The sequence below is a fragment of the Comamonas flocculans genome (assembly GCF_007954405.1).
In the GTDB taxonomy this organism is placed as follows: domain Bacteria; phylum Pseudomonadota; class Gammaproteobacteria; order Burkholderiales; family Burkholderiaceae_C; genus Comamonas_C; species Comamonas_C flocculans.
The window spans coordinates 2451404-2675251 of record NZ_CP042344.1 but is presented as its reverse complement, the minus strand read 5'-3'; the positions used below and the strand labels follow the sequence as shown (position 1 = coordinate 2675251).

Sequence of the window (223848 nt, the reverse complement as noted above, 5' to 3'; positions counted from 1 at the left end):
CAGGGTGCGGGGTCATGCGCAGGCGCCGCACCTCGGCTTGCTTGAGCTCGATGTAGGCATCCAGCATGCCGTCCGAAAACACCCCGCCGCGCGTGAGAAAGCCGCGGTCGGCATCCAGCGCCGTCAAGGCCTCCTCCAGGCTGGCGCAGACGGTGGGCACCAGCGAATCCTCTTCGGGCGGCAGGTGGTAGAGGTCCTTGGTGGCGGCCTCGCCCGGATGGATCTGGTTTTCCACCCCGTCGAGCCCGGCCATCATCAAGGCGGCGAAGCCCAGGTAGGGATTCATCAACGGGTCGGGGAAGCGCGCTTCCACCCGCCGCCCACGGGGGTTGGCCACGTACGGAATGCGGATCGAGGCGGAGCGGTTCCTGGCGCTGTAGGCCAGCTTGACCGGCGCCTCGAAACCCGGCACCAGGCGCTTGTAGCTGTTGGTGCCAGGGTTGGTGATGGCGTTGAGCGCCTTGGCATGCTTGATCAGGCCGCCGATGTAGTGCAGCGCGAAATCCGACAAACCCGCGTAGCCGTCGCCAGCGAACAGGTTCTTGCCGTCCTTCCAGATCGACTGGTGCACGTGCATGCCGCTGCCGTTGTCGCCGGCGTAGGGCTTGGGCATGAAGGTGACGGTCTTGCCGTAGGAGTCGGCCACGTTCCAGATCACGTATTTCATGAGCTGGGTCCAGTCGGCGCGCTGCACCAGGGTGGAAAAGCGCGTACCGATCTCGTTCTGCCCGGCCCCCCCCACCTCGTGGTGGAACACCTCCACCGGAATGCCGAGCGATTCGAGCACGCTGGACATCTCCGCGCGGATGTCCTGCGCGCTGTCCACCGGCGGCACCGGCTGGTAGCCACCCTTGGTGGCGGGGCGGTGGCCACGGTTGCCGCCCTCCATGCGCGCGCCGGTGTTCCAAGGCGCTTCGTATTCGTCGATCTCGAAGAACACCTTGCCCGGCTCGGTGGCCCAGCGCACGCTGTCGAACATGAAGAATTCGGGCTCGGGGCCGAAATAGGCGGTGTCGCCCAGGCCCGAAGCCTTCAGATAGGCCTCGGCGCGCTTGGCGATGGAGCGCGGGTCGCGGTCATAGGCCTTGCCGTCGCCCGGCTCGACCACGTCGCACTGCAGGATGAGCGTGGTCTGCTCGAAAAACGGGTCGATGTTGGCGGTCTGCGGGTCGGGCATGAGCTGCATGTCCGAGGCCTCTATGCCCTTCCAGCCCGGCATGGACGAACCATCGAAGGCGTGGCCGCTGGCGAATTTGTCTTCGTCGAAATGGGAGGCGGGGATGGTGACGTGGTGTTCCTTGCCGCGGGTGTCGGTAAAGCGCAGATCGATGAAACGCACTTCGCTGTCTTGCACCATCCGCATCACGTCGGCGACGGTCTTGGCCATCAGGCAACTCCTGGAGTGTCAGAGCCGCACGCCCGGAAAATGGCGTGGGCGAAAGCATGGAATTCTAAGGTGCCGCGCTTGGGCAGCGGCGCTCGATTTGCGGCCCGAGCGCAATGGCCTGCGCCTGCAAGCCGGCCAGCAGCGCCTGCCAGGCAGCGGGCACGCGGGCGGCTTCCCCCTTGACGCCGAGTTCGATGTGCGCCCCGTACACCGGGTGATCGACGCTGGGCAGGCTGAACACCCGCACCCCCGGGTGCTCGGCCTCGATGCGCTGCATCAGCGGCGTGAGGGCGGACTCGGTGGCGCCATGCAAGACCACCGAATGCTCGGCTTGCGGGTTGCGGTGAAACCAGCGTGCGCAGGTGTTTTCAAGCACCCATTCGATCATCGGCCAAGCCATGACGGGAAAGCCCGGCACGAAGTGCACCGCCGCGCCCGCCGCGCCGATACAGGAAAAACCGGCGATCTTGTTGTAGGGGTTGGGGATGAGACGCGCGCCCTGCGGCAGCACGCCCATCTGCAGACGCTGCACGTTGTCGGCGCGCATGGCATCGAACGGCACGCCCTGCTCGTGCGCCATATCCTGCATGCGTTCGGTGATCAAGGCCTGCGCCTCGCGGTGCGCCACCAGCGGCACACCCAGCGCCTGGGCGGCGCACTGGCGCGTATGGTCGTCGGGCGTGGCGCCTATGCCGCCGCAGCAGAAAACCACCTCGCTGCCCGCGAAGGCGCGCGCCAGCACCTCGGTGATGCGCCGCGGCTCGTCGCCCACCACCTGCGCCCAGGACAGCGCCAGTCCGCGCTCGCCCAGCAGGCGCACTACCGCGGGCAGGTGCTTGTCCGCACGCTTGCCGGAGAGGATTTCGTCGCCGACGATGAGGAGGCCGAAGTCCGGGCTCATGGTTGCAGCGGCGGCGGCGCCAGCGGCCGCGCCGCCACGTCGATGACCGGCTCGCTCGTGACCGCGGCCCCCGGCGCGGGTGGCGGCTGCAGGCTGCGCAGGCGGTGCAGGGCCTGCAGGCAATAGTGGGTGAACCACAGGGACGAAAAGGCGAACACCAGGGTGTAGATCCAGATGGCGACGGGAATCAGCACGAAGAACGCCGCCACGAACACCACGCCCGAAGCCCAGACCACCGCCGGCGCGGCGCCCAGCAGGCCGCAGAGCACGCCAATCACCAGCAGGCTCGCACGGTGGCGCGCAAAGATGGTCTTGCGCTCTTCGCTGCTGGCATGCTCGGCCAGCGCATCGAAGGCCATCACCCGGTAGGTGAGCCAGCCCCAGATCAGCGGCGGCAGGATGAGCACCAGCGGCGGAATCAGCCACAGCGGCACGGACAGCAGCAGCAGCACCAGGGCCACCACGGTCGAAGATGCCGACCACCAGATGCTCGCGAGCACTCCCGCCCCATGGCGGCGCTGCATCTGCGCAAAACGCCGCTTGGCCACGAGATCGACGATGGCCGGCACCATCAGCACAGACACCGCCAACACGCAGACGAAAACCACCACGGGCAGCGTCAGCAGCAGCACCAGCAGGGGCGCGAGCACCGCGGGCACGTCGCTCACGCCCAGGTGGGCAAGCCAGCCCCAGACCGTGCCCAGCCAGGCCGTGCCATCCAGCAGCGACTGCATCCAGGCCACCGCCCCCGCCCAGAAGAAGTAGCCCGCCGCCGCCGTGACCACGCCGATCAGCACCAGCGGCAGCAGCGACAGCGCGATGACGCGCGGCATCAGGCAATAGCCGGCCGCGCGCCAGAAGGAATCGATCAAGGGCGACATGGTGTTGCCAAGCATAGCGCCGGGTTGGCCCTATGTACGCAGCGCGCTCCTGAGCTGCGCGCCGACCTCAGGGCGGCTGGCGAACGGATCGGGCGGGTTGCGTGCCTGCACGATGGCCTGCATGCGCTCCGCCACGCTGGAGAGCGCCTGCGGATGGCTGTAGATGTAGAAATGGCCCTGCGCCACCGCATCAAAGACCTTGGCCGCGACCTCGGCGGCGGAGACCTTGCCATGCGCCACCGCCTTGTCCAGCATGGCCTGGCCCACGCGCTGGCTGGTGGTCAGCGCAGCGCCCTGCAGGGCCGCAGGGCGGTTGCGCTCGCTGCGGCCTATGCCGGTGGGTACGAAATAGGGGCAGAGCACGCTGGCGCCCACCTGCGTGGTGACCAGTTGCAGGTCCTGGTGCAGCGTCTCGGTCAGCGCCACCACCGCATGCTTGCTGGTGTTGTACACGCCCATGTTGGGCATGCTCACCAGCCCGGCCATGCTGGCGGTGTTGACGATGTGGCCGCGCCACAGCGGGTCGGCGCGCGCCGCGGTCAGCATCAGCGGCGTGAACAGGCGCACCCCGTGGATCACGCCCCAGAGGTTCACGCCCAGCACCCACTGCCAGTCGGCCTCGGAGTTTTCCCAGACCAGCCCGGCCGCGCCCACGCCGGCGTTGTTGAACACCAGGTGCGGCGCGCCGAAGCGCTGTTGCACCGCATCGGCCAGGGCCTGCATCTGCGTGCCGCTGGAGACGTCCACGCGGCGCGCGAGGAGGGGCACGTCCAGCGCTTCCAGCTCGGCCACCGCCCGATCGAGCGCCTCCTGCTGCACATCCACCAGCACCAGGCGCATGCCCCGGCGCGCGGCGATGCGCGCGCACTCCAGTCCAAAGCCCGAGCCCGCGCCGGTGAGCACGGCCGTCTTGCCTGCGAAGTCGTCGATCATGGTGCGCTTCCTCAGGCCAGCCTGACCAGCTGCTTGCCCACATTCTTGCCGTGCAGCAGGCCGAGAAAGGCCTCGGGCGCGCTGGCCAGGCCCTCGGTCACGGTCTCGCGCGGGCGCAGCTTGCCGGCCACGACCAGGCCGGCCAGCTCCTGCAGCGCCTGGGGCCAGAGCTGCATGTGCTCACTGACGATGAAGCCCTGCACGCGCATGCGGTTGATCAACAGCAGCGCCGGGTTGAGCAGCGGCAGCGGCTGGCCGTCGTAGCCCGCGATCATTCCGCACAGCGCCACGCGCGCGAATGCATTGGCGCGCAGCAGCACGGCATCGAGCAGATAGCCACCCACATTCTCGAAGTGCCCGTCTATGCCGTCCGGACACGCCGCCTTGAGCGCCTGCGACATGGCCTTGAGGTCGCCATGCGCGCGGTGGTCTATGCAGGCGTCAAAACCCAGTTCATCCACCGCATAGGCGCACTTGAGCGGCCCGCCGGCAATGCCCACGACGCGGCAGCCCCGCGCCTTGGCTAGCGCCGCGAACGCGCTGCCCACCGCGCCGGTGGCCGCGCTCACCGTCAGGGTCTGACCGGACTGGGGCTCGATGATCTGGGTGAGGCCATACCACGCCGTCACCCCCGGCATGCCCACGGCGCCCAGGTAGTACGACAGCGGCACCTGGCTGGCGTCCACCTTGCGCAGCGCACCCGGCGCGTTGGCGTCGACCACGGCGTACTCCTGCCAGCCGCCCATGCCCACGACCTTGTCGCCCACGGCGTATTGCGGATGGCGGCTCTCAAGCACCTCGCCCACGGTGCCGCCCACCATCACCTCGCCCAGCGGCTGGCTGGCGGCGTAGCTCTTGCCCTCGTTCATGCGCCCGCGCATGTAGGGGTCCAGGCTCAGGTAGTGGTGGCGCACCAGCACCTGCATGGTGGACGACGCCGCCCGGCGTGAGCGCGCGCTGGTCCAGGCTCAGGTAGTGGTGGCGCACCAGCACCTGCCCTTCGGCCAGGGGCGGCGTCTCGGTCACCACGAGCCGGAAGTTGTCCACGGCGGCCGCGCCTTGCGGCCGCTGCTCAAGCACGATCTGTTGGTTGCGAGGCATGGCGCGCTCCTGGTGTCAAGTTATAAAAACACTAGCTGTCAACGCTTGTCAGGCAAGCGTTTGAGCCACTTTTCATCAAAATTTCTGGACGCCCTCGCCGACATCCACACGGGCGCTCAGGCCGCGATGATGGCGCTCACGCCGCCGTCCACCGCCATCCACTGGCCGGTGATGTGCTTGCCCGCGTCGCTGGCATACAGCAGCGTCAGGCCCTTGAGGTCTTCGTCGTCACCCAGGCGGCCCAGCGGCGCACCCGCCTTCATCTTGTCTTCGCCGACGGTGTCGATCAGCACGCTGGCCATCTTGGTGCGAAAGAACCCCGGGCAGATCGCGTTCACGCGGATGCCGTAGTGCCCCCATTCGCCGGCCAGCGCACGCGTGAAGTTGAGTACCGCGCCCTTGGAGGTGTTGTAGGCGATCGTCTTCATCGCCAGCGGGTTGCCGCCCAGCGCCGCGATCGAGGCCAGGTTGATGATCGCGCCCTTGCCACGCGGGATCATGCTGGCCTTGCCCAGCGCCTGCGACAGCAGAAAGTAGCCGCGCACGTTCAGGTTCATCACCTTGTCCCAGGCGGCGAGCGGATGGTCCTCGGCCGGCGCGCCCCAGCTCGCGCCGGCATTGTTCACCAGGATATCCACCTCGCCCATGCGCTGCAGCGTCTCGCTGGCCAGGCGCTGGATGTCGGCCTCCTGCGCACAGTCGGCGGCAACCCAGCGCGCATCGATGTCCGCCGCCTGTAGTTCGGCCGCGGCCTGCTCCAGTTCCTCGGCCTTGCGGCTCGCGAGCATGATGCGCGCACCGGCCTCGCCCAGGGCCCGCGCCATCTGCAGGCCCAGGCCGCGCGAACCACCGGTCACCAGCGCGGTCCGGCCGGAAAGATCAAAGAGCTGCTGCACGCTGCGTGCCTTCATGGGTTGCCTCCTTCAATGCCGCGGGCACGGGCCCGTGCATCCGATTGTGGTGCGCAAGTGACCGCGCCGCTGTCGCCTGCGCGCGCCGCCAAGGCGCTATGCTTGCCCGCTTCCATGCCTGCCAGCGCCATGCCCTTCCCTCCCAGCCATGCGCCCATCGGCGTCTTCGACAGCGGCATCGGCGGCCTGAGCGTGCTGCGCGCGCTGCGCGAGGAATTGCCGCAGGAGCGCTTCGTCTACCTGGCCGACAGCGCGCACACCCCCTACGGCGAGAAGGGCGAGCGCTTCGTGCGTCAACGCAGCCTGGCGATTGCACGGCGCTTGGTGCACGAGCACGCGATCAAGCTGCTGGTCGTGGCCTGCAACACGGCCACCGCCGCGGCCGTCAGTGCGCTGCGCGAAAACTTCACGTCGCTGCCCATCGTCGGCGTGGAGCCGGCGCTCAAACCCGCCGCCCTGTGCAGCCGCACCGGCCACGTGGGCGTGCTCGCCACGCACGGCACGGTGCAAAGTACCCGCTTTGCCGAACTGCTGGCACGCCAAGGGACGCTCGCACGCTTTTCGGTGCAGGCCTGCGACGGACTTGCGCAAGCCATAGAGCAAGCCACGCTGCCGACGGCTGCCCCCGACGAAGTGCTAGAAAGAACGAGAGCGCTCTGCGCCCGCTACGTCAGCGCTTTGGGCAGTTTTGGCACCAAGGAAGGCGAGATCGATACCTTGGTGCTCGGCTGCACGCACTACGTCTTCGTGCAGCCCATGCTGCAGGAGCTGGCCGGCCCGCAGGTGACGCTGATCGAAACCGGCGCGGCGGTCGCGCGCCAGGCAAGGCGCAAGCTGCAGCAACACGGGCCGCTGGCCGATGGCTTCAGGGGCGGGCGCGGCGAGCAGCTGCGCCTGCTCACCACCGGCTCCCTTGCCGCGCTGCAGGCGGCCGCGGCGCGCTGGCTGGCCTTGCCGCCCGAAGCCTGCTCAGCCGTGGCTCTGGTCGACGAGATGGCAGAGTCCCGCGAGCACGTGCTTCAGTGTAGGTGACGTGGGCGGCGGTTGCTGCCTCCACGCCCGCCGGTGCCACGCGGGCGCCGGCTCAGATCAAGTGAACTGACCAGTGCGTCGAAGCGCTCGGTGAACAGCTTGTCGATCTCCGCGACCACGCCCGAGAGCTCGGCGGCGTCAAAGTGGCGCTCCATCACGTTGATCACGTCCTGCACCAGCATGTCGCGCTGCACCTGCATGATGGCCGCGGGCGTCGGCCCCACGAAGAGCATCAGGAAGTCGTCGCGCGATTCGCTCTCGTCCTCGGCCTCCTCGGCCTCGTCTTCGTCGAACTCGGTGTCGTAGAAGGTCACCTCGATGGCCGCGCCCTGGTCGGCGATCTCGTTCAGGCTCATGCACATTTCGTCGAGCGACTGGCGAAAGTCCTCATCGCCGCGCACCGTCCAGCACATCTGCAACAGGCGTTCCTTGGGCTCGAACTGGATGCCCGGCTCTTCTTCATAGGCGCTGACAGAACCATCGGCCAGCGAGCGGGCCCCGGCGTACTTCCACAAGGGCTTGAGCGCGTCTTGCAACTGCGCGAAATCGACCCCGAGGCGCAACTGAACCTGGCCGTGGACGTGGATTTCAAAGGGAGCGTTGTAATCTGACATAAAACCTTCTTTGGTGCCCCGAGCCGGGGTCGAACCGGCACGCCCCTTTTCAGGAAGGCAGCGGATTTTAAGTCCGCAGTGTCTACCAATTTCACCATCGGGGCAGAACTGCGACGCCCAAGGTCCCGCCAAGGCTAACGCACAAGGGCCGCCAGGGCAAACCGCAGGCGCAACGGCGCCTTTGTCCCGGCACACCGACAAGGCGGCACCGGAACACCGGGCTGGGCTGCTGGAGCGGGAAACGAGTCTCGAACTCGCGACCTCAACCTTGGCAAGGTTGCGCTCTACCAACTGAGCTATTCCCGCATCGGTGCCATGCGCAGGACGCGACGGCACGGACATTTCTGGAGGCGCGGCCCGGAGTCGAACCGGGCTAGACGGATTTGCAATCCGGTGCATAACCGCTTTGCTACCGCGCCGCACTCTGTTTCAGAAAAAAGGGGAAGCTTTTGCCTCCCCTCATTTCAGGATTCTGGAGCGGGAAACGAGTCTCGAACTCGCGACCTCAACCTTGGCAAGGTTGCGCTCTACCAACTGAGCTATTCCCGCATCGAGCAAAGCCTGCGCTTCACAAGGAAGCCGAGATTGTAGGGTATTTTTCTGCGCTTTCTGAAAAACCGGCTCAATGTTTCACCGAACCGGCGGCGCTGGCCGGCGCCAGCGCAGGCACCACCGCCGCGGCGGCGGCCAGCTCTTCCTCGGTGAGCGGCACGGGCTTGCGCTCAAGAGCGATCTCCAGCACCTTCTCTATCCAGCGCACCGGCACGATCTCCAGACCCTTCTTCACGTTTTCCGGTATCTCCTGCAAGTCCTTGACGTTCTCCTCGGGGATCATCACCGTGCGGATGCCGCCGCGCAGGGCCGCGAGCAGCTTTTCCTTCAGGCCGCCGATCGCGGTGACCTCGCCGCGCAGCGTGATTTCGCCAGTCATGGCCACGTCGGCGCGCACCGCGATGCCGGTCAGCGCCGACACCATGGCCACGGCCATGGCGATGCCCGCGCTCGGCCCGTCCTTGGGTGTGGCGCCGTCGGGCACGTGGATGTGCAGGTCGCGCTTTTCGAACACCTCGTCGCGCAGGCCAAGCATGTGCGCGCGCGAACGCACCACCGTGCGCGCCGCTTCGACCGACTCCTTCATCACGTCGCCGAGCGAGCCGGTGCGCTGAATCGCGCCCTTGCCCGGCATGGTGGCCACCTCGATGGTGAGCAGATCGCCACCCACCTCGGTCCAGGCCAGGCCCACCACCTGCCCGATCTGGTTCTTCTGCTCGGCGCGGCCATAGTCGAACTTGCGCACCCCGAGATAGTCGGCCAGCTTCTTCGGCGTGACCTTCACGCCCGGCTTGAGCTTCCCGAGCAGCAGCCCCTTGACCACCTTGCGGCAGATCTTGGAGAGTTCGCGCTCGAGCGAGCGCACGCCGGCTTCGCGCGTGTAGTAGCGCACGATATCGACGATCGCCGCCTCCTGCACCTGAAGCTCGCCCTCCTTCAGGCCGTTGGCCTGCATCTGCTTGGGCAGCAGGTAGCGGGTGGCGATATTGGTCTTCTCTTCCTCGGTATAGCCGGCCAGGCGTATCACCTCCATGCGGTCGAGCAGCGCCGCGGGGATGTTCATGGAATTGCTGGTGGCCACGAACATCACGTCCGACAGGTCGAATTCCAGCTCCACGTAGTGGTCGGCAAACCTGCTGTTCTGCTCGGGGTCGAGCACCTCGAGCAGTGCGCTCGAAGGATCGCCGCGAAAATCCATGCCCAGCTTGTCTATCTCGTCGAGCAGGAACAGCGGATTGCGCGTGCCCGCCTTGGACAGGCTTTGCAGCACCTTGCCCGGCATGGCGCCGATGTAGGTGCGCCGGTGACCGCGAATTTCCGCCTCGTCGCGCATGCCGCCCAGGGCCATGCGCACGTACTTGCGCCCGGTGGCCTTGGCAATCGATTGCCCGAGCGAAGTCTTGCCCACGCCGGGCGGCCCGACCAGGCACAGGATGGGCGCCTTGAGCTTGTCCACGCGCTGCTGCACCGCAAGGTATTCGAGAATGCGGTCCTTGACCTTCTCCAGCCCGTAGTGGTCTGCATTCAGGACCTCTTCGGCCAGCGCCAGGTCGTGGCGCACCTTGGTCCTCTTGCTCCAGGGCAGGCCGGTGAGCACGTCGATGTAATTGCGCACCACCGTGGCCTCGGCCGACATGGGCGACATGAGCTTGAGCTTCTTGAGTTCGGCCTCGGCCTTCCTGAGCGCTTCCCTGGGCATCCTGGCGGCCTTGATGCGCTTGGCGATTTCCTCGATGTCCGCACCCTCTTCGCCTTCGCCCAGCTCCTTCTGGATCGCCTTGACCTGCTCGTTCAGATAGAAGTCGCGCTGGTTCTTCTCCATCTGGCGCTTGACGCGCCCGCGGATGCGCTTGTCTACGTTGAGGATGTCCACCTCGTGCTCGAGCTGCTCGAACAGGTTCTCGAGCCGCGCCTTCACGTCGGTGAGGTCGAGCACGTGCTGCTTGTCCTCGAGCTTGAAGGGCATGTGCGCCGCGATGGTGTCGGCCAGGCGGCCCGCATCCTCGATGCCGGCGATGGAGGCGGAGATTTCCGTCGGAATCTTCTTGTTGAGCTTGACGTACTGGTCGAACTGCTGCATCACCGCGCGGCGCAGCGCCTCGATCTCCGCCGTCTCGCGCGCCACCACGGGCACCAGCAGCGGCCGCGCCGCGCCGGTGAAATGGCTCTCGCTGTCGCTCACCTCGACCAGGCGCGCGCGCTGCTGGCCTTCCACCAGCACCTTGACGGTGCCGTCGGGCAGCTTGAGCATCTGCAAGATGGTGGAAACGCAGCCGATCTCGAACATGTCCTCGGCCTGCGGCTCATCCTTGGAGGCGGCCTTCTGCGCCACCAGCATGATCTGGCGGTCTGCGCCCATCGCCGCTTCCAGCGCCTTGATGCTCTTGCTGCGCCCGACAAAGAGCGGGATCACCATGTGCGGAAACACCACCACGTCGCGCAGTGGCAGCAGGGGGAAGACAAGGGGAGCGTCGGGCAGGGGCGTCTGTCCTGGCATGGGCAATTCCTCAAAACGGCCCTGCGCCGGCACGGGCAGGGCCAAGATCACGGACCGGGCCGCCGGTGGCCCCGGCAGCCCGCATGGCGCGGCCGCGGCCGGCCACTCTCAGGCTTTCTTCGCTGCCTCGCGGTATACCAGCAGCGGCGCCCTGGCTTCGTCGATGGTGGCCTCCTCGACCACCACCTTCTCCACGTTGGCGGCATTCGGAAGATCGAACATGGTGCCTATCAGCGATTGTTCAAGAATCGAGCGCAGGCCGCGCGCGCCGGTCTTGCGGGCGATCGCCTTGCGTGCGATCGCCTTGAGCGCGGCCGGGCGAATTTCCAGCTCCACGCCTTCCATCTCGAGCAGCGCGCCGTACTGCTTGACCAGCGCGTTCTTGGGTTCGGTGAGGATGCGCACGAGCGCGTCTTCACCAAGCTCGGCCAGTGCGGCGACCACCGGCATGCGCCCGACCAGCTCGGGTATCAGGCCGTACTTGATGAGGTCCTCGGGCTCGATATCCTGAAACACCTCGGAGAGCGAGCGCTGCTTCTTGCTGCGCACCGTGGCGCCAAAGCCTATGCCCGAAGCCTCGGTGCGGTCCTCGATCACTTTCTCCAGGCCCGCGAACGCGCCGCCGCAGATGAACAGGATGTTGGTCGTGTCTACCTGCAGGAAATCCTGGTTGGGATGCTTTCTGCCGCCCTGCGGCGGCACGCTGGCCATGGTGCCTTCTATCAATTTCAGCAGCGCCTGCTGCACGCCCTCGCCCGAGACGTCGCGCGTGATGCTGGGGTTGTCGCTCTTGCGCGTGATCTTGTCGATCTCGTCGATGTAGACGATGCCGCGCTGGGCGCGCTCGACGTCGTAGTTGCAGCTCTGCAGCAGCTTCTGGATGATGTTCTCCACGTCTTCGCCGACGTAGCCCGCTTCGGTGAGCGTGGTGGCGTCGGCCATCACGAAAGGCACATCGAGCTGGCGCGCCAGCGTCTGGGCCAGCAGCGTCTTGCCCGAGCCCGTGGGGCCTACCAGCAGGATGTTGCTCTTGGACAGCTCCACGTCTTCCTTGCCGGCCTTTTCCTTGTGGCGCAGGCGCTTGTAGTGGTTGTAGACGGCCACGGCCAGGGTGCGCTTGGCCGGCTCCTGGCCGATCACGTAGCTGTCCAGATTGGCCTTGATGTCCGCCGGCGTGGGCAGGTCGCCGTTGCCGCCCTGGGCGTTGTCGGAGCCCGGTTGTTCGTCGCGAATGATTTCATTGCACAGGTCTATGCACTCGTCGCAAATGAAGACCGATGGGCCTGCGATGAGTTTCTTGACTTCGTGCTGACTCTTGCCGCAAAACGAGCAGTACAGGGTTTTTTCGCTGGAAGAGCCTTTTTTCTCGGCCATGGAGCTACGCCTTGAAACGGATAACGTGAACTGATGATACTCAAATAAAAACGGCGCTTCCCGCAGGGGAAACGCCGTGCGCGCAGGCCTTGCGGGATCAGGAACGGCGGGCGATCACCTGGTCGACGATGCCATAGTCCTTGGCCTCGTCGGCGGTCATGAAATAGTCGCGCTCGGTGTCGTGCACTATCTTCTCGTAGCTCTGCCCGGTGCGCTCGGCCAGGATGCGGTTCATCTGCTCCTTGGTGCGCAGGATGTCGCGCGCGTGGATCTCGATGTCCGTCGCCTGCCCGCGCGCCCCGCCCAGCACCTGGTGGATCATGATCTTGGAGTTGGGCAGCGAATAGCGCTTGTCCTTGGCGCCGGCGGCCAGCAGGAAGGCGCCCATGCTGGCGGCAAAGCCCACGCACATGGTGGAGACGTCGGGCTTGATGAACTGCATGGTGTCGTAGATCGCCATGCCCGCGGTAACGCTGCCCCCGGGGGAGTTGATGTAGAACGAGATGTCCTTGTCCGGGTTCTCGCTCTCCAGGAACAGCAGCTGCGCCACCACCAGGTTGGCGGACTGGTCGTTGACCTCGCCCACGAGGAACACCACGCGCTCCTTGAGCAGGCGCGAATAGATGTCGTAGGAGCGCTCGCCGCGCCCCGATTGCTCCACCACCATGGGGATCAAACCCAGGGCCTTCGTCTCTTGTGCACTCATGCAGTTCTCCAGCAAATTCGCTTTACTCTATCCGCAAACAGATGGGGCCTGCACCGGCCGGTACAAGCCCCAAAATCTGATGCGCACCCCGAAGGGCCGGCTCAGTTCTGCGCCATCAATTCGTCGAAGCTGACGACCTTGTCGGTGACCTGGGCCTTGCCCAGCACGAAGTCGGTGACGTTGTTTTCCACCACCACGGCCTCGACCTCGGCCAGGCGATCGCGGTCGCCGTAGTACCACTTGACCACGTCCTGGGGCTTTTCGTAGCTGGAGGCGAGCTCCTCCACATGGGCCTTGAGCTGCTCGGGCTTGGCCTGCAGCTCGTTGGCGCGCACCAGTTCGGCCACCACCAGCCCCAGGCGCACGCGGCGCTCGGCCTGCGGGCGCACCACGTCCTCGGGGATGTCGGCCTTGTCGGCGTCCTTGATGCCGCGGGCCTTGAGGTCGGCGCGCGCGCCTTCGAGCAGCCGCTCGATCTCGGCCTGGACGATGGCATTGGGCAGGTCCAGCTCGGCGTGGGCCAACAGGGCGTCCATGACGGCCTGCTTGTTGCGCGCCTGCAGGCGGAACTTCACCTCGCGCTCCAGGTTCTTGCGCACGTCGGCGCGCAGGCTCTCGACCGTGCCGCCCTCGATGCCGAGCGACTTGACGAACTGCTCGTTGACTTCGGGCAGGTGCGCCGCTTCCAGGTTCTTGAGCGTGACCAGAAAGTCCGCCGTCTTGCCAGCCACGTCCTTGCCGTGGTAGTCCTCGGGAAAGGCCAGCGGGAAGGTCTTGCTCTCGCCCACCTTCATGCCGCGCACCGCGTCTTCGAACTCCTTGAGCATCTGGCCTTCGCCCACCAGGAACTGGAAGGCCTCGGCCTTGCCGCCGTCGAAGGGCTCGCCGTCGATCTTGCCATCGAAGTCCACCGTGACGCGATCGCCGTCCTCGGCGGGCGTGCCCTGGGCGCGCTGGGCAAAGGTGCGCCGCTGCTTGCGCAGGATGTCCAGGGTGCGGTCGATGGCCGCGTCGTCGACTTCGGCGCTGAGCTTTTGCACTTCGGCGCCCGAGAGGTCGCCGAGCTTGACCTCGGGGAAGACCTCGAAGACCGCGTCAAAAGCCATCTCGCCCTCGGGCGCGCCGTCCTTTTCGGAGATGCGCGGCTGGCCCGCCACGCGCAGCTTGGCCTCGTTGGCGGCCTGGGCAAAGGCTTCGCCGACCTTGTCGTTGATCACTTCGTACTGCACCGAATAGCCGTAGCGCTGCGCCACCACGCCCAGCGGCACCTTGCCCGGGCGAAAGCCGTCCATCTTGACGGTGCGCGCCAGGCGCTTGAGGCGCCCGTCCACCTCGCTCTTGATGCTCTGGACCGGCAGGCTGAGCGTGATCTTGCGTTCGAGTTTTTCCAGCGTTTCAACAGTGACGGCCATCGTGCTTCCTCATCGTCGGACAGAGTGGAAGATGCCCGGCCGGCCCGACCGGGCGGCCCCACCAGCACCTTCGCGTGTGTTTTGCGGGCTTTCCCTCGCCTTCACGCGCCCGGGGGCGCCGCCCGCCCTGTATCAGGCAGGCTGCTGCTTGGGAAAACCCGGCATTGTAGCGAAGCGGCGCGGGCGGCCCGCGTCTACTTGCCGAGAATCTCCTTGACCTTCTCGGCCTCGCAGCGGCCGCTGACCTGCGCCTGCGGCGGTACGCAGCCCGGCGCGGGCTCGCCCGCCGAGAGCTTTTGCAGCGCCTGCCACAGCAGCGCGATCTGCCGCTCCTGGGCGGAAGCGGAATCGGCCAGCGTGCGCAGCGCCTGGGCCAGCGGGTCGGCCTGCTGGGGCGTGACGCCGTAGGCACTGAACTTCTGCTGCTCCTCGTGCTGCGCCTCGGTCACGTCGGCCCCATGCTCCTTGTGCGAGGCGATGATGCGCGCGGGAATGCCGACGGCCGTGGCGCCCGCAGGCACCGGCTTGATGACGACGGCATTGCTGCCGATCTTGGCTCCGTCGCCGACGACGAAGCCGCCCAGCACCTTGGCGCCCGCGCTCACCACCACGTCGCGCCCCAGCGTGGGATGGCGCTTGGCGCCCTTGTACAGCGTGGTGCCGCCCAGCGTCACGCCGTGGTAGATGGTGCAGCCGTCGCCGATCTCGGCCGTCTCGCCGATCACCACGCCCATGCCGTGGTCGATGAACACACGCTCACCCAGCTTGGCCCCGGGGTGAATCTCTATGCCCGTAGCCCAGCGCGCCAGATGCGAGATGAAGCGCCCCAGCCAGCGCAGGCCGTGCGTCCAGCACCAGTGCGCGGGCCGGTGCAGCCAGATCGCGTGCAGGCCGGGGTAGCAGGTGACGACCTCCCAGGCGTTGCGCGCAGCCGGGTCGCGGTCCAGGATGCATTGGATGTCGGAACGGATTCTGGGGAACATGGCTCGTGCGGATCGTCTGCGCAGTCTGGCGGTGGCGCCGATTATCTGGCCCCGGGCCGCGGCGCATCGAGCATGGCCCGGGCGATGCCGCGCAGGATGTGGACTTCCTCCCGGGTGGGATGCGCGCGGTTGAACAGCTGGTTGAGCCGCGGCATGAGCTTCTTTGGCGCGCCCGGGTCCAGAAAGCCGATCTGCGTCAGCGCCTGCTCCCAGTGGGCGAGCATGCCCGCCAGCTGCGCGCTGTCGGCCAGTGCCGCAGCGGGCGTGGCATCGCGCACCGCGAAGCCGCCCAGGGCCAGACGCCATTCGTAGGCAATCACCTGCACCGCCGCCGCCAGGTTGAGCGAGCCGAAGTGCGGCGAGGTGGGGATGCTCAGCGCCACGTGGCAGCGGTAGACGTCGGCATTGGCCATGCCGAAACGCTCGCTGCCGAAGAGGAAGGCGACGCCGAAGTCGCTTGTGGAATTTTTGCTTGAATCGGCCTCCAACCCTTGCGTATCAAGCGCTGCAAGCTCCTCGTTCAATAGCAAATCGAAGTGCTCGCGCGGCGTGCGCGTGGGCGGACCGAAGTCGCGCGGCGTCATGGCGGTGGCGCACAGGTGGTGCATGCCCTCGAGCGCCTCCTCCAGCGTGGCGACCACGCGGGCGCGTTCGAGCACGTCGAGCGCACCACTGGCGCGCTGGATCGCAATCTCCCGGCGCAGTAGGTTGGGCCAGCGCGGCGCCACCAGCACCAGGTCGCCGAAGCCCATGGTCTTCATCGCCCGGGCGGCGGCGCCCACATTGCCCGGGTGGCTGGTCTGAACCAGTACAAAGCGTGTTCGCATGGCGGCGATTGTCGCCCGGGCCCGCGCGGCGGCGCGAGGCACTAGAATTGCCAGCCCTCGCGCATCGCCGCGTCCGTTTGTTCCTTGTCATGTCGTCCCATCTGCACCCCATGCTCAACACGGCCATCAAGGCCGCGCGCGCCGCCGGCGCCATCATCAACCGCGCCGCGCTGGACGTGGAAGCCGTGCGCGTGGCGCAAAAGCAGATCAACGACTACGTCACCGAGGTGGACCAGGCGAGCGAGGCGGCCATCATCGAGACCCTGCTCACCGCCTACCCGGGCCATGGCATTCTGGCCGAGGAGTCGGGGCGCCAGCACGGCGCGAAGAATTCCGAATTCGTCTGGATCATCGATCCGCTGGACGGCACCACCAATTTCATCCACGGCTTTCCCTACTACTGCGTGAGCATCGCGCTGTCGGTGCGCGGCAAGGTGGAGCACGGCGTGGTCTATGACCCCACGCGCAACGACCTGTTCACCGCCACGCGCGGGCGCGGCGCCTTCATGAACGACCGCCGCGTGCGCGTCTCCAAACGCACGCGCCTGTCCGAGTGCCTGCTGGGCACGGGCTTCCCTTACCGCCCGGGCGACGATTTCGCCGGCTACCTGAAGATGATGGCCGACGTGATGCAGCACACCCACGGCCTGCGCCGCCCGGGCGCCGCGGCGCTGGACCTGGCCTACGTGGCCGCTGGCTTTACCGACGGCTTCTTTGAAACCGGCCTGTCCATCTGGGACGTGGCGGCCGGCGGTCTGCTGGTGACCGAGGCCGGTGGCCTGGTGGGCAATTTCACCGGCGAGGCCAACTATCTGGAGCAGCGCGAATGCCTGGCCGCGCCGCCGCGCATCTACGGCCAGATGGTCGGTCTCATCGGCAAGTACAGCAAGTTCGCCGGCGTCGCCGACAAGATGACGGTGCAGGCCGCGGGCAGCGCCGAAGGCCGTGCCGACTAGACGGACAACCCCTCTTTCAATAGCTGCAAGCGCTTGCCTGGCGGGCGTTTGAGCCTGATTTCATTCAAAAATGCCGCTGGTCGCTGCAGCGCTCACGCTGTGCATGGTGATGACCGTGGGCGACGGGGATTCGCTGACCGTGCGCTGCGCGGGCGGCCCCGGCGAGCAGCTGCGCATCGCCGCGATCGACGCGCCGGAGCTGCGCCAGGCCTGGGGCCGGCAGGCGCGCAGGAACCTGGCGGCTTTGTGCCTGCGCCAGACCGCCCGGGTGCAGGCGCAGGGGCGCGACAAGTACGGCCGCACGCTGGCACAGGTGCAGTGCCGGGGGCGGGACGCTGCCTGGGTACAGGTGCAGGCAGGCCTGGCCTGGGTGCATCCGAGCCAGGCGCGCATCCACCCGGCCCTGGCGGCGGCCGCGCGCCAGGCGCGTGCGCAGCGGCGGGGCCTGTGGGCGCAAAAGCGCCCGCTGGCCCCCTGGAAGTACCGCCAACGCCGCGCCGGCGCCAGGCAGGGCCGCAGCTGAGCGCCTCGGCACCACGGCCGCAGGACTTCAGAGGAAGTCGGCGCGCAGTTCTGCGCCGCTGCGCGGCGAAAGCAGCGCGGGCGAGAGATCGAGCACCGTCTTGCAGCCGTGCTGGCCCGCCTGGTGCAGCCGGTGCACCGCGCGCGCACAGGCCACCAGCACGCTGGCGGTGAACTCCGGATTGCTGTCCAGCTGCAGGCTGAACTCAAGCACGTGCTTGAGCTGGTTCGAGGTGTTGCCGCTGCGGATGACGAAGCCGCCATGCCCCATGCCGGCATGCTCGGCCGCCAGTTGCTGGGCGCTGATGAAGTGCACCGTGGTGTCGTAGTCGCTGAAGTAGTTGGGCATGCTGACGATGGCCTGGCGCACCGCTTCGGCGTCCGCGCCTTCCTTGAGCACCACGAAGCATTCGCGCCGGTGCTTTTCGCGCGTGGCCAAGTCGGGGCGAGTGCCGCTGCGCACCCGCTGCATCGCCTCCTGCACGGGAATCGTGTATTGCACGCCGCCGGCGACGCCCGGCACATGGCGGATGGCGTCCGAATGCCCCTGGCTCAGGCCCTTGCCCCAGAAGGTATAGGTGGCGCCGTCGGGCAGCAGCGCGTCGCCCATGACGCGCTGGATGGAAAACAGCCCCGGGTCCCAGCCGGCCGAAATCAGGGCGGTGGTGGCGCCCGCGCGCGCGGCGGCGTCCACCTTGGCAAAGTGTTCGGGGATGCGGGCGTGGGTGTCGAAGCTGTCCACCACGTTGAAGTGGCGCGCGAACTCGGGCGTCTGCTCGGGCAGGTCGTCCTTGGAGCCGCCGCACAGAACGAGCACGTCCACCTTGCCGCGGTGCTGCGCGAGAGCGCTCAAGGGGTAGCTGGCCACGCCGCTGGCCGGATGCACGCCGGCCGGGTCGCGGCGCGTGTACACGCCGGTGAGCACCATGTCCGGGTTCTTGGCCACGGCCTGCTCCACGCCGCGCCCGAGGTTGCCGTAACCGGCGATGGCCAGACGCACGGGGGCCTGGCGATGGTCGTTTTCCTGATGGTTCATTGGGACTTCCTGTTCATCAAAATGATAGCTTGTAGCGCCCGGCAGCAAAGCGCAAGAACGGGATTTGACCTTCATTCGTGCGGGGCGCGGCCGGTGCCGACACCGCCCGTTCACGGGGCGGCGCCCGCGTTCAACGCGATCGGGCGTGCCGACGCTGACGCAGTGCAACAAAAATCATTCGCCTTTCGGCACCGGCCCGCCGCGATACAGCCAGGGCACGTCGAGTATGCGCTCGCCCAGCAGGCGCAGCGACAGGTCGCGCGCCAGACGCACCGGCCCGACGGCATGGAAGATGCGCCCGTTGCGCCGCGAGCGCCGCTGCACCGCCGCCACCCGCTGCCAGCGCGCCAGTGCGTAGCGGCGCAGCCGCAGCGGCGGCTCCAGCGCCTCCATCGCGAGCGCGCGCTGCAGCTGCATCGCGTCCTCGATGGCCATGCCCGCGCCCTGGGCCAAGTAGGGGCGCATCGCATGTGCCGCGTCGCCCGCCAGCGCCACGCGGCCCTGGGCCATCTCGTGGGCACCGGCCACGGGCGCGCGCTCGGCCAGCGGCCACAGGCGCCAGACGCCGCCCGCTTGCCCCGCCGCCCGGACCAGGTCCTGCAGCGGTGCGCAGGTGCCGTCCAGGGCGGCAAGCAATTGCGATTCACTTGCCGCGCAGTCCCAGCCCTGCAGCCCGGCGGGGGGCTGCCCATGGCGTATGGCCACCAGATTGAGCAGCTCGCCGGCGCGCAGCGGGTAGTGCACCAGATGCAGCCCCGGCCCGAGCCAGGCGGTGACCACCTGACTGCGCAGCGGCGCGGGCAAGGCCTGCTGGGCGACCACCGCGCGGTAGGCCAGGTGGCCCACCGGCAGCTCGCCGGCCACGCCGGGCAGCAGCGCGCGGACGCGGCTGTGCAGGCCGTCGGCGCCGAGCAGCACGTCGCTCTCCACCTGCAGCTCATGGCCGTCGGCGCAGCGCAGCCGGGTACGCACGGCCGCGTCGTCCTCGGTGAAATCCAGCAGCTCGTGCTGCAGCTGCAATTGCACCTCGGTGAGGTCTTGCACGGCAGACAGCAGCGCGCCGTGCAGGTCGGCGCGGTGGATGGTGAGGTAGTCGCCACCATGGCGTTCGCTCATCTCGCGCCCCAGGCGCATGCGCGCAAGCTCGCGCCCGTCCAGCGCGCTGCGCACCTGCAGCAGCGGCGGGCGGCAGGCGAGCGCGCGCAGGGGCGCCGCCAGGCCCCAGGCGTCGAGGCAGCGCACCGCATTGGGTCCGAGCTGCACGCCCGCGCCCACTTCGCCAAAGGCGTTGGCGCGTTCGTGCAGGCGCACCTGCCAGCCCGCGCGGTGGCTCGCCAGCGCAGCGGCCAGACCGGCGATACCGCCCCCTGCAATCAGGATCTGGTGCATGGAAAATCCGGGGGTCGGCCGCCGGCGCGCAGCGCGGTCGGCGACCACGTACGGACGACCGCGCGGCCCGCAACCCTCAGCGGGCGCAGGCCGCCCGCGCCGTCAATCGCCGATCAACTGGTGCAGCACGTAGGGCAGGATGCCGCCGGCGCGGTAGTAGTCCACCTCGATCGGCGTGTCCAGGCGCAGCACCAGCGGCACCTCCTGCGTGCTGCCGTCGGCGCGGTGAATGACCAGCTTGGCCTTGCCCTGGGGCTTGAGCTTGCGGTCCACCAGCACGTCCACCACCTCGTCGCCGCGCAGGTTCAGCAGCTCCCAGCTGTCCTTGCCGCGAAACTGCAGCGGCAGCACGCCCATGCCGATCAGGTTGGAGCGGTGGATGCGCTCGAAGCTGCGCGCCACCACCGCCTGGATGCCCATGAGCTGCGTGCCCTTGGCCGCCCAGTCGCGGCTGGAGCCGGTGCCGTATTCCTCCCCAGCGAAGACCACCGTGGGCGTGTTGCTGGCCATGTAGAGCTCGGCGGCGTCGAAGATGGGCATCTTCTGGCCGTTTTGCGGGCCCGCGCCCTGGTAGATGGTGTCGCCGCCTTCCACGCGCGAGCCATCGGGCAGCGGCGGGATCATCAGGTTCTTGACGCGCACGTTGGCAAAGGTGCCGCGCACCATGACCTCGTGCTGGCCGCGGCGCGAGCCATAGCTGTTGAAGTCCTGCTTCTGCACCCCGTGCGCCTTCAGCCACAAGCCGGCGGGCGAGCTTTCCTTGATGCGCCCGGCGGGCGAGATGTGGTCGGTGGTGACCGAATCGCCAAACAGCGCCATGACGCGCGCGCCGCGCACCGAATGGTCGCGCGTGGCGGCTTCGGCGGCCGAGGCGGCCGTGGTGCGCGCAAAACCGTCGAAGAACGGCGGCTTGGCAATGTAGGTGCTGCTGGGCCAGTCGTAGATCTGGCCGGTCACGCCCTTGATCTTCTCCCAGAGCTTGCCCGGTTCGGTTTCGATCTTGGCGTAGTTCTCGCGGAAGGCCTTGCCCTTCATCGCGTGCTTGAGGAGCCTTTGCACCTCGTCGCTCGACGGCCAGATGTCGCCCAGGTAGACGTCCTTGCCGCCGCGTCCCTTGCCCACGGGCTCGCTCATCAGGTCCACGTTGATGCTGCCGGCGATCGCGTAGGCCACGACCAGCGGCGGGCTCATGAGGAAGTTGGCCTTGAGATTGGGGTGGATGCGCGCCTCGAAGTTGCGGTTGCCCGACAGCACCGAGGCGCAGACCAGCTCGTGCTCGGCAATCGCCCGGTTGAGCTCGGGCGTGAGGTCGCCCGAGTTGCCGATGCAGGTGGTGCAACCATAGCCGGCCAGGTTGAAGCCTATCTTTTCGAGGTAGGGCAGCAGCCCGGTTTCCTGCAGGTATTCGGTGACGATGCGCGAACCCGGAGCGAGCGAGGTCTTGACGTGGCGCTTGACCTTCAGCCCCGCCTCCACCGCCTTCTTGGCCAGCAGGCCGGCCGCCAGCATCACGCCCGGGTTGCTGGTGTTGGTGCAACTGGTGATGGCGGCGATCAGCACGTCGCCGTTGCCCACGTCGAAACCCGCGGGTTCGGCGACCGCGTCCATCGGAGCCGCCGGCTGGATGTGCACGCGTTCGCCAAAGGCCTCGGCAGGGCGCGCGAAACCGCCGACCTCCATCGGGGTGGTGAACAGCTCGGCAAAACGCTTCTTGGCGTCGCCCAGGTCGATGCGGTCCTGCGGCCGGCGCGGGCCGGCGATGCTGGGGGTGACGTCGCCCAGATCCAGCGTGACGACGCGCGAATAGTCCACCTCGCCGGCGCGCGCCGCGCCGAACAGGCCCTGCGCCTTGTAGTAGGCCTCCACGAGTTCGATCTCGGCGCGGGTGCGGCCCGTGCCCTCGAAGTATTCGAGGGTGCGTCCGTCGACCGGGAACAGGCCTATCGTGGAGCCGTTTTCCGGCGACATGTTGCCCAGCGTGGCGCGGTCGGGCACGCTCAGGGAGGCCGTGCCTTCGCCGAAGTACTCGACGAAGGTGCCTACCACCTTGTTGCGGCGCAGCAGCTCGGTGACGGTGAGCACCAGGTCGGTGGCGGTGACGCCCTCGCGCAGCTGGCCCTTGAGCTCGAAACCCACCACGTCGGGCGTGAGGATGTATACCGGCTGGCCCAGCATGGCCGCTTCGGCCTCGATGCCGCCCACGCCCCAGCCGACGACGCCGGCGCCGTTGATCATCGGCGTATGGCTGTCGGTGCCGACCAGGGTATCGGGATACACCACGCCGTCCTTGCGCCGGTGCACGCCCTTGGTCAGGAATTCCAGATTCACCTGGTGGCAAATGCCAAAGCCCGGTGGCACGACACGGAAAGTATCAAACGCCTGCATGCCCCATTTCATGAACTGGTAGCGCTCGTGGTTGCGCGCGAATTCCATTTTCATGTTCTGCGTCAATGCCATCTTGGTGCCGTAATGGTCCACCATGATGGAGTGGTCGACCACCAGATCGACCGGCACCAGCGGCTCCACGCGTTTGGGGTCGGCGCCCACGCTTTGCGCCGCGGCGCGCATTGCCGCCAGATCAACGAGCAGAGGGACACCGGTAAAGTCCTGCAGCAGGACGCGGGCCACGGTAAACGGGATTTCCTCGGAGCGGGCCGCATTGGGCTTCCAATTGGCCAATTGCTCGACGTGCTCGGCCGTGACCTTGCTGCCGTCGCAATGGCGCAGCACCGATTCAAGCACGATGCGGATCGAGCGCGGCAGGCGTTTGATGTTGGGATACTTGCGCGCCAGCGCGGGCAAGGAGAAAAACAGGTGTTCCTTGCCCGACGCCGTGCTGAACGTCTTGATCGTGGAAGCAAAGGCATGTCCTTTTGCAGGGGCAGCAAGCATTTCGGGATCTCCTTGTAAGTGCAAAACGGAAAGTCGGGCCAGGCCTGCGGCATGCACTGCCCTCGGGCATCCAACACAGGCTGGGAGTGTACGCCCGCCGGCCGCGCCGGTGCTGCCCGCAGGGGCATCGCCCTTGCGGCGGGCGCCAGAATGCGGGCAGAAAAAAGCCCGCGCGCGGCGGGCTGGGCAGGCAAGAGGCCGCGGCTTGCGTCAAATGGCAAATTGCGTGCGGTCCTGACCCTGTATCCACTTGGGCGGCTTGCCCCGGCCGGTCCAGGTTTGCCCCGTGGCCGGATTGCGGTACTTGGGCGCCACCTTGCTCACGCTGCCAGTGGCGCGCGTGCGCCGACCCGAGGGAAACACATCCGTGACGGTAAGTTCGAATTCCGCCACGGTTTGGCGCACCCTGGCGAGCGCGTCCGCGACTTCCTTTTCACGCGCGGCGCGGATTTGGGCGTCCAATGCCTCGCGCTGCTGCAGCAATTCCTTGTAACTGGTCGTCATGATTATCCTGAATGGTTGATCCTGGGGTTGAAAGGCAATGCGGCGCGATTATAAGACCAGTTTCTCCGCAAATGCACCGCTGCCAGCCTGATTTTCAAGTTTCCAGGTGCAACTGCCACGCAATACCCGGATCCTTCTGCAGGCGGTGCACAATCGGCATGCAGACTTACGAACGGGATGGCAATGGCTTTATATTGTGCCGGCGATATTCAGGGCTGTGACCGGGCATTGGCGCGACTGCTTGCGCTAATCGGTTTTTCTCCCAGCCGCGACACGCTTTATCTGCTTGGCGATCTGGTCAACCGCGGCCCCGATTCGGTCGCCGTGCTGCGCCGCTGCATGGCGCTCGAGGGCAGCGTGCAGGTCGTGCTGGGCAACCACGACCTGCATCTGCTGGCCGTGGCCCAGGGCGTGCGCGCGCCGTCGCCGCGCGACACCCTGGGCGATTTGCTGGCGCACCCCCAGCGCACCGCCATGCTGCACTGGCTGCGCCAGCAGCCGCTTGCACGGCAGGTGCGCCATGGGGGCCAAACCATGCTGCTGGTGCACGCGGGCGTCCTCCCGCCCTGGAGCGTGCAGCAAACGCTGGCGCTCGCGGGCGAGGTGCAGAGGGCGCTCACCGGAGCGCATTGGCAGTCGTTTCTGCAGCAGATGTACGGCAACGAGCCCGATGCCTGGCGCGAGGGCCTGCAGGGCATGGACCGACTGCGCGTGGTGGTCAACGCGCTCACCCGCGTGCGCTTTTGCTCGGCGCAGGGCGCGATGGATTTTTCCAGCAGTGAAAGCGCGCGCCAGGCGCCCGCGGGTCTCATGCCCTGGTTCGAACTGCCGGAACGCAGGACGCAGGGCCAGCTGACGGTTTTCGGCCACTGGTCGACGCTCGGCTGGATGAGCCGCCCCGACCTGCTCGCACTCGACACCGGTTGCGTCTGGGGTGGCAGCCTGAGCGCGGTGCGCTTTGGCAACACGCTCGCCGAACGCGAGCACCTCCAGGTTGAGTGCGCGCAGGCCCAGGTGCCGGGGGCGGCGCGCGCCTGAAGGCCCGCGCTCAGGCGGCGTTTTCCTCGCTCGCCTGCGGCGCCTTGAAGAGCGCAGGCAGCACGCGCCGCTGCTTGATGTTGGACGACACCCGGGGGCGTGCGGCGGCCGGCGGCTGTTCCCAGCTGGGCGCGGCTTCGGGCGCGCTGCCGGGCTCGTAGGGACGGTCGAAGAAAGGGTCGCGCGAGGGCACGAAGCCGGGCGCCGCATGGCGGTGGTTGCGCGACGAACGCATGCCATCGCGCTCGCCGCGCGCACCGTGCGTGCCCTCGCGGTGACGGCTGTCGCCGTGGCGCAGGGGCGAGCGCTCGTCCCTGAGCTGCAGGGGCTGCACCTCGACCTTTTTCTTGAGCAGCTTCTCGAGCTCGCCCATCAGCCGCGCGTCCCGCTCGGTCACCAGCGTCACCGCCAGTCCCGAGGCGCCGGCGCGGCCGGTGCGGCCGATGCGGTGCACGTAGTCCTCGGCGTTGAACGGCACGTCGTGGTTGAACACCGCCGGCACGTCCTTGATGTCCAGGCCGCGCGCGGCCACGTCGGTGCAGACCAGCAGGTCAACCTCGCCGCTCTTGAAGGCTTCCAGCGCCTTCAGGCGCTCGTCCTGGCTCTTGTCGCCGTGCAGCGCCGCGGTCTTCAGCCCGTCGCGTGCCAGCGAGCGCGCCAGGCGCGCGCAGCCGAGCTTGCTGTTGACGAAGATGAAGGCCTGGGTGAGCTGCCGCTCCCTGAGCACCTGACGGATGGCGGCGCGCTTGCCTTCCTCACCCACGCCGTAGAAGCACTGCTCGACGGTGGAGGCGGTGGCGTTGGGGCGTGCCACCTCTATGGTCACCGGGTCGTGCAGGTAGCTCGCTGCCAGGCGCTTGATCTCGGGCGAGAAGGTGGCCGAAAACAGCAGCGTGGTGCGCTCCCTGGGCAGGTAGGACAGGATGCGCTGCAGGTCCGGCAGGAAGCCGATGTCCAGCATGCGGTCGGCCTCGTCGAGCACCACGTATTCCACGTGGTTGAGCACCACGTTCCTGGCTTCGATGTGGTCCAGCAGGCGCCCCGGCGTGGCCACCAGCACCTCCACGCCCTTCTTGAGTTCGGCCGTCTGCGGCTTCATGTCCATGCCGCCGAACACCACGGTGGAGCGCAGCTGCGTGTACTTGGCGTAGAGCTTGACCTGCTCGGCCACCTGGTCGGCCAGCTCGCGCGTGGGCAGCAGCACCAGCGCGCGCACCGGGTGGCGCGCGGGCGAGGCCGAGGTGTTCTCGTGCGCCAGCATGCGCTGCAGCAGCGGCAGCGCGAAGGCCGCGGTCTTGCCGGTACCGGTCTGGGCCGCACCCATCACGTCCTTGCCGGTGAGTACCACCGGTATGGCCTGTGCCTGGATGGGGGTCATGGTTTCGTAGCCCATGTCGGCTACGGCGCGCTGCAGGGGGTCAGCCAGCGCTACTGATTGGTAAAGCGTCGTCATGAACCCGTGATTGTCGCATTGCAACAAAAAACGGGCAAATCGGGTCTCAGAGCGTGCGCGCGCCAAAGGTGTCGCAGGATTGCACCGAGCCGCTCTGGTAGCCCTGGGTAAACCAGCGCACGCGCTGCGCGCTGCTGCCGTGGGTGAAGGCGTCGGGGCGCACGACGCCGCTGCTCTTGCGTTGCAGCGTGTCGTCGCCGATCTGCTGGGCGGCGTTCACCGCCGATTCGATGTCGCCCTGCTCCAGCCAGCCCTTGGCCTGCTGCGAATGCTGCGCCCAGACGCCAGCGTAGCAGTCGGCCTGCAGCTCCAGGCGCACCGACAGGGCGTTCTGCTCGCGCTCGCTGATGCGCCCGCGCATGCCGTCCACCTTGGCGGTGGTGCCCAGCACGGTCTGCACGTGGTGGCCCACCTCGTGCGCCACGACGTAGGCGCGCGCGAACACGCCGGGCGCCCCGAGCTGGCGGCCCATGGTGTCGAAGAAGTCCATGTCCAGATAGACCTTGTGATCGCCCGGGCAATAGAACGGCCCCATGGCCGACTGGCCGGTGCCGCAGGCGGTGGGCGTGGCGCCGCGAAACAGCACCAGGCGCGGCGCCGGGTATTGCGCGCCGCCCTTGCGAAAGATCTCGCTCCAGACGTCTTCGGTGGAGGCCAGCACGGTGGAGACGAAGGCCGCCTGCCTGTCGTCCTGCGGCGGCTGGCCCGCGGGCGCCTGCGTGGTCTGGGGCATGCCGCCGCCCGAGAGCACCTGCAGCGTGGTCAGCGGATTGATGCCGAACACGCCCCAGCCCACCAGCGCCAGCACCACCGCGCCCACGCCTATGCTGCGCCCGCCCAGGCCGAATCCGCCCCCGCCCGCACCGCGGCGATCTTCGACGTTTTCCGACCGGCGTTCACCTTCCCAACGCATGCGCTGCTCCAAGTGCAGTAAATTGCAGCGATGGTAACGCCAGCATCCGCCTCCCCATCGGCCGCCCGGGCCGCTGCGCGCCCGACGGTGCTGGTCACCGGGTTCGACGCTTTTGGCGAGCATGCGGTCAATCCCTCGGCCCAGGTGGCGCAGGCGCTGCACCGTCGGCAGGTTGCCGGGTGCCGCGTGGTCGGCGCGCAACTGCCTACGGCCTTTGGCGCGGCGACGGCGCAATTGCTGCAGCTGCTGGAGCGCCACCAGCCGGCGCTGGTGCTCTGCCTGGGCCTGACCGCGGGGCGCGATGCGCTGCAGCTTGAGCGCGTGGCGCTCAACCGCGACGATGCGCGCCTGCCGGATAACGACGGCGCCCAGCCGCGCGAGCAGCCCATCATCGACGGCGCGCCCGCCGCCTACCTGTGCACCCTGCCGACCGAAGCCATGCAACGCGCCATGGTGGCCGCGGGCGTGCCCACGGTGGTGTCGCAGAACGCCGGCAGCTTCGTCTGCAACCACGTGTTCTTCCAGCTCCTGCACCGCCTGGCCAGCGAGCCGCGCTGGCAGGGCACGCGCGGCGGCTTCATCCACCTGCCGCCGCTCGGCGGTCAGGGCAACGCCGGCATGCCGCTGGCGCAGCTGGTGCACGGGGTGCGCACCGGGCTGCGCGCCGCGCTGAACACGCCCGCCCCCAGCCAGGCCTAGGAGATGCACGCCATCCACGACGCACGGCGCACCGCCGCGAGCCTGCCCTGGGATGCGCTGGCCGATGAAATCGAGGCATTGCTGCGCGCCGGCGCCGCCCGGGTGCCGCCACGCATCGTCATGCCGACGGGCGACGGCAGCGTGCTCTTCGTGATGCCGGCCACCGACGGCACGGTGGCCATGACCAAGCTGATCAGCTTCACCGCCGCCAATGCCGGCGCCGGCCGGCCCACCATCCAGGGCGAGGTGAGCGTCTTCGACGTGGCCAGCGGCGAGCGCCGGCTGATCCTGGACGGTCCGACGGTGACCGCGCGGCGCACCGCGGCGGTGTCGGCACTGGCCGCACGGCACCTGGCGGCCTGCCCGCAGGGGCCCGCGCTGATCGTGGGCGCGGGTGTACAGGGCCGGGCGCACCTGCAAGCCTGTGCCGCCACGCTGGGCGTACGCCGCTTCGTGATTGCCTCGCGCAGCGCGGCCAGCGCGCAGGCCCTCGTGCAGCATGCACACAGCCTGGGTTTGCAGGCAGAAAGCGTTGCAGATGCGCATGCGGCGCTTGCGCGCTGTCCGCTGGTCGTGACCTGCACGCCGGCGAACGCGGTGGTGCTGCGCGGTCCGGTGCGCGCCGACGCCTTCGTGGCGGCGGTGGGCGCGTTCACGCCGCAGATGCGGGAGCTGGACGCCGGCCTGTGCCGCCACTTTGCCGAGCACGGGCGCATCGTGGTGGATACGCGCGACGCCGAGCACGAGGCCGGCGACCTGCTGCAAGCCGGCATTGCCGTGGCGCCGCTGCCCAGTCTGCAGGACGTGCTGCGCGGGCCGCAGCCGCCGCGCGGCGGCCCGGTGCTGTTCAAGAGCTGCGGCTGGGCGGGGTGGGACCTGGCGGCGGCGCGGCTGGCGCTGCGCCAGGGCGCCTGAACCAACTCAGGCGCGCGGCAGGGTCACGCCCTGCTGGCCCTGGTATTTGCCCTTGCGGTCGCGGTAGCTCACCTCGCAGACCTCGTCGCTCTGGAAGAACAGCACCTGGGCGCAGCCTTCGCCGGCATAGATCCTGGCCGGCAGCGGCGTGGTGTTGGAGAACTCCAGCGTCACGTAGCCCTCCCATTCGGGCTCGAAGGGCGTGACGTTGACGATGATGCCGCAGCGCGCGTAGGTGCTCTTGCCCAGGCAGACGGTGAGCACGTCGCGCGGGATGCGAAAGTACTCGACCGTGCGCGCCAGCGCAAAGCTGTTGGGCGGAATGATGCAGGAGTCGCCCTCGAAGTCGACAAAGCTGTTCTCGTCGAAGTTCTTCGGGTCCACCACGGTGCTGTGGATGTTGGTGAAGACCTTGAATTCACCCGCGCAGCGGATGTCGTAGCCGTAGCTGCTGGTGCCGTAGCTGATGACCTTGCGGCCGTCGACCTCGCGCACCTGGCCGGGCTCGAACGGCTCGATCATGCCGTGCTCGCTGGCCATGCGCCGGATCCACTTGTCGCTCTTGATGCTCATGGGACAGAACTCCTGTTGCGCGGATTCTAACCGTGGCATCGCTTCTCAAAGCATAGCTGCTGGCGCTTGATGGGCAAGCGCTGCGGCCTGATTTGGCTCAAATTCAGCGGTCGACGCGAGCCCCGCCCTCGTACCAGCGCTTGAACATGTCCAGCTGCTGCGGGCTGAGCGCGTCGGGATTGCCGAAGGGCATCTTGCGCAGTTGCACCACCTGCTGGTAGATCTGCTGGGCGTGCTGCTTCACGTCCTCGGGCGTGTCGAACTTCACGCCCTTTTGCTGGATGGTGGCGCTGCTGTGGCAGACGAAACACTGCTCCTTCATGACCGCGTGCAGATCGGCAAAGGCCACGGGTTCGCTGGAACTGGCGAGTGCCTGCGGCGCCGGCTTGAGCCAGGCGACGAGCGCCAGCAGCACGGCCACGCCGATGGCCGCATACGGCCAGGGGTGGCGGTTGCGCCCGAGCTTGTAGCCGTGGCGCAGCACGAAGAACTGGCGGATCAGCGCGCCCGCAGCCATCATCAGGATGAGGATCAGCCAGTTGTTCGGCGCGGTGTTCATCCAGCCGTAGTGGGTGGAGAGCATGGCAAAGACCACCGGCAGCGTGAAATAGGTGTTGTGCACGCTGCGCTGCTTGCCGCGCTGGCCGTGGATGGGGTCCACCGGCTGGCCGGCCTTGAGCGCCGCCACCACCTTGCGCTGGCCGGGGATGATCCAGAACAGCACGTTGGCGCTCATCGCGGTGGCGAGCATCGCGCCCATCAGGAGGAAGGCCGCCTGCCCCGGAAAGAGATGGCAGGCGAGCCAGGCCGCGATGCACACCAGCACGGCCACCAGCGCGCCGACGATGGTGTCGCCCCGCTCTTTCTGGCCCCAGATGCGGCAGATCGCGTCGTACAGCAGCCAGAAGACGACGAGGAAGGCCAGCGCCGCCACCACCGCCATGGCGGGCGACATCAGCGGCGCGGCCGGGTTGACCAGATAGACGCCGGCGTTCCACAGGTAGGAGACGGACAGCAGCGCAAAGCCCGACAGCCAGGTGGTGTAGCTCTCCCAGAAGAACCAGTGCAGGTGCTCGGGCAGCCTGGGCGGCGAGACGTTGTACTTGACCGGGTGGTAGAAGCCCCCGCCGTGCACCGCCCAGAGCTCGCCGGTGGCGCCGTCGCGGCGCAGTTTTTCATCGGCGGGCGGCGTGAGGCTGCTGTCCAGAAAGACGAAGTAGAAGGACGACCCCACCCAGGCGATGGCGGTGATGACGTGCAGCCAGCGCAGCAGCAGGTTGGCCCAGTCCAGCAGATAAGCTTCCATGCGCAAGTCTCCGGCTGCTCACCACCGCGGGCGCTCTGAGCAGCTCATGAGAGGCCGCGCTCGGCGCATGCCTGCATGCTCCGGCACCGCTGCGACCTGGTTTGTGGACACAAATTGTATGCAAATACCCCGCTCAGGCCAGCGGGCTTACCCGCATCAGCAGCTGCGCCGCCACCGCGACGGCAATCACCTGCGGGTCCTTGCCGACAATGCCGGGCACGCCGATCGGGCAGGTGACGTGGGCGAAGTCGGCCTCGGTGTAGCCGCGCGCCTCCAGCCGGTGGCGAAAGCTCGCCCACTTGGTCTTGCTGCCGATCAGGCCGATGAAGGGCAGGTCGGCGCGCGCGCGCTGGCGCTTGAGGCATTCGGCCACGATGTCCTGGTCTTCGGCGTGGCTGAAGCTCATGATCAGCACCTGCGAGCCGGGAGCGACGTCGGCCACCGCCGCCTGCACCGGGTCGGAATACTCGCACTGCACCTTGCTCGAAAGCCCTTCGGGAAAGATCTCGTCGCGGCTGTCCACCCACTGGATGGCAAACGGCAGCGGCGCCAGCACCCGCACCAGCGCGCGCCCCACATGGCCGCCGCCAAACAGCGTGAGCGGGTGCAGCCGCGGCGCCAGGCGCTCGCGCAGCGCCGGCGCGTCCTGCGCGCCCAGGCATTCGAAGCGCAGCAGCACCACGCCGCCGCAGCACTGGCCCAGGCTCGGGCCCAGCGCCTGGCGCAGCAGCGGCGCGCCCGGCGCCTGGCCTTGCGCGCAGGCCGCAAGGCGCGCGCGCGCTTCCTGCGTGGCCTGCCATTCCAGGTGGCCGCCGCCGATGGAGCCGATCAGCAGCTCGGGCTCGGCCAGGCCGAGGGCCATCCAGGCGCCGGCCTCGCGCGGGGTCGAACCCTGCGCCTGCTGCACCGTCACCAGGCAGACCGGGCCGCGCGCCAGGGCGGCGAGCAACTGCTCCAGGGGAGTCTGCGGCGCGGGCATGGGCTGCTCAGGAGCCCCGGTAGGTGGAATAGCTCCAGGGGCTGACCAGCAAGGGCACGTGGTAGTGCTGCTCGGGCTGGGCGATGCCGAAGTCCAGGCTCACGCGGTTCAGGAAGTTGGGCTCGGGCAGCTCTACGGCGCGGGCCTTGAAATAGGCCGCCACGTCGAACACCAGGCGATAGGTGCCGGCGCGCAGGCTGGCGTTGTCCAGCAGCGGCGCGTCGCTGCGCCCGTCGTGGTTGAGCGTCAGGCGCTTGATCAGCGTGGGGCTATCGCCCTCGGTGGCGTACAGCGCCACCTGCATGCCGGCGGCAGGGCAGCCGTGCATGGTGTCCAGAACGTGGGTGCTCAGCCCCATGGCCTTGTCTCCTGTAGCAGGTCCATCGACGATGCGGGAAAGTGTATACAGTTTTTGTACTCTCGCCATGCGCGCCCCAGGGTTTAGGCTTGGCGCTTCGACCGCATCCGCAAAGCCGCCATGTCCGTCCGCCGCCCTTCCCTTCTTTTCGCCGGCCTGTGGCTGGCGCTGACGGCCGGCTGCAGCCATGCGCCGGCCGAGCTTGCGCCGGTGCTGCAGCAGGCGCCGGCTGCGCGCGCAGCGGCCGCGGCCTACGACTTCGACAAGGACATCTTCCACCCGGTGGTAGCGCGCCACGGCATGGTGGCCAGCGAGCAGGCTCTGGCCACGCGCATCGGGCTCGACGTGCTGCGCCAGGGCGGCAATGCGGTGGATGCGGCGGTGGCCGTGGGTTTTGCGCTGGCCGTGGTGCTGCCCAATGCGGGCAACCTGGGCGGCGGCGGCTTCATGCTGGTGCACGACGCGCGCAGCGCTCGCCAGGTGGCGCTGGACTTTCGCGAGATGGCGCCGGCCGGCGCGCACCGGCGGATGTACCTGGACGCCGAGGGCAAGGTCGTCGACGGCAAGTCGCTCTACACCCACTACGCCGTCGGCGTGCCCGGCACGGTGGCGGGCCTGGCGCATGCGCTGCGCCAGTGGGGCACGCTCACGCTGGCCCAGGCGGTGGAGCCGGCCGCGCGCCTGGCCGAGCAAGGCTACGCCGTCAGCGCCACGCTGGCCAAGGTGCTGGCGCGCGAGCGCAAGACCCTGGCGCCCTGGCCCGCCAGCCGGGCCATCTTCTGGCGCGACGGCGCGCCGCTGCGCGAGGGCGCGCTGCTGGTGCAGCAAGACCTGGCGCACTCGCTGCGCCTGATCGGCGCGCAGGGGCCGGCGGCCTTCTACGAGGGCGAGATCGCGCAGAAAATCGCCGCGGAGATGGCGCCGCACGCGGGCAGCGTCACCCTGGCCGACCTGAAGAACTACCGCGTGCTCGAGCGCGAGCCGGTGCGCGGCAGCTACCGCGGCCATGAGATCGTCACCATGCCGCCGCCGTCCTCGGGCGGCGCGCATCTGGTGCAGATGCTCAACATCCTGGAACGCTGGCCGCTGGCCGACTGGGGCGCGAACAGCGCGCGCACGGTGCACCACATGGCCGAGGCGATGAAGCTCGCCTACGCCGACCGCGCCGAATACCTGGGCGACCCCGACTTCGTGCGCGTGCCGCTTGCGGGCCTGACCAGCAAGCGCTACGCTGATCAATTGGCCGCCGGCATCGCGCCGCAGCGCGCGCGCAGCGCCAGCGACATCCGGGCCGGCCAGCCCCAGGCCCATGAAAGCGGGCAGACCACGCATTTTTCGGTGGTCGATGCGCACGGCAACGCGGTGGCCGTCACCTACACGCTCAACACCAACTTCGGCAGCGGCATCGTCGCGGCCGGCACCGGCATCGTGCTGAACAACGAGATGGACGACTTTGCCGCGCGGCCCGGCGTGGCCAACGCCTACGGCCTGGTCGGCGGCGACGCCAACGCGGTGGCCGCGGGCAAGCGCCCGCTGTCCTCGATGACGCCGACGCTGGTGCTGCAGGACGGCAGGCTGCGCCTGGTCACCGGCAGCCCGGGCGGGCCGCGCATCATCACCACGGTGCTCGAGACCGTGGTCAACCTCATCGACTTCGGCATGAACCCGCTGCAGGCGGCGGCCACGCCGCGCTTTCACCACCAGTGGATGCCCGACGAGCTGCGCGTGGAACAGGGCTTTTCGCGCGACACGCTGGATCTGCTGCGCGCCTGGGGCCACCACGTCGCCGTCAAGCCGGCGATGGGACGCACGCAGACCATAGAGCTGCGCGGCGGCCTGCTCTATGGCGCGTCCGACCCGCGCAACCCGGACGGGCGCACGCTGGGCTATTGAGGACGGCGCGGGCAGCGCAATCGCAGCGCAGCGGCCGCTTCTAAAACAGGGGCTGCCAGCGCTTGTCCACCAAGATTTTCAGATATAAAACTCTTTGAAAACCTTGCTGTACCTGCGCATGCAGCTCTCATAATCGCATCAGGCGCGCCACCTCCGGCACGCCCCTGCCTCAGGCGATCAGCAGCGCCCGGAAGTCGTTCACGTTGGTGTGCGTGGGGCCGGTCAGCAGCGCGTCGCCCAGCGGCTCGAAGAAGCCGTAGGCGTCGTGGCGCTGCAGCAGCGCGCGCGCATCGAGCCCCAGCGCCGCGGCGCGCCCGAGCGTGTCGGGCGTGAGCAGCGCGCCGGCCTTGTCCTGCGTGCCGTCGATGCCGTCGGTGTCCGCCGCCAGCGCCCACACGCCCGGCTGGCCTTGCAGCGCGAGCGCCAGCGCCAGGCAGAACTCCCCGGCCCGTCCGCCGCGCGCGGGCGCGCCCTGCGGCGCCGCCGCGCCCAGCGTCACCGTGGTCTCGCCGCCCGACAGCAGCACGCAGGGCCGGGCAAACGGCGCATTGCGCAGCGCCACCTCGCGCGCCAGCGCCGCATGCACCTTGGCGACCTCGCGCGCTTCGCCCTCGATGGCGTCGGAGAGCACGTGCGCGGCAAGACCCGCGGCGCGCGCCGCCTCGGCCGCCGCCTGCAGCGACTGCCCGGGCGTCGCGACGAGGTGGACCGCCTGCCCGGCCAGGCGTGCATCGCCCGGTTTGGGCGTTTCCAGCGCGCCGCTTTGCAGTGCGCGCACCACGGCGTCGGGCAGCGCGATGCGGTAGCGGCGCGCCACCGCCAGCGCATCGGCGCAGCTGCTGGCGTCGGCCACGCTCGGGCCGCTGGCGATCACCGACACCTCGTCGCCCGGCACATCGCTGATCGCCAGCGTCAGCACCGGCGCCGGCGCGCAGGCCAGCGCCAGGCGGCCACCCGCGGTGCGCGAGAGGTGCTTGCGCAGGCAGTTCATCTCGCCGATGGCGGCGCCGCTGGCCAGCAACCGGGCATGGATGTCCTGCAGCTGCGCCAGCGTGAGCCCCGGCACCGGCAGGCTCAGGAGCGCCGAGCCGCCGCCTGAGACCAGGCAGATCACCAGGTCGTCCGCCGTCAAGCCCCCGGCCAGCGCCAGCAGCTCGCGGGCCGCGGCAGCGCCGGCGGCGTCGGGCACGGGGTGCGCGGCCTCGCGCACCTCGATGCGCCGGGCCAGGCCCGTCGGGCGCGGCGGCACGTGGCCGTAGCGCGTGACCACCAGCCCGCTCAGCGGCGCCTGCGTCGGCCACAAGGCTTCCAGCGCCTGCGCCATCGCGCCGGCCGCCTTGCCAGCACCCAGCACCAGCGTGCGCCCGCGCGGCGGCGGCGGCAGCCAGGGGCCGATGGCACCGAGCGGCTGGGCGCGCCGCACCGCCACCTGAAAGAGCGCACGCAGCAGGCCGCGCGGGTCTTCGCGAAACGGCGGCAGGGTGTTCAGCGGCATGGCAGGCATCACGGTGGAGCGCAATTATCGAAGGCGCCCGCCCCGGGCGCTGCGCACGCGATCTGCGCTGACAGCAGGTGTCGGTGCCGTCCTACAGGCAGGCGCAGCAAGGCCCCGGACAATGAATTTCAGCTCTCGGGCCCCGTGCACAACGCCGACCTCCGGCGACGCGAAGGGCCCGGAACCCACAACCAAAGAAAGGACAAACGCCATGCTGCATTACGCACTCGTGTTCCTGATCGTCGCGCTGATTGCCGGCTTCCTCGGGTTCTTCGGAATCGCCGGGGTCGCGGCGGAGATCGCCAAGATCTTGTTCGTGGTCTTCCTGGTTCTGTTCGTGGCGTCCTTCATCTTTGGCCGCCGGCGACCTTGACGCTCGCCCGCACACCAAGCTCCGGGACGGCCGCCCAAAGCGCCACCAGCCACGGGCGGTCGGCCACCCGATCTGAACATGAAGGAGAAAACCATGCACCAGAGCACCCCTGCCTCGGGCACGATGAAGCTCGATGAGGATGCCATAGCCCGCGCCCGCGACAACCTCGAGCAGGGCGCGGTCACGCCGGGCATCGCGCCCCACGCGCAAGAGATCTGCAAGCTGCTGAACGACGCGCTGGCCACCGAATGGGTCTGCGTGCTGCGCTACCGGCGCCACTATTTCACCGCCAAGGGCCTGTCCTCCGAAGCCATTGCCGAGGAATTCCTGGCGCATGCCAATGAAGAGCTGGGCCACGCGGACCGCCTGGCGGCGCGCATCGTCCAGCTCGGCGGCGAGCCCATGCTCGACCCCGACACCCTGTCGGCGCGCAGCCATGCGCAGTACGACGAGTCCACCGAGCTCAAGGCCATGATCCGCGCCAACCTGGTGGCCGAGCGCCTGGCGGTGGAGATCTACCGCCAGCTCATCGCCCTGGTGGCCGACAAGGACCCGACCAGCGCGCACCTGCTGCGCGACATCCTGGCCGAGGAAGAGGAACACGCCGACGAGCTCTCCGACTGGCTCGAACGCCCCTGATTACCCAACCCGCGGCGTACACCCCAAAGCCGCGCCGCGTACACCCAGAAAGGAAACAACCATGCAATTTCGCCCCATTGGCCACGGCCTGATCCTGAGCGCCTGCCTCGCCCTGCCCTTTGCCGCCAGCGCGCAGGTGGCCGGCACCACGGTGCTCGGCACCACGCAATCGGTCTATGCCACGGCCGCCAACGGCTGGAGCGTGAAGAAGGCCATTCTTGACCACGATGTCTACAACGACGACGCCAAGCCCGAAGTCGTGGGCAGCGTCGAGGACATCATCATCGCGCCCAAGGGCTCGGTGTCCTACGCGGTGGTCAACGCCAGCAAGTATCTGGGCCTGTCGTCCCACTACGTGCTGATCCCGGCCGAGCAGTTCCATGTGGAGAACCAGCGCATCACCCTGCCCGACGCCACCAAGGAAGCGCTGCGCAACGTGCCCGAGTTCAAGTACAACAGGAACGCTGACGAAAAGCTCAAGTAAATCCAGGCAAGCCCCCTTGGCGCCCATACGGCCTCGTGCCGCATGGGCGTCTTTTTGTCTTTGCCGCGCGCGCTGGCGGCGCTGCCCGCGCCACGCCCACGAGGTTCACCGGCCTGGGCCGGTCACGCCGATGGGCAGGGCATTTGCGAGGTGAGGAAGCGGGCGCAGCGGGTGCCGCGCTCAGCGGTCCGCGGGCAGGCGCACGGCGGTGACTTCGATCTCCACCAGCCACTCGGGATGGCCCAGCGCGGCAACCTGGAAGGCCGAACGCGCCGGCAGCCTGGGCTGCTCTGCCGTGCCGAAAAAGCGCGTATAGCCGCGCATGAAGCCGTCGAAGTCCAGCCTGCCGCCCTGGCGGCGGTCGCCGACCAGGAAGGCCTGCATGCGCACCACGTCGCCCATGCCCAGGCCGAGCTGCGCCAGCTGGGCCGAGATGCTCTGCAGGACGCCGGTGGTCTGCTCTTGCATGTTGCCGTAGCTGCCGTCCGCGCGCTGCGGCGGCACGGTGCCAGACAGGTAGACGGTGGACGCACCCGCGGGCACCTCCACCGCCGAGGAGATGGGAAAGTTCGCCACCGGGTGGCGTACCACCTGGCTGGGCGGGGGCGCCGCGACGCTCGCGCGCTCAGGCGCCGGTTGGGCGCAGCCGGCCAGGGCCAGTGCGCCCAGAAGCAGGCCCGCGCCCGCAACGCTGCCCATCCGGGCGCGCAGATCTTGTTTCATGGGAACCGTCCTTCGTGGAAAAGGAGCGCGCGCTGCGCTCAGTCGTAGGAGCTGTGCGGATCGGGCGCCGCCTGCTTGCGCAGCTCGGCCACCTGCGCGGGCGCAATCGCGTCGCTGTAGTCGTTGCCGAAGTGGGTGCGGATGTAGTTGACCGCCGCCGCCACCTGCTCGTCGTCCAGCCGGTTGGCGAACGACGGCATGCCGTGCAGGCCGGTGATGATCACGGTCATGGGATAGGCCCCGGCCGCCAGGCGCTGGTTGTCGGCCAGCTTGGGGTAGAAGCCGTCACCCGTGGCGCCCTGCCCTTCGGGCATGTGGCAACCAGCGCAGACCGTGGCATAGATGGCTGCCCCGCCCTTTTGGGTATTGACGTCGCGCGAGGCAGAGAAGCTGTCCATCAGCTTCTGCAGTTGGGCGTCGGGCGCGCCGCCGGCCTCGGCATCGGCAGCGGACGAAGCGACAGCCCATCCCAGCCCGCAGGCCACGGCGCTGGCTGCGGCGGCGTATTTCAGAAAATTCCTCATGTCGTTCTCTCCATGTGAGGCACGCTCAGGCACTGGCCTTGGCGTGCAGGCGCGTGATCGCGTCCAGCGAGGAAAGAATCGCGCCTTCCTGCCAGGCCGGGATGTAGGACACGTGCTCGCCCGCCAGCACGATGCGCCCGTCGATCGCCGCGAGGTCGTCGTAGTGGGCGGCGCGCAGAGCGTCGTTCCACAGCCCGTAGCAGCCATGGATCCACGGCATGCGGTGCCAGGCCAGCGCCACGCCGCTGCGAAATTCCTTCTTGTACTGGGGGTGGATCCTCGAACCCCACTCCACCGCCAGGCGCACGCGCTCTTCGGGCGACATGGCGGTGAAGCGGTAGCTGTTGGTGTTTTCGTAGGTGTAGGAGCCGAGCAGCACCGCGGGGCCGCTGCTCAGATAGCCGGTGGAGGGGTAGGAGATCTGCTCGATCGGCAGACTGGTGTAGCTGATGCCGCCGTAGATGCGCTCGTCCTCTTCCCAGAAGCGGCGGTTGAATTCCAGCCCGATCTTCACCGAGGAGCCGTAGGGCAGGCTCTGGATGGCGTCCAGCATGGGCTTGCCCACCTGGATCTCCTCGAGCTGCGAGAGGACGGATGCGGGAATGGTGCACACGCACCAGTCGGCGCGGGCCTTGAGCACGTTGTCCGGGTCGCCGCGGTCCTTGTAGCTGATGGTGACGCCGTCCGCGCCCTGCTCGATGCGCACCACCTGCGAGCGCAGCCGGATCACGTCCTTGAGCTCGCGCGCAAAGGCCTGGGCCAGCATGTCCATGCCACCCTTGGGCTCGAACATCGTGGTCGCGAACTCGTGCATGTTGAAGACGCCCAGCATGCTCCAGAGGTTGGTGCCAACGAGGTCCTTCAGGCCTATGGGCTGCGAGGGCCGGGCCACCGGCATCAGGCCGCCACCCGGCTCCACCGCGTAGCCGCGCGCCATGCTGGTCTGCATGTTCTTGGCGTAGCGGTATTGCTTGTCGAGAAAACCCCAGTCCTTCAGGCTGGCGAGGAGCTTTTGCGCGTCCTCGCCCGAGACCGCGTCGTCGAGCGCGTTCTGGCGCACGCTCTTGGCCAGCAGCTCGGCCACATGGCCGCGCACATCGCTGTAGACCTCGTGGGCGCGCACGGGCTTGCCCCCCAGCTCGCCATCGGCATGCAGGTAGGCGTTGTGGTTGAACATGTTGAAGGGCTCGATCTCCACGCCCAGCTTCTTGTAGTAGTCGAGCAGCGCCACGTGGTGGTAGGGCACGCGCCAGGGGCCGGGGTTGAGGTAGTTGCCCCTGGCGAACTGCACCTTCTGCACGCTGGCGTCGATTTCCTCGACGCTGTCGCCGCCGCGCAGCGTGTAGCAGCGCCCGCCCGCGCGGTCCTGGTATTCGAGGATCTGCACCTGGTAGCCCGCGCGGCGCAGCTCGTAGGCGGCAACCATGCCGGCCAGGCCCGCGCCCAAAATGACCACGGAAGAGCCTGGTTTGGCACCTTCCAGCTTGATCGGACCGTTGTACTGGTACTGCCCGCTCTGGGCGGCAAAGCCCAGCGTGCTCATCGCCTGGTACATCGCGGCGCCGCCCGCCACCTTGCCTATGGTGGCCAGCAGCTGCCGGCGGCTGAAGGGCAGGCGCTCGCCCGCACGTTTGAAGCTTGTCTCGTCCAGGGCTCCCGCCATCTCCATGCCTTGCATTTGCTACCTCGAAATTGCATTGCCCGCTGCGGGCTTGAGGCGCCCGCCCCGCGGGGCCGAGAGGGCCGAAGTGGAGTGGCTGCCGGAAATTTCATTCTCGGCAGCGCGGGCGCCCGGGCTTGTAGGACTAGCGGAAGTCTGGCGCTCAGAGAGCGGCGCGTTCTGTGCGCGCCGGGCACGAACGGGGCGCACCACGCAGCCGCCATGGCGGCTACGCCGGGCGCCCATGAAAGCTCAAGGCCGCTGCGACCGGTCGAAGCCGACCTGCTCGGCCATCTGGCGCGCGGCGCCGAGCTGGCGCGCAATCCTGGCCAGCGCCGTGGCATCGGCCTTGAAGTCCTCGCGCGCGCCGAGCAGGGTCTTGAGCTCGGGGTTGTCGAACCTGAACTTGCGCACCACCGGCCAGTCGTTGTTGCCATTGGCAAACAGGTTCTGGCCCTGGGCGCTGGCCAGGTAGTGCAAAAACTCGCGTGCCTGCGCCGGGTGTTTGGCATGGCGCGCCAGCGCGGCGCCTGAAACGTCCACATGCGTGCCCCAGCTGCCCTGGTTGGGGAAGCTCACCGCAAGCGCCCTGGCCGCGTCGCGGTCGGAGCGCACGTCCGACTGCATCAGGCGCGCCAGGTCGGCCTGGCCCACCAGCGCAATCTTGCAGGTGCCGGCAAGCACCGCGCGGATCTGGTCGGTATCGCTGCCTTCGGGCGCGCGCGCCAGATTGGCCTTGACGCCGCTGAGCCAGCGGCGTGCGCCGGCGCTGCCTTCATGCTCGATGACCGCAGCGATCAGCCCGAGGTTGGCCGGGGTGTGCGCCCCGGCCATGCACAGCTTGCCGCGGTTGCGCTCGCTGGCCAGCTTCAGGTAGCTGTCCACGTCCGCGGCGTCCACCTGCTCGCCCTGATAGACCACGATGCGGGCATTGCGCGCAAAGCCGAACCAGGCGGTGGCGCCTTCGCCGTCGGGCGCCGCGCGCAGGGCCGCGGGCACCGCCGCCTGCAGCGCGTCGGAGCGCAGCGGCTGCAGCAGGCCCTCGGCCTCGGCCTGCGCCAGCAGCGCGATACCGTCGAGCAGCACCACGTCGGCGGGCGAATCGGCGCCTTCGTTGCGCAGTGCCTCGAGAGTGGCCGGCCCGGTGTTCTCGGTGCGGTTGACCTCGATCGAGGTGGTGCTGACGAAGTCGGCGAAAAAGGCCTCGTCGGCCGTCTGGCCTCGGCCGGAATAGACGTCGATCGTGGCGTTCTGCGCGCGGGCTGGCAGCGCCATCGCCGCGGCGACCGCGGCCAGCACCAGAGCGCCGACAAGCTTCTTCATGGTGTATCTCCCAGGTTGACAGCCAGCCTGCAAGCCCGCGACGGCATGCAGGCGCGCGCCTGCAGCGCGCCGCTCAACTGCGCAGCAGCCGCAGTGCGCTGCCCTTGTGTACTGCCACGTGCTCCGTCTTGTCGCTCTTGATTTCGTACTGCGGCTCCTCGCTGCTGGCGTGGCGCTGGTGGCCCTTCCACTGGAAGTCGCTCTTGTGCACCTTGCCGATGGTGCCGCGCACGCGTCCGGCTTCCGAGTTCCAGCTCACGTGGTCGCCCGTCTGGTATTCCTTGCCCATGCTTTCCTCCTTGCAAGCGGCATGCCGACAGCCGGCCGCCCGCCGGGCGCGCCGTTTGCCTCGGCCGCTGCGCCCTGGCGGCGGGGCGGTGGCCCGTGCCGCTGACTTCATGCTAGGCAACAGGGGCGGGCGAGGACATCGGCTGCCGGCGCACGCCCGCGTCGGCCAACCGAGCGGCGCCCTGTCGGACACAACCTACAAAAGGACGAACGGAACCGCCGCCTGCGGTGCCGATGGAACACAAAAAGTGTATGCAGTTTTTGTGTTCACGCGATATCATGGAACGCATGGATACCCCCGCCTCCACCACCGCGGTGATCGTCGAGAGCCTGACCCGCGCCGTCGTCGAGCACCGTCTGCTGCCCGGCACCAAGCTGGCCGAACAGAAGCTGGCCGACCACTTCGGCGTTTCACGCACGCTGGTGCGTCAAGCGCTGTTCCAGCTGGCGCAGAACCGCCTGATTCGCCTGGAGCCGGCGCGCGGCGCCTTCGTCGCGACCCCTTCGGTGCAGGAGGCGCGCCAGGTGTTTGCGGTGCGCCGCATGCTGGAGCTGGCCACGGTGCGCGCCTTCATGGCGGAGAGCACGCCGGCCAAGATCCGTGCGCTCAAGAAGCACATGGAGGCCGAGCGCAAGGCCATGCAAGGCCAGGACGTGAGCGAGCGCACCCAGCTGCTGGGCGACTTTCACGTGCAGATCGCCACGCTCATGGGCAACGCGGTGCTGGCCCAGCTGCTGGGCGAGCTGATCTCGCGCTGCGCGCTGATCACGCTGATGTACCAGAGCAGCACCGCGGCCGAACACTCGCACGCGGAGCACGAAGCCATCTTCGGCGCCATCGTCGCCGGCGACGAAGCCGCAGCGGTGCGGCTGATGCAGGAACACCTGGACAACGTCGAGGACGGACTGATGTTCGAACGCGACCTGCCTACCAACGACCTTTCCATGGCGCTGACCGCCACCAATCCATGAGCGCTTGCTACGACACCACCGCGGCCTACCCGCGCGACCTCATCGGCTACGGCCGCACGCCGCCGCACCCGCACTGGCCCGGGCGGGCGCGCATTGCGGTCTCCTTCGTGCTCAATTACGAAGAGGGCGGAGAGAACTGCGTGCTGCACGGCGACGCGGGCAGCGAACAGTTCCTGTCCGAACTGTTCAACCCCGCGGCCTACCCCGCGCGGCACATGAGCATGGAGAGCATCTACGAATACGGCTCGCGCGCCGGCGTCTGGCGCATCCTGCGCGAGTTTGAAAAGCGGGGGCTGCCACTCACCGTCTACGGCATCGCCACCGCGCTGCAGAAGCACCGCGAGGTGGCCCAGGCCTTTGACGAGCTGGGCCACGAGGTCGCCTGCCACGGCCTGCGCTGGATCCACTACCAGGACGTGCCCGAGGCCGTGGAGCGCGCGCACATGCACCAGTGCCTGGAAATCTTCGACCAGCTCTATGGCGGCAAGGGCGACCACGCGCTGGGCTGGTACACCGGGCGCGACAGCCCCCACACCCACCGCCTGGTGGCCGATACCGGGCGCTTCACCTACGACGCCGACTACTACGGCGACGACCTGCCCTTCTGGATGAAGGTGGCCAAGACCGACGGCAGCACGGCGCAGCAGCTCGTCGTGCCCTACACGCTGGACGTGAACGACATGCGCTTTGGCCTGCCCCAGGGCTTTTCGCACGCCGAGCCCTTCTTCCAGTACATGCGCGACGCCTTCGACGTGCTCTACGCCGAAGGCGACCCCGAAGGCCCGAACGCACCCAAGATGATGACCGTCGGCCTGCATTGCCGCATGGTGGGGCGCCCGGGGCGCTTCGTCGCACTGCAGAGATTTCTCGACCACATCGCGCGCCATGAGCGGGTGTGGGTCTGCCGGCGCATCGACCTGGCGCGGCACTGGGCGCGGCAGTTCCCTGCGGTTTCTTGAGCAAAACAGGCTCCAGCCCTTGCCACACAAGCGCCAGCAGCTCTCTTTTCGATAGGAAACACCATGCCTTTGACGCTGGACGAGATCAATACCGCCCCGCTGGCCGACGCTCCGCGCCTGCTGGACGGCATTTACGAGCATTCCCCCTGGGTTGCGGAAGAGGCCTTGACCCAGCGCCCCTTCGCCACGCTGGCCCAGCTCAAGTGGGCCCTGGTGCAGGCGGTGCAGGAAGCGGGGGTCGAAGCGCAGCTCGCCCTGATCCGCGCCCACCCCGAGCTGGCCGGCAAGGCGATGATGAGCCGGACGCTGACGGCCGAATCGACCCAGGAGCAGAACAGGGCCGGCCTGACCGACTGCACGCCCGACGAGTTCGCGCGCATCCAGCAGCTCAATGCCGACTACAACGCCCGCTTCGGCTTCCCCTTCATCCTGGCGGTGCGCGGGCCGCGCGGCACGGGTCTTGCCAAGCAGCAGATCATCGAGACCTTCGCGCGGCGCCTGGCCAACCACCCGGACTTCGAACGCGCCGAGGCCCTGCGCAACATCCACCGCATTGCGGAAATCCGCCTGAACGAGAAGTTCGGCCAGGAGCCGCGCCTGGGCAACGAGGTCTGGGACTGGCACGAGCGCCTGGCGCGCCACAGCGACCAGGGCCATGCGGAAAAAGGCCAGCTCACCGTCACCTACCTCACCGAAGCGCACCGCGCCTGCGCCGAGCAGCTCAGCCAGTGGATGCGCGAGAGCGGCTTTGACGAGGTGCAGATCGACGCCGTGGGCAACGTCGTCGGGCGCTACCGGCCGGCGCAGGCCGCGGGCGCGGACGGCGCAAGCGCCGCAGCCCGCGAGGCCGCCAACCGCCAGGAGGGCGACGCGGCCAACGACGCGACCGGCGCGCCCCCGGCGCAATACCTGCTGACCGGCAGCCACTACGACACGGTGCGCAACGGCGGCAAGTACGACGGGCGCCTGGGCATCTTCGTGCCCATGGCCTGCGTGCGCGAGCTGCACCGCGCGGGTCGGCGTCTGCCCTTCGGCATCGAAGTGGTGGCGTTTGCCGAAGAGGAAGGCCAGCGCTACAAGGCGACCTTCCTCGGCTCTGGAGCGCTGGTGGGCGCCTTCGATCCGGCTTGGCTCGATCAGGAGGACGCCGAGGGCATCACCATGCGCAAGGCAATGGAAGACGCCGGCCTGTGCATCGCCGAAATCCCCAGGCTCAAGCGCGACCCGGCCGATTACCTGGGCTACGTTGAGGTGCACATCGAGCAAGGTCCGGTGCTCAATGAAATGGGCCTGCCGCTCGCGGTGGTCACCAGCATCAACGCCAGCAGCCGCTACCGCTGCAGCATCACCGGCATGGCCAGCCACGCCGGCACCACGCCGATGAAGCGCCGGCGCGACGCGGCGGCCGCCGCCGCCGAACTGCTCGTCTACATGGAGCAGCGCGCCACGCAGGACGGCGACAGCGTGGCCACCATGGGCATGCTGCAGGTGCCCGACGGCTCGGTCAACGTGGTGCCGGGGCGCTGCGAATTCAGTCTGGACCTGCGCGCGCCCAGCGACACCCAGCGCGACGCGCTGGTGGCCGACGTGCTGCAAAAGCTCAATGAAATCTGCCAGCGCCGCGGCCTGCAATACGTCGCCGAGCGCAGCATGCAGGCCAGCTGCGCCCCCAGCGACGCGACCCTGCAGGCGCACTGGGAGGCGGCCGTGGCAAAGCTCGGCCTGCCGGTGCACCGCATGCCCAGCGGCGCGGGACACGACGCGATGAAGATCCACCAGATCCTGCCCCAGGCCATGCTCTTCGTGCGCGGCGAGAACAACGGCATCAGCCACAACCCGCTGGAATCCACCACCGCCGACGACATGCAGCTCGCGGTGCAGGCTTTCAGCGACGTATTGCAGCAACTTGCACAGGAACACCCATGAGTAGCGACTACGAACAACTCGACGCCTGGATCGACGCGCACTTCGACGAGCAGGTGCGCTTTCTGCAGGAACTGGTGCGCGTGCCCACCGACACGCCGCCGGGCGACAACGCCCCGCACGCCGAGCGCACCGCCGAGCTCATCCGCGCCTGGGGCTTCGAGGCCGAAAAGCACGCCGTGCCCGAGCAGCAGGTGCGCGACTACGGCATGCAGAGCATCACCAATCTCATCGTGCGCCGGCCCTATGGCCAGGGCGGCATCACGCTGGCGCTCAACGCCCATGGCGACGTGGTGCCGCCGGGCGATGGCTGGAAGCACGACCCCTACGGCGCCGAGATCGAGGACGGCAAGCTCTACGGCCGCGCCGCCGCAGTCAGCAAGAGCGACTTTTCCACCTTCAGCTTCGCCGTGCGCGCGCTCGAAGCGGTAGCCCGGCCCACCAAGGGCAGCATCGAACTGCACTTCACCTACGACGAGGAATTCGGCGGGCTGCTCGGCCCCGGCTGGCTGCTCTCGCAGGGCCTGACCAGGCCAGACCTGATGATTGCCGCCGGCTTTTCCTACGAGGTCGTCACCGCGCACAACGGCTGCCTGCAGCTGGAAGTCACCATTCAGGGCCGCATGGCGCACGCGGCGGTGCCGAACACCGGCGTGGACGCGCTGCAGGCGGCGGTCTTCGTCATGAACGCGCTCTATGCGGAAAACAGCGCCTACCAGGAGGTGAGCTCAAGGGTCAAGGGCATCTCCCACCCCTATCTGAACATCGGGCGCATCGAGGGGGGCACCAACACCAACGTGATTCCGGGCAAGGTGGTGCTCAAGCTCGACCGGCGCATGATCCCCGAGGAAAACCCGGCCAAGGTCGAAGCCAGGCTGCACAAGGTGATCCAGGACGCGACGCGCCACTTCAACCGCTGGCGCGGCGTCAAGGGGGCGGACGCGGTGACGAGCGACGTGCGCCGCATCCTGCTGGCGCGCGCCATGACGCCGCTGCCCGGCAACCAACCGCTGGTCGGCGCGCTGCAGAAACACGCGGCGGCGGTCTTCGGCCAGATACCGCCGGCCGTGGGCACGCCGCTGTATACCGACGTGCGACTCTACGGCGAACAAGGCATCCCGGGGGTGATCTACGGCGCGGGCCCGCGCACCGTGCTCGAAAGCCATGCCAAGCGCAGCGACGAGCGTCTGGACCTGGAAGACCTGCGCCGCGCCACCAAGGTCCTGGCGCGCGCCCTGGCCGACCTCATGGCCTGAACGGGGCGCCTGCCTTACGCGAACGGGGCGCGGGCGTCAAGCCCGTGCAAGCGATAGTGTCCATGCGCCCTGTTTTGTATACACTTTTTGTATGTACTTCTTCTGACCAGCATCTCAGGATCCCCCCATGCGCGACACCGTCCATCCCGTTGATGAAGCCCTGCCCTGGGGGCAGACCATAGCCCTGGGCTTGCAGCACGTGCTGGTGATGTACGCGGGCGCGGTGGCCGTGCCGCTCATCGTGGGGCGGGCGCTGAACCTGACGCCCGAGCAGGTGGCGCACCTGATCTCGGCCGACCTCTTCGTCTGCGGCCTGGTGACGCTGATCCAGGCGGGCGGGGCCACCCAGTGGTTCGGCATCAAGCTGCCGGTGATGATGGGCGTGACCTTCGCCGCCGTCGCGCCCATGGTGTCCATGGCGCAGACCACGGGCGGGCCCTACGGTGCGGGGCTGATCTTCGGGTCGGTCATCGGCGCGGGGGTGGTCGCCATCCTCATCGCGCCCTTGATGAGCCGCATGCTGCGCTTTTTCCCGCCGGTCGTCACCGGCACCATCATCGCGGTGATAGGCATCAGCCTGATGCGCATAGGCATCAACTGGATCTTCGGCAACCCGATCGGCCCCACCGCCCCGGCCATCGCCAACCCCGACCACATCAAATGGCTGCAGGAGCTGCAGGCCGCCGTCAGCGCGCCGGGCTCGTCGCTGCCGGCCGTGCCCAAGGGCTTCGCGGTGTTGCCCACGCTGCCCAATCCCAGGTACGCCGACCTGACCGGCGTGGGCATCTCCGCCCTGGTGCTGCTCACCATCTTGCTGGTGGCGCGCTTCGGCAAGGGCTTCGTTGCCAACATCTCGGTGCTCATAGGCATCATCGTCGGCGGCCTCGTCACCGCGGCCATGGGGCTGATGGAATTCTCCAAGGTCGGCAAGGCCGCATGGTTCGATCTGGTGCTGCCCTTCCAGATCGCCTACCCGGTGTTCGACCCCATCCTGATCCTGACCATGTCGCTGGTGATGATCGTGGTGCTGATCGAATCGACCGGCATGTTCCTCGCGCTGGGCGAGATGACGGACAAGCACATTTCGCCCGACGACCTCAAGCGCGGCCTGCGCACCGACGGGCTGGGCACCGTGATCGGCGGCATCTTCAGCACCTTCCCCTACACCAGTTTCTCGCAGAACGTGGGGCTGGTGGCCGTCACCGGCATCAAGAGCCGCTGGGTCTGCGTGGCGGGCGGCGCGATCATGATCGTCTTCGGCATCGTGCCCAAGATGGGTGCGCTGGTCGAATCCTTGCCCACCGTGGTGCTGGGCGGCGCGGGTCTGGTGATGTTCGGCATGGTCGCCGCCACCGGCATACGCATCCTGGCGAGCGTGGACTTTCACCACAACCGCAACAACGCCATCATCGTCGCGATCTCCATAGGCGTGGGCATGATTCCGCTGGTCGCGCCGAACTTTCGCCAATGGATGCCGCACGCCATCCATCCGCTGATCGAATCGGGCATCCTGCTCGCCTCGATTTGCGCCGTGGCCCTGAACCTGTTTTTCAACGGCGCGCGCGAAGACACCGCCGCGGCAGCCCGTGCCAGCATGCAGACCGGCGCGCATTGAACCGGCGCGGCGTCCCCGGGCCAAGGGCCCGGCGCACAGCGCGCAGGCCCTGCCAGCACCCCTGTTTGCAGTAAGCTCGACGCGCAACTCTTCTCCATCGGGTGCCCCATGAGCAAGTCTCTCTCCCCTGCCGAAGCCGCCCTGCGCGAGGCCGCGCTCGACTACCACCGCAACCCCTTGCGCGGCAAGGTCTCGGTCACGCCGACCAAGCCCCTGGTGAACCAGCGCGACCTGTCGCTGGCCTATTCGCCGGGCGTCGCCTACCCCTGCCTGGACATCCACGCCGACCCGGCCAAGGCCTACGACTACACCTCGCGCGGCAACCTCGTGGCCGTGGTCACCAACGGCACGGCGGTGCTGGGCCTGGGCGACATCGGCCCGCTGGCCGGCAAGCCCGTCATGGAAGGCAAGGGCTGCCTGTTCAAGAAATTCGCCGGCATGGACGTGTTCGACATCGAACTGGCCGAACGCGACCCGGACAAGCTGGTGGACATCATCGCCGCGCTGGAGCCCACCGTGGGCGGCATCAACCTGGAAGACATCAAGGCGCCCGAGTGCTTCTACATCGAGCGTGAACTGTCCAAGCGCATGAACATCCCGGTGTTCCATGACGACCAGCACGGCACCGCCATCATCTCCAGCGCCGCGCTCATCAACGCGCTGGAGCTGGTGGGCAAGGACATCGGCCAGGTCAGGCTCGCCGTCTCCGGCGCCGGTGCCGCCGCGATCGCCTGCGTCAACGTGATGATCGGCCTGGGCCTGAAGCGCGAAAACATCTACATGTGCGACTCCAGGGGCGTGATCCACCACGAGCGCGAGAACCTCGACCCTTCCAAGGCGCAGTTCATGCGCAAAACCGATGCCCGCACCCTGGCGCATGCGGTCGAGGGTGCCGACGTCTTCCTCGGCTGCTCGGCGCCGGGCGTGCTCAGCGCCGAAATGCTCAAGACCATGGCCCCCAGGCCGGTCATCCTGGCGCTGGCCAACCCCGAGCCCGAAATACGCCCCGAACTGGCCAAGGCGGTGCGCCCGGACTGCATCATCGCCACCGGCCGCTCGGACTACCCCAACCAGGTCAACAACGTCCTGTGCTTCCCCTACATCTTCCGCGGGGCGCTGGACTGCGGCGCCACCCGCATCACCGAAGAGATGAAGCTCGCCTGCGTGCGCGAGATCGCCGCCCTGGCCAAGGCCGAGCTGTCGGCCGAAGTCGCCGCAGCCTACCAGGGCAAGGAAATGCACTTCGGGCCGGACTACCTCATCCCCACGCCGTTTGACGTGCGCCTGATCCTGCGCATCGCCCCGGCCGTGGCCAGGGCGGCGGAGGAGTCGGGCGTGGCCACCCGCCCGATCGCCGACTACGCAGCCTACCGCGAAAGCCTCACCCGCTTCGTCTACCAGACCAGCATGTTCATGCGCCCGGTGTTCTCCGCCGCCAAGGCCATGCCGCAGCGCGTGGCCTATGCCGAGGGCGAGGACGAGCGCGTGCTGCGCGCCGCCCAGTTCGCCATCGACGACGGCCTGGCCAAGCCGATACTGATAGGCCGCCCCGCCGTCATCCAGGCGCGCATCGAGCGCAACGACCTGCGCCTGCAGCCCGGCGTGAACGTGGAAATCTGCAACCCCGAGGACGACCCGCGCTTTCGCCAGTACTGGGAGACCTACCACAGACTCATGGGGCGCCACGGCGTCACGCCCGAAACGGCAAAAGCCTCGGTGCGCCGTTCCAACACGCTGATTGCCGCCCTCATGGTGCACCTGGGTGATGCCGACGCCATGCTCTGCGGCCTGGTGGGCAAGTTCGACAACCACTTGGCCCACATCCGCGGCGTGCTCGGCCTGCAGGACGAAACCCACGACCTGGCCACCGTCAACGCCGTGGTCATGGGCGGCAACACCCTGTTCATCGCCGACACCTACATCACCGACGAGCCCAGCGCCGAGCAGCTGGCCACCATCGCGCTGCGCACCGCCGAGGAGGTGCAGCGCTTCGGCCTGCCGCCCAAGGTGGCGTTCCTGTCGCATTCCAACTTCGGCTCGTCCACGCGCCCCAGCGCACTGAAGATGCGCCGCGCGCGCGAGATCTTCGGCCGGATCGCGCCGCAGATCGAATGCGACGGCGAGATGCACGGCGACTCCGCGCTGTCCGAGACGATACGCCGGCGCACGCTGCTGGACTCCACGCTCACGGGCAACGCCAACGTGCTGATCTGCCCCAACCTGGACGCGGCCAACATCCTGTTCAACGTGCTCAAGACCACCGACGGCCACGGCACCACGATAGGCCCCATCCTGCTGGGCTGCGCCGCCCCCGCGCACGTGCTCACGCCTTCGTCCACCGTGCGCCGCGTGGTCAACATGACGGCACTGGTGGCGGCCAACGCCACCTCCCGCGCCCCGCGCTGAACCCGGCCCCGAGAAAGCTGCCCACCATGACCGAATCCCCGGACCACACCGTCGTCTATGGCACCAAGGACGTGCTCATCAGCCTGTGCAACTCCGTCACGCGCGTGCTCTCGGTGGCCACGCAGGGCACGGTGCGCTACTCGGGCATGGTGCAGCGCATCAGCAAGACCTGCCTGAAGCCCGACATCGGCTGCTTCGTGCTGTTCAACGGCGGCTTCTCGGGCCTCGTCGTGATCAACTTCTCGGCCGCGGCGGCCATGGAGATCTACCAGAGCTACCTGCTGAGCATGGGCATGTCGGAAAGCGACCTTGCCCCCGCCTACACCTCGGACGAGGTCGCCAACGTCATGGGCGAGCTCATGAACCAGGTGGTGGGCGACTTCACCAGCGCCATCCAGCGCGAGCTGCAGACGCGCATCACGCAGAACCAGCCCAAGATGCTGGTGCTCAACCAGCAGGTCGTGCTGAGCGTGGACGCCAACCTCGACCAGCCCGAAGCGCGGCGCGTGACCTTCTACACCGCCAAGAACAACATCTTCTACCTGGAACTGGCGATCGACCACACCCAGTTCATCAAGCTCTACGACTTCGAACCCCAGGAAGCGCCCGACCCCGACGCCCTGATGACCCAGGCCGCCGGCGCGCCGGCCAGCACGGCGCCCACGCCACCCGCGGGCGAGGGCTCGGACACGGACGAGCTGCTCAAGTCGCTGGGCATGTAGCGGCCGCTAAAATGGCCGCCCCGCAAGGCAGCCGCAAAAGGCTCCAGCGGCGCGGCACCGGGAAGGGTGGCAGAGTGGTCGATTGCACCGGTCTTGAAAACCGGCGACGCGCAAGCGTCCGTGGGTTCGAATCCCACCCCTTCCGCCATGAATGAAATCGGCCTCAAACGCAGACTGGGCGCTCGCTTGCAGCTATCAAATTCACTTTATTGCACTATGCCTCGCTCGCGCAGCGCGGCGATTTGCCCGGGCGTGATCCCGAGCTCGGCCAATACCCGATCGGTGTCCTCGCCCAGATGCGGCGCACTGCTGCGCACCCGCCCCGGCGTGGCAGACAGCTTGGGCACCACGCCGGGCACCTGCAGGCTGTAGCCATCGCGCGTGGCTTGCTGCAGCAGCATCTCGCGCGCACGGTAGTGCGGGTCTTCGGCGATGTCCCGGGCGGTATAGACCTTGCCGGCGGGCACGCGTGCCTCGCCCATGGCCTGCACCACCGCATCCACGCTGCGCGTGCGCGTCCAGTCGGCGATCGCGCCATCGATCTCGGCCACGCGCGCCACGCGCCCCGGGTTGCTGGCGAGGTCGGGCGCATCGGCCAGGTCTTGCCGGCCTATGGCTGCCATCAGGCGCTTGAAGATGCTGTCGCCGTTGCCCGCGACCAGCACCCAGCCATCGCTGCAGGGGTAGGCGTTGCTGGGCGCAATGCCCGGCAGCGCGCTGCCGCCGGGCTGGCGCACCACGCCAAAGGCGTCGTACTCGGGGATCAGGCTTTCCATGCAGTTGAACACCGCCTCGTACAGCGCCACGTCGATCACCTGCCCCGCCCCGCCATGCGCCTTGCGGTGGTACAGCGCCATCAGGATGCCGATCACGCCATGCAGCGCCGCCAGGGTATCGCCTATGGACACGCCCACGCGCACCGGCACCCGGCCCGGCTCGGCCGTGAGATGGCGCAGGCCGCCCATGGCCTCGCCGATCAGGCCAAAACCGGGCAGATCCCGATAGGGGCCGCTCTGGCCGTAGCCGGAGATGCGCAGGATCACCAGCCGCGGATTGGCCGCCTGCAGTGTCTCGGGCGCCATGCCCCAGGCTTCCAGCGTGCCGGGGCGAAAGTTCTCGATCAGCACGTCCGCCTCGGCCAGCAGCTTGCGCGCAATCTCCTGCCCCTCGGCCTGGCGCAGGTCCAGTGCCACGGACCGCTTGTTGCGCGATTGCACCTGCCACCATACCGAAGTGCCCTCCTTGAGCAGGCGCCAGCCGCGCAGCGGGTCGCCGCTGCCGGTGGCCTCGACCTTGATCACCTCGGCACCAAAGTCGCCCAGGGTCTTGCCGCAGAACGGCCCGGCGATCAATTGCCCCATCTCTATCACGCGCAGGCCGGCAAGCGGCAGCAGCGCGGCGTTGTTGTCTGACATGCAGGTAGCGCTTCTCGTGTTCCACCGGCTGGCAACATTACCATTTCCGCATGGCTGAACGCTGGGACATCTTCTGCCGCGTGATCGACAACTGGGGCGACATCGGGGTGTGCTGGCGCCTGGCGAGCGTGCTGGCGGGCGAAGGTCTGCAGGTGCGCCTGTGGACCGATGACGCCAGCGCGCTGGCCTGGATGGCGCCCGCGGGCTGCCCCGGCGTGCAGATCCACCCCTGGCCCGCCGCCGTGCCGGCAGGCGGCCCGGCCGACGTGGTGATCGAAACCTTTGGCTGCGACCTGCCGCCCGCCTATATCGGCGCCATGGCCGCGATGGCGCGCCCGCCGGTCTGGGTCAACCTCGAGTACCTGAGCGCCGAAGACTACGTGCAGCACAGCCATCGCCTGCCCTCGCCCATCTTCAGCGGCCCGGGCGCGGGACTCACGCGCTGGTACTTCTACCCCGGTTTCAGCGCGGACACCGGCGGCCTGCTGCGCGAGCGCGATCTGTGCCAACGCCAGCGGGCCTTTGACCGCACCGCCTGGCGCCGGCGCCACGGCATCGCCGACGGGCACATGGCCGTCAGCCTGTTCTGCTATGAGCCGCCCGCCCTCGATGCCTGGCTGCAGGCGCTGGCGGGCACCAAGCGCGCGCACCTGCTGCTCACGCCGGGACGCGCGAGTGCAGCCTTTGCGCACTGGCATGCGCAGCAGAGCGCACCGCCCGGCGGCCAGCTTGCATTCAGCCACCTGGCCGCATGCAGCCAGACCGACTTCGACGAGCTGCTCTGGGCCAGCGACTTCAACTGCGTGCGCGGCGAAGATTCGCTGGTGCGCGCGCTCTGGGCCGGCAAGCCATTGCTGTGGCAGATCTACCCGCAAGACGACGGCGCGCACCACGCCAAGCTCGATGCCTTCCTCGACTGGCTGCAGGCGCCCGCGTCACTGCGCCGCCTGCACCACGCATGGAACGGCATGGCAGCGGCCGCACAACTGCCCGACCCAGGCGACGGCGCGCTCTGGCACGAGTGGTCCGGCTGCGTGCTGCGGGCCCGCGAGCGTCTGTGGGCCCAGCCCGATCTGCTGAGCGAACTGCGCCGTTTCGTGAACGAAAAAAGCTAGAATGGCGGTCTTTGCGCCCGGCTCCCGCCCTCTGCTGCGAGCCCCAGGCGCCCCCCGCTGGCTCCATGGCCCCGGGGTTGGAAAGGCCGCAGGCGCGGCCCGCCCGCCCGGACCCTGGAGCGGCCCCACACTCTGGACACCGCAAGCCCATGAAAATCGCTCAGGAAATCCGCGCCGGCAACGTGATCATGCAGGGCAAAGACCCGATGATCGTTCTGAAAACCGAATACGCCCGAGGCGGGCGCGGCGCCTCGACGGTGCGCATGAAGCTCAAGGGTCTGCTCAGCAACACCGGCACCGAAGTCGTGTTTCGCGCCGACGACAAGATGGACAACGTGATCCTCGACAAGAAGGAATGCACCTACTCCTACTTCGCCGATCCGATGTACGTCTGGATGGATGCCGAATACAACCAGTACGAGGTGGAGGCCGGCAACATGGGCGACGCCATCAACTACCTGGAAGACGGCATGAGCGCCGAAGTCGTCTTCTACGAAGGCAAGGCCATCTCGGTGGAAGTGCCCACCAGCGTCGAGCGCGAAATCACCTGGACCGAACCCGGCGTCAAGGGCGACACTTCGGGCAAGGTACTCAAGCCCGCCAAGATCGCCACCGGCTTCGAAGTGGCGGTGCCGCTGTTCGTCAACCAGGGCGACCGCATCGAGATCGACACCCGCACCGGCGAATACCGCAAGCGCGTCTGATGCGCCGGCGGCTCTGGCCGCCTGCCGCACGACAGGCCTCTGGCGCCACGGCGCGAGAGGCCTTTTTCGTGCCTGCTTGCTCAGGCGCCCGACGGCTCGCCCGCACTCTCGTGCTCGGCCGCCTCTTGCGCGAGCGCGCTCACCCGGCGCAGCTCGACGCGCGCGACCAGGCCACCGCCGGCCTTGGCGTCGGCGTTGGAGATGGAAAAACTTCCGCCCATGCGCCGCACCGTCTTGTCCACGATGGACAGGCCCAGCCCCGCGCCGGCCGCGGCGGTGCGCGCCGCGTCGCCACGGAAAAAGGGCTGGATCAGGCTGGCAATCTGCTGCTGCGGCACGCCCGTGCCGTGGTCGCGCAGCTGCAGCACCGCCCATTCCCCGGCGCCATGGGCCGTGACCTCGAGCTGCGTGACCTCATCGCCCGGCGTCTTGCCATAGCGCCGCGCGTTCTCCAGCAGGTTGGAAATCACGCGTGCCAGCTCGATCTCGTCGGCCATGACGTTCAGGTCCCGGGGCACGTCGGTGCTGATCTGCATCTGTCCGTCGTCGCGCAGAGCGTGCACGCAGGTGGTCACCACCACGTGCAGATTGACTGTGGCCAGCGCCGCCGAGTCGGGGCGGGCGTAATCCAGGAACTTGTCTATCGTGGCATCGAGCTGGGCAATGTCTTCCACCATGTGGGTGCGCGCCACCTGGTCGTCCACGCTCATCTCGGTCTCCAGGCGCAGGCGCGCCAGCGGCGTGCGCAGGTCGTGGGAGATGCCCGCCAGCATCACCGCGCGGTCCTGGTCGAGCTTGGCCAGCATCTGCGCCATGCGGTTGAAGCCGATGTTGACTTCGCGCACCTCGCTCGTGACCGCGCCTTCGTCGAGCATGCTGGCGGCAAAATCGCCGCGGCGCACGCGGTTGGTGGCGCGAGAGAGCTGCTTGAGCGGGCGGTTGATGAGCCGCGCAATCATTGCCGCGCCGGCCAGCGACAGCATGACCGAAGTGGCCAGCCAGATCAGCCAGGTGCCTCCGCCGGCCACCGTCAGCCGCGAGCGGTCGAGCAGCAGCCAGTTGGGATCGCCGTTGATGGTGAAACCCACCCACAGGCCCGGCTCGCCATTGACCTGGCTCGCGACGATGGTGCCAGGGCCCAGGCGCTGCGTGAGTTCCACGCTCAGGCGCTGTGCCAGCGGCGAGGGCGGCAGCAGGTCGAAGCGATCGGCGGGCTCACGCGGCAAAAGGCGCACGCCTTCCTGGTCGGCCATGGCCTTGATCAGCGCCACGCGCGCAATGGCGTCCGAATGGGTCAGCGCGGCGCGACTCAGGTTGACCAGCGAGGCTATCTGCTGGGCCGCCTGCACCGTGCGCGGCTCGAATTCCAGCGCACGCAGCGTCTGCAGCCACACCAGGATGCTGCCCACGAGCAGCACCAGCAACAGGAAGAAGGTGCGCCAGAAAAGATTCAGGCCCACGCGTCGGCGCACGGTGCTGCGACGTTCACCACGCGCCGCAGTGCCGCCCTGGCTGTCGGCAAACGAGGAATCGGGTTCTGCGCTCATCAACGGCAGGCGCATGCGCCCTCAATTGCCCCCATCGGGCACGAAGACGTAGCCAACGCCCCAGACGGTCTGAATGAAACGCGGCGAGGCCGCATCCAGCTCCACCAGCTTGCGCAGGCGCGAAATCTGCACGTCCAGGCTGCGGTCAAAGGGCTCGAATTCGCGCCCGCGCGCCAGCAGCGCCAGTTTCTCGCGCGACAGCGGCTGGCGCGGGTGGCGCACCAAGGCCTTGAGCATCGCGAATTCGCCCGTGGTCAGCGGCAGCTCTTCGCCGTTCTTTTGCAGCGCGCGGGTGCCCAGGTCAAAGGTAAAGGGGCCGAAGGTCACGACCTCGTTTTCGCCCGAGGGCGCGCCCGGCGCTTCCTGAGGCGGGCGCCGGCGCAGCACCGCATGGATGCGGGCGAGCAGCTCACGCGGGTTGAAGGGCTTGCCGATGTAGTCGTCCGCACCCACTTCCAGGCCGACGATGCGGTCCACATCCTCGCCCTTGGCGGTGAGCATGATGATGGGCGTGCGGTCGTGCGCGGCGCGCAAGCGGCGACAGATGGACAGACCGTCCTCGCCGGGCATCATCAGGTCGAGCACGATCAGGTCCGCCGTCTCGCGCAGCAGCAGGCGATTGAGCGCCTTGCCGTCTTCCGCCACCAGCACTTCAAAGCCCTCCTGGGTCAAGTAGCGCCGCAGCAGGTCGCGGATGCGGGCGTCGTCGTCGACGACGAGGATCTTGTCGGTGCGATTCGTGCCTGGGTTCATGCGTGGGCCTCCCGCCATTTGTAACAACGCCGGATTCTGACCCCTAACGCCGGGAAAATCCGGTGCGCCGCCTCAAGTTTGACCCACTGTTACAGGTGTTGCGTCTTCGCCTTCCGCTGGCCGCCGCCCTGCCTGCGCCTATTGCGCGGCCCAGCCGCCATCCATGTTCCAGGCCGCGCCGCGCACGTTGTCGGCGGCCGGCGAGCAGAAAAACACGGCCAGCTCGCCCAGCTGCTCGGGCGTGGTGAATTGCATGGAGGGCTCTTTTTCGCCCAGCAGCCGCTTCTTGGCGTCCTCGTTGGACAGGCCGTGCTCGGCCGCCTTGGCGTCCACCTGGCGCTGCACCAGCGGCGTGAGCACCCAGCCCGGGCAGATCGCGTTGCAGGTCACGCCGCTGGCGGCCGTCTCCAGGGCCACGACCTTGGTCAGACCGACGATGCCGTGCTTTGCCGCCACATAGGCGGATTTTTGCGCCGATGCGACCAGGCCATGCACCGAGGCGATATTGATGATGCGACCCCAATCGCTGTCAAGCATGGCCGGCAGCGCCAGCCGCGTGGTGTGAAAGGCGCTGGAGAGGTTGACCGCGATGACCGCGTCCCAGCGCTCCACCGGAAAGTCCTGGATGGCGCTCACATGCTGGATGCCGGCGTTGTTCACCAGAATGTCCACCCGGCCGAACTCGCTGGCCGCGTGGCGCATCATCTCCTCGATCTGCTCGGGGCGGCCCATGTCGGCGCCGTGGTAGCCCACCTTGACGCCCGCTGCCTGGCCGGCCTGCAGCACCTGGGCGCGCGGCCCGTCCACGTCGCCAAAGCCGTTGAGCACGATGTTCGCACCCTGGCGGGCCAGCGCGGTGGCAATCCCCAATCCTATGCCACTCGTGGAGCCGGTGACGAGCGCGGTTTTACCCTTGAGCATGACAAAATCTCCGAAACAACTAGGATGCAACGCAGGCATTATCAGCCGTTGCAAGGCCGCATGAACACCTCCTCCGAGCCCACGCTGCGCCACGTTTTCTGCCCCGGCGCACCCGCCCGCAACGCCGAGCTCGGGCACCGCATGGCGTACTGGCAATGGAACGCGAGCGGGCAGCCGCAGCACCCGCACGTCGTCGTCTGCGTGCACGGGCTCTCGCGCCAGGGGCGCGACTTCGACACCCTGGCGAAGGCGCTGTCGGGGAGCGCACGCGTGGTCTGCCCCGACGTGGTGGGCCGCGGGGAAAGCGACTGGCTCGCCAACCCCGAGGACTACCAGATCCCGCTCTACGCCGCCGACATGCTCGCGCTGCTCGCACAGCTGCATGGCGAAGGGCCGATCGCCCGGCTGGACTGGGTGGGCACGAGCATGGGCGGGCTGATCGGCATGGTGCTGACCGGCCAGCAGGACCTGCCGCTGCCGGCGCCGGTGCGCCGGCTGGTACTCAATGACGTCGGCCCCGCCCTGCCCTGGGACGCGCTGCAGCGCATAGGCCAGTATCTGGGCGCGCCGGTGCGTTTTGCGAGCGAGCAGCAGGCGGCCGACGCGCTCTGGGCAATTTCCAGCAGCTTTGGTCCGCACACCCCCGAGCAATGGCTGGCGCTGAGCCGCCCCATGCTGCGCCCTGCGCCCGAAGGCGGCTTGCGGCTGCACTACGACCCCGCCATCGCCCAGCCCTTCAAGGCCCTCACGCCCGAACTCGCACAGCAGGGCGAGGCATTGATGTGGCAGCTCTACGAGCAGATCACCGCCCAGGTGCTGCTGTTGCGCGGCAAGGACTCCGACCTGCTGTCGCCGGCGGTGGCCCATGCGATGGGCGAGCGCGGCCCGCATGCGCGGCTGGTGGAATTCGCCGGTGTTGGTCACGCGCCCACTCTGGTGGCGCCCGAGCAGGTGCGCGTGGTGGCCGAGTTTATTCTGGGCATCGGGGCCGGGTCGCAAGCATGAAAGCCGCCGCCGCCAGCATCCAGGCCAGAGCGGGCAGTGGCGCCGAGCCACTGCCCCACCTGATCGCAGCCACCTCTGAAGGGCTGGCCGATCTGGACCTGCATCCGCATGAAGCACTGGTGCGTGCACGCGCCTTTGCCGAGCCCCTGCTGCGCGGCGAAACCCTGGATTCGGGTGAGAACACGCTCGAGCACGCCGACGCCGTGGCGCGCATCCTGCGCGAGCTTGGCAGCTCGGAGACCATGCAGGCCGCCACCTATCTCGTGCACACCTGCCTGCACCTGACGCGGCCCGAAGAGGTCATCGCCAAGGCCTTCAGCCCCAATTTCGCGCAGCTGGCGGTGGAAACCACCAAGCTCATGCGCGTGCAGCGCCAGGCCCGGGAGGCGCACGCCACGCACAGGCAGATCGATGCCACCCAGGTACAGACCGAGAACGTGCGCAAGATGCTGCTGGCGTTTTCGCGCGACCTGCGCGTGGTGCTGCTGCGCCTGGCTTCACGCCTGCAGACCATGCGCTTTCACGCCAGCACGCACCAGCCCGCCTCCCCCGCGATGGCGCGCGAAACCCTGCAGGTCTTCGCACCGCTGGCCAACCGCCTGGGCATCTGGCAGCTCAAGTGGGAGCTCGAAGACTTGGCGTTTCGCGAGCTGGAGCCTGAAACCTACCGCGACGTGGCCCGGCTGCTCGATGAAAAGCGCACGGAACGCGAAGCCTTCGTCGAGCAGCTGCGCGCCCAGCTGCAAGAGCAGTTGCAGCGCCAGGGCGTGCAGGCCAAGGTGTCCGGGCGACCCAAGCACATCTACAGCATCGTCAAGAAGATGCGCGGCAAGTCGCTGCCTTTCGATCAGGTGTACGACCTGCACGCGCTGCGCGTGATCGTGCCCAGCGTCAAGGACTGCTATGCCGCGCTCAGCTGGGTGCACAGCCAGTACCAGTCCATCCAGGCGGAATTCGACGACTACATCGCCAGGCCCAAGCCCAATGGCTACCAGTCGCTGCACACCGTGGTGCGCGACAAGGACGGGCGCGCGATCGAGATCCAGATCCGCTCGCAGGCCATGCACGACCACGCCGAAAGCGGCGTGGCCGCGCACTGGGCCTACAAGGAAGCGGGCACCAAGGGCTATGGCGGCGTGAGCGCCGCCAGCGACTACGACGCCAAGATCGCGGTGCTGCGCCAGCTGCTGGCCTGGGAGCGTGACCTCGCGGGCAGCGCCAGCCACAGCAGCCTGTTCGAAGACCGCATCTATGTGCTCACGCCCAACGCCGCGGTGATCGAACTGCCCCAGGGCGCCACGCCGGTCGACTTCGCCTATTCGGTACACACCAGCGTGGGCCACCGCTGCCGCGGCGCCAAGGTCGATGGCGCCATGGTGCCATTGAACACTGCGCTGCAGAACGGGCAGACGGTGGAAATCATCACCGTCAAGGAAGGGCGCCCCTCGCGCGACTGGCTCAACCCCGAGCTGGGCTACCTCACGAGTGCGCGGGCCAAGGCCAAGGTGCGTGCCTGGTTCAATGCCGAGCAGCTCGAGGGCACGATAGCGCGCGGGCGTGAACTGGTCGAAAAGCTGTTGCAGCGCGAGGGCAAGACCGCCATCAAGCACGACGACCTGGCCGCGCAACTGGGCTTCAAGAGCGCCAGCGCCCTGTTCGAGGTGGTCGGCAAGGACGAGCTGTCGCTGCGCTCCATCGAGCAGCTGCTGCACCCGCAGCCCGTGGCCCCCGCGGGCGAGGCGGACGCACCGGCGCGCAAAAGGCAACGCGCCAGCGACGACGCCGCCAGGAGCGCGGTGCTGGTGGTAGGCCTGGGATCGCTCATGACGCAGCTGGCCAAATGCTGCAAACCGGCGCCACCGGACAGCATTCGCGGCTTCGTCACGCGCGGCAAGGGGGTGAGCGTGCACCGTTCGGATTGCAGCAATTTCCGCGAACTCGCCGCGCGCCATGAAGAGCGCGTGATCGAAGTCACCTGGGGCGGCGAGCCCGGCCCCGCGGCCGAGGTCTACCCCGTGGACCTGGCCATCGAAGCGGCAGACCGCCAGGGACTGCTGCGCGACATCTCCGACGTCTTCACGCGCGAGAAGATCAATGTCATCGGCGTGCAGACGCAAAGTGTCAAGGACACGGCCTGGATGACCTTCACCGTGGAAATCACCAGCGCCGAGCGTCTGAACAAGGTGCTCGGCATCCTCGCCGCGGTGACCGGCGTGCGTTCCGCAAGAAGGCGCTGAGTGGCCAGGGCAGCCCGGTTTTCTTGCTAGAATCGCGCCCTTCGGTAGAACAGGCGCGTAGCTCAGCTGGTTAGAGCACCACCTTGACATGGTGGGGGTCGTTGGTTCGAGTCCAATCGCGCCTACCATTTGATGATCCGGGAGCTTCCGCAAGCTTCCGGATTTTTTATTTTCCCCTATAGAAAACAACGCTTTAGCGCCCGCATGCTTCCGGCGTTGTCCGCATGCAGCCAGCCCAAACGGGGGGAACAAACGGGGGAACATTTGAGGGCTGGGGGTAAAATTTGCCCACCTGTTCCCCCGCATCGGCGCAAACCCGCTGGCGGTGCGGGTTTGCGGGGTTTCGGCGTTTCGCGCCGCCTGACGCGCGCCGGGTTCAACCCGCCTACCTTGCAATGAGGCCCGCCATGCTGACCGATGCCGAATGCCGCAATGCCACCTGCCCACCCGACAAGAGCCGCGCCCGGCTGTATGACGCGGGCGGGCTCTATCTGGAAGTGACCCCTAACGGTTCCAAGCGCTGGTTCTGGAAGTACCGCAAAGACGGCAAGGAGGGGCGCCTTGCCATTGGCAATTACCCGGCGATCAAGCTTCCCGCAGCGCGCAAAGCGCGCGACCACGCCAAGCAAGACAAGGCCAGCGGCGCCGATCCGGTGAAGGCCCGGCAGGTGGCGCGCGCACAAGAAGCGGCAAGCGACGATGGCAGTTTCCGGGCAATGGCCACCGCATGGATTGATCTGCACCGCGACACATGGAGCAATGGGCACTATGTCCGAGAGCTGCGCAATCTGGAAAAAGACCTGCTGCCCTACCTTGGGCCGCTGCCGATCCGCGAAATCACCGGCCCCCAAGTGCTGGCCGTGGCGCGCAAGGTAGAGGAACGCGGCGCCTTGGACGTGGCGCATCGCGTGGTGTTGACGGCGCACGGGGTTTGGCAATACGCCATCGCATCCGGCCATGCCGAGCGCGACGTGACGCAAGACATTCGCAAGGGGCTGCGCCCGCACGTCACGAAGAACATGCCCGCGATCACCGACCCTGCCGAGCTGGGCGAGCTGCTGCGCGCAAGCAGCGCCTACAAGGGCGGCCCCGTGGTGCGTGCGGCGCTGCGCCTGGCGCCGATCCTGTTTCAGCGCCCCGGCAACCTGCGCGCCATGCGCTGGGCTGATCTTGACCTGGAAGCCGGGCGATGGACGATCCCCAGCGAAGACCTGAAGCGCAAGAAGCACGAAAAAATCAACGGACAGCCGCACGTCGTTCCCCTGCCCCGCCAAGCCGTGGAGCTGCTGCGAGAGCTGGCGCCCCTGACCGGGCACGGCGTGTACGTGTTCCCCGGCATGCGCGACCACGCGCGGCCGATGTCCGAAGCTGCGGTAAATGCCGCCCTGCATGCCATGGACTACAAGGGGCGCCACTGCTGGCATGGCTACCGGGCCAGCGGCCGCACCATCTTGCGGCAGGTGCTGAAGTACCCGGCCGACGTGATCGAGGCGCAGATGGCGCACAAAGGCCAGATTACCCACGGGGGCGCCTATGACCGGGCCACCTTCATCGATGAACGCGCCGCCATGCTCGAAGTGTGGGCGGACTATCTCGACAAATTGCAAGCCGGTGCAGACGTGATCGAGCTACCCAAGCGCAGCGCCTGAAACCCGGCACCAGCCACCCGCAGCCGCCCCGGCCGGGTGGCTATTTTGTGCCCCAGGTGCAAAGCCTTCCCCCCGGAAAACAAGAAAACGGCGGGGACAGCGGGGACAAAACAAAGAATCCAGCATCCATGCGGGTTTGCGGCCGATGGCTGCCGGGGACAAAGCGGGGACAGTGCGGGGTACAAAGCGGGGACAAAAGAGAAATATATTGAATAGTGAAATTTTTCATACATACAAACCCTGATTCTCTTTTCAGGCCACCCGCCCGCCGCTTGCCCGCTTGCGGCCATGTGCTGCACGCTGGCGCGCCTTCGCGGACGTGAGCGCGAGAGGGGTTCCCCCTGGAGCCCCCAGCCCAGGCGCCGCGCAGCTATCACAGGCTGGCGCCGTTGTCCATGGCGCCGTGAGGCTTCCGCCGCCATGGACGGGCGCCATAGCGGCCCGCACGATTGACGCAGCCCCAGCCCGTGGGCGAAAATCACGCCAGCCCCAGCCGGGGCCGGTGCGTGAAAACACCTGACAACAAGCGGTAGCGCCCCCCCGATAGAGGGGCTTCGTCGTGCCCGAATTGCTTTGCATGGTTTCGGGCGGGCGGGGCCACCCGCAAGGGCGCCCGCACGTCTTGTTGCGTGTTTTCAACGCCCGCCCACCTGTCTGCGCGTGAAAACGCGGGCCGGTGGCTTCCAAGTCTCAACAAGGAGCCGGAACCATGATCGTGACCTTTCCCCCGCAACCCAGCGCCTGCGGCGCTGTGCCCGTGCCCGCGCAAGCGAACAGGCAAGCCGAGCCCATGCAGGCATATGCCGATGCCTGCAACGCCCTGAGCATGGCCGCGTACTACCTGCGCCAGTCGCCATGCGGCAACGTCCCCGCCGCAATGCGTAAAACCGGCCTGGCGCTGGCTGCGCTGCGGCGCTTGAATGCCGCCCTGGTGCAAGGAGGCGCAGCATGAATGCAGCCACCTTTACCCGATCAACCGATGCCGAAACCGGCACCGCGCTGCAATGCGAATACCTGAGCGGCAGCGGCCTGCGCCTGAGCGTGAGCGCCGATGCCCACGGGGTGCGCCTGTCACGCTGGGAGCCGGATTGCTACGTCTCGCAGCGCCTGACGCCTGCACAAGCGCGCGCCTTGGCGGGCAAGCTGCTGGCCTGCGCGGCTGCCTGCGCGGCGATGGATGGGAGGGCGTGAGCATGGTCAGCACCTACATTGCAACGCCACCAAAAAAGCGCCCTGCCGAACTGCGCGCCCACAAGGCCGGGGAGTGTCTGCCCGTGTATGGCCTGCCCAGCGATTCCGCCGCACTGCGCCCCCGCATGCGCGCCCGTGATCGAGCGGTGATCGAGCGCGCCCTGTCCATTCTCGGCAGCTACCTTGGCAGCCCCGGCGCCGTGTTGGACAACCCCCAGGCGGTGCGTGAGTATCTGCGCTTGCAACTGGCGGGCGAGCCCATCGAGCGCTTCGCGGTGCTGTACCTGAATAGCCAGCACCGGGGCATTGCCTTCGAATGCCATGCCATCGGCACCCTGACACAAAGCGTCGTGCATCCCCGTGAAATCGCAGAGGCTGCGATGCGCCACCGGGCCGCTTCCGTAGTGCTGGCGCACAACCACCCCAGCGGCAACACGGAGCCCAGCCGAGCCGATGAAACCCTGACGCAAACCCTCAAACACGCCCTGGCATGGATCAATGTTCGCGTGCTGGATCATGTGATCGTGGGCGGCGATCGGGCGCTGAGCATGGCGGAACGGGGGCTGATTTAATGCCGCTGGCCATTCGCGCCAGAACCTTCGCAATGCAACTATGACACTGCGCAAAACACCCATACAGCGGGCCATAGATACCACTTTGCGACTCGGCGGGCGGTTGTACCGGGGAACCCTCTATACCCTTGATTTTGGAGGCGACCACCACCGCATAGAGGGTGTTTTGTCAGACGATGCCGGGGGCGGGCATTATTTCCACGGGGAGCTGATCAACGTTGAGTTCTTGCCCCCCAAAAGGGGCAGGCCAGCAGGCGAAGCAGCTCATTTGGACGTGGCTTTGGCGCTATGCCATCGATGGCACCAGCGCAAAGGCGACGAACCCCGAGACAGGCCGGCGGCCCGCCGCGAGACCTTGGATTGGTGGCACGCGAGGGGCTGGCCCGGGGCTTCCGATGAATCAGCCTTGAACAAGCGCATACGAGCCGGCAGAAAGGCAGTGGCAGGAATGTCGTTGCAGCGCTTCGAATCAGAAGACCCGGTTGACGCTTCAACCATGATTGCCGTCACCAAGGATGCGACCACTTTTCAGGTCATAGACAACGCCGTTCATGTGCTGATAAACGGCGATGGTTGGCTGTGGCGTTCAGACCGCGCCCGCGCTGAATTTGGGTGCATTCGGTACGAGTTCGCCATAGAGCAAGCATCCCCCGCCGCTATCGCAAGCCTGCGCGCTTGTCAAGGCCAGTAATTCGCCTGCATTTATCGACCTGTTTTAACCGGCGCGCTCCGCGAATCATTCGTCCGTACCGACCACTAAGGACGAACGATGATCCACCCCAGCACACCACAAATCGACCACGACCCGGCGCCCGCAACGCATGCAAGCCACCCCAGCGCCGAAATGCCGCCCCGCGATCGGTTGATTCGTTTGCCGCAAGTTGAAAAACTGACCGGTTGCCGGAAATCCACCATTTACCAAATGATGGCCGCCGGGCGCTTCCCCAAAAATTTCCGCATCCATGCGCGCCTTGCCGTCTGGTCGGAAGTGGCCGTTCTTCGCTGGGTTCAAGCCCGCATCGCGGAGGCGCAGCAATGATCAAGACCACTTCACCCGAAACCGCGCTGGCGATGGCCCCGGAACAGTTCGCCGTGTTGATCCGTGCCATCAATCTGCATGGCGAAAACATCGCCAGCGGTGCGCATGCCGTGGCCCAAGTCCAAACCCAAGCCAGCGCATCGGCCGTCTGGCTGCGCGATGGCCTCGAATCCGTGGCTGCCGCCCTGGAACGCATCGCCCGCGCCCTTGAACAGCGCCCGGCCGCATCGATGATCGACAGCCGATGAATGCAATCACCCCCGAGTTGATCCGCGCCGCCTTGGCGCACATACCGGCAGCGCTGCCACGCGACGAATGGGCGCGCGTGGCGATGGCGATCAAGAGCGAATATCCCGACGAAACCGGCCGGGCGCTGTTCGAAGATTGGAGCCGCACAGCAGCCACCTACAACGCCAGCGATTGCGCCAGCACCTGGCGCAGCGTGCGGCCGGGCGGGGGCGTGACCATCGCCACCCTGCTGCACATGGCCAAAGAAAACGGTTTTGAGTTGCCCAAGGCAGGCCGCGCCGCCAAGCCCCCCAGCGCTGCCGAGCTGGCGCGCCGCGATGCCGAGCGCAAGGCCGCTGCCCGGGCCGAGCGCGAACGCACCCAAGCGGAACAGGCCGCCGCCGCCGCCGAGGCGCTAGCGTTTTGGGAGGGCAATTGCCAAGACGTGACCGACCCCGCACAGGCGCGCTATCTGGTGCGTAAGGGCATCGGCGCCCATGGCGTGCGCCATGCGCCGCCCGGCGTGTTGTGCGTGCCCCTGCGCGATGCCGCTGGCGTGCTGTGGAATGTGCAACGTATCGCGGCAACCAAGCCCGAGCGCGGCCCCGAGAAAACCTTTTTCCGGGGCGGGCGCAAGTCGGGGCTGTGGCACCTGCTGGGCGATGCTTCCGCAGTGGCTGGCGTGATCGCCATTGCTGAGGGCTACGCCAGCGCTGCCACTGTGTACGAGGCCACCGGCTTTCCGACCGCTTGCGCCTTCGATGCTGGCAATTTGATCCATGTTGCCAAAGCCCTGCGGCGCCTGCATCCGGCCGCGCTGTTGGTGCTGGCTGCCGATGATGATCGGGCCACCGAAGCGCGCACCGGCAGCAACCCCGGCCGCACAAAAGCCGAAACCGCCGCGCATGCCGTGCATGGCGTGGTGGCGCTGCCCGAGGGCGCGCCCGATGATGGCGCGCCGATCAATTGGGACTTCAACGATCAACACCGCACGCAAGGGCTTGCGGCTGTGCGCGCCACGATCGCAGCCGCCATCGCTGCCAATGGGCAAGCGGGCGCAGCGCCCCGCAGCCCCGTACCTGCTGGCGCTGGCGACGATGCGCCCGAGGTGTACGACCCCTTTACCGTTGATGATGGCGGGGTGTACTTTCACGGGCGTGGCAAAGAGGGCGAACCCCTGCGCCCGCTGTGGCTGTGCAGCCGCTTGGACGTGGTGGCGTTGACGCGCGATCAGGATGGGCAAGGCTGGGGCTATCTACTGGAATTTGCCGACCCGTTGCAGCGCCCCAAGCAATGGGCCATGCCCGCCCGCATGTTGTCGGGCGACGGCGCCGAATACCGGGCGATGCTGTTGGGCATGGGCCTGCGCATCGCCACCGGCCCGAGCGCGCGCAACAAGCTGACCGAGTACCTGCAAACCCGCCGTCCGAGCGAATTTGCCACCTGTACCGACCGCATCGGCTGGCACCCGACCGAGGCCGGGGGCGCCGCCTTCGTGTTGCCGCACCTGACCATCGGCGCGCACGGCGGGCGCATTGTTTTTCAGTCTGACAGCGCCATGGAAAACACCTGGCGCACGCGCAAGGATGCAGCCGCCTGGCGCGATCGCATCGGCGTTCTGTGCCGTGGCAATAGCCGCTTGATGTTTGCCGCGTCTTGCGCCTTTGCCGGGCCGCTGCTGCGCCCTGCGGGCATGGAAAGCGGGGGCTTTCACCTGCGGGGCGATTCTTCATCGGGCAAGACCACGGCCTTGCGCGTGGCTGCGAGCGTAAACGGCGGCCCCAGCTACATGCAGCGCTGGCGCGCCACAGATAACGCCCTGGAAGCGATTGCGGCGCAGCACTGCGACGCGCTGCTGATCTTGGATGAATTGGCACAGGTTGATGGCAAGGTAGCGGGCGAATGCGCTTACATGCTGGCCAATGAACAAAGCAAGGCCCGCGCTACCCGGGGCGGTGCGCCGCGTGCCCGCCTGAGCTGGCGCTTGCTGTTCCTGAGCGCCGGGGAATTGGGCCTTGCCGACCACATGGCTGAAGGCCAGCGCCGCGCCCGCACCGGGCAGGAAATCCGCATGGTTGACGTGCCCGCCGATGCAGGGGCAGGCATGGGCGCTTTCGAGGACATACACCAGCAAGCCAGCGCTGCCGCATTCGCCACGCACCTGACCCGTGAGGCCGCCGCATGCCATGGCGCGCCCGGCGTGGCCTTCATCGAATGGGCCGCCGCCCATTGGGCAGAACTGCCCCGGCGCCTGCGTGAGGGCGTGCAAGCCATCGCGGCGCAATGGATGCCCGAGGGCGCATCCGGTCAAGTGCAACGGGTGGCCAGCCGCTTTGCACTGGTGGCCATGGCGGGCGAGCTGGCCACCGAGGCCGGGCTGACTGGCTGGGACTACATGGATGCCACATGGGCGGCCGGGCAATGCTTTGATGCCTGGCTGCATGCGCGTGGTGGCGCTGGCAACGGCGAGGTGCGGGCGATGCTGCGGCAGGTGCGCCGCTTCATGGAAGTGAGCGGCGAAGGGCGCTTTACCTGGTGGCACCGCGCCGCCGATGACCACAACGCCAAGACGCTGCAACGCGCCGGGTTCAGGCGCATGCTGAACGAGGATGGCGAGCCGATCAAGACCAACGCGCAACACCTTGGCGAGTTTGGCGACCACATGGCGCCAGCCCAAGGCGAGGCCGTGAGCGTGGAATATTTCATCTTGCCCGAAGTGTTCCGCGCAGAAGTGTGCCAAGGCTTTGACCCCGAGGCCGTTTGCCGCGTGCTGGTGGCCCACGAATGCCTGAAGACCGAGGCCGGGCGGTTCACCGTCAAGGCCCGCCTGCCCGGCCTTGGGCCGAGCCGCTGCTACCACATTCCGCCCGCCATCTTCGCCCTTGACGTGTAGCGCGCCGGGCCGCCCGAAGGGGGCGGGGCGAGAAATCGAACCGCGCCAGATTTTCCAAGGCGGGGCGAGTTTTTAGGTTCTTCCTGGCCTTTGCCCTTGAGGGTAATTCGCACCCCGCACCGGGGGTAGTCAGTCCATGCAGGGCAGGGTTCAGAAAAGGGCGCAAACGCCCCCGATTGGTTCCGTTTCGTTCGATGGTTCACCAGAGGAAAAACATGCAGAAAAAGGAGCTTGCCGAGCTGCTGGGCATTTCGGCATCGATGGTTTCCCGCCTTGCCAAGCGGGGCATGCCCACGGACACGATCGAGCGGGCCACGCGCTGGCGCAATCGCCACCTTGAACCATCGCGCGTGAAAGGCAATCGCCCTGATCAGAAGGCAGCGCCCGCCCAAGGCGCCCCCAGGCCGATCGCCACCCGAAAGGACGCCCCGGGGGCGGGCATCGATCCCGCCGCATTGCGCGCCGCCCTGGAACTTGCCGGGCGCTTCATGGCGGGCCACCTGAGCGCCGATCCCATGCAGCGCCAGCATGAACTGCGGCCGCTGCGCGAGCTGCTGGCGCGCTTGCCGCTGGCCAGTGCGATGCCCCTGACCTTCCCCGCCGCCCTGTGGTGGCACTTGTGCGGGCATTTCTTGCTTGCCACCGCGCCACTGCACGATCTGGCTGCCAGCACGGCCCCGCTGTCGCTTGATGAAGCGGCATTGTTTTCCGTGCCTGGCGCGCACCTGGCGACGCCCGGCGAGTTGTACAGAATCGCGTGCGACCCGGACGGCGGCGCCCTTGAAACACTGGCGGGCGATGGCGACTGCGACGCGGACGCGGAGGCCGCTCTGACGGCTACAAATCGATGAAATGTCGCCCTTTTCCATCCGTAGTGACATTTCAGGCCAATTTGTCCCCGCTGTCCCCGGCAAAAAAAGGTTTGTCCCCGCCTGTACCGGGGACAGATTTCTTCAATGTTGACAATGGTTTGGTCGGGATTTTCGGATTTGTCCCCGCTGTCCCCGCTAAAAATGAACGATAGCCGAAGGCACGGGCACGCAAAAACGCAAAATTCCCCGCCTTTTGCTGACGCCCTGCTGCTGCCTTGCCGACAGTTCAAAGGTACTTCCTGGCCCCTTCCCCTGCGGGTAATCGCGGCCCCGATCGCGCGCTAGTGGTCACCCGGCGGAACTGGTTGACGATGGCCTGACACACCAACGCAAGGCGCCGCGTCCGTTGCGGGGTTGCAGGCAAAAATGGGGGGTATCCAACGCAAAACGGGGGAACAAACGGGGGAACAATTTTCAAAATTAGAAGCCAGCACCAAGCAAACAAGCGGTTTTCCGAGTATTCTTTGGCTCCAATCGCGCCTACCAATGCAATCAGGCACTTGTGTGAAAACGCAGGTGCTTTTTTGTTTTCCGACAGGCGCCGCGCGCAGGCCGCGCGGCACGATGGGAATCAGCCCTGGGTGAGGCGCGGCACGCCCTCGGCAGGGGCCGGGCCCTGCGGCTGCAGCTGAAACTGCGCTGCCATGCTGGCCAGCTGGCGCGCCTGGTCCTGCAGCGCACCCGAAGCCGCGGAGGTCTCCTCCACCAGCGCGGCGTTCTGCTGCGTCACGCCGTCCAGATGGGCAACCGCCTGGTTGATCTGCGCCAGGCCTTGCGATTGCTCACGGCTGGCCACGGCGATCTCGTCGACGATGTCGGCCACGCGCTGGATGCCTTCCACGATTTCCTGCATGGTGGCGCCGGCCTGCGCCACCTGCTCGCTGCCCATGTCCACCTTGGCAACCGAGGCGGTGATCAGGTCCTTGATCTCGCGCGCGGCTTCGGCGCTGCGCTGCGCGAGCGAGCGCACTTCGCTGGCCACGACGGCGAAACCGCGGCCCTGCTCGCCCGCGCGCGCCGCCTCGACGGCGGCGTTGAGCGCGAGGATGTTGGTCTGGAAGGCGATGGAGTCGATCACGCCGATGATGTCCACGATCTTGCGCGAGGAGGTGTTGATCTCCTCCATGGTCTGAACCACCTGCCCGACCACCCGCCCCCCGCGCTGGGCGACGCTGGTGGCGTGGGCGGCGAGCTGGTTGGCCTGGGCGGCGCTGTCGGCGTTGTGCTGCACGGTGCCGGAGAGCTCCTCGGTGGAGGAGGCGGTCTGCTCCAGGGCGCTGGCCTGCTGTTCGGTGCGCGCCGACAGGTCGGTGGTGCCAGCGGCCACTTGTACGGAGGCACCGGCAATCGCCTGGGCGCCGTCGCGCACCTGGCCGATCATGCGGTTGAGTTTGCTGCGCATGGCCTCCATCTGGCCAAGCATGGCCGCAATCTCGTCGCGTCCCTGCGCGGTGATCGGTTGGGTCAGATCGTTTGCCGCGATCGCCGCCGCTGCGGCGTTGGCCGTGCGAAAGCCGCTGAGCAGGCGCGACAGCAGCAACAGGCCCAGCAGCGAGGCCGGCAGGCCAAGCAGCAGCGCCGCCAGCGCAAACACCAGCAGCCCGCTGCGATAGCGGCTCTCGGCGCCCTGGTAGGCCGCGTCGGCCTGAGCGATCTGCTCGGCGCGGAATTCTTGCGCCGCCGCCATCAGGGCCTCGCCTTCGCCGCGGCCGGCGGCAAGAAAGGCTTGCATCACCGCGGGGGAAAAGTCCTCCTGTGCCAGCGCCCCGGTGGCCTTGTCCAGCTGCGCAACCCAGGCGAGACGGGCGGCCAGCAGCTTCTGCGCCAGTGCTTTCTCGCGCGCGGTGGTGGCGACGTCGGCCAGGAGCTGCACCTTGCGGGCCACCGCGGCGCGGTTGCTCTTGACCGCCTCCAGATGCTGGATCAGCGGATGGTCGTGCAGCGAGGCGAGCGGGCTGTCGCCCGCATGCTGGAAGGCCAGCACCACCTGCAGGCGGTTTTGCACGGTCAGGTCCGCTGCATCGGCGGCTTCCAGCGCCAGGGCCATCGCATGTTCATGCACCGCCTTGAGGCTGTCGCGCGCCGACGCCAGCCCCCAGTAGCTCACGGCAATGATGGCCGCGCCCGAGAGCCAGCAGCCGCACAGGACCAGAAGAAACCGTTGGGTGATGCGCAGTTGGTTCCACATGGCGGTCAGTTACAAGAGACAGAAAGGGAAGGCGCCGCGCAGCGGCGCAGGCACAAATTGAAACAAGGATGGTAACGGAGGTTCCGCCGGCGTTTTGTCACGCAGATGGCAGGCCGGCGCAAGCCTTGGCGCCGGTCGGGCGCGATGGCGGGAAGGCAAGAGGCGCTTCCTATAATCAGCATTTCCCACCCCAAGCAGGACATGACCAAATTCGTCTTTGTCACCGGCGGTGTGGTGTCTTCCCTGGGCAAGGGAATCGCCTCTGCCTCCCTCGCCGCGATCCTGGAGTCGCGAGGCCTGAAGGTCACCCTCGTCAAGCTCGACCCCTACATCAACGTCGATCCGGGCACGATGAGCCCGTTTCAGCACGGCGAGGTCTTCGTCACCGACGACGGCGCCGAAACCGACCTGGACCTGGGCCACTACGAGCGTTTCATCGAAACGCGCATGCGCCAGGCGAACAACTTCACCACCGGCCGCATCTACCAGAGCGTGCTCGAAAAGGAGCGCCGCGGCGACTACCTGGGCAAGACGGTGCAGGTGATTCCGCACATCACCAATGAAATCCAGGAATTCATCAAGCGCGGCGCGGGCCTGGACACGAGCGACGCGGTCGACGTGGCAATCTGCGAGATCGGCGGCACCGTGGGCGACATCGAGTCGCTGCCCTTCCTCGAAGCCGCGCGCCAGTTCGCGCTCAAGCTCGGGCCGAACAACACCGCCTTCGTGCACCTGACCTACCTGCCCTGGATCGCGACGGCGGGCGAATTGAAGACCAAGCCCACCCAGCACACGGTGCAGAAGCTGCGCGAGATCGGCATCCAGCCCGACGCGCTCCTGTGCCGCGCGCAGCACGCGGTGCCGACCGAGGAGCGCGAGAAGATTTCGCTCTTCACCAACGTGCCCGAATGGGGCGTGATCAGCATGTGGGACGTGGACACCATCTACAAGGTGCCGCGCATGCTGCACGAGCAGGGCCTGGACGGCCTGATCTGCGACAAGCTGCGCCTGAACACCCGCCCGGCCAGCCTGCAGCGCTGGGACGACCTGGTGCATGAGTGCGAAAACCCGCAGGGCGAAGTGAACGTGGCCATGGTGGGCAAGTACGTGGAGCTGACCGACGCCTACAAGTCGGTGAACGAGGCGCTCAAGCACGCCGGCATGCACAACCACGTGCGCGTGCACATCACCCATCTGGATTCGGAAACCATCAGCGACGCCAACGCCCAGGCTAGGCTGGGGCGGTTCGACGCCATTCTGGTGCCCGGGGGCTTCGGCTCGCGCGGCATCGAGGGCAAGATCTCCACCGCACGCTATGCCCGCGAGCACCGCCTGCCCTACCTGGGCATCTGCCTGGGCATGCAGGTCGCGACCATCGAGTACGCCCGCCACGTGGCGGGCCTTGCCAATGCCAACTCGACCGAGTTCGACCCCGCAACGCCCCACCCGGTCATCGCCCTGATTACCGAGTGGCAGGACCAGGACGGCAGCGTCAAGCAGCGCAACGAGCACTCCGACCTTGGCGGCACCATGCGCCTGGGCGCGCAGTCTTCGGACGTGCAGCCGGGCACGCTCGCGCACCGCATCTACGGCGACGTGGTGACCGAGCGCCACCGCCACCGCTACGAGGCGAATGTGCAGTATCTGGACCGGCTGCGCGCGGCGGGCCTGGTGATCTCCGCGCTGACCCAGCGCGAGCACCTGACCGAAATCGTCGAGTTGTCGCAGGAGACGCATCCCTTTTTCATCGGCGTGCAATTCCACCCGGAATTCAAGTCCGCCCCCTGGAGCGGCCATCCGCTGTTCAACGCCTTCATTGCCGCGGCACTCCAGCACCACGAAGGTGACCCGAAATGAGGCTGTGCGGCTTTGACGTCGGGCTCGAACGCCCCTTCTTCCTGATCGCCGGCCCCTGCGTGGTCGAGAGCGAGCAGCTGCAGCTAGACGTGGCCGGGCAGCTCAGGGAGATCTGCCACGGCCTGAACGTGCCCTTCATCTTCAAGAGCAGCTTCGACAAGGCCAATCGCTCCTCGGGCGACAGCTTTCGCGGGCCGGGCATGGAAAAAGGCCTGGAGATCCTGGCCAAGGTGAAGAAGCAGATCGGCGTGCCGGTGCTCACCGACGTGCACACCGAGGCCGAGGTCGCGCCCGTGGCCGCCGTGGTGGACGTGCTGCAGACGCCCGCCTTCCTGTGCCGCCAGACCGACTTCATCCGCGCCGTGGCGCAATCGGGCAAGCCGGTGAACATCAAGAAGGGCCAGTTCCTCGCACCGCACGACATGAAGAACGTCATCGCCAAGGCCCGCGCCGCCGCGCGCGAAAAGGGGCTGGACGAAGACAGCTTCATGGCCTGCGAACGCGGTGCGAGCTTCGGCTACAACAACCTGGTGAGCGACATGAGGAGTCTTGCCATCCTGCGCGAGACCGAAGCGCCCGTCGTCTTCGACGCCACGCACAGCGTGCAGTTGCCCGGCGGCATGGGCACGAGCAGCGGCGGCCAGCGCGAAATGGTGCCGGTGCTGGCGCGCGCGGCCGTGGCCGTGGGGGTGGCGGGGCTGTTCATGGAAACCCACCCCGACCCGGCGCATGCGCTCTCCGACGGCCCCAACGCCGTGCCGCTCAAGCACATGCGCGCGCTGCTCGAATCGCTCACCGAACTCGACGCGGCCACCAAGCGCCGCCCCTTCCTTGAAAACGACTTTGGAGTCTGAACCATGCCCTGTGGCTACATCATCGCGTCGGTGGACATCACCAACCCCGAGGCCTACGACGTCTACAAGAAGCTCAGCACCGAGGCCATCCGCGTGCACGGCGCCGAGGTGCTGGTGCGCGGCGGCGCGGTGCAGACGCTGGAAGGCGACTGGGACCCGGGGCGCACGGTGGTCCTGAAGTTTCCGAGCGTCGAGGCGGCCAAGACCTACTGGGATTCGCCCGAATACCGCGCCGCGCGTGCGGCCCGCGAAGGCGCCTGCACCATGCGCATGGTCGTCGTGGAAGGCGCTTGATTCATTTTGATAGCTGCTATCGCTTGCCAGTCAAGCGTTTGAGCCACTTTTCGTGCAGACAATACTTGCTCTGCTCTGACACCCATCAAAGGAAGAAGCCATGAGTGCCATCGTTGACATCGTAGGCCGCGAAGTGCTGGACAGCCGCGGCAACCCCACCGTCGAATGCGACGTGCTGCTCGAATCGGGCGTGATGGGACGCGCGGCCGTCCCGAGCGGCGCCTCCACCGGCTCGCGCGAAGCCATCGAGCTGCGAGACGGCGACAAGAGCCGCTACGGCGGCAAGGGCGTGCTCAAGGCGGTGCACCATATCAACACCGAAATCTCCGAAGCGGTGCTGGGGCTGGACGCCTCCGAGCAGGCCTTCCTGGACAAGACCCTGATCGACCTGGACGGCACCGAGAACAAGAACCGCCTGGGTGCCAACGCCCTGCTGGCCGTCTCCATGGCGGTGGCGCGCGCCGCGGCCGAGGAAGCCGGTCTGCCGCTGTACCGCTACTTCGGCGGCATGGGCGGCTGCCAGCTGCCGGTGCCGATGATGAACGTGATCAACGGCGGCGCGCATGCCAACAACGGCCTGGATGTGCAGGAGTTCATGATCATCCCCGTTGGCGCTGAATCTTTTCGCGAAGCCTTGCGCTGGGGCGCCGAGGTGTTTCACGCGCTCAAGAAGATCATCGCGGACAAGGGCCTGAGCACGGCCGTGGGCGACGAAGGCGGCTTTGCCCCGCGCGTGGAAAACCACGAAGCGGCCATCGCTCTCATCCTGCAGGCCATCGAGGCTGCTGGCTATACCGCGGGCGAGCAGATCGCACTGGGCCTGGACTGCGCCTCCAGCGAGTTCTACAAGGACGGGCAATACGTGCTGGAGGGCGAAGGCGGCCTGAAGCTGAGCGCCGAGCAATGGTGCGACATGCTGCGCAGCTGGGCCGACAAGTACCCCATCATCAGCATCGAGGACGGCATGGCCGAAGGCGACTGGGACGGCTGGAAGCTGCTGACCGAGCGCCTGGGCCAGAACCTGCAACTGGTGGGTGACGACCTGTTCGTCACCAACACCAAAATCCTCAAGGAAGGCATAGACAAGCGCGTCGCCAACTCCATCCTGATCAAGATCAACCAGATCGGCACCCTAACGGAAACCTTCGCCGCCATCGAGATGGCCAAGCGCGCGGGCTACACCGCCGTGATCAGCCACCGTTCGGGCGAGACGGAAGACTCCACCATCGCCGACATCGCCGTCGGCCTGAACGCCGGGCAGATCAAGACCGGCAGCCTGAGCCGCAGCGACCGCATCGCCAAGTACAACCAGCTCCTGCGCATCGAGGAAGACCTGGGCGACGTGGCCGAATACCCCGGGCGCGCCGCCTTCTACAACCTGCGCTGAGGCCCAGCCGCCACGCCGCTGCCATGGGTTGAATCTTGGGCTCGCGCACCGTCGCCCTGCTGCTGCTGCTTGTGCTGCTGCTCATCCACGTGCAGCTGTGGAGCGGGCGCGGCAACCTCGGCGAAGTGGCGAGCATGCGCGCCGAGCTGCGTCAGCAGCAGCAGGCCAACGCGCACGCGCGCGCGGCCAATGAACTGCTGCAAGCCGAGGTGCAAGACCTGCGCCAAGGGCTGGAGATCGTCGAGGAAAAGGCACGCAGCGAGCTGGGCATGGTCAAGCCCGGCGAGGTCTACGTCGAGGTCGTGCCCGAGCGCCGCCCGCGTCGCTGAGGGCCGGCGGCGTCGGGAGCCGGCGCGCCAGCAGCGGCGGCTTGGGGCGCAGGCGCCATGCCCTCCCCTTGCTGAAACGCGCGGACAAATGCATCCAGGTGCGCGAGCAAGGCGCGCAGCGCCGCGCTGTTGTGGCGCCGCTGCATGTAGGCGGCGTGCAGCCAGACATTGGACGGTGAAAAGTCCGCGAGCAGCCCTTCGAGCTCGCCGCTGTCGAGCCAGCGCGCGAGCGACCGGCGCGGCGCCCACATCACGCCCAGGCCCTGCAGCGCCAGCGGGATCAGCGCCGACTGCAGGCTGGCATGCACGCGCGGCTGCAGGTTCAGCTCCAGCGGCGCGCCGTTGACCTCGAACATCCAGTGCACCACGCGCCCGTTCGGGCCATGGCCCAGCTGGGCATGCGTGAGCAGGTCGCGCGGCTCCCTGGGGCGGCCGTGCCGGCTCCAGTACGCAGGGGTGGCAGCCGCGACGTAATCCAGCGGCAAGAGACGGCGCACGATCAGCGCCGCGTCCCGGATGGGGCCAACGCGAAAGGCCAGGTCCACACCTTCGTCGGCCAGGTCGATGACGCGGTCGGTCACATGCATGTCCAGCTCGACGTCGGGGTGGCGCTGCAGAAAGTCCCCCAGCATCGCCGGCAGGTCGGAGTCCACCAGGCCATAGGGCAGCGCGAGCGCCAACCGGCCGCTGGGGCGGGTGGCGCGCTCGTGCAGCTCGCCGGTGGTCAGATCGATCAGCTCCAGCAGCGCGCTGCTACGCTCGAACAGCAGCTGGCCCGCGTCGGTGAGCGACACCTTGCGCGTGGTGCGGTTGAACAGCCGCAAGCCAAAACGCTCTTCCAGCCGCGCCACCGCCTTGCTCACGCTGGCGGGCGAGACCCCTTGCGCGGCCGCCGTGGCCGAGAAGCTGCCCCGACGCGCTACCTCGCGGAAAATCTGTATCAGGTCCAGGGAGTCCATGGCTGCATTGTTTCCTCGCAGGAAACAATGTAATGCATGCGTCGGCCTCGCCTTGCCCTGCGCGTCCGCAGGCAGGGGGCATCCCGGTGGCAGGCCGCAGCGCCGACACCCAAGGGCGCCCGCATGCGCCTGTTGCGCTGCGTGCGGCGGCGCAAGCCATGGGGCCGTTTCCACCGGTGGCTGGCACCTGGCGCCAAAATGGCATGGCACCCACGCAGAGGCGCTGAAAAGCGTTTAATCTGTCACCATTTGACACACGGCCCCGGCGGCATTGCACACAAGGCAGTGCCGCCGCATTTTTCCGGAGCAAGGACCATGAATCTGTCTCGGTGGAAAGTTCGCACGCGTCTGACCGTTGGCTTCGGGGCGGTCTGCCTGTTGCTGCTCGTCTGCATCGCCACGGGGGTGCTGGCCTTGCGCAGCACCACCCGTAGCCTGGACGGCGTGGTCGGCGAGGCCATGCCCACGATCTCGGCCTCCAACCAGTTGCTCACCGAAACCAACACCATCGCGATCGCGCTGCGCAACATCATGATCAGCACCAACAAGGAAGACCGCGAGGCCCAGATCCAGCTGATCGGGCAGGCCCGCGGCGACACCGACACCTGGTTGCGCCAGCTCGAGCAGGTCATGCGCACGGACCAGGAGCGCGCGCTGCTGGACCAGGTCAAGGCGCAGCGCACGGCCTACTTCAACGGCGAGCAGGCGCTGCGCGACCTGGTCTTCAACGACACCGCGGCGGCGGCGCGCAATTACCTCAACGACGACCTGCGTCCCGTTCTTGCCGCCTACAAGAGCGCCATCCAGGCGGTGATCGGCGCCGAGACCGGCGCCGCCACCGACCAGGGCCAGCGCGCCCGGTCCGGGGCGGCCAGCGCCGTCTACCTGCTGCTGGTTCTGGGCGCGGCCGCGCTGGCAGTGGCCCTGACGCTCGGTTGGCTGATCATGCGCAGCCTGCTGCGCGAGCTCGGTGGCGAGCCGGCCGTGGCGGCGCAATTGGCCACCGCCGTGGCGCAGGGCGATTTCACCCGCGACATGGCGGTGCGCACGGGCGACAGCAACAGCCTCATCGCGCAGCTTGCAGCCATGAAGGACAGGCTGGCGGCAGTGGTTGGCCAGGTGCGCAGCACCTCGGACGGTGTGGCCGTGGCCGCCAGCGAGATCGCCCAGGGCAACCAGGACCTGTCGGCGCGCACCGAAAGCCAGGCCAGCGCGCTGGAACAGACGGCGGCATCGATGGAAGAGCTGGGCGCCACCGTGCGCCAGAACGCCGACAGCGCCAGCCAGGCCAACCAGCTGGCGCGCAATGCCTCGGAAGTGGCGGTGCGCGGGGGCGGCGCCGTGGACCAGATGGTGCAGACCATGAAGGGCATCCACGAAAGCTCCACGCGCATTGCCGACATCATCGGCGTGATCGACGGCATTGCCTTCCAGACCAACATCCTCGCGCTCAACGCCGCGGTCGAAGCGGCGCGCGCCGGCGAGCAGGGCCGCGGCTTTGCCGTGGTGGCCGGCGAGGTGCGCTCGCTGGCCGGGCGCTCGGCCGAGGCGGCCAAGGAGATCAAGCACCTGATCCAGGAAAGCGTGGAACGCGTGGACCAGGGCAGCCGCCTGGCCGACCAGGCCGGCGCCACCATGAGCGAGGTGGTGCAAAGCATCCAGCGCGTCACCGACATCGTGGCCGAGATCAGCGCCGCCAGTACCGAGCAGGCCGGCGGCGTGGCCCAGGTGGGCGAAGCGGTCACGCAGATGGACCAGGCCACGCAGCAAAACGCCGCACTGGTCGAGCAGATGGCCGCGGCCGCCGCCAGCCTGCGCGGCCAGGCGCAGCAGCTGGTGCAGGCGGTGTCGGTGTTCAAGCTGGCCGCGGGCGCCGAGGCCCGGCCCGCACCGACCCGGGACCCGGCGCCCGCGCCGGCGCACGCACCGCAGACGGCGGCCCCGACCGGCCCGCGCAAGCAGGTAGCTGCTGCCAGGGCCGGCGGCGCACCGCGCCTGGCGCACGCTGCAGCGCCCGCAAGGGCCGCAGCCGATGGCGGCGAAGAAGAGTGGGAGTCGTTCTGACGCGCCCGCGCCGCGGCTACTGCACGCGCGAGGGCGGGGGCGGCTGCTTGCCGGCCGCGGTAAAGAGCTGCTGCGCGTCGATGGCGTCAAAGCGGTATTGACGCCCGCAGTATTCGCAGCCCACCTCGACCTCGCCACGTTCCTGCACGATGGAGCTCACCTCGTCCTCGCCCAGGCCGCGCAGCATCTCGGCCACGCGTTCGCGCGAGCAGGTGCAGGCAAAGCGCGGCCCCTCAGCCCCGGTCAGCGGCGCAAAGCCCATCAGCCGCTCCTGCCAGAACAGGCGGCGCAGCACCTCGGCGGGCGCCAGCGTCAGCAGTTCTTCGCGACTCAGGCTGGCCGCCAGCGTCGCGATGCGTTCAAAGTCCAGGTCGGGCGGCAGCTCGCCCTCGCCCAGGTTGCCTTCGCCGCTCAAGGGCATGCGCTGCACCAGCAGGCCTGCCGCCACCTCCTGGTTGGCGGCCAGCACCAGCACCGTGGGCAGTTGCTCGGAGCGCTGCATGTAGTGCTGCAGCCCCTGGCCCAGGTCGGCAAAGGCCTGCCCTGCATCGTCGGCCAGCGCGACGATGCCCTGGTAGGGCTGCTGCCCGGGCGTGCGCTGGCGCGGGTCCAGCGTGATCGCGCAGCGCCCCGCGCCGCCGCCATTGACCAGCTCGGCAAGCGGCGCATCCTCGGCCACCGGCGCGGTGACCGATGCGGTGGCGCGCAGCTGCAGGCTGCTGTCCACCTGCGCCACCGCCAGGCGTACCGGGCCGTCGCCGGCGATCTGCAGGATGAGCGTGCCGTCGTATTTGACGTGCGCATGCATCAGCACGGCGCCGGCCAGCATCTCGCCCAGCAGCCGCGCGACGGCGGCAGGATAGGCGCCGGTCTCGGTATTGGCCGCGCGGCGCGCAAGCAGCTCGCGCCAGGCATCGTCCAGGCGCACGATGGCGCCGCGCACCGGCAGGCCGTCAAAGAGGAAGCGTTGGAGTTCCGACACCGGGCGCGGCTCAGTCCAGGCGCTTGAGGCCGGCGCGAAAGCGCCGCACATTGTCCTGGTAGTGGCGCGCGCTCCAGCGCAGGCCCTCGATCTGCTCGACACTGAGCGTGCGCACCACCCGCGCGGGCGAGCCGATGATCATCGAGCCGTCGGGAAACTCCTTGCCTTCGGTCACCAGCGCGCCTGCGCCCACCAGGCAGTTCTTGCCTATCCTGGCGCCGTTGAGCACCACGGCGCCTATGCCGATCAGCGACTCGTCGCCTATGGTGCAGCCGTGCAGCATCACCATGTGGCCTATGGTCACGTCGCGGCCTATGGTCAGCGGCATGCCCTCGTCGGCATGCAGCACGCTCGCGTCCTGCACGTTGCTGCCCGCGCCCACGGTGATGTGGGCGGTATCGCCGCGCACCACCGCGCCGAACCAGATGCTGCTGCCCTCTTCCAGCGTCACCGCGCCCATGACCTGGGCGCTGTCGGCCACCCAGCTCGTTGCCGCCACCTGGGGCGCCAGACCGTCGAGTGCATAGATCGCCATCGGGCCCACCTTCCTGAAACGCTGAAAACTACAATTGTAGGGATGGAGCTGCGCACCCGTGCCCTGCATCTGCTGGGCCTGACCGATATAGAAGAAAAACCGGCGCTAACGCTTGCCCTGCAAGCGCAAGCAGCTACTCTTGAGATAGCAACCGAGGCGCTGCTTGCCGAGCCGGCGGGCCTGCCCGGCCACCCCGGGCGCCCGGCCCTGGTGGCGCATGCCGCGCTCACGCGCCGCTCGCCCGCCACCGCCCGGGGGCGCGCGGCGCTGGTCCATGCGATCTGCCACATCGAGTTCAATGCGATCAACCTCGCACTCGATGCCATCTGGCGCTTTGCCGGCATGCCGCGCGCCTACTACCTGGACTGGCTGCGCATCGCCGCCGAGGAGGCGCGCCACTTCAAGCTGCTGCGCCAGCACCTGCGCGAACACCTGGGGCACGACTATGGCGACTTTGCCGCGCACCAGGGTCTGTGGAGCATGTGCGAGAAGACCGCCGGCGACGTCGTCGCGCGCATGGCCCTGGTGCCGCGCACGCTGGAGGCGCGCGGGCTGGACGCGACACCGCAGATCCAGCACAAGCTGCGCCGGGTGGGCACGACCGACGCGCTCGCGGCCTGCGACATCCTGGACTTGATCCTGCGCGAGGAAATCGGCCACGTCGCCATCGGCAACCACTGGTACCACTGGCTGTGCCGGCGCGACGGCCTGCAGCCCCTGGCCCACTACGCGCAGCTCGCCGCACGCCACGGGGCGCCGCATCCCAGGCCACCGCTGAACCTGGCGGCCCGCCAGGCTGCGGGCTTCAGCGACGAAGAGCTGCGCTGGCTGAGCCAGCCCCCAGACTGAGACCGCGCCTTGCCTACAATGGCCCGCAAGCAAGCCATGCGCGCTCACCCCGGGAAACGACAGCGTTTATGACCGACACCTCCGCAAGCACCAACGCGAGCCACGGCGCCCTGAGCGGGGCGATGATCGCGCGCCAGGCGATCATGAACGGCAGGCAGACCGTCGTGGGCTACGAGCTGCTGGACCGCTCGCACGGCCGCAGCGACCACACCGCGGCAAGCGACGTGCTGGTGATGTTCGCCGCCCTCTCGCACGCCGGCGCCGAAGAGCTGGTGGGCAAGACGCTGCTGTTCGTCAACTGCACGCACGAGAGCCTCTCCGGCGGGCACCTGGAGCTGGTCAACCCGGAAAAGATCGTGCTTGAAATTCCGGCGCTCGGCCTGGCCGCGACCGACGAGGTGCAGGCGCGCCAGCCGCTGCTCGCCGCGCTGCGCGAGCGCGGCTTTCACCTGGCCTTCAACCAGACGGTGCTGGAATCGACGTATGCGCCCTGGCTGCCGCTGGCGGACTTCATCAAGCTCGACCTGTCGGTGCTGCCCGCCGACCAGGCGACGGTGCTGATCAACTACGCGCAGCGCTCGAGCAAGGCCGAGCTGATCGCCGAAAAAATCGAGACCGCCCAGCAGTACGACATGGTCTCCTCGCTCGGCGTGGAGCTGTTTCAGGGCTACTGGTTCGCGCGCCCGGCGCTGGTGCAGACCAAGCTGCTCAGTCCGCAGCAGGCGCACATCGTGGACCTGCTCAACCTGGTGCGCCGCCAGGCCAGCACCGACGAGATCGAGGAAGTGCTCAAGAAGGACGCGGGCCTGGCCTTCAACCTCATGCGCCTGATCAATTCGGCCGGGCTGGGGCTGCACCACGAGGTCAGCTCGTTTCGCCAGGCGGTGATGCTGCTCGGACTCAAGAAGCTGTTTCGCTGGGCCGCGCTCTTGCTCACCGCCGCGCGCCACGGCGGGCCACCGCCGGCCGTGGGGCAGACCGCGGTGGTGCGCGGGCGCTTCATGGAGCTGCTGGCGCGCGAATTCCTGGACGCCGAGCAGGCCGACGAGGCCTTCCTCGTGGGCATGTTCTCGATGCTCGACCAGATGCTGGGCATGCCGCTGGACAAGGCGCTGCAGCTGCTCGGTCTGCCCGGCACCATCGTCAACCAGATCGAGCACCACGAAGGGCGTCTGGGCCAGCTGCTGCTGCTGGTGCGCGCCTGCGAGACCAACGACGACTCCGACTTCTACAGCGCACTGCAAAATACCCCGCTGACCAGCCAGCAAGTGAACATGGCCCATCTGCAGGCGCTGGCCTGGTCCGACCAGATGTGCGAGCTGTGACTTGCCGCGTCGTCCCACAGGTTTTTCCATGACTGAATCTGCCGCAAGCACCGCCGCCCCGCAGGCGGACAACTCCATCGTCATCGCCCGCCAGGCCATCCTGGACACCCAGCGCGCCGTCTTCGGCTACGAGCTGTTCGACCGCAGCACCGGCGTGCACGAGCACACCGCCGCCACCGACGCGGCGGTGCTGTTCAACGCGCTGTCCTACGCCGGTTCGGAAAACCTCATAGGGCGCAACACCGTCTTCATCAACTGCACGCACGACAGCCTGGTGGGCGCGCACCTGGAGCTGATCCATCCGCAGAAGGTGGTGCTGGAGGTGCCGGTACTCGGCCCGCAGGCCAGCAGCGACGAGATCGAGAGCAAGGTCGGCGTGCTGCAGGCGCTCAAGGAGCGCGGCTTTCGCATCGCGCTGGACCAGAACGCGCTGCGCAAGGCCTACACCACCTGGCTGCCGCTGGCGAACTTCATCAAGCTGGATATGCTGGCCTTCAAGCCCGAACTGTCCGAGCCGCTGGTGAAGTTCGCGCGCGCCTCCTGCCCCAAGGCCACGCTGGTGGCCGAGAAGGTGGAAACCCCCGAGCAGTACGAACGCATGGCTGCCCTGGGCGTGACGCTGTTCCAGGGCTACTGGTTCGCCAAGCCCACCGAGGTCAAGGCCAGGACGCTGCGGCCCTCGCAGGCGGTGATCCTGCAGCTCATCAACCTGGTGCGCAAGCAGGCCGAGATCGACGAGATCGAGCAGCTGCTCAAGAAAGACCCGACGCTGTCCTTCAACCTGCTGCGCTTCATCAACTCATCGGGCTTCGGGCTGTCGATGGAGATCACCTCGTTTCGCCACGCGGTGATGATCCTGGGCCTGAAGAAGCTGTTTCGCTGGGCCGCGCTGCTGCTGACCACCTCGCGCAACACCGGCACGCCGCTGGCGGTGGGCCAGACCGCGGTGGTGCGCGGGCGCCTGATGGAGCTGCTCGCCGCCGAGATGCTGCCGCCCGAGGAGGCCGACAACGCCTTCGTCGTCGGCGTGTTCTCGCTGCTGGACGTGATGCTCGGCGTGCCGCTGGAGCGGGCGCTGGAGAGCGTTTCGCTGCCCGAGTCGGTGGTCGATGCGCTGCTGCACCACAAGGGCGTGTTCGCGCCCTTCCTGGAGCTCACGCGCGCCTGCGAATCGGGCGACGACGAGGCCTTCGCGCGCGCCGCCAGCCAGCTGCACATGTCGGGCCACCAGATCAACATGGCGCACATGCAGGCGCTGACCTGGGCCGACGACCTGCTCGCGGGCAACGCCTGAGCCCGCGCCGGCTTCAGCCGCGCGGGTGATGGCGCGCGTGCAGCTGCTTGAGGCGCTCGCGCGCCACGTGGGTGTAGATCGTCGTGGTCGAGATGTCCGCATGCCCGAGCAGCATCTGCACCACGCGCAGGTCGGCCCCGTGGTTGAGCAGATGGGTGGCGAAGGCGTGGCGCAGCGTGTGTGGCGACAGCGGCGCGGTGATGCCGGCGCGGGCCGCATGCTTCCTGACCAGCACCCAGAACATCACGCGCGTCATCGCGCCGCCGCGGCGCGTGACGAACAGGTCCTGGGTCTGCTGCCCGGCGAGGATGTCCGCGCGCGCCTCGGCCAGGTATTTCCGCAGCCAGTCGCCGGCCACCTCGCCCAGGGGGACCAGCCGCTCCTTGCTGCCCTTGCCCAGCACCCGCACCACCCCTTCGGTGAGCCCGAGCTGGAAGACCTTCAGGCCCACCAGTTCGCTCACGCGCAGGCCGCTGGCGTACATCAGCTCGAGCATGGCGCGGTCGCGCAAGCCCAGCGCCGTGGCGGTGTCGGGCGCGGCCAGCAGCGCCTCCACCTGCGCCTGGCTGAGCGTGCCCGGCAGGCGCGGCGGCTGGCGCGCGGTCAGCAGGCGCAGCGTCGGGTCGACCGCCACCATGCCCTGCTGGCGCGCCCAGTGGTAGAAGCGGCGAAACACCGTGAGGCGCCGGTTGGCCGTGGTTGCGCGCGTGTGGCCGTGGCGCGCGGCGAAGTAGCCGTTGAGCTGGGCCTCCGTGGCCTGCAGCAGGCCGCTGCCTTCGCCCTGCAGCCAGGCGGCCAGCGCGCGCAGGTCGCGCCGGTAGGCCTGCAACGTGTTGGCTGCCAGGCCGTCCTGCAGCCACAGCGCGTCGGCAAAGCCATCCACCAGCTGTTTCTGTGCGTCGTCGGGCTGCAAGGTCGGCGGGCTGGGCATCGCGTATCGCCCGGGTTTCGGGGGAAATCCCTAGGAAGTTCCTGAAGTCGGCGGCGGCAAAACGCCGCTCTTGCGCTATTCTGCCCCCTCTCGTGTCACACAAAGGAGTTACCCACATGCGCTGGATACGCACGCTTTGCTACAGCCTCGGCCTGAGCGCCGCCTTCATGGCCCCGGCCGCGATGGCGCAGCAGACCTTCGTCAACGTACTCACCGGTGGGCAAAGCGGGGTGTATTACCCCCTGGGCGTGTCGCTTGCCCAGATCTACGGCAAGACCATCCCCAACGCCCGCGCCACCGCCCAGGTGACCAAGGCGTCGGCGGAAAACCTGAACCTGCTGCAGGCCGGGCGCGGTGAACTGGCCTTCACGCTGGGCGACGCGCTCTCGGACGCCTGGAAGGGCGACGCCGAGGCGGGCTTCACCAAGAAGCTGGACAAGCTGCGCGGCCTCTCGGCCACCTACAACAACGTGATCCAGATCGTGGCCAACGCCGATTCGGGCATCAAGACGCTCGCCGACCTCAAGGGCAAGCGCCTGTCGGTGGGCGCGGCGCGCTCGGGCACCGAACTCAACGCCCGCGCGATCCTGAAGGCCGCGGGCATCACCTACCAGGATCTGGGCAAGGTGGAATACCTGCCGTTCGGCGAATCGGTGGAACTCATCAAGAACCGCCAGCTCGACGCGACGCTGCAGTCCGCCGGCCTGGGCGTGGCATCGATCCGCGACCTGGCCACGTCGGTGAAAATCGTCGTGGTGCCGGTGCCGGCCGACGTGGTCGCCAAGGTGGGCGACCCGGCCTACCAGCCCACCGTCATCCCGGCCAACACCTACACCGGCCAGACCGAGGACGTGCAGACGGCCGCCATCCCCAACTTCCTCGTCACCCACTCGGGCGTCTCCGACGAGCTGGCCTACGAGATGACCAAGCAGCTGTACGCCAACCTGGAGACGCTGCACGCCGCGCACAACGCGGCCAAGGCGATCAAGCTGGAAAACGCGGTCAAGGGCATGCCGGTGCCCCTGCACCCGGGCGCCGAGCGCTACTACAAGGAAGTCGGCGTCATCAAGTAAGGCCGCGCGCCGCCACGGACCCTGCCCAGCCCCCGCCCGGGGGCTTTTTTGAGACTGGAACCCTTTCATGAGCGACCCCGACATCGAACACGTGCCGCTGCGTGGCGCCGCCTTCTGGGTGGCGGTGCTGTTTTCCAGCTTCCAGATCTGGACGGCGGCCTTCCAGCCCATGTCCAGCCAGGTGATACGCGCGATCCACGTCGGCTTCGTGATCTGGATGGTGCTGATTCTGTACCCGCCATTCAAGGGCGCCCGGCCGCCCCTGGCGCGCATCGGGCGCGTGGCGGGCTGGGCACTGGGCCTGCTGGGCTTTGCCTGCAGCTTTTATTACTGGATCTTCGAGTCCGACCTGACGGCCCGCGCCGGCGAGATCGTCGGCTGGGACTGGTTCATCGGCATCGTCATGCTGGCCCTGGTGTTCGAGGCCACGCGCCGCGCGATGGGCTGGGGCCTGCCGCTCATCTGCGGCATCTTCCTGGCCTACGGGCTGTTCGGCGAGCACCTGCCGGGCCTGTTCACGCACCGTGGCTACGGTGCCGACCAGATCCTGAGCACGCTGTCGTTCGGCACCGAAGGCATCTTCGGCACGCCGACCTACGTCTCTTCGACCTACATCTATCTGTTCATCCTGTTCGGCGCCTTTCTGGAGCAGGCCGGGATGATCGACCTGTTCACCGACTTCGCCATGGGCACCGTCGGCCACACCAAGGGCGGGCCGGCCAAGGTGTCGGTCATCTCCTCGGCGCTGATGGGCACGATCAACGGCTCGGGCGTGGCCAACGTGGTGACCACCGGCCAGTTCACGATTCCGCTGATGAAGCGCTTTGGCTATGCGCCGGCGTTTGCCGGCGGCGTGGAGGCCACGGCCAGCATGGGCGGGCAGATCATGCCGCCGGTGATGGGGGCGGTGGCCTTCATCATGGCCGAAACCATCAACGTGCCCTACGTGGACATCGTCAAGGCCGCGGTGATCCCGGCCATGCTCTACTTCTTCACCGCGTTCTGGATGGTGCACCTGGAGGCGGGGCGCAAGGGGCTGCTGGGCCTGCCCAAGGACGAATGCCCGAACCCCTGGACGGCGGTGCGCCAGCGCTGGCACCTGCTGCTGCCCTTGATCGGCCTGGTGTGGCTGCTGTTCGCCGGCTACACGCCGATGTTCTCGGGCACCATAGGCCTGGCGCTCACGGTGGTGCTGATCTTCGGCTCGGCCGTGCTCACCGGCGTCAGGCGCACCACGCTGCGCGTCGTCTTCTGGGTACTGCTGGGCCTGGCTTGCGCGGGCTTCTTCCAGTTTGGCGTCGGCATTTTCTTCGTCGTCACCGCGGTGCTGGTGGCGCTGACCTACCTGCGCCGCACCGGGCAGGACGCGCGCAAGCTCGCGATCACCGCGCTGGCCGACGGCGCGCGTCACGCGCTGCCGGTGGCCGCGGCCTGCGCCGTCGTCGGCGTGATCATCGGCATCATCAACCTCACGGGCGTCGCCGCCGAGCTCGGCGGACAGGTGATCGCGATCGGCGAGAACAGCATCCTCCTCGCGCTGTTCTTCACCATGCTGATCTGCCTGGTGCTGGGCATGGGCATTCCGACGATCCCCAACTACATCATCACCAGCTCGCTGGCCGCGCCGGTGCTGCTCAAGCTGGGCGTGCCGCTGCTGGTTTCGCACATGTTCGTCTTCTACTTCGGCATCATGGCCGACCTCACGCCGCCGGTGGCGCTCGCGGCCTTCGCCGCCGCGCCGATCGCGGGCGAAAGCGGCATGAAGATCGGCTTCCAGGCGGTGCGCATCGCCATCGCCGGCTTCATCGTGCCCTACATGGCGGTGTACGACCCGGCGCTGATGGCGCAAAGTTCGAGCGTGCTGGCGATCGCCTGGGTGACGTTCAAGGCGATCATCGCGGTGGGGCTGTGGGGCGCGGGCGCGATCGGCTACCTGCGCGGGCGGCTGAACTGGTTCGAGCGGCTGTTTGCGATTGCCGCCGCCTGCCTGCTGGTGGCGGCCGTGCCCTGGACAGACGAGGCCGGCATGGCCGGCTGCGCGCTGTTCATCGTCTGGCACCTGTGGCGCACGCGGGCGCGCGCGGTGGCGGCAGGGGCCTAGGCGCATGGGCCTGGGCATCTGTCTGGTGCTGGCCGCGGCCGCGCATGCCACGCCGGCCTTCGTGCCGGTCACGCATTTCACGCTGGCCTGGACGCATTCGATAGAGAAGCAGCGCTGGGAAGAGGATTACGTGGTGCACGCCGGCAAGCCGCCGCGGCTGGAGGCCGGGGCCGCGCGCATCCGCGGCTCGGCCGCGGGCATGGAGCCGCCGCCCGAGGCGCAGCTCGTGGATGGCTGGTTCGTCTACCAGCCCGCGCGCTGGCCGCGGGCGCCGCTGCTTCTGACACGCTCGGAGTTCACCGCCGACTTCGACCTGTGTGCCGGCGGAGCCTGCCGACCCATGGGCGAGCTGTTGCCTTCGGACGGCGGCATCACCCTGCTGTCTCCCTGTACGCATCCCGAATGAATGTCGCCGCGCTGCTGCTGCCGGATTTTTCGCTGATCCTCGCGGGCTGGCTGATCTGCCGCTTCACGCCGCTGGGTCGGGAGGTCTGGCACCCGGTGGAGCGGCTGGTGTACTACCTGCTGTTTCCCGTCCTGCTGTTTCTCTCCATCGTCAAGAGCCCGATCGAGGTCGGCCCGGCCTCCAGCCTGATCGCCGCCGGGCTGCTGCTGAGCTGCGGCGGCATCGCGCTGTCCTGGAGCCTGCCGCACCTGCCGCTGCTGGGGCGGCACATCGCCCCGCGCGACCATGCAGGCGCGGCGCAGGTGGCGTTTCGCTTCAATTCCTACATCGCGCTGGCGCTGGCCTCGCGCCTTGCGGGCGAGGCGGGCTCGCAGGCCGTCGCGATCCTGATCGGGGTGTGCGTCCCGCTCATCAACGTGGCCGCCGTCTGGCCCATGGCGCGCCAGAGCGAAAGCCGGGTACTGCGCGAGCTGGCGCGCAACCCGCTGATCATCGCCACCGTCTCGGGCCTGGCCTTCAACCTCGCGGGGCTCGCCCTGCCCGGCTGGCTCGCGCCGCAGCTGCAGCGCGTGGGCGCCACCGCGGTGCCACTGGGCTTGATGGCGGTGGGCGCGGGCATGCAGTGGGGCCAGTTGCAGAGCAGCCGGGTGTTGACGGCGGGCGTGCTGGCCATCCGCCACCTGCTGATGCCGCTGTGGGCCTGGCTGCTGGCGCGCCTGCTGGGCCTGGAGCCCGTGCAGGCCGGCGTGCTGATCGCCTTTGCCGCGCTGCCGACGGCGTCAAGCTGCTATGTGCTGGCAGTACAGATGGGCTACCGCGGGCCCTATGTGGCGGGGCTGATCACGCTGTCGCACATCGTGGCGCTGGCCAGCCTGCCGTTGGCCTTGCAGTTGCTCTCCTGAAACAGTAGCTGTCAGCGCTTGCTGGTCAAGCGTTTGAGGCCGATTTGGCTTGCAATTTCAAGTGACTTGCTTCAGCCTTGCTTCAAAGCCCAGAGCACATGCTCATGCACCAATGCACTCGGATGATCCAGCCGCGCACGCAGCGCCGCGCGAATGCTCTCGGCTTGCGCACCGCTCGCCTGGCGCAAGGCATTGCCCAAGGCGACCGCGACGTTGCGCAGCCAGCGCTCGTGGTTGATGCGACGCACCGGACCGCCTTCGGTGCGCTTGAGAAAGGTCTCCTCGTCCCACAGGAACAGATCGACGAGCTGCTGGCCCACGAGCGGCGCGCGCTCGTCGAAGTCCGGTATCTCGCTCTTTTGCGCGTACTTGTTCCAGGGGCAGACGGTCTGGCAGTCGTCGCAGCCGTAGATGTGGTTGCCCATCAGCGGGCGCAGCTCCTCGGGGATGGCGCCCTTGTTCTCTATCGTCAGGTAGGAGATGCAGCGGCGTGCATCCACCACGCCGGGCGCGACGATGGCCTGGGTGGGACAGACATCGACGCAGGCGGTGCAACTGCCGCAATGGGCGCTGACCGGCGCGCTCTCTTGCAGCTTGAAGTCGACGTAGATCTCGCCGAGGAAAAACATCGAGCCCGCGTCGCGCGAGAGGATGAGCGAATGCAGCCCCTGCCAGCCCTGGCCGCTGCGCCGCGCCAGCTCCTTTTCCAGCACCGGGGCCGAATCGGAAAAGGCGCGGTGGCCAAACGGGCCCACGGCCTCGGCGATGCGCTCGCACAGCTTGTTCAGGCGCCCGCGCACCACCTTGTGGTAATCCCGCCCGCGGGCGTAGAGCGAGACCACGCCTTCACCGGGGCGCTGCAACCGCGCGCGTTCGCGCGCCGCCCAGTCGGGCGGGGTATCGCGCGGCAGATAGGGCATGCGCGCGGTGATCACGCTCAGCGTGCCCGGCAGCAGTTCGGCCGGGCGCAGGCGCCTGGTGCCATGCTGCACCATGTAATGCAGGTCACCGTGGTAGCCCTTGGCCACCCAATCGAGAAAGCCCGGCTCGGCCGAGGACAGATCCACGCCCGAAACGCCGATTTGGGAGAATCCCAGCTCGCGCGCCCAGGTGCGGATCTGCACCAGCAATTTGTCGCCGTCCACCATCTCGCCGATTGTAGAAATGCCCCCTTCCACCCTCACGCTGCACTGGTCTTGCGAAGCCGACACCGAGCGCTTCGCCCGGCAACTGGCGCGGCTGCCGCAGCTGGCCAATGCCTTCATCGCGCTGCAGGGCGAGCTGGGCGCGGGCAAGACCACGCTGGTGCGCCACCTGCTGCGGGCGCTGGGCGTCAGCGGACGCATCAAGAGCCCGACCTATGCGGTGGTCGAGCCTTATGCGGTGGGCGAGCTGGCCATCTGGCATTTCGATTTCTACCGCTTCGATGATCCGCGCGAATGGGAGGATGCGGGTTTTCGCGAGATCTTCGCCAGCCCCGGGCTGAAACTGGCAGAATGGCCACAAAATGCCCAAAAGTGCTTGCCCGATGCAGACTTGGAACTTGAAATTCAAGTAGAGGATGATGAAAATAGGCGCGTCACGCTGCGTGCGGCCACACCCCGGGGCCATGCGCTGCTGAGCGAGTTGGCCCCTCCATGCGCAGACCCCTGACACTTTCCTCCCTGCAACGGCGCACCATAGTGCAAGCCGGCACGCTGGCGCTGCTGCTGGGCCGCCAGCACCTGGCGCGCGGCGCCAGCATCGTGGCGGTGCGCATCTGGCCCGCGCAGGACTATTCGCGCGTCACCATCGAATCGGACCAACCGCTCGCCACCACTCAGCAGTTCGTTCCCGAGCCGCCACGCCTGGCCGTGGACATCACCGGCATGGACCTGAACCCCGAGCTGCGCGAGCTGGTCGGCAAGGTGCGTGCGGACGACCCCAACATCGCCGCGATCCGCGTGGGGCAATTCCAGCCCGGCGTGGTGCGCCTGGTGCTGGACCTCAAGCACGACGCGCGCCCGCAGGTGTTCTCGCTGCCGCCGGTGGCCGCCTACCGCAATCGCCTGGTGCTGGACCTCTACCCTGCCGAGGCGCCCGATCCGCTGGCCAGCCTGATCGCCGAGCGCGCCGGCCACCCCCTGGACACCAGCCCTGGGGCCCTGCCCGCGCCCGACCCGCTGGGCGAGCTGATCGCCCAGCGCCAGTCCGCCGCCAGCACGGTGCCGGCAGCGCCCATGCAACCGCCGGCGCCCGCGGCGCCCGCGCTGGTGCGCGGCACCGACCGCATCATCATCGTCGCGCTCGATCCGGGCCATGGCGGCGAAGACCCGGGCGCCATCGGCCCGGGGGGCACACGCGAGAAGGACGTGGTGCTCAAGGTGGCCCACCTGCTGCGCGAGCGCATCAACGCCACCAAGATCGGCGGCAACCCGATGCGCGCCTACATGACGCGCGACGCCGACTTCTTCGTGCCCCTGGCCACCCGCGTCGCCAAGGCCAGGCGCGTACAGGCCGATCTCTTCGTTTCGATCCATGCCGACGCCTTCACCTCGCCGGCGGCGCGCGGCGCCAGTGTCTTCGCGCTGAGCCAGAGCGGCGCCTCCAGCTCGGCGGCGCGCTGGCTGGCGAACAAGGAAAACCAGGCCGACCTGATCGGCGGCGTGAACGTCGGCGTGCAGGACCGGCAGGTACAGCGCGCGCTGCTGGACATGAGCACCACGGCGCAGATCAACGACAGCCTCAAGCTCGGCGGCGTGTTGCTGGGCGAGATCGGCGCCATGGCCAAACTGCACAAGCCCCGCGTGGAGCAGGCCGGTTTTGCCGTGCTCAAGGCGCCGGACATTCCCAGCGTGCTGGTGGAAACCGCGTTCATCAGCAACCCCGAGGAAGAAGCGCGCCTGCGCAGCAGCGCCTACCAGGAACAACTGGCCGACGCGCTGATGCGCGGCATCCGCCGCTACTTCGCCAAGAACCCGCCACTGGCGCGCAGCCGCACGGTGTAGCGCGCGCCGCCGGCGCGGCCCGCCCTATTCGCCGCCGGGCGCCGTGGCTTGTGCCAGCCACTGGCGTGGCGACATCCCGACCTTGGCCGCAAAGGCACGCGACAGCGCCGACGGATTGGCGTAGCCGAGCTCTTCGGCCAGCAGCTTGACCGGCTGGCCCTCGCGCAGCCGGCTGCACGCCAGCGCCATGCGCCAGTCGCCCAGGTAGTCGGCGGGCGTCTGGCCCACCACGGCGCGGAAAGTGGTGGCGAAAGCGGTGCGCGACATGCCGGCCTGCCGGGCCATGCGCTCCAGCGGCCAAGGCTCGCCCGGGGCCTCGTGCATCGCCACCAATGCACGCGCCAGCCGCGGATCGGACAGCCCGGTGAGAAAACCCGGGCGCACGCCAGCCTCCTGCGGATGGTCCAGCAACCAGCGCATGAGCTGGATCACCACCACCTCGAAGAGCCGGTCGGCCAGCAGGCGCTGGCCGCAGCGCACCCGGTCGGTCTCGGCAAACAGCAGTTCCAGCGCCGGCCCCAGGCCCGTGACACGCGCCAGCGGCAGCGCGATCACCCCGGGCAGCGCACGGGCGATCGGGTTGTAGGCACCCCCCTCGAAGCACAGCCGCGCGCAGGTGAAGTCCGCCCCTTGCGCGGGCGGATTGTGGAAGCGGTGGGTCAGCGGACGCGGATACAGCAGCAGCGCGGGCTCGTCAAAACGCATTGCGCGCGGCACGCCGTGCGCGCCCGGATGGCTCACCTGCAGCGAACCGCGACGCAGCAGGTGCAGGTAACCGTGCCCCTCGCGGGCGTCGAAGTGGCTGAGCCCGCACAGTGCGCCGGCGTGGTGCAGCTGGGCCCGCACCCGAAAGCGTTCCAGCACGCCGGAGAGGCGGTCGATGTCGACGGCAGGACAGGCTTGCATGCGATCTGTATGAATTGGTATGTATATCGAATCTACTGATTCTTATCATACATTCTTGCCGCCCATACTAACCACTTCCAGGCACCCGCCGGAAAGGACAGGCCGTGAAATCCCCACGACCCGTCGCCGCAAGGCAAGGGCGAGCGGCTCGCCGCCCGGTCTCTTGCCTGCTTTTTTCAACCTGAAGGAGATCGATATGTGCCGCGTCAACCTCGACACCCAAGGCGTCCCCGCCGCCAGCCAGACCCTGCTGGCGGAGATCCACGGCGCCTTCGGCGCCACCCCCAACATGTTCAAGGCGGTAGCCAACGCGCCTGCAGCGCTGCAAAGCATGTGGGCAGCTTTCGGCGCCCTGGGCAAGGGCAGGCTGGGAGCCCGGCTGGGCGAACAGATCGCGGTGGCCATCGCCAACCGCAACCGCTGCGAATACTGCCTCGCCGCGCACACCGTGCTGGGCGGCAAGGCAGGCGCATCGCCCGCCGAAATGGCGGCCGCGCAGGTCGGCCAGTCGGACGACCCCAGGACCGCCGCCGCGCTGGAATTCGCCCTCAAGGTGGTGCAGCAGCGCGCCCAGATCACCGATGCGGACGTGGCCCGCCTGCGCTCCGCCGGCTTCGACGATGGGCAGATCGTCGAGATCATGGCGCACGTGGCCCTGAACCTGTTCACCAACTACGTCAATGTGGCACTGGACGTCCCGCTCGATTTTCCCCGGGTCGCACTGAAGTAGGGGCGGGCTGCGCCCCCGCCTGCGGCACCGGAACGTGCCACACTCGCCGGTGCGGTGGCCGCACCCCTGTCCACGGCCACCGCACCGCGAGGAGAGAACCGCCATGGCCCTGCCCCACGCCCTGTCGTCCGAAGTCGTGAGCCTCAAACCCCTGGGCGAAGGCATCGCCCGGACCCCCACCCACGCCATCATCAAGGCCGAGCAGCTGGAGGTGGTGCGCGTGGTACTGCCCGCGGGCAGCGAGCTGCCGCTGCACGAAACCCCGGGCGAGATCACGCTGTACTGCATCGAAGGCGAGGTGCAGTTCACCGTCGCCGGCCAGCCGCGCCCGCTGCGCGCGGGCGACTGGATCCACCTGCAGCCGCGCGCCCCGCACGCCTTGCGGGCCACGCGCGATGCCTCGCTGCTGCTGACCATCTGCCTGATTGCGGGCGAGGTCTGAAGCGCAGGCAGACGCCAGAAAAGCAAGCGCCCCACCCAGCGGTAACCGGGTGGGGCCTTGGCACGAGCGTGCGCTTCGGTAAAGCGCCTTGACAGGGAACAACTGTACGCAGCCCGGTGCAGTTTATTTTTCTGAATTTGTTCGATCCGGCCGACAATTCAGAAAATCCATCTGACAAAGTGAATTCAATGGAATAATCTGCTCCATGGATCGTCTGGACCGAAAAATCCTCTCCGTCCTGCAGACCAACTCCCGCGCCAGCCTGCAGGAGATAGGCGCGGCCGTGGGTCTGAGCCCCTCGCCCTGCTGGGGCCGCATCAAGAAGATGGAAGACGCCGGCGTCATCACCGGCTACACCGTGCGCCTGAACCCCGCGGCCCTTGGCCTGACGGAGACCGTGCTGGTCATGGTCACGCTAGACAGCCATTCGGACAACACGCTGGAAAAATTCGGCCAGGTGCTGGCCGCCATCCCCGAGGTGGTGGAAGCGCACCTGGTCTCGGGCGAGTACGACTACCTGCTGCGCGTCGTCGTCAAGGACACGCGCGACTACGAGCGCCTGCTGCGCGAGAAGCTCTACAAGATCAAGGGCATACGCCACAGCCAGTCGAGCTTCGTGCTGCGCACGCTCAAGTCGGCCGATTTGCCTCTCGATACCTGAATCAGCGTCGCAACCCAGGGTAAACCCAGGTGTTATGGGCTTGCGCATATGTTCAATATGGTGCGGCCGCTATGGAAACCCGAAGCAAAAGGCCGCACCATCGACAGGTGCATTCCCGCGCCGGCCTTGCACGCCGGCCGCTCCAGGACAGAGACCGCCATGACCGCAACCGCCCGCCCTTCCCCTTTGCGCTTTTATTACGGCGGCCAGATCGTGCAGGTCGACGGCGTCGGCACCACCCGCACGGTACTCGATTGGCTGCGTGAAGAGCGCCGCCAGATGGGCACCAAGGAGGGTTGCAACGAAGGCGACTGCGGTGCCTGCACCGTGGTGCTGGGCGAGCTCGACGCCGAGGGCGCGCTGCAACTGCGCTCGGTCAATGCCTGCATCCAGTTTCTGCCCACGCTCGACGGCAAGGCGCTGTTCACGGTGGAAGACCTGGCAGCGCTTGCGCCGTCCGCCGCAGGCGGCAAGGGCGCGCTGCACCCGGCGCAGCAGGCCATGGTGGAATGCCACGGCTCGCAATGCGGCTTTTGTACGCCCGGCATCGTGATGTCGCTGTGGGGCAGCTACGAAAACCACCTCGCCCACGGCACCCGCCCCACGCGCCAGGAGCTGGCGGACACGCTTTCGGGCAACCTGTGCCGCTGCACCGGCTACCGCCCCATCCTGGACGCGGGCCAGCGCATGTTCGATCTGCCCGAAGCGCGCCTGCAGCGCCAGGCGGTGGTGGCTGCGCTCAAGGCTTTGCAGCGCGACGGCGCGCTGGACTACGCCGCCCCCCGCGTGACGGCGCAAGGGGAGCGCACCGACCATTTCCACGCCCCGCGCACCCTGGACGAGCTGGCCGAGCTGCGCGAAGCCAAGCCGCAGGCGCGGCTGCTTGCGGGCTCCACCGACGTCGGCCTGTGGGTGAACAAGCAGTTTCGCGACGTGGGCGACCTGATCTATGTCGGCCAGGTCGAAGAGATGCGGCGCGTCGAGGAGCGCGGCGACGTGCTATGGATAGGCGCGGGCGCTCCGCTGGAGGACGCCTGGCGTGCGCTGGTGCGCCGCGCGCCCAGCCTCATGGACGTGTGGCTGCGCTTTGCCTCGGTGCCGATACGCCATGCGGGCACCATGGGCGGCAACGTGGCCAATGGTTCGCCCATCGGCGATTCAGCCCCCATCCTGATGGCGCTGGACGCCAGCGTCGAGCTGCGCCGCGGCAAGGCGGTGCGCACGCTCGCCCTCACCGACTTCTATCTGGACTACATGAAGAACGCCCTGCAAGAAGGCGAATTCCTGCAGGCGATCACCGTGCCGCTGGCGGCCTTTGCGCGCCAGGTGCACGGCTACAAGATCAGCAAGCGTTTCGACTGCGACATCTCGGCCATCTGCGCCGGCATGGCGCTGGAGCTGGCGGGCGAGACGGTGCACAGCGTGCGCCTGGCCTATGGCGGCATGGCCGGCATCGTCAAACGCGCCAGCGCCGCCGAAGCGGCGCTGCTGGGCCAGCCCTGGACGCATCAGAGCGTGCAGGCCGCCCAAGAGGCGCTGGCCAGCGACTTTTCCCCCCTGACCGACATGCGCGCCAGCAGTGGCTACCGCCTGCAGGTGGCGCAGAACCTGCTGCAGCGCCTATGGCTGCAAACCCGCCCCGTGGCACCACTGGCCCCCGAGGCCACCAGCGTGTTCAACGGGATGCCGCACGCCGTGGTCAGCGCCTGAAGGAGACCGCCATGAACACCCGCATTGCCGAAGAACTGCTGCGCCGCGACGCACCCTTTGCCGACTACCAGCACAACCTTGGTTCACGCACCGATGCGCAGGCCGAGGCCAGCGCGCTGCAGGCCGGCGCCCGCGTGGGCGTGAGCCGCCCGCACGAATCGGCCGAGCTGCATGTGAGCGGCAGCGCCACCTATTGCGACGACATTGCGGAACTGGCAGGCACGCTGCACTGCGCGCTCGGCCTGTCGCCGATAGCGGCGGGCCGCCTGCTGGACAGCGATCTGGCCGCGGTGCGGGCCATGCCCGGCGTGGTGCGCGTCTTCACTGCGGCAGACATCCCCGGCGAGAACAACTGCGGCTCGGTGCTGCACGACGACCCCATCCTGTGCGACGGCGAAATCCGCTACCTTGGCCAGCCGGTGTTCGCCGTGGTGGCCGAAACGCGCGAACAGGCGCGCCGCGCCGCAGCCCTGGCCAGGACGGTGCTCAAGACCGAGGCGGCCGAGCCGGTGCTGACCCCGCGCCAGGCGCACGAGAAGCAGCAGTACGTGGTGGCGCCGATGCACTTGACGCGCAGCAGCAGCGGGCTGGACGAGGCCGGCATACGCGCGGCGATAGAAAAGGCGCCGCACCGCCTCAGCGGCAGCCTGGACGTGGGCGGGCAGGAGCAGTTCTACCTCGAAGGCCAGATCAGCTACGCCCTGCCCAAGGAGGGCGGCGGCATGCACATCCACTGCTCCACCCAGCACCCGAGCGAGATGCAGTTCCTCGTCGCGCACGCGCTCGGCATCCAGGCGCATGCGGTGCTGGTCGAATGCCGGCGCATGGGCGGCGGCTTTGGCGGCAAGGAGTCGCAGTCGGCGCAGTTCGCCTGCATTGCGGCCATCGCCGCGCGCACGCTGAACCGCCCGGTCAAGCTGCGCCTGGACCGCGACGACGACTTCATGGTCACCGGCCGGCGCCACGGCTTCTGGTACGAATACGACGTGGGCTACGACGACGAGGGCCGCGTGCTCGGCGTCGCGCTGCAGATGGTCTCGCACGCAGGGCATTCGGCCGACCTGTCGGCGGCGGTGATGACACGGGCCATCTGCCACTTCGACAACGCCTACTGGCTGCCCGAAGTCGCCATGCACGGCTTCTGCGCGAGGACCAACACGCAGAGCAACACCGCCTTTCGCGGCTTCGGCGGGCCGCAGGGCGCGGTCTGCATGGAATACATCCTGGACAGCATCGCGCGCAATCTGGGCAAGGATGCGCTGGCGGTGCGCCGCGCCAACTTCTACGGCAAGGGCGAGCGCAACGTCACGCCCTACCGCCAGACGGTGCAGGACAACATCCTCGACGAGATCGTCGGCCAGCTCGAAGCCAGCAGCGACTACGCCGCGCGCCGCAAGGAAGTGGCCGGCTTCAACGCCTCCAGCCCGGTGCTCAAGAAGGGGCTGGCGCTCACGCCGGTCAAGTTCGGCATCAGCTTCAACGTCAAGCACCTGAACCAGGCGGGCGCGCTGGTGCATGTGTACCTGGACGGCTCCATCCTGGTGAACCACGGCGGCACCGAGATGGGCCAGGGCCTGAACACCAAGGTGGCGCAGGTGGTGGCGCACGAGCTGGGCGTGAACTTCGAGCGCGTGCGCATGAGCGCCACCGACACCAGCAAGGTGGCCAACACCTCGGCCACGGCGGCCTCCACCGGCTCGGACCTCAACGGCAAGGCGGCGCAGGACGCGGCGCGGAGAATCCGCGAGCGCCTGGCGGCCAACGTGGCGCAGCGCCACGGCGGCAAGAGCGGGGACGTGCGCTTTGCCAACGACAAGGTCTTCGCCGCGGGCAAGGAACTGGACTTCAGCGCCGTGGTGGCCGACGCCTACCTGGACCGCGTGCAACTGTGGTCCGACGGCTTCTACGCCACGCCCGGCCTCTCCTGGGACGCCAAGACCATGACTGGCCACCCCTTCTACTACTACGCCTACGGCGCGGCGGTGAGCGAGGTGGTGGTCGACACCCTCACGGGCGAATGGAAGCTGCTGCGCGCCGACCTGCTGCACGACGTCGGCCAGTCGCTGAACCCGGCGGTGGACATCGGCCAGATCGAGGGCGGCTTCATCCAGGGCATGGGCTGGATGACCATGGAAGAGCTGGTCTGGCACCCCAGGAGCGGCATGCTCATGACGCACGCGCCCAGCACCTACAAGATTCCCACGGCCAACGACTGCCCGCCGGTGTTCAACGTCCAGCTGTTTGAAGGGCGCAACGTGCAGGACGCCATCCACCGCAGCAAGGCCGTGGGCGAGCCGCCGCTACTGCTGCCGTTTTCGGTGTTCTTCGCGATCCGCGACGCGGTCTCCGCCGTCGGCGGGCACCAGCACAACCCGCCGCTTCCGGTGCCTGCCACCAGCGAAGCCATCCTGCGCGCCATCACCGCCGTGCAAGCCGCCTGAAGCCCTTCGCCGCACACATGCCGATGGAGCAGCCCCAAGCGCCACCGACAGCAGGCAGCGCGACCCACCCGGGGGTGGACCGCGCCTTCTTCGACCGTGTGGACCTGCACCTGATACGCGTGCTGCACACCGTGCTCGCCGAGCACAGCGTCTCGCGCGCGGCGCTGCGCCTGGGCATGAACCAGCCGGCCGTCTCGGCCGCGCTCAAGCGCCTGCGCGAGCTCACCGGCGACCCGCTGCTGGTGCGAAGCGGCGCCGAGATGGTGGTCACCGACGTGGCCCAGCAGATGCTCGAGCCCGCGGCCGCGGTGCTGCGCGCCGCGCAGACCCTGTTCACCGAGGCACGCGCCTTTGACGCCGCCACCAGCACCACCACCTTCAACATCGCCGCCAGCGACTACCTGGACCCGCTGTTCCTGCCGCGTCTGGTCACCGACATCAAGCGCCAGGCGCCGCTGGTGCATGTGGAGATCCACGCGCTCACGCGCGAGGCCGACTACCGCGCGCAGCTCGCGCAGGGCGAGGTCGATCTGGTCATAGGCAACTGGCTGCAGCCGCCCGAGGACCTGCACATCGCCCAGCTCTTCAGCGACGAAGTGGTGTCGCTGGTGAGTCGCGAGCACCCCGCGGCCCAGAGCGGCTGGAACGCCGAGGAATGGCTGGCGGCCGAGCACGTCGCGCCCATGCCGACCTACCCGGGCGCGCGCGGCATCATCGACCAGGTACTGAGCAGCCAGGGGCTGGCGCGGCGCATCGTGGTGCGCAGCGCCTATTTCGGGCTGATCCCCGAGATGGTGGCGCACAGCCGCCTGGTGCTGACCACCGGACGCCAGCACTGCGAGCGCGTGGCGCGCGAGCTGCCGCTGGCCATCGTGCCCTGCCCCGTGCCCATGCCGCCGCTGCACTACTACCAGCTCTGGCATACGCGCAGCCAGCATGCCAGCGGCGCGCGCTGGCTGCGCGAGCGCGTCAAGCAGACCATCGCCCAACTCTGATTTCCCTGCGCCAAAGCAACAACACAAGGAGACAACCGATGCTGGAAAGACTGTTCAAGCTCAAGGAGCACGACACCAACGTGCGCACCGAGCTGATCGCGGGCCTGACGACCTTCCTCACCATGGCCTACATCATCTTCGTCAACCCGGCCATCCTGGGCGACGCGGGCATGCCCAAGGATTCGGTCTTCGTCGCCACCTGCCTGATCGCCGCGCTGGGCACGGCGGTGATGGCGCTGTACGCCAACTATCCCATCGCGCTGGCGCCGGGCATGGGGCTGAACGCCTATTTCGCCTACGCAGTGGTGTTGCACATGGGCTTTACCTGGCAGGCGGCGCTGGGGGCGGTGTTCATCTCGGGCTGCCTGTTCCTGGTGGTCACGCTCACCGGCATCCGCAGCCTGATCATCAACGGCATTCCGCAGTCGCTGCGCATGGCGATCACCGTGGGCATAGGGCTGTTCCTGTCGCTGATCGCGCTCAAGAGCGCGGGCATCGTGACCGGCAACGAAGCCACGCTCGTCACCCTGGGCGACCTGCACCAGCCCAGCGTGGTGCTGGCCGTGATCGGCTTCCTGATCATGGTGGCGCTGGACCGCATGCGCGTGCGCGGCGCCATCCTGATCGGCATCATCGCGGTCACCATCCTCTCGTTCATCTTTGGCGGCAACGAGTTCCGCGGCATCTTCTCGGCGCCGCCCTCGATCGAGCCGACGCTGTTCAAGCTGGACATCCACACCGCGCTCACCAAGGGACTGCTCAACGTGGTGCTGGTGTTCTTTCTGGTGGAACTGTTCGACGCCACCGGCACGCTGATGGGCGTGGCGCGCCGCGCGGGCCTGCTGGTGCCGGGCAAGATGGACCGGCTGAACAAGTCGCTGTTTGCCGACAGCGCCGCCATCTTCGCCGGCTCGCTGCTCGGTACTTCCAGCACCACGGCCTACGTGGAAAGCGCCTCGGGCGTGCAGGCGGGCGGGCGCACGGGCCTCACGGCGATGACGGTATCGGTGCTCTTTCTTGCTGCGTTGTTCATAGCGCCTCTGGCAGGTGCGGTGCCGGCCTATGCCACGGCGCCCGCCCTCTTCTTCGTCGGCTGCCTGATGATGCGCGACCTGACCGAGCTGGACTGGGGCGAATCCACCGAGGTGATCCCGGCCGCGGTGACCGCGCTGATGATGCCCTTCACCTACTCCATCGCCAACGGCCTGGCCTTCGGCTTCATCTCCTACGCCGCCATCAAGCTGTTCACCGGCCGCGTGCGTGAAGTGCACTGGATGGTCTGGCTGATCGCGCTGGTCTTCCTGTTCAAGTTCTTCTACGTCGGGGGTTGAGGCATCCATGAAAGCCTACCGCGCGCAATTGCTGCGCTTCGACGCACAAGGCCAGGCGCTGTACGAGAGCGACGGCCTGCTGGTGACCGGGCCGGGCAGCGACGGCGTGCGGCGCGTGATCGACGCCGGAGCCTACCGCGCGGTGGCCGCGCGCCATCCGGGCGTGCCGGTGACGCACTGGCAGGGGCGTTTGATCGCGCCCGGCTTCATCGACATGCACGTGCATTACCCGCAGACCGACATCATCGGCTCGCCCGCCGACGGGCTGCTGCCCTGGCTCACCAACTACACCTTCCCGGCCGAGATGCGCTTTGCCGACCCGGCCTACGCCGCCGAGATCGCGCACGTGTTCTTCGAAGAGCTGCTGCGCAACGGCGTGACCACCGCGCTCACCTTTGCCACAGCGCACCCGGCCTCGGTCGATGCCTTCTTTCACGAGGCGCAAAAGCGCGGGCTGCGCATGATGGGCGGCAAGGTGCTGCAGGACCGCCATTCGCCCGACGGCCTGCGCGACGAGACCGAGCAAAGCCTCGCCGACACCGAAGCGCTGATCCGGCGCTGGCACGGCAAGGACCGGCTGGGCTACGCCATCACGCCGCGCTTTGCGCCCACCAGCAGCGAGGCGCAGCTGCGCGGCGCGGGCGAGCTGGCCGCGCGCTACGGCGACACCTGGATCCATTCGCACGTGGCAGAAAACCGCGACGAGGTGCGCTGGGTGCGCGAGCTGTTTCCGCAATCGCGCTCCTACCTGTCTGTCTACGAGGACTTCGGGCTGCTGCGCGCACGCGCGGTGTATGCGCACTGCATCCACCTGGACGCGGACGACCGCGCACTGATGCACGCCAGCGCCAGCGCCGCCGCCGTCAGCCCCACGAGCAACCTGTTTCTGGGCAGCGGCTTCTTCGACTTTGGCGCCGCCCAGGCCGCGGGCATGCTGCATGGCCTGGCCAGCGACGTGGGCGGGGGCACCAGCTTTTCACCGTTTCGCACCATGCTCGCGGCCTATTTCATCGGCCGCGAGGGGCAGAGCAAGCCGGGGCTGTCGCTCGCGCCCTCCGAGCTGTGGTGGCTGCACACCGGCGGCGCGGCGCGCGCGCTGGGCCTGCAAGGCTGCACGGGGACGCTGGCCACGGGCACCGAGGCGGACTTCGTGGTGCTCAACCCCGATGCCATCCCGCTGCTCGCGCGCAAGGCCAGGCGCGCGCAAAACCTGCAGGAGCTGTTGTTTGCGCTGATCGTGCTCGGCGACGACCGCGTGGTCGAACGCGTGGTGACGGCCTGAAGCGCACCCGCGCATGCCCCCGGCTCAGGGCTGTGCGGGGCGTACCCGTGCGCCGCGCCAGGCGCCGTAGATCGCGATCAGGCCCGGCACCAGGATCAGCGCCCAGATGATCTTCTCCAGGTTCTCCTTCACCCAGGGCAGGTTGCCGAAGAAATGGCCCGCGCTGCAAATGCCCAGCACCCAGACCAGCGCGCCGCCGACGTTGTAGGCGGTAAAGCGCGCGCGGTTCATCGCCGCCACACCGGCCACGAAGGGCGCGAAGGTGCGAATGAAAGGCATGAAGCGCGCCAGCACGATGGTGATGCCGCCATAGCGCTCATAAAACGCATGCGCGCGATCGAAGGCCTTGCGGTTGAACCAGCGCGAGTTCTCCCACTGGAACACCCGCGGACCGAAGTGGTGGCCGATCTGGAAGTTGCACTGGTCGCCAAGCACCGCCGCCACCAGCAGCACGGCCGTGGCGCTCCAGAAGTCCAGCATGCCGGCACCGCTGAGCGCGCCGGCAATGAAGAGCAGCGAGTCGCCCGGCAGAAAAGGCATGACCACCACGCCGGTTTCCACGAACACGATCAGGAACAGCAGCGCATACACCCAGGCCCCATAGGTGGCCACGAACAGCTCCAGGTGCTTGTCCACGTGCAGGATGAAGTCGATCAGAAAGGCAAGCAATTCCATGGGGCCGGGCTCGGGGCAGCAAAGCTCCGGATTATCGGCGGCTGCCGCTGCATGGCCTGCCTAGAATCACCACGGTGAACACCCCGCCCGCCCCTGCCTTCGCCCGCCGCCCCATCCACGAACTGCCCGACGAGCTGATCAGCCAGATCGCCGCGGGCGAAGTCGTCGAGCGCCCCGCTTCCGTGGTGCGAGAACTCGTGGACAACGCGCTGGACGCCGGCGCCACCCAGGTCACCGTGCGGCTGCTCGCCGGCGGCGTGCGCCTGATCGCGGTGGAAGACGACGGCTGCGGCATTGCCGAGCAGGAACTCACGCTGGCGCTGCGCCGCCACGCCACCAGCAAGATCGCCAGCCTGGACGAACTGGAGTCGGTGGCCACCATGGGCTTTCGCGGCGAGGCGCTGGCCGCCATTGCCTCGGTCTCGGAGCTGTCGCTGCTCTCGCGCACCGCCACCGCCAGCGCCGCCTGCCTGCTCGATGCGCGCAGTGGCGAGCTGCGCCCGGCCGCCCGCGCCGTCGGCACCACGGTGCAGGTCAAGGAGCTGTTCTTTTCCACGCCGGCGCGGCGCAAGTTCCTCAAGAGCGACGCCACCGAACTGGCCCACTGCGTGCAGGCGCTGCGCCGCCACGCGCTGGCGCGCCCCGACGTGGGCTTCGCCCTCTGGCACGAGGGCAGGCTGGCGCAGCAGTGGCGCGCCACCTGCGCGCCCGGCCAGGAGCCGGGCGACGACGCGCTGGCGCGGCGCATGGCCGACGTGCTGGGCGAGGACTTCATCACCGAGTCGCTGACCGTGCACCACCAGGCCGGCCCGCTGGTGATCACCGGGCGCGCGGGCCTGCCCAGCAGCGCCCGCTCGCGCGCGGACCAGCAGTACAGCTACGTCAACGGCCGCTACGTGCGCGACAAGGTGCTGCAGCATGCCGCGCGCGCCGCCTACGAGGACGTGCTGCACGGCCAGCGCCAGCCGATCTGGGTGCTGTATCTGCGCATCGATCCGGCGCGCGTGGACGTGAACGTGCACCCGACCAAGATCGAGGTGCGCTTTCGCGACAGCCGCGAGGTACACCAGGCCACGCTGCACGCGCTGCAGCAGGTGCTGGCGGCGCCACGGGCCCAGGCGCTGGCGGGGGCGCCCGCATCCATACCGACTGAAAATTTCAAGCCAAATAGGCCTCAAACGCTTGCCTGGCAAGCGCAAGCAGCTCTCAAATTGGAAGAAAGTTCGGGCCACAAGGTGTCGGACCTGCAAGCGCTCTGGGGCAAGCCGGCCCCCGCCATGCCGGACTCCCCGGCCCAGGCGCCAGCCGAGGCATTGCCGCCCGCGCAGCCCGTGGTCGGCGCCGGGGTGCCCGCGCCCGAAGCTGCTGGCGCCGGAGATACCGCCGCCTGGCCGCTGGGGCGCGCACTGGCGCAGATCCACGGCGTCTACATCCTGGCGGAGAACACCCGCGGCCTGGTCATCGTGGACATGCATGCGGCGCACGAACGCATCGTCTACGAGCGCCTGAAGGCGCAGATCGACGCCGCGCGGCGCATCGCCAGCCAGCCCCTGCTCATCCCCGCCACCTTCGCGGCCACGCCGCTGGAGGTGGCCACGGCCGAAACCCAGGGCGAGACCCTGGCCATGCTGGGCCTGGAGATCACCGCGTTTTCAGCCCGCACGCTGGCGGTGCGCGCCGTCCCCACCACGCTGGTACAAGGCGACGCGGTGGAACTGGCGCGCAAGGTGCTGGCCGAGCTGGCGCAGTACGAGGCCAGCAGCGTGGTTGAGCGCGCGCGCAATGAAATCCTCGCCACCATGGCCTGCCACGGCGCGGTGCGCGCCAACCGGCTCTTGAGCCTGCCCGAGATGAACGCGCTGCTGCGCCAGATGGAAACCACCGAGCGCTCGGACCAATGCAACCACGGCCGCCCGACCTGGCGCCAGCTATCGATGAAAGAGCTGGACGCGCTTTTCCTGCGCGGCCGCTGAGCCTTTTTTCTTCCGGACTTTCCGCCCGCCTCCCACCGGCAGGCACGGCCGGCTATCGCCTGCGCGACAGCAAACACGAAAACTTGCAAACCGCATCATGCATGACATTATGTTTTTTATACATAATGCTGCACTGCCACATCAAACCTTGAAGGTATTTTCATGAGTGCCCGTCTCTCCGTTGGCCAGTTTCTCGAACGCGTGGGTCAGCGCAACCCCCATCAGCCGGAATTCCTGCAGGCCGTGACCGAGGTCATGGAGACCCTGTGGCCCTTCCTGCAGGCCAACCCGCGCTACACCGAGCACGCCCTGCTCGAACGCCTGGTGGAGCCCGAGCGCGTGGTCTGCTTTCGCGTGAGCTGGGTGGACGACGCAGGCCAGGTGCGGGTCAACCGCGGCTACCGGGTGCAGCACAGCATGGCCATAGGCCCGTACAAGGGCGGGCTGCGCCTGCACCCGTCGGTGACGCTGTCCATCCTGAAATTCCTGGCCTTCGAGCAGACCTTCAAGAACGCCCTGACCACGCTGCCCATGGGCGGCGCCAAGGGCGGCTCGGACTTCGACCCCAAGGGCCGCAGCAACGGCGAGATCATGCGTTTCTGCCAGGCCTTTGCCAGCGAGCTGTTCCGCCACGTGGGCGCGGACACCGACGTGCCCGCGGGCGACATCGGCGTGGGCGGGCGCGAGGTCGGCTTCATCGCCGGCATGATCAAGAAGCTCACCAACCGCGCCGACTGCGTGCTCACCGGCAAGGGCATGGGCTTTGGCGGCTCGCTCCTGCGCCCCGAGGCCACGGGCTACGGCCTCATCTACTTCGCCGAGGAAATGCTCAAGACGCGCGGCAAGAGCCTGGAAGGCATGCGCGTGTCGGTCTCGGGCTCGGGCAACGTCGCGCAGTACGCGATCGAGAAGGCCCTGCAGCACGGGGCCAAGGTCGTCACCTGTTCGGATTCGGGCGGCACGGTGATCGACGAAGACGGCTTCAGCGCCGAGAAGCTCGCGGTGCTGATGCAGGTCAAGAACGAGCAGTACGGCCGCGTGAGCGACTACGCCGCGCGCGTGGGCGCGCAGTTCCAGGCCGGCGCGCGCCCCTGGCAGGTGCCGGTGGACGTGGCCCTGCCCAGTGCGGTGCAAAACGAGCTCGACGAAGCCGACGCCCGCACGCTGATCGCCAACGGCGTGCAATGCGTGGCCGAAGGCGCCAACATGCCATCGACCAACGAAGCGGCCAAGGCCTTCGAGGCGGCCGGCGTGCTCTACGCCCCTGGCAAGGCGAGCAACGCCGGCGGCGTCGCCACCTCGGGCCTGGAGATGAGCCAGAACGCCCAGCGCCTGGTCTGGACGCGCGACGAGGTGGACGCGCGCCTGCGCTGCATCATGCAGAGCATCCACGGCGCCTGCCTGCAGCATGGCCAGCGCCCCGACGGCTCGATGAGCTACGTCACCGGCGCCAATGTCGCGGGCTTTGTCAAGGTGGCGGATGCGATGCTGCAGCAAGGGGTGATCTGAGCCCCACGACCACGCGGGTCCAGCGGCCCGGGCGCGCCGCATGTCGGCGCGCCGCCCTCAGCGCAAGGTGACAAGCTCGCTCCAGGGCAGGTCGGGCAACACTTCATGGTGGCCGACGATGAGCACGCGCCGGCTCGCCTGGCCCTGCTGTGCCAGCGCGGCGCGCAGCGCCACGATGGAGGGACGGTCCAGCGCCGCCTCGGGCTCGTCGATGAGTGTGAGCGGCGCGCCGCTGGCCAGCGCAGCCGCCAGCAGCACCTTGCGCTTGCCGCCGGTGGAGAGGCGAAACATCTCCTTGTGCAGGTGCTCCTGCAGCGCCAGCGCCTGCACCAGCTGCTGCCACTGCGCCGCATTCCAATGCGGGTAGCGCGCAGCCAGCCCGGCCGCCCATTGCGCGGGTGAGATCTGCGGCCATTCGGCGCGCGGGTCGCGCCAGAAGACGGTCTGCGGCGCACGGCGCAGCTGTTCGGCCAGCGGTACGCCGCACCAGCGCAGCACGCCGGCGACGGGCGGCAGTTCCCCGGCCAGCACGCGCAGCAGCGCGCTCTTGCTTTCGCCTTCTTCGTCCAGCAGCAGCGACAGCCCCGGGCCAAATTCGGCATTCCAGTCGCGCAGGGCGCCGCCGGTCTCGGGCGCCAACGCCAGCCCCAGCGCCTGCAGGCGCACGCGTTCGGTTTCTTCGGTCATGATGCAAGTCTACGCAGCCCGCGCGGCCGCTCTTTCGCCAGCATTCCACCATGTCCACACCCACGCACGTCGCGCCGCCCGAGGCCCGGCCCTCCACCGCCCGCACCCTGGGGGCGCTCTGGCCTTTTCTGCGCCCCTACCGCTGGCCGATGCTGCTGGCGCTGGCCTTCCTGCTGCTGGCGGCGGCCGCCACGCTCGCCTTCCCGTTGGCGCTGCGCGTGGCCATAGACCGTGGCCTGCGCTACGCCAGCCAGGGCAGCATGCTGCGCGCGCACTTCGTGCTGCTCTTTCTGGTGGCGATGGCGGTGGGCGTTTTTTCCGCCGCGCGCTACTACATGATGAGCTGGCTGGGCGAACGCGTGACGGCCGACCTCAAGAGCGCCGTCTATGCCCAGGTGCTGCGCCAGAGCCCGGCCTTTTTTGAAACCACGCAGACCGGCGAGGTGCTCTCGCGCCTGACGGCCGACGCCACGCTGATCCACACGGTGATCGGCTCCTCGTTTTCCATGGGCTTGCGCAACGCCGTGCTGGGCCTGGGCGCGCTCATCATGCTGGTCTGGACCAACCCCTACGTGATGTCGGTGGCGCTGGCCGCGGTACTGGTGGTGGTGCTGCCCGCGATGTGGATAGGGCGCAGCGTGCGGCGTCTGTCGCGCGCCAGCCAGGACCGCGTGGCCGACGCCAGCGCCATCGCCGCCGAGGTGCTCAACGCCATCCCCGTGGTGCAGGGCTACACCGCCGAGCAGCGCGAGGCGCGCCGCTTCGCCGATTCCAACGAGGTGGCCTTTCAGACCGCCATACGGCGCAGCAGCGTACGCGCGCTGCTGGTGGCCTTCATCATCATTGCCAACGCCGCCCTGCTGCTCTGGGGCCTGTACCGTGGCAGCCAGGCGGTCATGGCCGGGCAGATGAGCGCGGGCAGCCTGGGGCAGACCGTGGTGTACGCGCTCTTTCTGGCCAGCGCGGTGGCGGTGCTCGGCGAAGTTTACGGCGACCTGCTGCGCGCCGCCGGTGCCACCGAGCGGCTGATGGAGCTATTGGTCGCCCGCCCCGCGATCACCGCACCCGCACCTGCGCAATTGCGCGAGCCGGCGCCGGGCCAGGGGCTGGAGGTGCGCTTCGAGCAGCTGGTGTTTCACTACCCCTCGCGCCCCGAGACCCCGGCCATTCGAGGGTTCGACCTGCATGTGCGCCCCGGAGAGACGGTGGCGCTGGTGGGCGCCAGCGGCGCCGGCAAGTCCACGGTGTTTCAGCTCTTGCAGCGCTTTTACGACGTGGACCAGGGCCGCATCACGGTAGGCGGCGTGGACGTCCGCGCGCTCGATCCGCAGGCGCTGCGCCGGCTGATCGCCACCGTACCGCAGGAGGCGGTGATCTTCTCCAGCAGCGCGCTGGACAACATCCGCTACGCCCGCCCCGAAGCCACGCGCGAGCAGGTGCTGGCCGCCGCGCGCGCCGCCTTTGCCGACGAATTCATCAGCGCCCTGCCCCAGGGCTACGACACCTTCCTGGGCGAGCGCGGCGTGCGCCTGTCGGGCGGGCAGCGCCAGCGCATCGCGATCGCGCGGGCGCTGCTCAAGGACGCAACCATCCTGCTGCTCGACGAAGCCACCAGCGCGCTAGACGCGCACAGCGAACGCGTGGTGCAGCAGGCGCTGGACGCGGCGCTGCACCAGCGCGCGGCGCATCGCGTCACGCTGGTAATCGCACACCGCCTGGCCACCGTGCAGCATGCCGACCGCATCGTGGTGCTGGAGCACGGGCGCATCGTCGAACAGGGCAGCCACGCCCAGCTGATCGCCGCCGACGGCGCCTACGCGCGGCTGGCGGCGCTGCAGTTCAGCGCCTAGGGGCTCTTCACACGGCGTGCGGCTCGAACACCACGACGCGGTCGCGCCCCGCCTTCTTGGCCTGGTACAGCGCCACGTCCGCGCGGCGCAGCAGCTGCTGGGGCCCTTCATCCGCGCCTGGCACCATGCTGGCAATGCCTACGCTCACCGTGACCTGGCCCAGCGGTGAGTCGGGGTGGGCCATGGCCTGCGCTTGCAGCCGGGAGCGCAGGCGCTCGCAGCTGCGGCGCACGCCTGCGGCGCTCTCGCCAGGCATGAGCATGACGAATTCCTCGCCGCCGTAGCGCGCCACCAGATCGGCTTCGCGCTGCACGCACTCGCGCAGCAGCGTGGCAATGGCGCGCAGGCAGGCGTCGCCCGCCGGATGACCGAAGCGGTCGTTGTAGCCCTTGAACCAGTCCACGTCCAGAATCGCCAGGCCCAGCGCCATGCCCGCGCGGCGTGCGCGCAGCCATTCGGCCTGCAGCAGCTCGTCGAAGCGGCGCCGGTTGGCGATGCCGGTCAGGCCGTCGGTCACACTCAACGCGGCCAGCTGCTGATTCAGGCGCGAGAGCTCTTCGGTGCGCGCGAGCACCTTGTGCTCGAGCTGCTGCTCGGACTGCCTGAGGTGCTCGATCAACTGCGTCTGCGCCTGGAGCAGGTCTTTTTGCATCGCCAGCTTCTCGCGCCGCAGCTGCGCATAGCGGTCGGCCAGGGCCAGCGCCAGCAAGACCATCTCCAGCGCCGAGCCGATCTGCATGGCATTGGCGGTGAACACGTTGGTCGGCACCAGGCCGAGCGCGCGCAGCACATTGACCAGCGCGCCCGCGACCAGCATCAATGCGGCGGCGCCGTAGAAGTAGGCGCTGCGCTGGCGCCTGAGCATGCCGTGCGCCAGCACCGCGGCCGCCACCACGATGGCCAGCAGATAGACCACCGCCGCCGTGCGGATCAGGCTCTGGCCAGTGAAGGGAAACACCACCGGGCTGAGCACGAAGAACCACACCAGCGCACGCAGCGCCCCATCCCAGCGCCCCAGGGTGTGCGCGGTATCGAGCAGCTTGCGCATGAACTGCAGTCCGGTAGCGATCGCCAGCGAATAGCCGAAGGTGGCGGCCAGGTCGGACCACCACGGCGGCTGCAGCGGCAGGAACTGTTTGACCAGGCCGTTTTGCGCCGCCAGCGCGAACGCCATGCTGGCAGCGAAGAATACGTAGTGCAGGAACAGGCGCTCGCGCAGCCACAGGAAGATCAGCAGGTTGAACAGCACCATGGCGCTGGCCATGCCGAAATACCAGGCCTGCGCCGCGGAGTCACCCGCCACGTGGTGTGCAAACGCCGCCGGCTGCCAAAGCCGCAGCGGCACGATGAAGGCGGTGAGCGAGTGCACGCGCAGGTAGTAGGTCTGCTGCGTCTGCGGCCCGAGCTTGAGCGGGAAGGCAAACGCGCGCCAGGCGAGCGGGCGCGAGGCAAACGGCGCCTGCATGCCGGTCTCGGTGGGCTGCACGCTGGCGCCGCTGCCGGGCTGATAGAGCGTGACCTGCGACAGGCGCGGATAGGCCACTTCCAGCACCCGCGTGAGCGCCTCGTCACCGGGGTTTTCCAGCGTGAAGCGAAACCACCAGGCCGATGGCGTAATGCCGAAATTGAAGGCTTCGTCCTTGCCCAGGCCTGCGGCAAAGCGCCCGGCCAACGGGGGCTGCATCACCTGCGCCAGCGTGAACGTGGCCTGCGGATCTTCCAGCGCCTGCACGCTCGGCGCCAGCACCAGCGCGGGACCCGTCACATCGCGCACATCGACGGGCGCCGGTTGCTGCGCCCGGGCAGGCAACAAGGCGGCGAGCAGGACCAGGCCCCACAGCCAGCGCCAGAGCCCGTGCCCGCAGGAGAACTGAGCGGCGCCGCGCATGGTCTCAGGCCGCTTCGTCGGTGCGCAGCCAGCCGGTCACGCTCCAGCGTGTGGTCTTGCAGGGCAGCACCGCGTGCGGCATCAGACCGCTCACGAACACCGCCAGGCGGGCGTTCAGCGGCGCCAGGCGCGCAAGCTCCAGCTCGGGATTGGCGGGCTGGTAGAAGCACAGCTCGCCGCCATCGGCCGGGTTCCAGCCCGGATTCAGATAGAGCACGATGGATATCTTGCGCAGGTTGCGCCCGCGGTGCTGGTCCAGGTGCTTGCGGTAGCCGCGCCCCCGGGGATAACGGGCAAAGTGGAATTCCTGGCTGCGCACGCCCAGGTTGAAGCGCTGGTTCAGCACGGCCCGAAAGCCCGCCATCCACTCAAAGAAGGGCAGCCGCGCCAGGTCGCTGGCAGGTTCTATCCAGCACACGGCGTCGCCACGCACCTCAGGCTGCCTGCCGCTGGCCAGGTCCAGGCCGAATTCACCCGCCTCGAACGCCCCCTCCTCCCACAACCGTTCGGCATGTTCGCGCAGCTCGGCGCACCACTGGGGCGCCACCGTGGTGTCGGTGATGCTCCAGCCCTGGCGGTTCAGACCCGCGATGATTTCGTCGTAGTCGTCCATGAACGAGCTTTCGCGCTGCGCTGCGCGCCCGGGGGCCGGCGTGCTTCAGTCCATGGTCATGCTGCTGGCCACCGAACGCACGCCGGGAACCCGCGAGGCTACCCGCAGCGCCATGTCGCGCCCGATGAAGCCATTGGCCGGCGTGCCGCTGATGACGATGGCGCCATCGCCCTGCGAGGTGACCTTGAGGCTGTAGATTTTGGTGCGCGGATCGGCTTCCAGCGCCGCGCTCACGCGCCGCTCCAGGTCACGCTCACGGGCCTGGCGCGCCAGCTCGTGGCGCTCCTGCGCATGGTCGCGGCCGCCGTAGTAGCCCTCCTGGTAGCCGCCACCGTAGCCCACGGCGCAGGCGGCGAGCGAGGTGACTGACAGCATCGCCAGCAACAGTTTCCAACCTTGGCTCCCGCATACCGAATATCGCTGCATCTTCATCTTCCGTGGCAATCGGCGGCCCCACGGCCGCGTGCGACGGAGCATAGCGCGCCACGGAAGACTTCAGCGCTCGCCCACACTTTGGTCTGCGCCCCGTCACACGGAACGCGAGAGCGCGCACTCAACGCCGCGCGCGCATCGCGTGAATGCCGTCGGAAAAGCGCTTGAGCGTCGGGGTGCTGTCACCGGGCGGGATCATCAGCTCGATCAACTGGAAACGCCCGCGCTCGGCAAAGGCCGCGTCCAACGCCGCTTTGAACTCGCGGCGCGTGCGCACGCGCTGCCCACGCCCGCCAATGGCGTCGGCCACGCGCGCCAGATGCCAGTCGCCCAGATCAGAGCAGCGCGATTCGGGCTGGAAGGCGCGGATCATTTCCCAGCTCTGGTTGTTGAGCACGATCACGATGGGGTCGATGCCAAGGCGCGCGCAATTGCCCAGCTCCAGCCCGGTCATCTGAAACGCCCCATCGCCCACCAGCGTCAGGCTGCGCTCGCCGGTGGCCAGTTGCACACCCATTCCGGCGGGCACGCCGTAGCCCATCGTGGCGTAGTAACCCGGCGCCACCAGCGTCGTGGGCAACAGCTCCATCGCGGCGAACAGGCAGTCGCCCATGTCGGAGGCGATGGGCAGCGGCCCGTGGGCGCGAATGCGGTCATTGATCGCACGGCTCACGTCGGCCGCGCGCACCGGCTCGTCGTCGGCCACCAAGCCACCGGGGGCGTCGATGGGCATGGGCGCGGGCGCCCGCGCCCTTGTCGCGGCGGGGATGCGCTGGAGCAGGGCTTCGACCAGCGCTGCCAGCGGCAGGTTGGGGTAGACGTGATGCCCGACGCGCGCTTCGCGCTGGGCGGCGATCAGGGCGCGGCGAAAGTCGATCTTCTCGGCGCTCACGCCGAAGTTCACATCCGAGAGAATCGCGCCCAGCATCACCGGCAGGTCCGATTCATCGAGTAGCGCGGTGGTTCGTGCATCACCGGCAATGCCCAGATAGGTACCGTGCAGCTGCACGCCTTCAAGCAGTTGGCCCTCGGCCAGCAGGCCGCGCCCCATGAAGGTGGTGAGCACCGGCAGTTGCAAGCGGCGGGCGAGCTCGGCCACGCGCGCTTCCAGCCCGAAGCGGCGCACCTCCACGTCCACCACCAGCACGGGGTGGCGCGCCGCTTGGATGCGCTGCATCCATTCGTCGGCGCATTCGGCCACGGCTTCGTCGCTGTACGGGGTAGCGGGCAGCACCGGCACCTCGCCCATCGCTGCCTGCGTGATGTCGCGTGGCACCTCGATCAGCACCGGCAGCGAATACTCGCGGCAGTGGCGCAGCACGCGGGCGATTTCATCGGGCGCGTGGGCCGGATCGGAAATGCGCACCTGATCGCAGGTGATTTCGCGAAAGATGCGCCACTGCGTATCCACGTGCTGCACCTGGTGATGCAGCACCAGGCCGTTTTGCGCTTCAAGCGCGCCGGGGCAGCCCGCGACGATGACCAGCGGCACGCGCTCGGCATAGGCGTTGGCGACGGCGTTCACCATGTTCAGCGCCCCCGCGCCATAGGTGACCACGGTGACGCCGATGCCGCCGTGCATGCGCACCGCCGCATCGGCGGCGAAACCCAGGCCAGGCTCATGGCTGAGCGTGACCAGCGGCAGGATGGCGCTCTCTTCGATCTGCTTGAAGAGCGGCAGCACGAAATCCCCGGGAATACCGAAGATTTCGCGCGCCCCGTGGCTCTTGAGAGCGCGCAGCAGCGACAGGCCTACGGTCAAGCGGTTTCCAGTTCGGTCACGCGCTCGGCGGGCGCAGCCGGGGTTTTCACAGGCAACGGCTCGAAGCGCGCGGTGAAAAAGCGCAAGAAGGCCGGTTCATAGACCATCTTCATGCCGCCGATCTCGCGACGGCGCGCGTACAGGTTGATGCACGACTGCGCCACCACGTCCAGGTGTGCATAGGTATAGACGCGGCGCGGGATGGTCAGGCGCACCAGTTCAAGCTTGGGCCGGTGGTGATCGCCCGTTTCCTTGTTGCGCCCGGCGCTCACGATGCCACGCTCCATGCTTCGCACGCCGCTTTCCAGGTAGAGCTGCGCGGCCAGGGTCTGAGCCGGGAATTCGTCTTGCGGGATGTGATCGAGGAAGGCGCGCGCGTCCAGGAACACGGCGTGGCCGCCAACCGGGCGCACGATGGGCACGCCCGCGGCCTCCAGCCTGTCGGCCAAGTAACGGCACTGCGCGATGCGGTGCTCGATGTAATGGAAATCCACCGATTCCTTGATGCCGCGGGCCATCGCCTCCATGTCGCGCCCGGCCAGGCCCCCGTAGCTGGGCATGCCCTCGAACAGCACCACCAGCTCGCTGGCACGCTGGTAGAGCTTGTCGTCGTTCATGCACAGGAAGCCGCCGATGTTCACAAGGCAGTCCTTCTTGCCGCTCATGGTGCAGCCGTCGGCGTAGCTCATCATCTCCTTCAAGATCTCGCGGATGCTCTTGTCGGCGCAAGAGGGTTCGCGCGTCTTGATGAAGTAGGCGTTTTCCACGCAGCGCGTGGCGTCGAACATGACCTTGATGCCCAGCGGCGCGCACAGCGCGTGCACGGCGCGCAGGTTTTCCATGCTCACCGGCTGACCGCCCGCCAGGTTCACCGTGACGGCCACGCAGACGTAGGGGATGCGCTCAGGGCCCACCTCATCGATCAGCTTTTGCAGCTTCTCCAGATCGACGTTGCCCTTGAAGGGCACGTCCGCCTGCGAGTCATGCGCCTCGTCGATGATGATGTCGACGAACTTGGCGCCGTTGAGCTCCTGGTGGGCACGCGTGGTGGTGAAGTACATGTTGCCGGGCACGACGTCGCCGGGCTTGATGCACAGGCGCGAGAGCAGGTTCTCGGCGCCGCGCCCCTGGTGCGTCGGGATGATGTGCTTGAAGCCGTAGTACTCGCGCACCGTGGCCTGCAGGTGCAGGAAGTTCTTGCTGCCGGCGTAGGCTTCGTCGCCCAGCATCATGCCGGCCCACTGCTTGTCGCTCATGGCAGTGGTACCGCTGTCGGTGAGCAGGTCGATGTAGCACTGCTCGGAGTTGATCAGGAAGGTGTTGTAGCCCGCGTCCCTGAGGTACTGCGCGCGCTGCTGGCGGGTGGTCATCGCGATCGGCTCGACGACCTTGATCTTGTAGGGCTCGGCGGGGTAATTCGTCGTCTGCATGATCGGAACCTCCATAAAGTTGGACTGATATATGGCGTTTTGGCGAAATTGCCGCAACTGCGCAACGTAACAGCGACTTTATGGGGTTCGAATCAAAGAGGGTTTTCTGTTTTGCGTTTTTGGCGCATTTTTTTTGCGTTATCGCATGACAAAGGCGGCGCCAACGCAGTTCCATGCAAAACGCCGCCGCGCCGCTTCAGGCCCAGTCGCACTGCACCGTGAAGTGGCGCAGGAACCTGGGCTGCTTGGTGATGCGCACGCCGCGGATGGCCGCCGCCTTTTGCTTGACTTCGGCAATCACCTCCGCCGCATAGTCGAAGTGGCTTTGCGTGTACATGCGCCGCGGAAAGGCCAGGCGCACCAGTTCCATGCTGTGGAAGGTCTCGGTGCCATCGTCCAGGCGCTTGCCGAACATCATCGAACCGACTTCCACGCCGCGGATGCCGCCTTCCAGATAGAGCGCATTGCACAGCGCCCAGGCCGGGTAGTGGGCCACGGGCATGTCCGGCAGCACCGTCTTGGCATCGATGTACACCGCATGACCGCCCGTGGGCTTGACGAAGCCCACGCCTGCGGCCTCCAGTTTTTCGCCCAGATATTCCGCGGTGCGCAGGCGGTAGCGCAGGTAGTCCTCATCCAGCCCTTCTTCCAGGCCCACGGCCAGCGCTTCCAGGTCGCGCCCGGCCATGCCGCCGTAGGTGGGAAAGCCTTCCATCATGATGAGGTCGTTCCTCACCTCGTCCAGCCAATCGGTGGCGCGCAGCACGATGAAGCCGCCGATGTTGACCATGCCGTCCTTCTTGGCGCTCATGGTGGCGCCGTCGGCGTAGCTGAACATCTCGCGCGCGATGTCGCGCACGCTGGTGTGCTCATAGCCGCTCTCGCGCATCTTGATGAACATGGCGTTTTCGGCAAAGCGGCACACGTCCATGATGAGCGGCTTGCCGTACTTCTTGAGCAGGGCCGCGTAGGCGCGGATGTTGGCCATGGACACCGGCTGGCCCCCGCCGGTGTTGTTGGTCACGGTGATCATGCCAAACGGGATGCGCTCACCCTGCTCCTTGAGCAGCGCCTCCACGCGCGCAAGGTCGATGTTGCCCTTGAAGGGATGGAGCGTGGCCGGCTGCAGGCCTTCGGCGATGACGCAGTCCACCGCCTCCACGCCGACGTATTCGAGGTTGGCGCGGGTGGTGTCGAAGTGGCAGTTGCTCGGCACCAGGTCGCCCTTCTTGCAGACGGCGGTGAACAGAACCTTCTCGGCCGCGCGGCCCTGGTGGGTGGGCACGAAGTGCTCCATGCCGGTGATGTCGCGGATCACCTGCTCCAGGCGAAAGTAGCTGCGCGCGCCGGCGTAGCTCTCGTCGCCCTCCATGATCGCGCCCCACTGGCGCGCGGACATCGCGCCGGTGCCCGAGTCGGTGAGCCAGTCGATCAGCACGTCTTCGGCCCTGAGCTGAAAAACGTTCAGCCGCGCGGCTTGCAGCAGCTTTTCGCGCTCAAGGCGCGTGGTCATGCGGATGGGCTCCACGCTCTTGATGCGAAACGGCTCGATCATGGTTTTGGGCACGACAATTCCTTCCAGGAGTCAATCAAAACCGCGAACTTAGCCCCTAAAAAACCCCTGTGGTGTCGCTTTTTTCCAACATCTTGGCAAAACAGAGCCTGGGCTCCGGCGGCGCCCACAAACCGCTGCGGGCGGCCTGCCAGCCGCTTCCTTGTGCAGTGTCGCCCTAGAATTGCCGCTTTGTTTGCAAGCAACCGAGAGCATCCATGGGACGCACCCTGTACGACAAGGTCTTTGACGAGCACGTGGTCCATACCGAGGACGACGGCACGGCCGTCCTCTACATAGACCGCCACCTGGTGCATGAGGTCACCAGCCCGCAGGCCTTCGAAGGACTGCGCGAGGCCGGGCGCTCCGTCTGGCGCACCAGCTCCATCATCGCCACGGCCGACCACAACACGCCCACCACCGGCTGGGAGCTGGGCTACGACGGCATCGCCGACCCGATCAGCAAACTGCAGATCGAAACGCTGGACGACAACATCCACAAGAACGGCGCGGCCGCCTTCTTCCCCTTTCTGTCCAAACGCCAGGGCATCGTGCACGTGATCGGCCCAGAGAACGGCGCGACGCTGCCTGGCATGACGGTGGTCTGCGGCGACAGCCACACCAGCACGCACGGCGCCTTCGGCGCCCTTGCGCACGGCATAGGCACCAGCGAGGTCGAACACGTGCTGGCCACCCAGTGCCTGTTGACCAAGAAGGCCAGGAACATGCTGGTGCGGGTGAACGGCCAGGTGGCGCCCGGCATCACCGCCAAGGACATCGTGCTGGCCATCATCGGCAAGATAGGCACGGCGGGCGGCACGGGCTACACCATCGAATTCGCCGGGGAGGCCATCCAGGCACTGTCGATGGAAGGGCGCATGACGGTGTGCAACATGACCATCGAGGCCGGCGCGCGCGCGGGCATGATCGCCGTGGACCAGAAGACCATCGACTACTTCAAGGGCAAGCCGCTCGCGCCCACCGGCGTGCAGTGGGACATGGCCGTCAAGTACTGGCAGACCCTGCACTCGGACCCCGACGCCAAATTCGACGCGGTGGTCGACTTGAACGCCGCCGACATCCTGCCCCAGGTCACCTGGGGCACCAACCCCGAGATGGTGGTGGACATCAACGCCCGCGTGCCCGACCCCGAGAAGGAAAAAGACCCGGTGATTCGCCACGCCATGGAGCGCGCCCTGACCTACATGGGGCTGCAGCCGGGCAAACCGATGCAGGACATCTTCGTGGACAAGGTCTTCATCGGCTCGTGCACCAACAGCCGCATCGAAGACCTGCGCGCGGCCGCCGCGGTCGTCAAGAAGCTCAACCAGAAGGTCGCCAGGAACATCAAGCTCGCCATGGTCGTGCCCGGCTCGGGCCTGGTGAAGGCGCAGGCCGAGCGCGAGGGGCTGGACCAGGTCTTCCTGGCCGCCGGCTTCGAATGGCGCGAGCCGGGCTGCTCGATGTGCCTGGCGATGAACGCCGACCGGCTGGAGCCGGGCGAGCGCTGCGCCTCCACCAGCAACCGCAACTTCGAAGGCCGCCAGGGCGCGGGCGGGCGCACCCACCTGGTCAGCCCCGCCATGGCGGCGGCGGCAGCCATCCACGGTCATTTCGTCGACATCCGCAAATTTGCCTGAAGGAGCCAACCATGAAAAAAATTGCCGCGCTCGCTCCCCTGCTCCTGGCCGTGTTCCTGGTCGGCTGCAACACCGTCAAGGGCATGGGCCAGGACGTGCAGAGGGCCGGTGGCGCCATCGAGCGCGCCGCCGACAAGTAAGGGCAGAGCTCACCACCATGCAGAAATTCACCGTACACAAGGGGCTGGTCGCGCCCATGGACCGCGAAAACGTGGATACCGACGCGATCATCCCCAAGCAATTCCTCAAGTCCATCAAGCGCACGGGCTTTGGCCCCAACCTGTTCGACGAGTGGCGCTACCTGGACCAGCCGGGCAAGCCCGGCATGCCCGAATCCAAGCGCAAGCCGAACCCGGACTTCGTGCTCAACCAGCCGCGCTACAAGGGCGCAAGCATTCTGCTGGCGCGTCAGAACTTCGGCTGTGGCTCGAGCCGCGAGCACGCGCCCTGGGCGCTGCAGCAGTACGGCTTTCGCTCCATCATCGCGCCCAGCTTTGCCGACATCTTCTTCAACAACTGCTTCAAGAACGGGCTGCTGCCCATCCGCCTGCCCGAGGCCGTCGTTGCCCGCCTGTTCGACGAGGTCGCGGCCTTCCCGGGCTACGAGCTGACCATAGACCTGGAGCGCCAGGTGGTGGTGGAGCCCCAGGGCGGGGAAATTCCCTTCGAGGTCGAGTCCTTCCGGCGCTATTGCCTGCTGGGCGGCCTGGACGACATCGGCCTGACGCTGCGCCACAAGGACAAGATCAAGGCCTTCGAGGCCGAACGTCTGGCCACCAAGCCTTGGCTCGCGCGGGTAATGGCGTCCTGAAACCATAGAAAATTTATACGAAATCAGGCTCAAACCCTTGTACAGCAAGCGCCAACAGCTATCAAAACAATGAAAATTGCCATTCTTCCGGGCGACGGCATAGGCCCCGAAATCGTTGCCGAAGCGGTCAAGGTGCTCAAGGCGCTGGGGCTGACTTTCGAAATGCAGAGCGCACCGGTGGGCGGCGCCGCCTATGAAGCGGCGGGGCATCCGCTGCCGCCCGCCACGCTGGAGCTGGCGCAGTCGGCCGACGCCATCCTGTTCGGCGCCGTCGGCGACTGGAAGTACGACAAGCTCGAACGCGCGCTGCGCCCTGAACAGGCCATCCTGGGCCTGCGCAAGGCGCTGGGGCTGTTCGCCAACTTCCGTCCCGCGATCTGCCACGAGCAGCTGGTCGGCGCCTCCAGCCTCAAGCCCGAACTGGTGGCGGGCCTGGACATCCTCATCGTGCGCGAGCTCACCGGTGACATCTATTTCGGCCAGCCGCGCGGGCGGCGCAAGGCGCCCGACGGTCCCTTTGCCGGCGCCGACGAAGCCTTTGACACCATGCGCTACGCCCGCCCCGAGATCGAGCGCATCGCGCGCGTGGCCTTCGAAGCCGCGCGCCAGCGCAAGCGGCGCGTGACCAGCGTGGACAAGGCCAACGTGCTGGAGACCTTCCAGTTCTGGAAGGACGTGGTGAGCGAGGTGCACCAGGACTACCCCGACGTGCAGCTGGACCACATGTACGTGGACAACGCCGCGATGCAGCTCGTCAAGGAGCCCAAGAAGTTCGACGTCATCGTCACCGGCAACATGTTCGGCGACATCCTCTCGGATGAAGCCTCCATGCTCACCGGCTCCATCGGCATGCTGCCTTCGGCCAGCCTGAATGAAAAGAAGCAGGGCCTGTACGAGCCCAGCCATGGCAGCGCGCCGGACATCGCCGGCAAAGGCCTGGCCAACCCGCTGGCCACCATCCTCTCGGCGGCGATGATGCTGCGCTTCTCGCTGAACCAGCCCGAGGCCGCCGAGCGCATCGAAGCTGCCGTCGGCCGGGTGCTGGCGCAAGGCCTGCGCACGCCCGACATCTGGAGCGAGGGCACGAGCAGCGTCAACACCGCCGAAATGGGCGACGCGGTGGTGCGCGCGCTCGGCTGAACCCGGCGTCGAGCCGCCCGGCCCCTATCGCCCGCGCGACAAGCCCGCGCCGCACCAACGGAATAATCGGGCGAATGTACTTTGCACGTCTTCCTGCCCGCAACCATACCCTGAACCTGCGCGGCAACCCCTGCCACCTGCACTGCTGGGGCCCCGCCACCAGCACCCTGCCGCCACTGGTGCTGCTGCACGGCTGGATGGACGTGGGGGCTTCCTGGCAGTTCGTGGTGGATGCGCTGGACAGCACCTTCACCGCCCGGCGGCGCATCATCGCGCCCGACTGGCGGGGATTTGGCCAGTCCATGCCCACCGCCCCGGTGGACTGCTACCACTTTGCCGATTACCTGGCCGACCTGGACCTGCTGCTCGACGAGTGGGTGGGCAGCGCCACCCCCATCGACCTGGCGGGCCACAGCATGGGCGGCAACCTTGCCATGATGTACGCCGGCGTGCGCCCGGCACGCATCCGCCGCCTGGTCAACCTGGAAGGCTTTGGCCTGCCCGCTACCGAGGCCGGCGAAGCGCCAGCACGCTATGCCCAGTGGCTGGACGAACTGCAGCGTCTGCGCCGGGGAGAAATCCACCTCAAGAGCTACGACAGCGCAGACGACGTGGCCGCGCGGCTGATGCGCACCAACCCGCGTCTGGGCGCGGACAAGGCGGCGTGGCTCGCGCAGCATTGGGCCAGCCAGGGCACGGACGGGCGCTGGCACATCCGGGGCGACGCCGCGCACAAGGTCGTGAGCGCCCAGCTCTACCGCGTGGATGAAGCGCTGGCGCTGTACGCAGCCATTACCGCGCCGGTGCTGTGCATCGAATCCGAACAGGACAGCCCGGCCCTGTGGTCCAAGGGGCGCTTCACCCTGCAGGAGCACCACCAGCGCCTGACCCACGTGCGCCAGCTGCAAACCGCCACGGTGCAGGACGCGGGCCACATGCTGCACCATGACCAGCCCGAGGTGGTGGCGCGCCTGATTGAGGATTTTCTCGGCGCCTGAGCACTTGCGGCGCAGGCAAAGGCCTGCAGAGCGCGCTCCGCTCAACCCGCTGCGCGCCCGCCGCAGGCCGGCTGCGGCCGCTCATGGGAAAATCCAGGATTACCCGCATGTGACAGCAAAGGATTTCCCATGGAAGCAGAACAAATCAACCTGATCGGCAACACTCTGGAGGATCTCGGCGAGCGCACCGAGGCCCTGCGGAGGTATCTTTGACTACGATGCCAAGCACGAGCGCCTGAGGACCGTCAACGCCGCGCTCGAAGACCCGAACGTCTGGAACGACCCCAAGAAGGCCCAGGAGCTGGGCAAGGAAAAGAAGTTGCTCGACGGCGTGGTGCTCACGCTGCAGAAGCTCACCCAGGAGATCGCCGACAACACCGAGCTCTATGAAATGAGCAAGGATGAGGACGACGAGGCGGGCCTGGCCGCGATCGAGACCGAGGTCGAGAAGCTCAAGCCGCTGATCGAGGAGCTGGAATTCCGCCGCATGTTCAGCAAGGAGGCGGACCCGCTCAATTGCTACATCGACATCCAGGCCGGCGCCGGCGGCACCGAGGCCTGCGACTGGGCCGGCATGCTGCTGCGCCAATACCTGAAGTACGCCGAACGCAAGGGCTTCAAGGCGACGGTGGACGAGGAAACCCCGGGCGACGTGGCCGGCATCAAGAGCGCCACCATCCACATGGAAGGCGAATACGCCTATGGCCTGCTGCGCACGGAAACCGGCGTGCACCGCCTGGTGCGCAAGAGCCCGTTCGACAGCTCGGGCGGACGCCACACCTCGTTCGCCTCGCTCTTCGTCTATCCCGAGATCGACGACTCCATCCACATCGACATCAACCCCGCCGACGTGCGTACCGACACCTACCGCGCCAGCGGCGCGGGCGGCCAGCACATCAACAAGACCGATTCGGCGGTGCGCCTCACCCACATTCCCACGGGCATCGTGGTGCAGTGCCAGGATGGGCGCAGCCAGCACAGCAACCGCGACGTGGCCTGGCAGCGCCTGCGCTCGCGCCTGTATGAGCACGAAATGCAAAAGCGCATGGCCGAGCAGCAGGCGCTGGAGGACACCAAGAGCGACGTCGGCTGGGGCCATCAGATACGCTCCTACGTGCTGGACAACAGCCGCATCAAGGACTTGCGCACCAACGTCGAAGTCTCGGCCACGCAAAAAGTGCTCGACGGCGACCTCGACGTGTTCATCGAAGCCTCGCTCAAGCAAGGCGTTTAACGGCCCGCCCCGGCCCGCGCACGTGCGCGCCGGGGAGCGGCCCCCAGGAAAGGACCAACCCATGATGAGAGATGGCAACGCCAGCGCGGTCTACCGGCTGCAGTATGCGCCGCCCGCGTTCTGGATCGACGCGGTGGAGCTCACCTTCGACCTCGATCCGGCCAAGACCCGGGTGCTCAACAAGATGCGCGTGCGCCGCAACCCCGAGGTAGCGGCCCAGGCCCTGCGCCTCGATGGCGAAGAGCTCCAGCTGGCGCGCGTGCAGGTCAACGGCGCGGGCACCAGTTTCAAGATCGAGGAAGACCAGCTCGTGCTGGAAAACCTGCCCGAGGGCAGCGAGCCTTTCGATCTGGAAATCTTCACCACCTGCGCGCCCGAGAAGAACACCCAGCTGTCGGGCCTGTACGTAAGCAACGCAACCTTCTTCACCCAGTGCGAGGCCCAGGGTTTTCGGCGCATCACCTATTTCCTGGACCGCCCGGACGTGATGGCCAGCTTCAGCGTGCTCCTGCGCGCCGACAAGGCCCGCTATCCGGTGCTGCTGTCCAACGGCAACCTGGTCGAATCGGGTGAGCTGGCGGACGGGCGCCACTTTGCCCGCTGGGTCGATCCGCACAAGAAACCGTGCTACCTCTTCGCACTGGTGGCGGGCAAGCTCGTGGCACGCGAGCAGCAGATCACCAGCCGCGCCGGCAAGGAGCACCTGCTGCAAGTCTGGGTGCGCCCCGGAGACCTGGGCAAGACCGAGCACGCGATGAACTCGCTGATGGCAGCGATTGCCTGGGACGAGACGCGCTTTGGCCTGTCGCTCGACCTGGAGCGCTTCATGATCGTCGCCACCAGCGACTTCAACATGGGCGCGATGGAGAACAAGGGTCTGAACGTCTTCAACACCAAATACGTGCTGGCCAGCCCGGCCACCGCCACCGACCAGGACTTTGCCAACATCGAAGGCGTGGTCGGCCACGAGTACTTCCACAACTGGACCGGCAACCGCGTCACCTGCCGCGACTGGTTCCAGCTCTCGCTCAAGGAAGGCCTGACGGTCTTTCGCGACCAGGAGTTCAGTCAGGACATGGCCGGCAGCGCGTCCGCGCGCGCCACCCGCCGCATTGAGGACGTGCGCGTGCTGCGCAGCGCCCAGTTCCCCGAAGACGCCGGCCCCATGGCCCACCCGGTGCGTCCGGACAGCTACGTGGAGATCAACAACTTCTATACCGTCACGGTGTACGAAAAGGGCGCCGAGGTGGTGCGCATGCAGCGCACGCTGGTGGGCGGCCACGAAGGCTTCGCCCGCGGGATGAAGCTGTACTTCGAGCGCCACGACGGTCACGCCGTCACCTGCGACGACTTCGCCCAGGCCATGGCCGACGCCAACCCCGCAAGCCCGCTGGCCCAGCACCTGGAGGCCTTCAAGCGCTGGTACAGCCAGGCCGGCACGCCACGCGTGAAGGCCGCGGGCCACTACGACGCCGACGCCCGGACCTACACCCTCACCCTCATGCAGAGCTGCCCACCCACGCCGGGGCAGCCGGACAAGCTGCCCTTCGTCATTCCGCTCACGCTTGGCCTGGTCGGTGAAGACGGCGCCGCCCTGCCCCTGCAACTGGCGGGCGAGGCCGCGGCGGGCGAGACCCAGCGCACGCTGGTGCTGCACGAGGCCAGCCAGACCTTCACCTTCGAAGGCGTGGCGCAGCGCCCCGTGCCCTCGCTGCTGCGCAGCTTTAGCGCACCGGTCATCCTGGAGTGCGACTACAGCGACGCCGAACTGCTGACCCTGCTCGCACACGATGCGGACCCCTTCAACCGCTGGGAAGCGGGCCAGCGCCTGCTGCTGCGCGTTGCTCTTTCTTCCATAGCTGATAGCGCAGAGCAGGCGGGCGCTACAGCCATAAATGGCCATATTCCCGAGGACATCGTCGATGCGCTGCGCGCGGTGCTGGCGGACCCGCAGCTGGACCCCGCATTCAAGGAACTGGTGCTGACCCTGCCCTCGGAGGTCTACATCGCCGAACAGCTCGACGAGGTCGATCCGCAGCAGGTGCATGCGGCGCGCGAGGCTCTGCGCCTGCAACTAGCCACCGCGCTGCAAGCCCAATGGCGCAGCGCCTGGGAGCAGCACCAGGACAGCGGCGCCTACCGCCCGGATGCCGCCAGCAGCGGCCGGCGCGCGCTGGCCGGCCTGGCGCTGTCCATGCTCTGCCTGGCCGCGCGCAGCAGCGGCGACACCGTCTGGCCGGGCAAGGCCTACCAGCGCTTCAAGATTGCTGCCAACATGACCGAGCGCCTGAACGCGCTGGGCGCGCTGATCGTGAGCGACCATGAACTCGCCCGCCCAGCGCTGGAGCGTTTCCACGAACGCTTCCGTGACGACGCGCTGGTGCTGGACAAATGGTTTGCGCTGCAAGCCGCGCGCCCCGACCGCGGCGGCAACGTGCTGCCCGCCGTGCAGGCGCTGATGCAGCATCCGGACTTCAACCTGAAGAACCCCAACCGCGCGCGCAGCCTGGTATTCAGCTACTGCAGCGCCAACCCCGGGGCCTTTCACCGCCGCGACGGCGCAGGCTATGCCTTCTGGGCCGAACAGGTGCTGGCGCTGGACGCCTTCAACCCGCAGGTGGCCGCGCGCCTGGCGCGTGCGCTGGACCGCTGGAAGCGGCTGGCCGAGCCCTACCGCGAGGCCGCGCGCGCCGCCATCGAACGGGTGGCCGCCGCGCCCAAGCTCTCCAACGACGTGCGCGAGCTCGTCACCCACGCCCTGGCCGATTGAGAGGAGTTTTCATGGTCGACCACCGCATCAGCCTCACCCGCTACCTCGTCGAACAGCAGCGCGTGCACGGCCACATCCCGTCCGAGCTGCGCCTGCTGCTGGAGGTGGTGGCGCGCGCCTGCAAGCGCATCAGCTTTGCCGTCAACAAGGGCGAGCTGGGCGACGTGATGGGCAGCGCCGGCACCGAGAACGTGCAGGGCGAGGTGCAGAAGAAGCTGGACATCATCGCCAACGAAACCCTGATCGAGGCCAACGAATGGGGCGGGCACCTCGCAGCAATGGCCAGCGAGGAGATGGAAGGCATCTACGTCGTGCCCAACCGCTACCCCCAGGGCGAATACCTGCTGATGTTCGACCCGCTGGACGGCTCCAGCAACATCGACGTGAACGTCTCCATCGGCACCATCTTCAGCGTGTTGAAAAAGCCCGAAGGCCACCCCGGCGTGCACGACAATGACTTTCTGCAGCCCGGCAACTGCCAGGTGGCCGCCGGCTACTGCATCTACGGGCCGCAAACCACCCTGGTGCTCACCGTCGGCGACGGCGTGGCCATGTTCACGCTGGACCGCGAGCAGGGCTCCTTCGTCCTCACGCGCGAGAACGTGCGCATTCCCGAGGACACGAAGGAGTTCGCCATCAACATGAGCAACGTGCGCCACTGGGACGCGCCGGTCAAGCGCTACATCGACGAATGCCTGGCGGGCGAGGACGGCCCGCGCGGCAAGAATTTCAACATGCGCTGGATCGCCAGCATGGTGGCCGACGTGCACCGCATCCTGTGCCGCGGCGGCATCTTCATGTACCCCTGGGACAAGCGCGAGCCCAGAAAGCCCGGCAAGCTGCGCCTGATGTACGAAGCCAACCCCATGGGCTGGCTGGTGGAGCAGGCGGGCGGCGCGGCCACCAATGGCCGCCAGCGCATCCTGGACATCCAGCCCACCCAGCTGCACGAGCGCGTGAGCGTGATCCTGGGCTCGAAGAACGAGGTCGAACGCGTGACCGGCTACCACGCCGAAGCCTGAGGCCGCGCATGGCGGATGCGCCCGGGCGCACCGCCGGGCAAGGCTCAGCCGCCGTCGGGTGATCCGGGCGCTCGCGGCGCGGGCGCGCCAGGCGCCGGAGCGTACTGGCGCGCCTGCTGCGCCATCTCGCGCTGCACCCAGGTCTGCATCATGTGCCGCTGCTGCTGGCGTTCGCGGCGCAGCCGCGTGGTCTCGCCATCGAGCACGCGAAACAGGCTGACGATCACCAGCAGCATCAGCAGCGCGAACGGCAGCGCCGCTATCGTGATCAGGCCCTGCAGCGCCTGCAGGCCGCCGGCCACCAGCAGCGCCGCCGCAATCAGCGCCACCGCCACGCCCCAGACCACGCGGCGGCGCAGCGGCGGGTCGCCTGCCTCGTCGGTGGACATGCTGGCCAGCACCAGCACCGCCGAGTCGGCCGAGGTGACGAAGAAGATGATCAGCAGCACCAGCGCCACCACCGACAGCAGCATGCTGGCGGGTAGGCTGTCGAACAGCACGAAGAGCACCGTCTCGTAGCCATTGGCCAGCGCCTGCACCAGATCCGCCTGGCCGAAGATCTGCGCGTGCAGCGCCGCGCCGCCAAACACCGCAAACCAGGCAAAGCCCAGCAGCGTGGGCGCCAGCACCACGCCGATGACGAATTCCTTGACCGTACGCCCGCGCGAGACCCGCGCGATGAAAGCGCCCACGAAGGGCGCCCAGGCGATCCACCAGGCCCAGTAGAACACCGTCCAGTCAAACGACCAGGTGCTCTCGGAAAATGGCGAGAGGCGCAGGCTCATCGTCACCAGCTGGTTGACGTAAGCCCCGAGGGTGGTGGTGAAGGTATCGAACAGCGCGCCCGTCGGCCCGAGCAGCAGCACCGCCAGCATCAACAGCCCCGCCAGCAGCAGATTGGTGTTGGACAGCCACTTGATGCCCCGCTCCACCCCGCTGGTGCTGGAGGCCATGTAGAGCACGAAGGCCACGCCTATCGTGGCCAGCTGCAGGGTCTGCGTCGCCTTGATGCCGAACACCCGCTCCAGCCCGGCCGCAATCTGGATGGTGCCGAAACCCAGGGTGGTGGCCACGCCGATGGCCGTGGCCACCACCGCGGCAATGTTCACCACCTGCCCGGCCCAGCCGGCGTGGTGGCGGCCCAGCACCGGCTCCAGCATGTCGCTCACCAGGCCGCGCCCGCCCCGGTTGTATTGAAACCAGGCCATGGCCAGGCCGATCAGCGCATAAATGGCCCAGGGGTGCAGTCCCCAGTGGAAGAAGGCGTAGCGCATGGCCGCGCGCGCTGCCACCGAGGTCTGCGGCGCCAGCCCCTCGGGCGGCCGCACGAAGTGCGAAATCGGTTCGGCCGCGCCCCAGAACACCAGGCCTATGCCCATGCCCGCCGCAAACAGCATCGACAGCCAGCTCACCCTGGAAAACTCCGGCTCGGCGTCCTCGCCGCCGATGCGCAGCGCCCCCAGGCGCCCGAACGCCAGGTAGAGCAGGAACAGCAGCGTGACGAACACCACCAGCAGGTACATCCACCCAGCGCCGTGCACCACCACGCCCAGCGCCGACTGCATGGCCGCGTTGAAGGGTCCCGGCACCAGACCGGCCAACAGCACCAGGACCGCCACGATCGCGATCGATACATGAAACACCATGGCTCGCCTCCCTTGTTCATGGTGCACGGGCAGCGCTGCCACCCCTGCGACGCCCGCACCATCGCGCAAAAGGCCCAGCGGGCTTCACGCCACCCGTTTTGCTGGCATTATTGCAGCGCAACATCCCACCGATCGCCCCCGGATTCATGGAATTCTCCTTTCTTGCGCTGATCTCCGCCTTTGGCAAAAGCCTGTTGTTCGCCATGGCGGGGGTGCTGCCCATCATCAACCCGCTGGCCACCGCGCCCATCTTCGTGAGCTGGACCCAGGGCATGAGCGCGGCCCAACGCCGCCAGCTCGCCATCACCGTCGGCAAGTACGTCACCATCCTGCTGGCCCTGACGATGACGCTGGGCTCGCTGGTGCTGGACCTGTTCGGCATCTCGCTGCCCGTGGTGCGCGTGGCCGGCGGCATCATCGTCGCCTACAACGCGTGGCTGATGCTCAACACCCAGCAGCCCGCGCACGACGACACCGCGCAGATGGCGCAGACTCTGACCGAGGAAAACGCCCGCCTGAACACCTTCTACCCGCTGTCCTTCCCCATCACCTGCGGACCCGGCTCGCTGGCCGCCGCCATCGCCGTCGGTGCCAGCCTGCGCACCCCGCGCATCACCGAAACCCTGGCCAACCTCGCCGGCGCGCTGGCCGGCATGGTGCTGCTGGGCGTGCTGGTGGCAACGACCTTCCGCTACGCGGTGCTGCTGCTGCGCAAACTCGGCGAGGTTGGCCAGCTCGTCTTCCTGCGCATCATGGCCTTCATGCTGCTGTCGGTGGGCGTGCAGATCGTCTGGGACGGCATCCGCGGCCTGATCGCCACCCTGCCCACCGCCACCTGAAGGCCGGCGCCAGCGGCAAAAACGGCCAAGCCCGCCTATATAATGACGGGCTTGGCCGGAGTAGCTCAGTTGGTAGAGCAGCTCATTCGTAATGAGAAGGTCGGGGGTTCGATTCCTCTCTCCGGCACCAGATAGGCAAAGGAAAGCGCGCTACACAAAACGTAGTGCGCTTTTTCTTTGTGTGTTGCTTGTAGGCAATCTCTAGGCATTTTTGTCAAACACGGACAGGCACAAGCCCACAAAAAATGGCTCTTTGCAGGGCTTGTCTGGTACTGGCGCTCAGTGCTTTTGGGTAGGCACTGACTGCACAGCGTGCTGGTGATCTTCCCCACCGTGCCCGAGGCCATCACCTTCGGCATGGACGAGGACGAAGCGCTGCTGCAGGCTGCCGATGCGCGGGAAACCGGCCTGTCGCTCTACGTGGATGCCCGCAAACCCCTGTCCGTACCCTCCGACGCCCAGGGTCGCCCCACGGTGCGCCCGTCGACGCTGGAATGTGCCAAGCCGGGCGTAGCGGCGGCGGCCTCCTCGCATCGCTCGCCCGGCTCTTTCTTTTGCGTACCGGGGCCTGCCTGACCTGAGGAGTTCTGGGAATACGGCAAACGCGTCCGAGGCGAGAGACCGCTCGTCCTCCAAAGCCGGCCACTGGTCGCACGGGCGGCACAAATCGATACGTGCACCCTAGGATGTTTACATGCCCCTTTTGCCATTTTCATGCGCCGGTGTTCCTCGGCAAGCCCGCTCGCAAAGCGGGTTCACGGTCATCGAGTTGCTGGTCACGGTTGCTATCCTGGCCGTGCTGGCTGCGCTGGCCGCGCCCAGCTTCAACCCCATCATCGAGAGGTGGCGTGTCCGGGGAGCCGCGGAAGACCTCCAGTCGACCATCTACTACGCACGCTCCGAAGCCATCAAGCGCGGCGGCGGCATCGTGATCGACGCCACGGGCGGATGGAGTCAAGGCTGGAAGGTCGGTTTGACCAGCGGCGGCGCTCCCTTGCGCGAGTTTGAGGCCCTGCGACGCGTATCCGCAACCCAGAGCAGCAGCAAGACCAAGCTCTACGTGGATCGATGGGGCATGGTCTCGGAGACCGACGGCGGCGTTGCGGCTGCAATGAGCATCTTGGTCAAGCCTGAAGGAAAGGACGACGGTGACAGCAGCGCCATTCGTTTGTGCATTGCTGAAGGAAGCCGCGTTTTTCAAAAATCGCACGGCGCAGCCTGCGCCTGACTCGGGGCCCTGACATGACCGCAACTTCCATCACGATGCGCGCCAACCGCAAAAACATGCAGGGTTTTACGGTCATCGAATTGATGGTCACGGTCGCCATCCTGGCGGTGCTGGCGTCGCTGGCTGCTCCAAGCTTCGGATCCATCGTGGATCGATGGCGCGTTCGCCAAGTCGTGGGCGATCTGGAATCCACTCTGTATTACGCGCGCTCGGAAGCCATCAAGCGTGGCGGCCGGCTGAGCCTGACAAAACTCAAGAACAGCGCAGGAGGTTGCCAGAACGCTCCAACCACGGAGGAATGGGGGTGCGGCTGGATTGCATTCGCTGACTTGAATGGCGACGGCACGCGGCAGAGCACCGAGCCTGTCTTGCGTCAGTTCGCTTTACCCGGCAACGTCAATGTAATACGTCGCCCGAGCGGCAACAGCCTCAAGTTTGACCGTTGGGGCATGACCAACGGCAACAACACCCTGAGCTTCGTACTTTCACCAGTGCCTGCCGGAGTCAGTTCCGCCAGCACCTACACGGTGTGCCTGGCGGCCGGTGGGCGCATACGGTCCTTGCCCGGCGAAATCGAATGCAAGGCCCAGCCATGACTTCTGCCAAATATCTTTCAAGGTTCTTCATGCAGCCCAGACGCGCAAAACGCCAAACCGGCATCACGCTCATCGAGTCACTGATCGCTCTCGTTGTTTCAGCGCTCGGCATCCTCGGCATCGTCGGGGTACAGATGCGCACCTTGGCGGACACCCAGACCACCGTCCGACGCGCCCAGGCCATACGCCTGATCGACGACCTGGGAGAACGCATGCGGGTCAATCCCAATGCCATGCTGAAATTGGCGAGTTTTCCGTCCGGCTACGGCCAGAAGGCCAGCGACATCACCCCGGCGGACTGCACTGCGACCGCCTGTACGCCAAGCCAGCAGATCACCCATGACCTGTACCAATGGAAGCTGACCGTAGAGCAGACCCTGCCTCTGGGGCAGGCGAGTATCTTCGAGGCGCCGGGTGAGGCAGGCGTGGACGGCACCAATCGCCGCGTACTGGGGGTCATCATCAGCTGGCGAGCGAACGAGCGCGAAGGCCTGGCCACCGATGACATCGACGCGTCCAAAGTGCGCCAGAACGATGGCAGTTTCTCTGCCGGGACCGATACCGACAACGCGTGCCCGGCAGACCGCATCTGCCACCTGCAGTACCTGCCCGTTCCCGCCCGCTGCGCACCTTACGACAACGGGGCCGCCGAGCTGACTGCCTATTGCTCTTGACGCGAGGACTGAATGACAACTTTTTTGATAGCGCCTGTCGACCGGCTTGCAAGCGCCCGAGCCCTGAAACGGCCCAAAATGGCCTGGCAACGCGGCGTCACTCTGGTCGAACTGATGGTCGGCATCGCCATCGGCCTGCTCGTGGTGGCAGTGGCCATGGTGGCCTTGATGGCTTCTCGCGGTATCAGCGGCACGGTCAGCGACGCCAGCCAATTGCAACAACAAGGCGCCTATGCCATGCGCGTCATCGGTAACCAGCTGCGGCAAGCCGGATCGCTTTATCTCAACCCTGATCCAGCGAGCGCCGGAACAGGTGCCGATCCCATGAGCCCCGTCGCCTTCGAAACCAATACCACAGGAACCGAAGGCAATAACTTCAACCAAGAAGACACGTTGGGCAAAGTCAGTACCGATAGTTCACTAGCAACCGCCTTTCGGCGCTACAAGGACCGTGTTTTCATCAACACCGATGAAATCGCTCTGTCACGTAACTGTATTGGTTTGCCAAAAGACGCAAGTGAGGACCGAAAAACAGAAAGCAATTTTACTCTTGAAGATGCTCAACTCAAATGCAGCGGTAATGGTTCGACTGCACAGCCTGTCATTGGCAATGTTGCAGAATTGCAATTTGTTTATATCGAACAATCGTTGGGCGCAAACGGCTCCGAGATTCAATACAAGAAAGCGGCGGACGTCAAGAACTGGCGCCAGGTGCAAGGCATACAGGTCTGCCTTGTCGTTTATGGCACCGAACCTGTAGATATGCCGGACGGCAGCAAGTACATGGGCTGCGATGGTGAAACGGAAGTCGACATGACCACATTGACAGGTCCTCGCAAGAACCGGTTGCACTTGCTGCTGCGCAATACCTTCCAGTTGCGCAGCCAGGCCCTCCTGGAACCAAGCATCTGAACATCGTTAGAGTCAGCCATGTCCTCATTGATCTGTTCGCCCCCCCCACGGCCTATCGTTTCAAGGGCACTCCGCCCCTTGAAGCGTCGCGCGTCGCAACACGGCATTGCCTTGTTCGTAGTCATCGTCTTCGTCATGCTGTCCATGCTGCTGGCGCTGTGGGCATCCCGCACCTCGATGTTCAACGAACTGGTGGTGGGAAATGACGCCGATTACCAGCGCGCCTTTGAGGCCGCTCAAGCGCTATTGCAAGACGCTGAGTTGGATATCCGAGGCCAGACGGCGGACGGAAAACCCTGCGCTGCCCCCTGTCGTCAATGGAATTTCACCCAGCTCCAGTTTCCCACCGAAGCCAAGGAAATCAACGGCTTGGTGGCCACGCTGAATGCTGCCGAAGGCAAGTGCAAGGATGGTCTTTGCGCGCGCCGCACCGGGCACCAGGACTTCTGGAACTACGAGAACGACGTCACTCCTGTAAGCCCCCCGGATGCAGGTGAAGTAACTTTGGACAAACTCACGAAATCGGGCGTCGGTGCTCGCTATGGGGAATATACAGGTGCCCAGCTCGGCGACAAAGACAACCCAGCGAATCCCATTTTGGCAAGGCGGGGCGGACCAAAGGAAGGCGGCTGGTATTGGATTGAAGTCATGCCTTACAGCGATGCGGCAAAGACGGCCAACCTGATCGTCTCCAGCGAAGCATCGAATCAGCTCTCGTTGAACCTTGACGTTTACGTAATTTACCGCATCACGGCCTTGGCATACGGCCTCAAGGACAGCACCAAGGTGGTGCTGCAACAGACTTATGCCCGCCAGAGAATGAAAGATTGAGATGGTAAAAACAATCTGCCATCTATTGGAAAAGTTCAACCATCAAAAATGGATAACCAAAATTCCAAAGGAGCACACCATGCCCCGCATTCAAAAGTCCAAATATAGAAAAAACATCATCACCCTTGCGGTCGGTGCCATACTAGCACCTGGCGGCGCATGGGCGCTCGACATCGTGCAAGCACCTCCACTGCCTACGGCGAAGTCCGCCTTCGTGGCACCCAACGTCATCATTTCGATTGACGATTCGGGAAGCATGGGGTTTCGGCTTGACCAAGGAAATACCTCCGGCGCAATAAATGACACCGCGCCTACCAACGGAGTATGGTCAAAAAAGGCACGTCGGATGAATGTTCTTAAGTACGCCCTGACTGAGGTATTTTCAGACCCTGATTTAGTGCCTGACGGAAAAATCCGTTTGGGGTGGCAGGCGATGTGGAATAACGGTAATAATGTTGAAAAATACAGCAGTTTAGACTATTGGTACGGTTCTGGCAAAAATCCGGGCTATAAGAAAACACCAGGTGCCAAAGATATAAGCAGTTCCGTGACCGGCAGCAAAAACCAGATACGCCCGCTGGACAATACCCAACGCCAGAATTTTCTTGAATTTGTCAGCTACCTCCTGCCGCAAAACGGCACACCTTCGCATGCCATGTTCAAGCAGGCTGACGATTACATGCGCGCAACGCTCAGTTCCACGGGACCTTGGTCGACCGATCCAGGCGGAACTGGAGAAAAAAGCACCGAGTATCTCGGATGCCGGCGCAATTATCACATTTTCATGACTGATGGTCGCTGGAACGGCGCCACCTCTGGTGGCAATCAGGATGGCAAAAGCTGGACAGCTCAAGGCGGCAGACAGGCTTTCAGTACCAGCTCAGATCAGACAAGGCTCTATACCGACAGCTACGGCGACCAGCTGGCAGACTGGGCATTCAAGAGCTGGATGGATCCATTGCAGAACCCAGCCAGCCTGCTGAATTCAGACAAGCTCAAGCCTTCAAAAGAATATGACGAGGCGCCAGCGACGGAAACATTTACCACTGGAAGCGGCGAGAACAAGAAAACGGTTAACCTGCAAAAATATTGGAATCCCAAATACAATCCAGCGACTTGGCCGCACATGGTAACCTACACCATAGGTTTTAGTGATGAAGCCATTACATGGCCTGGCGCAAGCCAAATCGAGGCAGCCGACATTACCCTACCCGTTTCGCCGACTGATGTCGATCAGGGCGGCTACCTAGGCTACAACAAGGGCTTTGCCGACATTGCCACGGGCGCTCAGACATGGCCGAAACTCGACGCAGAAAATAAGCGTTCCCTGGATCTCTGGCATGCTGCCATCAATGGACGTGGCCGCTTCTACCCTGTCAGTTCAGGTGAAGATCTCGAAAAAGCCTTCCGTTCCATCATCGGAAAGATCAACGAGGAAAGCGCAACCCTGCCGGAAAAAATCCAGTCGGGCGGCAGCACCAGCGGCTACAACATGTCGAACAAGAACGTGGGCAACTTTGCCACCGTCTACGAAGCAAAAAAGGCATGGAAAGGATATGTGACTGCCACCGACGGACGCGAGCCTGAGCCCTATCCATGCAAGGATGCGGATGGCAACGACGCCACCTGCTACCGATCCCCCAGCGTGGTCGAAGGCTGGAGCACCGGAGGCGTCGCCAAGACCACTGCAGACCGACTGGACAGCGTCGATTGGAACACGCGCCTGGTGCTTTCATGGAACGACAAAACCCGGACTGCCGCGAGCTTCAAATGGGCGAGCGATGAGACTTATCTGAGCAGCGCCCAGAAAGCGAGCCTGGGCAAGGAAAGCTCGGACCCTGCGGCGACTACCAAGAACAAGGGACAAAACGTCCTGAACTACATCCGCGGCGACCGCAGCCTGGAAGCCGATCCAGCAACGGCAGCCAAGCCTTATCGACAGCGCGTCAGCATCCAGGGCGACATCATCAATTCCGTCCTGTGGTACACCGGTGCACCCGCCGGCATCAGCCCCCTGAGCGGGTACAGCGCCTTCGTGTCAGCCCAGAAGAACCGTCTGCCCATGCTGTACGTGGGCGGCAACGACGGCATGTTCCACGGATTTTCGGCAAAGGACGGCTTCGAGAAAATTGCCTACGTGCCGCGCGGCGTCATGGCCAACCTGAAAGGCCTGGCCGACCCCGATTACGAGCACCGCTACTATGTAGACGGCTCTCCCATGTCCGGAGACATCAGGGACGGCAGTACATGGAAGACCATGCTGGTCGGCACCCTCGGGGCTGGCGGCAAAGGCTACTTCCTGATGGACGTTACCAAGCCTGACGATTTCATCGAAGGCAATGCAGCCACCTTGGTGCCCGTGGACAGGACCCGCGGCAACGTTGAAGCCGCGCCCGACTGCAGCGCCTTGACCGGTCCAGCAAAGACAGAGTGCAACAATACGGTCGCGGAAGACAGGGACATTGGCAACATCACCGCCCAACCGAGCAGAAAACCCAACAGCCCGCAGGAAACCACGCAAATCACCCTCATGAACAACGGGCGGTGGGCTGCCGTCATGGGCAATGGCTACAACAGCGCCAATCAACGTCCCGTGTTGCTGGTTCAATACCTTGACGGCGCCAGGGAGCTCGTTCGTGTCCAGACGACGACGGCTGGCACCGGTACAGGCCAAGCCAAGGACAATGGTCTGGCCGCACCCACCTTGGTGGATTTGAATGGCGACGGCACGGTGGACATCGTCTATGCCGGAGACAACCTTGGAAATCTCTGGAAATTTGATGTCACGAGCGATGACCCCAGTGAATGGAAATCCGCTTTCGGCCCGGGGAACCCCCTGTTCACAGCAAGAGGATTGACAACCATCGCGGGGACCACTCGCAATCAGGTGCAGCCGATTACTGCGGCACCGATTGTCCAGGCCAACGATCGCATGATGAAAACCGCCTCAGGCGAGACGGCCGCAGTGGGCGGCATGATGGTGGCATTCGGAACCGGTCGCAACCTGACTGAGGACGATCGCAAGACGGACATCAACCAGCCCATACAAACCATCTACTCCGTGCTGGACAACGCAAGATACCGCAAGCGCAGCAGCGGATCCAACCTGCTGGAAATCCATCCGGGCCAAGGTAACTGCAGCACCAACCCCGAGACTTGCGTTCCGGTTCCCGCCGCAGTTGGCACGATGACAGCTACGGGGCTGCTGGCAAAACAGAGCATCTCCACCGTCCAGGGCGATCTGGGTACGGTCAATGCAATCGACAGTCTGGACAAGGATACATGGAAGAACTTCAAGGGTTGGTATCTTGACCTGCCAGGCAGCGGAGAGCGCATGATCCAACCCATGCAATTCTTCGATGGAAGCAATATTCTGGCGGCTTACACGGAGTCGCCCTCCGGCACCGTCAATGCGTCCAGCACCAATCTCAACGAAAGCTGCGTCGATCAGGTAGTGGACACTAGTCCAGGTACTCAATGGCGCACCCTCATCAACATCATGGACGGAAAAAGGCCTTCCATTCAGTTGGTAGATGCCAACGGTGATGGCGTGTACAAAGGCGGAGCGGACGCCGATTCGGACAAGGACGTCAATCGGAAACAGGTCGCCATGGGCACCCCCACCTTGATCACCAAGGGTGACCGCATCATTGACACTACCGGAGGGGGCAAGGAAGAACTGGCGAGAATGCCTGAGCAATCCACCCGCCCCAGCTGGCGACAACTCAACTGATCGGAACCACCATGCGATACCCGTCAAGACTTCGAGGATTTACTCTGATCGAGTTGATGATCGTCGTGGCGATCGTCGGCATCCTGGGGGCAATCGCCTATCCGAGCTACGCCGAATATGTGCGGCGCGGACACCGCTCCGATGCTCGCGCCGCGCTACTGCAGGCGGCCCAATGGCTGGAGCGTGCTGCAACAGCCAATGGTGTTTATCCAACGACGTTGCCCAGCAATCTGACATGGTCGGGCGACGCTGCAAAGCGCTACACCATCAGTTTCAAAGGCACTCCCACGAATGCAGCCTTCACCTTGATTGCCAAACGAAAAGATCCAGGCCCGCAAAAGGATGATCGCTGTGGCGACTACACCTTGACCAATACTGGCGTCCAGGGCAACGACAACCTCAACAGTGGGGCAACCACCGTGGAATGCTGGGGCAAATGATGTCACGGTAGCATCCGGCTACCATGAAGACAGAACTTTCAACACCGATGCAAGAAGCGCTTGAGCTCGCCGCCCAAGCGCTTTTTCTTTCCAACCCCAACCCGCGCGTCGGCTGCGTCCTGGTCTCGCCGGCGGGCGAGGTCATTGGCCGGGGCTTTACCCAGCAGGCCGGCGGGCCGCACGCCGAGGTGGTGGCGCTGCGCGACGCGGCGGCTCACGGGCGGGATGTGCGCGGCGCGACCGCCTGGGTGACGCTGGAGCCTTGTGCGCACCAGGGGCGCACCGGGCCTTGCTGCGACGCGCTGCTTGCGGCCGGGGTGGCGCGGGTTGTGGCGTCGCTGGCCGACCCCAATCCACTGGTGTCGGGCCAAGGGTTTGCCCGCCTCCGGGCGGCCGGGGTGCAGGTGGACGTGGGGCCGGGTGCGCAGGCGTCGCGCGAGCTGAACATCGGCTTTTTCAGCCGCATGGCGCGCGCTCGGCCGTGGGTAAGGATGAAGGCGGCCGCGTCGCTGGACGGAGTGACCGCCCTCGCCAACGGCGCCAGCCAGTGGATCACCTCAGAGCCGGCGCGTGCCGATGGCCATGCCTGGCGTGCGCGCGCTTGCGCGGTGCTCACCGGGGTGGGCACGGTGCTGGCCGACGACCCCTTGCTCAACGTGCGCGGCGTCGCCACGCCGCGCCAACCCCATCTGGTGGTGCTCGACAGCCAGTTGCGCACGCCGGCTGCGGCGCGGCTCTTTGAGGTACCCGATCGCCAGGTGTGGATCTACACCGCGAATGCCGACCCCGCAGCCGCCGCAGCGCTGCAGGCGCGCGGCGCGGCGGTGACGGTGCTGCCCGACGCCTCCGGCAGCCGTGTGGATCTGGCGGCGCTGCTGCGCGACCTGGCGCGGCGTGAGGTCAATGAATTGCATGTGGAAGCGGGGCACGAGCTCAACGGCGCGTTCTTGCGCCTGGGGCTGGTCGATGAGCTCTTGCTCTATCTCGCCCCCGTTCTGCTGGGCAGCGGCGCGCGAGGCTTGGCCCACTGGGGGCCGCTCGCGGCGCTGTCGGAAGGCGAGCGGCTCACTTGGCGCGAGGTGCGGCAGGTGGGAGCCGACCTGCGGGTGCTGGCGCGCGTCGAGGGGCGTGAAGACTTTTGAAAAGCCAATGCGGACGACGGTGCCTCACCGCGGATACCGGAAGGGGGCAATTGCGGCATTCACGCGGCCCTGACCCCCACCCGGGCCCTGCCCCAGAGGGGGACGGCGGAAAAACTGAATTCGCAAGACAAATTCGAGCCTAGCCCTTGCCCCGCAAGCGCAAGCAGCTCTAATTCAAGGAACGGTGCAGGCGCACTTCCTCGATCTTCACGCCGCCCACGACGGCCGTCTTGGCCGTGCTCATTTCACGCTTGAAGCCTGCAGCTTCATGAAAGCGCAACGCCCGCTCGTTGCGCAGCGGCACCCAGGCGGTGACGGTGGTGCAGCCCTCTTCCACCAGGCCTTCGCGGGCCGCATCCCACAGCGCCAGTCCCACGCCCTGGTCCCAGTGGCCGGGGTCGGCGTAGATGGCCCAGATTTCCCCCGTGGTGGGGCGGGTCTTGGGGTCGCGCGAGCGGTCGAAGCCGACGAAGCCGACAACCTTGTCGTCCTCGATGGCCACCTGCACCTGGGGTTCGCAGTAGTTGATGGCTTCGCGCCAGTAGGCCTGGCGTTTTTCCGGCGAAGACATGGCCTTGAGCTGGTCGTCCGGGACGACACCTTTGTAGGCCTGAAGGGCAGCTGAAGTATGAACCTGGGCGATGGCCTTGGCATCGCGCAGCGTGGCGGGGCGTACCTGAATGCGAGACATGAAAACGAGAACGCAGCTAATGGAAAACCCGCGATTCTCGCGCAAAACGTTTCAGCTGCCTACTGCGACGCACAAAACCGCGCGGACGCCCAGGCTCGCACCGCGGCCCATGCGATGTGCTACAGCAGTTTGCGCAGCAGCGCCATCACGCGCTCGAAGCGCCGGCCGTAGGGCGGGTACAGCAGCGCACCCGCACCCCAGCGCGACTGCACCAGCACCGCCTTGGCGTGGCTGAAGCGCAGGAAGCCCGCCTCGCCGTGGTAGGCGCCCCAGCCGCTGTCGCCCACGCCGCCGAAGGGCAGGCTTTCATGGGCAATGTGCAAGAGCGTGTCGTTGACGGTGACGCCGCCGCTGACGGTGCGCGTGAGCACCTCGTCGCGCACGGCCGTGCGATTGCCGAACCAGTACAGCGACAGCGGACGTGGACGGGCGTTGATGTAGCCCACCACCTCGTCCAGGGTTTCGTAGCCGATGACGGGCAGCAGCGGGCCGAAGATTTCCTCTTGCATCAGGCGCATCTGGTCGTGCACGCCAAAGACCAGCGCCGGCGGCATCTGCCGCGCGATGCCGTCGCCCAGGCTTTGCGCTGGCGCGCCGTGGGTGGCGGCAGCGGGCTCGATCTGTTGCACCTCGGCGCCCTGCTCGCGCGCGTCCTGCAGCAGTTCGCGCAGGCGGGCCAGGTGGCGCGGCGTGATGATGGCGGCGTAGTCGGGGTTGCCTTCAAAGCGCGGAAAGAGACGCACCACGGCGGCACGGAAGGCGCCGGCAAAGGCCGCCTCGCTGCCCTTGGGCACGAAGAGGTAGTCGGGGGCGATGCAGGTCTGCCCGGCGTTGAGCAGCTTGCCGTGGGCGATCTTGAGGGCCGCATCCGCCAGGTCGCAGTCGGCGTCCAGGATGGCGGGCGACTTGCCGCCCAGCTCCAGCGTGGTGGGCGTGAGCTTGTCGGCCGCCGCCAGCGCCACCTTGCGCCCCACCGAGGTCGATCCGGTAAAGACCAGGTGATCCAGCGGCAGCCGGCTGAGCTGTTCAGCCACCGCCGCACCGCCCTGCACCACGCAGAATTCTTCGGGCGCGAAGAACTGGGCCACCAGGTCGGCCAGCTTGGCCGAGGTGTGCGGCGTCAGTTCGCTGGGCTTGAGCAGTACCCGGTTGCCCGCCGCCAGCGCCCCGATGGCCGGGCCCAGCGCCAGTTGCACCGGGTAGTTCCAGGGCGAGATCACGCCGATGACCCCCAGCGGCTGGCGCTGCACCCAGGCGCGCGCCGGCTGCAAGTACAGCGGCGTGCGCACCTTCTGGGGGCGCGACCAGCGCGCGAGCTGGCGCAGCGTGCTGGCCAGTTGCGCGCGCAGCAAAAAAAGGTCTGCCACTTCGGTGAGCTGGCGCGAGCGCATGCCGAAGTCCGCCTGCACCGCGGCGGCCAGCACCGGCGCATGGTCATCGATCAGCGTGCGCAGGCGCAGCAGGCGCTCGCGGCGCAGTGCCAGCGGCACATCGGGCTGGGCGCGACTGGCGCGGTGCTGCGCCTGAAACAGCCGCTCAAGCTCTTCTGCAGGGGTCTCGAACATCGCTTTGCCTTCCATCGTGCGTGCCAGAACCGCTGCAATGGCCGTGCCCGGCGGGCACTGGCCACGCCGGACGGGCGCACGTCAAGGGATCTCTCGCGGCGTCACGTCGGTGACCTCGCCGAGGCGGCGGGCACCGCGCCCCATGTTGCTTGCGGTGTTCGAGGTCCAGCGCGCAGTGCTGCGATAGACCGTGCTGAAGCCGTGGCGTGGATCCATGCGCATCACCCAGGGCGCGACCGGGCGCCCCGTCAGGCGTGCCCAAGCCGCGCGCAGGCTCCAGGCAAGCGCCAGGATGCACCCGGCCAGCAGCAGGCTCAGGAACAGCAGCCCTCCCATGGCGATCAGGGCCAGGCGCAGGCTCCAGCGTATGGCGGTGGTGACGACTTCGTTCAATCCGGGCCTCTCTATCAAGCTCAAGCGGCGCGCGCGAAGGGCGGCGCGCCATCCATGGTAAGTCTCAATCGGCCGCTTCGGGTTCCCCGAAGATGAAAACCCCCGGGTTGCGCACCGGATCGACGTCCACCGGAATGGTGCTCTTGGGCGGATAACGGCCTTCGAGCAGCGCGGTGGAGAGCGGGTTTTCGATGCGCTGCTGGATCGCGCGCTTGAGCGGGCGCGCGCCGAACACCGGATCGAACCCGACCTTGGCCAGCTCCGCCATCGCCGCCGGCGAGACACGCAGATGCAGATCCATCCTGGCCAGGCGATCTTCGAGCAGCTTGAGCTGGATCGCGGCGATCGCCTCGATGTGGCGCGCATCGAGCGCGTGGAACACCACCGTCTCGTCGATGCGGTTGAGAAACTCGGGGCGGAAATGTGCCTTCAGCTCTTCCCAGACCGCATCCTTCACCTCGTCGTCGGGCTGACCGACCATGGCCTGGATGCGCTGCGAGCCGATGTTGCTGGTCATCACGATGACCGTGTTCTTGAAGTCCACGGTGCGCCCCTGGCCATCGGTCAGGCGCCCGTCGTCGAGCACCTGCAGCAGCACGTTGAACACGTCGGGGTGGGCTTTTTCCACCTCGTCGAGCAGCAGCACGCTGTAGGGCTTGCGCCGCACGGCTTCGGTCAGATAACCGCCTTCTTCATAGCCAACATAGCCCGGAGGCGCGCCAATCAAGCGCGCCACGCTATGCTTTTCCATGAATTCGCTCATGTCGATGCGAACCATGTGGTCTTCGCTGTCGAACAGGAAGTTGGCCAGCGCCTTGCACAGCTCGGTCTTGCCCACGCCCGTGGGCCCGAGGAACAAAAAGCTGCCCAGCGGCCGGTTCGGGTCCGACAGGCCCGAGCGCGAGCGGCGGATGGCGTTGGCCACGGCCGAGATCGCCTCGTCCTGGCCGACGACGCGCTGGTGCAGCCTGTCTTCCATCTGCAGCAGCTTGTCCTTTTCGCCCTGCATCATCTTGGAGACCGGGATGCCGGTGGCACGCGAGACCACCTCGGCGATCTCTTCCGCCCCGACGTGGGTGCGCAGCAGCTTGTGGCCCGCGTCGGCGCCGCCCTCGGCCTCGCTGTCCTGCGCCTCCTTCAGGCTCTTTTCCAGTTCCGGCAGCTTGCCGTACTGCAGCTCGGCCACCTTGTTGAAGTCGCCCTTGCGCTTGAGCTCCTCGATCTGCGTGCGGATCGCATCGATGTCTTTCCTGATCTGCTCGCTGCCCTGGGCACTGGCCTTCTCGGCCTGCCAGACCTCTTCGAGGTCGGCGTACTCGCGCTCGGCCCCGGCCAGCTCTTCCTCGATGAGCTGCAGGCGCTTTTGCGAGGCCTCGTCGGTCTCCTTCTTCATCGCCTCGCGCTCGATCTTGAGCTGGATCATGCGCCGCTCCAGCCGGTCGAGCAGCTCCGGCTTGGAGTCGATCTCGATCTTGATCTTGGCCGCCGCCTCGTCGATCAGATCGATGGCCTTGTCCGGCAGGAAGCGGTCGGTGATGTAGCGGTGGGACAGCTCGGCCGCGGCAACGATGGCCGGGTCGGTGATGTCCACGCCGTGGTGCGCCTCGTAGCGCACCTGCAGGCCGCGCAGGATGGCGATGGTGTCCTCCACGCTGGGCTCCTGCACCAGCACCTTCTGGAAGCGCCGCTCCAGCGCCGCGTCCTTCTCGATGTATTTGCGGTATTCGTCCAGCGTGGTGGCGCCGATGCAGTGCAGCTCGCCGCGCGCCAGCGCCGGTTTGAGCATGTTGCCCGCGTCGATCGCGCCCTCGGCCTTGCCCGCGCCCACCATGGTGTGCAGCTCGTCGATGAAGAGGATGATGCGGCCCTCGTCCTGCGCCACTTCCTTGAGCACCGATTTGAGCCGCTCCTCGAACTCGCCGCGGTACTTGGCCCCGGCCAAGAGCCCCGCCATGTCCAGCACCAGCACGCGCTTGCCCTTGAGGCTTTCGGGCACTTCACCCGCAATGATGCGCTGCGCCAGGCCTTCGACGATGGCGGTCTTGCCCACGCCGGGCTCGCCGATCAGCACCGGGTTGTTCTTGGAGCGGCGCTGCAGCACCTGGATGGTGCGGCGGATCTCGTCGTCGCGCCCGATCACCGGGTCAAGCTTGCCCTGGCGCGCGCGCTCGGTCAGGTCCAGCGTGTACTTCTTCAGCGCCTCGCGCTGACCCTCGCCCTCGGCGCTGTCCATGGTCTGGCCGCCGCGCACCGCTTCCACGGCCGATTCCAGCGCCTTGCGCGACAGGCCGGCTTCGCGGGCGATGCGGCCCGCTTCGCCGCTCGAATCGGCCAAGGCCAGCAGGAACATTTCGCTGGCGATGAACTGGTCGCCGCGCTTGATCGCTTCCTTCTCGGTTGCCTGCAGCAACTTGAGGAGGTCGGGGCCGGGCTGCACCTGCTCCTGGCCTTGCACGCTGGGCAGGCGCTTGAGGGCCGCGTCGGCCTCCTGCGCCAGGCGCGCCACGTTCACGCCGGCGCGCGCCAGCAGCGACTTCGGGCCGTCCTCCTGCTGCAGCATGGCCGCAAGCAGGTGTTCAGGCTGGATGTAGGCGTGGTCGTAGCCCAGCGCCAGCGACTGGGCGTCGGCCAGCGCCTGCTGGAATTTGGTGGTGAGTTTGTCGAGTCGCATCGTGCGTCGCTCCCGAAAATCCATCGTTATGGGAACGATATGCGGCCCCCGGGGCGTGATTCAAGACGGCGGCGGGTGCAGGCGGGCCGTCGCATAGCCCTGGCGCGCCACCTCGGTGCACATGGCGTCCCAAGGGCAGCCGCTGCAGGCGGCACGGATGCGGCCCGCCGAAAAGGCCGCACGCAGGCGCGCGAGCAGGGATGCGTCGAGCCGCCAGCCACCACCACTGCCCGGCGCACCCAGCAGCGGCGCCAGCGCCTGCGCGGCCTGCCGGTCGCGCTCGCGCACCGACGCGCCATGGCAGTGCGCACCCTCGCCTTCGCCCGCGCACAGCGGCTCGCAGATCGCGTCGGGGCCGCTGGCCAGCGTCAGCGCCTCACCGTCGGCGAGGCGGGCCACGATGGCATCGAAGTTGGCCACGAAGGCCGGGCTGTAACCCTCGCCCGAATAGGTCAGCAGGCACAGCAGATGGTGGGCGCGCAGCGCCAGCGTCATGCGCCGCGGCGGCTCTTGCGTGCCTGGTACCACAGCGCCAGCGTGGCAGCGCCGAGGGCGGACTTGAGCACGTCACCCAGCAGGAAGGGCAGCACGCCGAACTGCCAGCCCTTGTCCATGCCGATCAACATGCCCAGCCAGGTGCCGCCGGCCAGCAGAATCAGCGTGGTGCAGGCGAACATCGCGACAAAGGCGCGCAGCGGTCGCGCGCCATCCCAGCCGCGCTGCGCGAGCCAGCCCATGAGCATCGCGCCTACCGGGAAGGCCAGCAGATAGCCCGCGGTCTTGCCCATGAAGGGCGCCAGGCCGCCGGCACCGCCCGCCAGCACCGGCATGCCGGCCAGCGCCTGCAGCAGCCAGGCCAGCACGGTGATGCCGCCCAGGCGCCAGCCATAGAGCGCGCCCACCATCAGCACGGCGAAGGTCTGCATGGACACCGGCACCGGCTGCAGCGGAATGCTCAGGTAGGACGAGGCACTGAGCGCGGCCGTGCCGACGAGCACCAGCAGCAGCTGGCGCAGCCAGTGGCCGGAGCCGCTCGGGTTCAGGGACAGGGAGGCGGAAGTGGGTAGTGTCATGGGTAGCTCGAAGGAAAAAACCGGACAGGCGACCGGAGCACGCCCGGCCAGCCACCAGACGCAAGTATCTGCAGCGCACGGCCCAATGTCAACCATGATTCGATTTTTTGGTTTACAAGATATTTTCCGCATGCGGCACACTCGGGCCATGAAACCCGCTTCCCCGGCACAAGACATGTTGCAGCAGCTGGCGCATGGTGAAGCGGTTTCGGGCGAGCTGCTGGCCGAGCGCCTGGGCGTCACCCGCGCCGCCATCTGGAAGCAGGTGGCCGCGCTGCGTGCTTTGGGCCTTCCCGTGGCGGCGCGTACCGGTGCGGGCTACCGGCTGCCCTGGCCGCTGGAGCTGCTGGATGCGGCGCGCATCACCGAGGCGCTGGACGATCCCGCAGGCGCACTGGTACAGGTGCACTGGCAGCTCGATTCCACCCAGGACGCGCTGGCGCGCCTGGGTGAAGACACGCCCGACCTGACGGTGGTGCTGGCCGAAAGCCAGAGCGCCGGCCGCGGGCGGCGGGGGCGCGATTGGCAATGCCCGCCGGGCATGGGCATCACCCTGTCCTGCCTCAAGCGCTTTGCCAGCGGACCGGCGGCGCTGTCGGGTCTGTCCATCGCCATGGGCGTGTGCGCGGTGCAGGCCATCGAGAGTCTTGTCTCCGTGCCCGGCCTGCAGCTCAAATGGCCCAACGACCTGGTGGTGGGCGAGCGCAAGCTGGCGGGCATCCTGATCGAGGTGGATGGCGAATACGACGGGCCGTGCGTCGCACGCATCGGCCTGGGGTTGAACCTGCGCCTGGCGCCCGAGACGCCCGAGCGGCCCGAGGCCATGGCGCTGCCCGCCACCGACCTGGCCAGCTGCGGCAGCGGCCCGCTGCCCGGGCGCAATCTGCTGGCCGCACGGCTGATCGCGCATCTGCGCGCGGGACTGCTGCGCTTCGAGCGCGAAGGCCTGGCGGCCTTTGCCGATGCGTTTGCACGCAGGGACAGCCTGGCCGGTCAACCCTTGGTCATCCACGGCGCGCAGGGGCAGCAGCAGGGCAAGGGCTGCGGCATCGATGCACGCGGGGCGCTGCGCGTGGACCTGGGCGGGCGCACCACCACCGTCTTCGCCGACAAGGTGTCGGTGCGGCGCTAGCCGACGTTGCGTGCCCGCACGCCCCAGCGCGCGAGCGCCGCATCGTCGCTTTCGCGCGCATCGACCCAGCGCTCGCCGTCGGGCGTGTGTTCTTTTTTCCAGAACGGCGCCTGGGTCTTGAGGTAGTCCATCAGGAATTCGCAGGCCTGAAAGCTCGCCTGGCGGTGGCTGCTGGTGACGGCCACGAGCACGATCTGATCCTGCGCCGCCAGGGCCCCCACGCGATGGATCACGCGCACGCCGTACAGGTCGAAGCGCCGGCGCGCTTCCTCGATCATCGCGGCGATCGCCTTTTCGGTCATGCCCGGGTAGTGTTCGAGTTCCATGCGGCTGACCGGGCCGCTGCTGCCGTGCTCACGCACCGTACCGACGAAGCAGCAGACCGCGCCGACACGCGCCTCGCCGGCGCGCAGGCGCGCGAGTTCGCTGCCCACGTCGAAGTCGGCGCGCTGGATGGAAATCTCGCCGGACATCGGCCTGGCCCCCGCTTTGCTACAGTGGACAACTACTTTACCGCGCCGCCCGCATGCCCGCCCTCGCCTTCACCGCCCATGGCTACACGCTCTACCCCTCGCCGCAGAGCGCGCACCGCGAAGTCTTTGCCTACCACGTCTTCGTGCCCCATCCCTATGCGCTGATCGACCTGCCGGGCATGGACCTGGTCGGCCGCAGCAGCCTGTTCGCAGCCCACCGCGCGCGCGACGGCAAGATGGGTCAGCTCGTGAGCTTCGAGCTGGAAGTGGACCTGCGCCGCTTCGAAGAGCGCTTTCGGCCCGACTGAGCGATGCAGGACGACAACCAGATCGTCGTGCCGCCTTCCTTCCTCGCGCTGCGCCAGGACGCGCAGGGGCGGCTGCGCGGGACGCCGGCCGAAGTGCGCGAACGCTACGAATGGTGCGAGGACATGGCCGCAAGCCTGGTGGAGCGCGCGCAGCAGGTGTACCAGGGCGCGCCCTCGGAAGCCAGCGTGCTGCAGGGTTTTCATGCGGCACTGCGCCACCCCGAGGCCGGCCTGTCCGCGGCCGAGGCGCGCTGGGTCACGCTGCGCCTGGCCGAGCTGCTGGGCTGGCACGGCCCCGCGCTGCCAGCGGAAGACTGATCAACCCCCGGTCACCGGCGGAAAGAAGGCAACCTCGGCGCCGTCCGGCAAGGGGGCATCGGCGCCGGCCATGGCCTGATCCAGCGCCATGCGCAGCGCACGCCCTTCGGCCAGGCAGTCGGCCCAGGGCGCGCCGCGCGCGATCAGCTCCTGACGCAGCGCGGCCAGCGTTTGGGCGCGGGTACTCACGCTTTCGCGCTCGCGGCCCATGCCTTCGCGGATGGAGGCGAAGTAACGCACGGTCACGGTCTTGGCGGTCATCACAGCAGCTCCGTCCAGGCAATGAAGCGCACGCTGTCGCCCCGGGCGATGGGCGTGCCGGGCGGATTGTCCACCACGCCGTCGGCCCAGACCGTGGAGGTGAGCACGCCCGAGCTCTGGTTGGGAAACAATTCCAGTTGCCCCTGCGCGCCCCGGCGCACGCGCAGGAATTCACGGCGTTTGTCTGGTTTTGCCCAATCGAACCCAGCGGTGGCCGCTACGGACAAGGGAGCAACATCGGCCACGCCCTGCAAACGCAGCAGGAAGGGGCGCACCAACAGCGCGAAGGTGATGAAGCTCGACACGGGGTTGCCCGGCAGGCCGAGGAAATGCGCGCGGCGCGCCCCACTTTGCACATGGCCGCAGGCAAAGGGCTTGCCGGGCTTGATGGCAATTTTCCACAGGTCGAGCGCACCCAGGCGCGCGACGGCGGGCTTGACGTGGTCTTCCTCGCCCACCGACACGCCGCCGCTGGTGACGATCACGTCGCAGCGCTCGGCCGCCAGTTCCAGCGCGGCCACGGTGGCAGCCAGCGTGTCCTGTACCACGCCCAGGTCCAGCACCTCGCAGCCCAGGCGCTGCAGCAGGCTGCGCAGGAAGTAGCGGTTGCTGTTGTAGATGTGGCCTTCGGGCAGTTGCGCGGGCGCCACGGTACCGGGCATGACGAGCTCGTCGCCGGTGGAAAACAGCGCCACGCGCGGGCGCCGGGCCACGGCCAGCTCGGCCAGGCCCACGCTGGCCGCCAGGCCCAGCTCGGCCGGGCCCAGGCGCGTGCCCGCAGGCAGCACGGTGCTGCCGCGCGCTATGTCTTCGCCGCTGCGGCGGATGCACTGGCCGGGCCTGGGCCGGGCCTTGACCTGCACGCGCTCGCCGTCGAGCGGCGCGCATTCCTCCTGCATCACCACTGCGTCCGCGCCCCGGGGAATCGGCGCGCCGGTAAAGATGCGCGCGGCCGTGCCGGCCGCCAGGGGCTGGCCGACGTGGCCCGCGGCAATGCGCTGCGACACGGGCAGCACCACGCCGGGCTGCGCCACATCCGCGGCGCGGAGCGCGTAGCCGTCCATCGCGCTGTTGTCGCGCGGCGGAACCTGCAGGGGCGAGACCACGTCCTGCGCCAGCACGCGGCGGTCGGCATCGAACAGCGAGACGCTTTCGCGCTCGCCCAGCGGCGTGGCCTGCGCCAGCAGCTCGGCCAGGGCTTCGTCCAGGGGTTTGAGAGGGGTTTGCATGTCGGTGTCTCCAGCGGGGGGCGCCGCAGGGCAAGGCAGTGGCCGGCAACGGGCGCGAAGCGGCTGCGCACACTGCCCCGCGCCCGCGCCCGCGCCCGCGCCCGCGGCCCGTGGCGCCCTGCGTGCCGCGCCCCGAAACGTGCAGGGTAGCGCAGCCATGGCCGCCCTGCGCGCCGCGGCTGCGCGGCCGGTGGCAAGGGCCGGCGAACAGAGAGCTGCCAGGCAGCCCATTCGCTCCCCATTTTGTAGCCGCAAGCGCTTGCCAGGCGGGCGCTTCAGGGCGATTTGACCTTAGACCGAGACCTGCGCCGCGATGGCCGCCTTGACGCCGGCAACCTCGGCGGGCAGCACGCTGACGCGCTTGGGCAGGTCTTCGATGCCGACGAATTGCGCCGGCCGCTCGGGCGGATGGCCCAGCGCCTCGGTGATGGTCTGGGCGAACTTGATCGGCAAGGCGGTTTCCAGCACGAGCATGGGCTTGCCGTCCAGATGCTCGCGCGCCACCTTCACGCCGTCGGCGGTGTGCGTGTCTATGGTCACGCCGCACCGCGCATGCACCTCGCGGATGGTGGCCAGACGGTCGGCATGGGTGCTGCGCCCGCTGCGAAAGCCGTAGCGCGCCGCGGCCTGGGCAAAGCGCGCATCGCCGCTCAGGTCGAAAAAACCCTGGCCGGGAAGCTGCTCGGCAAAAAGCCGCCGCGTGGCCGCGCCGTCGCGCCCGAGCAGGTCGAAGACGAAGCGCTCGAAATTGCTCGCCTTGGAGATGTCCATCGAGGGGCTGGAGGTCTCCCGCGTATCGGCCGCGGCGCGCACGCGGTAGACGCCGGTGCGGAAGAACTCGTCGAGCACGTCGTTTTCATTGGTGGCGACGACCAGGTGCTCGACGGGCAGCCCCATCATGCGCGCCACGTGCCCGGCGCAGACGTTGCCGAAGTTGCCCGACGGGACGGTAAAGCTCACCCGCGCTGCCCCCTCGCCCCTCTGGGGAGAGGGCTGGGGCAGGGGGCCGCCCCCCGCTTCAACGCGATCAGAGGTCGCCTGGAAGTACCCCGCAAAGTAATACACCACCTGCGCCAGCAGCCGCGCCCAGTTGATCGAGTTCACCGTGCCGATGCGGTACCTCGCCTTGAACGCGAGGTCGTTGCTGACCGCCTTGACGATGTCCTGGCAGTCGTCGAACACGCCCTCGATGGCGATGTTGTGGATGTTGGCATCCTGCAGGCTGAACATCTGCGCCTGCTGGAAGGGGCTCATGCGCCCGTGCGGGCTGAGCATGAAGACGCGGATGCCCCGCTTGCCGCGCATGGCGTATTCGGCGGCGCTGCCGGTGTCGCCGCTGGTCGCGCCCAGGATGTTGAGCTCTTCACCGCGCCGGCCCAACTCATATTCGAACAGATGGCCCAGCAGCTGCATGGCCATGTCCTTGAAGGCGAGCGTCGGGCCGTTGGACAGGCCCAGCAGGAACAGTCCCGGTTCCAAAGGCTTGAGCGGCACGATCTCGCGCGTGCCGAAGACCTGGGCGGTGTAGGTCTTGTCGCAGATCGCCCTCAGGTCGGCCGAGGGGATGTCGTCGATGTAGAGCGAGAGGATCTCGAAGGCCAGCGCCGCATAGCCCTGTTCGGCATGTACCTTGCGCAGGCGGGCAAGTTCGGCCGCATTCACCTGCGGATAGCGCTCGGGCAGGTACAGGCCGCCGTCGGGCGCCAGGCCTTCGAGCAGGATGTCGCAGAATTTTCGGGCTGTGGCGTCGCCACGGGTAGAGAGGTAGTGCATGGGGTTCACTTGATGCCGATATCAAGCATCCCAGGGGTTGACGAGCGTCAGGCCGGTGTCTTGAAAATGGCGGGTGTTGCGGGTCACCAGGGGCAAGCGGTGCGTGACTGCCGTCGCCGCGATCAGCAGATCAAGGTCTGCCTGCGGGCGGCCTATCGCCTGGCAAGACACCCGCAAGCGGCTCCAGGTGCGCCAGACCGCTTCATCCGTGGGCAGTATCTTGCCCTCGAAATCGTGACATAGCTGCTCAAACCACAGTTGCAAGCGGCTGCGCCGGGCGCTGGGCACCATGCGTTCAATGCCAAACAGAATCTCGCCCACGCTCACGGCCGGTATCAGACACTGGCCCCGGTGCGCGTCCAGCCATTGCCGAACGACAGGCTCGGGAAGCGATTTGAAAGATTCGAAGACCACGCAGGTATCCAGCAGCCAAACCATGGCACTCACTCACCCAGAGGTTCCAGGGGCTTGATGCTGGTGCGCTCCGGCAATTCGAAGTCATCGGCTTTGGGGGCATTGAGCAGAAAGTCGACAAACCCGTCATCGCCATGCGATGCAGTGCTCCCCTGCTCTACCGCCACCATCCGTACCACGGGCTTGCCGTGGCGCGTAACGGTCTGCGGGCCTTCGCTCAGGGCCCGGTCTATCATTTCGCTGAAGTGGTTCTTGGCTTCTTGTACTTGCCATACTGAGGACATGGCCAGCTCCTGAAAAATCCGTTATTCTGGCCTGATTTTATCTGATCTGGCCAGAAACACCCTCAGTTCAGCTCTTCCTTGCGGATGCGCGTGATCGGCGCGAGCACCGTGGGCAGCGGCTGGATCTGTGCCAGCGCGCCGTCGAGGTCGCCCTCGCGGGTGTCGTGGGTGAGGATGATCAGGTCGGTCTGCGGTATGCCCTGCGTGCCCTCGGGCGCGGTGCCCTCGCTGACTACCTCCTGCGCTTCGCGCTGCAGGATGGCGTCGATGCTGATGCCCGCGCCCGCCAGGATGCCGGTGATGCGCGCCAGCACGCCGGCCTCGTCCACCACGCGGATGCGCAGGTAGTAGCCGGTGACCACCTCGGCCATGGGCAGCACGGGCAGGTCGCCGCCGGCCGCCGCCAGCGTGCTGCTCTGAAAGGCCAGCGGCGGCACGCGGTGCGCGGGGTCGGCGCCGTCCAGGCGCGCGATGTCCACCAGGTCGGCAATCACCGCACTGGCCGTCGGCTCGCTGCCCGCGCCCTTGCCGTAGTAGAGCGTGGCACCGACCGCGTCGCCCTGCACCACCACCGCGTTCATCGCGCCATCGACGTTGGCGATCAGGCGCCGCGCCGGGATCAGGGTGGGGTGCACGCGCAGCTCCACGCCCTTGTCGGTGCGCCGGGTGATGCCCAGCAGCTTGATGCGGTAGCCCAGCTGCTCGGCGTACCTGATGTCGGCACTCGCGAGCCTGGTGATGCCTTCCACGTGGCACTTGTCGAACTGCACCGGTATGCCGAAGGCAATCGCGCTGATGAGCGTCGCCTTGTGCGCCGCGTCCACGCCCTCGATGTCGAAGGTGGGGTCGGCCTCGGCGTAGCCCAGGCGCTGGGCGTCCTTGAGGGCGGCGGCGAAGTCCATGCCCTTGTCGCGCATCTCGCTGAGGATGAAATTCGTCGTGCCGTTGATGATGCCCGCCACCCACTGGATGCGGTTGGCCGTCAGCCCCTCGCGCAGCGCCTTGATGATGGGGATGCCCCCGGCGACTGCCGCCTCGAAGGCGATGATCACGCCCTTGGCCGCGGCCGCGCGGAAGATCTCGGTGCCGTGCACCGCCAGCAGCGCCTTGTTCGCCGTGACCACGTGCTTGCCCTGGCCAATGGCCTCCATCACCAGCTGCCGGGCTATGCCGTAGCCGCCGATCAGCTCCACCACCACGTCGATCTCGGGGTTGGCGATGACCTCGCGCGCGTCGCCCACCACGCGCACGCCGTCGCCCACGATGGAGCGCGCGCGCGCGGTGTCCAGGTCGGCCACCATGGTGATCTCTATCGCCCGCCCGGCACGCCGGCCGATCTCTTCCTGGTTGCGCGAGAGCACCTGGAAGGTGCCGCTGCCTACGGTGCCTATGCCGAGCAGGCCGACTTGGATGGGTTTCATGGTTTTACTAGTCAAATAGGGCTCAAACGCTTGCCAGTCAAGCGCGAGCAGCTTCTTTTTCAGGATTGATGGCAAGCACGGATGCCGGCTTGGCGCGGCGCGCGCGATACCGCTCCAGGAACTTGGCCAGACGCCCGATCGCCTCGCGCAGGTCGCTCTTGTGCGGCAGGAAGACGATGCGAAAGTGCTGGTGATCGGGGTAGTTGAAACCCGTGCCCTGCACCAGCATCACGCGCGTGGCGCGCAGCACTTCCATGAAGAACTGGCGGTCGTCCTCGATCGGGTACATCTCGGGATCGAGACGCGGGAACATGTACAGCGCCGCCTGGGGCTTGACGCAGGTGACGCCCGGGATCGCGGTGATCAGCTCATAGGCCAGGTCGCGCTGCACGCGCAGGCGCCCGCCTTCCCTGATCAGATCGTTGATGCTCTGGTAGCCGCCCAGGGCGGTCTGGATCGCCCACTGGCCCGGCACGTTGGAGCCGAGCTTGAGGTTGGCCAGCATGTTCAAGCCCTCGATGTAGTCGCCGGCCAGCGACTTGTCGCCCGAGACCACCATCCAGCCGGCGCGAAAGCCGCAGGAGCGGTAGGCCTTGGAGAGCGAGTTGAAAGTGAGCGTGAGCACGTCCGTCGAAAGGCTGGCCATGGCCGTGTGGCGCGCGCCCTCGTACAGCACCTTGTCGTAGACCTCGTCGACCAGCAGCACCAGTTCGTGCTCGCGCGCCAGCTGCACGATGCCCTTGAGCAGTTCGTCGGAATACAGCGCGCCCGTGGGGTTGTTCGGGTTGATCACCACGATGCCGCGCGTCTTCGGCCCGATCTTGGCGCGCATGTCGGCCAGGTCCGGCATCCAGCCGCGCGCCTCGTCGCAGACGTAATGCACCGGCACGCCACCGGCCAGGCTGGTCGCGGCCGTCCACAGCGGATAGTCGGGCGCGGGCAGCAGCAGCTCGTCGCCGTCGTCAAGCAGCGCATTGGTCGCCATCACGATCAGCTCGCTCGCGCCATTGCCCAGGTAGATGTCGTCCAGCGTGACGCCGGCGATGCCCTGCTGCTGCGTGTAGTGCATCACCGCCTTGCGCGCGGCGAAGAGGCCCTTGCTGTCCGAGTAACCGGCGGACTCGGGCAGGTTGCGGATCATGTCCTGCACCACCTCGTCGGGCGGATCGAAGCCGAACGGCGCCATGTTGCCGATATTGAGCTTGATGATCTTCTGGCCCTCTTCCTCCATCTGCCGCGCCGCGTCCACGATGGGGCCGCGCACGTCGTAGAGCACGTTGTTCAGTTTGGCGGATTTGTGCAGCGGTTTCATGGCACCGGGCCTCTGGCGGCGAACGAAACCTATAATTTGACCACACTTGCCTGCCGCCCATGCTGCAGTGCAACCTGACATACCCCACCATGAAGTTCCAGCCCGATCGCAGCGACACCCAGACCGTCACCGGCTACGGCCCGGGCTGGATCGCGGTGGATGCCGAGCGGCTCACGCACAGCGTGATCATCGGCTTCAGCGGCGAGCGCATCGACTGGAAGTGCGAGCGCTTCGAAGACCTCTCGCCCGCCCACTTCGCCCAGCTGGCGGAGCTGGACGCCGAGGTGGTCATCTTCGGCAGCGGGGAGCGCGGGCGCTTCGTGCCGCCGCAGTGGCTCAAGCCCTTGATGGCGCGCCACGTCGGCATGGAAACCATGGACACCCACGCGGCCTGTCGCACCTACAACATCCTCGCCGGCGAAGGCCGCAAGGTGTTTGCGGCGCTGCTCGTCTGAGCGCGCGCAAACCGCCGGGGCGGGCTGCGCGGGCCTGTCGCAACTGGCTTTTTTCCCAGCGACGGGTTAAAATGGCGGTCTTGCAGCCGAGGGTTACGCACCTACCTCCCAATCACCCTCGGCATTTGTGCGGCCCCACACGAGAGAGACGAACTGCCATGGCGATTGCTGTCAACAAACCCCTTCCTGAATTTGAAGCCAACGCGACCGGCGAAGTGCATGTCTCCAACGTCTCGCATCTGGGCCAGGCGCTGGTGCTGTACTTCTACCCCAAGGACAATACCCCCGGCTGCACGACGGAAGCCATGCAGTTTCGCGACAGGTACAAGGATTTCGTCAAGCTCGGCGCCGAGGTCTTCGGCGTCTCGCGCGACAACATGAAGTCGCACGACGACTTCAAGGCCAAGCTCGAGCTGCCCTTCGAGCTGATCGCCGACACCGAAGAGAAAATGTGCCACATGTTCGGCGTGGTCAAGAACAAGATCATGTACGGCAAGAAGGTCAAGGGCATCGAGCGCTCCACCTTCCTCATCAATGCCGACGGCATCGTGGTGCAGGAGTGGCGCGGCCTGAAGGTGCCGGGCCACGTCGAAGACGTGCTCAAGGCCGTCAAGGCGCTCAAGACCCCGGTCAAGAAGGTCGCCTGAGCGTGGCCTCCCTCCCATGGGGAGCGCATGCATAATGGCCCCATGGGCCTGAACCACAGCCATGTCACGAAAGCCGCCCGGTCTCCCGGGCGGCTTTTCCATTTCTGAACACCCCCATGCCCCTGCCACCACCACCCACCCAACGTGCGGCCCTGCTCTCGGCCGGCAAGCGCAAGGCCGACGCCCCGGCAAAACCGGCCGCGGCCAAGGCAGCGCCCGTTTCGCCCGCCAGGCCGGCGCAGGCAAGGCCCTCCGCACCCGCGGCGCGCCCTGCGCCGCCCCGGCCCGCGCTGGCGCCAGCGCCCGTGCCGCAGCCGGCGGCACGCGCACCTGTGCCAGCGCCCGCGCCGTCGCCCGCACCGCAACGCAAGGGCGGCGCGCGCGCGCGCAAGACGGGCGCCGCGGGCAGCGGCGCAGCCAAGCTCTTCGTGCTCGACACCAACGTGCTGCTGCACGACCCCACCAGCCTGTTTCGCTTCGAGGAGCACGACATCTTCCTGCCCATGGTGGTGCTCGAAGAGCTGGACGCGCACAAACGCGGCACCACCGAGGTCGCGCGCAACGGCCGCCAGGCCAGCCGCACGCTGGATGCGCTGGTCGCCGCCGCCACCAGCAGCGACATGGCCCGGGGCGTGCCGCTCAATGGCAGCGGGCAGCGCGCCGCCACCGGCCAGCTCTACTTCCAGACCGAGCCGCTGAGCTACGAACTGCCCGCGAGCCTGCCCCAAGGCAAGGCGGACAACCAGATCCTGGGCGTGGTGCAGGCGCTGCGCACGCGCCATGCGCCGCGCGAGGTGGTGCTGGTGTCCAAGGACATCAACATGCGCGTGAAGGCGCGCGCGCTGGGCCTGGCCGCGGAGGACTACGAGAACGACAAGGTGCTCGACGACGGCGACCTGCTGTATTCGGGCTACCTGGCGCTTGCGCCCGACTTCTGGATCAAGGCCGGCAAGAAGGTGGAGAGCTGGCAGCACGGCGCCACCACCTGCTACCGCGTGAGCGGCCCGCAGGTGGCGCAGATGCTGATCAACCAGTTCGTCTATTTCGAGGCGCCGGGGGAACCCAGCCTGTATGCGCGCGTCACCGAGATCCGCGACAAGAGCGCGGTGCTGCAGACGCTCAAGGACTACGGCTCGGCCAAGAACGCGGTCTGGGGCGTGAACACGCGCAACCGCGAGCAGAACTTCGCGATGAACCTCTTGATGGACCCCGAGGTGGACTTCGTCACGCTCACCGGCCAGGCAGGCACCGGCAAGACGCTGCTGGCGCTGGCCGCGGGCCTCACGCAGGTGCTCGACGAGCGCCGCTACAGCGAGATCATCATGACCCGCGCGACGGTGAGCGTGGGCGAGGACATCGGCTTTCTGCCCGGCACCGAGGAAGAGAAGATGGGCCCATGGATGGGCGCGCTGGACGACAACCTCGAATTCCTCGCCAAGGGCGACGGCGGCAGCGGCGCCGGCGAATGGGGGCGCGCCGCGACCAACGAGCTGATCCGCAGCCGCATCAAGATCAAGAGCATGAACTTCATGCGCGGGCGCACCTTCATGAACAAGTACGTGATCATCGACGAGGCGCAGAACCTCACGCCCAAGCAGATGAAGACACTCATCACCCGCGCGGGGCCGGGCACCAAGATCATCTGCATGGGCAACCTCGGACAGATCGACACGCCCTACCTCACCGAAGGCTCCTCGGGCCTGACCTTTGCGGTGGACCGCTTCAAGGGCTGGGCGCACAGCGGCCACATCCTGCTGGCGCGTGGCGAACGCTCGCGCCTGGCGGACTTCGCCAGCGAGGTGCTCTGATCAGCGAGCACCCGAAAACAATAGCTGTCAGCGCATGCCCAGAAAGCGCTGGAGCCCTTTTTTTCTAAAATTCTGCCTTATACGTCGAAGCGCACGCCCTGCGCCAGCGGCAGCGCGCCGCTGAAGTTGATCGTGTTGGTGGCACGGCGCATGTAACCCTTCCAGGCGTCCGAGCCCGATTCGCGCCCGCCGCCGGTCTCTTTCTCGCCGCCGAACGCGCCGCCGATCTCCGCGCCCGAGGTGCCGATGTTCACGTTGGCAATGCCGCAGTCGCTGCCGGCCGCCGACAGGAAGCGCTCGGCTTCGGCCAGGTCCTGCGTGAAGATGGCCGAGGACAGACCCTGGGGCACGTCGTTCTGCAGCGCGACCGCTTCGTCCAGATCGCCCCCGTAGCGCAGCACGTAGAGGATGGGGGCGAAGGTTTCCTCGCGCACCACGGCCGTCTGCGCCGGCATCTGCACCAGCGCCGGGCGCACGTACCAGGCGTCCTCGCCCAGCGCCTGGCATACGCGCTCACCGCCCACCATGCTGAGGGCGCCCTCGGCGCGCGCCTGCGCGAGCGCCGCCTGCATGGCATCGAAGGCACCGCGGTCTATCAAGGGCCCCACCAGGGTCGATGGCTGCAGCGGGTCGCCCACCGCGATGCTCTGGTACACGCGCTCGAGACGCGCCAGCAGCGCGTCGTGCACCGAAGCATGCACGATCAGCCGGCGCAGCGTGGTGCAGCGCTGGCCCGCCGTGCCCACGGCCGCGAACACGATGGCGCGCACCGCCAGCTCCAGGTCGGCCGAGGCCGTCACCACCATGGCGTTGTTGCCGCCCAGCTCCAGAATGCTGCGGCCAAAACGTTCGGCGACCTTCACCGCCACCTGCCGTCCCATGCGCGTGGAACCCGTGGCACTGAGCACCGCCACCTGCGGGCTGGCAGCCAGCGCTTCTCCCGCCTCACGTGCACCCGGCACCACCTGGCTCAGCCCTTCGGGCACGCAGCCGGGCCGCTCGGCATTGAGCTGCGCGGCCGCCTGCTGCAGCAGATGCTGGCAGACCAGCGCCGTGAGCGGGGTCTTCTCCGACGGCTTCCAGACAATGGCGTTGCCGCAGACCAGGGCAAGCGCCGCATTCCAGGACCAGACCGCCACCGGGAAATTGAAGGCCGAGATGATGCCGACCACGCCGGCCGGGTGCCAGGTTTCCATCATGCGGTGGCCGGGGCGCTCGCTGGCGATCGTCAGGCCATGGAGCTGGCGCGACAGCCCGACGGCGAAGTCGCAGATGTCGATCATCTCCTGCACCTCGCCCTGCCCTTCGCCGAGGATCTTGCCGGCCTCCAGCGAGACCAGCTCGCCCAGCTGCGCCTTGTGCTCGCGCAACAGGGCGGCCAGACGCCGCACCAGCTCGCCGCGCACGGGCGCGGGCACCGCGCGCCAGCGCTTGCCCGCGCGCACGGCAGCATCGATCGCGGCCTGCACCTGCGCCGGTGTCTGCGCGCTCAGCCTGGCCAGCAGCGCGCCGTCGCGCGGAGCGCGCACTGCAAGGTCGGCCGCACCGCCCGCCGCGGGGACCGTCCAGCCGAGCAGCCGCGCCAGTCGCGCGAGCCGCACCTGCGAATTTTCAGTAACCATTGCCCTGCTCCAGCGCCAGGTTCTCGAAGCGCGTCTGGTCCTTCTGGAAGAACAGCTTGACGGTGCCCGTCGGGCCATTGCGCTGCTTGCCGATGATGATCTCCGAGACGTTGGGCTCCTTGCTCTCCTTGTTGTAGTAGTCGTCGCGGTAGATGAACATGATGATGTCGGCGTCCTGCTCGATCGCGCCCGATTCGCGCAGGTCGCTCATCAAGGGGCGCTTGTCGTTGCGCTGCTCCACCGAGCGGTTGAGCTGCGACAGCGCGATCACGGGGCACTGCAGTTCCTTGGCCAGCATCTTCAGGCCGCGCGAGATCTCGCCGAGCTCGGTCGCGCGGTTCTCGCCCTGGCCGCCGCCCGAACCGCTCATGAGCTGCAGGTAGTCCACCACGATCAGCCCGAGCTTGCCGCACTGGCGCGCCAGGCGTCGGGCACTGGCGCGCAGCTCCGAGGGCGTCAGGCCCGGCGTCTCGTCGATATGCAGCGAGACCGAACGCAGCCGCTCTATCGCCTCGGTCAGGCGCGGCCATTCCTGGTCGGTGAGCTTGCCGGTGCGCAAGTGCCCCTGGTCGATGCGGCCTATCGAGCCGACGATGCGCACCGCCAGCTGGGCCGCGCCCATTTCCATCGAGAAGATCGCCACCGGCAGCTGCTCGTTGAGCGCCACGTGCTCGGCGATGTTCACCGCCAGCGAGGTCTTGCCCATGGACGGGCGCGCGGCCAGCACCACCAGGTCGCCCGCCTGCAGACCGCTGGTCATGCGGTCCAGGTCGGTGAAGCCGGTGGGCACGCCGGTCACGTCCATGGGGTTGTCGGCCATCTCCTGCACGCGGTCGAGCAGGCTCACGACCAGCGACTCCATGGGCTGGAAGCCCTGCTTCATGCGCGAGCCCTCTTCGCCGATGGCGAAGATCTTCTGCTCGGCCTCGTCCAGGATGCGGTCCACCGGCCTGCCTTGCGGGTTGAAGGCGTTGGTGGCGATCTCGTCGCTGGCCGAGACGAGCTTTCTCAAAATGGCGCGCTCGCGCACGATCTCGGCGTAGCGGCGGATGTTGCTGGCGCTGGGCACGTACTGCGCCAGGCTGTTCAGGTAGGCCAGGCCGCCGGTTTCCTCGGCCTTGCCCACGCTCTGCAGGCGCTCGTGCACCGTGATCACGTCCGCCGGCTTGTTCGCGCCGATCAGCGCGCCGATGGCGGCATATACCTGCTGGTGTTCGCTGCGGTAGAAATCGCCCTCGCCGAGCAGGTCGCTCACCCTGTCCCAGGCCAGGTTGTCAAGCAGCAGGCCACCGAGCACGCTGGACTCGGCTTCGATCGAATGCGGAGGCACACGCAGCTGCGTCACCTCGCGGTCGGGGAAATGGGCTGGAACATAGGTCTCCAGCGGTGCGGAAATCACGGCAGACATCAATCGGGCAATCCAGAAAATCGCGGGCAAGCGGGCATCCTAACCAGCCGCCGACCGCACGTCATCGCACAAGCTGTGGACAAGTGGTGTACAAGCGCTGGTCAAGGTGTGCACACGAGCGGCGATGGCGCCGCACTTTGCCCGGCGCCGCTCAGGCGCTAGCATCGCAGTTGTCCGCCCCAGACCGCCAACGCCATGCCCTACGAGCGCCGCCACTACGTCCGTGTACGGTTCGACAGCCCCGGCCAGCTGCGCTGGGCCGGGCAGGCGGTCGCGGTGCGCGTGCTCGACCTGTCGCTCAAGGGAGCATTGCTGCAGACGGCGCTGGACAGAACGGCGCTGCAGCCCGGTCTGCGCTGCGAACTGACCGTCCCGCTCGCCCCGCAGGAGTACATCCGCATGGCCGTAGAGGTGACGCACCTGCAGGAGGAACATATCGGCGTGGCCTGCCTGAGCGTGGACATCGACAGCGTGACCCACCTGCGCCGGCTGATCGAGCTGCAACTGGGCGACCCTGCGCTGCTGGAGCGCGATCTGGCCGAGCTCAGCGGCCTGCACTGAGGGCGCTGGCGCCGCAGCCGCACGCGCATAGAAAAGCCGCCCCGGCAGGGGCGGCTTCGGCTTGGCTTTGCAGAGCAGCTTCAGGCGGTTTCGCCGTACACCGCCACCGCCAGCTCCACCGACACGTCGGTGTGCAGCACCACGGTCACGCTGCTTTCACCGACCACCTTGATCGGGCCGTCGGGCATGCGGATCTGCGCCTTGTGCACCTTCACGCCCTGACGGTGCAGTTCGTCGGCGATGTCGTAGCTCGTGACCGAACCGAACAAGCGGCCATCGACGCCCGCCTTCTGCGTGAGCTTGAGGGTCAGCTGCGCGAGCTGCGCCGCCTCGGCCTGGGCCTGGGCAAGCTTGTCGGCCGCGGCCTTCTCCAGTTCGGCGCGGCGCGCTTCGAATTCGGCCTTGGCGGCCGCGGTCGCGCGGTGGGCGCGGCCCGTGGGGATCAGGTAGTTGCGGGCATAGCCGTCCTTGACCTTGACGATGTCGCCCAGCGCACCGAGGTTGACCACCTTGTCGAGCAATATCACTTGCATGGCTGTGGCTCCTCAGATCTTGTGCTGGTCGGTGAACGGCAGCAGTGCCAGGAAGCGCGCGCGCTTGATGGCGGTATTGAGCTGACGCTGGTAGATGGCGCGCGTGCCGGTCAGGCGCGCGGGAATGATCTTGCCGTTTTCGGCGATGAAGTCGCGCAGCGTGTCGATGTCCTTGTAGTCGATCTCCTCGACACCGGCCACGGTGAAGCGGCAGAAACGCTTGCGCTTGAACAGCAGCGACTGGCTGTTGCGCTTGCCGCCCTTGCCGCCCTTGTTGAATTTCCTGAACATGCTCGGAACCTTTTTGAAAAACTAATGGGGTTGAAACGCCTGGATGTGAAACACCACGCCCTTGCCGTTGCGCGCCTGGGCCAGGAATCCCTGGAAATCCCAGAGGCTCTCCAGCGCCTGCCTGGCAAGCCGCTCGGCCAGCGTGCCGAAGGCCACGGCCCGGAGCGTCACGGCCACCTGCCGCTGCCCGTCGGCTTCGTCCTGGGTGGACGCATGGGCCAGACTCACGTCCAGCGCAGGCAGGCCGGCCGGCGTATGGCGCAGCGGCTGCAGTTGCGCCACGCTCGCCGTCAGCTGCAGGCGATTGAGGGTGGTGTCACCTCCCGTTGGGGGCACGGCCGTGCGCTCAGCGCTCTGCCGCTTCGGCCTGGCTGGCCTTGCGGGCTTCTTCGCGCTCCACGGTCTTCATCATCAGCGACGGCGTGGTTTCGGCCTTGGTCTTCTGCACCGTGAGGTGGCGCAGCACCGCGTCGTTGAACTTGAAGGCGTGCTCCAGTTCGGCCATCACGGCCTGGTCGGCCTCGATGTTCAGGCACAGGTAGTGCGCCTTGGCCAGCTTGCTGATCATGTAGGCCAGTTGGCGGCGGCCCCAGTCTTCCACGCGGTGCACCTGACCACCGCCTGCGGTGATCATGCCCTTGTAGCGCTCGAGCATCGCCGGCACCTGCTCGCTCTGGTCCGGATGGATGAGCAAGACGATTTCATAGTGACGCATGCAACCTCCTTGTGGTTGAAAGCCACCCGCTGCGTCGTCATGTGCGGTGTGGCAAGGAAACCCGCGATTATAGAAGCGAAAGCCGTCTGGGTACACTCACGCCTTCGCGCGCCCGGGGGGGTGGCGTTCGCGGCGCCGGCGCCTTGAAAGCCGGCGCGCCGTCCCCAGATGCATGGCGCCTGCTCTCGAACACGTTCCCACACGAACCACACAGCGTTTTTCAGACATGTCCGACCACCCAACCACTCCCCCCTCGCGCGATGCCGATCTGGACGACACACAGTCCGCCATGGCCGCCGACACGCACGATGAAATCGCCCGCCTGCAAAACGAGCTGGCCGAACTCAAGGCCAGGAGCGCCGAGCTCGCGGACCAGTTCCTGCGCGCCAAGGCCGAAGCGGAAAACGTCCGCCGCCGCGCCGAGGAAGACGTTGCCAAGGCGCGCAAATTCGGCATCGAGAGCTTCGCCGAGAACCTGCTGCCGGTATGCGACAGCCTGGACGCGGCCCTGGCCATAGAAAACGCCAGCGCCGGGCAGCTGCGCGAGGGCAGCGAGGCCACCTTGCGCCAGCTGGTGTCCGCGCTGGAGCGCAACAAGGTGGTGGTGGTCAATCCGGCGGCGGGCGAAAAGTTCGACCCGCACCAGCACCAGGCCATCAGCGTCGTGCCTTCCGAGCAAGAAGCCAACACCGTCGTGAGCGTGCTGCAAAAGGGCTACCTGATCTTCGATCGCGTGCTGCGCCCGGCGCTCGTGACCGTGGCCGGCAGCCCCTAGGGCGGGCGCCGCCGGCACTTGAATTCAGCCGCGTGAACCGCACGTAGCACAGCATCAGTCTTGACACATTACGGAGAAGAACATGGGAAAGATCATCGGCATCGACCTGGGCACGACCAATAGCTGCGTGGCCATCATGGAAGGCAATGCCACGCGCGTGATCGAGAACAGCGAGGGCGCGCGCACCACGCCCTCCATCGTCGCCTACCAGGACGACGGCGAGATCCTCGTTGGCGCCAGCGCCAAGCGCCAGGCCGTGACCAACCCCAAGAACACGATCTACGCCGTCAAGCGCCTGATCGGGCGCAAGTACGACGACAAGGAAGTGCAGAAGGACCTGGGCCTGGCACCCTTTGCCATCATCAAGGCCGACAACGGCGACGCCTGGGTGCAGGTGCGCGACCAGAAGCTCGCGCCGCCGCAGATCAGCGCCGAGACCCTGCGCAAGATGAAGAAGACCGCCGAGGACTACCTGGGCGAGCCGGTGACCGAGGCCGTCATCACGGTCCCCGCCTACTTCAACGACAGCCAGCGCCAGGCGACCAAGGACGCCGGGCGCATCGCCGGCCTGGAAGTCAAGCGCATCATCAACGAACCCACGGCCGCGGCGCTCGCCTTCGGCCTGGACAAGCAGGGCAAGGGCGACCGCAAGATCGTCGTCTACGACCTGGGCGGCGGCACGTTTGACGTGTCGGTGATCGAGATCGCCGACGTCGACGGCGAGAAGCAGTTCGAGGTACTGGCCACCAACGGCGACACCTTCCTGGGTGGTGAGGATTTCGACCAGCGCATCATCGACTACATCATCGGCGAGTTCAAGAAGGACCAGGGCGTGGACCTCAAGGCCGACGTGCTCGCGCTGCAGCGTCTGAAAGAAGCGGCAGAGAAGGCCAAGATCGAGCTGTCCAACTCCGCGCAGACCGACATCAACCTGCCCTACATTACGGCCGATGCCTCGGGCCCCAAGCACCTGAACATCAAGCTCACGCGCGCCAAGCTCGAAAGCCTGGTCGAGGACCTGATCGAGCGCACCATAGGCCCGTGCCGCACCGCCATCAAGGATGCGGGCATCAGCGTGAGCGACATCAACGACGTGATCCTGGTCGGCGGCATGACGCGCATGCCCAAGGTGCAGGAGCAGGTCAAGGAGTTCTTCGGCAAGGAGCCGCGCAAGGACGTGAACCCCGACGAAGCCGTGGCCGTGGGCGCGGCCGTGCAGGGCCAGGTGCTCTCGGGCGACCGCAAGGACGTGCTGCTGCTGGACGTGACGCCGCTGTCGCTGGGCATCGAGACCCTGGGTGGCGTCATGACCAAGATGATCACCAAGAACACCACCATTCCGACCAAGTTCGCCCAGACCTTCTCCACCGCCGAGGACAACCAGCCCGCGGTGACGATCAAGGTCTACCAGGGCGAGCGCGAGATCGCCACGGCCAACAAGCTGCTGGGCGAGTTCAATCTGGAAGGCATTCCGCCCGCATCGCGCGGCACGCCCCAGATCGAGGTGAGTTTCGACATCGACGCCAACGGCATCCTGCACGTGGGTGCCAAGGACAAGGGCACGGGCAAGGAAAACAAGATCACCATCAAGGCGTCTTCGGGCCTGTCCGAGGAAGAGATCCAGAAGATGGTCAAGGACGCCGAGCTCAACGCCGCCGACGACAAGAAGAAGCTCGAACTCGTGCAGGCGCGCAACCAGGGCGAAGCGGCGGTGCACAGCACGCAGAAGGCGCTCGCCGAGCACGGCGACAAGCTTGAGGCGGGCGAGAAGGAAAAGGTCGAAGCCGCGGTCAAGGAGCTGGAAGAAGCCCTCAAGGGCGAGGACAAGGCGGCGATCGAGGACAAGACCAATGCCCTGATGACCGCAAGCCAGAAGCTGGGCGAGAAGATGTATGCCGACGCTGCCGCCCAGGCCGGCGCCGCGGCGGGAGCCGCGCCCGGTGGCGAGCCGCCGGCCCAGCCGTCCGCGGCCGCGGACGACGACAACGTCGTGGACGCGGAAGTCAAGGAAGTCAAGAAGGGCTGAATCCAGCCCAGGCAGCCTCAGGGCGGCAGGCTGCGTGCCTGGCCGCCCTTTGCGCTGGTGCAAGTGAGCAGGTGAGGAGGGGCGCCGCGTTGCAATCGCCGCGCCATCCCCTGCGGTGAACCAGGAACAGCGATCAGCCCATGGCCAGCAAACGCGACTATTACGAAGTCCTGGGCGTTCCCAAGAACGCCAGCGAAGACGAGATCAAGAAGGCTTATCGCAAACTTGCGATGAAGTACCACCCCGACCGCAACCAGGGTGACGCCGCCAGGACGGCGGAAGAGAAATTCAAGGAGGCCAAGGAGGCCTACGAGATGCTCTCCGACGGCCAAAGGCGCGCAGCCTACGACCAGTACGGGCATGCGGGCGTGGACCCGAACATGCGCGGGGGCATGGGCGGCGCGGAAGGCTTCGGCGGTTTTGCCGAGGCCTTTGGCGACATCTTCGGCGACATGTTCGGCGGGCAGCGCGCGGGCCGGGGCGGGCGGCAGGTGTACCGCGGCAGCGACCTGTCCTACGCCATGGAGGTCACGCTGGAAGAGGCGGCGAGCGGCAAGGACGCGCAGATTCGCATTCCGAGCTGGGACAACTGCGACACCTGCCACGGCAGCGGCGCCAAGCCCGGCACCAGCCCCAAGACCTGCAACACCTGCCAGGGCAGCGGCGTGGTGCAGATGCGCCAGGGGTTTTTCAGCGTGCAGCAGACCTGTCCGCACTGCCGCGGCGCGGGCAAGGTGATCACCGACCCCTGCACCACCTGCCACGGCCAGGGCAAGATCAAGCAGCAGAAGACGCTGGAAGTGAAGATCCCCGCCGGCATCGACGACGGCATGCGCATCCGCTCCACCGGCAATGGCGAGCCCGGCACCAACGGCGGACCACCCGGCGACCTCTATATCGAGATCCGCATCAAGAAACACGACATCTTCGAGCGCGACGGCGACGACCTGCACTGCCAGGTGCCGGTGAGTTTCATCACCGCGGCGCTAGGCGGCGAGATCGAGGTGCCCACCCTGGGCGGGAAGGCGGCCATCGACATCCCCGAGGGCACGCAGGCCGGCAAGCAGTTTCGCCTGCGCGGCAAGGGCATCAAGGGCATACGCGCAAGCTACCCGGGTGACCTGTACTGCCACATCGTGGTCGAGACGCCGGTCAAGCTCACCGAGTACCAGAGGAAGCTCCTGCGCGAGCTGGAAGAGTCGCTGAAGAAAGGCGGCGCCAAGCACTCGCCCTCGACCGAGAGCTGGACCGAGCGCCTGAAGCGCAGCTTCTTCAGCTGACGGCACAGGCACGAGACGCCCCCGCTGGCCGATCAGATGGCTCAGCGGCGCTTCGCGAAGGCCTGCGCGCCGGGCGCCACATGGTGCCTGGCGCGATAGAACGCAAGCACGCGCCTGACGTACTCGCGCGTTTCTGCGAAGGGCGGCACGCCGCCGCTGCGTTTGACCGCGCCCTCGCCCGCGTTGTACGCCGCGGACACCAGGGCCACGTCGCCTTCGAATCGCTGCAGCAGCCAGCGCAGATGCGCCAGGCCGCCGCGCGCGTTTTGCTCCGCGTTCCAGACGTCGCGCACGCCATAGCGCTCGGCGGTCTCCGGAATCAACTGCATCAGGCCCTGGGCGTTGCGCGGCGAGAGCGCGAGCGGATCGAAATTCGATTCCGCCCGAACAATGGCCAGCGCCAGGCGTGGATCCACCTCAAAGCGCGGTGCCAGGCGCTCGATCAGGCGCGCCTGGCGGCGCTGCCATGGTGCCAGGCCCGCCACGTAACGCTCGACCTCCTCGGCCGACACCACGGTGCTTTGCACGGCGGGCGCGGGTGGCTCACCGGGGCGCAGGCAGTCCGGCAGCTGATCGCCCGGCGCCTGGCCGGCCAGCAACACCCGGGCCTTTTCATGCCCGAGCCGGGCAGCCAGGGCCAGCAGCGTGGTCGCCGCCACGTGGTCGCTCTGCGCGCCACCCAGCAGCAGCAGGCGGCCCAGGCGATATTGCCCCTCCAGGCTGCCCTCGCGGGCCGCCGCGCAGTAGCGTTGTTCTGCCAGAGTCCGCGCGCCGCGGTACTCGGCGGCGTAGCCTTCGTCCAGCCAGCGCATGATTGCGGGCGGCTCGTCGTTCCAGCCCAGCGCATCCCCGCCGCTTTGGGCGTTCGCAGCCACGGATCCGGCAAGCAGGAAAAAAATCAGGCCGACGCGTGCCGGCATGGCGAGATGCACTTGCATACGGAGCCACACTGTAATCCCGCCCCGTTCCGGGCGCGGCGCACCCGCAAGCGCGCGGCCAAGCCGGCCGCTCGCCAGAGTTCAGAGCATGTGGTCCAGAAAGGCCTGGGCACGCTCGTGCCCCGGATCGGCAAAGAACTCGCGGGCCGCGCGCTGCACCACCAGCTCGCCCTCGTCCATGAAGGCCACGGTGTGCGCCACCTCGCGCGCAAAACCCATCTCGTGGGTCACCACCAGCATGGTCATGCGTTCATCGGCCAGCTCGCGCATGGTGCGCAGCACCTCGCCGGTCAGCTCCGGGTCCAGCGCACTGGTGGGCTCGTCAAACAGCATGATCTCGGGCTCCATGGCCAGCGCGCGGGCGATGGCCACGCGCTGCTTCTGCCCGCCCGACAGGCGTGCCGGGTAGCTGTCGCGCTTGGCCGACAGGCCCACCTTGGCCAGCAGGCGTTCGGCCCGCTGCAGCGCCTCGGCGCGCGCCAGGCCCGCCACCACCATGGGTGCCTCGATCAGGTTTTCCAGCACGGTGAGGTGCGGGAACAGGTTGAAATGCTGGAACACCATGCCGCTCTTGCGGCACAGGCGGCGTGCCTCGGCCTCGGGCGCATAGCGGCACTGGCCCTGCGCGTCGGTGCCGACAAGCAGTTCACCGGCGATGCGGATCTCGCCCGCATCGATGGTTTCGAGCTGGTTCAGGCAGCGCAGGAAGGTGCTCTTGCCCGAGCCCGAAGGGCCAATCAGCGCCACCACCTCGCCGTGCGCCACCGACAGCGACACCCCGCGCAGCACCTCGTTGCTGCCGAAGCGCTTCTTCAATTGCGCCGCCGCAATCATGGGGACATCAGGCGTCATAGCGGGCATGGTGGCGCTCCAGCCGTTGGAAACCCCAGGTCAGCACCAGCGTCATGATGAGATAGAAGGCAGCGGCCACGATGAAGGGCGAGGTGGTGAAGTCGCGCTGCACGATACCGCGCGCCGCACGCAGCAGGTCGTTGAGCGCCAGCACGTAGATCAGCGAGGTGTCCTTGACCAGCGTGATGGTCTCGTTCGAGAGCGGCGGCAGGATGTTGCGCACCATCTGCGGCAACACGATGCGCCGCATCGTCTGGCGGTAGTTCATGCCCAGCACGCGCGCCGCCTCGTACTGCCCGCGGTCCACCGACAGGATGCCGGCGCGGAAGATCTCGGCAAAGTAGGCGGCGTAGTTCAGCGTGAAGGCCACCACGGCCGAGGGAAAGTCCGGCAGCCTCACGCCCACCACCGGCACGAAGGGCAGCGCAAAATAGATGAACAGCATCTGCAGCATCAGCGGCGTGCCGCGCATCAGCCAGATGTAGCCGTTGACCGCGGCGGACAGCGCGCGCAGGTGCGACACGCGCGCCAGCGCCAGCAGCAGCCCCAGCGGCAGCGCCAACGCCACCGTGATGAAGAACAGCTTGAGCGTGACGAGCGCGCCCTGCGCGAGCGGCCCCAGCAGCGACAGAAAATAGTCCATGCGCGCCCGATGACGGCCCGCCGCGCGCCAGCGATGCGCCTTTCGCGCCAGCCGGCCGCGGTCAGCCCTCGCTTACTTGACTATGTTCTTGCCGAACCACTGCTCGGAGATCTTCGCCGCCGCGCCGTCCTGCTTCATATCGCCCAGCACCTTGTCCAGCTTCGCGAGCAGCTCGCCGTCGTCCTTGCGCAGGCCCACGCCGTAGTCCTCGGTACCGAAGTGTTCGTCCAGCACGCTGTACTGGTCAGGCTTCTTGGCCACGTAGTAGCGGCCCACCACCTCGTCAACCACCACGGCCTGCAGGCGGCCGGCGGACAGGTCCATCAGCGCCGTCACGTTGTCGCCGAAGGTCTTGAACTCCTTGAAGGACTTGAATACCGCCTCGTCCTTCTTGGCCGCGTCCACGGCGCTCGAGCCCTCTTGCGCGCCGACGACCTTGTCGGCCAGGTCGGCCTTGGTCTTGATGCCCGAATCGGCCGCCACCACGATGATCTGGTGGTTTTCCATGTAGGGCGCGGTGAAGGCGATGTTCTGCTTGCGCTCTTCGGTAATCGTCAGGCCGTTCCAGAGCACGTCCACGCGCTTGCCCGAGAGCTCGGCCTCCTTGGCGCTCCAGTCTATGGGCTTGAAGCTCACCTCCAGGCCCAGGCGCTGGGCCGCTTCCCTGGCCATGTCGATGTCAAAGCCGACGAGCTCGTTCTTGTCGTCGCGAAAACCCATGGGCGGGAAGTTGTCGTCCAGCCCGACCACGATCTTGGTCACGGCTGCGGGCGCGGCTGCGGCGGGCGCGGGCTCGGCGGCCGGGGCGGACTCGGCCACCTCCTGCTTGGAGCAACCGGCAAGAACCACGCCCAGGCTCAGCAGGGCGACAGCGGCAAATTTCTTCATGGTCAGAGCATCCTCGATGAAAAATGAACGCCGATGCCATTCATCGGCAAAGGATGGGATTGTCCCATTGATCGCAGCCACTGCCGCCTATTCGCCCTGCCCTGGCCCCGCGGCTGCGCTGGCGACGGCCTGGACCGGCGGCGCCCCGAAGCGCGCGCCCAGCAGCGGGCGCAGGCCGAACTCGTCCAGAATCGCCGCAAGCCGCTGCTGCGCGCTGCGCTTTCTCTGGCCGTGGTAGCGGGCGATGATCAACTCGTTCTTCAGGCTGTGCTCCCAGCCCACCAGCTCGGTCACCGTCACCTGGTAGCCGTTGGCCTCCAGACGCAGACAGCGCAGCACGTTGGTAATCTGGCTGCCCAGCTCGCGCGTATGGATGGGGTGGCGCCAGAGCTCGGCCAGCGGCGTGCGCGCCAGGTTCAGCGCCTTGTTCCGGCGCAGGCCGCGCGCGAGCTCCGCCTGGCAGCAGGGCACGAGCACCATGGCGCGCGCCTGCTTGGCCAGGCCGAAATCGATCGCGTCGTCCGTAGCGGTGTCGCAGGCGTGCAGCGCGGTGACGATGTCAAAACGCGCGGGCAGGTCGGCACGCGCGGCCGCATCGGCCACCGCCATGTCCAGGAAGCGCATGCGCTCGAAGCCCAGGCGCTGCGCCAGCTCGCGCGAGCGCTGCACCAGCTCGGCGCGCCATTCGATGCCGACCACCTGCCCGCGCCCCAAGGCCTTGAAGAACAGGTCGTAGAGGATGAAGCCGAGGTAGGACTTGCCCGCGCCGTGGTCGGCCAGCAAGGGCGCATGGCCGTCCTGCGCCAGCTCGTCCAGCAGCGGCGCGATGAACTGGTAGAGGTGATAGACCTGCTTGAGCTTGCGCCGCGAGTCCTGGTTCATCAGCCCGTCGCGCGTGAGGATGTGCAGCGCCTGCAGCAGCTCCAGCGACTGCCCGGGGCGCAGCTCGGCCAGCACCGCCTGGCGCGCCTGCGCCGCATCGCCCCCCTGCTTGCGCGTCATGGCCGCGGCCTCGCGTGTGTGCCGGGGACAGCGGGCAAAACGGGTGACATCCTCAAAAACAGGAGCTGCAAGCGCTTTACCACCAAGGGTTTTAGGCATAAATCACTGTTCATCTTGGCTCTTTCATTCAGACCCGATGCAGGCCGCAAGCACCGCGCCATTCGGGCCAGGGACCGGCGGCGGTGCAAGGTTCAGGCACTGTACGCGCCACCCTTCGCCTCGGTGCGCTGCAGTTGCCGCTGCAGCGCCCAGGCCAGGCCCGCGCCGCACAGGCTGCACAGGCCGAGAATGACCCAGGTCCATTGCCAGCCGCCCGCAAGGCTGGCCACCCAGGCCACCAGCGGCGGGCCGACAAACTGGCCGATGGCCGACCACTGCAACATCCAGCCCATGGTGGGTGAGACGGTCTGCGCGTCCGGCGCCAGCCGGGGCGCGAGGCCGAACAAGGCCCCCGGGATCATGCCGCCCAGGCAGGAAAACAGCAGCGCACCGCCGTAGCGCAGCACCGGCGCCTGTTCCGTGGGCGTCGCAAACGCCAGAAACACCCCGACGGCCATGGCCGCGAAGGCCGCCCAGAGCACCCTGCGCGGCGCCACGCCGCGCGACAGCAGCCGCCCCGCCGCGATGTTGCCCACCATGTTGATGGCGGCCACCGCCGCGGTCAGCACCGCGCCCAGCGTGCCGCTCCAGCCCGAGGCCGCATAGAGCGCGGGCAGAAAGCCGATCACCGACAGCCATTGCGCCGAATACACCGCGAAGCTCAGCGCCACCAGCCACGGCCCGCGCGCGCCCAGCGTGCGCCGCAGGCGCCGGGGCCAGCCATGGTCACCGGTGGCGGCGCGCGGCGGGTCGGGCGGCACGCTGCGCGCCAGCCAGGCGGCCATGGCCAGCGAAATCGCGGCAATCAGCCACCACCAGCCGTTCCAGTCGATCAGCGCCATGACGTCAGGCCCGGCAAGCAGGGCCAGCGCGGTGCCCAGCGGCATGAAGGCGCCCCAGAAGCCCAGCACCCGCGTGCGGCTGGCCGGGCGCACGCTGCGCGCAATCAGGCTGGGCGCAGGAACGGTGGTCATCAGGAAGCCCAGGCCTTCGACCGCGCGCAGCACCAGCAGCGTCTGCACCTCGTGCGCAAACCCACCCGCGAACCCGGCCGCGGTGAGCAGCGCCAGACCCATCAGCATGCTGCGCCTGAGCCCGATGCCGTCGCCCACCAGGCCGGCGACGATGCCCAGCGCCATCGAGGCCAGCTGCACCAGCGACAGCAGAAAACCGGCCTGCACCAGGGTGATGCCCAGCTCGCGCTGGAGCACCGGCACCGCGGGCGGCAGCTTGGCGATATGCAGCGCCGCCGCCACTCCGGCAAGGATGACGACCAGCGCGATGCGCGCGCCCGGGTCGGCCGCGGGCTTCATGCAAGCAGCCGCCGGCCGGTCAGGCGCTCGTGCTCGCGCAGCGCGAAGCGGTCGGTCATGCCGGCGATGAAGTCCGCCACCACGCGCATGCGCCGGGCCTCGCCGGCGGCGGCCCGGGCCTGCTCCGCCTGGCGCGCGGGCATTTGCCGCGCGTCGCCCCGGTAGGCGGCAAACAGCTCGCGCACCACCTGCTGGGCCGCATCCATGGTGGCCAGCACCTGCGGGTGGCGATAGAGCTTGCCGAACAGAAACTGCTGCAGCTGCTGCACGTCGGCGCGCATCGCCGGGGAAAACGCCACCAGCGGCGGCAGGCGGCGCACCGCGTCCACGCTGGCAGGCGCCATGGCCTGCACCGCCGCGCGGGTCGTGGCGATCACGTCGTGCACCTGGTCGCTGAGCATGCGGCGTATGGTTTCATACAGCAGGCGGCGCTCGCCGCGCGCCAGCGCCGCATCGCCCTTCAAGGCCGGGTAGCGCTCGCCGACCTGGGCCAGGTAGCGCGCCACCAGCGGCACTTCAGCGAGCTGCTCCAGCGTGAGCAGGTTGGAGCGCACGCCGTCGTCCACGTCGTGTGCGTTGTAGGCAATGGCGTCCGCCAGATTGCACAGTTGCGCCTCCAGGCTGGGCTGGTGGCCGAGCAGGAAACGCTCGCCCACGCCACCCGGCTCCAGCGCCTGCAGCTGCTCGGCATTGCGCCGCGAACAGTGCTTGAGGATGCCTTCGCGCGCCTCGAAGGTGAGGTTCAGGCCATCGTAGGCGGGGTAGCGCTGCTCCAGCCGGTCCACCACGCGCAGGCTCTGCAGGTTGTGCTCGAAGCCGCCCCAGTCGCGCATGCAATCGTTGAGCGCCTCCTGCCCCGCATGGCCGAAGGGCGTGTGGCCCAGGTCGTGCGCCAGGCAGACCGCCTCCACCAGGTCTTCGTTGAGGCTGAGCGAGCGCGCAATCGAGCGGCCGAGCTGCGCTACCTCCAGCGAGTGCGTCAGGCGCGTGCGAAACAGATCCCCCTCGTGGTTGACGAAGACCTGGGTCTTGTACTCCAGCCGCCGAAAAGCCGAGGAATGCACGATGCGATCGCGGTCGCGCTGGTAGTCGCTGCGCGTCGCGTCCGGCGCCACCGGCCAGCGCCGCCCGCGCGTATGCGCCGGGTCGCAAGCATGGGGCGCAAGAACGATATTCATGATCAAATCTGGCTCAAACGCCCACCCAGCAAGCGCGAACAGCTATAAAAACAGATATCAACCCGCACAACAGGCGTCGATGACTTCGCGCACCAGCGCGTCCGGCGCCGGCCGCACCAGCGCCCTGCCCGGGCCGTCGATCAGCACGAAGCGGATCTCGCCCGCCTCGGCCTTCTTGTCCACGCGCATCAGCTGCAGGTAGCGCGCCGCATTGTCCCGCGCATCGAGCACCGGCGCCTGTGTCGGCAGCCCGGCGCGCGCAAGCAGCGCACGCAGGCGCTGCACGAAGCGGCCATCGACCAGGCCCAGGCGCAGCGACAGCTCGCCCGCCATCACCATTCCGGCGGCCACGCCCTCGCCATGCAGCCACGCGCCATAGCCCATGCCGGTCTCGATCGCATGACCGAAGGTGTGGCCGAAGTTGAGGATGGCGCGCAGGCCGGATTCGCGCTCGTCCTGCGCCACCACCTCGGCCTTGATCTCGCAGCAGCGCCTGACCACATGCGCCAGCGCCACCTTGTCGCGCGCGCGCAGCGCGTCCATGTGCGCCTCCAGCCAGTCAAAGAAGGCCATGTCGGCGATCGGTCCGTACTTGATCACCTCGGCCAGGCCCGCCGACAGCTCGCGCTCGGGCAGCGTATCGAGCGTAGACAGGTCGCAGACCACCAGCCGCGGCTGGTAGAAGGCGCCAATCATGTTCTTGCCCAGCCGATGGTTGATGGCGGTCTTGCCGCCTACGCTGGAGTCCACCTGCGCAAGCAGCGTCGTCGGCACCTGCACGAAGGGCACGCCGCGCATGTAGCAGGCAGCGGCAAACCCGGTCATGTCGCCGACCACCCCGCCGCCGAGCGCGAACAGCACGGTCTTGCGGTCGCAGCCGTGGGTGAGCAGGGCTTCGAAGATCAGGTTGAGGGTTTGCCAGTCTTTGTGCGCTTCGCCGTCGGGGAGGGTGACGGTGTGCACCCGGCCATAGTGCGGATGCAGGCGCTGCGCCAGGGCCTGCGCATAGAGCGGCTGCACGAGCGTGTTGCTCACGACCATGGCCGCCGTTCCCGCAGGAAAGGCAAGGTCCCGGGTACGGCCCTGCGTGATCAGGGCGTCCGCGATTTCGATGGGATAACTGCGGGCCCCCAGCTCGATGGCGACGGTATGGTGGATGGAGTGCATGGCGGAGAACGGCGATGGCGCTTAGCCGTAGGGGCAATAGCGTGTTGAATCTACGTGAAAAACCCCCGGCGCTGGAGCACCGGGGGTTTTCGAGGTCAAATCGAGGTCAAAGACCGCGACAACAATTACGGGCAGGGATTTCCGTTGGACTGGACCACGGGTATCGTCACCGTCTGGATGATTGCAGTGGTTCCGTCAGACACCCGCATCTGCACTGTCTTAGGCCCGGAGGCGCAAGTCGGTGCCGCCCACTTGAGTTCGCCAGTCGCAGGGTCCAGAGTCACACCACTCGGCCATCCAGCACCTATTTGGTCCCATGTGATCGTTGCGCTGCTATCGCCACCAGTGGTCCAGAACGTATAGGAATAAGCTGCCCCGCCCCTGGCAGCCGGCAAGGTGCAAGTACTTCCCGAGCATCCCCCCACGGCCAGCGGAGCCGCCGGCGCCGGAGGCGGATCTCCCACCTTGATCGCTACATTGGCACTGGCACTCTTGCCCTGGCTGTCAGTGACGCGAACCACGAAGTTGAACTGCCCCCCCAAGCCACCACTCGGTGTGCCCGAGAGCACCCCATCCGAGCTCATGGCCATTCCCGCAGGCAGGCTGCCGGACACCGACCAGGTGTAGGGCGCCAAGCCGCCGCTGGCACCGAAGGCATACGCATACGGCACGCCGTAGGGCGCATCCGGCAAGGTGGCCGCGGCGATGGTCACCGGGTCCGTGGCGATCTGGTTGGACACGGTCACGACCAGTGTCTGCACGATCGGGTCCTGGATGCCGTTGGCCACGTTGCCGTCGACCCGGTCGGTCGTCAGGCGCAGCACGATGCTGCCCTGCTGCGTGCCGCTGGAAAGACTGAACAGGCCCACGCCCGCGGTCGTGCCGACCTGGACGACGCCGCCGGACTGGCTGCCGGCCAGCAGCCGTGCGCCGACCGCGCCGCTGCCGCCCATGATCTCCACCTGCATGTTCGCGCCGTCGACGGGCTGGTTGGCATCGTCGAGCACCCGTGCCTGGATTGCGGTAGAGGTTGCGCCATTGACGGTATTGCCCTGCGTCGCCAGCATCGGGGTCAACGCCACGCCGCGGATGCTGGCGGCACGCCCCGTTGCCGCACCCACCGTGATGTCTATGCTGGCCGAGGGGTTGCTCTGGTCGCGCGGATCGCCCACCGCACACTCGATGGTCGCCGTGCCCGCCTGGTCACCCGCATGGAAGTGGAAGGAATTGCCGCCGGCGTTGGAGCCGAGCGTGATCGAACGGTAGGCGCTGGGCACCTTGACCGTCGTGCCGTCGGGCAAGGTGACATCGTGCATGTGCTCGTCCTTGCCGTCCAGGTAGTACAGCGGCCCGGACGACAGGCCATAGGCGGTGTTGCAGCCAAAGACGTCTTCGCCCCCCGGGATGGGCGTGCCGTTCTTGGTCGCGCGCACGTACAGCACGGTCGTGTAGGGCGCCGAAACACCGATGCCCGGGCCCTCGTTGTCGATGTTCAGCGGAAGCTGGGTGCGCTCGGCGCGCAAGGTGATTTCGTAGCCCGTGTTGGTATCTCCCGGGCTTCCACCCCCGCCCCCACAGGCCACCAGGCCGGCCGCGCAAGCAGCCGACAGGGCCGCAATCTTCAGAATTTTCATGTCTTCCCCGTTTTGGTGATTCAAGGATTCAACGTATCGGCCCGCGCTCGGAAATGACCTTGGGCGTGATGAAGACCAGCATTTCGCGCTTCTCGGCGGTCTTGGTGGTGTTCTTGAACAGGTTGCCAACGATGGGCACGTCGCCCAGGAAGGGCACCTTGTTGACCTGGCTGGTGTCTTCCATCTCGAAGATGCCGCCGATGACGACGGTGCCGCCGTTTTCCACCAGCACCTGGGTGGTGATGTGCTTGGTGTCGATGGCCACGCCCTGGCCGGTGTCTTCGCCGCGGCTGTCCTTGTTGACGTCCAGGTTCAGGATGATGTTGCCCTCGGGCGTGATCTGGGGCGAGACCTCCAGCTTGAGCACCGCCTTCTTGAAGGCAATGGTGGTCGCGCCGTTGGGTGCGGTGACGGAATACGGGTATTCCGTACCCTGCTCGATCAGCGCCTTGGTCTGGTCTGCGGTGATCAGGCGCGGGCTGGAGATGATCTTGCCCTGGCCGTCGGCTTCCAGTGCCGAGAGCTCCAGCGACAGGAAGCGGTTGGCGGCGGCGTTGAAGATGGACAGGGCGAAGGAGCCGGGGCTGGTGTCGCCCGACAGCTTGGCCGGCAGATTGACGAAGTTGCCGCTCACGTCCACCGGGCCGCCGAAACCGGTGGAGTTGGTGGCGTTGGTGTAGTTGGTACCCAGGGCGACACGGTTGCCGCCAAACAGGTTGTAGCCGCCGTCACCGCCCTTTTGCGCGCGCAGATCGCCACCGCCCAGGCGCACGCCCAGCGATCGGCCAAAGGTGTCACGCGCCTCGACGATGCGCGCCTCGATCATGACCTGGCGCACCGGCACGTCCAGCGACTGCAGCAGCTTGGTCACTTCCTCGAGCTTGCTGGCGATGTCCGTCACGAACAGCTGGTTGGTGCGCGGCTCGGCCATGACGCTGCCGCGTTCGGACAGGAAGCGGTTCTGGCCCGAACCGCCGCCGCCACCACCGGCTGTCGATTGGCCGGTGAGCTGCCCGACCAGATCGGTCGCCTTGGCGTAGTTGAGCTGGTAGGCCTGCGAGCGCAGCGGCTCCAGCCCCTGCTTGGCCTTGATGGCTTCGAGGTCCTTCTTCTCGCGCTCGTCGATCTCGTCCTTGGGCGCGATCCACAGCACCGTGCCGGTCTTGCGCATGCCCAGGCCCTTGGCGTCCATGATGATCTGCAGCGCCTGGTCCCAGGGCACGTCCTTCAGGCGCAGGGTCAGTGCACCGGTGACGGTGTCGGAGGTGACGATGTTGAAGTTGGTGAAATCGGCGATCACCTGCAGCAGCGAGCGCACGTCGATGTTCTGGAAGTTGAGCGAAAGTTTCTCGCCCGTGTAGTTCGGCCCCTGCGCGAGCTTGTTGACGTCGACCTTCTTGGCCCGCACTTCGACCACGAACTGCTGGTCGCTCTGGTAGGCGCTGTGGTCCCAGTCGCCGACGGCCTTGATGGTCACGCGCACGCGCTCGCCGCGCTGCTCGGCAGCGATGGTCTGCACGGGGGTGCCGAAGTCGGTCACGTCCAGGCGCCGGCGCAGGCCTTCAGGCAGCGAGCTGTGCGGGATATCGAGCACCAGGTCCTTGCCCTGCTGCTGGATGTCGACGCCGACATCGCTGCTGCCCAGCTGCAGCACCACGCGGCCGGCGCCGTCGGTGGTGCGCCGGAAATCGAGATCCCTGAGCGCGGTGACCTCCGCATTGGCCACGCTGCTCGCCGGTGCAAGCAGGGTGGGCGAGCTCGATGCGCTCGCGGCGCTCGCGCTGGAGACCGGATCGAGCGACACCAGCACGGTCTTGTCCTGCAGCTGTGTCTTGTAGGGCGTGGCCTGCTTGAGGTTGAGCACCACGCGGGTGCGATCGCCCACCTGCACGACATTGGCGGTACGCAGGTTGCCTTGGTTGATTTCGACCAGCGAGCGGCCCAGCGCATTGGTGACCTCGGGAAAATCAAGCGCGATGCGCGCCGGACTCTGGATCGCGAAGCCCGCCGGCGGCTGGCTGGGCGCTTCGGACAGTTCGATGCGCAGCACCTCGGCGCCGCCCTGGACGTAGCCGGTGACCGACTCTATGGCTCCTGCCGCATGTGCGGCCGAGATGGTCAGACCGCCCCAAAGGGCCGCGCCAGCCACCAAGGCAGCGCGCGAATAGTGGATCGTCGTGCGCTTCATCATTTCTTTGCCCCTGTTCCCTCTTGCAACTCAAGCGTCGTCATGCGCTCCACCCAATCGCCGGATTGATCCTGGACTATCTCTCGCACCTGCATGCTGGTTTCGGTAATGGCCATGATCTTTCCGTAGTTCTGCCCCAGGTAATTGCCCACCTGCACCTGGTAAAGCATCTTGTCCACCGTCACCAGCGCGGTGGGCTTGCCGCTCTTGACCATGCTGCCCACCATCGTCACGGTGTCCAGCGGATAGGCTTCAAGCGGCTCCTTGCGGCGCGTCAGCTCGGGCGCGATCAGCGAGGCGTTGCCCGCGCTCTCCTGCGTGTCGCGGCGCAGCGCCTGGGTGAGCTTTTGCGCGTTGAACGGGTCGATGCCGTCGCCCGCCAGATACCCCTGTGGAGAAAATTCGACCGGTTCCTTGAGCGGCGTGACGTGCGGCTTGGTGTTGGCGCGCAGGTCGGCCATCCACTGGCGCAGGTCGTCCTGGCCCGCCGGCTGGCAGCCCGCCAGCACGATGGCGCCACCGCACAGCGCGCCGAATATCAGGGTACGACTGCTCATTTCTTGTTGCCCTTCGCCGTGGCCTGCTTCTGCGCCTCGATCTCGCTCGCGTCGAGGTAGCGGAAGGTGCGCGCGGTGGCGTCCATCCGCAGGCCCGAACCCACGTCCTTTTCATTGGCCGGCGCGATCTTCAGGTCGTTCAAGGTAACGATGCGCGAGAGCTTGGCCACGTCGGCCGCGAATTCACCCATGTCGTGGTAGCGGCCGGTCACGCGTACCGCGATGGGCAGTTCGGCGTAATAGTCGCGCGTGATGATCTGCCCCGGGCGGAACAGCTCGAACTGCAGGCTGCGACCCAGGCCCGACTGGTTGATGTCGGACAGCAGGGCCGGCATTTCCGCCTTGCTCGGCAACTGTTTTTCAAGCTGCAGCACGTACTGCTGTATCTGCGCACGCTGCTTCTTGAGGAGGTCCAGGCTGACGGCCTTGACCAGCTTCTTCTGGTAGTCGTCCTTGAGCGTCAGTTCCTTGGCTTCCTCGGCCTGCAGTTCGTCCTGGTAGTCCGAGAGCAGGAAGTACCACATCAGCGCCGCCACCGCGACGGCGATGAAGATGCACAGCAGCACGCGCGGCAGCACCGGCCACAGCGACGGGTCCTTGGGGTCGAGATTCTGGAACTGGCGCCCCAGATCCGCCTGCAGCTTGGCGAAGTCGATTCCCTGGTTCTTGTTTCTCGTGGCCATCTTCACTTCCTCGGGGCGGGGCTGGCCGCTTCCATGGCCTTCTTGGCTTCGGCGCTGCGCGCCAGATGAAAGCTCAGCGTGAACGAGGCCACGCGCCGCTGGTCGCGTGCCGACAGCGAGATGTTCGCCGCAACGATTTCCGCCAGTTGGGGCTTGGTGAACCAGGGGGTGTTGTCCGAAAGGTTGCGCAGCATCTCGGAGATGCGCTCGTTCGATTGCGCCATGCCCTTGAGCGTGACGACCTGCCCGGTTTGCGCCAGGCTCGTCAGGTAGACCCCGTCGGGCAGTTGCAGCACGAGCTCGTTGAGCATGTGCACCGGCAGGTTGCGGTCCGCCTGCAGGTCTTCCACCGCTTTCTGGCGCGCGCGCAGCGCTGTGATTTCTTCCTCGATGTTGGCGATTTCGGCAATCTGCTTGTCCAGGATGGCGGTTTCGCTCTTGATGAAGTTGTTGCGCGACTGCTGGTTATCGATGGCTGCCTGGAACCACAGGTAGATGGCGCCCGCGATCGCCAGACCGATGATGGCCGACAACAGCATCAGCGCCTGGAAGGTCTCGCGGCGGCGCTTGCGCGCGGCCTCGCGGTGCGGAAGGAGGTTGATCAGGATCACGGCAGAAACCTCCGCATGGCCAGACCGCACGCCGTCAGATACCCGGGCGCTTCACGCGCCATCTTCTTGACGCGCACCGCGCTGCCGATTTCCATGCCTTCGAAAGGATTGACGATGCTGGCGGCAAAGCCGGTCCCGGCGGTCACCGCATCGGTCAGGCCGTGCAGGGCGGCGGAGCCGCCGGCGATCAGGATGCGATCAACCCGGTTGTAGGGGGTGCTGGTGAAGAAGAACTGCAGCGCACGGCCGATTTCCTGGGCCATGCCTTCGACGAAGGGCTGCAGCACCGCGCTGCGATAGTCCTCGGGCAGGTCGTCGTTGCGCTTCTTGGCCTCGGCCTCTTCGAGCGAAAAGCCGTACTGGCGCACGATGTGCTGGGTGAGCTGCGCGCCGCCGAAGCCCTGATCGCGCTCGTACAGCACTTCCTCGTTGCGCATGACCTGCATGCTGGTGGTCATGGAGCCGACCTCGAACAGGGCGACGACGGCATCCACGCCCTGATTGGGCATGGCCTCGACCAGTCGCGAGGCGGCCAGCCGCGCCGCATGCGATTCGACGTCGATCACCAGCGGCTTGAGCCCCGCCGCTTCGGCCAGGCCCTCGCGGTCCTGCACCTTTTCGCGCCGCGAGGCGGCAATCAGCACGTCGACGTCGCCGGGGGAGTTCTTGCTCGGGCCGACGACGCAGAAGTCGAGGCTGACTTCGTCCAGCGAAAAGGGAATGTACTGGTTGGCCTCGGACTCAACCTGCACCTCCATCTCCTGGTCGCTCAGGTCTGCCGGCAAGGTGATCCGCTTGGAAATCACCGCCGAGGACGGCAAGGCCATGGCCACGTTCCTGGTACGTGAACCGCTCTTCTTGACCAGGCGCTTGACGGCTTCGGCGACCTCATCGAATTTTTCGATGTTGCCGTCCGAGATCCAACCCGGCTCCAGGGGCTCGATCACGCAGCGCTCGAGCACCCAAGCGCCAGCCTTGTCACGCCCCAGTTCGACCAGCTTGGCGCTCGATGAACTGATGTCTATGCCCAACAAAGGGGCCGGCTGGCGACTGAACAACGACCCCATTGAAATCAAGATGCCCCCCGGTGGATATTCGAAAGCGTGCAATCAAAGTTGACACGTCACTTGCATGCTAGCAGCAAAGTTGTTATGCAGGAAAGACTTTCCAGACGTTTTTACCGAAGGGACGTTGTCAAAAGCTGACGAATGCGCCGCGCTGCGGGCGGCCCGCCTCCGCGCCCGCGCGCGCCGCTTCACACTGTAACCACCTGCAGGACGCGCATTTCTATAATCGCCGGTTCGCCATCGCCAAGCACCTATGCCTTCGGACCCAGAGCACACCCCACCTCCAGCCCGCCGACCCGGTGCGTGGCGCTGGCTTTGGCGCCCGCTTGCCTGGCTGGTCGGCCTGGCCGCAGCGGGCGTACTGGCGGCCGCCTTGCTGGTGGCCATAGGTCTCGCCATGGCCTACCCCAAGCTGCCGGACGTCTCCGACCTGGCCAACTACCGGCCCAAGCTGCCGCTGCGGGTGTTTTCCGTTGAAGGCGCGCTGCTGGGCGAGTTTGGCGAAGAGCGACGCAACCTCACCCCCATCGGGGACATTCCCAAGGTCATGACCGATGCCGTGCTGGCGGTCGAGGACGCGCGCTTTTTCGAGCACGGCGGCGTCGACTACAAGGGCGTAGCGCGCGCGGCGCTGGCCAACCTCGGTCGCGTCAAGAGCCAGGGTGCATCCACCATCACCATGCAGGTGGCGCGCAACGTCTACCTTTCTTCCGAGAAGACCTTCACGCGCAAGATCTACGAGCTGCTACTGACCTTCAAGCTCGAGCACCTGCTGAGCAAGAACCAGATCCTCGAGATCTACATGAACCAGATCTATCTGGGCAACCGCGCCTACGGCTTTGCGTCAGCGGCCGAGACCTACTTCGGCAAGCCGCTCAAATCGATCACGATCGCCGAGGCGGCGATGCTGGCCGGCCTGCCCAAGGCGCCCTCGGCCTACAACCCCATCAGCAACCCCAAGCGCGCCCGCGCGCGCCAGCTCTACATCATCGACCGCATGCTGGAAAACGGCTTCATCAGCGCCGAACAGGCGCGCGAGGCCAAGGCCGAACCGCTGAAGCTGCGCGGCCCCGGCGAGAGCCGCACGCGCGTGCACGCCGAGTACGTGGCCGAGATGGCGCGTCAGATGGTCTACGCGCAGTACGGCGCCGACACCTATACCCGCGGGCTGAACGTCTACACCACGCTGCAGGCGGGCGAGCAGGACGCTGCCTACAAGGCGCTGCGCCAGGGCATCATGAATTACGAGCGGCGCCAGCACTACCGCGGGCCCGAGGCCTTCGTCTCCCTGCCCGCGCAGGCCGAGGCGGCGGAAGACGTGATCGACGACACCTTGCTGAACCACCCCGACAACGGCGAGGTGCTGGCGGCCGTGGTGCTGCAGGTCGAGCCGAAAAAGGTCACCGTGGCGCGCCCCGACGGCCAGGTGATCGAGGTCACCGGCGACGGCCTCAAGCCGGTGCAGTCGGGGCTCGCCGCCAAGGCGCCGGCGGAGATCAAGCTGCGCCGCGGCGCGGTGGTGCGCATCGTGCAGACGCCCAAGCAGAGCTGGGAGATCACCCAGCTGCCCGAGGTGGAAGGCGCCTTCGTCGCCATGGATCCGCGCTCGGGCGCGATCCGCGCGCTGGTGGGCGGCTTCGACTTCGAGAAGAACAAGTTCAACCACGTCACCCAGGCGTGGCGCCAGCCCGGCTCCAGCTTCAAGCCTTTCATATACTCCGCCGCGCTGGAAAAGGGTTTCACCCCCTCGACCGTGGTGGACGACGCGCCGCTGTACTTCAGCGCCGAGCAGACCGGCGGCAAGCCCTGGGAGCCCAAGAACTACGACGGCAAGTACGACGGCCCGATGCCGCTGCGCACCGGCCTGGCCAAGTCCAAGAACATGGTCTCGATCCGCGTGCTGCAGGCCATAGGCCCGAAGACCGCCCAGACCTGGGCGACGCATTTCGGCTTCGAAGCCGACAAGCACCCGGCCTACCTGACGATGGCGCTCGGCGCCGGCTCGGTCACGCCGATGCAGATGGCCAGGGCCTATTCGGTGTTTGCCAATGGCGGGCACCTGGTCAACCCCTACCTGATCGAGCGCATCACCGACCAGCAGGGCAACGTGCTCAATGAATACCAGCCGCCGGCAGCCGACACCCTGCCCCAGGCGATCAGCCCGCGCAATGCCTTCGTGATGGACAGCCTGCTGCAGGAGGTCGCACGCTCGGGCACCGCCGCACGCGCACAGGCCACGCTCAAGCGTCCGGACCTGTACGGCAAGACCGGTACCACCAACGACGCGGTGGACGCCTGGTTCGCAGGCTTTCAGCCCACGCTGGCGGCGATCACCTGGATAGGCTACGACACCCCGCGCAACCTGGGCAGCCGCGAGACCGGCGGCGGCCTGTCGCTGCCGATATGGATCGACTTCATGCAGTACGCGCTCAAGGGCGTGCCGGTGACCCAGCCCACCGTGCCGCCGGGCGTGACCAACGTGGGCGGCGAGTGGTATTACGACGAATACGCACGCGGCGCGGGCGTGGCCAGCCTGCTGGATGGCAGCGCCTCCGGCAGCGACGCAACCCCGGTGCGCCCGACGAGTGAAGAGCGCAACCGCATCCTGGACCTGTTCCGCAATTGATACCCCTAGGCCCACGCAGCACATGCCCACCATCCGGCAACACTCCCTGAGCGCCAGCCTGACCCTTGCGGCCTGCGCGCTGCTGCTCGCCTCCTGCGGCCAGCGCGGGCCGCTGTACCTGCCCGCGCCCGAGGCGGCCGGCGTGCCCGCCCAGGCACCGGCTGCCGCCAGCGCACCGGCCCCCCAGACCACGCAAGACGCGGCCACCCCCGCCCGCAAGCAACCATGAACGACGCCGCCCCCCTGCCCGGCCGCCCGCACCTGCACTATCGAAGCGGCGCGCTGCATCTGGAAGACGCCAGGCTGGCCGATCTGGCACGCGAATACGGCACGCCGCTGTACGTCTACTCGCGCGCGGCCATGCTCGACGCGCTGGCCGCCTACCAGCGCGGCTTTGCCGGCCGCCGTGCGCGCATCTGCTACGCGATGAAGGCCAACTCCTCGCTGGCCGTGCTGCAGGTCTTTGCGCGCGCCGGGTGCGGCTTCGACATCGTCTCGGGCGGCGAGCTGCAGCGCGTGCTGGCCGCCGGCGCCGACCCCGCCACGGTAGTGTTTTCCGGCGTCGGCAAGACGCGCGGCGAAATGCGCCAGGCACTGCAGGCGGGCATCGCCTGCTTCAACGTCGAGAGCGAAGCCGAGCTCGAGGTGCTGAGCGCCGTGGCCCAGGCGCTGGGCATGCGCGCGCCGGTGAGCATCCGCGTCAACCCTAACGTGGATGCCCATACCCACCCCTACATTTCCACCGGCCTGAAGGACAACAAGTTCGGCGTCGCGCACGAACGGGTACTGGCCACCTACCGGCGCGCGGCGCAGCTGCCGGGGCTGCAGGTCAAGGGCATAGACTGCCACATCGGCTCGCAGATCACCGAGGAGACGCCCTATCTGGACGCCATGGACAAGGTACTGGACCTGGTGCAGGCGGTGGAGGCGCAGGGCATCGCGCTCGAGCACATCGACTTCGGCGGCGGCCTGGGCATCGATTACCAGGGCGACACGCCGCCCGCGGCCGACGCGCTGTGGGCCAAGCTGCTGGCGCGTGTGGACCAGCGCGGCTACGGCCAGCGCCTGCTGATGGTCGAACCCGGCCGCTCGCTGGTGGGCAACGCCGGCGTGTGCCTGACCGAGGTGCTCTACCTCAAGCCCGGCGAGCAGAAGAATTTCTGCATCGTCGATGCGGCGATGAACGACCTGCCGCGGCCCATGATGTACGAGGCCTACCACGCGATCGTGCCGCTGGATCAAGCCTCATCCGCCCCGCACCAGACCTACGACGTGGTCGGGCCGATCTGCGAGAGCGGCGACTGGCTGGGGCGCGAGCGCAGCCTGGCGGTGCGGCCGGGCGACTGGCTGGCGGTGCTGTCGGCCGGCGCCTACTGCAGCGCCATGGGCAGCACCTACAACACGCGTGCGCGTGCGGCGGAGGTGCTGGTTGACGGGGCGCAGGTGCACCTGGTCCGCGAGCGCGAGTCGGTCAGCGACATCTTCCGCTGCGAACGCCTGCTGCCCGCTGAAAAAATCTGAATCAAAAACGGCTTCAGCCCTTGCTGGTCAAGCGCCAACAGCTACTTTTGGGATAGCGATCCAGGGCGGCGAGCCGCGCTCCAGCGCGCACGCCGCCACCACGGCAGGCGCGCACCCAGCAGCGCCGCCAGCAGCACCCCGTAGGCAAAGACCTCGGCAAAGTCGCGCTTGCCCGCACGCATCAGGAAAAAATGCACCATGGCCAGCAGCGCGACGAGGTAGATGCTGCGGTGCAGTGTCTGCCAGGTGCGCCCGCCCAGGCGCCGGATCACGGTGGCAAACGAGGTCAGCCACAACAACAGCAGCAGCGCATACGCGACCATGCCCACCAGGATGAAGGGGCGCTGCAGGACGTCGCCCACGATGGCCGGCACATCCAGCCCCATGTCCAGCACCGCATAGCACGACAGGTGCAGGCAGGCATAGCTGAAGGTGAACAGCCCGAGCATGCGCCTCAGGCGCGCCAGAGCGGGCCAGGCCAGCAGCCGGCGCAGGGGCGTGACGGCCAGCGTGGCGCAGAGCAGGCGCAGCGTCCAGTCGCCGCTGTCGCGGATCAGGCGCTCCGCGGGGTTGGCGCCCAGGCCGTCGGTCGCGGCGCCCCAGGCCAGGTAGAGCATGGGCAGCAGGCACAGGACGAACAGCAGGGGCTTGAGCGCGCGCCCTGCCGGCGCCTGCCATTGGCGCGCCGCCATCAGTAATATTTCTTCAGATCCATGCCCGCGTAGAGCTCTGCGACCTGGTTGGCATAGCCGTTGAAGGGCAGCGTCGGGCGCCGCTTGGCGAACAGGCCCCCTTCGCCTATGCGCCGCTCGCTCGCCTGGCTCCAGCGCGGATGCGGCACCTCGGGGTTGACGTTGGAATAGAAGCCGTATTCCTGCGGCGCCGCCACGTTCCAGGCGGTGGGCGGCTGCTGCTCGACCAGGCGGATGCGCACGATGCTCTTGGCGCTCTTGAAGCCGTATTTCCACGGCACCACCACGCGCAGCGGCGCGCCGTTTTGCGGCGGCAGCACACGCCCGTACATGCCGAAGGCCAGCAGCGTCAGCGGATGCATGGCCTCGTCCAGGCGCAGGCCCTCCACGTAGGGCCACTGCAGGATGGAGCTGCGCACGCCCGGCATAGAGGCCTTGTCGGCCAGGGTTTCGAACTGCACGTAGCGCGCACTGCCCATCGGTTGCACCCGGGCGAGCAGGGCCGACAGCGAATAGCCGACCCAGGGAATCACCATGGACCAGCCTTCGACGCAGCGCAGCCGGTAGATGCGCTCTTGCATCGCACCCAGCCGCAGCAGCGCATCAATGTCGAAGGTCTGCGGCTTGTGCGCCAGGCCGCCCACCTCGACCGTCCAGGGCCGGGTGCGCAGCCGGTGCGCATGCTCGGCCGGGTCGGTCTTGCCGGAGCCGAATTCATAGAAGTTGTTGTAGCCGGTGGCATCCTCGAAGCGCGTGAGGGGCTCCATGGTCATTGCGGCGTCGACCTTCGAGGGCTCCCCCTTGAGCGGCGCCAGGTCCGCCTCAGCCATCTGGCGCGCCTGCGCGGCGGGTAGCCACCGTGCCAGCGCGAGCCCCGCGCCGGCTCTGCCTGCCTTGCGCAGCCAGGAGCGCCGGCGCAGGTAAAGCGGCTCGGGCGTGATCTCGCTGGGGCGGATGGCTGTCGATTCGGTAGGCTGGGGCAGCAGCAACATGGCCGGTCTCCGGTGGACGCGCCCGCGCCAGCGCGGACGCAAAAAAAAACAGGCAGGCGCCCGGTGGCAGCCTGCCTGCATTGGAGTGTCCCGGGCGGCGCGGTGTTCCGCGCCCGCCGCAAATCAGCGCAATCCGGCGATGTAGTCCGCCAGAGCCTGCACTTCGCGATCGGTCAGGTACTTGGCCACGTCGTGCATGGTGGCGCTGTTGGCGCGCTTGCCATCGCGGAACTCCGCCAGCTGCTTGATGGTGTAGTCCTGGTGCTGGCCGGCCAGGCGCGGGTATTGCGCCGGAATGCCCGCGCCATTGGGGCTGTGGCAGCCGGCGCAGGCGGCCACGCCGCGGTCTTGCGCGCCGCCGCGGTAGATGCGCTCACCCACTGCTGCGAGTTCGGCATCCTTGGCGGCACTGTCCTTGGCCTTCTGCGCCCCGAGCCAGGCGGAAACGTTGCGAATGCCGTCATCGTCCAGCGTGGCGGCCATGCCCTGCATCACCGCATCCTCGCGCTTGCCGGACTTGAATTCGTGCAGCTGCTTGGCCAGGTATTCGGGAAACTGCTGCGCCAGCGAGGGCGTGTTGGGCAGCATGGAATTGCCGTCGGCCCCGTGGCAGGCAGCGCACACCGCCGTGTAACTGGCCTCGCCCTGGGCCGGGTCGGGCTTGGCCGGGCCATCAGCGGCGATGGCGCTGACCGAGGAAACCGCCAGCGCGGCAGACATCAGCAGGGAGGCAATCAGCTTCATAGGGACGGTCTTGAAGTTACAGGCGCAAAAACCCTCGGATTCTACAATGCCGTCCACTGCTCTCCGACGCCTTCCATGCCGCCATCCAGCCCCGCCGACACCACCAGCACCGCGCCCCTCTGCATCGATGGCCGCGCCGCCATGGCCTGGATGCACACCGCCCGGTTTTTCACCACCGCCGCCCAGCTGCACCAGTTGCCCGAGGTGCAGGTGCCCGAGATCGCCTTCGTCGGCCGCTCCAACGCCGGCAAGTCCACGGCCATCAACACCCTGGCGCAGCAGCGCCAGCTGGCCTTCGCCTCCAAGAAGCCCGGGCGCACGCAGCACATCAACCTGTTTGCGCTCGGCCGTCAGGGCGCGATGGATGCGGTGCTCGCCGATCTGCCCGGCTACGGCTACGCAGCGGTCTCGCGCGAGGACAAGCTGCGCTGGCAGCGCGTGATGCTCAACTACCTGGTGCAGCGCGAAAGCCTCAGTGCCTTCGTGCTGCTGTGCGACCCGCGCCTGGGGCTGACCGAGCTCGATGAGGCGCTGCTGGACGCGCTGCGCCCGCGCGTGCAGGCCGGGCTGAGGTTTCTGGTGCTGCTCACCAAAGCCGACAAGCTCACCCGCGCGCAGCAGGCCAAGGCGCTGTCCATCACCCGGCTGCAGGCCGGCGGCGGCGAGGTGCGGCTGTTTTCCGCACTGAGCAAACAGGGGGTGGAGGAGGTGGCGCAGCTGCTCTGGCAATGGACCCGCCCTGAGGCGAACGCTGCGGCGGACGCCGAGGCTGCGCCGCCGGCGCCGCCCGAACAGGCCTGAAGCAGCGCGCTAGCGCCGGCGGCCGCCCAGCGGCCAATCCGGCATGGCCTTGGCCACCGCGTGCACGACGAGGGCGCAGACCGCGCACTTGAGCAGATCGCCCGGCACGAAGGCCAGGTCCAGCAGCAAGGCCTTTTGCAGCGGCATGGCGGCAAACTGCATCAGCCCGAGAATGCCGCTGGCATGCAAGAGCAGCACGCCCCCCACGGCCGATGCCACGAAGGCGCTGATGGCCGCTTGCAGCGGCGTGGCGCGCGGCAACCTGCCCATCAACAGCCCCGTGGCAGCCGCCGCCAGAATGAAGCCGACGAGGTAGCCGGAAGTGGGCGCGGCAAACGCCCCCAGCCCGCCACGCCCGCCCGCCAGCAGCGGCAGGCCCGCCGCCACGGCGAGTTCGAACAACGCCATGGCCTGGAAGCCGCGCCGCGCCCCGAGAAAGCAACCGGCCAGCATGGGCCCGAGCGACTGCAGGGTAATGGGCACGCCAAACGGCAGATCAAGCTTGGGGATCAGGCCCAGCACCGCCGTCAGCGCCGCAAACAGCGCCACCTGCACCATCGCATGGGAGCGCTCGCGGCTCAGGGTCTCGGACATGGCGGGGCAATCTTTCGGGTTCGGTGAAAGCGGCCGATTCTAGAGAGCGCGCCGGCCCTCAGCGGTACACCGACTCCTGCCCCGGCGGACGGGTCTTGAAGCGGCGGTGCACCCAGTAATACTGCGCCGGCATGGTGCGGATCGCGGCCTCCAGCTCGCGATTCATGCGCGCGGTGTCCGCCGCCACGTCGTCGGTGGGAAAGTCCTGCCAGGCGGGCGTCAAACGGGCCTCATAGCCCTGCGGCGTGATGCGGGTATACAGCGCCAGCACCTTGGCCCGCCCCAGGCGCGCAAAGCGCGACAGCGAGGGCAGCGTGGCCGCATCGGGCACGGCAAAGAAAGGCACGAAGAGCGAACCGGCGGCGCCGTGGTCCATGTCCGGCAGCAGATACAGCAGACCGCCCTTGCGCAGGCAGCTGATGATGGGTTTGACCCCTTCGGCGCGGTTGAGCATGCGCGAGGCGCCAAAGCGCTGGCGCCCCTCGGTGAGCCAGGCATCGAGCACCGGATTGGAGTTGGCGGTATAGATCGAGGTGAACTCGCGCCGGGTGCGCAGCGGCAGTGCCAGCCCGCCCGCGTCCATGCCATAGAAGTGCGGAGCGAACACGATGATGGGCGAGGGGTCGTCGAGCTCCGCCACCGCGCCGGTGAGCTTGACGCGCGCGCGCAGCAGCGCTTCGGAGCCGCTCCACAGCCAGCCGCGGTCCAGAAAGGTCTGGCAGAACGCCTCGAACGAGGCCCGCGCCCAGGCGCGCCGCTGCGGCTCGGGCAGCTCGGGAAAGCACAGCTGCAGGTTGCGCAGCGCCACCGCGCGCCGGCTGCGCGCCAGCACGAACAGCACCCGCCCCAGGCCCGTGCCCAGCGCGCGCAGCCAGGGCAGGGGCAGGCGCGCGAGCAGATTCAGCGCGGCGATGGCCAGTCGCGTCATCAAGCGGCCACCTCCGGCTCGCGCGGCTGCTTGTAGCGCCCATAGCCCCACAGGTACTGCTGCGGGCATTGCCGGATCTGCGCTTCCAGCGCGGCATTGATCTGGCGCACGGCCGCATCCACTTCGGGGGCCAGCGCCTGCTCCAGCGCCTGCAGGTGCAGCACGTAGCCGCGCCCCAGCCTCAGGCGCTCGCAGCGCGCCAGGATCACGGCCGCCCCCGTCTGCTGCACCAGCCGCGCCGCCAGCGTCATGGTGTAGGCCTCACGCCCGAAAAACGGCGCCCACACGCCCATGCCCCGGGGCGGCACCTGGTCGGGCAGCAAGCCCACAGCCCCGCCGCGCCGCAAGGCCTTGATCATCTGGCGCACCCCCTGCAGATTGGTGGGCACGGCGCGGATGCCAGGGCGCTGGCGCGCCTGGGCCAGCATCCGGGCCAGCCAGGCCTGGCGCGCCGGCCGGTACAGGATGGTGAAAGGCCCGTGCCCGGGCGCCCAGCGGCGCGCACCCTCCTGCACGGACAGCTCGAAGCAGCCGATGTGCGGCGTGAGAAAGACGATCCCGCGCCCGGCGGCCCAGGCCTGCTCCACGCATTCGGCGCCGCGCACCTCGCACGGTGGCAGCGCCGCGCGCAGCCACAGCCGCGGCGCCTCGGCCACCATGCGCCCGGCGTGTCCCACCGCAGAGCCGACGGCGCGCAGCGAATAGCCTGCAAGCCGCGCATGCGCGATGAAGCGGCGCCGGTAGGTGGGCGACAGCGCGAACACCAGCCAGCCCAGCAGCGCGCCCAGGCCATGCAGCAACCACAGCGGCAGCAGAGACAAGAAGCGAAAGATCAGGGGCATTCACTACAATGGCGCGGTCGCCGAGTTAACCGAGCAACTTGCAGGGCGACGTGAAACAAGACTGCTAAAGCGTTCGCCGCAAAGCTCCTGAGGAGGCTTGGGCAACGCCCCAAATGCTTAGAAACCAGGAGTTTATGCACAAATGGCGAGCGACTTTCTCTTCACTTCCGAATCCGTCTCCGAAGGCCATCCCGACAAGGTGGCCGACCAGATTTCCGACGCCATCCTCGACGCCGTTCTTGCCCAGGACCCCCGCTCGCGCGTCGCTGCAGAAACCCTGACCAATACCGGCCTGGTGGTGCTGGCCGGCGAGATCACCACCAACGCCCAGGTCGACTACATCCAGGTGGCGCGCGACACCATCCGCCGCATCGGCTACGACAACACCGACTACGGCATCGATTACAAGGGCTGCGCGGTGCTGGTGGCCTACGACAAGCAGAGCAACGACATCGCGCAGGGCGTGGACCAGGCGAGCGACGACCACCTGAACACCGGCGCCGGCGACCAGGGCCTGATGTTCGGCTACGCCTGCGACGAGACCGACACGCTGATGCCGGCGCCCAGCTATTACGCCCACCGTCTGGTCGAGCGCCAGGCGCAGCAGCGCAAGAGCGGCGCCCTGCCCTTCCTGCGTCCCGACGCCAAGAGCCAGGTGACGATGCGCTACATCGACGGCAAGGTGCACAGCATCGACACCGTGGTGCTCTCCACCCAGCACAGCCCCGACCAGTCCGAGACGCCGACGAAGATGAAGGCCAGCTTCATCGAAGCCGTGGTCGAGCAGATCATCAAGCCGGTGCTGCCCGCCGAATGGCTCAAGGACACCAAGTACCTGATCAACCCCACCGGACGCTTCGTCACCGGCGGCCCCCAGGGTGACTGCGGCCTGACCGGGCGCAAGATCATCGTCGACACCTACGGCGGCTCCTGCCCGCATGGCGGAGGTGCCTTCAGCGGCAAGGACCCGACCAAGGTGGACCGCAGCGCCGCCTACGCCTGCCGCTACGTGGCCAAGAACATCGTCGCCGCCGGCCTGGCGCGCCAGTGCCAGATCCAGGTGGCCTACGCCATCGGCGTGGCGCGGCCGATGAACGTCACCGTCTATACCGAAGGCACCGGCGTGGTCCCGGACACGCGGATTGCCGAGCTGGTGGCGCAGCACTTCGACCTGCGGCCCAAGGGCATCCTGCAAATGCTCGACCTGCAACGCCCGATCTACGCCAAGACCGCCGCCTACGGCCACTTCGGCCGCGACGAACCCGAGTTCACCTGGGAGAGAACGGACAAGGCCGCGCTGCTGCGGGCAGCAGCGGGGTTGTAAACCTTGAAGGTGCGCAGCAACTTCAAGCGGCCTTGCGCCACAGGCCGCGCTGCTGCGGGCAGCAGCGCGGCCTGTAGAGCCTGAAGAAGCGCAGCGGCGCGCTTGCAAGAGCCGTCGCGGCACCAGCGGCCACGCGCCGAATCCACCCACGCCATGGACCACCATCGCTTTGACATCGCCGTACTGATAGGCCGCTTCCAGCCGGTGCACAAGGGACATCTTGCGCTGCTGCAGGAGGCGGCGCGGCAGGCGCGCCTGGTCGTCGTAGTGCTGGGGTCGGCCTTTCAGGCGCGCACGCCGCGCAATCCCTTCACCTGGCAGGAACGCGCAGAGCTGCTGCGTGCGAGCGTCGAGCCGTCACTGCGCGAGCGCCTCATCCCCTGCCCGGTACGCGACTACTACGACGAGCCGCGCTGGGCCGATGCGGTGCGCCGCGCCGTCGCGCAGCATGCGGGCCCCGAGGCGCGCGTCGCGCTCGTCGGCCACTTCAAGGACGCAAGCAGCGAATACCTGCGCGCCTTCCCAGGCTGGCAGCTGCTCAGTCTGCCGCGCATGGGCGCGATCGATTCCACGCAATTGCGCGATGCCTGGCTGGGTGCCGCACAGGCCGATCTGGCGAGCGCCCTTGCGCCCTTTGCCGACCAGGCGCCGCCCGCCACGCTCGCGCTGCTGCGCCGCATGGCTTCGCAAGCCCCCTACCAGCACCTGCAGGCGGAGTGGCGCATGCTGCGCGACTACCGCCAGGCCTGGGCGGCGGCGCCCTATCCGCCCGTCTTCGTCACCGTGGACGCGCTGCTGCGCTGCCGCGACCAGGTGCTGCTGGTACAGCGCGCCCAGGCGCCGGGCCAGGGTCTGTGGGCGCTGCCCGGCGGCTTTCTGGAGCCACACGACACCCTGTGGCAGTCCTGCCTGCGCGAGCTGCGCGAAGAGACCGGTTGCGCACTCACTGAAGGACGTCTGGCGCAGAGCCTGCGCTCGGTGCAGGTGTTCGACCACCCCGACCGCAGCCAGCGCGGGCGCACCATCACCCACGTGCACCATATCGATTTGGACGACGCCACGCCACCGGCGGTGCAGGGCGGCGACGATGCGGCGCAGGCGCGCTGGGTGGCGCTGCACGAACTGCCGGACATGGAAGCGCGGTTCTTCGAAGACCACTTCCAGATTCTGGACAAATTCCTGCATCTGCTCTGAGCGCCCCGGGGCGCGCAAAGAAGAAGACCGAAATCCTGCGTACGGGCCTTGAAATCGGGCCAAACGCCCTTATGATTAGCACTCGTTGGGTTTGAGTGCTAACAACACCTTTCCCAAGCGCGCGCGGCGGCCCTCAAGGGGCCGCTTTTGCGAACCCTCTTCAACCAGTGAATTTCAGGAGTTGTCATGAAACTTCGTCCTCTGCACGACCGCGTGGTCGTCAAGCGCCTCGAAAACGAAACCAAGACGGCCTCGGGCATCGTCATCCCCGACAACGCCGCCGAGAAGCCCGACCAGGGTGAAGTGCTGGCCGTGGGCCCGGGCCGTCTCGACGAGGACGGTGACCGCATCAAGATGGACGTCAAGGTGGGCGACCGCGTGCTCTTCGGCAAGTACAGCGGTCAGACCGTCAAGGTGGACGGCGATGAGCTGCTCGTGATGAAGGAAGACGACCTGTTTGCCGTCGTCGAAAAGTAATTACTCCTCCATTCATAGCTGCAAGCGCAGACCAGTAAAGCGTTTGAGGCTGATTTCATTCATATTTTCAGGAGCCAAACATGGCAGCAAAAGACGTAGTTTTCGGCGGTGACGCACGCGCCCGCATGATGGAAGGCGTGAACATCCTGGCCAACGCGGTCAAGGTCACCCTGGGCCCCAAGGGCCGCAACGTGGTGCTCGAGCGCAGCTTCGGCGCCCCCACGGTGACCAAGGACGGCGTGTCGGTCGCCAAGGAAATCGAGCTCAAGGACAAGCTGCAGAACATGGGCGCGCAGCTCGTGAAGGAAGTGGCCTCCAAGACCAACGACATCGCCGGTGACGGCACCACCACCGCCACCGTGCTGGCCCAGGCCATCGTGCGCGAAGGCACCAAGTACGTGGCCGCCGGCCTGAATCCCATGGATCTCAAGCGCGGCATCGACAAGGCCGTGATCGCGCTGGTCGAGCAGCTCAAGCAGGCCTCCAAGGCCACCACCACGAGCAAGGAAATCGCCCAGGTCGGCTCGATCTCGGCCAACGCCGACGAGTCGGTGGGCAAGATCATCGCCGACGCGATGGACAAGGTGGGAAAGGAAGGCGTGATCACCGTCGAGGACGGCAAGAGCCTGGACAACGAGCTGGAAGTCGTCGAAGGCATGCAGTTCGACCGCGGCTACCTCTCGCCCTACTTCATCAACAACCCCGAGAAGCAGGTCGCCATTCTCGAAAACCCCTTCGTGCTGCTCTACGACAAGAAGATCAGCAACATCCGCGACCTGCTGCCCACGCTGGAACAGGTGGCCAAGGCCAGCCGTCCGCTGCTCATCATCGCCGAGGACGTCGAGGGTGAGGCGCTGGCCACGCTGGTGGTCAACACCATCCGCGGCATCCTGAAGGTCGTCGCCGTCAAGGCCCCGGGCTTCGGCGACCGCCGCAAGGCCATGCTGGAAGACATCGCCATCCTGACCGGCGGCAAGGTGATCGCCGAGGAAGTGGGCCTGTCGCTGGAGAAGGCCACGCTGGCCGATCTGGGCCAGGCCAAGCGCGTGGAGATCGCCAAGGAAAACACCACCATCATCGACGGTGCAGGCAGCGCCGACGACATCGAGGCACGCGTCAAGCAGGTGCGCGTGCAGATCGAGGAAGCCACCAGCGACTACGACCGCGAGAAGCTGCAGGAGCGCGTGGCCAAGCTCGCTGGCGGCGTGGCGGTGATCAAGGTCGGCGCCGCGACCGAAGTCGAGATGAAGGAGAAGAAGGCCCGCGTGGAAGACGCGCTGCACGCCACGCGTGCCGCGGTGGAAGAAGGCATCGTGGCCGGCGGCGGCGTCGCCTTCCTGCGCGCCAAGCAAGCCATTGGGGACCTCAAGGGCGACAACGCCGAGCAGGACGCGGGCATCAAGCTGGTGCTCAAGGCCATCGAGGCGCCGCTGCGCGAGATCGTGGCCAACGCCGGCGGCGAGCCATCCGTGGTGGTCAACAAGGTGCTCGAAGGCAAGGGCAACTACGGCTTCAACGCCGCCAACGACACCTACGGCGACATGCTGGAGATGGGTATCCTGGACCCGACCAAGGTCACGCGCGCCGCGCTGCAGCACGCCGCCTCGGTGGCTTCGCTGCTCTTGACCACCGAAGCCATGGTCGTTGAAGCGCCCAAGGAAGAAGCCCCCGCCCCCGGCATGCCCGGCGGCATGGGCGACATGGGCGGCATGGGCATGTAAGCACAGGGCTGAAAGCGCCCGCTTTCGCCACCGAAGGGCCGCCTTGCGCGGCCCTTTTTTTGCGCGGGTAAACCATGTGGTGAAAAGCGCAAATGCAGGTGTTTTCGCCATTGCCAAGAAGGCCGCAGCTCCATAAGGTTGCGCTTTCGCATTTTTCTGCAGATCAGGAGCCTTCAATGGAGATTTCGCGCAAGTTGTTTGTCGCCGCCGTCGTGGCCGGCATCGGTTCTATCGGAGTGAGCTCCGGCGCGCTTGCCCAGGAGCAAGTCATCAAGATCGGCCACATCGGCCCGGTTTCCGGTCCCCAGGCCCACTTCGGCAAGGACGACGAAAACGGCGTGCGCATGGCCATCGAGGACCTCAATGCCAAGGGCATGGAAATCGGCGGCAAGAAGATCAAGTTCGAGATCGTCGCCGAGGACGATGGCGCCGACCCCAAGCAGGGCACGGCCGCCTCGCAGAAGCTGTGCGACCAGAAGGTTGCGGGCGCCGTCACCTTCGTGAACTCGGGCGTGGCCATCCCCTCGTCCAAGGTGTTCCATGATTGCGGCATTCCGATGATCACCGGCGCCGCCACCAACCCCGACCTGACCAAGCCGGGCTGGGACACCACCTACCGCGTGATCGCCAACGACAACGCGCTGGGCGCCGCGCTGGCCAACTACACCGCCAAGACCCTGGGCCTGAAGCAGGTGGCCGTGGTCGACGACCGCACCCCCTACGGCCAGGGCATTGCCAGCGTGTACAAGCGCGACCTGGAAAAGCTCGGCGTCAAGGTCGTGGCCAACGAGTTCACCAACGACAAGGCCACCGACTTCATGGCCATCCTGACCTCGATCAAGGCGAAGAAGCCCCAGGCCATCTTCTACGGCGGCATGTACGGCCAGGCCGGCCCCATGCTGCGCCAGATGGCCCAACTGGGCATGAACGACGTCAAGATGTTCGGCGGTGACGGCATGTGCGTGCCCGAGCTCGCCAAGGTCGCGGCCGGTGCCAAGACGCTGGAAAACGTAGTCTGCGCCGATGGCGGCTCCTCCATCGAGAAGATGCCCGGCGGCATCGAGTGGAAGAAGCGCTACGACGAGAAGTACCCCGGCCAGTTCCAGGTCTACAGCCCCTACTTCTATGACGGCGTGATGCTGCTGGCCGACGCGATGAAGCGCGCCAATTCCTGGGATCCCAAGGTCTACATCCCCTTCCTGCAGAAGAGCGACTACCAGGGCGTGACCTCGCACATCCGCTTCGAAGCCAACGGCGAAATGAAGGACCCCACCTACACCCTGAGCAAGTTCGTGGACGGCAAGAAGACCGCCATCGACGTCAAGTAAGCCCGGACGCTGTCCTACCCAGGCCCGCTTCGGCGGGCCTTTTTCGTCTCTGCGTCCACCAGGAGCGGCACGCTTGGCATAGACTTGCCCGCGTTTTGCAGCCAGGAACCCGCGATGAACGCTCCCGCGCCTACCCCAGGCACCCCTTACGGCACCCTGCCCACCGCCGCGCCGCTGCCCCAGCGCCGCCCCGTCAGCCTGCCGCGCATGGCCCAGATGCGCGAAGCCGGTGAAAAGATCACCATGCTCACGGCCTACGACGCCACCTTTGCCGCGGTGGCCGACGCCGCCGGCGTGGAATGCATCCTGGTGGGAGATTCGCTCGGCATGGTCTGCCAGGGCCTTGCGAGCACCGTGGGCGTGACGCTGGAGACCATGTGCTACCACATGGCCAGCGTCTCGCGCGGCGTGCGCCGCGTGCAGGGCACCGCGTGGCTGATCGGCGACCTGCCCTTCGGCAGCTATGGCGAGTCGCCCCAGCAGGCGCTGCACAGCGCCACCCGGCTGATGCAGGCCGGGGCGCACATGGTCAAGCTAGAAGGCGGCGGCTGGACCGCGCCCACCGTGCGCTACCTGGTGGAGCGCGGCATCCCCGTCTGCGCCCACCTGGGACTGACGCCGCAGACCGTGCACGCGCTGGGTGGCTACCGCGTGCAGGGCCGCGGCGACGAGGCAGCCGCCACGCTGCGCAGCCACGCGCTGGAACTGCAGGACGCAGGCGCCGAGATGATCGTGCTCGAAATGGTGCCGGCGCAGCTGGCCGCGAGCCTGACCGAAGAGCTGCCGCGCTGCCACACCATAGGGATCGGGGCCGGCAAGGGCACCGCCGGCCAGGTTCTGGTGCTGCACGACATGCTGGGCATGAACCTCGGAAAGATGCCGCGCTTCGTGCGCAACTTCATGCCGGACGCCGGCAGCATCAAGGGCGCGATCGAAGCCTACGTCCAGGCCGTCAAGGGGGGCAGCTTCCCCGACGACGCGGTGCACGCCTGGTAGCCGCCCAACGCCCCATGCAAGTCGTACACACGATTTCCGATCTGCGCGCCGCCCTGCACGGGCGCGGGCGCCCTGCCTTCGTGCCCACCATGGGCAACCTGCACGACGGCCATCTGGCCCTGGTGCGCCAGGCCAGGCCGCTGGGCGAGGTACTGGTTGCGAGCATCTTCGTCAACCGCCTGCAGTTTCTGCCGCATGAGGATTTTGATAGCTATCCACGCACGCTGCAGGCCGACTGCAGCCGTCTTGAGGCCGAATCCTGCGACATCGTCTTCGCGCCCGCCGAGCGCGATCTGTATCCCGAACCGCAGACCTTCACGGTCACGCCCGACCCGGCACTGGCCAACATCCTTGAAGGGCAGTTTCGTCCCGGCTTTTTCACGGGGGTGTGCACCGTGGTCATGAAGCTGCTGTGGTGCGTGTTCGCCGGTTCGGGCGGCACGGCCGTTTTCGGCCGCAAGGACTACCAGCAGCAAATGGTCATCCGCCGGATGGTGCGCCAGTTCGCGCTGCCGGTGGAAATCGTCAGCGCCGATATCTGCCGCGCCGCAGATGGCCTGGCACTGAGCTCGCGCAACGCCTATCTGAGCGATGAAGAGCGCGCCCGGGCGGTGCAGCTTTCGCGCACGCTCGCCTGGCTGTCGCAAGCCGCCCTGGAGCCGGGCAGCAAGCTCGGCGCCCTGGAGGCACAGGCGATGCAGCGCCTGGGCGACGGCGGTTGGCAGCCCGACTACCTCGTGGTGCGCCAGCGCAGCGACCTACAGCCGCCGACCGCCGAGACGCTGCGCGCCGGACAACTGGTGGCGCTGGGCGCGGCCCGGCTGGGCCAGACCCGCCTGATCGACAACCTGGAGTTCTGACTGGTGCGCGAGGCCGGACTCGAACCGGCACGCCATTGCTGGCGTCAGGACCTAAACCTGGTGCGTCTACCAATTTCGCCACCCGCGCTTCAGGAGCGGTGATTCTACTTGCGCCCATGCGAGCGCTATTCCTGCGGTCGGCAGCGCCAAAGGCGCTGGATTAGGATGCTGGCCATGATCACGCTCTACACCGCCGCCACGCCCAACGGCCACAAGGTTTCCATTGCGCTGGAAGAACTGGGCCTGCCCTACGCGCTCAAGGTGCTGGACCTGAGCCAGGGCGAACAAAAGCGCCCCGAGTTCCTTGCCATCAACCCCAATGGCCGCATTCCGGCCATCGTGGACCATGATGCCGGGGACTTCGCGGTGTTCGAATCGGGCGCCATCCTGATCTATCTGGCCGAGAAGACCGGCCGCCTCATGCCTGCAGACGCCAAGGGCCGCTCGCGCGTGCTGCAGTGGCTGATGTTCCAGATGGGCGGCGTAGGCCCGATGATGGGTCAGGCCAACGTCTTCTACCGCTATTTCCCGACCCGGATACCGGCCGCCATCGAGCGCTACCAGGCCGAAAGCCGCCGCCTCTTCGAGGTGCTCGACACCCACCTCGCTCACCATGAATGGCTGGCGGGCCACTATTCCATTGCCGACATCGCCAACTGGGCCTGGGTGCGCACCCATCGCTGGTCGGGTGTGCCCATCGAGGGCCTGCCGCACCTCAAGCGCTGGCGCGATGCAATCCGCGCACGACCGGCCGTGCAGCGCGGCATCGAGCGCCCGCCGGCAAAGATCGACCTGAGCCGCGACGGCGAAGCCGGTTCGCGCGAGTTTTCCGAGCAGGCCCGCAGCATGGTGATGATGGGCCGCACCTCCCAGGAGAGCCAGCAATGAAACTCTATACCGCCACACGCGCGCCCAATCCACGGCGCGTACTGATGTTCATGGCCGAAAAAGGCATCACCGGCATCGACTTCGTGACCATCGATCTGAATGCGGGCGAGCACAAGGCACCCGCCTACCAGGCCAGGGTACCGGTCTCGAGGGTACCCGCGCTGGAGCTCGATGATGGCCGCACCCTGAGTGAAACACGCGCCATCTGCACCTATCTTGAAGGCTTGTACCCGCAAAACCCGCTGATGGGGGTGGATTTTGACGAACGCGCCTTCATCGAGATGCACGACCGGCGCGTCGAGTGGTACTGGCTGCTGCCGATTGCCAACTGCGTGCGCCACACCCATCCGGGCTTGGCTACGCTCGAAAAGCCGCAGTTTCCAGATTTCGGGCAGTCTCAGGGGCAGAAAGTGCGCGAAAGCGCGCGGTGGCTGGACGCCACGCTGTCCACGCAGGACTGGATCGCGGGCGAGCGCTTCACCATCGCCGACATCACCGCTTTCTGCGCGCTGGAATTTGCCCGCCTGATGAAATTCAACGCGGGCGAAGAAGGCTTTGCCGCACTGCAGGCCTGGCGCGATCGCGTGGCTGCACGCGAAAGTGCGCGGGCGATGTAGCGCGAGCCCAGCCCTCCGGCACCTTCAGGCGGGTGCGCGCGGGTAACCGAGTGCGGCCAGCGCCGCCTTGATCTCGGGCAGCACCGCGTCGTCCTCGATGGTGGCGGGCACCTTCACTTCGCCGCCGTCGGCCATGGTGCGGATGGTGACGCGCAAGACCTTGCCCGAACGTGTCTTGGGCAGACGCGCCACCACATGCACGCTCTTGAAGTCGGCCACCGCGCCAAGCTGCGAGCGAACGCGCGCCACGAGGTCCCTGCAGACTTCTTCATCGCTGTGCTTGACGCCCGACTTGAGCACCACCAGCCCGAGCGGCACCTGGCCCTTGAGCGCATCGGCCACGCCAACGACGGCCGCCTCGGCCACGTCGGGGTGCGAGGCAAGAATTTCCTCCATCTGACCGGTCGAGAGCCGATGGCCGGCGACGTTGATGATGTCATCGATGCGCGACATCACCCAGCCATAGCCTTCCGCATCCACGAAACCGGCATCCCCGGACAGGTAATAGCCGGGGTAGCGCGACAGATAGGTTTCCTCGTAGCCTTTTTCGTTGTTCCACAGCGTGTAGAGCGTACCCGGCGGCATCGGCAGCTTGATGACCAGGCTGCCGATCTCGCCCGCCGGCTTTTCATTGCCTTCTTCATCCAGGATGCGGATGTCGAACCCGGGTACCGGTTTGGTGGGTGAGCCCGGGTGCACCGGCAGCACTTCGATGCCCATGCAGTTGCTGATCGCCGGCCAGCCCAGCTCGGTCTGCCACCAGTTGTCTATCGCCGGCACACCCAGAATGCGCTGCGCCCATTCGATGGTGTCGGGGTCGCCGCGTTCACCGGCGAGGAACAGCGTACGAAAGCGTGACAAGTCGTAGCGCTTGACGAGCGCGCCCTCGGGGTCTTCCTTCTTGATCGCGCGAAAGGCGGTCGGTGCGGTGAAGAACACGTTCACGCCATGCTCGGCACACACGCGCCAGAAGGCGCCCGCATCCGGCGTGCCCACGGGCTTGCCTTCGTAGAGGATGGTGGTGCAGCCTTGCAGCAGCGGCCCGTAGACGATGTAGGAGTGGCCCACCACCCAGCCCACGTCCGAGCCCGCCCAGTAAACGTCACCGGGCTGGGCACCGAACACCGCCTCCATCGACCAGCGCAGCGCCACCGCATGGCCGCCGTTGTCGCGCACCACCCCTTTGGGCTTGCCTGTCGTGCCCGAGGTGTAGATGACATACAGCGGATCGGTCGCCGCCACCGGCACGCAATCGGCAGGTTCGGCGCGGGACATGGCATCCTGCCAGTCCACGTCGCGCCCGGCCACCATCTCGCAGCGCAGCTCGGGCCGCTGCAGCACCAGGCAGGGGGTGTCGGGAGCGCCGGCAATCTCCAGCGCCTCGTCGAGCAGCGGCTTGTAGGGTACGGCCTTGCCCGGCAGCAACCCGCAGGAGGCCGACATCATCACCTTGGGCCTGGCATCCACCACGCGCTTGGCGAGCTCCGGCGCGGCAAAACCGCCAAAGACCACCGAATGCACCGCGCCGATGCGCGCACAGGCCAGCATGGCGATCGCGGCTTCCGCCACCATGGGCATGTAGATCACCACGCGGTCGCCCTTTTGCACGCCCATGCCACGCAATACGCCGGCGCAGCGCGCGACTTCGTCGCGCAGCTCGCGGTAGGTGAACTTGCGCTGTGCACCGGCCAGCGGGCTGTCGTATACCAGCGCCAGCTGGTCGGCACGGCCACGCTCCACATGCCGGTCCAGGCAGTTGTAGCAGGTATTGAGCTCGGCCCCGGCGAACCAGCGGTAGAAGGGTTTGCGCGCGTCGTCGACCACCTTGTCCCAGGGTTTGACCCAGTCGATGCCGCGCGCCACCTCGGCCCAGAACCCGGCCGGGTCGGCCAGCGCTGCCGCCCGGGTTTTCTCGTAACTGCCTGCCATATCCATCCTTGTCTCCTTCTTGGTCATGAAATCGATCTCTGTCGCGCAGAACCAGGCCTGCACCCCTCGTCACGCTATTTGATCAAGGCCTGCAGCTCCTTGAAATCTGCATGCTCGCAGCTGCGCAGCCACTCGAAGATCACCATCTCGGTCGTCACCAGTTCGGCGCCCGCGCCGGCCAGGCGGTCGAAGGCCGCGTCGCGGTTGCGCTCGGTGCGCGAGCCGCAGGCATCGGTGACCACCCAGACCTCCCATTCTTCGTCAATCAGCTCCAGCGCCGTCTGCAGCAGACAGACATGGGCTTCGCAGCCTCCCAGCACGATGCTGCAGCGCTGGGCCTTCTGTGACTCGCTCTGGCGCAGGTGCCGCGGCAGACTGCGTGCATTGCCGCGCGCCGGCGTGACCGTGGGGGCGAGCCATTGCGCGAGACCATCGGCTACCGCGCTGAAATGCATCTTGGCCAGCGTCTTGTCCGACAAGGCGCGCAACTGTGGATCGTTGGGACCAAGCCGCTCGGGATTCTGCTCGGTGCCCCACACCGGCACGCCCAAGCGCCGCGCGGCCTGCCCCAGCCGCCGGGCGTTGGCCAGCACCGCCTGCGATTCGCAAATCGCCGGCATCAAGCGTTCCTGATAGTCCACCAGCACCAGCTGGGATTCATCGGCCTGCAGCAGCATCACGTCCTTGTACCCCTTCAAATCGCAACCATTGTCGCAGCCAGCGCGCCGCACGGAAAGCATGCTGAGCGGGAGATGCCTGCCGATATATTTTCACAATATAAAATGCGCTCCCGTGTAACGAGTGCTGTGCCATGAAAAAACCGTCTTCCGATCTGTCGCCCCGTCCCAGCGTGCAGGTGCTGGAGCGCATGTTCCAGCTCATCGACATTCTGGCGGCACGCGATGAACCAGTTTCACTCAAGGACCTCAGCGACCGCTCCGGCCTGCACCCGTCCACCGCCCACCGCATCCTGCACGACCTGACCATAGGCCGCTTCGTGGACCGGCCCGAATCAGGCAGCTATCGCCTGGGCATGCGCCTGCTGGAGCTGGGCAATCTCGTCAAGGCGAGGTTGAACGTGCGCGACGCGGCGATTTTGCCGATGCGCAGGCTGCACAAGCTCATCCAGCAGCCGGTCAACCTCAGCGTGCGCCAGGGCGACGAGATCGTCTACATCGAGCGCGCCTACAGCGAGCGCTCGGGCATGCAGGTGGTGCGCGCCATCGGCGGGCATGCACCGCTGCATCTGACTTCCACCGGCAAGCTCTTCCTCGCGGCGGAAGAGCCGCAACGCGTGCGCGCCTACTGCGCACGCACCGGTTTGCCCGGACATACGCGCAACAGCATCACCCAATTGCCGCTGCTCGAGCGCGAGCTCTCGCACGCGCGCCAGTACGGCATGGCGCGCGACAACGAGGAGCTGGAAATCGGCGTGCGCTGCATCGCCGCCGGCATCCACGACGACCAGGGCGAACTGGTGGCCGGGCTGTCCATTTCGGCGCCAGCGGATCGGCTCGACGACGGCTGGCTGCCCAAGCTGCAGTCCTGCGCTCAGGAAATTTCTCTCGCCCTCGGCTATACGCCCAAGGCGCGCGCCAAGCGCACTGCAGGCAACCCCTGATACTCGCCCGGCGCATGCCGGGCCGCGTCCCAAACCGCATGCGCTGCCCGCACTTCGCGGCATTGAACGAATGCGCGCCGAGGCGCGCCATCGGCCAATCTCTTACGCGCGCCTGACATTGGGGCGTCTGAAAGCGCGTATTTTCTCGGGGTTTTCGAGTCTAGGCTCTATTGCGCCACGGGCCTACATTGCATAGCGTCGCGTGTGGAAGACCATGCACTGGCATCGATGGCCAGTGATTGAAACGGACGGTCCGCTGCAATTTCGGACTGGCACTCAAACCGGCCACCGTGCGCTTCAAGGCCATTGGCAATCCATCGATTGCCATGGGATTCGGATCACGATTACCAACCACGAAGGAGACATATGTCCAAGTTTGAATCGACAAACGGCGTGTCACGTCGCAGCGCACTGCAAATCAGCGCTGCGGGCGGCATGGTGGCCACCGGCCTCGGGGGCGTGCAATGGGCCATGGCCCAGGACAAGCCCAAGCTGGGCGCAACCTGGCCCGAGGGCTCGCAGGGCGACACCGTCTATCTGGGCGCCGCCGTGCCCCTGACCGGCACCTATGCGGTGCAGGGCGCCGACGAGCTCAAGGGCATGGAGCTGGCCATCGAGCACATCAACACCAACCATGAGCTGATGAAGGCGCTCGCACCCAAGGTCAACAGCGGCGTCAACGGCAAGAAGGTGAAGCTGCTTTCGGCCGACTCGGCCGCCAAACCCAACCAGGCACTGCAGGTCTCGCAGACCTTCATCGCGCAGAACAAGATCATCGCCATGACCGGATCGACCTCCTCGGCCGTGGCAGTGGCGATGAACAAGTTCGCGCAGCGCGAAAAAATCATTTACATGGCGGCCATCTCGGGCTCCAACGACACCACCGGCAAGGATTGCGTGCGCTACGGCTTCCGCCAGGGCGTCTACGGCGAGATGACCGCCAACGCCATCGGTCCCATCCTGGTCAAGCAGTTCGGCAAGAACCGCAAGGCCGCGTTCATGACGCCGGACTACACCTACGGCCACACCACCACCGAATCGGTCAACAACTACCTGACCAAGGAAGGTGGCTGGAAGATGGTGACCAACCAGGTCTCGCCCCTGGGCACGCAGGACTTCAGCCAGTACCTGACCAACATCGCCAATTCGGGCGCAGAGTTCCTGATCAACGTCAACTGGGGCCGTGACGCGGTGCTGTCCTCGCAGCAGGCCAAGCAGTTCGGCCTGATCCCGAAGATGACGCTGGTGTTGCCCTACCAGATTCCGTTCATCGCCAAGGAAGCCGGCGTGGACATCACGCACGGCGTCTACGCGGCGACCGACTTCTGGTGGACGCTGGAAGACAAGTACCCGCTGGCCAAGATGTTCGTCGAGTCCTTCCACAAGAAGTACGGTTATCGCCCGGAGTGGGGTGCCGAAAACGGCTATGTGAGCTTCGCGCACTGGGCGCGCATGGTCACCGAGGCCGGCAGCTTCTACCCCCCCGACGTGATCAAGCAGTGGGAAAAGGGCGAAACCATTCCTTCGCTGCTCGGTGACGTGCACTACCGCCCCGAAGACCACCAGTGCGTGCGCCCGGTGATCATCGTGCGCGGCAAGGAAAAGAAGGACATGAAGAACGACGAGGACTTCTGGGACATCGTCGAAATCGTCGATGGCGCCAAGGTCATTCAAAAGCCCGACGCCTTCGGCTGCAAGCTGGGCGATTACACCTGAGAAACCAGCAGGCGTGTCTGAACCATTTCGGCAACGGCACGCCTGACTGCGCCCTTCCCTTTGGAAAAGCCGGCCCTGTGTGAATATCGATTCACTCAGGGGCTGGTGGCGCACTCCGTTTATTGAATCGATTGACAACCACGGCGGGGCAATGTGATTAACACAGCCAATTTCCTATCGCAATTGTTCAACGGGCTAGTATTAGGGGCGCTGCTGGCGCTTATCTCTTCCGGCCTGACGATCATTTACGGCACGCTGGGCGTGCTCAATCTGGCGCATGGCGCATTGTTCATGCTCGGCGGGTATGCGGGCTGGCTCGCGTTTGAATATTCGCATTCCTTCATTCTGGCCGTGGCTGCCGGAGCCCTGTTCGTCATGGTCGTCGGCGTGATCATGGAACAGGTGATCATCAAGCACTTTTACTCAAGGCCCGACGAAGACCAACTGCTCGTGACCTTCGGCCTGAGCATCGTCTTCGCCGAGTTGATCCGTTACTTTTTCGGCAGCCTGTCCAAGAAGGTGCCACCGCCGGACATCTTCGGCGGCATCACCAACATGGGCTTCATGGTCTATCCCACCTACCGCCTGGCGCTGTTGGGCATCATCGCGGTGGCGTTGCTGGTGCTCTACTGGGTGCTGTACCGCACGCGCATCGGCATGATCGTGCGCGCGGGCATCGAAGATTCGGTGGCCGTCGATTCGCTCGGCATCAACGTCTACAAGGTCTTCACGCTGGTGTTCGGCATAGGCGCAATGGCAGCGGGCTTCTCGGGCATCGTCTATTCACCCGTGGTCGCGATGTCGCCCGACAGCGGTGACGCCATCCTGGTGCAGACCTTCGTGGTGGTGGTGATCGGCGGCGTGGGGTCCTTTCCCGGCGCCATCCTCGGCGGCCTGATCGCGGGGGAGATCATCTCGCTGACCTCGATGGTCAACCCGGCCTATTCCATGATCATGCTCTTCGTAGCCATGACCCTCGTCCTGGTCTTCCGGCCGCGCGGTCTGATGGGCTCTATTGGTCGCACCTAAATCCCGAGCAGAGTTCCAGATGTCCAGAAAAATTCCATTTCTTGCCGAGCTGCTGACGCTGCTCGCCCTGATTGCCGTCCCCTTCATCCTCCCGCCGCTCGGTTTTACGCCGGCGACGATCAACCGGATCATGATCTTCGGTCTGGTCGGCATAGGCTTTGACCTGCTGTTCGGCTACACCGGCCTGCTGTCCTTCGGCCAGTCGGCCTTCTTCGGTACCGGCGGCATGTTCGCGGCCTATCTGCTGACGCAGACCTCGTTCACCAACGTGGTGCTGGCCATCATCTTCGGCACCATCGTGGCCGGCGTCGCCGGCTACCTCGTCGGCATGGTGGCACTGCGACGCACCGGCATCTACTTCGCGATGATCACGGTGGCGATCGCCGAGGTGTTCTTCTTCATGGAGTTCAACCCGCTCGCGGAGTACACCGGGGGCGAGAACGGCCTGCCCGGCGTGCCTTCGGCCAGTCTGGGCCTCGGGTTCACCACCATCCAGTTCAAGAGCGACCTCGAGCAATACGCCTTTTTCGCCTTCTGGTTCTTCATCGGCCTGGCGATTGCGCTGCGCATGGTGCGCTCGCCCTTCGGGCTGGTGATGCGCGCAATCCGCGAAAACCCCGACCGTGCGCTGGCGCTGGGCCACAACATCCACCGCTACAAGCTGGTGGTGTTCATCGTCGCGGCCATGTATGCGGGCTTCGGTGGGGGGTTGCTGGCGGTCATGCAGGGCTTCATGCCGCCGGACGCCTTCATGTTCGCCACCTCTGGCGAGGTCGTGATGATGACCGCCATCGGCGGCGCGGGCACGCTCTTCGGCCCGCTGCTGGGCTCGGCCACCTGGCTGCTGCTGAGCGACTTCTTCCAGACCGTGCTCAATCTGGGCGCCACCTGGAAGCTGATCCTGGGCATCGTGTTCGTGCTCCTGGTGGTGTTCCTGCGCCGCGGCCTGGTGGGCCTGTTCGTGGACATCTACCACAAACTCGTCGGCACCCACAAGAGAACCAGCGCTCCCGAGCCCGCCACGGCCATGCCCACGGCCAGCACCGGTGCGCTGCGCCACAAGAGCACGCGCAACCAGAGCGGACACATCATCGAGGTCAAGGGGCTGACCAAGCACTATGGTGGCATCGCCGCCAACAGCGACATCGACTTTGCCGTCAACTATGGCGAGATCCGCGGCATCATCGGCCCCAACGGCGCGGGCAAGAGCACCTTCTTCAAGATGCTCACCTGCGAAGTCAAGCCGACCTCGGGAACCATCAAGTTCGACGGGCGCGACATCACCCACATGGGCGTGACCGAAGCCTGCCAGATCGGCCTGACCAAGAGCTACCAGATCAATCAGCTGTTCGAGCGCCTGACCGTGCGCCAGAACCTGATGATCTCTGCCCTGGCAGAACTGCGCGGCAAGTTCAAGGCCGATCTGCTCAAGTCCATGGACAAGGTTCGCGGCCTGACGGCGCAGGTGGAGAGCACCGCGGCGCTGGTACATCTGACGCACCGGCTCGATGCCCAGGTCGCCGACCTGGCCTATGGTGAAAAACGCCGGCTGGAAGTGGGCCTGGCACTGGCCACCTCCCCTTCGCTGCTGCTGCTCGACGAACCGCTGGCCGGCATGAGCGCGGAGGAACGAATAGAAACCGTGGCCCTGCTCAAGTCCATCGCCAAGGGGCGCACGCTGGTCATCATCGACCACGACATGGATTCGCTGTTCGAACTGGTCGAACGCGTGACCGTGCTGCAGGAAGGGCGTCTGCTCGTCGAGGGCACCCCGGACGAAATCAAGAACAACGCCTTGGTGCAGGAAGCCTACCTCGGCGGCGTGCATGGAGAGACGCAATGAGCCTGCTAGAAGTCAGCGGAGTCAACAGCTACTACGGCGACAGCCACATCCTCTTCGATGTCGGAATGCGCGTGGAAAAGAACGAGGTGGTGGCCCTGCTGGGACGCAACGGCGCCGGCAAGTCCACCACCTTCAAGAGCCTGGCCGGAGTGGTCAAGCCCAAGACCGGCAGCGTCAAGCTCGATGGCGTCGAGGTGGCCGGCAAGAAGGCCCACGAGATCGCCATGGCCGGGCTGCAATTGGTGCATGAGGAGCGGCGCGTCTTCGGCAGCCTGAACGTCGAGGAGAACATCGTCCTCGCCGGGCTCACCGCGAAGAACAAATGGCCGCTGGAGCGCATCTACTCCATCTTTCCGCGGCTGCATGAACGCAAGACCAGCCGCGGCACCGACCTGTCCGGCGGCGAGCAGCAGATGCTGGCGATTGCCCGGGCGCTCGTGCGCGACCCCAAGATCATCCTGCTGGACGAGCCCTTCGAGGGACTGGCGCCGGTGATCGTGCAAGACCTGATCCGGGTCTGCCACGACCTGGCCAAGGCAGGCCAGACCATTGTGCTGATCGAGCAGAATCTGGCGGCCGCGATGGCCCTCGCAAGCCGCGCCTACATCCTGAACAATGGCCAGATCGTGCACGAGGGCACGACCGCCGAGCTGAAAAAGCAGCCCGAAGTCATCCAGCGCTATCTCGGGGTCTGAGTGTCTGCAGGGCCGGTGGCACGAGCGCCGGCTCTCCCTTCAAGCCACCGGGGCCTGTGTACCGCGCAGGCCCTTTTTCATTGGCTTGCACCGCCCGCACGCTTCATCGCGCCGCTATCGAGCAGCCGCACGACCATGCGCGAGGTCATGCTCTGGGTGCTGCCATCGGCCTGGGTGAAAAGAAACAAGGTCTCGCGCGGGCTGAGCCAGGTCAACTGCGTGCGCACCTGGCCTTGGGCCGCGCGGATCTCCACCCAGTCGCCCAATTGCAGCCCGGTCTGGCCCGGCGGCTGCGCTGCCTCGGAATCCGCTGCCGCAGCCGACGCGGAGACGTCGGCCGCAGCGGCTTTGGGCACGGACTCGGCAAGTCCGTTGTATGACCGTGCAGCCTCCTGCACATGCGAAGCCGCCCGGTCGTCCGCAGCCGGCGGCGTCCCGGATGCGTCCCCGCCGAGCAGCGCGGCTGCGGACTCCCCCGCTTCGGGCACCTGCAGGGTCGAAGCGGGACGCACCGAGTCCCACATCGAAGAATCGATGTCCGGCAAGGCCTCCTGGCCCAGCGGCGTCAGAAAGCTTTCGGCCACGTCCATACGCGCCCCCATGCCACGCTCGTCCCCTGCGAGATCGGAGAACCTGCTGCGGCCAGTCGAGAGGTAATGCAGAGGCTGAATGCCGTGCCCGCGCAGCTGCTCGGAGACACGCAGATATTCCCTTGCCAGCAACGGTCCGAGCGCCGGCGCCATGCGCTGCAGCCACAGGCGGCAGATTTCCGCTGGCGCGTCCAGCCCATAGACCACCGCGAACAGTGCACGCACGTAGTTGCCCGGGCGTAGCGGGTTGCGCTCGGGCTGGACGCGATCGAACCCCTGAGCGGCGCCAATCAGCGTATCGAGTTCGGAGAGCGCCGGCCCTACCTCGGCGGCGATGCTCTGGCGCACACGCACCATGTCCACGCGCAAACGCACATCGCTCCTTGCGGGCGCGCCGGGCTTGCCGCCCGCGAAGGCCGTCCCCGCCTGCGTTGCCGTGCCTTGGGCAAACAGCTCCAGCATCATCAGCGGGAACTGGGTAACCAGCTTGACTTCGTTCTTGAGCAGCAGTTGCAGTGCCTGCGCGTCGAGCGCGCCACTGTGGCTGCCTTGCGGCCAGTCTGCACGCACCTGCTGCAACAGGTCTGCCATGAGCGCGCTGGCGCGCTTGACCGCGCCGACGATGCCGGCCCTGTAAATGGCTACCGAATCTGCAGAAGAGCCCGACATGGCGTAAGCGTAATCCCGACGACGTGTGCGGCCGAAGGCAGTGTTTTACTTCAAAGCCTTGTAGCGTACCCGTTTCGGCGCGGCACCCTCTTCGCCCAGACGCTTTTTCTTGTCCGCCTCGTACTCCTGGTAGTTGCCATCGAAGTAGAACCACTGGCTGTCGCCCTCGGCGGCGAGGATGTGCGTGGCGATGCGGTCAAGGAACCAGCGATCGTGGCTGATGACGAGCACCGTGCCGGCGTACTCCAGCAAGGCGTCTTCGAGCGCGCGCAGGGTCTCCACGTCCAGGTCATTGGACGGTTCGTCCAGCAGCAGCACGTTGGCGCCCTGGATCAGCGTCTTGGCCAGGTGCAGGCGCCCGCGCTCGCCGCCCGATAGATTGCCCACCTTCTTCTGCTGGTCCTGACCATTGAAGTTGAAGCGCCCGCAATAAGCGCGGCTGGCCATCTGGAACTTGCCCACGTTGATGATGTCCAGCCCGCCCGAGATGTCTTCCCACACGGTCTTCTCGGCGCTCAGCGCGTCGCGCGACTGGTCCACGTAGGCAAGTTTCACCGTCTGCCCCAGCACGACTTCGCCGCTGTCTGGCTGTTCCCTGCCTGCTATCATTTTGAATAGCGTGGACTTGCCCGCGCCATTCGGACCGATGATGCCGACGATCGCGCCCGCCGGCACGGTGAAGCTCAGGTTGTCGATCAGCACCCGGTCGCCAAAGCTCTTGGTGACGCCGTGGAATTCGATGACCTGCGTGCCCAGGCGCTCGGCCACGGGGATGAAGATTTCCTGGGTTTCGTTGCGCTTCTGGTATTCGTGGTCGGACAGCTCCTCGAAGCGCGCGATGCGCGCCTTGGACTTGGCCTGGCGCCCCTTGGCGTTCTGGCGCACCCACTCCAGCTCTTTCTTGAGCGCCTTGGCGCGTGCCTCCTCGCCCTTTTGCTCCTGCTCCAGGCGGTTTTGCTTCTGCAGCAGCCACTCCGTGTAATTGCCCTTGTAGGGAATGCCGTGGCCGCGGTCCAGCTCCAGTATCCATTCGGCCGCGTTGTCCAGGAAGTAGCGGTCGTGGGTGATGGCCACCACGGTACCGGGGAAACGATGCAGGTACTGCTCCAGCCACTCCACGCTTTCGGCGTCCAGGTGGTTGGTCGGCTCGTCGAGCAACAGCATGTCGGGCTTGGACAGCAGCAGCTTGCACAGCGCCACGCGGCGCTTTTCGCCGCCCGAGAGCTTGCCTATCACCGCCTCCCAGGGCGGCAGGCGCAGCGCGTCGGCGGCTATCTCCAGCTGATGCTCGCTGTCGGTGCCCGCCGCCGCGATGACGGCTTCGAGCTGCGCCTGCTCGGCCGCCAGGGCGTCGAAATCGGCGTCCTCTTCGGCGTAGGCCGCATACACCTCGTCCAGCCGCGCGCGCGCTGCATTGACCTCGGCCATCGCGTCCTCGACCTCCTCGCGCACGGTGCGCGTCGGGTCGAGCTGCGGTTCCTGCGGCAGGTAGCCAATGCTCAGGCCCGGCATGGGCAGGGCTTCACCTTCGAACTCCTTGTCCACGCCCGCCATGATCTTGAGCAGGCTGGACTTGCCCGAACCGTTCAGGCCCAGCACACCGATCTTCGCGCCCGGAAAAAAAGACAGGGAAATGTCTTTCAGAATCTGCCGCTTGGGTGGCACGGTCTTGGTCACGCGGTTCATCGAAAAAACATACTGGGCCATGGATTCCTTCTTGCAAAACGGGTAGTACTGGGCCGGCGGGCTCGCCGAACGCTGACGTCGATTATCCGTGCATGCGACAATACGCATTTGCCGGGCCATCCAGTAGCCCCGGCAGAGGCGCTTCAGAAACGGAGCGCGGCGGGGTTCCATTCGGGAGCTGCCGCTTTCGCAAACCTTCAGATCTGTTGTACTGGCCCGCCGGCTCGACGCAGCCGTGGCTTCGGTCTGATACCCCGCGCCCAGGACGGGTGCAGACACTACGCATGACATTTGACGAACTGAATCTGGCACCAGCGCTGCTGCGTGCCGTGCAAGAGCTGGGCTACGACACGCCCACGCCCATCCAGGCCCAGGCCATTCCGCTGGTGCTTGAAGGCCATGACCTGCTCGCCGGCGCACAGACCGGCACCGGCAAGACGGCCGCGTTTGCGCTGCCGATACTGCAGCATCTGGCCGCAAGCGGGGTCGAGCGCGCAGCCGGACGCCCGATCCGCGCGCTGATCCTCACGCCCACGCGCGAGCTCGCCGCACAGATCGAAGAGTCGATACGCGGCTACGCCAAATACCTGGACATCCGCTCCACGGTGATCTTCGGCGGCGTCGGCATGAACCCCCAGGTCGAGCGCATACGCCGCGGCGTGGACGTGCTGGTGGCCACCCCCGGCCGGCTGCTGGACCTGCAACAGCAGGGGCTGCTCGACCTCTCGGGCGTGCAGACGCTGGTGCTCGATGAAGCCGACCGCATGCTGGACATGGGCTTCATCCACGACGTCAAGAAGGTGCTGGCGCTGGTGCCGCGCGACAAGCAGAGCCTGCTGTTTTCCGCCACCTTCAGCGACGAGATCCGGGCGCTGGCCGCCGGCCTGCTGCGCGATCCCAAGAGCGTGCAGGTCACGCCGCGCAACACCACGGTGCAGCGCATCCATCAGGTAATCCATCCGGTGGGCCGCACCAAGAAGAAGCAGGTGCTGCTGCACATCATCGAAGAGCAGGACTGGAGCCAGGTGCTGGTGTTCACGCGCACCAAGTTCGGCGCCAACAACGTGGCCGAATACCTGGACAAGCATGGTGTCTCGGCGATGGCGCTGCATGGCAACAAGAGCCAGACGGCGCGCACCAATGCGCTCGAAGGCTTCAAGAGCGGCAAGATCCGCGCGCTCGTGGCCACCGACATCGCCGCGCGCGGCATCGACATCGACGAGCTGCCGCATGTGGTGAATTACGAGATCCCCAACGTGCCCGAAGACTACGTGCACCGCATCGGCCGCACCGGCCGCGCGGGCCGCGAAGGCCATGCGGTGAGCCTGGTGTGCATGGACGAAGAAGGCTTCATGATGGAGATCGAGCGCTTCACGCGCCAGGAAATTCCGGTGCAACCGCTGGAAGGCTTCGGTCCTGAAGAGGGCGAGCATGCCGAACCCATCGCCATGGGACGCCAGACGCTCTGGGGCGGCGCCGGCAAGCCGCCCAGCCGCGAGGTCATGCAGGCCGCGGCCAAGGCCGCACGCGCCGAGATGATGGAGCGCATGCGCGCCTCGCGCGGCACCCGTTCAGGCGGGCGCAGTGGCCCCGCCGCCCCGCAGGGCCGCAGCACGCCGGCGCACGCCGAGGAGACAGCGCGCCCCCACGCCAAGCGCCGCGGCAGCGGCAACCGCGCGGTGCGCGACGACAGCCAGCCGCCGAGCGAGAACGCCCATCTGGGCACGCAACTCGGGCGCATGGGCATGGAGCCGGTGCGCAGCAGCCGGGGGCACTCGGGCCAGCCCGACCCGATGCGCACCAGCGTGGACCTGATGAGCCAACGCGGGCGGCGCGGCGGCGGCGCGTCGTCCCGCGGCCCGCGCTCGCGCGGACCGCGCGGCGGCGGCTACGCCGGCTGAACACCGGCCCGTTCCCGGTCCGCCCACGCGGCGGCACAGCATTTGCCCGGGTCGGGGGCCGCATGGGTTTGTGGCAAGCTATCGGCACTGCCGATTCCGCACTGATGTCCATGAAGCCGTTGACCAACTCTCGCGTTGCCGTTCGCCTTCCCGGTCCGCGCCCGCTCGTGGCGCTGGCCGCCTTGCTGCTGGCGGCATGCGCCGGCACCCCTCTGCCACCTTGGCCGTCGCAGCAGGCACGGGTCGTGCCGCCGCCGCGCAGCGCGCCGGCGGATGCACCGCAAGCCGGTACGGCAGAACAGGACGCTGGCGCCATCGGCGCTGCCGTCGTCCCCGCACAGGAGCTGCCCGCGCCGGCTCCGCTGGAAAGCCCGGCGGTGGCGGCGCTGTTTCCCGACCCGCCGGTGCGTTACGACACGCCCGGCCTGCAGCCGGACCGCCGCTCATGGACCACCAATGCCGAACTGGCCCAGTGGCTCGAGGGCCTGAGCCGATCAACGAGCGGCAACATGCGGGTTGAACTGCTGCGCGCCGGCAAGACGCAGAACGACCTGCCGCTGCTGGCGCTCGCGCTGGGCGAAGCGCGCGACGGCAGGACGCTCACCGGTAACGGGCGGCCCACCGTCTTGCTGGTCGGCCAGCAGCATGGCGACGAGCCCGCGAGCAGCGAGGCGCTGCTGGTGATCGCGCGCGAGCTGTCCCAAGGCTTGCTGGCACCGATGTTGCAACGCATCAACGTGATCATCGTGGCGCGCGCCAACCCCGATGGCGCGGACAGCGGCGCGCATGCAACCGCCGACGGAACCGATCTGGCCCGCGACCACCTGGCCCTGCAGACGCCCGAGGCCAGGGCCATCGCCCAGCTGGTGCGCGACTATCGTCCGGCGGTAGTCACCGACGTGCATGAATATCCGGTCCAGGCACTCGCCACGCCGATGGGCGAGCTGCTGCCCGCGCAGGACGTGCTGGTCCAGGGTGCCAACACCGCCAACGTGCCCGAATTCATCGGCAAGGCCACGCGCGAGTGGTACCTGCAGCCGCTGCTGCAGTCGCTGCAGGGCCAGGGTCTGACGCAGGAGTGGCAATACGCCCTGAGCGATGCGGGCGAGGGCCTGACGGCCACGGCGGGCGACACCACGCCCGAGTCGCTGCACAACCTGGCAGCGCTGGGCAATGCCGTGGGACTGTCACTCGCCAGCCGCGGGGGAGCGGCGCTTGAACGTGCCCACGCCCAGCGCCGGGTGCACAGCCTGGTGGTCGCGCTCACCAGCGTGCTCAAGAGCACGGCCGAGCGCAGCGCCGATCTGCTGCAGGTGCAATCCTTCGTGGCGCGCGACATCGCCTCGCACGCCTGCCAGGGCATGCTCACCGTGCAGGCCGCGCCCGCCGTTGCCGAACACCAGCTGCGTCTGCTGGACGCCACCAGCGGTGAATTGCGCCCGGTGCAGGTGCGCTGGATCTCCAGCCAGGCGCTGCGCCCCGAGCTGGAGCGCCCTCGGCCCTGCGGCTACTGGTTCACCCAGGACAGCATCGCCGCAGAGCGTCTCGGGCTGCTCGGCCTGCAGGTGATGCGCGTGGCCGAGGAAGGCTCCATCCTCGCGGAAAGCTTCGCCGGCCCTGCTGGCGGGCCCCCCGGAAGCCACCAGCCGCTGCGCATGTCCATCGACGCGCCGGCAGGCAGCCACTACGTGGGCATGAATCAGCCGCTGGCCAACGTGGCCGCTGCCGCGCTGGAGCCTTCAACGGCCTTCAGCTACCAGGCCAGGGGCATCCTGCCGAACACGCCGGGTGCCAGCGCACGCGTTCTGAACAACCCGAGCCTGGTGTTTGAAGTCTCCGAATAAGGCTGGGCCACGGGGCTGCCCCACCCGCCATGGCCGGCGGCGCAGGGCAAAAGGGCCGGGCTCGGGCGCCCGCTGGCCGTTCATTCTTCGCGCGGATCGCGCTCCATCAATTGCGCCACCGCCTCCCGCGCCTTCAGGCGGCCGTCCAGCAGGCCTACCACCGCTTCGGTGATGGGCATGTCCACGCCGTGAGCGCGCGCGCGCTCGAGCACGGTGCGGGCGCTGTACGCCCCTTCGGCCACGTGGCCAAGCGAAGCCAGCACCTCGGGCAGCGCCAGCCCCCGGGCCAGCAACAGGCCCACCTTGCGGTTGCGTGACAGATCCCCGGTGGCCGTGAGCACCAGATCGCCAAGGCCGGAGAGCCCCATGAAGGTCTCGGTGCGGGCGCCGAGCGCGCAGCCCAGGCGCGACATTTCAGCCAGGCCGCGGGTGATGAGCGCGGCGCGCGCATTCAGGCCGAGCTGCAGGCCGTCGCACAGACCGGTGGCGATCGCCATCACGTTCTTGACCGCTCCGCCCACTTCGACACCCACCAGGTCGTCGTTGGCGTAAACGCGCAAAGCACCGCCGTGCAGAGCATGCACCAGTTGCTCGCGCACGTCGGCCTGTCGGCTCGCGGCCACCAGCGCCGTGGGCTGGCCATGGGCCAGCTCCAGCGCAAAGCTCGGCCCGCTGAGCGCCGCGGCGCGCAGGCGCGGCGCCACCTGCTCGCATACCTCATGCGCAAGCAGCCCACTTTGCGCCTCAAAGCCCTTGCTCAGCCAGGCGAGGGTGGCGCGCACCCCTTGCAGCGCCCGCAGCATTTCGCGCAAGGCTGCCATCGGCGTGGCCAGCACCAGAAGGTCGGCGCGCGCGGCCAGGGGCTCGAGGGGGCCGCTGGCCAGGGTCAGGCCCGCGGGCAGGGCCACGCCCTTGAGGTAGCGGCTGTTCTCGCGCTCGGCCTGCAGTGCAGCGATCTGGCGCGCATCGCGGCCCCACAGCAGCACGCGGTGGCCGGCGGGATGGCGGGCCGCGTGGATGGCCATCGCGCTACCCCATGCGCCAGCGCCCACAACTACGATATCCATAGCTATTTGCGCAGGCTGCACAAGGCCTGGAGCCCAAAAACGTGAATTTACTGCTGGGTGGCGCCGTTCGCGCCCTGCGCGCTTGCCGCCGCCTGTTGCTGGTCGTACATGGCCTGGAAGTTGATCTCGGCCAGATGCACAGGCGGAAAGCCCGCGCGCGTCACCACGTCGGCCACGTTGGAGCGCGCATAGGGATAGATGATCTGCGGACAGATCACGCGCACCACATTGTCCATCTGCTCCTGCGGCACGTTGCGGATCTCGAAGATGCCGGCCTGCTTGACCTCGACCAGGAACACCGTCTTGTCCTCGTGCTTGGCATGCACCGTGGCGGTCACGGTCACTTCATAGACGCCGTCGACCACGGTCTCGGCGCCCACGCCCAGCTGGATGTCCACGCTGGGCTGCTGCTGCTCGAGCAGGATGGCGGGGGAATTGGGCTGCTCCAGGGACATGTCCTTGAGGTACATGCGCTGGATCTGGAAAACCGGGGTAGCTTGTTCGTCGGCCATGGTGTCGATCTTGGGAGAGGCAATGAAGGTGAAGGCCCGCCGGAGGACAAGCTCCGCGGGCGCGGGAAACCGCGCATTATGCAGTGCGCCCCAGCGCGCGAGCGCCCTGCCCCGGCTCAGCCCTGCAGCAGAGGCATGAGGCCACCGCGGGCATCCAGCGCCATCAGATCGTCGCAACCGCCCACATGCTGCTCGCCGATGAAGATCTGCGGCACGGTGCGCCGGCCGGTGGTTTCCATCATTTCCTGGCGCGCGCGGGGGTCGCCGTCGACGCGGATTTCCTGCAGGTCCTGCACGCCACGCGACTGCAGCAGCGCCTTGGCGCGCACGCAGTAGGGGCAGGTGGCGGTGGTGTAGATCTTGACGTTTTGCATGCCCCCATTCTTGCACCATGGGGGCAAAGAGGCATGGCTCAGACTTTTTCGATCGGCATGTTGGCCTCGCGCCAGGCCCGCGTGCCGCCGGCCAGAGTCTGGGCCTTCTCATAGCCCAGCTGCCGCGCCATGGCCGTGGCGCGGCGCGCGCGCATGCCGCGCTCGCACACCAGCACCAGCGGCACGCCCTTGTTCTTGACCACCTGCGGCAGGCGTTCCCTGAACTGCGACAGCGGCACGCTGCGGGCCCCGCTGACGTGGCCAGCGGCGTATTCTGCGGGCTCGCATACATCCACGACCACCGCCTTCTCGCGGTTGATGAGCTGCACCGCCTGCGTTGGCGTGAGGCCGGCGGCACCCGCCCCCGACAGCGTGGGCCAGGCCAGCATGCTGCCCGAAACCAGGGCCAGGACGATCAAATACCAGTTTTCAAGGAGGAAGTTCACTATGCTGCAAGCCCGAGGGGAAAGGCGCCGATTCTAGAATAGGCGGTTTTTCACTTGGCCAAGGTCCTGCTGCATGCACAAGCTCGTTCTGATCCGTCACGGTGAATCCACCTGGAACCTGGAAAACCGCTTCACCGGCTGGACCGATGTGCCGCTGACGGACACCGGCATTGCCCAGGCGCGCCAGGCGGGGCAGCTGCTGGCGGCCCAGGGTTACGAGTTCGACCTGGCCTACACCAGCATGCTGGCGCGGGCCACGCACACCCTCTGGCACTGCCTGGACGCGATGCAGCGCACCTGGCTGCCGGTGGAGCACAGCTGGCGCCTGAACGAGCGCCACTATGGCGCGCTGCAGGGCCTGAACAAGGCCGAAACCGCGCGCCAGTACGGCGACGAGCAGGTGCACATCTGGCGGCGCAGCTACGACGTGCCGCCGCCCGCGCTGGAGCCGGGCGATCCGCGCAGCGAGCGCGGCGACCTGCGCTACGCCAGCCTGAACCCGGGGCAGATCCCGCTGACCGAATGCCTCAAGGACACGGTGGCGCGCGTACTGCCCTACTGGCAGGAGGCCATAGCGCCGGCCATCCGCGCGGGCCAGCGGGTGCTGATCGCGGCGCACGGCAATTCGATACGCGCACTGGTCAAATACCTGGACGGCATTTCGGACACCGACATCGTGGGACTGAACATCCCCAACGGCATCCCTCTGGTGTACGAGCTGGACGCCGAGCTCAAGCCGCTGCGCCGCCATTACCTGGGCGACGCCGAGGCCGCCGCGCAGGCGGCCGCGGCGGTGGCTGCGCAGGGCCGGGCCTGATGCGGCGCGCCGTCCGCGCGCGAGCGCGCGCAGGCACGCCCAGGGTGTATATTGCCGCGACGCGGTAAAGGTGGTCTATGGGGCACAAGTTCAAGGTAGCAGGATGGATTTCGGTGGGCGTGCTCGCGGGCGCGCTCACCACGGTGTCGTTGCAGACCGTCGCGCGCGGGGCAATGTCGCCGCTGCCGCTGGAAGAGCTGCAGCAGCTGGCCGCCGTATTCGGCCTGATCAAGACCGACTACGTCGAGCCGGTGGACGACAAGAAGCTCATCACCGACGCCATCTCGGGCATGGTCTCGGGGCTGGACCCGCATTCGCAGTATTTCGACAAGAAGTCCTTCAAGGAATTTCGCGAAGGCACCTCGGGGCGCTTCGTCGGCGTGGGCATCGAGATCACCCAGGAAGACGGTCTCATCAAGGTGGTCTCGCCCATCGAAGGCTCGCCGGCGGACCGCGCGGGCCTGAAGACCGGCGACCTGATCACCAAGATCGGCGACGAGGCGGTGCGCGGCCTGCAGCTCAACGACGCGGTCAAGCGCATTCGCGGCGAACCGGGCACGAAGGTGACACTCACCATCTTCCGCAAGGAGGAAAGCCGCACCTTCCCGGTGACCATCACGCGCGAGGAGATCAAGACGCAATCGGTCAAGGCCAAGCTGGTCGAGCCAGGCTACGCCTGGATCCGCATCTCGCAGTTCCAGGACCGCACGCTCGACGACTTCGTGCGCAAGGCCGAGGAGCTCTACCAGCAAGACCCCCAGCTCAAGGGCCTGGTGCTGGATCTGCGCAACGATCCGGGCGGCCTGCTGGATGCGGCCGTGGGCATCTCCGCCGCCTTCCTGCCGCGCGGCAGCACGGTGGTGACCACCGATGGCCAGTTGGCCGAAAGCAAGGCGATCTTCACCGCCTTGCCCGAGAACTACGCACGCCGCGGCGGTGATCCGCTCAAGCGCCTGCCCGAGCTCTTTCACGGCATCCCCATGGTGGTGCTGGTCAATGAAGGCTCGGCCTCGGCCAGCGAGATCGTGGCCGGCGCGCTGCAGGACAACCACCGCGCCACCATCATGGGCAGCCAGACCTTCGGCAAGGGCTCGGTGCAGACCGTGCGCCCGCTGGGTCCGGACACCGGCATCAAGCTGACCACGGCGCGCTATTTCACGCCCAGCGGCAAGTCCATCCAGGCGCGCGGCATCGTGCCCGACGTGATGCTCGACGAAACCGCCGAGGGCGACATCTACGCGGCGCTGCGCCTGCGCGAGTCCGACCTGACCAAGCACCTGGACAACACCCAGGGTGAAGAGCAGGCGCGCGACAAGGCGCTGGAGCAGGCGCGCGAGGCGGCGCGCAAGAAGCTCGAGGAGGAGGCGCGCAACGCCAAGATCGAGCGCAAGCTGCCCGAGTTCGGCTCGGACAAGGACTTCCAGCTGCAGCAGGCGCTCAACCAGCTCAAGGGCCTGCCGGTGCTGGCCAGCAAGACGCTGACCGAGCGCAAGCAGGCCAAGAAGGAAGACTGAAGCCGCTCCTGCCCACCCGGGACCCAAGGCCGGCAGCTGCCGGCCTTTTTTCCATCCGCGCCCAGGCCATGAACGACGACCAGCTGCTGCGCTATTCGCGCCACATCATGCTCGAGGAGATCGGCATCGAGGGGCAGGAGCGCATCCTGGCCGCGCGCGTGCTCGTCGTCGGCGCGGGCGGCCTGGGCTCGCCCGCGGCGCTGTTCCTGGCTTCGGCCGGCGTGGGCCGGATCACGCTGGTGGACGACGACGTGGTGGACCTGACCAACCTGCAGCGCCAGATCGCCCACACCACGGCGCGCGTGGGCCAGGCCAAGGTCGACTCCTGCGCCAGCGCGATGCTGGCGATCAACCCCGGCATAGAGGTGGTGCGCGTGCGCGAACGCGCCACGCGCGCGAGCCTCGCGCCGCTGGTGCAGGCTGCCGACGTGGTGCTCGACTGCAGCGACAACTACGCCACGCGCCACGCGATCAACGCCGCCTGCGTGGCGGCGCGCAAGCCGCTGGTGGCGGGCTCGGCCATCCGTCTGGACGCCCAGATCGCGGTGTACGACCTGCGCCACGCCGACGCGCCCTGCTATGCCTGTTTGTTCTCGCCCCATGCCGCATTTGAAGAAGCGGCCTGCGCCACCCTCGGCGTTTTTGCGCCCATGGTGGGCATCATCGGCAGCATGCAGGCGGCGGAAGCTCTCAAGTTGATAGCAAACTTCGGCCAGACGCTGAGCGGCCGGCTGCTGATGCTGGACGGGCGCAGCATGCGCTGGACCGAGATGGCGCTGGCGCGCGAGCCCGGCTGCAGCGTCTGCGCCGGGCGTTGAAGGGCCGCTGCCCAAACGCGGGCGGGTGGGCTAGGATCGCCCATCGGCATTCCTCGTCTGTCCGTCCATGTTTCATCCGCACTTCGTGGCCACCCATGTGCGCTACACCACCTTCGCCCTGTCCGTGGCCGCGGCCGTCGTCAGCCTGCCGTGGATGGCGCTGCGCCCCGGGGCCTGGCCGCTGGTCATCTTCCTGCTCGCCTGCGCGCTGATTGCGGTGGGCGTGTACGACATGCAGCAGACACGCCACGCCATCCTGCGCAACTACCCCATCCTCGGGCACATGCGCTTCTTCCTGGAGTTCATCCGCCCGGAAATCCGCCAGTACTTCATCGAGGGCGACATCGAAAAGGGCGAACCCTTCACGCGCGCGCAGCGCACCGTGGTCTACCAGCGCGCCAAGGGCGTGCCCGACGTGCGCCCCTTCGGCACCAAGCTGGACGTGGGCGCCAAGGGCTATGAGTGGATCAACCACTCCATGCACCCCACCACCATCGACTCGCACGACTTCCGCATCTGGATAGGCGGGCGCCCGGACACCCCGCGCGTGGGGGTGTCGCCCTGCACCAAGCCCTACAACGCCAGCGTGTTCAACATCTCGGCGATGAGCTTCGGCGCGCTCTCGGCCAACGCCATCCTGGCGCTGAACCTGGGCGCGAAGATGGGCGACTTCGCCCACGATACCGGCGAGGGCGGCATCAGCCGCTACCACCGCGAACACGGCGGCGACCTGATCTGGGAGATCGGCTCGGGCTACTTCGGCTGCCGCAACCCCGATGGCAGCTTCAGCGCCGAACGCTTTGCCGAACAGGCCACGAACGCCCAGGTCAAGATGGTGGAGATCAAGCTCAGCCAGGGCGCCAAGCCGGGCCATGGCGGCATCCTGCCCGGGGCCAAGGTCACGGCCGAGATCGCCGCCGCGCGCGGCGTGCCCGAGGGCGAGGACTGCGTCTCGCCCTCGGCGCACAGCGCCTTTTCCACCCCGGTGGAGATGATGCATTTCATCGCCCGGCTGCGTGAACTCTCGGGGGGCAAGCCGGTGGGCTTCAAGCTGTGCATAGGCCACATCTGGGAGTGGTTCGGCATCGTCAAGGCCATGCTGGAGACCGACATCACGCCCGACTACATCGTGGTGGATGGCGCCGAGGGCGGCACGGGCGCCGCGCCGATCGAATTCGCCGACCACATGGGCGCGCCGGTGCAGGAGGGCCTGCACCTGGTGCACAACACGCTGATCGGCGTGGGCCTGCGCGAGCGCATCAAGATCGGCGCTGCGGGCAAGGTGATCACCTCGTTCGACCTGGCGCGCATGTTCGCGCTGGGCGCGGACTGGTGCAACTCGGGGCGCGGCTTCATGATGGCGCTGGGCTGCATCCAGGCGCAGGTCTGCCACACCGGCTTCTGCCCCACCGGCATCACCACGCAGGACCCGGTGCGCGAAAAGGCGCTGGTGGTTTCGGACAAGGCGCCGCGCGTGGCGCAATACCACGCCAACACGCTGCATGCGCTCAAGGAACTGCTGCAGGCCGCGGGCCTGATGCACCCGGACCAGCTCTCCACCCACCACATCGTGCGGCGCATCGACAGCGCGCGCATCCGCCTGCTCTCGGCGCTGATGCCGACGGTGGAGCGGCGCGCCATCCTCGACGACCTGCAGCACCAGCACAACGTCTACCGGCTGTACTGGCCGCTGGCGGACGCGCACAACTTCGCGCCGCACGTGCCCACGCCCGAGGAGCTGCAATACAACCCGGACATCCTGCGCCCCACCGTGGGCGGACGCCCGGCCTCTGCCGTGCAGATTGCCGAGTCGCTCACGCGCCGGCGCGCGCCCCACCCCGCGCCGGTGAGCGCCATCGTTCCGGAGCAGGCCAAGAGCTCGCCGACCGCGACCGCGGGCTCGCAGGTGCCGGCCGACTGGACGAGCTCCTGAAGCCGCGCTGGCACGGTCTGCGCCACAGGGCAAAAATTTACAGTAAAAAGTGGACCAAACTCTTGCCGGACAAGCGCTGCAAGCTATCAAACAAGTAGTATTTTTTTCCCCGCGCGGGGCATGCCCACGCCCTACTGCTGCCGTCCCACCTTGGCCAGCAGCGGCGCCAGCACCGCCGCGCTCACCAGGCCCTGCACCTTGCCGCCCAGCGTGGCGATCTCGCGCACCAGCGTGCTGCTGATGCTCTGCCAGCGCGCGTCGGGCGTGAGGAAGACGGTGTCTACCTCGGGGCGCAGGTGGCGGTTCATGTCGGCCAGCTGGAATTCGTAGTCGAAGTCGCTGCCCGAACGCAGGCCGCGCACCATCACCTGCGCGCCCTGGGCCACGGCGAATTCGGTCACCAGGCCCTCGAAGGGCAGTACCTGCACCTGCGGCAGGTCGGCCAGCGCGGCGCGCGCGAGCGCGAGGCGCTCGTCCAGCGTGAACAGCGTCTTCTTGTGGTGCGCGATCGCCACCGCCAGGATCACCCCGTCGAACAGCGCACAGGCGCGGCGCAGC

205 protein-coding genes, 8 tRNA genes and 1 pseudogene (2 of these 214 only partly in view) are annotated in these 223848 nt (G+C 67.3%); 111 read left to right on the top strand and 103 right to left on the bottom strand.

The annotated features are described in order from the left end of the window. The 6 genes and pseudogenes from glnA to FOZ74_RS12755 form a co-directional block, all read right to left on the bottom strand. On the bottom strand, positions 1-1387 hold the 5' portion of the coding sequence (gene glnA, locus FOZ74_RS12780; protein ID WP_146913429.1) for a type I glutamate--ammonia ligase. The gene continues 29 nt to the left of window position 1, outside the view; 1387 of the gene's 1416 nt are visible here — the first part of the coding sequence; it begins with the start codon at positions 1385-1387; its stop codon lies beyond the left edge, outside the window. 64 nt (positions 1388-1451) lie between these two features. Continuing rightward, the gene (locus tag FOZ74_RS12775) at positions 1452-2288 is read right to left on the bottom strand and encodes a competence/damage-inducible protein A (protein ID WP_146913428.1); all 837 of its coding nucleotides are present in this window, start codon (positions 2286-2288) and stop codon (positions 1452-1454) included. After that, positions 2285-3169, bottom strand: a complete 885-nt coding sequence (locus tag FOZ74_RS12770; RefSeq protein ID WP_146913427.1) for an EI24 domain-containing protein — start codon at positions 3167-3169, stop codon at positions 2285-2287. Before FOZ74_RS12770 ends, FOZ74_RS12775 begins: the two co-directional genes overlap by 4 nt. Before the next feature lie 30 nt (positions 3170-3199). Then, entirely contained in the window at positions 3200-4102 is a 903-nt protein-coding gene (locus tag FOZ74_RS12765) for an SDR family oxidoreductase (protein WP_146913426.1), read from the bottom strand. Positions 4103-4113: 11 nt separating this feature from the next. Continuing rightward, positions 4114-5203: pseudogene (locus tag FOZ74_RS12760) on the bottom strand (NADP-dependent oxidoreductase). A 116-nt stretch (positions 5204-5319) separates the two neighbouring features. Beyond that, positions 5320-6114, bottom strand: coding sequence for an SDR family oxidoreductase (locus tag FOZ74_RS12755; protein WP_146913425.1), 795 nt, complete (start codon positions 6112-6114; stop codon positions 5320-5322). Between the two features lie 129 nt (positions 6115-6243). On the opposite strand from FOZ74_RS12755, the gene murI reads away from it, so the two are divergent. Beyond that, positions 6244-7146, top strand: a complete 903-nt coding sequence (gene murI / locus FOZ74_RS12750; RefSeq protein WP_146913424.1) for a glutamate racemase — start codon at positions 6244-6246, stop codon at positions 7144-7146. Here murI and FOZ74_RS12745 read toward each other — a convergent pair. The 11 genes from FOZ74_RS12745 to FOZ74_RS12695 form a co-directional block, all read right to left on the bottom strand. Next, positions 7134-7760: a DUF6806 family protein gene (locus FOZ74_RS12745; protein WP_146913423.1), complete on the bottom strand. Its 627-nt coding sequence runs from the start codon at positions 7758-7760 to the stop codon at positions 7134-7136. The genes murI and FOZ74_RS12745 overlap by 13 nt on opposite strands. A gap of 11 nt (positions 7761-7771) precedes the next feature. Then, positions 7772-7864, bottom strand: a tRNA-Leu gene (locus FOZ74_RS12740). A 126-nt stretch (positions 7865-7990) separates the two neighbouring features. Continuing rightward, positions 7991-8066 (bottom strand) — tRNA-Gly (locus tag FOZ74_RS12735). Between the two features lie 39 nt (positions 8067-8105). Further along, a tRNA-Cys gene (locus FOZ74_RS12730) sits at positions 8106-8179 on the bottom strand. A gap of 54 nt (positions 8180-8233) precedes the next feature. After that, positions 8234-8309: transfer RNA gene (locus FOZ74_RS12725), tRNA-Gly, on the bottom strand. Between the two features lie 73 nt (positions 8310-8382). Next, positions 8383-10809: an endopeptidase La gene (lon, locus tag FOZ74_RS12720; protein WP_146913422.1), complete on the bottom strand. Its 2427-nt coding sequence runs from the start codon at positions 10807-10809 to the stop codon at positions 8383-8385. A 108-nt stretch (positions 10810-10917) separates the two neighbouring features. Then, on the bottom strand, positions 10918-12183 hold the full coding sequence (gene clpX, locus FOZ74_RS12715; protein ID WP_146913421.1) for an ATP-dependent Clp protease ATP-binding subunit ClpX: 1266 nt from the start codon (positions 12181-12183) through the stop codon (positions 10918-10920). A gap of 97 nt (positions 12184-12280) precedes the next feature. Beyond that, a complete protein-coding gene (clpP, locus tag FOZ74_RS12710; RefSeq protein WP_146913420.1) occupies positions 12281-12889 on the bottom strand; it encodes an ATP-dependent Clp endopeptidase proteolytic subunit ClpP in 609 nt (202 codons plus the stop codon). Between the two features lie 101 nt (positions 12890-12990). After that, positions 12991-14301: a trigger factor gene (gene tig / locus FOZ74_RS12705; protein ID WP_146913419.1), complete on the bottom strand. Its 1311-nt coding sequence runs from the start codon at positions 14299-14301 to the stop codon at positions 12991-12993. Between the two features lie 194 nt (positions 14302-14495). Beyond that, entirely contained in the window at positions 14496-15284 is a 789-nt protein-coding gene (gene cysE, locus FOZ74_RS12700; protein ID WP_146913418.1) for a serine O-acetyltransferase, read from the bottom strand. Positions 15285-15325: 41 nt separating this feature from the next. Continuing rightward, on the bottom strand, positions 15326-16111 hold the full coding sequence (locus FOZ74_RS12695) for an RNA methyltransferase (protein WP_146913417.1): 786 nt from the start codon (positions 16109-16111) through the stop codon (positions 15326-15328). Positions 16112-16200: 89 nt separating this feature from the next. Between FOZ74_RS12695 and FOZ74_RS12690 the strand changes: the two genes are divergently transcribed. After that, the gene (locus FOZ74_RS12690; protein ID WP_146913416.1) at positions 16201-17067 is read left to right on the top strand and encodes an inositol monophosphatase family protein; all 867 of its coding nucleotides are present in this window, start codon (positions 16201-16203) and stop codon (positions 17065-17067) included. Positions 17068-17137: 70 nt separating this feature from the next. Then, entirely contained in the window at positions 17138-17590 is a 453-nt protein-coding gene (locus FOZ74_RS12685; protein WP_146913415.1) for a thermonuclease family protein, read from the top strand. A gap of 27 nt (positions 17591-17617) precedes the next feature. On the opposite strand, the gene FOZ74_RS12680 is transcribed toward FOZ74_RS12685, so the two are convergent. From FOZ74_RS12680 to FOZ74_RS12665, 4 genes are all read right to left on the bottom strand, one after another. Further along, positions 17618-18625: a diaminopimelate dehydrogenase gene (locus tag FOZ74_RS12680; RefSeq protein WP_146913414.1), complete on the bottom strand. Its 1008-nt coding sequence runs from the start codon at positions 18623-18625 to the stop codon at positions 17618-17620. Between the two features lie 174 nt (positions 18626-18799). Then, on the bottom strand, positions 18800-20014 hold the full coding sequence (locus FOZ74_RS12675) for an FAD-dependent monooxygenase (RefSeq protein WP_146913413.1): 1215 nt from the start codon (positions 20012-20014) through the stop codon (positions 18800-18802). A gap of 102 nt (positions 20015-20116) precedes the next feature. Beyond that, the gene (gene acnA / locus FOZ74_RS12670; protein WP_146913412.1) at positions 20117-22906 is read right to left on the bottom strand and encodes an aconitate hydratase AcnA; all 2790 of its coding nucleotides are present in this window, start codon (positions 22904-22906) and stop codon (positions 20117-20119) included. Positions 22907-23116: 210 nt separating this feature from the next. Continuing rightward, positions 23117-23410: an H-NS histone family protein gene (locus tag FOZ74_RS12665; protein WP_146913411.1), complete on the bottom strand. Its 294-nt coding sequence runs from the start codon at positions 23408-23410 to the stop codon at positions 23117-23119. Between the two features lie 183 nt (positions 23411-23593). On the opposite strand from FOZ74_RS12665, the gene FOZ74_RS12660 reads away from it, so the two are divergent. Then, positions 23594-24448: a symmetrical bis(5'-nucleosyl)-tetraphosphatase gene (locus tag FOZ74_RS12660; RefSeq protein ID WP_146913410.1), complete on the top strand. Its 855-nt coding sequence runs from the start codon at positions 23594-23596 to the stop codon at positions 24446-24448. 10 nt (positions 24449-24458) lie between these two features. On the opposite strand, the gene FOZ74_RS12655 is transcribed toward FOZ74_RS12660, so the two are convergent. After that, positions 24459-25901 (bottom strand): DEAD/DEAH box helicase, encoded by a 1443-nt coding sequence (locus FOZ74_RS12655; RefSeq protein WP_146913409.1) that lies wholly within the window; start codon positions 25899-25901, stop codon positions 24459-24461. A gap of 46 nt (positions 25902-25947) precedes the next feature. Continuing rightward, entirely contained in the window at positions 25948-26814 is an 867-nt protein-coding gene (gene ypfJ, locus FOZ74_RS12650; protein ID WP_146913408.1) for a KPN_02809 family neutral zinc metallopeptidase, read from the bottom strand. A 30-nt stretch (positions 26815-26844) separates the two neighbouring features. On the opposite strand from ypfJ, the gene FOZ74_RS12645 reads away from it, so the two are divergent. Then, positions 26845-27513, top strand: coding sequence for a pyroglutamyl-peptidase I (locus FOZ74_RS12645; protein WP_146913407.1), 669 nt, complete (start codon positions 26845-26847; stop codon positions 27511-27513). A gap of 3 nt (positions 27514-27516) precedes the next feature. Beyond that, on the top strand, positions 27517-28428 hold the full coding sequence (locus tag FOZ74_RS12640) for a delta(1)-pyrroline-2-carboxylate reductase family protein (protein ID WP_146913406.1): 912 nt from the start codon (positions 27517-27519) through the stop codon (positions 28426-28428). Between the two features lie 6 nt (positions 28429-28434). Here the strand turns inward: FOZ74_RS12640 and dcd are convergent, their stop codons facing one another. From dcd to uraH, 4 genes are all read right to left on the bottom strand, one after another. Next, positions 28435-29001 (bottom strand): dCTP deaminase, encoded by a 567-nt coding sequence (gene dcd / locus FOZ74_RS12635; protein ID WP_146913405.1) that lies wholly within the window; start codon positions 28999-29001, stop codon positions 28435-28437. 103 nt (positions 29002-29104) lie between these two features. Continuing rightward, on the bottom strand, positions 29105-30307 hold the full coding sequence (locus FOZ74_RS12630) for a urate hydroxylase PuuD (protein WP_146913404.1): 1203 nt from the start codon (positions 30305-30307) through the stop codon (positions 29105-29107). 133 nt (positions 30308-30440) lie between these two features. Continuing rightward, a complete protein-coding gene (gene xdhC / locus FOZ74_RS12625) occupies positions 30441-31286 on the bottom strand; it encodes a xanthine dehydrogenase accessory protein XdhC (RefSeq protein ID WP_146913403.1) in 846 nt (281 codons plus the stop codon). 7 nt (positions 31287-31293) lie between these two features. Continuing rightward, a complete protein-coding gene (uraH, locus tag FOZ74_RS12620; protein WP_146913402.1) occupies positions 31294-31644 on the bottom strand; it encodes a hydroxyisourate hydrolase in 351 nt (116 codons plus the stop codon). Positions 31645-31764: 120 nt separating this feature from the next. On the opposite strand from uraH, the gene ggt reads away from it, so the two are divergent. Then, complete coding sequence (gene ggt / locus FOZ74_RS12615) at positions 31765-33537, top strand: gamma-glutamyltransferase (RefSeq protein WP_146913401.1); 1773 nt, start codon at positions 31765-31767, stop codon at positions 33535-33537. Between the two features lie 169 nt (positions 33538-33706). Here the strand turns inward: ggt and FOZ74_RS12610 are convergent, their stop codons facing one another. Next, positions 33707-35032, bottom strand: a complete 1326-nt coding sequence (locus FOZ74_RS12610) for a glycerate kinase type-2 family protein (RefSeq protein WP_146913400.1) — start codon at positions 35030-35032, stop codon at positions 33707-33709. A 211-nt stretch (positions 35033-35243) separates the two neighbouring features. Here FOZ74_RS12610 and FOZ74_RS12605 point away from each other — a divergent pair, with 211 nt between their 5' ends. From FOZ74_RS12605 to FOZ74_RS12595, 3 genes are all read left to right on the top strand, one after another. Continuing rightward, a complete protein-coding gene (locus FOZ74_RS12605; RefSeq protein WP_146913399.1) occupies positions 35244-35405 on the top strand; it encodes a DUF1328 domain-containing protein in 162 nt (53 codons plus the stop codon). A gap of 93 nt (positions 35406-35498) precedes the next feature. Beyond that, entirely contained in the window at positions 35499-36044 is a 546-nt protein-coding gene (locus tag FOZ74_RS12600) for a ferritin-like domain-containing protein (RefSeq protein ID WP_146913398.1), read from the top strand. Between the two features lie 61 nt (positions 36045-36105). Further along, the gene (locus FOZ74_RS12595; RefSeq protein WP_146913397.1) at positions 36106-36528 is read left to right on the top strand and encodes a PRC-barrel domain-containing protein; all 423 of its coding nucleotides are present in this window, start codon (positions 36106-36108) and stop codon (positions 36526-36528) included. Positions 36529-36708: 180 nt separating this feature from the next. Here the strand turns inward: FOZ74_RS12595 and FOZ74_RS12590 are convergent, their stop codons facing one another. The 5 genes from FOZ74_RS12590 to FOZ74_RS12570 all read right to left on the bottom strand — a co-directional run bounded on the left by FOZ74_RS12590 (position 36709) and on the right by FOZ74_RS12570 (position 41047). Continuing rightward, complete coding sequence (locus tag FOZ74_RS12590) at positions 36709-37251, bottom strand: RidA family protein (protein ID WP_255437607.1); 543 nt, start codon at positions 37249-37251, stop codon at positions 36709-36711. A 38-nt stretch (positions 37252-37289) separates the two neighbouring features. Continuing rightward, a complete protein-coding gene (locus tag FOZ74_RS12585) occupies positions 37290-37775 on the bottom strand; it encodes a c-type cytochrome (protein WP_146913396.1) in 486 nt (161 codons plus the stop codon). A 25-nt stretch (positions 37776-37800) separates the two neighbouring features. Beyond that, a complete protein-coding gene (locus FOZ74_RS12580; protein ID WP_222434208.1) occupies positions 37801-39438 on the bottom strand; it encodes a flavin monoamine oxidase family protein in 1638 nt (545 codons plus the stop codon). A gap of 249 nt (positions 39439-39687) precedes the next feature. Beyond that, entirely contained in the window at positions 39688-40758 is a 1071-nt protein-coding gene (locus FOZ74_RS12575; protein ID WP_146913395.1) for an extracellular solute-binding protein, read from the bottom strand. A gap of 73 nt (positions 40759-40831) precedes the next feature. Beyond that, positions 40832-41047 (bottom strand): hypervirulence associated TUDOR domain-containing protein, encoded by a 216-nt coding sequence (locus FOZ74_RS12570; protein ID WP_146913394.1) that lies wholly within the window; start codon positions 41045-41047, stop codon positions 40832-40834. A gap of 287 nt (positions 41048-41334) precedes the next feature. On the opposite strand from FOZ74_RS12570, the gene FOZ74_RS12565 reads away from it, so the two are divergent. The 8 genes from FOZ74_RS12565 to FOZ74_RS12530 all read left to right on the top strand — a co-directional run bounded on the left by FOZ74_RS12565 (position 41335) and on the right by FOZ74_RS12530 (position 51047). Beyond that, the gene (locus tag FOZ74_RS12565; RefSeq protein ID WP_146913393.1) at positions 41335-42018 is read left to right on the top strand and encodes a GntR family transcriptional regulator; all 684 of its coding nucleotides are present in this window, start codon (positions 41335-41337) and stop codon (positions 42016-42018) included. Beyond that, complete coding sequence (puuE, locus tag FOZ74_RS12560) at positions 42015-42977, top strand: allantoinase PuuE (protein ID WP_146913392.1); 963 nt, start codon at positions 42015-42017, stop codon at positions 42975-42977. Before FOZ74_RS12565 ends, puuE begins: the two co-directional genes overlap by 4 nt. 63 nt (positions 42978-43040) lie before the next feature. After that, entirely contained in the window at positions 43041-44903 is a 1863-nt protein-coding gene (uraD, locus tag FOZ74_RS12555; RefSeq protein ID WP_146913391.1) for a 2-oxo-4-hydroxy-4-carboxy-5-ureidoimidazoline decarboxylase, read from the top strand. Then, the gene (locus FOZ74_RS12550) at positions 44900-46156 is read left to right on the top strand and encodes a M20/M25/M40 family metallo-hydrolase (RefSeq protein WP_146913389.1); all 1257 of its coding nucleotides are present in this window, start codon (positions 44900-44902) and stop codon (positions 46154-46156) included. Before uraD ends, FOZ74_RS12550 begins: the two co-directional genes overlap by 4 nt. A 127-nt stretch (positions 46157-46283) precedes the next feature. Next, the gene (locus FOZ74_RS12545) at positions 46284-47771 is read left to right on the top strand and encodes a nucleobase:cation symporter-2 family protein (protein ID WP_146913388.1); all 1488 of its coding nucleotides are present in this window, start codon (positions 46284-46286) and stop codon (positions 47769-47771) included. Positions 47772-47879: 108 nt separating this feature from the next. Next, positions 47880-50177: an NADP-dependent malic enzyme gene (locus tag FOZ74_RS12540; protein WP_146913386.1), complete on the top strand. Its 2298-nt coding sequence runs from the start codon at positions 47880-47882 to the stop codon at positions 50175-50177. A 26-nt stretch (positions 50178-50203) separates the two neighbouring features. Next, positions 50204-50899: a DUF3334 family protein gene (locus FOZ74_RS12535; RefSeq protein WP_146913384.1), complete on the top strand. Its 696-nt coding sequence runs from the start codon at positions 50204-50206 to the stop codon at positions 50897-50899. Between the two features lie 60 nt (positions 50900-50959). After that, positions 50960-51047 (top strand) — tRNA-Ser (locus tag FOZ74_RS12530). Between the two features lie 58 nt (positions 51048-51105). On the opposite strand, the gene FOZ74_RS12525 is transcribed toward FOZ74_RS12530, so the two are convergent. Next, positions 51106-52314: a CaiB/BaiF CoA transferase family protein gene (locus FOZ74_RS12525; protein ID WP_146913383.1), complete on the bottom strand. Its 1209-nt coding sequence runs from the start codon at positions 52312-52314 to the stop codon at positions 51106-51108. Between the two features lie 50 nt (positions 52315-52364). Between FOZ74_RS12525 and earP the strand changes: the two genes are divergently transcribed. Then, entirely contained in the window at positions 52365-53429 is a 1065-nt protein-coding gene (earP, locus tag FOZ74_RS12520) for an elongation factor P maturation arginine rhamnosyltransferase EarP (protein ID WP_146913382.1), read from the top strand. A gap of 149 nt (positions 53430-53578) precedes the next feature. After that, on the top strand, positions 53579-54133 hold the full coding sequence (gene efp / locus FOZ74_RS12515) for an elongation factor P (protein WP_146913380.1): 555 nt from the start codon (positions 53579-53581) through the stop codon (positions 54131-54133). Positions 54134-54213: 80 nt separating this feature from the next. Here efp and FOZ74_RS12510 read toward each other — a convergent pair whose 3' ends face one another. From FOZ74_RS12510 to FOZ74_RS12500, 3 genes are all read right to left on the bottom strand, one after another. After that, complete coding sequence (locus FOZ74_RS12510; RefSeq protein WP_146914201.1) at positions 54214-55680, bottom strand: sensor histidine kinase; 1467 nt, start codon at positions 55678-55680, stop codon at positions 54214-54216. Positions 55681-55701: 21 nt separating this feature from the next. Beyond that, positions 55702-56433 carry an osmolarity response regulator transcription factor OmpR gene (ompR, locus tag FOZ74_RS12505; RefSeq protein ID WP_146913379.1) on the bottom strand — a complete coding sequence of 244 codons (732 nt, stop codon included), beginning with the start codon at positions 56431-56433 and terminating at the stop codon, positions 55702-55704. A 138-nt stretch (positions 56434-56571) separates the two neighbouring features. Then, on the bottom strand, positions 56572-57354 hold the full coding sequence (locus tag FOZ74_RS12500; protein WP_146913378.1) for a 3-hydroxybutyrate dehydrogenase: 783 nt from the start codon (positions 57352-57354) through the stop codon (positions 56572-56574). Between the two features lie 60 nt (positions 57355-57414). Here FOZ74_RS12500 and FOZ74_RS12495 point away from each other — a divergent pair, with 60 nt between their 5' ends. The 12 genes from FOZ74_RS12495 (at position 57415) to FOZ74_RS12445 (ending at position 69019) form a co-directional block, all read left to right on the top strand. Further along, on the top strand, positions 57415-58359 hold the full coding sequence (locus tag FOZ74_RS12495; RefSeq protein WP_255437605.1) for an alpha/beta fold hydrolase: 945 nt from the start codon (positions 57415-57417) through the stop codon (positions 58357-58359). Next, entirely contained in the window at positions 58356-60596 is a 2241-nt protein-coding gene (locus tag FOZ74_RS12490) for a RelA/SpoT family protein (protein WP_146913377.1), read from the top strand. The genes FOZ74_RS12495 and FOZ74_RS12490 overlap by 4 nt, the downstream gene beginning before the upstream one ends. A gap of 51 nt (positions 60597-60647) precedes the next feature. Further along, positions 60648-60724: transfer RNA gene (locus FOZ74_RS12485), tRNA-Val, on the top strand. Between the two features lie 279 nt (positions 60725-61003). Beyond that, positions 61004-62245 carry a tyrosine-type recombinase/integrase gene (locus FOZ74_RS12480; RefSeq protein ID WP_146913376.1) on the top strand — a complete coding sequence of 414 codons (1242 nt, stop codon included), beginning with the start codon at positions 61004-61006 and terminating at the stop codon, positions 62243-62245. 709 nt (positions 62246-62954) lie between these two features. Next, positions 62955-63197, top strand: coding sequence for a hypothetical protein (locus tag FOZ74_RS16080; protein ID WP_186764704.1), 243 nt, complete (start codon positions 62955-62957; stop codon positions 63195-63197). Then, positions 63194-63436 (top strand): hypothetical protein, encoded by a 243-nt coding sequence (locus tag FOZ74_RS12475; protein WP_146913374.1) that lies wholly within the window; start codon positions 63194-63196, stop codon positions 63434-63436. Before FOZ74_RS16080 ends, FOZ74_RS12475 begins: the two co-directional genes overlap by 4 nt. Positions 63437-63438: 2 nt before the next feature. After that, positions 63439-64008 (top strand): JAB domain-containing protein, encoded by a 570-nt coding sequence (locus FOZ74_RS12470; protein ID WP_146913373.1) that lies wholly within the window; start codon positions 63439-63441, stop codon positions 64006-64008. Between the two features lie 406 nt (positions 64009-64414). Continuing rightward, a complete protein-coding gene (locus FOZ74_RS12465) occupies positions 64415-64699 on the top strand; it encodes a hypothetical protein (protein ID WP_146913371.1) in 285 nt (94 codons plus the stop codon). Between the two features lie 78 nt (positions 64700-64777). Further along, positions 64778-65047, top strand: a complete 270-nt coding sequence (locus FOZ74_RS12460) for a helix-turn-helix transcriptional regulator (protein ID WP_222434169.1) — start codon at positions 64778-64780, stop codon at positions 65045-65047. Beyond that, positions 65044-65295: a hypothetical protein gene (locus FOZ74_RS12455; RefSeq protein WP_146913370.1), complete on the top strand. Its 252-nt coding sequence runs from the start codon at positions 65044-65046 to the stop codon at positions 65293-65295. Before FOZ74_RS12460 ends, FOZ74_RS12455 begins: the two co-directional genes overlap by 4 nt. Then, positions 65292-68168 carry a DUF927 domain-containing protein gene (locus tag FOZ74_RS12450; RefSeq protein ID WP_146913368.1) on the top strand — a complete coding sequence of 959 codons (2877 nt, stop codon included), beginning with the start codon at positions 65292-65294 and terminating at the stop codon, positions 68166-68168. Before FOZ74_RS12455 ends, FOZ74_RS12450 begins: the two co-directional genes overlap by 4 nt. A 215-nt stretch (positions 68169-68383) precedes the next feature. Then, positions 68384-69019, top strand: a complete 636-nt coding sequence (locus tag FOZ74_RS12445) for a helix-turn-helix domain-containing protein (protein WP_146913367.1) — start codon at positions 68384-68386, stop codon at positions 69017-69019. A gap of 592 nt (positions 69020-69611) precedes the next feature. Here FOZ74_RS12445 and FOZ74_RS16485 read toward each other — a convergent pair. Next, positions 69612-71228 (bottom strand): methyl-accepting chemotaxis protein, encoded by a 1617-nt coding sequence (locus tag FOZ74_RS16485; RefSeq protein WP_146913366.1) that lies wholly within the window; start codon positions 71226-71228, stop codon positions 69612-69614. A 201-nt stretch (positions 71229-71429) separates the two neighbouring features. Here FOZ74_RS16485 and pyrG point away from each other — a divergent pair, with 201 nt between their 5' ends. The 5 genes from pyrG (at position 71430) to ftsB (ending at position 75949) form a co-directional block, all read left to right on the top strand. Further along, the gene (pyrG, locus tag FOZ74_RS12435) at positions 71430-73085 is read left to right on the top strand and encodes a CTP synthase (protein ID WP_146913365.1); all 1656 of its coding nucleotides are present in this window, start codon (positions 71430-71432) and stop codon (positions 73083-73085) included. Continuing rightward, on the top strand, positions 73082-73939 hold the full coding sequence (gene kdsA / locus FOZ74_RS12430; protein ID WP_146913364.1) for a 3-deoxy-8-phosphooctulonate synthase: 858 nt from the start codon (positions 73082-73084) through the stop codon (positions 73937-73939). Before pyrG ends, kdsA begins: the two co-directional genes overlap by 4 nt. Before the next feature lie 3 nt (positions 73940-73942). After that, a complete protein-coding gene (locus FOZ74_RS12425) occupies positions 73943-74233 on the top strand; it encodes a DUF1330 domain-containing protein (protein WP_146913363.1) in 291 nt (96 codons plus the stop codon). A 100-nt stretch (positions 74234-74333) separates the two neighbouring features. Then, positions 74334-75620, top strand: coding sequence for a phosphopyruvate hydratase (eno, locus tag FOZ74_RS12420; protein WP_146913362.1), 1287 nt, complete (start codon positions 74334-74336; stop codon positions 75618-75620). A 35-nt stretch (positions 75621-75655) separates the two neighbouring features. Beyond that, the gene (gene ftsB / locus FOZ74_RS12415) at positions 75656-75949 is read left to right on the top strand and encodes a cell division protein FtsB (protein ID WP_146913361.1); all 294 of its coding nucleotides are present in this window, start codon (positions 75656-75658) and stop codon (positions 75947-75949) included. Here ftsB and FOZ74_RS12410 read toward each other — a convergent pair. Beyond that, positions 75910-76908, bottom strand: coding sequence for a LysR family transcriptional regulator (locus FOZ74_RS12410; protein ID WP_146913360.1), 999 nt, complete (start codon positions 76906-76908; stop codon positions 75910-75912). The genes ftsB and FOZ74_RS12410 overlap by 40 nt on opposite strands. 315 nt (positions 76909-77223) lie before the next feature. Here FOZ74_RS12410 and FOZ74_RS16480 point away from each other — a divergent pair, with 315 nt between their 5' ends. Then, a complete protein-coding gene (locus tag FOZ74_RS16480; RefSeq protein ID WP_146913359.1) occupies positions 77224-78972 on the top strand; it encodes a methyl-accepting chemotaxis protein in 1749 nt (582 codons plus the stop codon). A 16-nt stretch (positions 78973-78988) separates the two neighbouring features. Here the strand turns inward: FOZ74_RS16480 and hslO are convergent, their stop codons facing one another. Together hslO and FOZ74_RS12395 are read right to left on the bottom strand one after the other, a co-directional pair. Beyond that, entirely contained in the window at positions 78989-79954 is a 966-nt protein-coding gene (gene hslO, locus FOZ74_RS12400) for an Hsp33 family molecular chaperone HslO (protein WP_146913358.1), read from the bottom strand. Positions 79955-79964: 10 nt separating this feature from the next. Beyond that, complete coding sequence (locus tag FOZ74_RS12395) at positions 79965-80489, bottom strand: gamma carbonic anhydrase family protein (protein ID WP_146913357.1); 525 nt, start codon at positions 80487-80489, stop codon at positions 79965-79967. 42 nt (positions 80490-80531) lie between these two features. On the opposite strand from FOZ74_RS12395, the gene FOZ74_RS12390 reads away from it, so the two are divergent. The 3 genes from FOZ74_RS12390 to FOZ74_RS12380 all read left to right on the top strand — a co-directional run bounded on the left by FOZ74_RS12390 (position 80532) and on the right by FOZ74_RS12380 (position 83957). Further along, entirely contained in the window at positions 80532-81338 is an 807-nt protein-coding gene (locus FOZ74_RS12390) for a ferritin-like domain-containing protein (protein WP_146913356.1), read from the top strand. Positions 81339-81406: 68 nt separating this feature from the next. Next, entirely contained in the window at positions 81407-82663 is a 1257-nt protein-coding gene (locus tag FOZ74_RS12385; RefSeq protein ID WP_146913355.1) for an EAL and HDOD domain-containing protein, read from the top strand. A 28-nt stretch (positions 82664-82691) separates the two neighbouring features. After that, the gene (locus FOZ74_RS12380; protein WP_146913354.1) at positions 82692-83957 is read left to right on the top strand and encodes an EAL and HDOD domain-containing protein; all 1266 of its coding nucleotides are present in this window, start codon (positions 82692-82694) and stop codon (positions 83955-83957) included. A gap of 13 nt (positions 83958-83970) precedes the next feature. Here the strand turns inward: FOZ74_RS12380 and xerD are convergent, their stop codons facing one another. Next, positions 83971-84888 carry a site-specific tyrosine recombinase XerD gene (xerD, locus tag FOZ74_RS12375; RefSeq protein ID WP_146913353.1) on the bottom strand — a complete coding sequence of 306 codons (918 nt, stop codon included), beginning with the start codon at positions 84886-84888 and terminating at the stop codon, positions 83971-83973. 116 nt (positions 84889-85004) lie between these two features. On the opposite strand from xerD, the gene FOZ74_RS12370 reads away from it, so the two are divergent. The 4 genes from FOZ74_RS12370 (at position 85005) to FOZ74_RS12355 (ending at position 89370) form a co-directional block, all read left to right on the top strand. Continuing rightward, positions 85005-85961: a TAXI family TRAP transporter solute-binding subunit gene (locus FOZ74_RS12370; RefSeq protein WP_146913352.1), complete on the top strand. Its 957-nt coding sequence runs from the start codon at positions 85005-85007 to the stop codon at positions 85959-85961. Between the two features lie 67 nt (positions 85962-86028). Beyond that, positions 86029-88062, top strand: coding sequence for a TRAP transporter permease (locus FOZ74_RS12365; protein WP_146913351.1), 2034 nt, complete (start codon positions 86029-86031; stop codon positions 88060-88062). Positions 88063-88066: 4 nt separating this feature from the next. Further along, positions 88067-88468, top strand: coding sequence for a DUF1850 domain-containing protein (locus tag FOZ74_RS12360; RefSeq protein WP_146913350.1), 402 nt, complete (start codon positions 88067-88069; stop codon positions 88466-88468). Further along, the gene (locus tag FOZ74_RS12355; RefSeq protein WP_146913349.1) at positions 88465-89370 is read left to right on the top strand and encodes an AEC family transporter; all 906 of its coding nucleotides are present in this window, start codon (positions 88465-88467) and stop codon (positions 89368-89370) included. The genes FOZ74_RS12360 and FOZ74_RS12355 overlap by 4 nt, the downstream gene beginning before the upstream one ends. Positions 89371-89441: 71 nt before the next feature. Here the strand turns inward: FOZ74_RS12355 and queG are convergent, their stop codons facing one another. Further along, positions 89442-90518, bottom strand: a complete 1077-nt coding sequence (queG, locus tag FOZ74_RS12350) for a tRNA epoxyqueuosine(34) reductase QueG (RefSeq protein WP_255437603.1) — start codon at positions 90516-90518, stop codon at positions 89442-89444. Positions 90519-90534: 16 nt separating this feature from the next. On the opposite strand from queG, the gene tsaE reads away from it, so the two are divergent. Together tsaE and FOZ74_RS12340 are read left to right on the top strand one after the other, a co-directional pair. After that, complete coding sequence (gene tsaE, locus FOZ74_RS12345; protein WP_146913348.1) at positions 90535-91023, top strand: tRNA (adenosine(37)-N6)-threonylcarbamoyltransferase complex ATPase subunit type 1 TsaE; 489 nt, start codon at positions 90535-90537, stop codon at positions 91021-91023. Continuing rightward, positions 91008-92357 (top strand): N-acetylmuramoyl-L-alanine amidase, encoded by a 1350-nt coding sequence (locus tag FOZ74_RS12340; protein ID WP_146913347.1) that lies wholly within the window; start codon positions 91008-91010, stop codon positions 92355-92357. The genes tsaE and FOZ74_RS12340 overlap by 16 nt, the downstream gene beginning before the upstream one ends. Positions 92358-92381: 24 nt before the next feature. On the opposite strand, the gene FOZ74_RS12335 is transcribed toward FOZ74_RS12340, so the two are convergent. Next, the gene (locus FOZ74_RS12335) at positions 92382-93263 is read right to left on the bottom strand and encodes an AraC family transcriptional regulator (RefSeq protein WP_146913346.1); all 882 of its coding nucleotides are present in this window, start codon (positions 93261-93263) and stop codon (positions 92382-92384) included. A 196-nt stretch (positions 93264-93459) separates the two neighbouring features. Between FOZ74_RS12335 and FOZ74_RS12330 the strand changes: the two genes are divergently transcribed. The 8 genes from FOZ74_RS12330 to guaD all read left to right on the top strand — a co-directional run bounded on the left by FOZ74_RS12330 (position 93460) and on the right by guaD (position 102855). After that, positions 93460-93993, top strand: coding sequence for a carboxymuconolactone decarboxylase family protein (locus FOZ74_RS12330; RefSeq protein ID WP_146913345.1), 534 nt, complete (start codon positions 93460-93462; stop codon positions 93991-93993). Between the two features lie 103 nt (positions 93994-94096). Continuing rightward, on the top strand, positions 94097-94435 hold the full coding sequence (locus FOZ74_RS12325; protein WP_146913344.1) for a cupin domain-containing protein: 339 nt from the start codon (positions 94097-94099) through the stop codon (positions 94433-94435). 205 nt (positions 94436-94640) lie between these two features. Beyond that, on the top strand, positions 94641-95096 hold the full coding sequence (locus FOZ74_RS12320) for an Lrp/AsnC family transcriptional regulator (protein WP_146913343.1): 456 nt from the start codon (positions 94641-94643) through the stop codon (positions 95094-95096). A gap of 159 nt (positions 95097-95255) precedes the next feature. Further along, entirely contained in the window at positions 95256-96806 is a 1551-nt protein-coding gene (xdhA, locus tag FOZ74_RS12315; protein ID WP_146913342.1) for a xanthine dehydrogenase small subunit, read from the top strand. 11 nt (positions 96807-96817) lie between these two features. After that, entirely contained in the window at positions 96818-99247 is a 2430-nt protein-coding gene (xdhB, locus tag FOZ74_RS12310; RefSeq protein WP_146913341.1) for a xanthine dehydrogenase molybdopterin binding subunit, read from the top strand. Between the two features lie 23 nt (positions 99248-99270). Continuing rightward, positions 99271-100242, top strand: coding sequence for a LysR family transcriptional regulator (locus tag FOZ74_RS12305; RefSeq protein WP_146913340.1), 972 nt, complete (start codon positions 99271-99273; stop codon positions 100240-100242). 38 nt (positions 100243-100280) lie between these two features. Beyond that, positions 100281-101573: an NCS2 family permease gene (locus FOZ74_RS12300; RefSeq protein WP_146913339.1), complete on the top strand. Its 1293-nt coding sequence runs from the start codon at positions 100281-100283 to the stop codon at positions 101571-101573. Positions 101574-101580: 7 nt separating this feature from the next. Next, positions 101581-102855 carry a guanine deaminase gene (gene guaD / locus FOZ74_RS12295; protein ID WP_146913338.1) on the top strand — a complete coding sequence of 425 codons (1275 nt, stop codon included), beginning with the start codon at positions 101581-101583 and terminating at the stop codon, positions 102853-102855. Positions 102856-102879: 24 nt separating this feature from the next. Here the strand turns inward: guaD and FOZ74_RS12290 are convergent, their stop codons facing one another. Next, positions 102880-103530, bottom strand: a complete 651-nt coding sequence (locus FOZ74_RS12290; RefSeq protein WP_146913337.1) for a DedA family protein — start codon at positions 103528-103530, stop codon at positions 102880-102882. Between the two features lie 74 nt (positions 103531-103604). Here FOZ74_RS12290 and mutL point away from each other — a divergent pair, with 74 nt between their 5' ends. Together mutL and gdhA are read left to right on the top strand one after the other, a co-directional pair. Further along, positions 103605-105503: a DNA mismatch repair endonuclease MutL gene (gene mutL, locus FOZ74_RS12285; protein ID WP_255437602.1), complete on the top strand. Its 1899-nt coding sequence runs from the start codon at positions 103605-103607 to the stop codon at positions 105501-105503. 162 nt (positions 105504-105665) lie between these two features. Beyond that, the gene (gdhA, locus tag FOZ74_RS12280; RefSeq protein ID WP_146913335.1) at positions 105666-107012 is read left to right on the top strand and encodes an NADP-specific glutamate dehydrogenase; all 1347 of its coding nucleotides are present in this window, start codon (positions 105666-105668) and stop codon (positions 107010-107012) included. A gap of 57 nt (positions 107013-107069) precedes the next feature. Here the strand turns inward: gdhA and FOZ74_RS12275 are convergent, their stop codons facing one another. Further along, positions 107070-107699, bottom strand: a complete 630-nt coding sequence (locus FOZ74_RS12275; protein ID WP_146913334.1) for an ABC transporter ATP-binding protein — start codon at positions 107697-107699, stop codon at positions 107070-107072. A 50-nt stretch (positions 107700-107749) separates the two neighbouring features. On the opposite strand from FOZ74_RS12275, the gene FOZ74_RS12270 reads away from it, so the two are divergent. After that, positions 107750-109549 carry an ABC transporter transmembrane domain-containing protein gene (locus FOZ74_RS12270; protein WP_146913333.1) on the top strand — a complete coding sequence of 600 codons (1800 nt, stop codon included), beginning with the start codon at positions 107750-107752 and terminating at the stop codon, positions 109547-109549. 7 nt (positions 109550-109556) lie between these two features. Here FOZ74_RS12270 and FOZ74_RS12265 read toward each other — a convergent pair whose 3' ends face one another. The 6 genes from FOZ74_RS12265 to FOZ74_RS12240 form a co-directional block, all read right to left on the bottom strand. Beyond that, positions 109557-111437: a sensor domain-containing diguanylate cyclase gene (locus tag FOZ74_RS12265; protein ID WP_146913332.1), complete on the bottom strand. Its 1881-nt coding sequence runs from the start codon at positions 111435-111437 to the stop codon at positions 109557-109559. Between the two features lie 4 nt (positions 111438-111441). Beyond that, entirely contained in the window at positions 111442-112050 is a 609-nt protein-coding gene (locus FOZ74_RS12260) for a 2OG-Fe(II) oxygenase (RefSeq protein ID WP_146913331.1), read from the bottom strand. A gap of 45 nt (positions 112051-112095) precedes the next feature. Then, positions 112096-112425: a BON domain-containing protein gene (locus FOZ74_RS12255; RefSeq protein WP_186764593.1), complete on the bottom strand. Its 330-nt coding sequence runs from the start codon at positions 112423-112425 to the stop codon at positions 112096-112098. Positions 112426-112603: 178 nt separating this feature from the next. Continuing rightward, positions 112604-114244: an indolepyruvate/phenylpyruvate decarboxylase gene (gene ipdC, locus FOZ74_RS12250; protein WP_146913329.1), complete on the bottom strand. Its 1641-nt coding sequence runs from the start codon at positions 114242-114244 to the stop codon at positions 112604-112606. Then, positions 114241-115674 (bottom strand): tyrosine phenol-lyase, encoded by a 1434-nt coding sequence (locus FOZ74_RS12245; protein ID WP_146913328.1) that lies wholly within the window; start codon positions 115672-115674, stop codon positions 114241-114243. Before FOZ74_RS12245 ends, ipdC begins: the two co-directional genes overlap by 4 nt. A 196-nt stretch (positions 115675-115870) precedes the next feature. Then, entirely contained in the window at positions 115871-117241 is a 1371-nt protein-coding gene (locus tag FOZ74_RS12240; protein ID WP_146913327.1) for a tryptophanase, read from the bottom strand. A 203-nt stretch (positions 117242-117444) separates the two neighbouring features. Here FOZ74_RS12240 and leuC point away from each other — a divergent pair, with 203 nt between their 5' ends. The 8 genes from leuC (at position 117445) to FOZ74_RS12200 (ending at position 126841) form a co-directional block, all read left to right on the top strand. Continuing rightward, complete coding sequence (leuC, locus tag FOZ74_RS12235) at positions 117445-118866, top strand: 3-isopropylmalate dehydratase large subunit (RefSeq protein WP_146913326.1); 1422 nt, start codon at positions 117445-117447, stop codon at positions 118864-118866. Between the two features lie 11 nt (positions 118867-118877). Further along, positions 118878-119006, top strand: coding sequence for an entericidin A/B family lipoprotein (locus FOZ74_RS12230; protein WP_146913325.1), 129 nt, complete (start codon positions 118878-118880; stop codon positions 119004-119006). A 17-nt stretch (positions 119007-119023) separates the two neighbouring features. Continuing rightward, positions 119024-119677, top strand: coding sequence for a 3-isopropylmalate dehydratase small subunit (gene leuD, locus FOZ74_RS12225; RefSeq protein WP_146913324.1), 654 nt, complete (start codon positions 119024-119026; stop codon positions 119675-119677). A gap of 69 nt (positions 119678-119746) precedes the next feature. Further along, a complete protein-coding gene (gene leuB, locus FOZ74_RS12220; RefSeq protein WP_146913323.1) occupies positions 119747-120817 on the top strand; it encodes a 3-isopropylmalate dehydrogenase in 1071 nt (356 codons plus the stop codon). Between the two features lie 74 nt (positions 120818-120891). Further along, the gene (locus tag FOZ74_RS12215) at positions 120892-121815 is read left to right on the top strand and encodes an alpha/beta fold hydrolase (protein ID WP_146913322.1); all 924 of its coding nucleotides are present in this window, start codon (positions 120892-120894) and stop codon (positions 121813-121815) included. Between the two features lie 129 nt (positions 121816-121944). Further along, a protein-coding gene (prfB, locus tag FOZ74_RS12210; RefSeq protein ID WP_146913321.1) for a peptide chain release factor 2 occupies positions 121945-123049 on the top strand; the annotation gives its coding sequence in 2 pieces (ribosomal slippage) (positions 121945-122025 and positions 122027-123049; 1104 coding nt in all). Between the two features lie 64 nt (positions 123050-123113). Further along, on the top strand, positions 123114-125819 hold the full coding sequence (gene pepN, locus FOZ74_RS12205; protein ID WP_146914197.1) for an aminopeptidase N: 2706 nt from the start codon (positions 123114-123116) through the stop codon (positions 125817-125819). A gap of 11 nt (positions 125820-125830) precedes the next feature. After that, complete coding sequence (locus tag FOZ74_RS12200; protein ID WP_146913320.1) at positions 125831-126841, top strand: class 1 fructose-bisphosphatase; 1011 nt, start codon at positions 125831-125833, stop codon at positions 126839-126841. 44 nt (positions 126842-126885) lie between these two features. On the opposite strand, the gene FOZ74_RS12195 is transcribed toward FOZ74_RS12200, so the two are convergent. Further along, a complete protein-coding gene (locus tag FOZ74_RS12195; RefSeq protein WP_146913319.1) occupies positions 126886-128487 on the bottom strand; it encodes a BCCT family transporter in 1602 nt (533 codons plus the stop codon). A 146-nt stretch (positions 128488-128633) separates the two neighbouring features. Here FOZ74_RS12195 and FOZ74_RS12190 point away from each other — a divergent pair, with 146 nt between their 5' ends. From FOZ74_RS12190 to ribD, 11 genes are all read left to right on the top strand, one after another. Further along, positions 128634-129326: a MarC family protein gene (locus FOZ74_RS12190; protein ID WP_146913318.1), complete on the top strand. Its 693-nt coding sequence runs from the start codon at positions 128634-128636 to the stop codon at positions 129324-129326. Positions 129327-129380: 54 nt separating this feature from the next. Further along, positions 129381-129456 (top strand) — tRNA-Thr (locus tag FOZ74_RS12185). Between the two features lie 182 nt (positions 129457-129638). Further along, a complete protein-coding gene (locus tag FOZ74_RS12180; protein WP_186764592.1) occupies positions 129639-129902 on the top strand; it encodes a hypothetical protein in 264 nt (87 codons plus the stop codon). A 118-nt stretch (positions 129903-130020) separates the two neighbouring features. Then, positions 130021-130554, top strand: coding sequence for a GspH/FimT family pseudopilin (locus tag FOZ74_RS12175; protein WP_146913316.1), 534 nt, complete (start codon positions 130021-130023; stop codon positions 130552-130554). 14 nt (positions 130555-130568) lie between these two features. Beyond that, the gene (locus tag FOZ74_RS12170) at positions 130569-131150 is read left to right on the top strand and encodes a GspH/FimT family pseudopilin (RefSeq protein ID WP_146913315.1); all 582 of its coding nucleotides are present in this window, start codon (positions 130569-130571) and stop codon (positions 131148-131150) included. Further along, positions 131147-131824, top strand: a complete 678-nt coding sequence (pilV, locus tag FOZ74_RS12165) for a type IV pilus modification protein PilV (RefSeq protein ID WP_255437600.1) — start codon at positions 131147-131149, stop codon at positions 131822-131824. Before FOZ74_RS12170 ends, pilV begins: the two co-directional genes overlap by 4 nt. A gap of 78 nt (positions 131825-131902) precedes the next feature. Then, positions 131903-132736, top strand: coding sequence for a PilW family protein (locus FOZ74_RS12160; protein WP_146913314.1), 834 nt, complete (start codon positions 131903-131905; stop codon positions 132734-132736). A gap of 78 nt (positions 132737-132814) precedes the next feature. Continuing rightward, complete coding sequence (locus tag FOZ74_RS12155) at positions 132815-133567, top strand: pilus assembly PilX family protein (protein ID WP_432417459.1); 753 nt, start codon at positions 132815-132817, stop codon at positions 133565-133567. 1 nt (position 133568) lies between these two features. Continuing rightward, the gene (locus FOZ74_RS12150) at positions 133569-137300 is read left to right on the top strand and encodes a pilus assembly protein (RefSeq protein ID WP_349291071.1); all 3732 of its coding nucleotides are present in this window, start codon (positions 133569-133571) and stop codon (positions 137298-137300) included. Positions 137301-137311: 11 nt separating this feature from the next. After that, positions 137312-137740, top strand: a complete 429-nt coding sequence (locus FOZ74_RS12145; RefSeq protein ID WP_146913312.1) for a type IV pilin protein — start codon at positions 137312-137314, stop codon at positions 137738-137740. A gap of 47 nt (positions 137741-137787) precedes the next feature. After that, positions 137788-138882, top strand: a complete 1095-nt coding sequence (gene ribD / locus FOZ74_RS12140; RefSeq protein WP_146913311.1) for a bifunctional diaminohydroxyphosphoribosylaminopyrimidine deaminase/5-amino-6-(5-phosphoribosylamino)uracil reductase RibD — start codon at positions 137788-137790, stop codon at positions 138880-138882. Positions 138883-139051: 169 nt separating this feature from the next. On the opposite strand, the gene FOZ74_RS12135 is transcribed toward ribD, so the two are convergent. The 6 genes from FOZ74_RS12135 to FOZ74_RS12110 form a co-directional block, all read right to left on the bottom strand. Beyond that, complete coding sequence (locus FOZ74_RS12135) at positions 139052-139573, bottom strand: GNAT family N-acetyltransferase (protein WP_146913310.1); 522 nt, start codon at positions 139571-139573, stop codon at positions 139052-139054. Positions 139574-139692: 119 nt separating this feature from the next. Then, a complete protein-coding gene (locus FOZ74_RS12130) occupies positions 139693-141138 on the bottom strand; it encodes an aldehyde dehydrogenase family protein (RefSeq protein ID WP_146913309.1) in 1446 nt (481 codons plus the stop codon). An 81-nt stretch (positions 141139-141219) separates the two neighbouring features. Beyond that, positions 141220-141531: a hypothetical protein gene (locus FOZ74_RS12125; protein WP_146913308.1), complete on the bottom strand. Its 312-nt coding sequence runs from the start codon at positions 141529-141531 to the stop codon at positions 141220-141222. A gap of 64 nt (positions 141532-141595) precedes the next feature. Further along, entirely contained in the window at positions 141596-144202 is a 2607-nt protein-coding gene (gene clpB / locus FOZ74_RS12120; RefSeq protein WP_146913307.1) for an ATP-dependent chaperone ClpB, read from the bottom strand. Positions 144203-144262: 60 nt separating this feature from the next. Next, complete coding sequence (locus tag FOZ74_RS12115) at positions 144263-144697, bottom strand: DUF1284 domain-containing protein (RefSeq protein WP_146913306.1); 435 nt, start codon at positions 144695-144697, stop codon at positions 144263-144265. Continuing rightward, on the bottom strand, positions 144694-145275 hold the full coding sequence (locus tag FOZ74_RS12110; RefSeq protein WP_146913305.1) for a biotin transporter BioY: 582 nt from the start codon (positions 145273-145275) through the stop codon (positions 144694-144696). The genes FOZ74_RS12115 and FOZ74_RS12110 overlap by 4 nt, the downstream gene beginning before the upstream one ends. Positions 145276-145423: 148 nt before the next feature. On the opposite strand from FOZ74_RS12110, the gene FOZ74_RS12105 reads away from it, so the two are divergent. After that, complete coding sequence (locus FOZ74_RS12105; protein WP_146913304.1) at positions 145424-146407, top strand: biotin--[acetyl-CoA-carboxylase] ligase; 984 nt, start codon at positions 145424-145426, stop codon at positions 146405-146407. On the opposite strand, the gene moaE is transcribed toward FOZ74_RS12105, so the two are convergent. Then, positions 146404-146880, bottom strand: a complete 477-nt coding sequence (moaE, locus tag FOZ74_RS12100; RefSeq protein WP_146913303.1) for a molybdopterin synthase catalytic subunit MoaE — start codon at positions 146878-146880, stop codon at positions 146404-146406. The genes FOZ74_RS12105 and moaE overlap by 4 nt on opposite strands. A 53-nt stretch (positions 146881-146933) precedes the next feature. Between moaE and FOZ74_RS12095 the strand changes: the two genes are divergently transcribed. Together FOZ74_RS12095 and FOZ74_RS12090 are read left to right on the top strand one after the other, a co-directional pair. After that, complete coding sequence (locus FOZ74_RS12095; RefSeq protein WP_146913302.1) at positions 146934-147188, top strand: hypothetical protein; 255 nt, start codon at positions 146934-146936, stop codon at positions 147186-147188. A gap of 3 nt (positions 147189-147191) precedes the next feature. Further along, complete coding sequence (locus tag FOZ74_RS12090) at positions 147192-147506, top strand: hypothetical protein (protein ID WP_146913301.1); 315 nt, start codon at positions 147192-147194, stop codon at positions 147504-147506. On the opposite strand, the gene FOZ74_RS12085 is transcribed toward FOZ74_RS12090, so the two are convergent. The 7 genes from FOZ74_RS12085 to FOZ74_RS12055 form a co-directional block, all read right to left on the bottom strand. Continuing rightward, the gene (locus tag FOZ74_RS12085; protein WP_146913300.1) at positions 147507-147767 is read right to left on the bottom strand and encodes a MoaD/ThiS family protein; all 261 of its coding nucleotides are present in this window, start codon (positions 147765-147767) and stop codon (positions 147507-147509) included. It abuts the gene before it with no gap. Beyond that, on the bottom strand, positions 147767-148996 hold the full coding sequence (locus FOZ74_RS12080) for a molybdopterin molybdotransferase MoeA (protein ID WP_146913299.1): 1230 nt from the start codon (positions 148994-148996) through the stop codon (positions 147767-147769). The genes FOZ74_RS12085 and FOZ74_RS12080 overlap by 1 nt, the downstream gene beginning before the upstream one ends. A gap of 291 nt (positions 148997-149287) precedes the next feature. Then, the gene (gene thrC / locus FOZ74_RS12075) at positions 149288-150769 is read right to left on the bottom strand and encodes a threonine synthase (protein ID WP_146913298.1); all 1482 of its coding nucleotides are present in this window, start codon (positions 150767-150769) and stop codon (positions 149288-149290) included. Positions 150770-150790: 21 nt separating this feature from the next. Continuing rightward, positions 150791-151207 carry a PIN domain-containing protein gene (locus FOZ74_RS12070; RefSeq protein ID WP_146913297.1) on the bottom strand — a complete coding sequence of 139 codons (417 nt, stop codon included), beginning with the start codon at positions 151205-151207 and terminating at the stop codon, positions 150791-150793. Positions 151208-151212: 5 nt separating this feature from the next. Continuing rightward, the gene (locus tag FOZ74_RS12065; protein WP_146913296.1) at positions 151213-151467 is read right to left on the bottom strand and encodes a type II toxin-antitoxin system Phd/YefM family antitoxin; all 255 of its coding nucleotides are present in this window, start codon (positions 151465-151467) and stop codon (positions 151213-151215) included. Between the two features lie 62 nt (positions 151468-151529). Beyond that, positions 151530-152888 carry a homoserine dehydrogenase gene (locus FOZ74_RS12060; protein ID WP_146913295.1) on the bottom strand — a complete coding sequence of 453 codons (1359 nt, stop codon included), beginning with the start codon at positions 152886-152888 and terminating at the stop codon, positions 151530-151532. Positions 152889-152925: 37 nt separating this feature from the next. Continuing rightward, positions 152926-154200 carry a pyridoxal phosphate-dependent aminotransferase gene (locus tag FOZ74_RS12055; protein WP_146913294.1) on the bottom strand — a complete coding sequence of 425 codons (1275 nt, stop codon included), beginning with the start codon at positions 154198-154200 and terminating at the stop codon, positions 152926-152928. 89 nt (positions 154201-154289) lie between these two features. Here FOZ74_RS12055 and FOZ74_RS12050 point away from each other — a divergent pair, with 89 nt between their 5' ends. The 3 genes from FOZ74_RS12050 to FOZ74_RS12040 all read left to right on the top strand — a co-directional run bounded on the left by FOZ74_RS12050 (position 154290) and on the right by FOZ74_RS12040 (position 157110). Then, positions 154290-154655 (top strand): Mth938-like domain-containing protein, encoded by a 366-nt coding sequence (locus FOZ74_RS12050; RefSeq protein ID WP_146913293.1) that lies wholly within the window; start codon positions 154290-154292, stop codon positions 154653-154655. Positions 154656-154813: 158 nt separating this feature from the next. Then, complete coding sequence (locus tag FOZ74_RS12045) at positions 154814-155302, top strand: peroxiredoxin (protein ID WP_146913292.1); 489 nt, start codon at positions 154814-154816, stop codon at positions 155300-155302. A 116-nt stretch (positions 155303-155418) separates the two neighbouring features. Beyond that, on the top strand, positions 155419-157110 hold the full coding sequence (locus FOZ74_RS12040; protein ID WP_146913291.1) for a PhoH family protein: 1692 nt from the start codon (positions 155419-155421) through the stop codon (positions 157108-157110). Between the two features lie 77 nt (positions 157111-157187). Here FOZ74_RS12040 and amaB read toward each other — a convergent pair whose 3' ends face one another. Together amaB and dnaB are read right to left on the bottom strand one after the other, a co-directional pair. Further along, positions 157188-158732, bottom strand: a complete 1545-nt coding sequence (gene amaB / locus FOZ74_RS12035; RefSeq protein ID WP_146913290.1) for an L-piperidine-6-carboxylate dehydrogenase — start codon at positions 158730-158732, stop codon at positions 157188-157190. Further along, on the bottom strand, positions 158722-160140 hold the full coding sequence (gene dnaB, locus FOZ74_RS12030) for a replicative DNA helicase (RefSeq protein ID WP_146913289.1): 1419 nt from the start codon (positions 160138-160140) through the stop codon (positions 158722-158724). Before dnaB ends, amaB begins: the two co-directional genes overlap by 11 nt. A 195-nt stretch (positions 160141-160335) precedes the next feature. Here dnaB and FOZ74_RS12025 point away from each other — a divergent pair, with 195 nt between their 5' ends. Next, the gene (locus FOZ74_RS12025) at positions 160336-160701 is read left to right on the top strand and encodes a PilZ domain-containing protein (protein ID WP_146913288.1); all 366 of its coding nucleotides are present in this window, start codon (positions 160336-160338) and stop codon (positions 160699-160701) included. Positions 160702-160781: 80 nt separating this feature from the next. Here the strand turns inward: FOZ74_RS12025 and rplI are convergent, their stop codons facing one another. The 4 genes from rplI to rpsF are packed head-to-tail and all read right to left on the bottom strand — an operon-like array spanning position 160782 to position 162240. Beyond that, a complete protein-coding gene (gene rplI, locus FOZ74_RS12020; protein ID WP_146913287.1) occupies positions 160782-161234 on the bottom strand; it encodes a 50S ribosomal protein L9 in 453 nt (150 codons plus the stop codon). A 12-nt stretch (positions 161235-161246) separates the two neighbouring features. After that, positions 161247-161525 carry a 30S ribosomal protein S18 gene (rpsR, locus tag FOZ74_RS12015; RefSeq protein ID WP_146913286.1) on the bottom strand — a complete coding sequence of 93 codons (279 nt, stop codon included), beginning with the start codon at positions 161523-161525 and terminating at the stop codon, positions 161247-161249. A gap of 21 nt (positions 161526-161546) precedes the next feature. Beyond that, the gene (gene priB, locus FOZ74_RS12010; protein ID WP_146913285.1) at positions 161547-161861 is read right to left on the bottom strand and encodes a primosomal replication protein N; all 315 of its coding nucleotides are present in this window, start codon (positions 161859-161861) and stop codon (positions 161547-161549) included. 10 nt (positions 161862-161871) lie between these two features. Further along, the gene (gene rpsF, locus FOZ74_RS12005) at positions 161872-162240 is read right to left on the bottom strand and encodes a 30S ribosomal protein S6 (RefSeq protein WP_146913284.1); all 369 of its coding nucleotides are present in this window, start codon (positions 162238-162240) and stop codon (positions 161872-161874) included. Between the two features lie 226 nt (positions 162241-162466). Here rpsF and grpE point away from each other — a divergent pair, with 226 nt between their 5' ends. The 3 genes from grpE (at position 162467) to dnaJ (ending at position 166321) form a co-directional block, all read left to right on the top strand. After that, on the top strand, positions 162467-163015 hold the full coding sequence (gene grpE, locus FOZ74_RS12000; protein ID WP_146913283.1) for a nucleotide exchange factor GrpE: 549 nt from the start codon (positions 162467-162469) through the stop codon (positions 163013-163015). A gap of 82 nt (positions 163016-163097) precedes the next feature. Then, positions 163098-165041, top strand: coding sequence for a molecular chaperone DnaK (gene dnaK, locus FOZ74_RS11995; RefSeq protein WP_146913282.1), 1944 nt, complete (start codon positions 163098-163100; stop codon positions 165039-165041). A 140-nt stretch (positions 165042-165181) separates the two neighbouring features. Next, a complete protein-coding gene (gene dnaJ, locus FOZ74_RS11990; protein WP_146913281.1) occupies positions 165182-166321 on the top strand; it encodes a molecular chaperone DnaJ in 1140 nt (379 codons plus the stop codon). Between the two features lie 41 nt (positions 166322-166362). On the opposite strand, the gene FOZ74_RS11985 is transcribed toward dnaJ, so the two are convergent. The 14 genes from FOZ74_RS11985 to FOZ74_RS11920 all read right to left on the bottom strand — a co-directional run bounded on the left by FOZ74_RS11985 (position 166363) and on the right by FOZ74_RS11920 (position 181141). Next, positions 166363-167241 carry a lytic transglycosylase domain-containing protein gene (locus FOZ74_RS11985; RefSeq protein WP_255437597.1) on the bottom strand — a complete coding sequence of 293 codons (879 nt, stop codon included), beginning with the start codon at positions 167239-167241 and terminating at the stop codon, positions 166363-166365. 99 nt (positions 167242-167340) lie between these two features. Next, positions 167341-168120, bottom strand: coding sequence for an amino acid ABC transporter ATP-binding protein (locus tag FOZ74_RS11980; protein ID WP_146913279.1), 780 nt, complete (start codon positions 168118-168120; stop codon positions 167341-167343). Next, positions 168101-168754, bottom strand: coding sequence for an amino acid ABC transporter permease (locus FOZ74_RS11975; protein ID WP_146913278.1), 654 nt, complete (start codon positions 168752-168754; stop codon positions 168101-168103). Before FOZ74_RS11975 ends, FOZ74_RS11980 begins: the two co-directional genes overlap by 20 nt. Before the next feature lie 72 nt (positions 168755-168826). Further along, complete coding sequence (locus FOZ74_RS11970; RefSeq protein ID WP_146913277.1) at positions 168827-169642, bottom strand: amino acid ABC transporter substrate-binding protein; 816 nt, start codon at positions 169640-169642, stop codon at positions 168827-168829. Between the two features lie 87 nt (positions 169643-169729). Then, complete coding sequence (locus FOZ74_RS11965) at positions 169730-170644, bottom strand: class I SAM-dependent methyltransferase (protein ID WP_146913276.1); 915 nt, start codon at positions 170642-170644, stop codon at positions 169730-169732. 191 nt (positions 170645-170835) lie between these two features. Continuing rightward, the gene (locus FOZ74_RS11960; RefSeq protein WP_146913275.1) at positions 170836-172056 is read right to left on the bottom strand and encodes an MFS transporter; all 1221 of its coding nucleotides are present in this window, start codon (positions 172054-172056) and stop codon (positions 170836-170838) included. Then, entirely contained in the window at positions 172053-173234 is a 1182-nt protein-coding gene (locus tag FOZ74_RS11955; protein ID WP_146913274.1) for a deoxyguanosinetriphosphate triphosphohydrolase, read from the bottom strand. Before FOZ74_RS11955 ends, FOZ74_RS11960 begins: the two co-directional genes overlap by 4 nt. Before the next feature lie 57 nt (positions 173235-173291). Next, positions 173292-174401, bottom strand: coding sequence for a 3-dehydroquinate synthase (gene aroB / locus FOZ74_RS11950; RefSeq protein ID WP_146913273.1), 1110 nt, complete (start codon positions 174399-174401; stop codon positions 173292-173294). A 125-nt stretch (positions 174402-174526) separates the two neighbouring features. Further along, complete coding sequence (locus tag FOZ74_RS11945; RefSeq protein ID WP_186764590.1) at positions 174527-176035, bottom strand: Ig domain-containing protein; 1509 nt, start codon at positions 176033-176035, stop codon at positions 174527-174529. A 28-nt stretch (positions 176036-176063) separates the two neighbouring features. Next, the gene (locus FOZ74_RS11940; RefSeq protein WP_432417483.1) at positions 176064-178223 is read right to left on the bottom strand and encodes a type IV pilus secretin PilQ; all 2160 of its coding nucleotides are present in this window, start codon (positions 178221-178223) and stop codon (positions 176064-176066) included. Then, positions 178223-178780 carry a pilus assembly protein PilP gene (locus tag FOZ74_RS11935; RefSeq protein ID WP_146913270.1) on the bottom strand — a complete coding sequence of 186 codons (558 nt, stop codon included), beginning with the start codon at positions 178778-178780 and terminating at the stop codon, positions 178223-178225. The genes FOZ74_RS11940 and FOZ74_RS11935 overlap by 1 nt, the downstream gene beginning before the upstream one ends. After that, positions 178777-179463 carry a type IV pilus inner membrane component PilO gene (locus FOZ74_RS11930; protein ID WP_146913269.1) on the bottom strand — a complete coding sequence of 229 codons (687 nt, stop codon included), beginning with the start codon at positions 179461-179463 and terminating at the stop codon, positions 178777-178779. Before FOZ74_RS11930 ends, FOZ74_RS11935 begins: the two co-directional genes overlap by 4 nt. A gap of 2 nt (positions 179464-179465) precedes the next feature. Then, complete coding sequence (locus tag FOZ74_RS11925; RefSeq protein ID WP_146913268.1) at positions 179466-180074, bottom strand: PilN domain-containing protein; 609 nt, start codon at positions 180072-180074, stop codon at positions 179466-179468. Continuing rightward, positions 180071-181141, bottom strand: coding sequence for a pilus assembly protein PilM (locus tag FOZ74_RS11920; RefSeq protein WP_146913267.1), 1071 nt, complete (start codon positions 181139-181141; stop codon positions 180071-180073). Before FOZ74_RS11920 ends, FOZ74_RS11925 begins: the two co-directional genes overlap by 4 nt. A 253-nt stretch (positions 181142-181394) precedes the next feature. Between FOZ74_RS11920 and FOZ74_RS11915 the strand changes: the two genes are divergently transcribed. From FOZ74_RS11915 to lysA, 3 genes are read left to right on the top strand one after another with little or no spacing between them, the layout of a single operon-like run. Further along, complete coding sequence (locus FOZ74_RS11915; protein ID WP_146913266.1) at positions 181395-183767, top strand: penicillin-binding protein 1A; 2373 nt, start codon at positions 181395-181397, stop codon at positions 183765-183767. A gap of 22 nt (positions 183768-183789) precedes the next feature. Then, the gene (gene lptM / locus FOZ74_RS11910; RefSeq protein WP_146913265.1) at positions 183790-183996 is read left to right on the top strand and encodes an LPS translocon maturation chaperone LptM; all 207 of its coding nucleotides are present in this window, start codon (positions 183790-183792) and stop codon (positions 183994-183996) included. Then, complete coding sequence (gene lysA, locus FOZ74_RS11905) at positions 183993-185288, top strand: diaminopimelate decarboxylase (protein ID WP_146913264.1); 1296 nt, start codon at positions 183993-183995, stop codon at positions 185286-185288. Before lptM ends, lysA begins: the two co-directional genes overlap by 4 nt. Before the next feature lie 41 nt (positions 185289-185329). Here lysA and msrQ read toward each other — a convergent pair whose 3' ends face one another. The 3 genes from msrQ to FOZ74_RS11890 all read right to left on the bottom strand — a co-directional run bounded on the left by msrQ (position 185330) and on the right by FOZ74_RS11890 (position 187716). Further along, the gene (gene msrQ / locus FOZ74_RS11900; protein ID WP_146913263.1) at positions 185330-185980 is read right to left on the bottom strand and encodes a protein-methionine-sulfoxide reductase heme-binding subunit MsrQ; all 651 of its coding nucleotides are present in this window, start codon (positions 185978-185980) and stop codon (positions 185330-185332) included. Next, positions 185980-186972, bottom strand: a complete 993-nt coding sequence (gene msrP, locus FOZ74_RS11895; protein ID WP_146913262.1) for a protein-methionine-sulfoxide reductase catalytic subunit MsrP — start codon at positions 186970-186972, stop codon at positions 185980-185982. The genes msrQ and msrP overlap by 1 nt, the downstream gene beginning before the upstream one ends. A 123-nt stretch (positions 186973-187095) precedes the next feature. After that, positions 187096-187716, bottom strand: coding sequence for a c-type cytochrome (locus FOZ74_RS11890; protein ID WP_146913261.1), 621 nt, complete (start codon positions 187714-187716; stop codon positions 187096-187098). A 75-nt stretch (positions 187717-187791) separates the two neighbouring features. Between FOZ74_RS11890 and yihA the strand changes: the two genes are divergently transcribed. Then, positions 187792-188517, top strand: coding sequence for a ribosome biogenesis GTP-binding protein YihA/YsxC (gene yihA, locus FOZ74_RS11885; RefSeq protein WP_146913260.1), 726 nt, complete (start codon positions 187792-187794; stop codon positions 188515-188517). Positions 188518-188526: 9 nt separating this feature from the next. Here the strand turns inward: yihA and FOZ74_RS11880 are convergent, their stop codons facing one another. Genes FOZ74_RS11880 through FOZ74_RS11870 form a run of 3 tightly spaced genes read right to left on the bottom strand, consistent with a single transcriptional unit; the run spans position 188527 to position 190881 of the window. Next, complete coding sequence (locus FOZ74_RS11880; protein ID WP_146913259.1) at positions 188527-189111, bottom strand: biotin transporter BioY; 585 nt, start codon at positions 189109-189111, stop codon at positions 188527-188529. 58 nt (positions 189112-189169) lie between these two features. Continuing rightward, positions 189170-190039 (bottom strand): lysophospholipid acyltransferase family protein, encoded by an 870-nt coding sequence (locus tag FOZ74_RS11875; protein ID WP_146914194.1) that lies wholly within the window; start codon positions 190037-190039, stop codon positions 189170-189172. Then, positions 190039-190881 carry a lysophospholipid acyltransferase family protein gene (locus tag FOZ74_RS11870; protein ID WP_146913258.1) on the bottom strand — a complete coding sequence of 281 codons (843 nt, stop codon included), beginning with the start codon at positions 190879-190881 and terminating at the stop codon, positions 190039-190041. The genes FOZ74_RS11875 and FOZ74_RS11870 overlap by 1 nt, the downstream gene beginning before the upstream one ends. Before the next feature lie 142 nt (positions 190882-191023). Between FOZ74_RS11870 and metK the strand changes: the two genes are divergently transcribed. The 7 genes from metK to panC all read left to right on the top strand — a co-directional run bounded on the left by metK (position 191024) and on the right by panC (position 198781). Further along, on the top strand, positions 191024-192205 hold the full coding sequence (metK, locus tag FOZ74_RS11865; RefSeq protein ID WP_146913257.1) for a methionine adenosyltransferase: 1182 nt from the start codon (positions 191024-191026) through the stop codon (positions 192203-192205). Positions 192206-192358: 153 nt separating this feature from the next. After that, on the top strand, positions 192359-193399 hold the full coding sequence (locus tag FOZ74_RS11860; RefSeq protein ID WP_146913256.1) for a bifunctional nicotinamide-nucleotide adenylyltransferase/Nudix hydroxylase: 1041 nt from the start codon (positions 192359-192361) through the stop codon (positions 193397-193399). Between the two features lie 186 nt (positions 193400-193585). Next, a complete protein-coding gene (gene groES / locus FOZ74_RS11855; protein ID WP_146913255.1) occupies positions 193586-193876 on the top strand; it encodes a co-chaperone GroES in 291 nt (96 codons plus the stop codon). A gap of 80 nt (positions 193877-193956) precedes the next feature. Beyond that, positions 193957-195597 carry a chaperonin GroEL gene (groL, locus tag FOZ74_RS11850; protein WP_146913254.1) on the top strand — a complete coding sequence of 547 codons (1641 nt, stop codon included), beginning with the start codon at positions 193957-193959 and terminating at the stop codon, positions 195595-195597. 176 nt (positions 195598-195773) lie between these two features. Continuing rightward, positions 195774-196925, top strand: a complete 1152-nt coding sequence (locus tag FOZ74_RS11845) for a branched-chain amino acid ABC transporter substrate-binding protein (RefSeq protein WP_146913253.1) — start codon at positions 195774-195776, stop codon at positions 196923-196925. Positions 196926-197039: 114 nt separating this feature from the next. Continuing rightward, positions 197040-197921 carry a 3-methyl-2-oxobutanoate hydroxymethyltransferase gene (gene panB / locus FOZ74_RS11840; protein ID WP_146913252.1) on the top strand — a complete coding sequence of 294 codons (882 nt, stop codon included), beginning with the start codon at positions 197040-197042 and terminating at the stop codon, positions 197919-197921. Positions 197922-197935: 14 nt separating this feature from the next. Continuing rightward, positions 197936-198781, top strand: coding sequence for a pantoate--beta-alanine ligase (panC, locus tag FOZ74_RS11835; protein ID WP_146913251.1), 846 nt, complete (start codon positions 197936-197938; stop codon positions 198779-198781). Position 198782: 1 nt separating this feature from the next. On the opposite strand, the gene FOZ74_RS11830 is transcribed toward panC, so the two are convergent. Further along, positions 198783-198869: transfer RNA gene (locus tag FOZ74_RS11830), tRNA-Leu, on the bottom strand. Between the two features lie 86 nt (positions 198870-198955). Between FOZ74_RS11830 and FOZ74_RS11825 the strand changes: the two genes are divergently transcribed. Both FOZ74_RS11825 and FOZ74_RS11820 read left to right on the top strand, forming a co-directional pair. After that, a complete protein-coding gene (locus FOZ74_RS11825; protein ID WP_146913250.1) occupies positions 198956-199669 on the top strand; it encodes a glutathione S-transferase family protein in 714 nt (237 codons plus the stop codon). Further along, on the top strand, positions 199666-200286 hold the full coding sequence (locus FOZ74_RS11820; RefSeq protein ID WP_146913249.1) for a glutathione S-transferase family protein: 621 nt from the start codon (positions 199666-199668) through the stop codon (positions 200284-200286). Before FOZ74_RS11825 ends, FOZ74_RS11820 begins: the two co-directional genes overlap by 4 nt. Before the next feature lie 24 nt (positions 200287-200310). On the opposite strand, the gene FOZ74_RS11815 is transcribed toward FOZ74_RS11820, so the two are convergent. Together FOZ74_RS11815 and FOZ74_RS11810 are read right to left on the bottom strand one after the other, a co-directional pair. Further along, on the bottom strand, positions 200311-202221 hold the full coding sequence (locus FOZ74_RS11815) for a propionyl-CoA synthetase (RefSeq protein WP_146913248.1): 1911 nt from the start codon (positions 202219-202221) through the stop codon (positions 200311-200313). Positions 202222-202289: 68 nt separating this feature from the next. After that, complete coding sequence (locus FOZ74_RS11810) at positions 202290-202892, bottom strand: isochorismatase family protein (RefSeq protein WP_146914193.1); 603 nt, start codon at positions 202890-202892, stop codon at positions 202290-202292. A gap of 134 nt (positions 202893-203026) precedes the next feature. Here FOZ74_RS11810 and FOZ74_RS11805 point away from each other — a divergent pair, with 134 nt between their 5' ends. The 5 genes from FOZ74_RS11805 to FOZ74_RS11785 all read left to right on the top strand — a co-directional run bounded on the left by FOZ74_RS11805 (position 203027) and on the right by FOZ74_RS11785 (position 209119). Continuing rightward, positions 203027-203836 (top strand): IclR family transcriptional regulator, encoded by an 810-nt coding sequence (locus FOZ74_RS11805; RefSeq protein ID WP_146913247.1) that lies wholly within the window; start codon positions 203027-203029, stop codon positions 203834-203836. Positions 203837-204202: 366 nt separating this feature from the next. After that, the gene (locus tag FOZ74_RS11800; protein ID WP_146913246.1) at positions 204203-205552 is read left to right on the top strand and encodes a substrate-binding protein; all 1350 of its coding nucleotides are present in this window, start codon (positions 204203-204205) and stop codon (positions 205550-205552) included. Between the two features lie 153 nt (positions 205553-205705). After that, on the top strand, positions 205706-206581 hold the full coding sequence (locus tag FOZ74_RS11795) for a branched-chain amino acid ABC transporter permease (protein ID WP_146913245.1): 876 nt from the start codon (positions 205706-205708) through the stop codon (positions 206579-206581). Positions 206582-206600: 19 nt separating this feature from the next. After that, positions 206601-208424, top strand: coding sequence for a branched-chain amino acid ABC transporter ATP-binding protein/permease (locus FOZ74_RS11790; RefSeq protein WP_146913244.1), 1824 nt, complete (start codon positions 206601-206603; stop codon positions 208422-208424). Beyond that, positions 208421-209119: an ABC transporter ATP-binding protein gene (locus FOZ74_RS11785; RefSeq protein ID WP_146913243.1), complete on the top strand. Its 699-nt coding sequence runs from the start codon at positions 208421-208423 to the stop codon at positions 209117-209119. Before FOZ74_RS11790 ends, FOZ74_RS11785 begins: the two co-directional genes overlap by 4 nt. Before the next feature lie 77 nt (positions 209120-209196). On the opposite strand, the gene FOZ74_RS16515 is transcribed toward FOZ74_RS11785, so the two are convergent. Next, complete coding sequence (locus FOZ74_RS16515; protein WP_146913242.1) at positions 209197-210378, bottom strand: DUF1631 family protein; 1182 nt, start codon at positions 210376-210378, stop codon at positions 209197-209199. 45 nt (positions 210379-210423) lie between these two features. Then, positions 210424-212085, bottom strand: a complete 1662-nt coding sequence (gene ettA / locus FOZ74_RS11775; RefSeq protein WP_146913241.1) for an energy-dependent translational throttle protein EttA — start codon at positions 212083-212085, stop codon at positions 210424-210426. A 263-nt stretch (positions 212086-212348) separates the two neighbouring features. Between ettA and FOZ74_RS11770 the strand changes: the two genes are divergently transcribed. Together FOZ74_RS11770 and FOZ74_RS11765 are read left to right on the top strand one after the other, a co-directional pair. Then, complete coding sequence (locus FOZ74_RS11770) at positions 212349-213965, top strand: DEAD/DEAH box helicase (RefSeq protein ID WP_146913240.1); 1617 nt, start codon at positions 212349-212351, stop codon at positions 213963-213965. A gap of 245 nt (positions 213966-214210) precedes the next feature. After that, complete coding sequence (locus FOZ74_RS11765; RefSeq protein WP_222434168.1) at positions 214211-215809, top strand: M14 family zinc carboxypeptidase; 1599 nt, start codon at positions 214211-214213, stop codon at positions 215807-215809. Positions 215810-215889: 80 nt separating this feature from the next. On the opposite strand, the gene FOZ74_RS11760 is transcribed toward FOZ74_RS11765, so the two are convergent. From FOZ74_RS11760 to FOZ74_RS11745, 4 genes are all read right to left on the bottom strand, one after another. Beyond that, positions 215890-216876 carry an NAD(P)H-dependent glycerol-3-phosphate dehydrogenase gene (locus FOZ74_RS11760; RefSeq protein WP_146913238.1) on the bottom strand — a complete coding sequence of 329 codons (987 nt, stop codon included), beginning with the start codon at positions 216874-216876 and terminating at the stop codon, positions 215890-215892. A gap of 47 nt (positions 216877-216923) precedes the next feature. Continuing rightward, positions 216924-217388: a protein-export chaperone SecB gene (gene secB / locus FOZ74_RS11755; RefSeq protein ID WP_146913237.1), complete on the bottom strand. Its 465-nt coding sequence runs from the start codon at positions 217386-217388 to the stop codon at positions 216924-216926. A 116-nt stretch (positions 217389-217504) separates the two neighbouring features. Further along, the gene (grxC, locus tag FOZ74_RS11750) at positions 217505-217762 is read right to left on the bottom strand and encodes a glutaredoxin 3 (protein ID WP_146913236.1); all 258 of its coding nucleotides are present in this window, start codon (positions 217760-217762) and stop codon (positions 217505-217507) included. A 38-nt stretch (positions 217763-217800) separates the two neighbouring features. After that, a complete protein-coding gene (locus FOZ74_RS11745) occupies positions 217801-218208 on the bottom strand; it encodes a rhodanese-like domain-containing protein (RefSeq protein ID WP_146913235.1) in 408 nt (135 codons plus the stop codon). Between the two features lie 73 nt (positions 218209-218281). Here FOZ74_RS11745 and gpmA point away from each other — a divergent pair, with 73 nt between their 5' ends. From gpmA to FOZ74_RS11725, 4 genes are all read left to right on the top strand, one after another. Beyond that, a complete protein-coding gene (gene gpmA / locus FOZ74_RS11740) occupies positions 218282-219025 on the top strand; it encodes a 2,3-diphosphoglycerate-dependent phosphoglycerate mutase (RefSeq protein ID WP_146913234.1) in 744 nt (247 codons plus the stop codon). Positions 219026-219102: 77 nt separating this feature from the next. Next, positions 219103-220539 (top strand): S41 family peptidase, encoded by a 1437-nt coding sequence (locus FOZ74_RS11735; RefSeq protein WP_146913233.1) that lies wholly within the window; start codon positions 219103-219105, stop codon positions 220537-220539. Positions 220540-220607: 68 nt separating this feature from the next. Beyond that, positions 220608-221357 carry a HesA/MoeB/ThiF family protein gene (locus tag FOZ74_RS11730; RefSeq protein ID WP_146913232.1) on the top strand — a complete coding sequence of 250 codons (750 nt, stop codon included), beginning with the start codon at positions 220608-220610 and terminating at the stop codon, positions 221355-221357. A gap of 67 nt (positions 221358-221424) precedes the next feature. Then, complete coding sequence (locus FOZ74_RS11725) at positions 221425-223290, top strand: FMN-binding glutamate synthase family protein (RefSeq protein ID WP_146913231.1); 1866 nt, start codon at positions 221425-221427, stop codon at positions 223288-223290. A gap of 131 nt (positions 223291-223421) precedes the next feature. Here the strand turns inward: FOZ74_RS11725 and coaD are convergent, their stop codons facing one another. Then, positions 223422-223848, bottom strand: the 3' portion of a protein-coding gene (gene coaD, locus FOZ74_RS11720; RefSeq protein WP_146913230.1) for a pantetheine-phosphate adenylyltransferase. 68 nt of this gene lie beyond the right edge of the window; only the last 427 of its 495 coding nucleotides appear in the window; its start codon lies beyond the right edge, outside the window; its stop codon occupies positions 223422-223424.

What these genes read in the sequence shown, in the direction of transcription:
- FOZ74_RS12775 (WP_146913428.1), bottom strand. Translation starts at nt 2,288, where the DNA reads ATGAGCCCGGACTTCGGCCTCCTCATCGTCGGCGACGAAATCCTCTCC.
- FOZ74_RS12770 (WP_146913427.1), bottom strand. Translation starts at nt 3,169, where the DNA reads ATGTCGCCCTTGATCGATTCCTTCTGGCGCGCGGCCGGCTATTGCCTG.
- FOZ74_RS12765 (WP_146913426.1), bottom strand. Translation starts at nt 4,102, where the DNA reads ATGATCGACGACTTCGCAGGCAAGACGGCCGTGCTCACCGGCGCGGGC.
- FOZ74_RS12755 (WP_146913425.1), bottom strand. Translation starts at nt 6,114, where the DNA reads ATGAAGGCACGCAGCGTGCAGCAGCTCTTTGATCTTTCCGGCCGGACC.
- murI (WP_146913424.1), top strand. Translation starts at nt 6,244, where the DNA reads ATGCCCTTCCCTCCCAGCCATGCGCCCATCGGCGTCTTCGACAGCGGC.
- FOZ74_RS12745 (WP_146913423.1), bottom strand. Translation starts at nt 7,760, where the DNA reads ATGTCAGATTACAACGCTCCCTTTGAAATCCACGTCCACGGCCAGGTT.
- lon (WP_146913422.1), bottom strand. Translation starts at nt 10,809, where the DNA reads ATGCCAGGACAGACGCCCCTGCCCGACGCTCCCCTTGTCTTCCCCCTG.
- clpX (WP_146913421.1), bottom strand. Translation starts at nt 12,183, where the DNA reads ATGGCCGAGAAAAAAGGCTCTTCCAGCGAAAAAACCCTGTACTGCTCG.
- clpP (WP_146913420.1), bottom strand. Translation starts at nt 12,889, where the DNA reads ATGAGTGCACAAGAGACGAAGGCCCTGGGTTTGATCCCCATGGTGGTG.
- tig (WP_146913419.1), bottom strand. Translation starts at nt 14,301, where the DNA reads ATGGCCGTCACTGTTGAAACGCTGGAAAAACTCGAACGCAAGATCACG.
- cysE (WP_146913418.1), bottom strand. Translation starts at nt 15,284, where the DNA reads ATGTTCCCCAGAATCCGTTCCGACATCCAATGCATCCTGGACCGCGAC.
- FOZ74_RS12695 (WP_146913417.1), bottom strand. Translation starts at nt 16,111, where the DNA reads ATGCGAACACGCTTTGTACTGGTTCAGACCAGCCACCCGGGCAATGTG.
- FOZ74_RS12690 (WP_146913416.1), top strand. Translation starts at nt 16,201, where the DNA reads ATGTCGTCCCATCTGCACCCCATGCTCAACACGGCCATCAAGGCCGCG.
- FOZ74_RS12685 (WP_146913415.1), top strand. Translation starts at nt 17,138, where the DNA reads ATGCCGCTGGTCGCTGCAGCGCTCACGCTGTGCATGGTGATGACCGTG.
- FOZ74_RS12680 (WP_146913414.1), bottom strand. Translation starts at nt 18,625, where the DNA reads ATGAACCATCAGGAAAACGACCATCGCCAGGCCCCCGTGCGTCTGGCC.
- FOZ74_RS12675 (WP_146913413.1), bottom strand. Translation starts at nt 20,014, where the DNA reads ATGCACCAGATCCTGATTGCAGGGGGCGGTATCGCCGGTCTGGCCGCT.
- acnA (WP_146913412.1), bottom strand. Translation starts at nt 22,906, where the DNA reads ATGCTTGCTGCCCCTGCAAAAGGACATGCCTTTGCTTCCACGATCAAG.
- FOZ74_RS12665 (WP_146913411.1), bottom strand. Translation starts at nt 23,410, where the DNA reads ATGACGACCAGTTACAAGGAATTGCTGCAGCAGCGCGAGGCATTGGAC.
- FOZ74_RS12660 (WP_146913410.1), top strand. Translation starts at nt 23,594, where the DNA reads ATGGCTTTATATTGTGCCGGCGATATTCAGGGCTGTGACCGGGCATTG.
- FOZ74_RS12655 (WP_146913409.1), bottom strand. Translation starts at nt 25,901, where the DNA reads ATGACGACGCTTTACCAATCAGTAGCGCTGGCTGACCCCCTGCAGCGC.
- ypfJ (WP_146913408.1), bottom strand. Translation starts at nt 26,814, where the DNA reads ATGCGTTGGGAAGGTGAACGCCGGTCGGAAAACGTCGAAGATCGCCGC.
- FOZ74_RS12645 (WP_146913407.1), top strand. Translation starts at nt 26,845, where the DNA reads ATGGTAACGCCAGCATCCGCCTCCCCATCGGCCGCCCGGGCCGCTGCG.
- FOZ74_RS12640 (WP_146913406.1), top strand. Translation starts at nt 27,517, where the DNA reads ATGCACGCCATCCACGACGCACGGCGCACCGCCGCGAGCCTGCCCTGG.
- dcd (WP_146913405.1), bottom strand. Translation starts at nt 29,001, where the DNA reads ATGAGCATCAAGAGCGACAAGTGGATCCGGCGCATGGCCAGCGAGCAC.
- FOZ74_RS12630 (WP_146913404.1), bottom strand. Translation starts at nt 30,307, where the DNA reads ATGGAAGCTTATCTGCTGGACTGGGCCAACCTGCTGCTGCGCTGGCTG.
- xdhC (WP_146913403.1), bottom strand. Translation starts at nt 31,286, where the DNA reads ATGCCCGCGCCGCAGACTCCCCTGGAGCAGTTGCTCGCCGCCCTGGCG.
- uraH (WP_146913402.1), bottom strand. Translation starts at nt 31,644, where the DNA reads ATGGGGCTGAGCACCCACGTTCTGGACACCATGCACGGCTGCCCTGCC.
- ggt (WP_146913401.1), top strand. Translation starts at nt 31,765, where the DNA reads ATGTCCGTCCGCCGCCCTTCCCTTCTTTTCGCCGGCCTGTGGCTGGCG.
- FOZ74_RS12610 (WP_146913400.1), bottom strand. Translation starts at nt 35,032, where the DNA reads ATGCCGCTGAACACCCTGCCGCCGTTTCGCGAAGACCCGCGCGGCCTG.
- FOZ74_RS12605 (WP_146913399.1), top strand. Translation starts at nt 35,244, where the DNA reads ATGCTGCATTACGCACTCGTGTTCCTGATCGTCGCGCTGATTGCCGGC.
- FOZ74_RS12600 (WP_146913398.1), top strand. Translation starts at nt 35,499, where the DNA reads ATGCACCAGAGCACCCCTGCCTCGGGCACGATGAAGCTCGATGAGGAT.
- FOZ74_RS12595 (WP_146913397.1), top strand. Translation starts at nt 36,106, where the DNA reads ATGCAATTTCGCCCCATTGGCCACGGCCTGATCCTGAGCGCCTGCCTC.
- FOZ74_RS12590 (WP_255437607.1), bottom strand. Translation starts at nt 37,251, where the DNA reads ATGAAACAAGATCTGCGCGCCCGGATGGGCAGCGTTGCGGGCGCGGGC.
- FOZ74_RS12585 (WP_146913396.1), bottom strand. Translation starts at nt 37,775, where the DNA reads ATGAGGAATTTTCTGAAATACGCCGCCGCAGCCAGCGCCGTGGCCTGC.
- FOZ74_RS12580 (WP_222434208.1), bottom strand. Translation starts at nt 39,438, where the DNA reads ATGGCGGGAGCCCTGGACGAGACAAGCTTCAAACGTGCGGGCGAGCGC.
- FOZ74_RS12575 (WP_146913395.1), bottom strand. Translation starts at nt 40,758, where the DNA reads ATGAAGAAGCTTGTCGGCGCTCTGGTGCTGGCCGCGGTCGCCGCGGCG.
- FOZ74_RS12570 (WP_146913394.1), bottom strand. Translation starts at nt 41,047, where the DNA reads ATGGGCAAGGAATACCAGACGGGCGACCACGTGAGCTGGAACTCGGAA.
- FOZ74_RS12565 (WP_146913393.1), top strand. Translation starts at nt 41,335, where the DNA reads ATGGATACCCCCGCCTCCACCACCGCGGTGATCGTCGAGAGCCTGACC.
- puuE (WP_146913392.1), top strand. Translation starts at nt 42,015, where the DNA reads ATGAGCGCTTGCTACGACACCACCGCGGCCTACCCGCGCGACCTCATC.
- uraD (WP_146913391.1), top strand. Translation starts at nt 43,041, where the DNA reads ATGCCTTTGACGCTGGACGAGATCAATACCGCCCCGCTGGCCGACGCT.
- FOZ74_RS12550 (WP_146913389.1), top strand. Translation starts at nt 44,900, where the DNA reads ATGAGTAGCGACTACGAACAACTCGACGCCTGGATCGACGCGCACTTC.
- FOZ74_RS12545 (WP_146913388.1), top strand. Translation starts at nt 46,284, where the DNA reads ATGCGCGACACCGTCCATCCCGTTGATGAAGCCCTGCCCTGGGGGCAG.
- FOZ74_RS12540 (WP_146913386.1), top strand. Translation starts at nt 47,880, where the DNA reads ATGAGCAAGTCTCTCTCCCCTGCCGAAGCCGCCCTGCGCGAGGCCGCG.
- FOZ74_RS12535 (WP_146913384.1), top strand. Translation starts at nt 50,204, where the DNA reads ATGACCGAATCCCCGGACCACACCGTCGTCTATGGCACCAAGGACGTG.
- FOZ74_RS12525 (WP_146913383.1), bottom strand. Translation starts at nt 52,314, where the DNA reads ATGTCAGACAACAACGCCGCGCTGCTGCCGCTTGCCGGCCTGCGCGTG.
- earP (WP_146913382.1), top strand. Translation starts at nt 52,365, where the DNA reads ATGGCTGAACGCTGGGACATCTTCTGCCGCGTGATCGACAACTGGGGC.
- efp (WP_146913380.1), top strand. Translation starts at nt 53,579, where the DNA reads ATGAAAATCGCTCAGGAAATCCGCGCCGGCAACGTGATCATGCAGGGC.
- FOZ74_RS12510 (WP_146914201.1), bottom strand. Translation starts at nt 55,680, where the DNA reads ATGAGCGCAGAACCCGATTCCTCGTTTGCCGACAGCCAGGGCGGCACT.
- ompR (WP_146913379.1), bottom strand. Translation starts at nt 56,433, where the DNA reads ATGAACCCAGGCACGAATCGCACCGACAAGATCCTCGTCGTCGACGAC.
- FOZ74_RS12500 (WP_146913378.1), bottom strand. Translation starts at nt 57,354, where the DNA reads ATGCTCAAGGGTAAAACCGCGCTCGTCACCGGCTCCACGAGTGGCATA.
- FOZ74_RS12495 (WP_255437605.1), top strand. Translation starts at nt 57,415, where the DNA reads ATGAACACCTCCTCCGAGCCCACGCTGCGCCACGTTTTCTGCCCCGGC.
- FOZ74_RS12490 (WP_146913377.1), top strand. Translation starts at nt 58,356, where the DNA reads ATGAAAGCCGCCGCCGCCAGCATCCAGGCCAGAGCGGGCAGTGGCGCC.
- FOZ74_RS12480 (WP_146913376.1), top strand. Translation starts at nt 61,004, where the DNA reads ATGCTGACCGATGCCGAATGCCGCAATGCCACCTGCCCACCCGACAAG.
- FOZ74_RS16080 (WP_186764704.1), top strand. Translation starts at nt 62,955, where the DNA reads ATGATCGTGACCTTTCCCCCGCAACCCAGCGCCTGCGGCGCTGTGCCC.
- FOZ74_RS12475 (WP_146913374.1), top strand. Translation starts at nt 63,194, where the DNA reads ATGAATGCAGCCACCTTTACCCGATCAACCGATGCCGAAACCGGCACC.
- FOZ74_RS12470 (WP_146913373.1), top strand. Translation starts at nt 63,439, where the DNA reads ATGGTCAGCACCTACATTGCAACGCCACCAAAAAAGCGCCCTGCCGAA.
- FOZ74_RS12460 (WP_222434169.1), top strand. Translation starts at nt 64,778, where the DNA reads ATGATCCACCCCAGCACACCACAAATCGACCACGACCCGGCGCCCGCA.
- FOZ74_RS12455 (WP_146913370.1), top strand. Translation starts at nt 65,044, where the DNA reads ATGATCAAGACCACTTCACCCGAAACCGCGCTGGCGATGGCCCCGGAA.
- FOZ74_RS12450 (WP_146913368.1), top strand. Translation starts at nt 65,292, where the DNA reads ATGAATGCAATCACCCCCGAGTTGATCCGCGCCGCCTTGGCGCACATA.
- FOZ74_RS12445 (WP_146913367.1), top strand. Translation starts at nt 68,384, where the DNA reads ATGCAGAAAAAGGAGCTTGCCGAGCTGCTGGGCATTTCGGCATCGATG.
- FOZ74_RS16485 (WP_146913366.1), bottom strand. Translation starts at nt 71,228, where the DNA reads ATGTGGAACCAACTGCGCATCACCCAACGGTTTCTTCTGGTCCTGTGC.
- pyrG (WP_146913365.1), top strand. Translation starts at nt 71,430, where the DNA reads ATGACCAAATTCGTCTTTGTCACCGGCGGTGTGGTGTCTTCCCTGGGC.
- kdsA (WP_146913364.1), top strand. Translation starts at nt 73,082, where the DNA reads ATGAGGCTGTGCGGCTTTGACGTCGGGCTCGAACGCCCCTTCTTCCTG.
- FOZ74_RS12425 (WP_146913363.1), top strand. Translation starts at nt 73,943, where the DNA reads ATGCCCTGTGGCTACATCATCGCGTCGGTGGACATCACCAACCCCGAG.
- eno (WP_146913362.1), top strand. Translation starts at nt 74,334, where the DNA reads ATGAGTGCCATCGTTGACATCGTAGGCCGCGAAGTGCTGGACAGCCGC.
- FOZ74_RS12410 (WP_146913360.1), bottom strand. Translation starts at nt 76,908, where the DNA reads ATGGACTCCCTGGACCTGATACAGATTTTCCGCGAGGTAGCGCGTCGG.
- FOZ74_RS16480 (WP_146913359.1), top strand. Translation starts at nt 77,224, where the DNA reads ATGAATCTGTCTCGGTGGAAAGTTCGCACGCGTCTGACCGTTGGCTTC.
- FOZ74_RS12395 (WP_146913357.1), bottom strand. Translation starts at nt 80,489, where the DNA reads ATGGCGATCTATGCACTCGACGGTCTGGCGCCCCAGGTGGCGGCAACG.
- FOZ74_RS12390 (WP_146913356.1), top strand. Translation starts at nt 80,532, where the DNA reads ATGGAGCTGCGCACCCGTGCCCTGCATCTGCTGGGCCTGACCGATATA.
- FOZ74_RS12385 (WP_146913355.1), top strand. Translation starts at nt 81,407, where the DNA reads ATGACCGACACCTCCGCAAGCACCAACGCGAGCCACGGCGCCCTGAGC.
- FOZ74_RS12380 (WP_146913354.1), top strand. Translation starts at nt 82,692, where the DNA reads ATGACTGAATCTGCCGCAAGCACCGCCGCCCCGCAGGCGGACAACTCC.
- xerD (WP_146913353.1), bottom strand. Translation starts at nt 84,888, where the DNA reads ATGCCCAGCCCGCCGACCTTGCAGCCCGACGACGCACAGAAACAGCTG.
- FOZ74_RS12370 (WP_146913352.1), top strand. Translation starts at nt 85,005, where the DNA reads ATGCGCTGGATACGCACGCTTTGCTACAGCCTCGGCCTGAGCGCCGCC.
- FOZ74_RS12365 (WP_146913351.1), top strand. Translation starts at nt 86,029, where the DNA reads ATGAGCGACCCCGACATCGAACACGTGCCGCTGCGTGGCGCCGCCTTC.
- FOZ74_RS12360 (WP_146913350.1), top strand. Translation starts at nt 88,067, where the DNA reads ATGGGCCTGGGCATCTGTCTGGTGCTGGCCGCGGCCGCGCATGCCACG.
- FOZ74_RS12355 (WP_146913349.1), top strand. Translation starts at nt 88,465, where the DNA reads ATGAATGTCGCCGCGCTGCTGCTGCCGGATTTTTCGCTGATCCTCGCG.
- queG (WP_255437603.1), bottom strand. Translation starts at nt 90,518, where the DNA reads ATGGTGGACGGCGACAAATTGCTGGTGCAGATCCGCACCTGGGCGCGC.
- tsaE (WP_146913348.1), top strand. Translation starts at nt 90,535, where the DNA reads ATGCCCCCTTCCACCCTCACGCTGCACTGGTCTTGCGAAGCCGACACC.
- FOZ74_RS12340 (WP_146913347.1), top strand. Translation starts at nt 91,008, where the DNA reads ATGCGCAGACCCCTGACACTTTCCTCCCTGCAACGGCGCACCATAGTG.
- FOZ74_RS12335 (WP_146913346.1), bottom strand. Translation starts at nt 93,263, where the DNA reads ATGCAAGCCTGTCCTGCCGTCGACATCGACCGCCTCTCCGGCGTGCTG.
- FOZ74_RS12330 (WP_146913345.1), top strand. Translation starts at nt 93,460, where the DNA reads ATGTGCCGCGTCAACCTCGACACCCAAGGCGTCCCCGCCGCCAGCCAG.
- FOZ74_RS12325 (WP_146913344.1), top strand. Translation starts at nt 94,097, where the DNA reads ATGGCCCTGCCCCACGCCCTGTCGTCCGAAGTCGTGAGCCTCAAACCC.
- FOZ74_RS12320 (WP_146913343.1), top strand. Translation starts at nt 94,641, where the DNA reads ATGGATCGTCTGGACCGAAAAATCCTCTCCGTCCTGCAGACCAACTCC.
- xdhA (WP_146913342.1), top strand. Translation starts at nt 95,256, where the DNA reads ATGACCGCAACCGCCCGCCCTTCCCCTTTGCGCTTTTATTACGGCGGC.
- xdhB (WP_146913341.1), top strand. Translation starts at nt 96,818, where the DNA reads ATGAACACCCGCATTGCCGAAGAACTGCTGCGCCGCGACGCACCCTTT.
- FOZ74_RS12305 (WP_146913340.1), top strand. Translation starts at nt 99,271, where the DNA reads ATGGAGCAGCCCCAAGCGCCACCGACAGCAGGCAGCGCGACCCACCCG.
- FOZ74_RS12300 (WP_146913339.1), top strand. Translation starts at nt 100,281, where the DNA reads ATGCTGGAAAGACTGTTCAAGCTCAAGGAGCACGACACCAACGTGCGC.
- guaD (WP_146913338.1), top strand. Translation starts at nt 101,581, where the DNA reads ATGAAAGCCTACCGCGCGCAATTGCTGCGCTTCGACGCACAAGGCCAG.
- FOZ74_RS12290 (WP_146913337.1), bottom strand. Translation starts at nt 103,530, where the DNA reads ATGGAATTGCTTGCCTTTCTGATCGACTTCATCCTGCACGTGGACAAG.
- gdhA (WP_146913335.1), top strand. Translation starts at nt 105,666, where the DNA reads ATGAGTGCCCGTCTCTCCGTTGGCCAGTTTCTCGAACGCGTGGGTCAG.
- FOZ74_RS12275 (WP_146913334.1), bottom strand. Translation starts at nt 107,699, where the DNA reads ATGACCGAAGAAACCGAACGCGTGCGCCTGCAGGCGCTGGGGCTGGCG.
- FOZ74_RS12270 (WP_146913333.1), top strand. Translation starts at nt 107,750, where the DNA reads ATGTCCACACCCACGCACGTCGCGCCGCCCGAGGCCCGGCCCTCCACC.
- FOZ74_RS12265 (WP_146913332.1), bottom strand. Translation starts at nt 111,437, where the DNA reads ATGCGCGGCGCCGCTCAGTTCTCCTGCGGGCACGGGCTCTGGCGCTGG.
- FOZ74_RS12260 (WP_146913331.1), bottom strand. Translation starts at nt 112,050, where the DNA reads ATGGACGACTACGACGAAATCATCGCGGGTCTGAACCGCCAGGGCTGG.
- FOZ74_RS12255 (WP_186764593.1), bottom strand. Translation starts at nt 112,425, where the DNA reads ATGCTGTCAGTCACCTCGCTCGCCGCCTGCGCCGTGGGCTACGGTGGC.
- FOZ74_RS12245 (WP_146913328.1), bottom strand. Translation starts at nt 115,674, where the DNA reads ATGCAGACGACGAATTACCCCGCCGAGCCCTACAAGATCAAGGTCGTC.
- leuC (WP_146913326.1), top strand. Translation starts at nt 117,445, where the DNA reads ATGGGACGCACCCTGTACGACAAGGTCTTTGACGAGCACGTGGTCCAT.
- FOZ74_RS12230 (WP_146913325.1), top strand. Translation starts at nt 118,878, where the DNA reads ATGAAAAAAATTGCCGCGCTCGCTCCCCTGCTCCTGGCCGTGTTCCTG.
- leuD (WP_146913324.1), top strand. Translation starts at nt 119,024, where the DNA reads ATGCAGAAATTCACCGTACACAAGGGGCTGGTCGCGCCCATGGACCGC.
- leuB (WP_146913323.1), top strand. Translation starts at nt 119,747, where the DNA reads ATGAAAATTGCCATTCTTCCGGGCGACGGCATAGGCCCCGAAATCGTT.
- FOZ74_RS12215 (WP_146913322.1), top strand. Translation starts at nt 120,892, where the DNA reads ATGTACTTTGCACGTCTTCCTGCCCGCAACCATACCCTGAACCTGCGC.
- pepN (WP_146914197.1), top strand. Translation starts at nt 123,114, where the DNA reads ATGAGAGATGGCAACGCCAGCGCGGTCTACCGGCTGCAGTATGCGCCG.
- FOZ74_RS12200 (WP_146913320.1), top strand. Translation starts at nt 125,831, where the DNA reads ATGGTCGACCACCGCATCAGCCTCACCCGCTACCTCGTCGAACAGCAG.
- FOZ74_RS12195 (WP_146913319.1), bottom strand. Translation starts at nt 128,487, where the DNA reads ATGGTGTTTCATGTATCGATCGCGATCGTGGCGGTCCTGGTGCTGTTG.
- FOZ74_RS12190 (WP_146913318.1), top strand. Translation starts at nt 128,634, where the DNA reads ATGGAATTCTCCTTTCTTGCGCTGATCTCCGCCTTTGGCAAAAGCCTG.
- FOZ74_RS12175 (WP_146913316.1), top strand. Translation starts at nt 130,021, where the DNA reads ATGCCCCTTTTGCCATTTTCATGCGCCGGTGTTCCTCGGCAAGCCCGC.
- FOZ74_RS12170 (WP_146913315.1), top strand. Translation starts at nt 130,569, where the DNA reads ATGACCGCAACTTCCATCACGATGCGCGCCAACCGCAAAAACATGCAG.
- pilV (WP_255437600.1), top strand. Translation starts at nt 131,147, where the DNA reads ATGACTTCTGCCAAATATCTTTCAAGGTTCTTCATGCAGCCCAGACGC.
- FOZ74_RS12160 (WP_146913314.1), top strand. Translation starts at nt 131,903, where the DNA reads ATGGCCTGGCAACGCGGCGTCACTCTGGTCGAACTGATGGTCGGCATC.
- FOZ74_RS12150 (WP_349291071.1), top strand. Translation starts at nt 133,569, where the DNA reads ATGGTAAAAACAATCTGCCATCTATTGGAAAAGTTCAACCATCAAAAA.
- FOZ74_RS12145 (WP_146913312.1), top strand. Translation starts at nt 137,312, where the DNA reads ATGCGATACCCGTCAAGACTTCGAGGATTTACTCTGATCGAGTTGATG.
- ribD (WP_146913311.1), top strand. Translation starts at nt 137,788, where the DNA reads ATGCAAGAAGCGCTTGAGCTCGCCGCCCAAGCGCTTTTTCTTTCCAAC.
- FOZ74_RS12135 (WP_146913310.1), bottom strand. Translation starts at nt 139,573, where the DNA reads ATGTCTCGCATTCAGGTACGCCCCGCCACGCTGCGCGATGCCAAGGCC.
- FOZ74_RS12130 (WP_146913309.1), bottom strand. Translation starts at nt 141,138, where the DNA reads ATGTTCGAGACCCCTGCAGAAGAGCTTGAGCGGCTGTTTCAGGCGCAG.
- clpB (WP_146913307.1), bottom strand. Translation starts at nt 144,202, where the DNA reads ATGCGACTCGACAAACTCACCACCAAATTCCAGCAGGCGCTGGCCGAC.
- FOZ74_RS12115 (WP_146913306.1), bottom strand. Translation starts at nt 144,697, where the DNA reads ATGACGCTGGCGCTGCGCGCCCACCATCTGCTGTGCCTGCTGACCTAT.
- FOZ74_RS12110 (WP_146913305.1), bottom strand. Translation starts at nt 145,275, where the DNA reads ATGACACTACCCACTTCCGCCTCCCTGTCCCTGAACCCGAGCGGCTCC.
- FOZ74_RS12105 (WP_146913304.1), top strand. Translation starts at nt 145,424, where the DNA reads ATGAAACCCGCTTCCCCGGCACAAGACATGTTGCAGCAGCTGGCGCAT.
- moaE (WP_146913303.1), bottom strand. Translation starts at nt 146,880, where the DNA reads ATGTCCGGCGAGATTTCCATCCAGCGCGCCGACTTCGACGTGGGCAGC.
- FOZ74_RS12095 (WP_146913302.1), top strand. Translation starts at nt 146,934, where the DNA reads ATGCCCGCCCTCGCCTTCACCGCCCATGGCTACACGCTCTACCCCTCG.
- FOZ74_RS12090 (WP_146913301.1), top strand. Translation starts at nt 147,192, where the DNA reads ATGCAGGACGACAACCAGATCGTCGTGCCGCCTTCCTTCCTCGCGCTG.
- FOZ74_RS12085 (WP_146913300.1), bottom strand. Translation starts at nt 147,767, where the DNA reads ATGACCGCCAAGACCGTGACCGTGCGTTACTTCGCCTCCATCCGCGAA.
- FOZ74_RS12080 (WP_146913299.1), bottom strand. Translation starts at nt 148,996, where the DNA reads ATGCAAACCCCTCTCAAACCCCTGGACGAAGCCCTGGCCGAGCTGCTG.
- thrC (WP_146913298.1), bottom strand. Translation starts at nt 150,769, where the DNA reads ATGCACTACCTCTCTACCCGTGGCGACGCCACAGCCCGAAAATTCTGC.
- FOZ74_RS12070 (WP_146913297.1), bottom strand. Translation starts at nt 151,207, where the DNA reads ATGGTTTGGCTGCTGGATACCTGCGTGGTCTTCGAATCTTTCAAATCG.
- FOZ74_RS12065 (WP_146913296.1), bottom strand. Translation starts at nt 151,467, where the DNA reads ATGTCCTCAGTATGGCAAGTACAAGAAGCCAAGAACCACTTCAGCGAA.
- FOZ74_RS12060 (WP_146913295.1), bottom strand. Translation starts at nt 152,888, where the DNA reads ATGAAACCCATCCAAGTCGGCCTGCTCGGCATAGGCACCGTAGGCAGC.
- FOZ74_RS12055 (WP_146913294.1), bottom strand. Translation starts at nt 154,200, where the DNA reads ATGAAACCGCTGCACAAATCCGCCAAACTGAACAACGTGCTCTACGAC.
- FOZ74_RS12050 (WP_146913293.1), top strand. Translation starts at nt 154,290, where the DNA reads ATGAAGTTCCAGCCCGATCGCAGCGACACCCAGACCGTCACCGGCTAC.
- FOZ74_RS12045 (WP_146913292.1), top strand. Translation starts at nt 154,814, where the DNA reads ATGGCGATTGCTGTCAACAAACCCCTTCCTGAATTTGAAGCCAACGCG.
- FOZ74_RS12040 (WP_146913291.1), top strand. Translation starts at nt 155,419, where the DNA reads ATGCCCCTGCCACCACCACCCACCCAACGTGCGGCCCTGCTCTCGGCC.
- amaB (WP_146913290.1), bottom strand. Translation starts at nt 158,732, where the DNA reads ATGGTTACTGAAAATTCGCAGGTGCGGCTCGCGCGACTGGCGCGGCTG.
- dnaB (WP_146913289.1), bottom strand. Translation starts at nt 160,140, where the DNA reads ATGTCTGCCGTGATTTCCGCACCGCTGGAGACCTATGTTCCAGCCCAT.
- FOZ74_RS12025 (WP_146913288.1), top strand. Translation starts at nt 160,336, where the DNA reads ATGCCCTACGAGCGCCGCCACTACGTCCGTGTACGGTTCGACAGCCCC.
- rplI (WP_146913287.1), bottom strand. Translation starts at nt 161,234, where the DNA reads ATGCAAGTGATATTGCTCGACAAGGTGGTCAACCTCGGTGCGCTGGGC.
- rpsR (WP_146913286.1), bottom strand. Translation starts at nt 161,525, where the DNA reads ATGTTCAGGAAATTCAACAAGGGCGGCAAGGGCGGCAAGCGCAACAGC.
- rpsF (WP_146913284.1), bottom strand. Translation starts at nt 162,240, where the DNA reads ATGCGTCACTATGAAATCGTCTTGCTCATCCATCCGGACCAGAGCGAG.
- grpE (WP_146913283.1), top strand. Translation starts at nt 162,467, where the DNA reads ATGTCCGACCACCCAACCACTCCCCCCTCGCGCGATGCCGATCTGGAC.
- dnaK (WP_146913282.1), top strand. Translation starts at nt 163,098, where the DNA reads ATGGGAAAGATCATCGGCATCGACCTGGGCACGACCAATAGCTGCGTG.
- dnaJ (WP_146913281.1), top strand. Translation starts at nt 165,182, where the DNA reads ATGGCCAGCAAACGCGACTATTACGAAGTCCTGGGCGTTCCCAAGAAC.
- FOZ74_RS11985 (WP_255437597.1), bottom strand. Translation starts at nt 167,241, where the DNA reads ATGCCGGCACGCGTCGGCCTGATTTTTTTCCTGCTTGCCGGATCCGTG.
- FOZ74_RS11980 (WP_146913279.1), bottom strand. Translation starts at nt 168,120, where the DNA reads ATGCCCGCTATGACGCCTGATGTCCCCATGATTGCGGCGGCGCAATTG.
- FOZ74_RS11975 (WP_146913278.1), bottom strand. Translation starts at nt 168,754, where the DNA reads ATGGACTATTTTCTGTCGCTGCTGGGGCCGCTCGCGCAGGGCGCGCTC.
- FOZ74_RS11970 (WP_146913277.1), bottom strand. Translation starts at nt 169,642, where the DNA reads ATGAAGAAATTTGCCGCTGTCGCCCTGCTGAGCCTGGGCGTGGTTCTT.
- FOZ74_RS11965 (WP_146913276.1), bottom strand. Translation starts at nt 170,644, where the DNA reads ATGACGCGCAAGCAGGGGGGCGATGCGGCGCAGGCGCGCCAGGCGGTG.
- FOZ74_RS11960 (WP_146913275.1), bottom strand. Translation starts at nt 172,056, where the DNA reads ATGAAGCCCGCGGCCGACCCGGGCGCGCGCATCGCGCTGGTCGTCATC.
- FOZ74_RS11955 (WP_146913274.1), bottom strand. Translation starts at nt 173,234, where the DNA reads ATGAATATCGTTCTTGCGCCCCATGCTTGCGACCCGGCGCATACGCGC.
- aroB (WP_146913273.1), bottom strand. Translation starts at nt 174,401, where the DNA reads ATGCACTCCATCCACCATACCGTCGCCATCGAGCTGGGGGCCCGCAGT.
- FOZ74_RS11945 (WP_186764590.1), bottom strand. Translation starts at nt 176,035, where the DNA reads ATGAAAATTCTGAAGATTGCGGCCCTGTCGGCTGCTTGCGCGGCCGGC.
- FOZ74_RS11940 (WP_432417483.1), bottom strand. Translation starts at nt 178,223, where the DNA reads ATGAAGCGCACGACGATCCACTATTCGCGCGCTGCCTTGGTGGCTGGC.
- FOZ74_RS11935 (WP_146913270.1), bottom strand. Translation starts at nt 178,780, where the DNA reads ATGAGCAGTCGTACCCTGATATTCGGCGCGCTGTGCGGTGGCGCCATC.
- FOZ74_RS11930 (WP_146913269.1), bottom strand. Translation starts at nt 179,463, where the DNA reads ATGGCCACGAGAAACAAGAACCAGGGAATCGACTTCGCCAAGCTGCAG.
- FOZ74_RS11920 (WP_146913267.1), bottom strand. Translation starts at nt 181,141, where the DNA reads ATGGGGTCGTTGTTCAGTCGCCAGCCGGCCCCTTTGTTGGGCATAGAC.
- FOZ74_RS11915 (WP_146913266.1), top strand. Translation starts at nt 181,395, where the DNA reads ATGCCTTCGGACCCAGAGCACACCCCACCTCCAGCCCGCCGACCCGGT.
- lptM (WP_146913265.1), top strand. Translation starts at nt 183,790, where the DNA reads ATGCCCACCATCCGGCAACACTCCCTGAGCGCCAGCCTGACCCTTGCG.
- lysA (WP_146913264.1), top strand. Translation starts at nt 183,993, where the DNA reads ATGAACGACGCCGCCCCCCTGCCCGGCCGCCCGCACCTGCACTATCGA.
- msrQ (WP_146913263.1), bottom strand. Translation starts at nt 185,980, where the DNA reads ATGGCGGCGCGCCAATGGCAGGCGCCGGCAGGGCGCGCGCTCAAGCCC.
- msrP (WP_146913262.1), bottom strand. Translation starts at nt 186,972, where the DNA reads ATGTTGCTGCTGCCCCAGCCTACCGAATCGACAGCCATCCGCCCCAGC.
- FOZ74_RS11890 (WP_146913261.1), bottom strand. Translation starts at nt 187,716, where the DNA reads ATGAAGCTGATTGCCTCCCTGCTGATGTCTGCCGCGCTGGCGGTTTCC.
- yihA (WP_146913260.1), top strand. Translation starts at nt 187,792, where the DNA reads ATGCCGCCATCCAGCCCCGCCGACACCACCAGCACCGCGCCCCTCTGC.
- FOZ74_RS11880 (WP_146913259.1), bottom strand. Translation starts at nt 189,111, where the DNA reads ATGTCCGAGACCCTGAGCCGCGAGCGCTCCCATGCGATGGTGCAGGTG.
- FOZ74_RS11875 (WP_146914194.1), bottom strand. Translation starts at nt 190,039, where the DNA reads ATGACGCGACTGGCCATCGCCGCGCTGAATCTGCTCGCGCGCCTGCCC.
- FOZ74_RS11870 (WP_146913258.1), bottom strand. Translation starts at nt 190,881, where the DNA reads ATGCCCCTGATCTTTCGCTTCTTGTCTCTGCTGCCGCTGTGGTTGCTG.
- metK (WP_146913257.1), top strand. Translation starts at nt 191,024, where the DNA reads ATGGCGAGCGACTTTCTCTTCACTTCCGAATCCGTCTCCGAAGGCCAT.
- FOZ74_RS11860 (WP_146913256.1), top strand. Translation starts at nt 192,359, where the DNA reads ATGGACCACCATCGCTTTGACATCGCCGTACTGATAGGCCGCTTCCAG.
- groES (WP_146913255.1), top strand. Translation starts at nt 193,586, where the DNA reads ATGAAACTTCGTCCTCTGCACGACCGCGTGGTCGTCAAGCGCCTCGAA.
- groL (WP_146913254.1), top strand. Translation starts at nt 193,957, where the DNA reads ATGGCAGCAAAAGACGTAGTTTTCGGCGGTGACGCACGCGCCCGCATG.
- FOZ74_RS11845 (WP_146913253.1), top strand. Translation starts at nt 195,774, where the DNA reads ATGGAGATTTCGCGCAAGTTGTTTGTCGCCGCCGTCGTGGCCGGCATC.
- panB (WP_146913252.1), top strand. Translation starts at nt 197,040, where the DNA reads ATGAACGCTCCCGCGCCTACCCCAGGCACCCCTTACGGCACCCTGCCC.
- panC (WP_146913251.1), top strand. Translation starts at nt 197,936, where the DNA reads ATGCAAGTCGTACACACGATTTCCGATCTGCGCGCCGCCCTGCACGGG.
- FOZ74_RS11825 (WP_146913250.1), top strand. Translation starts at nt 198,956, where the DNA reads ATGATCACGCTCTACACCGCCGCCACGCCCAACGGCCACAAGGTTTCC.
- FOZ74_RS11820 (WP_146913249.1), top strand. Translation starts at nt 199,666, where the DNA reads ATGAAACTCTATACCGCCACACGCGCGCCCAATCCACGGCGCGTACTG.
- FOZ74_RS11815 (WP_146913248.1), bottom strand. Translation starts at nt 202,221, where the DNA reads ATGGATATGGCAGGCAGTTACGAGAAAACCCGGGCGGCAGCGCTGGCC.
- FOZ74_RS11810 (WP_146914193.1), bottom strand. Translation starts at nt 202,892, where the DNA reads ATGCTGCTGCAGGCCGATGAATCCCAGCTGGTGCTGGTGGACTATCAG.
- FOZ74_RS11805 (WP_146913247.1), top strand. Translation starts at nt 203,027, where the DNA reads ATGAAAAAACCGTCTTCCGATCTGTCGCCCCGTCCCAGCGTGCAGGTG.
- FOZ74_RS11800 (WP_146913246.1), top strand. Translation starts at nt 204,203, where the DNA reads ATGTCCAAGTTTGAATCGACAAACGGCGTGTCACGTCGCAGCGCACTG.
- FOZ74_RS11790 (WP_146913244.1), top strand. Translation starts at nt 206,601, where the DNA reads ATGTCCAGAAAAATTCCATTTCTTGCCGAGCTGCTGACGCTGCTCGCC.
- FOZ74_RS11785 (WP_146913243.1), top strand. Translation starts at nt 208,421, where the DNA reads ATGAGCCTGCTAGAAGTCAGCGGAGTCAACAGCTACTACGGCGACAGC.
- FOZ74_RS16515 (WP_146913242.1), bottom strand. Translation starts at nt 210,378, where the DNA reads ATGTCGGGCTCTTCTGCAGATTCGGTAGCCATTTACAGGGCCGGCATC.
- ettA (WP_146913241.1), bottom strand. Translation starts at nt 212,085, where the DNA reads ATGGCCCAGTATGTTTTTTCGATGAACCGCGTGACCAAGACCGTGCCA.
- FOZ74_RS11770 (WP_146913240.1), top strand. Translation starts at nt 212,349, where the DNA reads ATGACATTTGACGAACTGAATCTGGCACCAGCGCTGCTGCGTGCCGTG.
- FOZ74_RS11760 (WP_146913238.1), bottom strand. Translation starts at nt 216,876, where the DNA reads ATGGATATCGTAGTTGTGGGCGCTGGCGCATGGGGTAGCGCGATGGCC.
- secB (WP_146913237.1), bottom strand. Translation starts at nt 217,388, where the DNA reads ATGGCCGACGAACAAGCTACCCCGGTTTTCCAGATCCAGCGCATGTAC.
- grxC (WP_146913236.1), bottom strand. Translation starts at nt 217,762, where the DNA reads ATGCAAAACGTCAAGATCTACACCACCGCCACCTGCCCCTACTGCGTG.
- gpmA (WP_146913234.1), top strand. Translation starts at nt 218,282, where the DNA reads ATGCACAAGCTCGTTCTGATCCGTCACGGTGAATCCACCTGGAACCTG.
- FOZ74_RS11735 (WP_146913233.1), top strand. Translation starts at nt 219,103, where the DNA reads ATGGGGCACAAGTTCAAGGTAGCAGGATGGATTTCGGTGGGCGTGCTC.
- FOZ74_RS11730 (WP_146913232.1), top strand. Translation starts at nt 220,608, where the DNA reads ATGAACGACGACCAGCTGCTGCGCTATTCGCGCCACATCATGCTCGAG.
- FOZ74_RS11725 (WP_146913231.1), top strand. Translation starts at nt 221,425, where the DNA reads ATGTTTCATCCGCACTTCGTGGCCACCCATGTGCGCTACACCACCTTC.